Below are 215,354 nucleotides of genomic sequence, written 5' to 3' on the forward strand. Positions count from 1 at the left end.
CGTCGCCCAGCTGCTGCTGGAATCCGTCAAGACACCGCTCGACCCGGCCGGCGACGCGCAGACCGAGAGCGCACCCGAACCCGAACCGGTGAAGTGATGCCCCAGGGCGCCTGATTCTGACCCGCATACGGGCAGAGGGCCGGCAACCACACCTCGTGGTTCCCGGCCCTCTCCCCTTCCCTGGGGTGACGCGTGGGACCTACACGTCGAAGTCCAGCCGTACGTGGTCCGACACCGGGCGGGCCTGGCACGGCAGCGTGTAACCGGCCTCCTCTTCCTCCCGGGAGAGCGCGTGGCGGCGGTCCAGGACGACCTCGCCCTCGACCACCCGCGCCCGGCACGAGCCGCACAGACCGTCGCGGCACGAGTACGGGGTCTCCAGCCGGTGCCGCAGTACCGCCGCGAGCAGCGAGGAGTCCTGCGGGGTCATCTCGGCCTCGGTGCTGCGGCCGTTCAGCGTGACCGTGATCCGGGCGCCGCCCGTGATGGCGGCCGTGCCCGTGCCCGTGCCAGGGGCCGGGGCCGGGCGGGTGGGCGGATCCTGTGCCTCCGGGGCCGTGGTGAACAGTTCCCGGCGCACCCGGGACGGGGTGACGCCCAGCCGCCGGAGCACCTCGCCCGCCGACTCCACGAGGCCCCAGGGCCCGCACAGGTAGAAGTGCGTGCGGTCGTCGTCCGGCCGGGCACCGAGTCCGGCCAGCAGGCGCGGCAGCTTCACGGCGTCGATCCGGCCGGACAGCACCCGGGACTCGCGCTCCTCGCGGGACAGCACGTGCAGCACGAAGAACCGGTCGGTGTAGCGGTCCTTGAGGTCCGTCAGCTCCTCGGCGAGGAGGATGGAACGGGTCGTGCGGTTGGCGTAGAGGAGCGAGACGCGGCACTCGGGGTCGTCGCGCAGCGCGGCGGCGGCCATGCTCATCAGCGGGGTGATGCCGCTGCCGCCGCCGATCAGCACGTGGTGTGCTCCGGAGCGGTCCACGAGCGTGAAGCCGCCCTTGGGCGGGCCCACTTCGAGGGTGTCGCCCACGGCCAGCGTGCCGAGCGCGTGCTCGCCGAAGCCGCCCGGGCCGAGCTGCTTGACGACGATGCGCAGCGTTCCCGGCGGCGCGGACAGCGGCGGCAGGCAGATCGAGTAGCTGCGCCGGATCTCCTCGCCCGCACCGGGCCCGCCGAGGCGGTGGCGTACCGCGATGTGCTGGCCTGGACGGTGGGTGAAGGTGGCGGCCAGTTCGTCGGGAAGGCCGAGGGTGACGGCCACGGCGGTGTCGGTGAGCCGGTCCACCCGGATGACCGGCAGCGCGTGGAAGCCGGACGCCGGCCGGACCGGCTGCGGTTGCGACTGCCGGTGCCGGTCGCGGCTGTGCGCGCGTTCCTCGAGCGGGCGGCCGGCACCGTCTGGTGGTGTCATATCGCCTTCATGTGGCCGAAGTTCTCCCCGCACGAGAGGCATACGAGCACGGACTGGCAGCGCGTCGCCCCGAACGGGCTCTGTGGCCGGGTGGCCGTGGAGCCGCAGTGCGGGCACACCGCGCCGGTGCCGAGCCGCACGTGCGGCGGGTCGGTCCTGCCACCCGGCGGCGAGATACCGTTCTCGGCGAGCTTGCGCCGCCCCTCGGGCGTGATCCAGTCGGTGGTCCACGCGGGCGCCAGGACGGTGAGCACCCGGCCGTCCGGATGCCCGCAGCGGGCGAGTTCGGCCCGGATCTCCGCCACGATGGTGTCCATGGCGGGGCAGCCGGTGTAGGTGGGCGTGACAGTGACCTCCAGCGTCCCCTCGGGCGTCTCGGTCACCCGCCGCACCACGCCGAGCTCCCCGAGGGTGATCAACGGCAGCTCCGGGTCCGGGACCGCCTCGATGCGCGTCCGTACCTGCTCCGGCGTCAGCCGTTCGCGTACCGCCGTCACCAGATGCCTCCCGGGTACTGCCGGTGCACCGCCTGGAGTTCGGCCACCAGTGGGCCGAACCCCTCGGTGTGCAGACCGTCCCGGCCGCCGCGGGAGTGCCACGTCGTCCTGGGCCGGGCCAGTCCGGCCCGGCCCAGGACGCCGTCGACGGCCGCGTCCCACTCCTCCCGCAGCCCCGCGGGGTCCACCGCGACCCCGGACGCGACGAGCCGTGCGGTGACCGCGTCGGTCTCGAACAGCTCACCGGTGTACGGCCAGACCTGCTCCAGACCCGCCTGCATCCGGCGGTGGCTCTCCTCGGTGCCGGTGCCGAGCCGGACCGTCCACTGCTCGGCGTGCGCGCAGTGGTACGTGGACTCCTGGACGGCCTTCTGGGCGAAGGCGGCGAGCACCGCGTCCGCGGAACCGGCCAGCGCGGTGTACAGGAGCCTGGTGTGCTGGGTCAGACAGAGCTGACGCGCGAGGGTGACCGCGTAGTCCCCGTTCGGGATCTCCGCGAGCTGCACATTGCGGAACTGCCGCTCGGTACGGGTGAACGCGAGCGTGTCCTCGTCACCGCTGCCGGTCAGCTCGGCGGAGTACGACAGCAGGGTGCGGGCGTGGCCGAGCAGGTCCAGGGCGATGTTGGACAGCGCCAGGTCCTCCTCGATGGACGGCGCCCGGGTGACCCAGGCACAGAGCCGCTGGCACAGGATCAGCGCGTCGTCGCCGAGGGCCAGCGCGTACTGCGCGATGTCGCCCTCCAGCCCGGTGGCGTCCGGGGAGGTGGTCTCAGTCGCCGTGGCCATGATCACCCCCGCCCTCCCGTACGGCGTACTGCTCGGAGAGCCGGTACGGCTTGCCCGCGCCGTTGCTGAACAGCGGCTCCTTCTCGTCGGGGGCGGTGGCCCGGATGTCCGCGGACCGGACCACCCAGATCGACGACGGCTCCCCGCGCCGGGTGTACAGATCGCGGGCGTTCGCCATCGCCAGGTCGGCGTCGGCGCCGAGTACCGAGCCGACGTGCTGGTGGCCGAGACCGCGGCGGGTTCTGACGAAGACCTCCCACGGCGTCTCGGCCCCGGTGATCGCGGTGGTGCTCACTCAGGTGTCCCCCTCTTCTGGCCGGCGGCGGCGCGGCCGCCCTGTGCGGACCCGTGGGTCCCTTCCGGTGCGGACCCGGTCCTTCCCCGTGCGGACCCGTCGGTCCCTTCCGGTGTCTGCGTCCGCGTCGCCTCGCGCCGGGCCGCGGCGACGGCGGCCTCCCGCACCCAGGCGCCCTCCTCGTGCGCGGCGACCCGGTGCACGAGGCGCTGCCGGGCGCACGGGGAGTCGTCCGAGAGCACATCGCGGTACTGGTCCCAGGAGACGGGAGTGAAGTCGTAGTGCCCGCGGTCGGGATTCCAGCGGATGGCCGGGTCGGGCAGGCGCAGGCCCAGCTCCTCGGCCTGCGGCACGCAGATGTCGACGAAGCGCTGACGCAGCTCGTCGTTGGGATGCCGCTTGATGCCCCAGGCGATCGCCCGCCTGGTGTGCGCCGCCCCGAAAGCGGCGGCCTTGTCCTTGCTCCCCGGAGTGTCCGGGGGACCGAACATCAGCGCCACGGCGGGCAGCCACCAGCGGTCCACCGCGTCCTGCGCCATCCGCCGCTGCTCGGGCGTGCCCTGGCACAGCGCGCGCAGCGAGTCGTAGCCCTGGCGGACGTGGAAGGTCTCCTCCTGGCAGACGCGCAGCATGGCGCGTGCGTACGGTCCGTACGACGTGCGGCACAGCGGCACCTGGTTCACCACCGCGGCACCGTCCGTCAGCCAGGCGATGGCCCCGGTGTCCGCCCAGGTGAGCGCCGGGTGGTTGAAGGTGCCCGAGTAGCGCTGGCGGCCGCTGTGCAGGGCGTCGAGGAGTTCGGCGCGGCTGACGCCCAGGGTCTGCGCCGCCGCGTAGAGGTAGAGCCCGTGCCCGGCCTCGTCCTGCACCTTCGCGAGCAGGACCGCCTTGCGGCGCAGCGAGGGCGCGCGGGTGACCCAGGCGCCCTCCGGCTGCATGCCGATGATCTCCGAGTGGGCGTGCTGGGCGATCTGCCGGACCAGCATCCGCCGGTAGCCGTCCGGCATCCAGTCGTGCGGCTCGACCCGTTCGTCGTCGCGGAGCAGTTCCTCGAAGCGGGCTTCCAGCCGCTCGGCGCACGGGGTGTCGGCGGTCAACTCAGACCTCCCGGCCGGAGCTCACGGCCGTCCGGCCCGGGGCCGCCACGGGCGGGGCCGGCTCGTCGCGCTCCTGAAGGCCGCTCAGGAAGCGCTGGTGGAAACGGCGCAGGGGACCCGGCGCCCACCAGTTGGCCTTGCCGAACAGGGCCATCAGCGAGGGCACGAGGAGGGCGCGCACCAGGGTGGCGTCGATCACGACCGAGGCGGCCGTGCCGAAGCCGAGCTGCTTGATGAAGATCAGCCGGGAGAGCACGAGCGCGCCCATCGGGATGCAGAACAGCACCGCGGCCAGCGTGACCGTGCGGCCGACCTTCTCCAGACCGGTGGCGATGGCCTCGCGGTCCGGCAGCCCGTGGTCCACGCCCTCCTTGATGCGGGAGAACAGGAAGACCGTGTAGTCGGTGGACATCGCGAGGGCCACCGCGAGCAGGATGATCAGCATCGTCGGCTGCAGCGCGCCCTGGTCGGTGAAGCCGAGGGCGCCGGACAGGTGGCCGTCCTGGAAGACGAAGACCAGCAGACCGAAGGTGCCGGCGAGGGTGAGCAGATTGGTGACGACGGCCTTCAGCGGGAGCACCACCGAACCGGTCATCGCGAACAGGATGAGCAGCGTGGTGAGCGACATCAGGCCGATGCTCAGCGGCAGGTGGTCGCCGAGGCTGGTCATCATCGCGTCGTAGAGCGCGGTGTTGCCGGTGGGCACCGTCGGGTACGGGGCCCGCACGCTCTCGATCGCGTCCAAGGTGTCCTGGGCGTCCAGGGAGAGCGGGGCGTCCTCGAGCGCGACCTGGGTCTCCCACATGCCGTCGCCGATCGGCCGCGGCGCGGTGACGGCGGCGACGCCGTCGAGGCGGGCGAGCCGCTCACCGTAGGCCGTGAGCTCCGCGCCCGCCTCCTTCGGGGCCTCGGAGATGAGGTGCACCGGGGACTGGAGGGAGCCCGGGAAGTCCTTCTCCAGCGTCGCGTAGACGCGGCCGGCGTCGGAGTCCTCGGGCATCGAGGCGGAGTCGATGCCGGTGAACCTGATGCCGAGGACGGGCAGCGCGAGCACCACGAGCACCGCGCCCGCGGCCACCGCCGCGCTGACCGGGCGGCGCATCACACCGTGCGAGAAGCGGTACCAGCGGCCGCCGGAGCCGTTGCCCGCGCCGCGCTCCTGGGCGCGCTGCCAGCTCTTCGGCGCCCACGCGTTGATGCGCTCGCCCAGCACGGTGAGCAGCGCCGGGAGCGCGAGCAGCGCGAAGAGCAGCGCACCGAGGGAGGTGGCGATGCCCGCGATGCCCATGGTGTAGAGGAACCGCTGCGGGAAGACCAGCAGGGAGGCCAGCGCGACGGCGACGGTCAGGCCGCTGAACAGCACGGTGCGGCCGGCGGTGCGCATGGTCCGGCCGACCGCCTCGTGGACGCCGTGGCCGAGCCGCAGCTCCTCGCGGAAGCGGGAGATGATCAGCAGGCTGAAGTCGATGGACAGGCCGATGCCGAGCGCCATCACCAGGTTGAGCGCGAAGACGGACAGGTCGAGCACCGTCATCACGCCGCCGAGCACGCCCAGCGCCACGGCGATGGAGACGAGGGCGCCGCCCAGCGGGATCAGCGCCGCGATCACGCCGCGGAAGATGAACAGCAGCAGGATCAGCAGGAGCGGGAAGGCGAGCGCCTCGGCCTTGCCGAGGTCCTCGCTGGAGATCGCGCTGGCCTCGACGTTGGACGTGGTCGGCCCGCCGAGGGTCACGCGGTCACGCAGCTGCTCGTCCGCGTTGATGGCGTCCTGGGTGCTGGTGACGGCCTTGGTGACGGCGTCGCCCGGCTCGAAGCCGCGGACGGTGGCGACGAAGTAGGTGCTCCTGCCGTCCTCGCGCACCATCGCCGGGTTCCCGGCCGAGACGAAGTCGGTGACGCCCGCGACCTCGGGCCGCTTCTCGATCAGCTCGACGGCGCGGCGCAGCAGTTCGGGCCGCTTCTGTGACGCCGGGTCGACGGGCCGGTCCAGCTCGACCAGGACGACGTAACCCTGTTCGAGGTTGGCGCCGCTCGCCCTCTCGACGTCCTCCAGGACCTCGACGGCGGCCGACGCGGAGTCGTCGTAGTCGTCCACGCCCATGGTCATGGATTTCATCTGGGCCCCGCCGCCTGCCAGGCAGACGAGTGCGAGAACCCCGACGGTCCAGAGCAGACGCCGCGGTCCCCTCTCCAAAAGCTGCAACAGCCTTGCGAACACTTCGCGAACTCCCTTTCGAGCGGGGGCAGGACGGGGGTGACGGCGAGACGCCCCCGAGGGTGATGAGGCCGCGGCCCGCCCCCGCTATCCCCGCCGGGTCTATGGGGTACGCCACACGGTCCAGTTCGGCCGGCGAGGGATTGCCGGGCCGGTTCGCCGGACTCTCTTGTCGGTGCGTGCCGTTGCGGCGCGCAGGCCCCGCGCCGCTCTGGAACCGCCCGAGCGCCCGGCCGCCCGCCCCTGGGGCGGCCCACCGCCACCGCCCCTGCCACTGCCCACCCCTCCCGCCCGGAAGGACCGCGCCACCATGGCTACCGACGTCCGCGCACCCGCCGCCCCGGCGACCTCCGCCGGGTCCTCGGCGACTCCCGCCGGCTCCCCGGCGGACCCCGCGCTGCGCCCCTGGCTGACCGCCCTGCGTGACCTGGTGCCGATGCCGGACAGGTACCGGGAGCTACGCGTGGGCCGGGGCGAGGCGCGGGCCCTGCTCGGCTGCGCCGACGAACTCCTCGACCGGCTCGCCGCAAGCGGCCTCGCCCACGCGGGCTCCGGGGACGAACTGCGCTTCGACTACCACGACCTGGCGAACGTGGCGCTCTACTCCGGTGCCGTCGGAAGCGTCCCGCTGGCCGGCCAGCGGATGATGCTCCGGTTCGCCTCGGGCAGCCCCGACACCTGGACCCCGCCGCGGCGGTGGACGCTGGACTGGCGGCTGCGCTGCCGCGAACCCGGGTGTCCGGGCGGCACCTGGCGGATCGCGCTGCCCACCCCCGAGGTCTTCGGCGGCCGTCTGGACGAACTGGACTGCGCGCAGCCCGCGGTACGCGAGGGCGACCGGCTCGTCGTGGAGAACGCCGCCACGCTGCGTCTGATCGGCCGCGTCACCACCTCCGGACGGCGCGCCCCGCTGCTGTCGGCCACCGCCCGGGGCCACTTCGAGGCGCTGGTGGCCGAGTTGCGCGACGGGCCGTACCGGTTCCAGTGGATGCACCCCGGGTTGCGCACCGACCGGGCCGAGACCGAGCGGCTCGGGATCATGGACTGCACTGTCTGCTCCCTGGAGCTCCAGCGCCGGGCACAGGCGGACGGCCTCACGGCCCGCACCCGGCGCGGCCGCTACCTGGGCGTCCTGGACGCGGAGCACGCCTGGTGCGAAGTCCTGGACGACGACGGCGAGTTCAAGCCCGTCGACCCGGTCTTCGCGGTCCTCTCCGAGCGGCACCGACCGCCCCACGAGGAGTTCCGAGACTTCTGCGCCGGTTCCGTCCCGAGCCGGTTCCTGCCCTGGTCCGTCCCGGCCGGCGTCCCGCTGGCCGTGCACGACTGCCCCGTCGGCGACGGGTCCTGGGACAACACCTTCAGCGGCACCACAGTGAGAGGCAACGCATGAGCACCGTAAGGGAAATGCTCGTCGAACTGACCGGCATGGCCGAGTTCGGCGGTGAGATCGCCGCCGACGCCGACCTGAGCGCGAGCGGCGTCGACTCGGGCGACCTGGTCCGCCTGGTCCTGCTCATCGAGGAGCGGACCGGCGTGGAGGTCACCGCGGAGGACATGGACGGCCTGTCCTCCATCGCCGACTACGAGCGCCTGATCGCCGCGCGCCGCACGGCCGAGGGAGCCGCCTGATGTGGCTCGGCCAGATCCTGCACCGCAACCGGCAGTGCTTCGCGGACCGCACGGCGCTGATCGACGCCGAACGCTCGGTCACCTGGGCCGAGCTGGACGACCGGACGGACCGGCTCGCCCGCTCGCTCGCCGCCCGCGGCGTCGGCCGGGGCGACCGGGTCGCCGTCCTGTCCCTGGACCGCATCGAGGTCCTCGAGTCGTACTTCGCGCTGGCCAAGCTCGGTGCGCTGTTCGTACCGCTGAACCACAGCCTCACCGCGACCGAGGTGACCGGCATCGTGCGGCGCACCGGCACCGGCGTGATCCTCGGTGAGACCGCGCTCCTCGACCGCCACCCCGACCTGCCGGTCCGCCTGCGGATCGCGGTGGACGGCCCGGAGTACGCGCGAGCGACCGCGCCGGGAACGCCGGCGGACGGCGACGAGAACGCGGACACGGCCACGGCCACGGACGCGGACACGGACACGGACGCCGGCCTCCGGCTCCCCGACGTCAGCGACAGCGACCTCGCCGCGATCCTGCACACCTCGGCCACCACGGGCCGGGCCAAGGGCGTCACCGTCGACCACGGCTCGTTCCGCACCATCTCGCTCGGCTGGCTCGCCTCGGCGGCACCCGGCGGCGACATGGTGCTGGTCAACTGCTGCCCGCTCTACCACGGCAGCATGACGATCACCCTCACCTACATGGCGGCCGGAGCCACGGTCGTGGTGATGCCCGGCTTCACCCCGCAGCGGGCGCTCGCGGCGATCGAGCGGCACCGCGCCACGCACGTCTGGCTGGTGCCGCAGATGCTCCGCTTCCTGTTGCAGAGCAAGGGCATCGCGAGCCATGACCTCGGCTCCCTGCGCGAGGTCATGTACGGGGCGGCGCCGATGCCCGTCGAGCTGTACGCGGAGGCGGCCGAGCGGCTCGGCTGCGGCTTCCGGCAGGTCTACGGCATGACCGAGGTGGGCGGCCCGTTCGTCACCCTCGGCCCGGACGACCACCCCGAGCCCGGCAGTGACCGGCCGCTGCCCGCGGGCCGGGTCATCCCCGGCATGTCGGTGCGCGTCCTCGACGACGAGGGCACCGAACTGCCGCGCGGCGCCGTCGGCGAGATCACCGTGCGCGGCCCCGGCCTGATGCGCGGCTACTGGAACGACCCGACCGCCACCGAGGAGATCACCGCCGACGGCTGGATCCGCACCGGCGACCTCGGCTTCCTCGACGAGAGCGGACTCGTCCACCTGGTCGACCGGCGCAAGGACCTCATCCTGCGCGCCGGGCAGAACGTCTACCCCGCCGAGATCGAGCGCGCGCTGCTCACCCACCCGCTGGTGCGGGACGCGGCGGTGGTCGGCGTCCCGGACGCGGACTACGGCGAGACGCCGCTGGCGTACGTCGTCACGGGCCCGGCGGACGGCACGGCGGACGGCGACGGCCCCACGGACGGCGACGGCGCGCCGGCCGTGACCAAGGCCGAGCTGCTGGCGCACCTCGCCGAGCGCCTGGCCCCGTACAAGCGGCCCCGGCACCTGGAGTTCATCGACCAGGTGCCCCGCAGTCCCGCCGGAAAGATCCTCAAGAAGCTGCTGCGCGCCTGAGCCGGAAGGAAGGCCATGACCAGCGCACCCACGCTCGACCTGCGCTACACCGCGGAGCGCACGCTCCGCGTCTCGGACGACACCGAGCTCTACTACGAGATCCAGGGCGATCAGGGCCCGTACCTCACCCTGGTGAACAACTTCTTCATCATCGCGCCGATGTGGCGCAACTTCACCGCCGAACTCGCCCGGCACAACCGGGTCCTCACCTACGACCTGCGCAACCAGGGCGCCTCCTCGGTCTGCCCGGACATGACCTGGGACGACCACGTGGAGGACCTGCGGGCGCTGCTCGACGGCCTCGGCATCGAGCGCACCCATCTGCTCGGCACCTCCGCCTCCGGCTTCATCTGCCGTGACTTCGCGGCCCGTCACCCCGAACGGGTCGACGGACTGATCCTCGCCGGCCCGTCCTGCACGCCCTCGGACGGCATCCGGCGCCGGGCCACCGAGCGGGCCTGCATCAACTCCCTGGAACTGGGCGGGACCCAGGCGCTGTGGGACCACCTGTACTCGGTGGTCTTCAGCGAGAAGGCGATGCGCGAGATGGGCGCCACCGGCTACCTCGGACTGCGCTCGGCGTTCACGGCCATCCACCCGCCGGACCCGATGCTCACCAACCTCAGGTGCGCCACCCAGGTCACCGACGGACCCCAGCAGCTGACGCGCATCAAGCAGCCGACGCTGCTGCTGCTCGGTGACAAGGACGAGATGTGGAACCAGGACCTCGGTGCGCAGGCCGGACGTCTCATCGAGGACTGCGAGGTCCAGTGGATGCACGACACCGGCCACCTGCCGTACATGGAGGACCCCGACGGCTTCCAGGTCCGCGTCCAGCACTTCCTCGACTCGCTGGCGGCCCGCGACGCGGCCGTGTCCCCGGACGGCGAGGACCCGCTGATCGCGGAACTCGGGGCGCTGCTGCGCGAGGTCGTCGCGGACCGCGCCGACCTGCCGGAGACGGGACTCGCCGACACCCCCCTGAACAGCATCGGCCTGGAGTCCTGGGCGTTCACCCAGCTCCTCGGCCGGATCGAGGAGCGGCTGTCCGTCGAGTGGGACATGGACGTCCCGCCGGAGGTCTTCGAGAGCCTCCGCACCATCGCCGGCCACCTGCGCGCCCACCACAGCCCCACCCTCCCCACCACCTCCCAGGAGTCCGCACAGTGACTGCCACGGTTCCCGCAGCCCATGTGATCACCGGCGCGACCGGCTTCGTCGGAGGCGCCTTCGCCCTGGAGCTGCTCCGGCGGACCACCGACCGCCTGGTGTGCCTGGTCCGCGGCGCCGACGACGAGGCCGCGACCCGTCGGCTGCACGACGCGCTCGGCCACGCCGCCGAGATGTACGGCGTCCCGGACCTGCTCCCGTCGATCCTGGAGCGCACCCGGGCCGTCGCCGGGGACATGACCGACGACGAACTGGCCGAGTCCGCCGACCGGTTCCGCGCCGCCGCGGGCGGCACCACCATCGGCACCTTCTGGCATGTCGCGGCCTCCCTGAAGTACGAGGACCGGCACGCCGACGAGATCAACCTGATGAACGTGCACGGCACCCGCAACGTCCTGGCACTGGCCAAGACGCTCGGCGAACCGGTGTTCAACCACGTCAGCACCGCGTACGTGGCGGGCAGGCGCACCGGGGTGATGCGCGAGGAGTTCCCCGGCGACACCGACTGGGCCAACAACGTCTACGAGTTCACCAAGACCGTCGGCGAGGAGGAGGTCGCCGCCTCCGGCCTGCCGTGGCGGGTGCTGCGCCCGTCGATCGTCATCGGCCACAGCGGGACCGGCGCCGCCACCAGCTTCACCGGCATGTACGGCTTCGTCTCCTCGGTGCTGCGCTTCAGGCAGGCCGTGGAGAAGGAGTTCGGCAACCTGCTCCAGCACCGGCAGGTGCCGATCATCGCCGACCCGGACATCGAGTGCGATCTGGTCCCGGTCGACCTGGTCGCCCGCAACGCCGTTACCATCGGCCGCGAGGGCCCGCTGAGCACCGTCTACCACCTCAACAACGCCGGTTCGCCGAAGGTCGGCGAGGTCATCGAGGAGGTCTTCGAGCTGACCGGGCTGCGCACCCCGCGCTTCGTGTCCAACCGCGGACTGCTCACCGCGATCGACCTGAAGCTGGACGAGGGCATCCAGTTCTACGCCTCGTACATGATCAACGGGAAGCACTTCGACCAGACGAACACCGAGTCCGTCTGCGGCACGGGCGCGCAGCGCTTCGACGTGGACCGGGCGGAGGTCCGCCGCTTCGTGCGGTGGTACCTGGACCGCATCCACGCCGACGGCCGCAGCATGTCCCCGGCCCGGGCCTCCTTCGCCTACCAGAACACGCGCAAGCCGGTCGGCAGCACACGGGGTTAGCGCCTGCCGTTCGGATCACGCCGCAGACGCGGCGCTGATCAGGCACCGCCCCTTCCCTGCGACGTGATCCAACGACGGGCCCCAGCGCCTGTCCGACACACGCCGACCACCACCGCCGAGACGCCGCACCGTCTCCCGTCCCCTCCAGGAGAGGAGACCGACCATGCCCCTGCCCGACGATCTGCCGAAGCCCGGGAAGCTGTTCACGCTGGGCCTGATCACCCAGCAGGCCGCGAAGAAGTACCCCGACTCGCTGTTGTACCTGGACCGGCCCTTCGACCTCGCGCCCGAGCTGGGGCTCAGGCCGACCTACGCCCAGGTCGCCGAGCTGGTCGAGGACACGGCCGCCAGGCTGTACGCCGCCGGGGTGCGCCCCGGCGACACCGTGGCCGTCTTCAAGAGCCACAACGCCGACATCCTCTTCCTCGCCTGCGCCATCGGCCGCGTGGGCGCGGTCCCCGCCATGTTCGCGCCGTTCCTCGAGTGGCCGACCGTGGTGAAGATGACGGCCCGGCTGAAGCCCGACCACTTCGTCACCGACCCGGCCGTCCTGGAGGGCGCCGGCGACCACTTCGGGGAACTGCGCGGGCACGCCCCGTCCGTACTCCTCGCGCACGGCGACGCTGCCGGGCTGCCGTCGCTGGCCGGCACCGTCCCGGGCGAGGCCCCGCCGTACCCGGACCTCCCTCATGACGCGCCCGCGCTGATCACGCACACCTCCGGCACCACGGGCGTGCCGAAGCTGGTCGCCGCCGCCCGGCGCGGAACGCAGCTGCCCATCGACACCCAGGCGCGGATGGCGAAGCTGCTGCGCTACCGCGAGACCTTCGCGATGTGCATCTCGTTCGTGCACGCGCGCACCTACGCGGCGCTGGCCACCGCGCTCCAGCTCGGCATCGGCATCGCGCCGCTGGCCGACGCGGACGTGGACAGCGTGCGCGAGGTGCTCTCCGAGTGCCGTCCGGGCTGCGTCGAGGCGCACCCCAACATGTATCTGCACTGGGAGGAGCTGGCGGGCATCCCCGACGGGCCCTTCGAACGGGTCCGCATCTTCATGAGCACGTTCGACGCCATCCACCCGCGCAGCATCCGCACCCTTCTCGGGGCGAGCAGACGCCGCTCCCCGCTGTTCATCCAGAGCTACGGGCAGACCGAGACCGGCCCGGTCACCATGCGCATCTACACGCGCCGCAACATCCGCAAGGCGGACGGACGTTGCGTGGGCTTCGTCTTCCCCGGCATGACCCGGGCCCGGATCCGGCCCCGCCCCCAGGACAAGGGCACCCGCAACGGCTACATCCAGGCCAAGTCCTCCGGCGTCGCGCTCACCTACGTCGGCCAGCAGGAGCTGTACGACGAGCGGTGCGAGGGCGGCTGGTGGAACCTCCAGGACATCGGTCACCGGTCCCGCTGGGGCTGTGTGCACCTGCTGGACCGCGAGTTCGACCAGACCGACAGCCTGGAGAGCCTGCTGGCCGCGGAGGACTCCCTCATCGAGGCGCTGCCGGAGCTGACCGAGGCCGTCTTCGTCCGGGTCGGCGAGACCGTACGCCCCGTGGTGTGCACCCGCCGGGACCGGCCGCTGGACCGCGCCGCCTGGCGGGCCGCCGTCGCGCACCTGCCCGAGCTGCCGGAGCCGGTGCACATCGCCTGGGCGCAGATGCCGCACACCGCCACCTGGAAGGTGAAGCGCAACGTGCTCGCCGCCGGTCTGGCGGACGGTTCGATCCGGGCACTGGACGGGGTGCTGGACCGACGATGACCACCCATCCGCTGCCCGTCCCGCTGCCCCGGGGGTGGACCACCGGGGCCGGGGTCCGTGTCGAACGCACCCGCACCGCCGTCGACGGCGAGTCGGCCCTGCGGGAGCTGGAGAACGCGCTGGACACCCGCCGGGGCGCCGTGCTGCGCTCCGACTACGAGTCCCCCGGCCGCTACCGCCGGCACGCCGTCGGCTACACCGACCCGCCCGTCGAGATCGTGCTGCGCGGGCTGCGCACGGTCGAGGTCCGCGCGCTCAACGAGCGCGGTCAGGTGCTGCTGCCGGTGCTGCGCGCCGCCGCCTCGCGCACGCTGCGCGAGACAGGCGAGCTCACCACCGGAGGCCCGGGGTTCCGCGGCGCGGTGCGCAGCACCTCGCATCAGGACCTGATCCGTGAGGAGGACCGGTCGCGCCGGCCGGGCGCCTTCGACTTCGTCCGCGCCGTCCGCGACGCGCTGTCTTGCCCGCCGGGGGACTTCCTCGGGCTGTACGGCGCCTTCGGCTACGACCTGGTGCTCGCCTTCGACCCGGTGCCGCTGCACCAGAGAGGGCGGTCCGCGCAGGACCGCGACCTGGTGCTGCACCTGCCGGACGAGGTGACCGTCACCGACCCGGTGGCCGGCACCGCCTGGCGGCACAGCTACGAGTTCACCGTGCAGGGCCGCAGCACCCACGGCCTGCCCCGGACCACGCCCGCCGAGCCGGTCCGCACCGGCGGTCCCGTGAACGGCCGCGGTGACCACGCACCCGGTGAGTACGCCGCCCTGGTCCGCGAGGCCCGGGAGCGGTTCCGCGCGGGCGACCTGTTCGAGGTGGTGGCCAGCCGCACCTTCGACCGCCCGCTGCACCGTCCGCCCTCGGAGCTGTTCCGGACGCTGCGCGCCCGCAACCCCTCGCCGTACCAGATGCTGATGAACCTCGGTGAGGGCGAGCACCTGGTGGGCACCTCGCCGGAGATGTTCGTGCGGGTGCATGCGCGGACGACCGCCGAAGGCACCGGCTGGCGCGTGGAGTCGGCGCCCATCAGCGGCACCGCGGCGCGCGGCCGGGACGCCCTGGAGGACGCCGAACAGATCAAGGCGCTGCTCTCCTCCGAGAAGGAGGAGGCGGAGCTGACCATGTGCACCGACGTGGACCGCAACGACAAGTCCCGGGTCTGCGAGCCCGGCACCGTACGGGTCATCGGGCGCCGCCAGCTGGAGCTGTACTCCACGCTGATCCACACCGTCGACCACGTCGAGGGGATCCTGCGGCCGGAGCGGGACGCGCTGGACGCCTTCCTCAGCCACATGTGGGCGGTGACCGTCACGGGCGCGCCCAAGCAGGCGGCGGTGGCCTTCCTGGAGGAGCACGAGCGCTCGCCGCGCCGCTGGTACGGCGGCGCGGTCGGCCGCATCGGTTTCGACGGCACCCTGGACACCGGCCTCACCCTGCGCACGGTCCACGTGCGCGACGGCCGCGCCCGGGTGCGCACCGGCGCGACCCTGCTGTACGACTCGGTGCCCGAGGCCGAGGAGCGGGAGACCGAGCTCAAGGCGAAGGCGCTCCTCGACGTGCTCGACGGCGCGTCCGCTGCCGCGCCGTCCCCGGAGCCCCGGACGAGCCAGGCCCCCCTGACGGCCGTGCCCCCGACGAGCGCGGACGGCACCGCGTACCGGCCCCGGGTGCTCCTGGTCGACCACCAGGACTCCTTCGTGCACACGCTCGCCGGCTACTTCCGGCAGGCGGGCGCGCACGTCTCCACGTACCGCAGCGGTTTCGACAAGTCCCTGGTGGCGGAGGTCGCTCCGGACCTGCTCGTGCTCTCGCCGGGCCCCGGCCGTCCCGTGGACCACGACATCGCGGGCACCCTGCGCATCGCCGAGGACCACGGCATCCCGGTGTTCGGCGTCTGCCTCGGCATGCAGGCCCTCGTGGAGTACCTGGGCGGGCGCCTCGGCGTGCTCGACCGCCCCGTCCACGGCAAGCCGTCGCGGGTCTCGCTGGTGGGCGACGGCGGTGAGCTGCTGCGCGGCCTGCCACCCCGGTTCACCGCCGGCCGCTACCACTCCCTGTACGCCGACGACGCCGCCCTGCCGCCCGGCCTGCGGGTCACCGCCCGCTGCCCGGACGGAGTGGTCATGGCGGTCGAGCACGTCAGCCGGCCGCTGGCGGGCGTGCAGTTCCACCCCGAGTCCCTGATGACGCAGTTCGACGATCACGGACTGTTGCTGATCGGCAACGTCCTCGCCCGACTCGCACGGCGGCCCCAGCCGGTCGGCGGTGTGCCCCGTGCGTGACGAGAAAGGCTGACGACCATGACTGACACCGCTGCCCCGGTCCGGCGGACCTGGCAGGCTCCGGGAGAGCTGCACCCCGACGACCGCCGTGAGTTCGGCGCGATGCTGCGCTACTGCCTGGACGGCACCGCCGGGGGTGACATCCGGCTGGAGCCGGTGCCCCGGATCGAGTTCGGCGCCGCGGACGAGGCGCAGGCCGACCGTGTCGAGCGGCTGCTCGGCGAGGCGTTCAAGCGGTTCGCGGGCGCTGCGCAGCGGCCCGAGCGGACCCGCCTGGACCGCTGGGACCTGGCGGCCGAGCCCGCGCCGCCCGCGGACCCCGGCCCGCTCGGCGACACCCCGGCGGACGGCCGTATCGGCCCCGGCCTGTTCGTCAGCGGCCCGCGCAACGCGCTGCTCGTCCGCGCCCTGGAACGGCTGCTCGGGCAGATCGCCGGCCGGCTCGGTGCCGCCGAGTACACGGTGCCCGCGCTGCTGCCCTGGACCACCCTGGAGAAGGCCGGCTACACCGGCAACTTCCCGCAGCACATCACCGCCGCCGGAGTCGTGCGCCCCGACCTGGACGCGCTCGACCGCTTCGGCAGCGCGACCGATCAGGCGGGCCGCGTGGCCGAGCTGGAGTTCACCTCGGTCGCTCTCGCACCCGCCGTGTGCCTGGGGCTGTTCGAACGGTTCCAGGGCGCGCGCCTGACGGAGCCGCTGACGGTCACGGCGACGGGGCAGTGCAGCCGCTACGAGGGCAGGACCACCGCGGACACCTCGCCGACCCGCCGCTGGTCGTTCAGCATGCGCGAGATCGTGTACATCGGTGACCGGCCGGCGGCCCGCGCCTTCCACGCGCGGGTCCTGGAGGAGCTGCTCTCGCTCGCCGACAGCCTGGGCCTGCCGTGCAAGGTGCAGCCCGCCTCGGACCCGTTCTTCACCAAGGCCCGCCCTCAACTGGCCCAGTACCAGGCGGCCATGGACGTGAAGTACGAGCTGGTGGGGCGGATGGCGCACGACGGCTCGGGCGTCGCGGTCTCCTCGCTCAACTACCACAACCAGCACTTCGGCAAGGGCTTCGACATCACCTTCGACGGCCACCCGGGCTTCTCCGTGTGCTGGGCCTTCGGCCTCGAACGCTGGGCGGAATGGCTCGGCGGCTACCTCCCCGACGACCCGACCGACTGGCCGCCCCGGTTGCGCGAGCACTGCTGACGCGGGCACTGCGAGGGAAGGCGGGGGCGGGTGCGCGAACGGGGGAGCGCGAGTGAAGGCGGGGGCCCGGATGAAGGCGAGGTCGCGAGCGAACGCCGGGGCACGGGCCCGCTGCCGCTGAAGCCGCCGCTCGACGACGGATCCGGCCTGCTGCGGGCCCTCCGCGCACTGCGCCCCGTCGTCGAGGGAGCCGACCCACGCCCCGCGTCCGTCGGCCCCGGGCTTGCGCTCGGGCTCGGGCTTGCCGCGGTGACGGAACCGGGGCTGGGGCCGGCCGGTCCGGTCGAGGAGCGGCTGTGTGCTGCTCTGCCGTCCGGGCGGAGCCTGGAGTTCCTTGCCGGGCGGCGTGCCCTGCGTCGGGCCCTGGGGCGAGCCGGGCTGCCCGTGGCCGGGGAGATTCCGTACCAGGCGGACGGAGTACGGCCCGAGCTGCCGCCGGGCAGCGTCGGCTCGCTCAGCCACTCCGGCGGCGTGGCCGTCGCGCTGGCCGCCCCGGCCGCCCGCTGCGCCGCACTCGGCGTCGACCTGGAACGCCACCCGCTGCCGCTGTCCGCCGCCCGCGTGGTGCTCGGTGGCGACGAACAGCTCCTTCCGCACGGCGAGCTCGAGGGGCGCGAACGCCTTCTGCGGGAGCTGTTCTCCGCGAAGGAGTCCGCGTTCAAGGCGCTGTACGGGTTGCTACCGCCGCCGCGGCGGCCCACGACCCTGCGCGGGATCGCGGTCCGTCCCGTGCCCGGGGGATGGACCGCCTGGGCGCGCGGATGCCCGGAGCGGGTGCTGCACGTGAACGCCCGCTGGGCGGTCGGCGCGGTCCTGACCTGGACCGTCACCGACCGCCCGCCGGACGGGACCGGCTGATCCGGTACCACCCGGTGCCGGATCAGCGCCAGGCGTCCTGGAAGCTCCGCCGGGCGCGGTGCAGCCGGGAGCGCACCGTACCGACGGGCAGGGAGAGCACCCGTGCCGCCTCCCGCTCCTCGAGGCCGTACACCGCGCGCAGCGTGAGGATGTCCCGCTGGTGCGAGGGCAGCCGCTCGAGGACGTCGGCTATGGCGACCCCGAGCGAGGGGTCGGCCGCGGACGGCTGGTCGGTCAGTTCGGTGGTCGCGGCCTGTCCCGCGCGACGCGCGACCCGCGCGGCCTCCCGTACCGACACGGCGCGCACCCAGCCGTAGAACGCCGCGGGCTCGCGGAGGGTGCGCAGCCCGCGGAACACCGCGAGCAGGGATTCCTGTACCGCCTCGGGCCGGTGGGTGGCGTCCACCGAGGAGCACAGCCGTCGTACGAACGGCGTGATGTGCAGCAGCAGATCGTTCAGCGCGCGGCGGTTGCCCGCCTGGGCGCTCAGGATCAGCTTGTCGACTGGTTGGGCCATGGCCGTGTTGTTCATTCCCCCGCCTTTTGTGCTCGGCGCACTTGCCGCTGAATTACCGGGGATGGTGAAAGGCCCGCGACGCGGATACCGAAAGACGCGCCGTGCTCGATCCCCGTGGTTCCCAGGTTAGTGACGAAGATCCACAGGGCGCAGTAATAAGCACTGGCTGGCTTCCGCCATGGCGAAACCTCGCCACCGGACCGGTCGCCGAATGTGACGCATTTCCTGTGACCCGAGTGACCTGGCTCTCACCCGCCTCGCGCGGCGGCCAGGCCCCCGCCCCGCTCCCGACCTGTGGCGTCACAAGATCGCTCGAACCTCGAAATGAGCCTGCCCGGCGAATCGAGGTGCCGTTAGAGTGCCCACCGTGCGACAGGAGCAGTAGCACCAAAAAACTCATTCACCGGGGGACGGTCTTGTGAGAAAGGGTGAATCAGGCGCGGATGCGCAGGCGTCCGAGGTCTCACGACTCGCTGTTTATATGGAGTTGCGAGAACGCGGGGATTCCGATCCGGAAGAGCTGACCGACAGTTTCGGATTGTCGCGCTCCGAGGCGCGTGCGACCTGGGCCTCGCTGCGCCGTCTCGGGCTGGTGAACTGGCCGACCGAGTCGGGCGACCGCGTCGTACCGGTGGATCCGGGATTCGCGTTGCTGCGGGCGCTCCGGCGGCAGCAGGATCTGGCGCAGCGCAGCCTGGAGAAGTCCCGCCAGATGCACGAGGTGCTGGAGACGCTGCTGGAGGTCTACCTCCCGGCGACCGGTTCGTCGCAGTCCCGCGTCGAGGTCACCTCCGTCAGCACCGTGGACGAGATGGTGCAGGCGCTGTACGACGTGACCGACTCGGCGCGCTCCACCCTGCGCACGGCCTACGCGGAGAGCGCGCTCCCCGTCCGGCTGCGCCGCAGGCTCGGCCCGCTCCGGCAGCGGATGTTCGACCGGGGCATCCGGATCCGCTCGATCCGGCTCCGCCGCGACTCCGTCTCGCCGGGCTCCTACGACACCTTCAGCCGCCTGGCCGCACAGAACGTGGACCTGAGGCTCGCCTCGGTCATCCCGCTGAACATGCTGATCGTCGACTCCGACTTCGCCGTGCTGTCCTCGTCGGCGGGCGAGCCGGGCACCCAACTCACCATCCACAGCCCGGTGCTGGTGAACGCGTTCGCCGCGGTGTTCGAGCACACCTGGCGCGGGGCGACCCCGTTCTCGCCGGACGGCGAGCGTTCCCCGTCCGGTCTCTCCCACGAGCAGCGCACCCTGGCGCAGCTGCTGGCCGACGGCATGAAGGACGAGGCGATCGCGCGTACCCTCGGGGTCTCGCCACGCACCGTCAGCCGGCTGATCGCCGACCTGATGCAACAGCTCGGTGCCACCAGCCGCTTCGCGGCGGGCGTCCGCGCCGCCCAGTACGGCCTGCTCGCCACCGACCGCCCCCGGCACGTCGACCCGCCGCACGATCCGGACCCCGGCCCCTGATCGCCGCACGCCCCGCGCACCGCGGGTCCCGGAGCGGGAGGTTCCGCCGCGTCGGCGCACGGGTTCCGCCCCCTCGGCCGCCCCACGACCTGCGACACTGGTACGCCACGACCGCGCTCAAGCGGCATGATCTAGCGTTTCCGCAGGTCGGAGGGGTGGTTACGGTATGTGCGGACGGTATGCGGCGAGTCGCAGGCCCGAGGATCTCGCAGGGATCTTCGAGATAGAGAAGTGGGAGCCTCAGGAGGCACTCGAGCCCGACTACAACGTGGCCCCCACCAAGGAGGTCTACGCCGTCCTGGACCGCCCCCTGAAGGACACCCCCGACCCACGGCCGGTCCGGCAGCTGCGCAAGCTGAAGTGGGGCCTCGTCCCCTCCTGGGCGAAGACGCCCGAGGGCGGCGCGCGGATGATCAACGCCCGCGCGGAGACGGTCCACGAGAAGCCGTCGTACCGCCGTGCCTTCGCCACCCGGCGCTGCATCCTGCCCGCCGACGGCTACTACGAGTGGGTCACCGGCACCCAGGAGCGGGACCTGGAGGTCGAGGGCAAGCGCAAGCGGCCCCGCAAGCAGCCGTACTTCGTGACGCCGGCGGACGGCTCGGTGTTCGCGATGGCAGGGCTGTACGAGTTCTGGCGGGACCGCACACTGCCCGACGACCACCCGCTGGCCTGGTGGGCGACCTGCTCGGTCATCACCACCGAGGCGGAGCGGACCCCGCTCGCCGTGGCCCCGGAGGAGGGGCCGCGGGCGCTCGCCGACATCCACCCGCGGATGCCGCTGATGCTCACCCCGGACCGCTGGGACGCCTGGCTCGACCCGGCCCGCACGGACCCCGACGACCTGCGCGAACTGCTCGCCCCGCCGCCCGCCGGACTGATGCGCGCCTTCCCGGTCGGCACGGCGGTCAGCAACGTCCGCAACAACGGACCGGAGCTGCTGAAGGAGCTGCCGGCCCCCGAGGAGGGCACACTCTTCTGATGTGACCACCGCTTCGGATGTGACCATCGAGACCGTCGGCACGGACGCCGGCCCCGCCCGCATCACCTGGCACGCCGCCACGACGAAGCCCCGCCTCGTCCTCGCCGCGAGCCACGGCGCCGGCGGCGGCATCGAGGCCCGGGACCTGAGGAGACTCGCCGCCGTGCTGCCCGCGCACGGCGTCACCGTGGCCCTGGTCGAGCAGCCCTGGCGCGTGGCCGGCAAGAAGGTCGCCCCCGCTCCGAAGACGCTGGATGCCGGCTGGCGCGGGATCTGGCCGGCGCTGACCGCCCCCGGCCTGCCGGTGATCTCCGGCGGACGCAGCGCCGGGGCCCGCGTCGCCTGCCGCACCGCCCGTGAGCTGGGCGCCCGCGCCGTGCTCGCCCTGAGCTTCCCGCTGCACCCGCCGGGCAAGCCGGAGAAGTCCCGCGCCGGGGAACTGCTCGGAGCCGGGGTGCCCACGCTCGTCGTGCAGGGCGGCAACGACCCGTTCGGCCGACCCGAGGAGTTCCCCGACGGGTCGTACGACCTGGTGGAGGTGCCGTACGGCGATCACGGCTTCGCGGTGCCGAAACGGGCGGACCTCACCCAGGAGGAGGCCCTGGCGGTGGTCACGGACGCGGTGGTGAGGTGGACCGGCTCACTCGGGTGACGGCCCGGGAATGCCCGGACGGCCCCCGCTGTTGGAGCGGACGTATGTGCCGGCCGCAGGCACAGCAGCCGTGAGAGAGGGAGTCCGCCGCATGGGTTCGATCCAATGCCCTAGCCGCACCACTCGCGCCGACCTGGACTGGACGGTGCTGCACGCGGCCAGGACCGCCCCTATTCGGGCGGCGGGCGGACCGGATCGTCGTCTATCCTCCGATTCGGGTGGGGCCGGCCTCGGTCTCACGACAACTCTGGAGGAGGTGGGTCCGGTTCCCGGTACCGACGCAGGGACCGAACACGGCCAGGCGGAGCAGCCCGAGGGCCAGGGCGGCACGGGTGCGGAGTCGACCGCCGAGCGCAGTGCGCGCTTCGAGCGGGACGCGCTCGAGTTCCTCGACCAGATGTACTCGGCCGCGCTGCGCATGACGCGCAACCCGGCCGACGCCGAGGATCTGGTGCAGGAGACCTACGCCAAGGCGTACGCGTCGTTCCACCAGTTCCGCGAGGGCACCAACCTCAAGGCGTGGCTGTACCGGATCCTCACCAACACCTTCATCAACTCCTACCGCAAGAAGCAGCGCGAGCCGCAGCGCAGCGCCGCGGAGGACATCGAGGACTGGCAGCTCGCCCGCGCCGAGTCGCACATGTCGACCGGGCTGCGCTCCGCGGAGTCGCAGGCGCTGGACCACCTGCCCGACTCGGACGTGAAGGAAGCGCTCCAGGCGATCCCCGAGGAGTTCCGCATCGCCGTGTATCTCGCCGATGTCGAGGGCTTTGCCTACAAGGAGATCGCGGACATCATGGGGACACCCATCGGTACGGTGATGTCCCGGCTGCACCGTGGCCGCCGTCAGCTGCGCGGCATGCTGGAGGACTACGCCCGCGACCGCGGACTGGTCCCGGCCGGCGCCGGAGAGTCGAACGAAGCGAAAGGCTCGGGGTCATGAGCTGCGGAGAGCCGCACGAGACGGATTGCAGCGAAATCCTCGATCATCTCTACGAGTTCCTCGACCGTGAGATGCCGGACTCGGACTGCGTGAAGTTCGAGCACCACTTCGAGGAATGCTCGCCGTGCCTGGAGAAGTACGGCCTCGAGCAGGCCGTGAAGAAGCTCGTGAAGCGGTGCTGCGGGCATGACGACGTGCCGGGCGACCTGCGCTCCAAGGTCATGGGCCGGATCGAGCTGATCCGCTCCGGCCAGGCGGTGCCCGACCAGGACGTCACGGCGTCACCGGCCACACCGGCCACACCCCAGGAGTCCTGACGCCCCTGGCGTCACTCGTACGTGCTAATCCGCGGGTTATCGGCCCGCGGAGGCACCCTCCGCCGTCCTAGGCTCCGGAACCTGACAGGCGGCGGGCCGAGGGCGGCCCGCACGGTCGGGGAGGGGCTCATGGAGGCGTTACCGGCACGAGCCCGCGTCTGCGTGGCGGGTGTCGCCCTCTTGGCACTGCTCTGCCTCCTGCCGCTCCCGATACCGGCCGCTCCCACCTGGTGGTGGCCGGCCGCCCTGCTCGCGGCGCTCTACGCCGGCTGCGAGCGGCTCGCCCGGTCGGCCCCCATCGGTGCCGCCAACCCCGGCGGCACCTTCTACCCCGTGCTGCTGGCCGGGGCCTTTCTGCTGCCGCCGCACGCCGCCGCGCTGGTCGCGCTGCCCGGGGCCCTGCTCGCCCCGGTGGACCAGCGGCCGTTCCTGCCCCGGCGGATCTGGCGGGCCGGTCAGCTGGTCCTCGCCGTGTGGGCCGCGAGCCGGGTCCACCGGGCGGTGGGCGGCCGGGAGGCGGTCGCCGACTGCGACATGCCCGCGGCACTCGGCGCCGCCGGCGCCGCGGTTCTGGCGTTCAGCCTGGTGCTGACCCTCCTGGACTGCGCCATCCTCACGCTGACCTCCGGCGCACCGCTGCGGCGCACGCGGCGCACGTCCGGCCCCACGGCCTGGTGGCGGCTCTTCCCGAGGTCCCTCGCGCCGCTCACCGTGCACGGACTCGCCGGACTGATGATGGCGCTGCTGTGGCGGAGTCCCTACGGCCCCGTGGCCGCGCTGCTGGTGCTGCTGCCGATGGGCGTCTCGTGGTGGGCCTTCGCCCAGTACCACCGCGAGCGGGCCGCTCACCAGGCGACGATCCGGGCCCTGGTCCAGGCCGTCGACATCAAGGACGGCTACACGCGCGGGCACAGCGAACGCGTCGGACAGGCCTCCATGATGATCGCCCGCGAACTGGGCATGGACGACGAACGCGTCGAGGTACTGCGCTTCGCGGGCATCCTGCACGACGTCGGCAAGCTCGGCGTGCCCACCCGGCTGCTCACCAAGGACGGGCCGCTGACCCCCGAGGAGCGGCGGGTGATCGAACTGCACCCCGAGTACGGGCACGAGATGGTGCGGGGCATCGCCTTCCTCGGCGAGGCCCGCGCGGCGGTGCTGCACCACCACGAACGCCTGGACGGCACCGGCTACCCCTACGGGCTGGCAGGCAACCAGATCCCGGAGTCGGCACGGGTGGTGGCCGTCGCCGACGCCTTCGACGCGATGACCTCCACCCGCTCCTACAGCCGGGCCCGCCCCGTGCCCGTGGCGCTGGAGGAGCTCCAGCGGTGTGCCGGGGCCCACTTCGACCCGCGGATGGTGGCCGCCCTGGTCCGGGTGATCGGACGGCTCGGCTGGCATCCCGCCGTGACCGCCGACGACGCGCCGTCCGCCCTCGTGCCCCCGCCCGCCACGCCGGTCACCGACCGGCCCGGAGCGCGCCGATGACCCAGCGCCCCCGCCTGCACACCGTCGTGCACGGGGCAGCCGCCGTCCTCGCGGGCGGCTGCCTCGGCGCCACCCTGTGGAACGGCGTCGAGGACCGCGGCACAGCCCTCGCCTTCGGAGTTCTCGTCGCCGTCGGCGAGCTCACCCGGCGGGGCCGCACGCACATCCGCCAGGCCGCACCGCTGGCCGCCGCGGGATCCCTGGCGTACGCGCTGCTCGGCGGGGGCGGGGGGCACCCCACGGCGCACGGCGCCGCCCAGGTCGTCACCGTGGTGCTCGCGGCGTCCCTGCTCGGCAGCGTGCCGCACGTCGGACGCGGCCACGGGCCCACCCTCGACCACCTGGCACGTCGCGTCCTCACCGTCGGCTTCGTCGCCGTCTGCTTCCAGCCCCTGTACCACCGGGGGGCGTTCGACGCATGGGGCGGGCCCGCCTACGCGCTGCTGCTGCTCTCCCTGCTGTCCCTGACCGCGCTGTGCGACGCCGTGCTCGCCGCCGCGCTGGCCCACTCCCGTCACGGGTGGCCCTTCGGGCCGGTGCTGCGCGACGAACTGCGCGCGGTGCCCGGCATCGGTGCCGCGGTCATCGCGACCGGAGCGGTGATGGCGCTCGCGGTCGCCGTGGTGGGACTGTGGGCGCTGCCCGTCTTCTCCGTACCGCTGCTGCTGGCCCAGCTGTCCCACCGGCGCTACGCCGCCGTCCGCGCCACCTACCGGCAGACCATCGCCTCCCTGGCGCGCGCCACCGAGATCGCCGGATACACCCCGGCCGGGCACGCCCGCCGCGTCGCCGCGCTCAGCCAGGCGGTCGGCCGGGACCTGGGGCTGACCGAGCCGGAGCTGACCGTGCTGGAGTACGCCGCCCTCATGCACGACATCGGCCAGCTCAGCCTCGTCGACCCGGTGCCCGCGGGCGCCACCGCCGGCCTGCCGCGCACCGAGCAGCGGCGGATCGCTCTGCTGGGCGGCGCCGTCGTACGCCAGACCGGGGTGGACCCGCAGGTCGCCCGGATCGTCGAACAACAGGCCGACCCCCACCGGGATCAGCCGCTCGCCGCGCGGATCGTCCGGGCGGTGAACGCGTACGAGGAGAAGTCCCGGGAAGGAGGCCCCGGCGGGCCGCTCACCGCGCTGGAGGAGCTGCGGCTCGGCGCCGCCGGTGAGTACGCGCCGGAGGTGGTCGAGTCGCTGGCCCGCGTGCTGTCGCGGAACACGGAGGTGATGCGTGAGCCGAGGGGCTGAGCGTGGCGAGGGCCACGCATGAGACGGCGGGAGACACGGTCTGACCCCGGCCCGGGCTGGGTAACCCATGGGTAATGAGCGCCCTTGTGGCCGTACGTGGTTGGATGCGAAGAAGAGGGTGTCCGGGGGCGCAGCAAGGAACAGCCAGCCCACCGCACGGAACTGGCAGGCGGGAATCGTGAGGATCTTCGGCAAGGGACGGCACCGGCCCTCCGCCTCCTGGCGGCAGGCCACGGACCGCGCGTTCACGCTCATCGGCGACGGCCGTTACGAGGACGCCGGCGCACTGCTGACACGTGCCGCCGATCTGGAGCCCTGGCTGTCGGAGTCCTGGTTCAATCTCGCGCTGCTGCACAAGTTCCGGCACGACTGGGAGCAGGCGCGGGCCGCGGGCCTCAGGGCGGTGGCCCTGCTCGACCGGGACACCGGGGCGCCCGACTGGTGGAACGTCGGCATCGCCGCGACCGCCCTGCAGGACTGGCCGCTGGCCCGCCGCGCCTGGCAGGCCTACGGGCTGAAGGTGCCCGGCGCCGCCACGGACTCCGGTGAGCCGCTCGGCATGGACCTGGGCAGTGCGGCCGTGCGGCTGTCACCGGAGGGTGAGGCCGAGGTCGTGTGGGGGCGGCGGCTGGACCCGGCCAGGATCGAGGTGCTGTCGATCCCGCTGCCGTCCTCGGGGCGGCGCTGGGGCGAGGTCGTCCTGCACGACGGGGTGCCGCACGGGGAGCGCAGCACCGCCGCGGGCCACACCTACCCGGTGTTCGACGAGATCGAGCTGTGGGCGCCCTCGCCCGTGCCGACGTGGGTGGTGCTGCTGGAGGCGGCGAGCGAGGCCGACCGGGACGCGCTGGAGCAGCTGGCCGCGGACGCCGGGTTCGCGGCGGAGGACTGGTCGTCGTCGGTGAGGCTGCTGTGCCGGATGTGCTCGGAGTCGCGGATGCCGTCCGACGAGGGGGAGGGTGAGCACCTCGACCCGCACGATCACAGCGAGCCGGGGCATCCCGGGCCGCTGGGACACCGGACGGACGGGCAGCTGTGGGTGCCGGAGCGGGAGTGCGGGGTGGCTGCGCCGGCCGCGCTGGTCCGTGGGCTGCTGGACGGATGGGTCGCGGACAGTCCGGACTCCAGGGATTGGCGGGATCTCGAAGAGGTCTGCTAGGTACTTCGCCGACTGCGGGGGCGTGGGGGCCTGTCGCGCCCACGCGGCGGAAGCCGCATATCAGACACAGCCCCGCACCCCTGAAGGGGCGCTTGCACGTACCCTGTATCAGCACTGAAACCCCCGTTTTTGCTAGGAAGGCTTACGTCGGCATGGCTCAGCAGGACACCGATCAGCAGCGCGTGGGCGTGCTCCCCGTCGACGACGAGGGGTATGTCATCGACACGGAGGACTGCGAGGAGCGTGAGGCCGCCTACCGTGAGCGGGGGACCTCCCGTCCGATCACGGTCGTAGGGAACCCGGTGCTGCACAAGGAGTGCAAGGACGTCACGGAGTTCGACGACGAGCTGCTGAAGCTGGTGGACGACATGTTCGCCAGCCAGCGCACCGCCGAGGGCGTGGGCCTGGCCGCCAATCAGATCGGCGTCGATCTGAAGGTGTTCGTCTACGACTGCCCGGACGACGAGGGCGTGCGCCATGTCGGCGTGGTGTGCAACCCGAAGCTGGTCGAACTGCCCGCCGAGAAGCGCCGGCTGGACGACAGCAACGAGGGCTGTCTGTCCGTGCCGACCGCGTACGCGCCGCTGGCCCGGCCGGACTACGCCGAGGTGACGGGGCAGGACGAGCGGGGCAACCCGATCAAGGTGCGCGGCACCGGGTACTTCGCGCGCTGTTTGCAGCACGAGACCGATCACCTCTACGGCTACCTGTACATCGACCGGCTGTCGAAGCGTGAACGCAAGGACGCGCTGCGGCAGATGGCCGAGAACGAGCCCCGCTACCCCGTCGTGGCGAACGACTGATCTTCTCGAACCGTACGCGAACGGCGTCCGATCGGGCCTGCTGCCCGGCCGGACGCCGTTCGTGTGTTCGTCACACGTTCGATCCCCTGCTGCCGTCTACTGATCCAGAATCAGACACACAAGGGGAGATTCTCGGCATCCAGGGGTAGTGAAAGAAGCAAATCCGTTCCCAGAACGGTCAGTTGTGGTGCTGAATGGATGTACGTGGATGCGCAACACCGGCGTACGCCCGGCACGGGGGACGGGTGCACGTCAACTGGCGGCTGAGAGGGGATTGTTCGTGCATGCTTTGTCACACGGCACCACATCGGCACCGAGCGCCATCGCAGTTCCACCGTCGCTGTCTCTCCCGTTGATCGAGGCGGCGTTTCCGCGCCGACTCCATCCGTATTGGCCGACGCTCCAGGAGAACACCCGTGCGTGGCTGCTCGAAAAACGGCTCATGCCGGCGGACAAGGTCGCGGAATATGCCGACGGACTGTGCTACACCGACCTCATGGCGGGCTACTACATAGGCGCCGCCGACGAGGTCCTGCAGGCGATAGCCGACTACAGCGCGTGGTTCTTCGTCTGGGACGACCGGCACGACCGCGACATCGTGCACGGCCGCCCCACCGCCTGGCGGCGGCTGAAGGACCTGCTGCACACCGCCCTCGACCGTCCCGGGGACCACCTGGGTCACACCGACCCACTGGTGGCGGGCTTCTCGGACAGTGTGCTGCGGCTGTACGCCTTCCTGCCCGGCAGCTGGAACGACCGGTTCGCCGGGCACTTCCACGAGGTGATCGAGGCCTACGACCGCGAATTCCACAACCGTACGCACGGGGTGGTTCCCACGGTCGGGGAATACCTCGAACTGCGCCGGCTCACCTTCGCACACTGGATATGGACCGATCTCCTGGAACCGAGCGCGGGGCATGAACTCCCCGTGGCGGTACGGGAGAACCCGGCGTATGCACGGGCGGCACTGCTCAGTCAGGAATTCGCCGCCTGGTACAACGACCTCTGCTCGCTGCCGAAGGAAATAGCGGGCAATGAGGTCCACAATCTCGGAATCAGTCTCATCACCCACGAGGGGCTGACGCTCGAGGAGGCGATCGTCGAAGTCCGGCGCCGCGTCGAGGAATGCATCACCGCATTCCTCGACGCGGAGAGCGACGCATTACGGTTCGCCGACACGCTCGACGACGGCACGGTGGGCGGAAAGGAACTGAGCGGCGCCGTGCGAGCCTGCCTCGGCAATATGCGGAACTGGTTCAGCTCCGTCTACTGGTTCCATCACGAGTCCGGCCGGTACATGGTCGACAGCTGGGACGACCGGTCCACGCCCCCGTACGTCAACAACGAAGCGGCAGGTGAGAAATGACCGTCGAGTCCGTCAAGCCCGAAACATCCGAAGCACCCGAAGCACCCGGAGTGTCCGGAGTAACCGAACTGCGCGAGCCGCCGGTGGCGGGCGGAGGTGTCCCCGTCCTGGGCCACGGCTGGAAGCTGGTCCGCGACCCGCTGGCGTTCCTGGCACAGCTGCGCGACCACGGCGACGTCGTACGGCTGCGGCTCGGCCCCAAGACGGTGTACGCCGTCACCACGCCGGCCCTGACGGGGGCGGTGGCGCTGAGCCCCGACTACATCATCGCCGGGCCGCTGTGGGAGTCCCTGGAGAGCCTGCTGGGCAAGGAGGGCGTGGCCACCGCCAACGGGCCGCTGCACCGGCGCCAGCGGCGGACCATCCAGCCCGCGTTCCGGCTCGACGCGATCCCCGCGTACGGGCCGATCATGGCGGAGGAGGCGTACGCGCTCGTGGAGCGCTGGCGCTCCGGCGAGGTCCTGGACGTCACCGCCGAGTCCTTCCGGGTGGCCGTGCGGGTCGCCGCCCGCTGTCTGATGCGCGGCAGCTACATGGACGCCCGGGCGGAGCGGATCTGCGCCTCCCTCGCCACGCTGTTCAGCGGTATGTACCAACGCATGGTGGTCCCGCTCGGACCGCTTTATCGGGTGCCGCTTCCGGCCAACCGGGAATTCAACCGGGCGCTGGCCGATCTGCACCTCCTGGTCGACGAGATCGTCGCCGACCGCCGGGCAAGCGGTCAAAAGCCGGACGATTTGCTGACGGCTTTGCTGGAGGCGACGGACGAGAATGGCGAGCCCATCGGGGAACAGGAGATCCACGACCAGGTCATCGCGATACTCACCCCCGGCAGCGAAACCGTCGGATCAGTGATCATGTCGTTGCTCCTGGTTCTCACCGAACACCCGGAGCTGGGCGACAGGATCCGCGACGAGGTGAAAGCCGTCGTGGGTGACCGCCCGGTCGCATTCGAGGACGTCCGGAAGCTGACGTACACCGCGAATGTGGTCACCGAGACCATGCGGCTGTATCCGGCCGTATGGATATTGACGCGCCGGGCGGTGGCCGACACGGAACTCGGCGGATACCGCATTCCCAAGGGCGCGGACCTCATCTACAGCCCGTACGCCATCCAGCGCGACCGGCGCTCCTACGAGCGGCACGAGGAGTTCGACCCCGACCGCTGGCTCCCGGAGCGGTCCAAGGAGGTGCCCAAGTACGCGATGAGCCCGTTCAGCGTGGGCAACCGGAAGTGTCCGAGCGACCACTTCTCGATGGCCGAGCTCACGCTCATCACCGCGGCGATCGCCTCCGCCTTCCGGTTCGAGCACGCACCCGGTTCGGACACGCGGCCCCGGATCGGCATCACCCTCCGGCCGCGGCGGCTGATGCTGCGGGCGCTGCCCCGCTGACCGGCAGCGCGCGGCGCGCGTTCAGGCGGCCTCAGGGCCCCTGAACGTGCGCCGGTAGGTCTGCGGGGTGGTGCCCACGGCCCGCACGAAGTGGTGGCGCAGCGCCGCCGCGTTGCCGAAGCCGGTGCGGCTCGCGATCGCGTCCACCGTCTCGTCCGTCCCCTCCAGCAGACGCTGGGCGAGCAGCACGCGCTGGCGCAGGATCCAGCGGTAGGGCGTGGTGCCGGTCTCCTGCTGGAAGCGGCGGGCGAAGGTGCGCGGCGACATGTGGGCGCGGGCGGCGAGCTGCTCGACGGTGACCTCCTCGTCGAGGTGCTGCTCCATCCACACCAGCACCTCGGCCACGGTGTCGCCGCCGGGCTGCGGCAGCGGGCGCTCGATGTACTGGGCCTGGCCGCCGTCGCGGTGCGGCGGCACCACCATCCGCCGGGCGATCTTGTTGGCGACCTCCGGGCCCTGCTCCTTGCGGACCAGATGCAGGCACGCGTCGATCCCGGCGGCGGTGCCGGCGGAGGTGATCACCGGGTCCTCGTCCACGTAGAGCACGTCGGGCTCGACTTTCAGATGCGGATACTGCCTGGTCAGCGCCTCGGCATGACGCCAGTGGGCGGCGGCCCGGCGACCGTCGAGCAGCCCGGCCGCGGCGAGCACGAAGACCCCGGAACAGACGCTGAGGACCCGGGCACCCCGGTCCACCGCCCGGCGCAGGGCGTCCAGCAGTTCGGGCGGGAACTCCCGGGCCTCGTAGCAGGACCCGGCCGGCACGGCGATGAGGTCGGCCTCCTCCAGCCGCTCCGGACCGTGTTCGACGTGCAGGGCGAAGCCCGTGTTGCTGCGCAGCACGGGGCCTTCGGCCGACGCGACGGCGAAGTCGTAGACGGGCAGGCCGTCGTCGCTGCGGTCGGTGCCGAAGACCTCGCAGACGACGCCGAGTTCGAAGGGGTTCACACCGTCGAGGAGGACGGCGGCCACGTTCTGGAGCATGCCTCCAGTGTGCCTCGCTGTTGGCAGGAAATCGAGGGTGTGCGGCAGTCCTGCCACTGTTTGTAAGGAGTGTCAGGCGCGACAGTGGTGTCCATGGATACGGCACACATGGAAGCACTGATCGGAATGCTCGTCGTTCTCGGACTGCTCGTCCTGATGGTCCTCCCCGCTGTGATCGGCATCGTGCACGACCGGCGGATCGACCGGCAGCTCAGGCGGGCCGAGACCGCCAGGGACACGACACGGGCCACCTCCCGTGCCCCAGCCGGACGGCCGGCGCACCGCGGCGCCACCTCGCACCACACCGCGCGGGCGGCGTGAGACGAGGTGGCAGCCGAGCGGACGCCGACCGGACGGCCCTCGACAGGAACCAGGGAGTCCGCTAGAAGTCCTCGTCCAGGTCGACCGTGCCCTCCACGGCGACCTGGTACGCGGACGGGCGCCGCTCGAAGAAGTTCGTGAGCTCCTGGACACCCTGGAGCTCCATGAACGAGAACGGGTTCTCCGAGCCGTACACCGGCGCGAAGCCCAGCCGGGTCAGCCGCTGGTCGGCGACACACTCCAGGTACTGCCGCATCGACTCGGTGTTCATGCCCGGCAGCCCGTCCCCGCACAGGTCACGGGCGAACTGCAGCTCCGCCTCGACCGCCTCGCGCAGCATGTCGGTGACCTGCTGACCCAGCTGCTCGTCGAACAGCTCCGGCTCCTCCTTGCGCACGGTGTCGACCACGTCGAAGGCGAACGACATGTGCATCGTCTCGTCCCGGAACACCCAGTTGGTGCCGGTCGCCAGCCCGTGCAGCAACCCCCGGCTGCGGAACCAGTACACATAGGCGAAGGCGCCGTAGAAGAACAGGCCCTCGATGCACGCGGCGAAGCAGATCAGGTTGAGCAGGAAGCGGCGGCGGTCGGCCCGGGTCTCCAGCCGGTCGATCTTCTCCACCGAGTCCATCCACTTGAAGCAGAACTCGGCCTTCTCCCTGATGGACGGGATGTTCTCCACGGCAGCGAAGGCGGCGGCCCGGTCGTCCGGATCGGGCAGATAGGTGTCCAGCAGCGTCAGATAGAACTGGACGTGGACGGCTTCCTCGAACAGCTGACGGCTCAGGTACAGCCGCGCCTCGGGGGAGTTGATGTGCTTGTACAGCGTCAGCACCAGGTTGTTCGCCACGATCGAGTCACCGGTGGCGAAGAAGGCGACCAGCCGGCCGATGAGATGCTGCTCGGCGGGCGTGAGCTTCGCGAGGTCGGCGACGTCGGAGTGGAGGTCGACCTCCTCCACGGTCCAGGTGTTCTTGATCGCGTCCCGGTAGCGCTCGTAGAAGTCGGGGTAGCGCATGGGGCGGAGCGTGAGCTCGAAGCCGGGGTCGAGCAGGTTCTGGGTGCTGGGCATCACTGGCAGGCCTCGCAGGACTCGGGGTTCTCAAGGGAGCAGGCGACCGCTTCGGGATCCGGGGTGGCCTGCACGGGGACGGTGGGCTGCTGCGCCCGGGCGGCGCGGGCAATGCGGGTCGCCGGACGCGACCGCAGGTAGTACGTCGTCTTCAGCCCGGACTTCCAGGCGTACGCGTACATCGAGGAGAGCTTGCCGATCGTCGGTGTCTCCAGGAAGAGGTTCAGCGACTGCGCCTGGTCCAGGTACGGCGTGCGCGCGGCGGCCATGTCGATCAGACCGCGCTGCGGGATCTCCCACGCCGTGCGGTAGAGCCGCCGTACGTCCTCGGGGATCCAGGTGAGGTGCTGCACCGAGCCGCTCGCCTCGCGCAGCGCCTCCCGGGTGCGCGCGTCCCACACGCCGAGCCGCTTCAGGTCGTCCACCAGATAGGAGTTGACCTGGAGGAACTCCCCGGACAGCGTCTCGCGCTTGAACAGGTTGGACACCTGCGGCTCGATGCACTCGTACACGCCCGCGATGGAGGCGATGGTGGCGGTCGGAGCGATCGCCAGGAGCAGCGAGTTGCGCAGCCCCACGGACGCGATCCGCTCCCGCAGCGCCGCCCAGCGCTCCGGCCAGGTGAACTCCACGCCGTAGTGGTCGGGGTGCAGAACGCCCCGCGCCGTACGGGTCTTCTCCCAGGCCGGCAGCGGCCCGTTGCGCTCGGCGAGGTCGGCGGACGCCTCGTACGCGGCGAGCATGATCCGCTCGGCGATCCTGGTGGACAGTGCCTTCGCCTCCGGGGAGTCGAAGGGCAGCCGCAGCTTGAAGAAGACGTCCTGCAGGCCCATCGCGCCGAGACCGACGGGGCGCCACTTGGCGTTGGAGCGGCCCGCCTGCTCGGTCGGGTAGAAGTTGATGTCCACGACCCGGTCGAGGAAGGTCACGGCGGTGCGGACGGTCGCGTCCAGCCGGTCCCAGTCGATGTCCCCGGTCGTCCGGTCGACGAAGGCGCCGAGGTTGACGGACCCGAGGTTGCAGACCGCCGTCTCGCCGTCGCTGGTGACCTCCAGGATCTCCGTGCAGAGGTTGGAGGAGTGGATGACGTGACCGGGCTCGGCGGTCTGGTTCGCGGTGCGGTTGGCGGCGTCCTTGAAGGTCATCCAGCCGTTGCCGGTCTGCGCGAGGGTCCGCATCATCCGGCCGTACAGCTCCCGTGCGGGCAGCGTCTTCCTCGCGAGGCCCGCCGCCTCCGCCCGGCGGTACGCCGCGTCGAACTCCGCGCCCCACAGGTCGACCAGCTCGGGCACGTCCGAGGGCGAGAACAGCGACCAGGACTCGTCGGCATCGACCCGGCGCATGAACTCGTCCGGCACCCAGTGCGCGAGGTTCAGGTTGTGCGTACGGCGGGCGTCCTCACCGGTGTTGTCGCGCAGTTCCAGGAACTCCTCGATGTCGGAGTGCCAGGTCTCCAGGTAGACCGCCGCCGCGCCCTTGCGCCGGCCGCCCTGGTTCACGGCGGCGACCGAGGCGTCCAGCGTCTTCAGGAACGGCACGATCCCGTTGGAGTGTCCGTTGGTGCCGCGGATCAGCGAACCCCGGGAGCGGATGCGGGAGTACGACAGCCCGATGCCGCCGGCGTGCTTCGAGAGGCGGGCGACCTGGTGGTAGCGGTCGTAGAGGGAGTCCAGCTCGTCCTTGGGGGAGTCCAGCAGATAGCAGGACGACATCTGCGGGTGGCGCGTACCGGAGTTGAACAGCGTGGGGGAGGAGGGCAGATAGTCCAGGCGGCTCATCAGCCGGTACAGCGCGGCGACCTCCTCCAGCGAGCGCAGGCCGTCGTCCTCGGCGAGACCGGCGGCGACGCGCAGCAGGAAGTGCTGCGGCGTCTCGACGACCTTGCGGGTGATCGGATGCCGCAGCAGGTAGCGGCTGTGCAGGGTGCGCAGTCCGAAGTAGCCGAAGCGGTCGTCGGCCTCGGTGTCGATCAGTGCGTCGAGCCGCTGGGCGTGCAGCCGGACGAACGCGGCGGTCCGGTCGGCGATGAGGCCCTCGCGGTGTCCGGTCGCGACGGACGCGGTGAAGGAGGTGACTCCCTGCGAGGCGGCCTCGGCGCGGATGCCGATGGTCAGCAGCCGGGCGGCGAGCCGCGAGTAGGCGGGGTCCTCGGAGATGAGCCCGGCCGCCGCCTCCGTGGCCAGCTCCCGCAGTTCGGCCTCGTCCGCGTGCGCCGACCGGCCCCGCAGTGCCGCGGCGGCGACCCGGCCGGGATCGGCGTCGGGCAGGTCGGCGGTCAGCTCCGTCAGGGTCCGCAGCAACGCGGCACCGGGTCCGTCTTCGGGCACCTGGATCGCTGAAGCCGGATCGGCTGGCGCGATGGTCACGTGGGGCTCTCCCTCGCTCGGCACAGGGGCCTCGGCGAGGGCAGGAGGCAGCACACGAGCGCACGCGGCGTCGCGTCCACCGGCCCATTCCGCGAGGCCCGGACGTCAGGGCACCCGGACCGGACGGCCGGGTGCGCTGTCGGCAGGTCCTCGGACTGACTCTCGTACACGACGGCATGCGGGCATACGTGGACGACTACACCGTTGCGGGACAGTTCCGGATTCGCACCGGATTCCCCTGCGGCGACAGCGAGCATGAGCATACATCTTGTGCCGGGTGCTGCGAGCACCCCCATATGTTGTGCCGCGCCGGTGTCAGAGCGTCAACTCATAGGTGAGCAGCGTGATGTCGTCCAGGTCCGGTACCGGGTTCCAGTCGCGCTCGGGCGTACGGACGAACCCGAGCCGTTCGTAGATGCGGTGCGCCGAGTGCATCGCCCGCTGGGTCGACAGCACGACCCGCACACACCCCTCCTGCGCCCTGGCCCGCTCCACACAGGCCCGCACGAGCGCCTCCCCGGCCCCCCGCCCCCGGCCCGCCCGGTCCACCGCGAGCATCCGTATCTCGGCCTCACCGGCTCCGGCGATGTCGGCCATCGGCCCCCCGCACGGCACGAACGTCACCCCGCCGAGCACCCGCCCCCGCTCCTCGGCGACCAGCACCTCGGCGGCGACGGCCCGCTTGGCCACGTCCCTCAGCTCACCGAGGTAGGCGTCACTCTCCCCGAAGTCGAGGAGCCCGTCGTCGAGATAGGCCCGAGCGGTGATCTCCCCGAGCTCCGCGTACTCACCGGCTTCGACCGGCCGGATCACGATGTCCATGGGTGCGAGTGTCTCCCACGGGTACGACAACGGGCCGCCGGATTTCATCCGGCGGCCCGTCCGCCAACCCAGGGGCGCGGGGCTGTATCGATGTGCGGCTCCGCCGCTGCGGGCGCGACCAGCCACAGCGCACCCGCAGCGGAACGACGACCCTAGTGAGCCGACCCAGCCGTAGCCGGCGGCAGCTCGACCTTGACGCCCGGGTCACCCGCGTCCGCCGTGTAGTCCTCCGGCTTGGTCTCGTCGACGCCCTCGGGCGCCTTGACCGCCTTCAGCACGAACGTCAGCACAACCGTCACGACCACGTTGATCACGAACGCGGTGAGACCGATGTACCCGATCTCCCCGATGCCCGGGATCTCCTTCGCCGACCCACCGAAGTGCTTCTGCGTCGGCGAGGCCACCCCGTACGCGGCGACCGTGCCGTAGATCATGCCGACCGCCCAGCCCGCGAGCAGCGCCCAGCGGTGGAACCAGCGGGTGAACAGGCCGCCCACAAGCGCCGGGAAGGTCTGCAGGATCCAGATGCCGCCGAGCAGCTGGAAGTTGATCGCGACCGTCTTGTCCATGGTCAGGACGAAGGCCAGCGCACCCACCTTCACCAGCAGCGAGACCAGCTTGGACACCCGCGTCTCGTCCTTGGGCGTCGCGTCCGGCTTGATGAAGTCCTTGTAGATGTTGCGGGTGAAGAGGTTCGCCGCCGCGATCGACATGATCGCCGCCGGCACCAGCGCGCCGATGCCGATCGCCGCGAAGGCCACGCCCGCGAACCAGTCCGGGAACATGTTCTCGAACAGCTGCGGGATCGCCAGCTGGCCGTTCTGCACCTTCACCCCGGCGGCGATCGCCATGAAGCCGAGCAGCGCCAGCAGGCCCAGCATCAGCGAGTACAGCGGCAGGATCGTGGTGTTGCGGCGGATCACCTCACGGCTGCGCGAGGACAGCGTCGCCGTGATCGAGTGCGGGTACATGAACAGCGCGAGCGCCGAGCCCAGCGCCAGCGTCGCGTAGGTCCACTGGCCCGCGTCGCCCGGTACCAGCGCACCGCGCGGCTGGCCGGTCGCCGGGTTGGTCTGGCCGAACGCCTCGCTCGCGCTGGCGAAGATGTCGTCGAAGCCGCCCAGCTTGATCGGGATGTAGATGATCGCGACCGCGATCACGATGTAGATCAGCGTGTCCTTGACGAACGCGATCAGCGCGGGGGCCCGCAGACCCGACGAGTACGTGTAGGCCGCCAGCACACCGAAGGCGATCAGCAGCGGCAGGTCCTTGATGAACCAGTTGGTGTCCTCGCCGCCGCCGACCCCCATGACGTCCAGCACGGCCTGGATGCCGACGAGTTGCAGCGCGATGTACGGCATCGTTGCCAGGATGCCGGTGAGCGCCACCGCCAGCGACAGGCCCTTCGACCCGAACCGGCCGCGCACGAAGTCGGAGGTGGTCACATAGCCGTGCTTGTGCGACACCGACCACAGGCGAGGCAGGAAGGTGAAGATCAGCGGATACACGAGGATCGTGTACGGCACCGCGAAGAAGCCCGCCGCGCCCGCCGCGTAGATCGCCGCCGGTACGGCCACGAAGGTGTACGCGGTGTACAGGTCGCCGCCCAGCAGGAACCAGGTCACCCAGGTGCCGAACGACCGGCCGCCCAGGCCCCATTCGTCCAGGGTGTGCTCGTTCGCCGCCTTGCGCCAGCGCGCGGCCAGGAAGCCCATGGCCGTGACGAGCACGAAGAAGAAGATGAAGACGGCGAGTGCCACGCCGTTGACGCCCTCGTTCACTGCTCCGCACCACCCTTCGAGGCGTTGCGGGCCCGCTGGTCACGCTGCCAGAGCTTGTACGCCACCATCGTCAGCCCGGTCGAGAGCAGCACCCACAGCATCTGGTACCAGTAGAAGAACGGGATACCGATGACGACCGGGTCGGTCTTGGCGTACGAGCCGACCCACAGCATGGCCACGAATGGTGCGAAGAGACAGAGGCCGATGACGACACGCATGGGCGTCACCACCGGCCCTCTGCTGGTTTCTGGGGCTTGCGACATCTGACGGCTCCTGTCCCCTCACTGATCACCGGCGTGCAATGCGCAGGAAATCTAGGTCAGGCCCGACGGGAGCCGGAACCCCTCGTCCGCATAGCGGTACCCGAGCGCCGCTCAACCGAGAGGCAACAGCAACGAAATCTCTGTCAACCGTCCGATTTGCCGGGATCAGCAGGCCGGGGCCGGCTCACTCCTGGGGGCGCTTGAGCCGTGCGACGAACTTGTACCGGTCGCCCCGGTACACCGACCGCACCCACTCCACGGGCTGTCCGTCGCGGTCCAGCGAGTGCCGGGAGAGCATCAGCATGGGCAGGCCCACGTCGGTGCCGAGCAGGCCGGCCTCGCGCGGGGTGGCCAGCGAGGTCTCGATGGTCTCCTCGGCCTCCGCGAGATGGACGTCGTACACCTCGGCGAGGGCGGTGTACAGGGAGGTGTACTTCGCCAGGCTGCGGCGCAGGGCGGGGAAGCGCTTCGCGCTCAGGTGGGTGGTCTCGATGGCCATCGGCTCGCCGTTGGCCATCCGGAGCCGCTCGATGCGCAGCACTCTGCCGCCGGGTGCGATGTCGAGCAGCTCGGCGAGCCGGTCGTCGGCGGTGATGTAGCCGAGGTCCAGCAGCTGCGAGGTGGGCTCCAGACCCTGGGCCCGCATGTCCTCGGTGTACGAGGTGAGCTGCAGGGCCTGCGAGACCTTGGGCTTGGCGACGAAGGTGCCCTTGCCCTGGATGCGCTCGAGGCGCCCCTCGACGACGAGTTCCTGCAGCGCCTGGCGCACGGTGGTGCGCGAGGTGTCGAACTCCGCGGCGAGCGTGCGCTCCGGCGGGACCGGTGTGCCGGGGGGCGCGGTCTCGGTCATGTCGAGCAGGTGCTTTTTCAGCCGGTAGTACTTGGGCACGCGCGCCGTACGGACCGTGGTCCCGTTCTCGTTCTCCGCACTGCTGACGTCGGTGCTCATGCTCTGCCTTCCCGGCTCCGAGTGCCGAAGCGACCGACATCCCCGTCGGCCACGGCTCACATCGTGGCACGGCTCGCGGCGGGGCGGTGCCCCGCACGCTCCGTGATCTCCTCTGTATACCGCCGGGACGGGGGCTGGTCTAGTCCACAGCAGGCGGTCGGGGCCCCGTGATCAGATTCCCTGCCACTCCGGCTTGTTGGCATAGGTGTGGCGGAAGTAGTCGGCGAGCTTGAGCTTGGACGCCGCGGCCTCGTCGACGACCACGGTGGCATGGGGGTGCAGCTGGAGCGCGGAGGCCGGGCACACCGCGGCGACCGGCCCCTCCACCGTCGCCGCGATCGCGTCGGCCTTGCCCTCGCCGGTGGCGAGCAGCACCAGGTGGCGGGCCTCCAGGATGGTGCCGATGCCCTGGGTGATGACGTGGTGCGGCACCTGGTCGATGTCGCCGTCGAAGAAGCGGGCGTTGTCGATCCGGGTCTGCTCGGTCAGCGTCTTGATCCGGGTGCGCGAGGCGAGCGAGGAGCAGGGCTCGTTGAACCCGATGTGCCCGTCCGTCCCGATCCCGAGCAGCTGCAGGTCCACCCCGCCGGCCTCGGTCAGCGCCCTGTCGTACGCCTCGCACGCGCCCTGCACGTCCTCGGCGGTCCCGTCGGGCCCCATGAAGGCGTCCATGGCGATCCCGAGCGGCTCCAGCACCTCGCGCCGGAGCACCGACCGGTACGACTCGGGGTGGTCGGCGGGCAGCCCCACGTACTCGTCGAGCTGCGCCACCCGTGCCCGCGAGGCGTCGACCGCGCCGGCCCGCACCTTCGCGGCCAGTGCCTCGTAGATGGGCAGCGGCGTCGACCCGGTGGCCACGCCGAGCAGCGCGTCGGGCTTGCGCCGCAGGAGCTGAGCCATGGCCTCGGCGATGAGCTCGCCGCCGGCCTGGGCGTCCGGAACGATGACAACTTCCACGCTGGGCCTGCCGATCTGGAGGAGGGCTCGGAGGGATGTGGTTTAGACCAATCCCAATCTAACAGAGGCACGGCCTCCCTCCCAGGTGAAGGAGATTCCCGTGGCCGAGTGCCCCCGCGGGGCGCGCCTGACGGGTTAGGCTGCGTGACGGACGCCTTGCAATGGACAGTGTCCTACGCATGGACAGTGCGAAGTGGTCTAGTCCACAATGCCTCACAGGAACACACAGACCTGCCTTCCCCGCACAGGAAGGCGGATCGAGGGTCCGGGGCTCTCTGCCCTGACTGCACCGGGTCCTCGTCGCTCGGCCGATCGGGACCGCACACCCCACGGCCGATATTGCTCCGGGCTGCGGTGCCGGGAGGGTTGAGGGTCCCTCCCAGGCGCCGCGGCCCGCGGGTGTTTCAGGGCCGGACAATCCCGCAGGTACGCTCGCTGACGTGCCCTCCATGAACGAACTCGTACGCCAGCACACCGCCCTCGACGACACCGATCTCGAGTGGCTCCACCTGCTGGTCTCGGAGTGGCAGCTGCTCTCCGACCTCTCCTTCGCCGACCTGGTCCTGTGGGTGCCGACCCGTGACGGGACCCGCTACGTCTCCGTCGCCCAGATGCGGCCCAACACCGGGCCGACCTCGTACCAGGACGACATGGTGGGCCACCTCGTCCCGCGCGGTCGCCGGCCCATGCTCGACGCGGCGCTCGACGAGGGCCGGATCGTGCGGGAGGGCGACCCGGAGTGGCGCGAGGAAGTCCCGGTCCGCGTCGAGTCCATCCCCGTGCGGCGCGAGGGCCGCGTCCTCGGGGTGATCGCCCGCAACACCAACCTCCTCACCGTGCGCACGCCCAGCCGGCTGGAGCTCACCTATCTCCAGAGCGCCTCCGACCTCGCCCAGATGATCGCGGCCGGCGCCTTCCCGTTCGCGAACCAGCAGCTGGACATGGACGCCTCGCCCCGCGTGGGCGACGGGCTGATCAGGCTCGACGCCGACGGCATCGTCCAGTACGCGTCCCCGAACGCCCTGTCCGCCTACCACCGCATGGGCCTCGCCGCCGACCTCGTCGGCCACCACCTCGGCCGCACCACCGCCGAACTGGCCCCCTCCCGCGGCCCCGTGGACGAGGCGCTGGCCAAGGTCGCCAGCGGCTGGGCGCCCCGCGAGTTCGAGATCGAGGCGCACGACGGCGTCATCCAGTTCCGGGCGATCCCGCTCAAGCCGAAGGGCACCCGCATCGGTTCGCTGGTCCTGCTGCGGGACGTCACCGAACTTCGCCGCCGCGAACGGGAATTGATCACCAAGGACGCGACCATCCGGGAGATCCACCACCGGGTGAAGAACAACCTCCAGACGGTGGCCGCGCTGCTGCGCCTCCAGGCCCGGCGCATCGGCTCCGAGCGCGGCCGCGAGGCGCTGGAGGAGGCGGTGCGCAGGGTCGGCTCCATCGCGATCGTGCACGAGACGCTCTCCCAGAACCTGGACGAGCGCGTCGAGTTCGACGAGATCGCCGACCGCGTGCTGGCGATGGTCGCCGAGATCTCCCCGGGAAAGGTGACCGGCCGGCGCTCGGGCCGCTTCGGCATTCTCGACGCGGAGGTCGCCACACCGCTGTCCATGGTGCTCACCGAGATCCTGCAGAACGCCCTGGAGCACGGCTTCCGCGAGGGGGACACCGGCACGGTCGAGGTGTCGGCGGTGCGCGGCGGCACCACGAAGGAGGCCCGTCTGCTGGTCACCGTCCAGGACGACGGCGTCGGTCTGCCCGACGGCTTCGACCCGAAGACGGCCGGCAACCTGGGCCTGCAGATCGTACGGACCCTGGTGGAGGGCGAGTTGGGCGGCACCTTCGACATGGTCCCGGCTCCGGAGCGGGGGACCAGGGTGATCCTCGACATCCCCGTGCAGGCGGACAAGTAGGTCCCGCGGAGCGGGTGCGGACGGCAAAGAGCCCCGGACCGGTGAACGGTCCGGGGCTGATGCGCATCGGGGGAACTGCGCGCTGCGGCTCGGGGGCGGGAGATGCGTGCGCGGTGCACGCGCCGCCAAGCTCAGGCTGTCAGCAGGGGTGGGAGTGTCAGGCGGAGGCCTGACGGGCCCGGTTGCGAGCGGCGCGGCGCTTCATCGCACGGCGCTCGTCCTCGCTGAGACCACCCCAGACGCCGGAGTCCTGGCCGGACTCGAGCGCCCACTGCAGGCACTGCTCGATCACCGGGCAGCGGCGGCAGACGGCCTTGGCTTCCTCGATCTGCAGCAGCGCAGGACCGGTGTTGCCGATGGGGAAGAAGAGCTCGGGGTCTTCCTCGCGGCAAACGGCGTTGTGACGCCAGTCCATGGCTGCTACCTCTCCTTGGTATTACTGCGGTTGCTTGTGAATGTGAACGCTTTCACGAATCCCTCAACAAGTGAAGGGCCGACTGCCAGATTCCCTGGCGTGGTCCTTGGGTCTGAAGAGGGGTTCCGGTGATCTGTGGAGGCCGGTGTTGCGGGCCGTCCCGATCGCCAAGAAGAGACTCGCAAACCTCGACGACGGATACAACCCCTTCCGGAAAGTTTTTTTTGATTCTTCGGTGTCGACTAGGTCACAGCCGTACTTCCATGGGGTGGACCCTGGCCTAAACGTTCGAGTGAAAGGACTTTGGCCCGTTCTGCTCACACAATCACACGCAGTGCACGGCGTACGCCTGTGAACGTCACGCTGGTACGCAGCCCCAGGTGGTCACCGTCCATCTGAAGGGGCAGCGGCACCTTCGAATGCAAGGTGAACTGGGTGAGATCGTGCCGCGAGACCGCGTGCCTGCCCTTGGGTCCGCGCTCGGGGGACGAAGCGAGCAACTGGGTGCCATACCGGGCAACCGCGGCAGTGGAGAGACGCTTCAGGCCGAAGATGTCAAGGCCGGTGTCGAACGAGGCCTTGGGTGAGGCATAGATCGGGCGATTGCCCAGGAACGTCCACGGAGAGGTGTTCGAGACTATGGACAGCACCAGATCCGTGACCGGCTCCTCACCCGGCTGCTCCAGCGTGATCACCCCGTGCCGGCGGTGCGGCTCGCCGAACAGCGCCCGCACGACCTGACGGACGTACAGCGAGTGGGTCGACTTCTTGCCGCGCTCGCGGTGCTGCTCCACCCGCCCGACCACGCCGGCGTCGAAGCCGAGGCCGGCGTTGAAGGTGAACCAGCGGGCCGGGACCGCCTCGTCCTGCGTGCCCGGCGTGCCCGAGGTGAGCCCCAGGCCGACCGTGCGCTGACGGCCCTCGCGCAGGGCGTCCAGCAGGGCGCCGGTTGCCTCGACGGGCTGGTTGGGCAGGCCCAGGGCGCGGGCGAAGACATTGGTGGAACCGCCGGGCACCACGGCCAGGCCCGGCAGGTGCTCCGGGTCGGGGCCCGCGTGCAGCAGACCGTTGACGACCTCGTTGACCGTGCCGTCGCCGCCGAGGGCCACCACCAGGTCGATGTCGTCGCTCTCCGCCGCCTGCCGGCCGAGGTCGCGCGCGTGCCCGCGGTACTCGGTGGTGACCGCCTCCAGCTTCATCTCGCTGGCGAGCGCATGGATCAGCACATCGCGCGTGCGCGCACTGGTGGTGGTTGCCGCCGGATTGACCACGAGAAGTGCACGCATGCGTTGCAGGGTACCTACTGGACGGTACCGCGCCCAGGGCGAGGGCCGCCCTTCCAGGGCGACGGCTACCCTTCTGGGGTGAGCAGTGAGCAGACCCCCACCACCGCACCGGACACGACCGGACCCCGCCCGCGCCGGCTGACGTACGCCGCGGGGCTCGTCGCCCTGGAGGGGCTGACCCTGGTGGCCGGCGGGGTCTGGATGCTGGTGCTCGGTCTCACCGGCGAGCCCGACGACCGGCAGCAGGCCGTCACCGGCGGGGTGACGCTGATCGCCCTCGCGCTGCTCCCGCTGCTCGCCGCCCGCGGTCTGCTCGGCCGCCGCAGCTGGAGCCGAGGCCCGGCCGTCATCACCCAGCTCATGGCCCTGCCGGTGGCCTACAACCTGCTCCAGGCCGACAGCGTGGCCATCCCGGCGGGCATCGCCCTCGCGGTGGTCGCCGTCGCGTCCCTGGTCCTGCTGATCAACGCGGAGACGACGAAGGCCCTGGGGATCCGCGGCCCCGGGAACGCCGAGAAGTAGCCGGCCCACCCCCGCGCGGGGTTCGTTCCCGGGTGCGCTCACTCCTCGACGAGCAGCTTCTCCCGGAGCTGGGCCAGCGTGCGGGCCAGCAGGCGGGAGACGTGCATCTGGGAGATGCCGACCTCCTGGGCGATCTGCGACTGGGTCATGTTGCCGAAGAAGCGCAGCAGCAGAATGCGCTTCTCGCGCGGCGGCAGGTCCTCCAGCAGCGGCTTGAGCGACTCTCGGTACTCCACGCCCTCCAGCGCCTCGTCCTCCGCGCCGAGGGTGTCGGCGACCGCGGGGGACTCGTCGTCGGTGTCGGGGACGTCCAGGGACAGCGTGGAGTACGCGTTGGCCGACTCCAGCCCCTCCAGGACCTCCTCCTCCGAGATCGCCAGCTTCTCGGCGAGCTCGTGCACCGTGGGGGAGCGTCCGTGCAGCTGGGAGAGCTCGGCCGTGGCCGTGGTCAGCGCCAGGCGCAGCTCCTGCAGCCGGCGCGGCACCCGGACCGCCCAGCCCTTGTCGCGGAAGTGCCGCTTGATCTCGCCCACGACCGTCGGCGTCGCGTAGGTGGAGAACTCCACCCCCCGGTCCGGGTCGAAGCGGTCGACCGACTTGATCAGTCCGATGGTGGCGACCTGGGTGAGATCGTCCAGGGGCTCACCGCGGTTGCGGAAGCGGCGCGCGAGGTGCTCCACGAGCGGCAGATGCATGCGGACCAGCTGATTGCGCAGCTCCGCGTACTCGGGGCTGCCGTCCTTCAGTGTGCGCAGCTCGAGGAACATGGCGCGCGCCCCGCTGCGGTCCTGCGGGTCGTGGTGTGCGCCGCGCGCGCCCTGGGAGTCCGGTGCGCTCCGGGCGGCCGGTGCCGCCGGTGCCGCCGGTGCGGCCGGCACACCCGGCGTCCGCGGCGCCTCGTCCTCGGCGTATCGCTCGTGCTCGTTCATCGTCCCGCCCGTCGCCCTTCCCCGAGCGCTCGCCTCGTCCCCCGTCGCCGGCTTCGTGCGAGCAGGGGCGCCCCCATGGCCGGGGACCACCCCGGTCCGCCCGTCCGCAGGCGTGCTCCGCACGGCACCGTCCGGCTGCCCGCCCGGGGCGCCGGTCGGCGCGGAGTCCTCCTCCGGATGCGGCCGGGCCTGCTCGGGGATGCCGTCCATGCCGTCGGGCACGCGCCCGCCCGGCAGCTCCCGTGTGCCGCGTTCTTCGTCCCGCACCGGCCCGTCCTCGTTCCTCACGCCGGCCCGGGTCCCGCGCCGCGCTGTTTGTAGAGGCTGATCGAAACGGTTTTGTCCTCGTCCACGGCGGAGGAGACCTTGCCCGCGAGCGCGGACAGGACGGTCCAGGCGAAGGTGTCCCGCGAAGGGGCATGACCGTCGGTGGTCGGCGCCGAGACGGTGACCTCGAGCGAGTCGTCGACGAGCCGGAAGACACAGCTGAGCACCGAGCCGGGCACGGCCTGCTGCAGCAGGATCGCGCAGGCCTCGTCGACCGCGATGCGCAGGTCCTCGATCTCGTCGAGGGTGAAGTCCAAACGGGCCGCGAGGCCGGCCGTGGCCGTACGCAGCACCGACAGGTAGGCCCCCGCGGCCGGCAGCCGGACTTCCACGAAGTCCTGGGTCGCGGGCTCGCCTGCGATCTGGGACACCCTCACCTCCAAGGTGGTACAAGCGTTTCAGGGCCGGGTATCGCCCCCGGGTGACGCGCTACGTGGTTCAGCGGTGACGCTATCGCGCTCTCCATGGTCCTGTCCCGGGACCCCGAGCCCTTGCTGTCACTCATAGTAAAACTATGAACACGCTCCGTGGCTAGAGGTCTGCGGGCCCAATTGGGAAGAGCGCGCGCCGGATTGACGTACCCAGACGTCAGACGGTCGAACCGTCCGGCTCCCGGGCCCCGCCGGGTCACACCAGTACGTGATCGACGAAGCACCAGCGCCAGCTCTCCCCGGGTTCGTGCGACCGCATCACGGGGTGGCCGGTCTCCTTGTGGTGCTCCGTCGCGTGCCGCATCGGCGACGAGTCGCAGCAGCCGACGTGACCGCAGGTGAGGCACAGGCGCAGCTGCACCGGGTCCGAGCCGTCCCGCAGACACTCCGGGCACGTCTCACTGAGCGGGACGGGTTCCGGGTGCGGCAGCGCGTCGGCGTGCGTGCACTGTTTCATGATGGCCAGATTACGACGGGCGCGCGGAAACCGAGGGTGAGCCGTACATGGACGTGATGCAGCTGCTGTTGCTGGTGGCGGGCAGTGCCGCGGTCGCCGCGGGTGCCCGGCGCACCCCGGTCCCGGCGCCGCTGCTGCTCGTCGCCGCCGGCCTCGCGGTCAGCTACCTCCCCGGGGTGCCCGATTACGCGCTCGACCCGCACGTCGTGCTGCCGCTCATCCTGCCGCCGCTGCTGCACACGGCGGCGACCGAGAGCTCGTACCTCGATCTGCGGGCACAGCTGCGGCCGGTGGCGCTGCTGTCGGTCGGGTACGTGCTGTTCGCGACCCTCGCCGTCGGCTGGGTCCTGTATCTGCTGGTGCCGGGACTGCCGCTGACCGCGGCGCTGGTGTTCGGTGCCGTGGTGGCCCCGCCGGACGCGGTCGCGGCGACGGCGGTGGCCCGCAGGGTCGGGCTGCCGTCCCGGGTGACGACGATCCTCCAGGGCGAGTCCCTGCTGAACGACGCCACCGCGATCACCGCGTTCCGGGTGGCCGTGGCGGCGGCCGTCGGCGAGGGCGCCACCTGGATCGGCGGGATCGGCGAGTTCCTGCTCGCGGCGGTCGGCGGCCTCGTGGTCGGCCTGCTGCTGATGGCGCCGCTGCACTGGCTGCGCACGCACCTGAAGGAGGCGCTGCTGCAGAACACGCTCTCCCTGCTGATCCCGTTCGTCGCCTATGCCGTCGCCGAGCAGGTGCACGCCTCCGGGGTCATCGCCGTCGTGGTCGTCGCGCTGTATCTGGGGCACCGCGCGTGGGAGGTCGACTTCGCCACCCGGCTCCAGGAGGAGGCCGTGTGGAAGATGGTCGCGTTCGTCCTGGAGTCGGCGGTCTTCGCGCTGATCGGACTGCAACTGCCCGTGGTCCTCAGAGGGCTCGGGGAGTACGAGGGCGTCGACGCCGCCTGGTACGCGCTCGCCGTCTTCGTCGTGGTCGTCGCCGTGCGGTTCGTGTGGGTGTACCCGGCGACGTATCTGCCGCCGAAGCTGTCGGCTCGGATCCGGGAACGGGAGGGCAGACCCGGCTGGAAGGCGCCGTTCGTCATCGCCTGGGCCGGGATGCGCGGGGTGGTGTCGCTGGCCATCGCCTTCTCGATCCCGCTCACCGCCGACGGCGAGGACTTCCCGCAGCGCAACCTGCTGCTGTTCCTGACCTTCACCACGGTCATCGGCACGCTGGTCGTGCAGGGGCTGACGCTGCCCCCGCTGATCCGTCTGCTGAGGTTCCCCGGGCGTGACGCCCAGGCCGAGACGCTGGCGGAGGCCAACGCCCAGGCACAGGCCTCGCGGGCGGCCGAGCGGCGCCTGGAGGAGCTGCTGGCGGACGAGCGCAACGCCCTTCCGGGGCCGCTCGCCGACCGGCTGCGCACGGTCCTGGAGCGCCGCCGCAACGCCGTCTGGGAACGGCTCGGGCAGACCAACCCCGTCACCGGGGAGTCCGTGGACGACACCTACCGGCGGCTGGCACGGGAGATGATCAGCGCGGAACGCGCGGTGTTCGTCAGGCTGCGCGACGGGCGCTACATCGACGACGAGATGCTGCGGACGCTGCTGCGCCGGCTGGATCTGGAGGAGGCGGCGGCGTTCAGGGAGACGGCGTAGGGCCGGCAGCGGGATCGGGGAAGGGGCGGCCGGTGATCACGGCGGCGACCGTGCTCCCGCGCGGGAAGGCGTGCTCCGCCGCGAGGGAGACAAGGGCGTAAAGCAACTTGGCGACATAGAGCCGCTCGACGGGGACGCCGTGACGGTGCTCGAAGTCCTCGGCGAACGCGTCGAGTTCCGGGGTGGTGCGGGCGTAACCGCCGAAGTGGAAGCGGTCGTCGAGGCTCCAGTCGCCGCGCGGGCCGCCGAACGCCGCGGTCTGCAGGGCGTGGACGTCGGTCTGGAGGAAGCCGCCCTTGAGGACGGGTATCCCCAGCGCACGCGCGCGTGGGCCGAGGCCGGCGGCCATCCCGGCGAGCGTGCCGCCGGTGCCGCACGCCACCGCGGCCACGTCGGCCACGCCCGCCAGTTCCTCGCCGAGCGCGCGGCAGCCGCGTACGGCTCGGGCATCGCTGCCGCCCTCGGGAACGACGTACGCGTCCTCGGCGCCGGCGGCGCGGAGGACGGCCGCCAGGGTGTCCGGGTCGCTCTTGCGGCGATATGTCGACCGGTCGACGAAGTGCAGCCGCATGCCGTCGGCCACGCACCGGGCGAGCGACGGATTGAGCGGGCGGTCGCCCAGTTCGTGACCCCGTACGACACCGACGGTACGCAGTTCGAGCAACCGCCCGGCGGCGGCCGTCGCCCGCAGATGATTGGAGTAGGCCCCACCGAAGGTGAGCAGGGTCCGCCCGTCCGCCGCCGCGAGATGGGGCGCGAGCTTGCGCCACTTGTTCCCGACCAGCTCCGGATGGATCAGATCGTCCCGCTTGAGCACGAGCCGCACACCATGCCGCTCGAACCTCCCGTCCACGAGCTCCTCCACCGGCGAGGGCAGCCGCGGCCGAAGCCCGGCGAAATCGGGGGAGCGGGGGGCGTCGGACCAGGTCACGGTGCCATTGTCCCAGGAGGGCGCGGCGCCGGCCGGGCGGGCGGGCCGCGCTCGCACGCGGGGCGGGGGCTCCGGCGCCGCCCCTCCTGACGAGGTCACCTGGCTTCGCCACGAGGTCACCTGGCTTCGCCGGAGCCGGGCTGGGCCGCGGCGCGCAGGCTTGGCCGGAAACGATCGCCCGCCACACGCAGCACCCGACGTCGGTCACCCGGTCCGGTCACGCCGTGCGGAGCTTCAGGTGGTGGGGTCAGTTCAGGCGGTCGCGGATGCGGGCTCTCATCGAGGACATCGTGAAGCCGCGTGGGTCGACCTTGCCGGGCTGCCACTCCAGGTGGCCGATCACCGACCGCTCGTTCCAGCCGTGGCGGCGGCAGACCGCCGCCGCGGCTCTTTCGATGGCCTCCAACTGCGCCGCCGGCCACGGATCCTTGCCGTCGCCGAGGTTCTCGCACTCGAAGCCGTAGAAGTGCCGGTTGCCGTCGGTATTGGCCTCGTTGTCCGGCGGCAGCCCGTTCTCCGCGATCACCGCGCGCAGCACGTCGTCGTCGCCCAGACCGGCGTGGTTGGCCCTGCCGTAGCCGACGAGATGGACCCGGCCGTCCTTGGTGATGACCCCGTGGCACAGCGGACCGGGCAGGCCCTCGTAGCCCCTGCGGCAGATCTCGACGGTCCTGGCGCTGCCCTTGGTGACCGTGTGGTGGATCATCACGCCGTGCACTGGCCCCCAGGGGCCCTTGTGGTTGCGGTTGTGGGTCCGCCAGTCGCCGACCTCGACGACCGTGAGACCCTCCGCCTTCAGAGCGCTGAGGAACGCGCTCGCGGACATGGGTGGGGCCATGACCGCCTCCTTACGTGCTGCGGACGGCCACCCGTCGCGGCCGCCTCATACCGGAGCTTGTACCGAAACGGAACGGCCGGAACGCATCGTTCGGTGCCTGTGCGAGCCGATCCGGACAAGGCCCTTCCGGCCGGCGGCCCTTGAGGGGATCCCCAGCGTGCCCACGCGCTCGAAGATCCATTCCCGCTCTTTCGGGTAATGGCACGGACACGTTGCGTGAGGAAGGCTTGCATTCGCAGGTCGATGCCCGGCACGGACGGGCGGGGATCACAACTGGGAGGGCAATTCTCTATGTCGGTAGGCGAAGAGGTCCGCACGGAGCAGACCAGGCCGCAGCAGAGCCTCGGTACGGCGGCCGCGCGGAACCTGGCCACCACGACCAAGTCCGTTCCGCAGATGCAGGAGATCAGCTCCCGCTGGCTGCTGCGCATGCTGCCCTGGGTGGACGTCAAGGGCGGTACGTACCGGGTGAACCGACGGCTGACCTACGCCGTGGGCGACGGCCGGATGACGTTCGTGAAGACCGGCGATCGCGTCGAGATCATCCCCGCGGAGCTGGCCGAACTGCCGGCCCTGCGGTCGTACGAGGACGAGGAGGTGCTCTCCGAACTCGCCGCCCGCTGCCGGCAGCGGGAGATCGAGGCCGGCCAGGTCATCGCCTCGTTCGGCAGCCCCACCGACGAGGTGTACCTGCTGGCCCACGGCCGCGTGGAGAAGATCGGCACCGGCCCCTACGGCGACGACGAGTCCCTCGGAGTCCTCGCCGACGGCGCCTACTTCGGCGACCAGGCCCTGCTCGACGAGGACGCCATCTGGGAGTACACGGCCCGCACGCTGACCGCCTGCACCGTGCTCGTCCTGCCCCGCGATGCCGTCCAGCAGGTCGCCGAGCGCTCCGAGACCCTGCGCGAGCATCTCCAGCAGCGCCGGTCGATCCCCGGGCAGCGCACCAACAAGTACGGCGAGAAGGAGATCGACCTCGCGGCCGGCCACAGCGGCGAACCGGACATCCCGCACACCTTCGTCGACTACGAGGCCCGGCCCCGCGAGTACGAACTGAGCGTCGCCCAGACCGTGCTGCGCATCCACACGCGCGTGGCCGACCTCTACAACCAGCCCATGAACCAGACGGAGCAGCAGATCCGGCTGACCGTCGAGGCCCTGAAGGAGCGTCAGGAGCACGAACTCATCAACAACCGCGACTTCGGTCTGCTCCACAACTGCGAGTACGACCAGCGGATCCAGCCGCACGACGGCGTACCCGGCCCCGACGACATGGACGAACTGCTCAGCAGGCGCCGCGGGACCAAGCTGTTCCTCGCCCATCCGCGCGCCATCGCCGCGTTCGGCCGTGAGCTCAACAGGCGGGGACTGGTCCCGGAGACCATCGACATGGCAGGCAACCGCATCCCCACCTGGCGCGGTGTGCCCGTCTTCCCCTGCAACAAGATCCCGGTGACCGAGGCCCGTACGACCTCCATCATCGCCCTGCGTACCGGCGAGGAGGACCAGGGCGTCATCGGCCTGCGGGCCTCCGGCATCCCGGACGAGATCGAGCCGAGCCTGTCCGTGCGCTTCATGGGCATCAACGAACAGGCCATCATCAAGTACCTGGTCACGGCCTACTACTCGGCCGCGGTGCTGGTACCGGACGCGCTCGGTGTCCTGGAGAACGTCGAGATCGGCCGCTGGCGGTGACCGTCCAGCCGCTTCGCGGCCGTCCCGCCGTGTCCCCGCCCTCCCGGGCGGGTACACCCTGGGGGTACGTGCTCTACGGCGGCGCAGGCGCCACCGGTCGCTCATCCTCCGAGACGGTCGCAGGGGTGAGTCCATGACGGAGCTCAAGACGGAGTCCACGGCGGGGCTCGCGCGCCTGGGCGGGCCGGATCCCGGGCAGCGTCCGGCCGAGGGGCACGAGGCGACGACGTTGCTGGAGCTGGCGCGGGCCGAGGTCGACCCGGTGCTGCAGGCCGCGATCGGCTCGCTGCCCGGCCCGATACGCCGGATCGCGCGCTACCACTTCGGCTGGGAGCACGCGGACGGCAGCCCGGCCGCGGGCGGTTCCGGCAAGGCGATCCGCCCGGCCCTGGTGCTCGCCGCGGCCGCCGCCCTCGGCGGACCTCGCGCCCGCGCTGCGGTGCTGCGGGCGGCCGCCGCGGTGGAGCTGGTCCACAACTTCACGCTGTTGCACGACGACGTGATGGACCGGGACACCACCCGCCGCCACCGCCCCACCGCGTGGACCGTGTTCGGCGACGCGGACGCGATCCTCGCGGGGGACGCCCTCCAGGCGCTCGCCCTGCGGCTGCTCGCCGAGGACCGGCATCCCGCCGCCCCGGTCGCGGCGTCCCGGCTCGCGAACTGCGTCGTCGAACTGTGCGCGGGCCAGCACACGGACACCGCCATGGAACGGCGCGCCCCGGACGAGGTCACCCTCGACGAGACGCTCGCCATGGCCGAGGCCAAGACGGGCGCCCTGCTCGGCTGCGCCTGCGCACTCGGCGCGCTGTACGCGGGCGCCCCGGACGCCGAGGTGCGGGCCCTGGACGCGTTCGGACGGGAGGCCGGGCTGGCCTTCCAGCTGATCGACGACGTGATCGGCATATGGGGCGACCCCCGCCGCACCGGCAAGCCCGCCGGCGCGGATCTGGCCGCCCGCAAGAAGTCCCTGCCGGTGGTCGCCGCGCTGACGTCCGGCACGCCGGCGGCCACCGAACTCGCCGCGCTCTACGCGGCCCCGCACGCGAAGGAGGACCTGGAGCGCATCGCCTCGGCCGTGGATCGGGCCGGCGGCCGTGACTGGGCGCAGGCCCAGGCGGCCGACCGAATGGCCCGGGCGATGCAGGAACTGGCACGCGCGGTGCCCGACCCGGAGGCGGCCGGCGGACTGCTGTCGCTGGCCGAGTTCGTGACCCGGCGCACCGCCTGAGACCCGGACCCACCGCGCCGCGCGGCTCCTGACCCCGCACGGCCCTCGGTGGCTCCGGTCCCGGCGGGTCCCGCACTTCCCCACGGTGTGCGGGGCCCGCCGTCCGCGTCACCCGCACTCTGCGTCACCCGTCCCATTGCCCCCACCGATAGGCTCAACCCCCGTACGGACAAAGACGGTTGAGACGAAGGGGCGGACATGGGTGTGGCGATCCGGACGGCTGGGGACGGGGACCGGGAGCTGGTGGTCCGGCTGCTGGACGAGGCGTTCCAGAACGACCCGGTGAGCGGCTGGGTGTTCCCCGGCGAGGAGTACCGGCGCAGGACGCACCACCGGCTGATGGCCGCGTTCACCGACATCGTGCTGGCCGAGGGGCGCATCGACGTCACCGAGGACGGCTCGGCGTGCGCGCTGTGGATGTCCGTACCGGCGGACGAGCACGGTGAGGGGGAGGAGGACGACGGGCCCGCGCAGGTGCGGCAGGCGGTCGACCCGGACAACGAGCGGGTGGAGCAGATCGGCAGGCTGACGGCGGGCATCCACCCCTCAGGACGGGCCCACGAGTACCTGTGGATGATCGGCGTGGCCCCGGACCGGCAGGGCGAGGGGCTCGGCACCGCGCTCATCGCCTCGGTCCTCGACCGCTGCGACCAGGAACGGCTCCCCGCGTATCTGGAGGCGAGCAGTGAGCGCAGCCGCCGCCTCTACGAGCGCCTCGGCTTCGCGCTCGCCGGTGAGCCCCTGCTCCTCCCCGACGGCCCGCACATGTGGCCGATGTGGCGCGAACCTCGCGTCGGATAAACCCTTGCGACCACTACACATGAAGTACTACAACTGGAGTTGTTCACGAAGAAGCGCTGCCAGGAAAAGAGATCACCGTGCGAAAGCTCACCTACTTCATCGCCTGCTCCATCGACGGCTTCATCGGCGACCCGAGCGGCGACGCGTCGGCCATGTACCCCTTCGTCGACGAGGAGTTCCTCGAGTACCTGAAGACGGAGTACCCGGAGACCATCGCCACCCACGGCCGTCGCGCCCTCGGCGTGGACGACCTGCCGAACAGACGGTTCGACACGATCATCCAGGGCCGGGCCAGCTACGACCTCGCCCTGAAGGAGGGCATCACCAGCCCCTACGCCCACCTGCGCGAGTTCGTCGCCTCCCGCACGCTCACCGAGTCACCCGACCCGAACGTCGAGATCGTCTCCGAGGACCTGGTCGGCCGGGTCCGCGAGCTGAAGGCCGAGGACAGCGCGTACGACATCTACCTGTGCGGCGGCGCCCGGATCGCCGGGGAACTGGCCGGGGAGATCGACGAGATGGTCATCAAGAGCTACCCGATCGTGCTGGGCGCCGGCATGCCGATGTTCGCCGCCGAGTTCCCCATGATGCAGTTCGCGCTGGAGTCGGTGCGCAGCTTCGGCAACGGCGCGGTGGTGCGGACGTACACCAGGAAGCGCTGAGCCACGCACGGGCCTACCCTGAGGACATGGCCAGCGAACAGCCGGTCTGTCCCTCGTGCGGACAGCCAGTGGAGATGGTCGTCCGGCGCCACAAGACGCTGGGCGCATGGGTCCCGACCTGGACGCCCGGGCCGTGCCGCAACGCCGAGTGCGGCAAGCCCGGCGAGCAGCCGCCGGTTCAGGAGCGGCCGGACGAGCCGCCCGTCTCGGGGTCGCGTCCGGTCAGGCAGTAGGTGCCGGCTGCCGGGTCGCGCATCACCGTCCAGTGGTCGAACGCGGCCACGACCGCGGCGCCGAGCTCCTCGTGCCGGGCTCGGGTCGCGGCGATGTCCGTGCAGGCCAGGTCCAGGTGAGCGGACGCGGGGCGCTCGTCGGCCAGGCGCTGGAGGAGGATGCGGACGGGCAGGCCGGCGGGCGGGGCCAGCACGTGGAACTCCGGGAGGGAACCGGGACGGCTCTGCCGGCCGGGCAACAGAGCGCTCCAGAAGGCGACTTCGGCGCCGAAGAGCGAGGGCGGGGTGTCGAGACACACCTGGTCCAGCCGGCTGCCCCGCACGATCCCCGGCCGGACCGACTCCCCGTGCCACGGCACCGCGCAGAACAACTGACCGGCGGGGGAGCGCAGTACGGACCAGCCGTCGTGCTCCGCGACCGTGCGCGCACCGAGCCGCAGCGCCGTCGCGACGAACTCCGGTACGTCATCGGCGCACAGGTCGAGATGAGCCCCGCCTTCCCCCGAGCCGACCGCCTGCAGCTTGACGCAGGGGTCCGCGCCGTCCGGCACGAGCGTCACGAACTCGCCGTCGGTGCCCCGGGGTTCGGACAGGCGCGTGTGCGTCACCGCCGTCCAGAACGCGGCCGCGCGTTCCCGGTGCGCGGCGGGCCGGTCGATGTAGGCGTACGTCCAGCGGATCGTCATCGCTCGATCGTAGATCGGCACACACCGGAGGGCCCGGCCGTGAGTACGGCCGGGCCCTTCGGGATGCCCAGGGACCTGCGATGGTGCACCGATCGCCGGTCACGCACACGCGGCTGCGGCCGGGTCAGGCCTTCTTGGTCTCCCAGAAGATCTTGTCGATCTGGGCGATGTAGTCCAGCGCCTTCTGGCCGGTCGCCGGGTCCGTCGACGCCTTGGCGGCCGACAGGGCCTTCAGGGTGTCGTTGACCAGCTGGTGCAGCTCCGGGTACTTCTCGAAGTGCGGCGGCTTGAAGTAGTCGCTCCACAGCACGGAGACGTGGTGCTTCGCGAGCTCCGCGCGCTGCTCCTTGATGGTGGTGGCACGCGCCTGGAAGTGCGGGTCGTCGTTGCCGGCCATCTTCTCCTGGATGGCCTTCACCGACTCCGCCTCGATGCGGGCCTGGGCCGGGTCGTACACGCCGCAGGGCAGGTCGCAGTGCGCGCTGACCTTGACCTTGGGGGCAAACAGGCGGGAAAGCATGGAGCATTCCTTCCTCGTGATCGTCTTCTCAGGGGGGACATTACTCCCTGCGAGACCCGTTTTCGCGAGTGCCCCCACAGGCTTAGGACAAAAGTCCGGGGTCACACTGAGACTGGTGGAGGAAAGACCGGGGAGGTGCCGGGTGATGCCGGAGCTGTCGCAGGACGCCGAGCGGGCGAGGGCGGCGCTGCCCTTCGGGGTGGCCGAGGTGACGGGGCCGTCCATGGTGCCCACGCTGTATCACGGGGACCGGCTCCTGGTGCACTACGGGGCCCGGGTCCGCGTGGGTGACGTCGTCGTGCTGCGGCATCCGTTCCAGCAGGACCTGCTCGTCGTCAAGCGGGCCGCCGAGCGGCGCGACGGCGGATGGTGGGTGCTGGGGGACAACTCCTACGCCGGGGGTGACAGCACCGACTACGGGACGGTGCCCGACGAGCTGGTGCTGGGGAAGGTGCGCTTCCGGTACCGGCCCCGCAAGGCCGCTCAGCGGTCGCCGCTGGCCCTGCTGGGCTGGGCGCTCTCCGCGGCCCGGCCGGTGTTCTCCTCCGACCGGTCGGCCTCCAGGCGCTTGCGGGCGCGGTAGGCGGCCACGTTCGCGCGGGTGGCGCAGCGGTCGGAGCAGTAGCGGCGCGAGCGGTTGGTCGAGGTGTCCAGGTAGGCGTTGCGGCACGGCGCTGCCTCGCACAGCCCCAGTCGGTCCACGCCGTACTCCGTGAGGTGGAACGCCAGGCCCATCGCGGCGATGGCGGCGTAGCCGGCGGTGGCGTTGGACGGGTGGTCGGCGAGGTGCATGTGCCACAGCGGGCGGCCGTCGTCGTCGCGGAAGTCGTGGCCGGAGATCTGCGGGCTCACCGGGAACTCCAGGAGGAGCGAGTTCAGCAGGTCCACGGCGAGCGTCTCGTCACCGGCGTCCGCCGCCTCGAAGACCGCGCGCAGCCGGGCCCGGACCGAGCGGAACCGGGTCACGTCGGCCTCGGTCGCGCGGCGGGCGGCCGACTGGTTGCCGCCGAACAGGTCGCGCACGGCCTCCACCGAGTTCAGGGTGTCCTTGCCCCGGGCCGGTTCCTCGGTGTTGACGAGGCGTACGGCGTAGTCCGAGTAATAGGCCAGTTCCACTTGTAGTCCTTACGCAGGGGCTCTATGGTCGTGCGTGCGGTCGGGTAACAGACGGTCGTGCTTTCAGGGTATTACGTGACGTGTGCGAGGGAGTGGGCTCGATGACGGACATCGGCAGCGGCGCGGGGACGGGCACGGACACCACGTACACCGCGACCGGCGGTGCCGACTGGCACGCCTGGCAGGAGAGCTGGGACCGGCAGCAGGAGTGGTACATGCCCGACCGGGAGGAACGGTTCCGGGTCATGCTCGACATGGTGGAGGCCCTCGTCGGCACCGCCCCCCGCGTACTGGACCTCGCGTGCGGCACGGGAAGTATCACGGCCCGGCTGCTCGCCCGGTTCCCGGACGCCACCAGCACCGGCGTCGACCTGGACCCTGCCCTGCTCGCCATCGCCGAGGGCACCTTCGAGGGCGACGAGCGGGTCACCTTCGTCACCGCCGACCTCAAGGACCCCGACTGGGCGACCCAGCTGCCGTACGACTCCTACGACGCCGTACTGACCGCGACGGCCCTGCACTGGCTGCACCGGGAACCCCTCGCGGACCTCTACGGGCACATCGCGGGGCTGGTCCGCGACGGCGGTGTCTTCATGAACGCGGACCACATGATCGACGAGACGACGCCCAGGATCAACGCCGCCGAGCGCGCACAGCGCCACGCCCGCATGGATCAGGCCAAGCGGGACGGCGCCCTCGACTGGACCCAGTGGTGGCAGCTCGCCGCCCAGGACCCGGTGCTGGCCGGACCGACGGCCCGCCGCTTCGAGATCTACGGCGAGCACGCGGAGGGCGATACGCCGTCGGCGGCGTGGCACGCGCGCGTGCTGCGCGAGCAGGGCTTCGCGGAGGCCCGGCCGGTGTGGTGCTCGCCGTCGGACACGCTGCTGCTCGCGCTGAAGTAGCCGGAGGGGGACCGGCCGGAGGGGAATGCGAAGGGGCGGTACGGGATCCGTACCGCCCCTTCGTATGTCCGTGTGTCCGCTCCTAGCGCCTCGGACGCTCAGAGGACCTTGGACAGGAACGCCTTCGTGCGCTCGTGCTGCGGGTCCGTCAGGACGTCGCGCGGGTTGCCCGACTCGACGACCACGCCGCCGTCCATGAAGACCAGGCTGTCGCCGACCTCACGGGCGAAGCCCATCTCGTGCGTGACGACGACCATCGTCATGCCCGACTCGGCCAGGTCCCGCATGACGTCCAGGACGTCGCCGACCAGCTCGGGGTCGAGGGCCGAGGTCGGCTCGTCGAAGAGCATCAGCTTCGGGTCCATCGCGAGCGCCCGGGCGATCGCCACGCGCTGCTGCTGGCCGCCGGAGAGCTGCGAGGGGTAGTTCCCGGCCTTGTCGGCCAGGCCCACGCGGTCGAGAAGCTCCCGCGCCCGCTCCTTGGCCTGGGCCTTGCTCACGCCCTTGACCTGGATCGGCGCCTCGATGATGTTCTCCAGCGCGGTCATGTGCGGGAACAGGTTGAAGCGCTGGAAGACCATGCCGATGTCCCGGCGCTTCAGCGCGACCTCGCTGTCCTTCAGCTCGTAGAGCTTGTCGCCCTTCTGGCGGTAGCCGACGAGCTCGCCGTCGACGTAGAGGCGGCCGGCGTTGATCTTCTCCAGGTGGTTGATGCACCGGAGGAAGGTCGACTTGCCGGAGCCGGAGGGGCCGATGAGGCAGAACACCTCACCCTGCTTGACCTCCAGGTCGATGCCCTTGAGGACTTCCACCATGCCGAAGGACTTGTGGACGCCCTCCGCCTTCACCATGGGCACGGTCGTGTCCTTGGCGGGCGTTTCCTTCTTGCTGAGCTTGTCGGTCATGCCGTGCCTCCCTTCGGGCGGCCGAGGGAGAGCAGGTTCGCCTTGATCTTCTGCATCGGCGTCGGCGGCAGCTGGCGCGTGGTGCCCTTCGCGTAGTACCGCTCAAGGTAGTACTGGCCGACGCTGAAGACCGAGGTCAGCAGCAGGTACCAGGCCGCGGCCAGGAACAGCATCTCGGCCGGGGCGCCGGAGGTCTGGCCGATGTCCTGGGCCGCCCGGAGCAGCTCGGGGTACTGGACGACCGACACCAGCGAGGTCGTCTTCAGCATGTTGATGACCTCGTTGCCCGTCGGCGGCACGATCACGCGCATCGCCTGCGGGATGACGATCCGGCGCAGCGTCTTGGAGTGGCTCATGCCCAGCGCGTGCGACGCCTCGGTCTGGCCCTCGTCGACCGAGAGCAGACCGGCGCGGCAGATCTCCGCCATGTACGCGGCCTCGTTCAGGCCGAGACCCAGCAGAGCCGTCAGGAACGGGGTCATGAAGTCCGACCACTCGTCCTTGTAGAACGGCCCGAGGTTGATGTACTCGAAGACCAGGCCCAGGTTGAACCAGACGATCAGCTGGACCAGGACCGGGGTGCCGCGGAAGAACCAGATGTAGAACCACGCGATCCACGCGGTGACCGGGTTCTTCGACAGGCGCATCACGGCGAGCACGATGCCGCCCACGATGCCGATCGCCATGGCCAGCACGGTGAGCAGCAGCGTCTTGCCGACACCGTCGAGGATGCGGTCGTCGAAGAAGTAGTCCGGGATCGCCCCCCACTCGATCTTGCCCTGGGAGAACGCGTAGACGACGGCCGCCAGCAGGGCGAGCGCGACAACGGCGGAGACGTATCGCCCGTAGTGCCGGACCGGGATGGCCTTGATGGCCTCCGGGCCGGCCGGCGGAGTGTCGGCCGGGCCCGGTGTCTTGTCAGTGTCAACTGTCACGGGTGTTGCCTTTCAGTGCCGCTCGCTCGCGGTCACTTGCCGCCGTTGATCGTGGCTTCCTTGACGGCGCCCTCGGCGACGCCCCACTTGTCCATGATCTTCTGGTATTCGCCGTTCTTGATGATCGCGTCCAGCGCGGCCTTCAGGGCGTCCCGCAGCTCCGCGTTGTTCTTGGCGACCGCGATGCCGTACGGGGCGGCCTCGACCTGCTCGCCGACGAGCTGGAAGTCCTTGCCGCCGCCGGAGGTCTTCACGGCGTACGCGGCGACCGGGAAGTCCGAGGAGCCGGCGTCGGCGCCGCCCGCGCGCAGGCGGGTCTGGGCCTGCTGGTCGTTGTCGAAGGCCTCGATGGTGATCTTCTTGCCGGCCGGGCACTTCTTGTTCTCGGCCTTGGCGAGGTCCTCGGAGACCGTGCCGCGCTGCAGCACGATCTTCTTGCCGCACAGGTCCGACCAGGTCTTGATGCCCTGGTCGTCACCCTTCTTGGTGTAGATCGACACGCCGGCCGTGAAGTAGTCGACGAAGTCGACGCCCTCACCGACCTTCTTGCCGGTCTCGGAGTCGATGCCCTCCTGGCGGTCCTTGGTGTCGGTCATCGCGGACATCGCGATGTCGTAGCGCTTGGAACGCAGACCCGTGATGAGGGTGTCGAACGTGCCGTTCTCGAACTCGAACGTGACGCCCAGCTGCTTGCCCATGGCCGCCGCGAGGTCGGGGTCGATGCCGACCGTCTTGCCGGAGCTGTCCTTGAACTCGACCGGGGCGTAGGCGATGTCCGAGCCGACCTTGATGACACCCTTGTCGCGGATGGCCTGGGGCAGCTTGTCCGCGAGCGGGGCCGCGGCGGCGGACGCGCCGTCCGTGCTGTCCGAGCCGTTGTCCTTGGTCTGGTCACCGCAGCCGGTGAGAAGCAGTGCGCCTGCGACCGCGATCGCGCCGACCGCTGCAATCCGTGAGCGTGCGGCGGTGGTACGACGGGTGGTGCTTGCGGTCATGGTGGGTTCCTCCGGCGGATGGGTGGAGTTGCCGATGGGGCCGGCGACTGCTTGCACAGCGAGTACAGCAGCGCCATGGGTCGACGAGAGCACACGCCTTCGAGTGTCGCGACCTCGTGTGATTACCGCATCTTGCCATTCGGACTGCGCCATTCAGGGGGTGAGCAATGTCAAAATCGGATAACGGGTGACCGGCGAAGCGCGTCACCTGGGTGCATCCCGGCCGGACGGTCTGCGGGAATCTCTCATTCCGGCCGGAAGATCTTCGGTGGACGGGAAGAGTGTGAGGAGCCGGCCGCGGTGTTTGGTGCGGCTCGAGCGCTTGCCGAGCGTTTGTCCAGGTCTTGTCCTGAAATTGGGCGATGAGTCCTGGCGCCGTCATGTGACCTTCGCGTTATGGACTCGTCGCCGGTGGCGTCCGTCCGGTAAGAAGGTTCTTTACACCCCTCATCCGGGGCTCAGGGCGCGTGTGCGGCGCGCCCGTCGTGTTTGGCCCGTACGCATCAACCCATCGGGCCTTGCGCGGTCCCGCCCACCCCTCACCAGGAGTGGCTAACCCTCAAACCATGAACACTTAAGGGGTAAAACCAAGTGGCAGCGGAGATTGTGAATCCTCGCAGCGACAGTGAGACCGGGAGCGGACATAGCGAGCAGGACGGCGGGGCAGAGCCCCTCACGTCCCTCGACTCCTTCGACCCGGCGTTCGCGCTGCACCGCGGCGGCAAGATGGCTGTGCAGGCCACCGTGCCGGTCCGTGACAAGGACGACCTGTCCCTGGCGTACACGCCCGGCGTCGCGAAAGTGTGCAGCGCGATCGCCGAGCAGCCGGACCTCGTCCATGACTACACGTGGAAGTCGTCGGTCGTCGCCGTCGTGACGGACGGTACGGCCGTGCTGGGGCTCGGCGACATCGGGCCCGAGGCGTCCCTCCCGGTGATGGAGGGCAAGGCGATCCTGTTCAAGCAGTTCGGCGGAGTGGACGCGGTGCCGCTTGCGCTGAGCTGCACGGACGTGGACGAGATCGTCGAGACCGTGGTGCGGCTGGCGCCGTCCTTCGGAGGCGTCAACCTGGAGGACATCTCGGCGCCCCGGTGCTTCGAGATCGAGCGGAAGCTGCAGGAGCGGCTGGACATTCCGGTCTTCCACGACGACCAGCACGGTACGGCGGTCGTGACGCTGGCGGCGCTGCGGAACGCGGCGCGGCTGAGCGGCCGGGCGCTGGGCGATCTGCGGGCGGTGATCTCGGGCGCCGGCGCGGCCGGGGTCGCCATCGCGAAGATGCTGGTCGAGGCCGGGATCGGGGACGTCGCGGTGGCCGACCGCAAGGGGGTCGTGTCGCGGGACCGGGACGACCTCACGCCGATCAAGGCCGAGCTGGCGTCGTTCACGAACAAGGCTGGGCTGTCCGGGTCACTGGAGGCGGCGCTGGCCGGGGCCGACGTGTTCATCGGGGTCTCCGGTGGGACGGTCTCCGAGGCCGCGGTGGCGTCGATGGCGGAGGGCGCGTTCGTCTTCGCGATGGCCAACCCCGACCCTGAGGTGCACCCCGAGGTCGCGCACAAGTACGCGGCGGTCGTCGCCACCGGTCGGTCGGACTTCCCGAACCAGATCAACAACGTGCTGGCGTTCCCGGGGATCTTCGCGGGAGCGTTGCAGGTGCGGGCCTCCCGGATCACCGAGGGGATGAAGCTGGCGGCAGCCGAGGCGCTGGCGTCGGTGGTCGGCGACGATCTCGCGGCCGACTACGTGATTCCGTCTCCGTTCGACGAGCGGGTCGCCCCGGCGGTGACCGCGGCGGTGGCCGCGGCTGCTCGGGCGGAGGGGGTTGCCCGACGCTGAGGCGTCGAGTGCCGCCGGTCGTGTCGGCCCCGTCCCCGGTTGGTGGGGGCGGGGCCGGACTTTTGGGTCGGGCGTTGGGCCGGGCGGGTGACGCGGGGCCGCTGAGCCCGCGTTCACGATCAATGCGGTGGCGTCCTGGCAAGAGGGTGTGTCTCACAGGCCGGGTCGGTTCCTATTCGTGGCGTCGGGAACCTATCGTCGACCTCATGTTCGCTGTCTACGCTGCCCGAATCGACCGCGACCAGCCGCTCTCCGGTCTGGAGTTGGGAGAGCGACCGGCTCCCGAGGCTCGTCCCGGCTGGAGTACCGTCACGGTCAAGGCCGCCTCCCTCAACCATCACGACCTGTGGTCCCTGCGCGGCGTGGGCCTCGCCGAGGACAAGCTGCCGATGATCCTCGGCTGCGACGCCGCCGGCGTCGACGAGGACGGCAACGAGGTCGTCCTGCATTCCGTCATCGGGCAGAGCGGCCACGGGGTGGGTCCCCGCGAGCCCCGGTCCATCCTGACGGAGCGTTACCAGGGCACCTTCGCCGAGCAGGTGGCCGTGCCGACCTGGAACGTCCTGCCGAAGCCGAAGGAGCTCTCCTTCGAGGAGGCCGCCTGTCTGCCCACCGCCTGGCTGACCGCGTACCGGATGCTGTTCACCAACGCCGGTGTGCGGCCCGGTGATTCGGTGCTGGTGCAGGGCGCGGGGGGCGGTGTCGCGACCGCCGCCATCGTGCTAGGCAAGGCCGCCGGGCTGCGGGTCTACGCCACCAGCCGGGACGAGGCCAAGCGGAAGCGGGCCCTTGAGCTCGGGGCCGTGGAGGCGCTGGAGTCCGGTGCGCGGCTTCCGGAGCGCGTGGACGCGGTGATCGAGACCGTGGGTGCCGCCACGTGGTCCCATTCGGTGAAGTCCCTGCGGCCCGGGGGGACGCTGGTGATCTCGGGGGCCACGAGCGGCGACCGGCCCTCGCACGCCGAGCTGACGCGGATCTTCTTCCTCGAGCTCAAGGTCGTCGGGTCCACGATGGGGACCAAGGACGAGCTGGAGGATCTGCTCGCCTTCTGCGCCGCCACGGGGGTGCGGCCCGTCATCGACGAGGTGCTGCCGATGGACCGGGCCCGGGAGGGCTTCGAGCGGATGGCTTCGGGGGAGCTGTTCGGGAAGATCGTGCTCACCAATCGGTAGTTCGTTGCCGCTGAAGTTCGTTCTGCTGCTGACGGCCGGTCCGGGTGCGGGCCGGCCGTTCGGTTTGTCAACTGTGGTTGACGCGTGGGTCCTGTCAATGTAGGTTGACAGCATGAGTGAGGCTACCGATCTGGCCGAGCGGGCCGGGGATCGCGATCCACGGGTCGGGCTGCGGGCCGTCGCCGCGTTGCGGAGGCTGCTGGAGCAGCTGGAGGCCGTGCAGGTGCGCAGTGCGCGCAATCAAGGGTGGTCGTGGCAGGAGATCGCCAGCGAGCTCGGAGTGAGCAGGCAGGCCGTGCACAAGAAGTACGGGAGGCATTGATGTTCGAGCGGTTCACCAAAGACGCCCGTGCCGTGGTGAAGGGGGCGGTCGAACAGGCGGAGGCGGTGGGGGCGGCGTCCGTCGCGCCCGAGCATCTGCTGCTCGCCCTGATCGAGGGGGAGGGGAGCCGGGGGTCGTTCGCGCTGGCCGCCCTGGGCCTCGCCGAGCGGAGGGAATCCGTGCGGGCGGCGTTGGAGGAGGCCCGGCGCAGGGCCGGGCTGACGCAGGCCGAGACCGACGCTCTCGCCGGGCTCGGGATCGATGTGTCGGAGATCGTGGCCCGGGTGGAGGAGGTGCACGGGGTCGGCGCCATGTCAGGGGAGCGGCGGGTCCGCTGGTCGGGGCATCGGCCGTTCGAGAAGGGCTCCAAGGAGGTTCTGGAGAAGTCCCTGCGCATCGCCCTCGCTCACCGGGACCGGCACATCGGGGACGAGCACCTCCTCCTCGCCCTCACCAGCCGACCCGGCGTCCCCGCCGAGGTGCTCGCCGATCACGGGGTGACGTACGAGTCCGTGACCCGGGTGTTGTACGGGGGCGGCGAGGCCAAGGCGGGGTGACGGGGGGTCAACCGCTCTTCGGGGCGCGGAGGAGGGCGCCGATGTGGGCCGCTGCCGTGGAGAGATGGCGGCGGGCGTCCCGGAGCTGATCCTGCGTGATGCCGTGGTCGCGGGCCGCGTCGCGGATGTCGTCGCGGAAGCGGTCCAGCAGGCGGTCCAGGTCGCGCGCCGGGTCGCCGGTGGTGTCCGTCGCGCCCTCGTGGGCCCAGCCGGGGGTGTAGGCGGCGGGGAGGTCCTCGGGGGTCTGGGAGTACGTGGGGCGGCTCGTGGCGTCGGCTGTCGCCTCCTTGCCGGCCCAGGTGCCCATGCCGAAGTCGCCCACCTCCTTGATGAGTTCGCTCAGGCCCTCGCGCAGACCCGTCGGCCAGTCGCCTCGGGAGAAGTGGTCCTGCATCTGGTCCTGGACCCGCCGGGCGATGCGCTGCACCTCCTGCTGGGCCCGCTCCTGGGCCTCCTTCGCCTGGCGGCGGGCACGCTGCGCCTCCTCGCGGGAGCGGCGGCTCTCGTCCTTGGCGCGCCGGGCCTGCTCCTTCCACTCCTGCTTGGCACGGCGCATCTCCTCCTTGGCGGCACGCCAGGCGTCCTTGTCCGTCAGGCCCGTGAAGTCGCCGAGGAGGGGGTCGTCGTCGGTGGCTGCGCCGGTCCGGCGGGCCTTGCCGGCCGCGGCGCGCATCTCGCGGCGCAGGTCGCCCGCCGCACCGCGGACGTCCGCCTTGATCTCCGCGGCCAGTTCCGCGACCGACTCGCGGATCTCCAGCTCCAGGTCGGCCAGTTCACCGCTGCGGTCCGACAGTTCGGCGCGGCCGGCGTCCGTGATGGAGTACACCTTGCGGCCGCCCTCGGTGGTGTGGGTGACCAGGCCCTCAGCCTCCAGCTTGGCCAGGCGGGGATAGACCGTGCCGGCCGAGGGCGCGTACAGGCCCTGGAAGCGCTCTTCGAGGAGACGGATCACCTCATAGCCGTGTCGCGGGGCCTCGTCCAGCAGCTTGAGCAGGTAGAGACGGAGGCGGCCGTGGGCGAAGACGGGAGGCATGTCAGAGCACCTTCTTGTCGGTCGGGCCGTCGGTCCGGTCGTCGGCCGGGGCGTCCGGGGTCTCCGGGGCGTCCGGGGTGCCGGTGGGGGCGGGGGGCGCGTCCCACGGCTCGTGGTCGTCCTCGCGGGGTGGGCGGCGCAGCAGGGCGATGGAGCCGGAGACGGTGGTGGCGCGCAGCTTGCCGGTGCCGGCGCCCAGCCGTCCGGTGATCTTGTGGGCACCCCACTGCCCGTGCACCCGGAGGTCGTCGAAGGCGTTGGAGACGGCGCCGCTCGCGGTGTTGGCCTCGACCTCCGCGTCCGCGGGGTAGGGGAGGCGGACCGCTATCTCACCGGAGACGCTGGTGAGCCGGACGTCCGTGGGGCCGTCGGGGTCGAGGTCGACGATCATCGAGCCGCTGACCGAGTCCGCCCGGACCGAGGAGCCGGAGCCGTCGACCACGGTGAGGTCGCCGGAGACGGAGTTGAAGCGGAGATCGCCGGTGACCGACTGGGCCTCCAGATTTCCGGACACCGTGTCCGCGCGGACCGGGCCGGACAGGGCGACCAGGGTCGTGTCGCCGGTGACGCCCTTGACCACCGAGGGGCCGCGGAGGCCGGAGACGACCGCGGCGGCACCGACCACGCCGACCTCCACGCGCGTGCGAGCCGGGACGGCCAGGGAGACCACCGCGCTGCGGCGCCAGCCCTTGCGGTCCAGCCACTTGAGGAAGCCCTTCCACGGCAGGTCCTCGTAGGCCACGGTGAGCGTGCCGCCCTCCTGCGTGACGATCAAGGGCGGTCCCTCGATCTCGGAGACCTCCAGCCGGGCGGAACTCTCGTCCGTGCCCACCACGTTCACCGTGCCGTTGACGATGCGCACATGGAGCTCGGTCACGGGCTCGTCGAAGGTGAGCTTCGTGGGCTCCGCGACGGACCACTCGGACATGGTGGGACCTCCTAGACACGCGCCATATCGCGTATTACGTGATTCACGATATATCGCGGGCAGGGAAAGTCAAGGCACTCGTTCGGGTGATCAGGGCACAGCCGGCCGGTGAGTCGCGAAGGGGGACGCGCGGACCTACTCGTCGTCCTCATCGTCCAGACGGGCCAGCCACGTCGCCAGGCGCTCCACCGGGACCTCGAAGTCGGGGTTCAGGTCCACGAACGTACGCAGCTGCTCGGCGAGCCACTCGAAGGTGATCTCCTCCTCGCCGCGCCGCTTCTCCAGTTCCTCGATGCCACGGTCGGTGAAGTACATGCCGTCAAGGATAAGTGGCGGGAAACGGGCGGGCCGCACCCCCGGGGAAGGGGGTGCGGCCCGGAAAACGCGGGACCCGTGGGGGGCGACGGCTAGGCGTCGAAGACCTCGCGGACCAGCTGCTCCTGCTCGGCCTGGTGGCGCTTGGCGGAGCCGACCGCCGGGGACGAGCTGTGCGGGCGCGAGATGCGGCGCAGACGCTCGTCGTGCGGGAGGTCGGCGCCGACCGCCAGGTCCAGGTGGTCGATCAGGTTGAGCGCGATGAACGGCCAGGCACCCTGGTTCGCCGGCTCCTCCTGGGCCCACAGGTACTTCTCGGCGTTCGGGTACTTCTTGATCTCCGCCTGGAGCTCGGCACCCGGCAGCGGGTACAGGCGCTCGATGCGGATGATCGCCGTGTCCGTCGCGCCGCGCTTCTTCCGCTCGGCCTCCAGGTCGTAGTAGACCTTGCCGGCGCAGAAGACGACCTTCTTCACCGCGGCCGGGTCGACCGAGCTGTCGCCGATGACCGGCTGGAACTGCCCGGTCGTGAACTCCTCCGCCTTCGACGCGGCGGCCTTCAGACGCAGCATCGACTTCGGGGTGAAGACGACCAGCGGCTTGTGGTGCGGGTTGTGCACCTGCCACCGCAGGAGGTGGAAGTAGTTCGACGGCGACGTCGGCATCGCGACCGTCATGTTGTTCTGGGCGCAGAGCTGCAGGAACCGCTCCGGGCGGGCCGAGGAGTGGTCGGGGCCCTGGCCCTCGTAGCCGTGCGGCAGCAGCAGGACCACGCCGGAGGTCTGGGCCCACTTCTGCTCGGCCGACGAGATGAACTCGTCCACGACCGTCTGCGCGCCGTTGACGAAGTCGCCGAACTGCGCCTCCCACAGCACGAGCGCGTCGGGGCGGGCCAGCGAGTAGCCGTACTCGAAGCCCATCGCCGCGTACTCGGACAGCAGGGAGTTGTAGACGTTGAGCCGCGCCTGGTCCTCGGAGAGGTACTGCAGCGGCGTGTACTCCTCGCCGGTGGTGCGGTCGATGATGACCGCGTGGCGCTGGCCGAAGGTGCCGCGCTGGGAGTCCTGGCCCGCCAGGCGGACCGGGACGCCCTCCAGGAGGAGGGAGCCGAAGGCGAGGGTCTCGCCCATGCCCCAGTCGATGGTGCCGTCCTCGACCATGGCCGCCCGGCGCTGCAGCTGCGGCAGCAGACGCGGGTGGACGGTGATGTGGTCGGGGATGTTGACCTGGGACTCGGCGATCCGCTTGACGACCTCGGTGGTCACCGCGGTGTTCACGGCGACCGGGAACTCGGCCTGCGGGTCGGACGGCTCCACGGAGGCCGGCTGCGAGGTGGCCTCGCGGACCTCGGTGAAGACCTTCTCCAGCTGGCCCTGGTAGTCCTGCAGCGCCTGCTCGGCCTCTTCCAGGGTGATGTCGCCGCGACCGATCAGGGACTCGGTGTACAGCTTGCGCACCGAGCGCTTCTTGTCGATCAGGTCGTACATCAGCGGCTGGGTGAACGCCGGGTTGTCCGACTCGTTGTGACCGCGGCGGCGGTAGCAGATGAGGTCGATCACGACGTCCTTGTTGAACGCCTGGCGGAACTCGAAGGCCAGCCGGGCGACGCGGACGACGGCCTCGGGGTCGTCGCCGTTCACGTGGAAGATCGGGGCCTCGATCATCCTCGCCACGTCCGTCGCGTACATCGACGAGCGGGACGACTCCGGGGCGGCGGTGAAGCCGACCTGGTTGTTGATGACGATGTGGACCGTGCCGCCGGTGCGGTAGCCGCGCAGCTGCGACATGTTCAGGGTCTCGGCCACCACGCCCTGGCCCGCGAAGGCCGCGTCGCCGTGGATCGCCACCGGCAGGACGGTGAAGTCCGTGCCGCCCTTGCCGATGATGTCCTGCTTGGCGCGCGCGACGCCCTCCAGGACCGGGTCCACCGCCTCCAGGTGCGAGGGGTTGGCGACCAGCGAGACCTTGATCTGCTCGCCGTCCAGGCCGGTGAAGGTGCCCTCGGCGCCCAGGTGGTACTTCACGTCGCCGGAGCCGTGCATCGACTTCGGGTCGAGGTTGCCCTCGAACTCGCGGAAGATCTGCGCGTACGACTTGCCGACGATGTTGGCCAGCACGTTCAGCCGGCCGCGGTGGGCCATGCCGATGACGACCTCGTCGAGACGCGATTCCGCGGCCGAGTCCAGCACTGCGTCGAGGAGCGGGATGACGGACTCGCCGCCCTCCAGGGAGAAGCGCTTCTGGCCGACGTACTTCGTCTGCAGGAACGTCTCGAACGCCTCGGCCGCGTTCAGCCGGCGCAGGATGCGCAGCTGCTCCTCGCGCTCCGGCTTGGAGTGCGGGCGCTCGACGCGGTCCTGGATCCACTTGCGCTGCTTGGGGTCCTGGATGTGCATGAACTCGATGCCGGTGGTGCGGCAGTACGAGTCGCGCAGCACGCCGAGGATGTCGCGCAGCTTCATCATCGACTTGCCGGCGAAGCCGCCGACGGCGAACTCGCGCTCCAGGTCCCACAGCGTCAGCCCGTGCTCGACGATGTCGAGGTCGGGGTGCTTGCGCTGGCGGTACTCCAGCGGGTCGGTGTCGGCCATGACGTGGCCGCGGACCCGGTAGGAGTGGATCAGCTCGAAGACGCGGGCGGCCTTGGTGACGTCGTCGTCGTGGGACGCGTCGATGTCCTTGAGCCAGCGGACCGGCTCGTAGGGGATGCGCAGCGCCTCGAAGATGTCGTCGTAGAAGCCGTTCTCGCCGAGGAGGAGGTTGGCGACGGCGCGCAGGAACTCGCCGGAGGCGGCGCCCTGGATCACCCGGTGGTCGTAGGTCGACGTGAGCGTCATGACCTTCGAGATGCCGAGCTTGTTGAGGGTGTCCTGGCTGGTGCCCTGGAACTCCGCCGGGTAGTCCATGGAGCCGACGCCCATGATCACCGACTGGCCGGGCATCAGACGCGGCACGGAGTGGACGGTGCCGAGGCCGCCGGGGTTGGTCAGGGAGACCGTGACGCCGGTGAAGTCGTCCATCGTCAGCTTGTTGTCGCGGGCGCGACGGACGATGTCCTCGTAGGCCTGCCAGAACTCGAAGAAGTTCAGCGTCTCGGCCTTCTTGATCGCCGCGACGACCAGCTGGCGGTCGCCGTTGGGCTTGACCAGGTCGATGGCGAGGCCGAGGTTGACGTGGTCCGGCTTGACCAGGGTGGGCTTGCCGTCCACCTTCGCGTAGGACCAGTTCATCGACGGCATCGCCTTGATCGCCTGGACCATGGCGTAGCCGATGATGTGCGTGAAGGAGATCTTCCCGCCGCGGGCCCGCTTGAGGTGGTTGTTGATGACGATGCGGTTGTCGAACAGCAGCTTCACCGGGACGGCGCGCACGGACGTGGCCGTGGGCAGCTCCAGCGAGGCGTCCATGTTCTTCGCCACCGCGGCGGACGGGCCGCGCAGGGTCACCTTCTCGGGACCGGCCTTGGCCTCGCCGTCGGGCTCGGCCTTGGGCTTGGCGGCGGCGGCCGGCTTGGCGGCGGGGGCCGCGGCCTTCGCCGGGGCGGGCGCCTGAGCCGGGGCCTGGGCGGCGGGCTGGGCCTGCGCGGCGGGCTGCTTCGGCGCGGGCGCGGGCTGTGCGGGCGCCGGGGCGGCGGTGGGCTGGGCCGGAGCGGCCGGCTGAGCGGTGGGGGTGGTGCCCGCGGCCCCCGTGGCCGCGGTACCCGCCGGAGCCGAGGCGTTGGGCGCCCCTGGCTTGTAGTCGGCGAAGAAGTCCCACCAGGCTCGGTCCACCGAGTTCGGGTCCTGGAGGTACTGCTGATAGATCTCGTCGACGAGCCACTCGTTGGCACCGAACGCCGCGGCGGGGTTCTTGCCCGCTTGGTCGGTGTCGGTCGAGATGCTCGAGTTACTGGGGGACTGTGGCGACACGGCGGCAACCGCCCTCTTCCGCTTCACAAGGTGATGGACAGCGGAAATAAAGGCTACGCCCCCCGGAGCGAGAAGGTCAGGCCGGGCCCGTTCATCGTCGCGTAAGTCACATCTCGGAGTGCGTTTCGGCGCTGGAAATGGCGGGAAACAAGCGAGGTTTCGCTTCTTCGGGCCGTGTCAGGGATGCGTCGGCCCCGGCCCGGCGCGCAGGTCGCGCGGGCCTGTGCCTGATCACACGTGTCCGTCAGCGCGGACGCCGATGGATCTTGTGGCTCCGGTTCGAACTTTACGTCAACTTTGCACGGAAGGGCTGCCCGGAAGAGTGACAAGAATCCGGCAACCTCGCTCGGATTCGGCCACGCCGATCCGGCCGCCGTGCAGATCGACCGCCCAGCGGGCGATCGCCAGGCCCAGACCGGTGCCGCCGTCGCTGCCCGGACCGTGCGGCCGGTTGACGCTTCCGCGGTTGAAGCGCTCGAAGACGCGGTGCCACTCGGCGCGCGGGATGCCGGGCCCCTCGTCCAGGACCTCCAGCTCCAGCGACTCCGGCTGCGGGCCGCGCCGTGCCTTGACCGTCACCCGGCCGTGCGGCGGGCTGTGCTTGACCGCGTTGTCGATGAGGTTGGCGACCACCTGGTGGATGCGCTCGGGGTCGGCGTGCGCGGTGAGCTCCGGCGGCGAGACGTCGAGGTGCAGATGGACGTCCGTCCGCGTGTGACTGCCCGAGCCGGTGGCGATGCCCGCGCGGACGGAGGCGACCATGTTGGCCTCCTTCAGCACGCCCGACAGATACGGCCACACCTCGAAGCGCCGCTGCTTGAGCGGGACGACGCCGTTGTCCAGGCGGGACAGGTCGAGCAGGGTCTCCACGAGCCGGCCCAGCCGCTCGGTCTGCTTCAGGGCCGTGCGCATGGTCTCGGGGTCTGCCTCGGTGACGCCGTCGACGATGTTCTCCAGCACCGCGCGCAGGCCCGCGATCGGCGTGCGCAGCTCGTGCGAGACGTTGGCCACCAGCTCCTTGCGCTGGTTGTCCTGGGCCTCCAGCTCGTCGGCCATGACGTTGATCGTCTGAGCCAGGTCGCCCAGCTCGTCCTTGCGGTTCTCGCGCACCCGGCGGGTGTAGTCGCCCTGCGAGATCGAGCGGGCCACCGCGTTCATGTCGTCCAGCGGCGCGGTGAGCGAGTGCGCCACGAACTGCGTGATGAGCAGCGTGGCGATCATCGAGAAGACCATGATGAAGCGCAGCTCGGTCTTGGTGTGCACCGCGATCATGGACAGACCGGTGGTGATCAGTACCGAGACGACGACCAGCGCGGTCAGCTTCGTCTTGATCGAGAACGGGCGTACACCGGCCCAGGGCCGGGGCGCCCCGGGGCCTCTTCGCACGGCCGGCCCGTCGCTCATGGCGTCGGCGTCTCCAGGGCGTAGCCCACGCCGTGCACCGTGCGGATGCGCTCGGCGCCGATCTTGCGGCGCAGCGCCTTGATGTGGCTGTCGACCGTGCGGGTGCCGGAGGCGTCCGCCCAGTCCCAGACCTCGGCCAGCAGCTGCTCGCGGGAGAGCACCGCGCGGGGGGTGTTCGCCAGGCACACCAGGAGGTCGAACTCGGTGGGCGTCAGGTGGACGTCCTCGCTGCGTACGCGGACCCGGCGCTGGGCGTGGTCGATCTCCAGTTCGCCCAGGCGCAGGATGCCGCTGCGCGGCGTCGTGGCGGCGAGGGCGGCGCGCTCCATGCGGCGCAGCAGCACGTGCACGCGTGCGGCCAGCTCGCGCATGGAGAACGGCTTGGTCATGTAGTCGTCGGCGCCGACGCCCAGACCGACCAGCATGTCGGTCTCGTCGTCACGCGCGGTGAGCATCAGCACCGGCACCGGCCGCTGGGCCTGCACGCGCCGGCAGACCTCCAGGCCGTCGAAGCCCGGCAGCATGATGTCGAGGATCAGCAGGTCGGGCTGCCAGGCCTCCGCCGTGTCCACCGCGGACGGGCCGTCGCCCGCCGTCTGCACCAGGAACCCCTCGGCGCGGAGGCGGGTCGCGATGGCGTCCACGATCGTCGCGTCGTCCTCGACCACCAGGATCCGCCGCTGGGCGCCGGGAGTGGTCGCCGCCGTGCCGTTGTGGGAGGTGTGTGTCTGCTCCATCGCCCGCCCCTGAAGTGTGCTTTCCGGAATCCGTGGGGTGATCCGTGATCTGCGCAGGACTGCGCTTGACGCTTGAATGATCCGCGTCAGGGCAGCAGCGTACGGGGAGTCGCCACGCGTTAGCTATCCAGGGCGGACGCCGAGATGCACGACGTCCGGAACGCCCCGGGCAACGGGGATCTCTTCGGTACGCACCTGTTGGAACCCGGCATTCCGCAAGGTTTCTTCAAAATCCGCGGACGGTTTCGCGGACCATACCGCGAGCACCCCGCGCGGCCTCAACACCCTTGCGCAGCCTGCCAGTCCGGCCGGTGAGTAGAGCCCGTCGTTGTCCTCGGTGACGGTCCAGTCGGGCCCGTTGTCGATGTCGAGACAGAGCGCGTCGAACGTGTCGGAAGTCTCATTGACGTAACGGACGAGGTCGGCTTCGACGATCTCGGTGCGCGGGTCGGCGAGGGCGTCCGCGGAGAGTGCGGCCAGCGGGCCGGTGCGGTGCCAGTCGATGACGGCCGGTTCGCGCTCCACCACGGTGATCCGTCCCCAGCGGGGGTCCGCGGCGGCGTGTGCGAGCGAGAAGCCGACGCCGAGCCCGCCGATCAGGACGTGCGGGCCGGGGCGTGCGGCTGCTCCCGTGCGGGCGTCGGCGGCGTCGAGCGCGGACAGCGCGGCGTCGACGAGCCGTCGTTCGGAGCGGCCGTCGGAGGTGTCCATCAGGAAGCAGCCGTTCGCGATGATCTGCAGCAGACCGCCGTGCCTGCGCAGCACGACCTCGCCGTACGGACCCTCTCGGCGGTCCAGGACTTCGGGTGCATCGGGAATGTCGTACGGGGTGGACATCCGTTCATCTTGGCAGCTCCCCTGCCCTCCGTGGAGTGATCGCTCAGAGCGAACAGTGCTTGGGGAACATTCGATGGCTCACGAGCATTGAGTCGGCATAGCTCAACTTGACTGCCGAAGGGGAGATCATGGCTGCTGAGTCCACACCGCTCGCCCTGCCTGTGCTGCCGCTCGACGACGAGGTCGTGCTGCCCGGGATGGTGGTCCCGCTGGACCTGAGCGACTCCGAGGTGCGCGCCGCGGTGGAGGCCGCGCAGGCCGCCGCGAGGAACGAGCCGGGAAAGCCACGGGTCCTGCTGGTCCCACGCGTCGACGGGACATACGCCGGCACCGGCGTCCTGGGCACGGTCGAGCAGGTCGGCAGGCTGGCCGACGGCGACCCGGGCGCCCTGATCCGCGGCCGGGGCCGGGTGCGGATCGGCGCGGGGACGACCGGGCCGGGGGCGGCGCTGTGGGTGGAGGGCACCCGGATCGACGAGTCCGTGCCCGAGCCGCTGCCCGGACAGGTGACCGAACTGGTCAAGGAGTACAAGGCCCTCGCCACCGCCTGGCTGCGCAAGCGCGGCGCCTGGCAGGTCGTCGACCGCGTCCAGGCCATCGACGACGTCTCCGCGCTCGCCGACAACTCCGGCTACTCGCCGTTCCTGACCACCGAGCAGAAGGTGGCGCTGCTCGAGACCACCGACCCGGTGGCCCGGCTGAAGCTGGCCACCCAGCAACTGCGCGACCACCTCGCCGAGCAGGACGTCGCCGAGTCGATCGCCAAGGACGTCCAGGAGGGCGTCGACAAGCAGCAGCGCGAGTTCCTGCTGCGCCGCCAGCTGGAGGCGGTGCGCAAGGAACTGCGCGAGCTCAACGGCGAGAAGGACGGGGAGGAGTCCGACGACTACCGCGCCCGCGTCGAGGCCGCCGACCTGCCGGAGAAGGTCCGCGAGGCCGCCCTCAAGGAGGTCGACAAGCTGGAGCGGTCCTCCGACCAGTCGCCCGAGGGCTCGTGGATCCGCACCTGGCTCGACACGGTCCTGGAGATGCCGTGGAACGAGCGGACCGAGGACGCGTACGACATCCGGGGCGCACAGGACGTGCTGGACGCCGAGCACGCGGGCCTCCAGGACGTCAAGGAGCGGATCATCGAGTACCTGGCGGTGCGCAAGCGGCGCGGCGAGCGCGGGCTCGGCGTCGTCGGCGGGCGGCGCGGCGGCGCGGTGCTCGCCCTGGTCGGGCCGCCCGGCGTCGGCAAGACCTCGCTCGGCGAGTCCGTGGCGCACGCGATGGGCCGCAAGTTCGTCCGCGTCGCCCTCGGCGGTGTGCGTGACGAGGCCGAGATCCGCGGTCACCGGCGTACGTACGTCGGGGCGCTGCCCGGCCGGATCGTGCGGGCCGTCAAGGAGGCCGGCTCGATGAACCCGGTCGTCCTGCTGGACGAGATCGACAAGGTGGGCTCCGACTTCCGGGGCGACCCCGCCGCCGCCCTCCTGGAGGTGCTCGACCCGGCGCAGAACCACACCTTCCGGGACCACTACCTGGAGGTCGAGCTGGACCTCTCGGACGTGGTCTTCCTCGCCACCGCCAACGTCCTGGAGGCCATCCCGGAGGCGCTGGCAGACCGGATGGAGATCGTCCGCCTGGACGGCTACACCGAGGACGAGAAGGTCGTCATCGGCCGCGACCACCTGCTCCCGCGGCAGCTGGAGCGCGCCGGGCTCGGCAAGGACGAGGTCACCCTGGAGGAGGGCGCGCTGCGCAAGCTCGCCGGGGAGTACACGCGCGAGGCGGGTGTGCGCAACCTGGAGCGGTCCATCGCGCGGCTGCTGCGCAAGGTGGCGGCCCAGCACGAACTGGGCGAGCGGGAGCTGCCGTTCACGGTCACCGAGGGCGACCTGCGCGCGCTGATCGGTCGGCCGCACCACGTGCCCGAGTCCGCCCAGGACCCGGCCGAGCGCCGTACCTCCGTCCCGGGTGTCGCCACCGGGCTCGCGGTGACCGGCGCCGGCGGTGACGTGCTCTACGTGGAGGCGTCGCTGGCCGACCCGGAGACGGGCGCGGCGGGGCTGACGCTGACCGGGCAGCTGGGTGACGTGATGAAGGAGTCCGCGCAGATCGCGCTGAGCTTCCTGCGCAGCCACGGCGCCGAGCTGGAGCTGCCGGTGGGCGATCTGAAGGACCGGGGCGTGCACATCCACTTCCCGGCGGGCGCGGTCCCCAAGGACGGCCCCAGCGCCGGCATCACGATGACCACCGCGCTGGCGTCGCTGCTGTCCGGCCGGCTGGTCCGCACCGACGTCGCGATGACCGGCGAGGTCTCGCTGACCGGGCGGGTGCTGCCGATCGGCGGGGTGAAGCAGAAGCTGCTCGCCGCGCACCGGGCGGGCGTCACCACGGTGATCATCCCCAAGCGCAACGAGCCCGACCTGGACGACGTGCCGGCGGAGGTGCTGGACAAGCTCGACGTCCACACCGTCACCGACGTCCGCCAGGTCCTTCAGCTGGCGCTGTCGCCGGCCACCGACGGCGCGGCGCCGGAGGTTCCGGTCGCCGCGTGACGGGGGCGGCCGGACGAGGGAAGGCCCGGGTCCCGTGAGGGAGACCCGGGCCTTCACCGTGCTGTCCTGCTGTGGCTGTGGCTGTGGCTGTGGCTGTCGTGGCTGCCGTGCTCAGCTGCCCAGGGCCAGTCTGCGCAGCTGGTCGAGGGTGCCGTTGAAGCGGTCGTGGTCCCCGACCGTGGGGCCGGTCGAGGTGTACTGCCACATCGTGTAGTAGCCCCAGCCCGCGGGCAGTTCGCCCACGCTGGAGGCGTACCGGGCGATCCACAGCGGGGTGGCGGCGGCGAAGCCGGCGTAGTTGCCGGTGCACTGCTTCCACCAGCTCGTCGCCGTGTAGAGCACGGCGTCGCGGCCGGTGCGCGCCCGGTACTGGTTCAGGAAGTCGCGGATCCAGGTCACCATCGCGCTCGGCGACTTGCCGTAGCAGGCGTCGCCGTACGGGTTCCACTCGATGTCGAGCGCGCCGGGCAGGGTGCGGCCGTCGGCGGACCAGCCGCCGCCGTGGTCGACGAAGTAGTTCGCCTGGGTGGCGCCGCTGGAGGTGTCGGGGGTGGCGAAGTGGTACGCGCCGCGGATCATGCCGACGTCGTACGAACCGCCGTACTGCTGGGAGAAGTAGGGGTTGGTGTAGTAGGTGCCCTCCGAGGCCTTGGCGTAGGCCCAGCGGACGCCGCTGTTCCACAGGGTCGGCCAGGCCACGTTGCCCTGGTGGCTGGAGACGTCCACGCCTTCGGTCTGGGCGGCGCGCTCGGCGGGCAGGCCGCCGCGGCCGTCGTGGGCCACGACGCCCATGCCCATGTGGGCGGAGCCGCGGGGCGGGACGGCGGGCGGTGACTCGGCGGCGCCGGCCGTGTGGGGGAGGGAGAGGACGGCGAGCAGGGCCGCGACGACGGCCGTGAACGCGCGTAACCCGGTGAGACCGGATCTGCGTTCGGGCATGACGTGCCTCCAAAGGTCGTGGGGGAACCAGGCATGTCGCGCATGTGAACCACATCGCATGTAGTGGGCATGCCACGTATGCGCCTGGTAGAGAAAGCTACGCACGTAGACCGTGACGTGGATAGAGGGTCCGGAAGCTGCCGTTGGTCTACGCCTGCGAAATACTTACGGAGCAGCGGCGACGTCGCCACTTGGCGGAAACTTTCAGGACCGGGAAAACCGAGGCAGGGGCTGACGTGCAGGAAGACGGAAACGGCGGCGGAGAGCGTGCCGCATCCCCGGCGCCCGGGAACGGTACGGACCAGCCCGGGTTCCTGGCGCTGGAACGGGAGTTGACGGTCCTGCTGCGGCGCGCCCGGGCCAACCAGGGGGAGATGGCCCGGGAGGTCCACCCGGACCTGGAGTCGTCCGCGTACGGGCTGCTCGTCCGCTTGGATGAATGCGGGCGGCAGCGGGCCACGGAACTGGCCGCGTACATCGGGGTGGGCAAGGCGACGATGTCGCGTCAGCTGCGGGCGCTGGAGGAGCTGGGGCTGGTCGCGCGGGAGCCGGATCCGGCCGACGGGCGTGCGTGGCTGGTCGCGCTCACCCAGGAGGGGCAGGAGCGGGTGCGCCGCGTTCGTGAGGCGCGGCGGGCGCGGTATGCCGGGCGGCTGGCGGACTGGGATCCGGGCGAGGTGGTGGAGCTGGCGAGGTTGCTGCGCGAGCTGAACCGGAGCATGGAGAAGTAGGGCGGTGGGGCTCGGGGGTGGGTGAGGTGGTTGTGCGGGTGCGGGTGGTGGGGGGGGCTGGTCGCGCAGTTCCCCGCGCCCCTGGGTGGGCTGCTGTCTCCGGCGTTCACAGCTCCACGTAGATCACCCGTGCGGTCCTGGGTGGGCTGCTGTCTCCGGCGTTCACAGCTCCACGTAGATCACCCGTGCGGTCCTGGGTGGGCTGCTGGCTCCGGTGTTCACAGCTCCACGTAGACCGCCGTCGCGTCGTCGTGGCGTTTGCTGCGGCCCAGGAGGAGTCGGTCCGTGTCCGCCCGTTCCCGTTCCCGTACGCGGTCCACCAGGGCCTGTGGGCCCTCCTTGCGGACGAGGGTCAGGCAGTCGGGCCAGTCGCCCTCGGTGAAGCGCTCCACCCAGCGGGCCGCGCCGTCCGTCAGGGCGAGCAGGGCGCGGACCTCCTCGCGCGGCAGTGAGCCGGTGACCGCACGCGCCGCCACCGAAGGATCCGCGGCGGCCGTGAAGAAGCCGCCCTCCTTGTTGCGGACCGTGGCGTCCACCAGGGCGTCGGTGGCCAGCGCCGAGCGGGGCAGCAGGGCCAGCCGGTCGTCCAGCAGCGCCGTGACCGCGCCGGTCGGTGACTCGACCAGCAGGGCCGAGTCGGACAGGACCAGGTAGTCCACCGCGGCCGGTGACCAGCGGGCCAGCACGACCGTTGCCTGAGGCGTCCGGGGGTGAGAAAGGTCACAGCTGTCGGCGTGCGCCTCGGCGGTCCGGGCGATGGCGCGGGAGAGCAGATCGGCCAGCGGAACATCCGGGAGCGAAACGGTCAGTTCGGTCAGTGCCCCGCCCAAGCGCGCGGTGAACCAGGGGACGGAATGCAGACAGCCCGTCCCGTCCCTGGGCGGCGTCACGCCGTCCAGCACGACGAGCGAACCGCCCTGTCCGGAGGCCGGAAGTCCGACACTCGCGAAGTCCTCGTTGGGGCGATCCGGATCGCCCGGTTCCGAAACAAGCTCCGTACGCATCCGGCCAGTCTGCACGACCCCTTCACAAGGATCGCAAGAGGCTGGCAATGGTCGCCAAATCCTCGCCGCCGCGCAGGTCAGGCGCCGGATTTGGGGCGGAATGCAGTGCTCCGGGAAGACGTGGCGGCGAATCCTGCCACCGCCCGCCGCGGACGTCCAACCGGCGTGCCGCGCAAGGCCGCTGCACAGGACAGCGGAACTTGCTCCCCAACTCACGTCCGATGTTCACTCCTTCGAGTGGCGGGTCAGGTGATGCGCATCCACTGCCCACTGGCACTGGGAGGGTCGGGGAGCGATGGGGGCGCCTCGCGGCCCGAGCACGGTCGACGGCTCGGGAAGGCGTCCGCGCCCGTTGACGGAGCGTCACCCGGGCCCACGGGTACACGAGTCAGGAATGCGAGCACCGGTGCAGAAGACGCGGCCTCGTCGCACAGGCAAGCAGACGCCCCCCGCGGGGGACACGGAGCAGACGCCCACCGTCGGCAGGGGCCGTCCCACCCGTGTGCGCAACCGGCTCATCGTGGCCGTCGCCGTGGTGGCCGCAGCGATCGCCGGCGCGGGCACCCCGTCCCTGCTCACGGCCTCCGGTCAACTCAGTGACGCCCAGGACCTGGTGACGCTCTCCGAGCAGACCCAGGACGCCCTCACCCTCGCGCACTCCCTCGCCGACGAGCGGGACGAGGTGACCTCCTTCATCGCCGCGGGCCGCCCCAAGTCCAAGGCGCCGTCCGAGGAGCACAGCGCCCGCGTCGACCGGCAGGTCGAGGAGCTGCGCGCCGGCACCGACACCTCCGACGAGCTGCGCGACGACCTCGACGCCATCGCGGCCGTCCGCCGGGCGGCGCTCACCGGCAAGAACAGCGCGCTCGAGGCGCACCAGGCGTACTCGGCCGCGATCAACGAACTGCACCGGCTCGCCGAGCGGCTCGCGGAGCGGACGCCGCCCCGCGCGGGCTCCGGCGCGTACGCGCTCGCCGAACTGGACTCGGCCGTCCAGCAGGCCGCCGCGACCCGCGGGCTGCTGCTCGCCGCGCTCAGCGTGCCGCGCACCACCGAGACCGTGATCGACCCGGTCACCGGGCTGCCGTCCACGTCCACCGGCTCCTCCTCCGCCGACACCAAGCGGCGCGACGCGCTCACCGCCGCCGCCCTCCAGGCCCGGCTGCGCTCCGACGCGGCCCTCGCCGACTTCCGCGACACCGCGCCCGAGGCCGCCCGGACCTCGTACGACTCCACCGTGACCGGGCCCGAGGTCGACTCCGCCGAGAAGTACCTGGCGAGGCTCACCGACGCCCCGGCCCTCTCCGACGACGAGCTCGGCACCAGCGCCGAGAAGCTGAAGGCCGCGCTGACCGCGCGCATCGACATGATGCGCGGGGTGGAGTCGGCGCTGTTCGAGCAGCGCAGCAAGGACCTCGCGCAGCTCCGGGACGACGACGTCACCGCGCTGGAGATCCGCATCGCGGTCCTCGGCGCGCTGATGCTGCTGGCCGTCGGCATCGCCACGGCGATGGCGCGGACCCTGACCCGCCCGCTGTCGGTGCTGCGCCGTGGTTCCGCACGTCTCGCCGAGGCGGAGGACCCGGCGACGCAGGAGCCGGTCACCTTCACCGGCCGCAACGACGAGTTCGCGCAGGTCGTCCGCTCCGTGAACGCCCTGCACGCGCACGCCGCCGGGCTGGCCGAGCGGATCGCCACCCTGGAGGCCGACCGCAAGCATCTCGTGGGCCAGCGGCAGAAGATGGCCGACGCCCGCGAGGAACTGCGCACCCAGCTCGCCGAGTCCACCGCGCAGCTGGAGCGGATGCGCACCAGCATCGGCGGCACGTTCGTCAATCTGGCGCTGCGCACGCTCGGCCTGGTGGAACGCCAGCTCGCCGTCATCGAGGGGCTGGAGGAGCGCGAGCAGGACCCGGACCGCCTCGCCACCCTCTTCAAGCTCGACCACTTCGCCACGGTGATGCGCCGGCACAGCGAGAACCTCCTCGTCCTCGCCGGTGCCGAGCACGTCCAGCACACCGCGGGTCCCGTTCCGCTGGTGGACGTCGCCCGGGCCGCGGTCAGCGAGATCGAACGCTACGAGCGGGTCCGGATCGCGGCGCTGCCGCCGCACGCGCACATCGCCGGGTTCGCGGCGGACGACCTGTCCCATCTGCTGGCCGAGCTGCTGGAGAACGCCACGTCCTTCTCGCCGCCCGACCTGCCCGTCGAGGTGTCCGGCTGGCTGCTGGAGAACGGCGAGGTCATGCTCTCCGTGCAGGACGAGGGCATCGGCATGACCGCCGAGCGGCTGGAGCGGCTCAACGCACGGCTGTCCGACTTCGACCCGGAGGCCGGGTACGACGCGGAGGGCGAGGACGGTCTCGGCCTCGGCCTGTACGTCGTGGCCCGGCTCGCTCAGCGGCACGGGGTGCGGGTGCAGCTGCGGGCGCAGAAGCAGGGGGGTGTGGCCGCGGTCGTGGTCCTGCCCAAGCCGCTGCTCGCCGACGGTACGGCCGCCGCGGTCCCCGCTTCCGGCCCCGTCTCCGGCACCGCCCACACCTTCACCCTCCCCGGCGCCGACGCCGAGGCCAACTCCAACGTCCTCCACGGCCGCGCGGAGAAGGGCGACCGCCTGGTCGCGCTGGCGGAGAAGGCGGTGCGTCGCCGGGAGTCGGAGGAACGGCAGGAACGGCAGGAGGCGGGCGAGGGCGGCACGGAGCCCGCGGACAGCCGTGCGGGAGTGCATGCGCAGGACACCGACGGCACAGGGGGCGACCGGACCGGGGAGCCCGGTGGCGAGCCTGCGGGGAGCACCGCCGGGAGTGCGCCGAGCGAGTCCGTCACGGACCCCACGGACGGCGCGGACGAGCGGCCCGCCGAGACCACCATGGAGCTGCTGCTGCCGTCCGTGCAGGACGCGGCCGCCGAACAGACCGAGGACGCGCACGCCCCGGACACCGGACGTCCGGCAGCCGTCGAGGACGCCGAACCCACCGCCGGCACTCACACCGGCACCGGCACCTGGACCGCCCCCGACGCACCGGCGGAACCGTCCGGTGAGCGGGCGCCCGGTGCCGGGACCGAGTCCACCACCGGCACCTGGACCGCCCCCGGCGACGCCGCGCGGCCCGGGCTGCCGACGCGGCCCGTGTCCGACGGTCCCGAGGACGAGCACGCACGCGTGGCCGACGGGCCCGCCGAGGAAGAAGCCGTCACCGCCAAGGGACTGCCCAAGCGGACGCCGAAGATCACCGCGCCTGCCGCCGTGCCGCGGCCGCGCACCGGGAGCGTGGACGCCGAGGCGCTGCGCCGCCGGCTCGGCGGGTTCCGGCAGGGTGCGGAGGCCGGGCGGAAGGACGTCGAGGCGGAGATCGCCGAGCAGACGGGCCGCCACCAGCGCCCGGCACAGACCACATCCGCACCAGGCACATCCGAAGAAGCCACGGGGGGCACCGTCGAGGAGGCAAGCAGTTGACCGCGCCCAGTACCTTCGGACTGAGCAGTGAGGCCCGCAATCTGCACTGGCTGCTGACCAACCTGGTCGAGGAGGTGCCCGGCATCCTCTCCGTCGCGGTGGTCTCCTCCGACGGCCTGCTGCTCCTCTCCTCCGACGCCGACCGCATCACCGAGGCCCGTGAGGCCCGCGCCCGGCACCGCCCCGGCCCCCGCGGCTCCGCCGCCGACCTGGCCACCATCGTCTCCGGCATCGGCAGCCTCACCGTCGGCGCCGCCAAGCTGATGGACTACGGGCCGGTCAAGCACACCATGGTCGCGATGGACGAGGGCAGCCTGTTCGTGATGTCGATCAGCGACGGCTCGCTGCTCGGCGTGCACGGCTCCGCGGACTGCGACATGAGCGTCGTGGCCTACCACATGGCCCTGTTCGTGGGCCGCGCCGGCCACGTCCTCACCCCCGAACTCCGCAGCGAGCTGCGCAAGTCCCTGGAGAACGAGTCCACCGGGAGTCCCCGATGAGCAGCACGTCCAGGAAACACCTCCCCGTCCGCGGCGCCGACCGCAAACCCGCCCGGGTGCGCCCGTACTCGCTCACCGGCGGCCGTACCCGCTTCGGGCACGTCCTGCTGGTCGAGACGTTCGTCGGAGCCACGGTCGCCCCGGCGGGCACCGCCGCGCTGGACGCCGCCGAGGAGCGCCCTGAGCTGACGAACGGTTCGCTGAAGTCGGTGATCATGCCGGAGATGCGGGCCATCGTCGAACTGTGCCGCCGCATGCGTACGGTGGCCGAGATCGCCGCGCTGCTGAAGATGCCGCTCGGCGTGGTCCGCGTGCTGCTCAGCGACCTCGCGGACCAGGGAAAGATCCGTGTGTACGGCACCGGAACCGGCCACGGCACGGGCCGTCCGGACCGCGCTCTGCTGGAAAGGGTGCTCAGTGGACTCCGCCGTCTCTGACGTCTCCGACGCCCCGCGAGGCGTCTCCCCGCTCGTCGCCGAGCCCGACGAGCCGATGCAGCCCTGGCAGACGGACCGCACCCGCGCGCCGATCGCCACGAAGATCGTGGTGGCGGGCGGCTTCGGCGTCGGCAAGACCACGCTCGTCACCGCCGTCTCGGAGATCACGCCCCTGCAGACAGAGGCGCTGATGACCCAGGCGAGCGAGGACACCGACGACCTCACCGCCACGCCGGAGAAGCTCACCACCACCGTGGCCATGGACTTCGGCCGCATCACGCTCGACGACGACCTGGTGCTCTACCTCTTCGGCACCCCCGGTCAGCAGCGGTTCTGGTTCATGTGGGACGACCTGGTGCGCGGCGCGATCGGCGCCGTCGTCATGGCCGACACCCGGCGTCTGAAGGACTGCTTCCCGGCGCTCGACTACTTCGAGAGCTGCGGACTGCCGTACGTCGTCGCCGTCAACCACTTCGACGGCAGCGAGCTGTTCGAACCGGAGGACGTGCGGGAGGCGTTGACGATCCCCGCGCACATACCTGTCATGATCATGGATGCGCGCCGCCGGATCTCGGTCATCGAGACCCTTCTGTCCCTCGTGGGCCACGCGCTCGACGAAACCCCCGAGTAGGAGACACCCAACGCATGCGGAAGATACTCGTCGTCGGAGCCGGCCAGTCCGGCCTCCAGCTCGCCCTCGGCCTCCAGTCGCACGGGTACGAGGTCACCCTGATGTCCAACCGGACCGCGGACGAGATCCGCACCGGCAGGGTGATGTCGACGCAGTGCATGTTCCACACGGCCCTCCAGCACGAGCGCGATCTCCAGCTGAACTTCTGGGAGTCCCAGGCCCCGAAGATCGAAGGACTCGGCGTCTCGGTCGCGGCCCCCGGCTCCTGGGAGCAGGGTCAGACGCAGCGGGCCATCGACTGGCTGGGCCACCTCGACGGGTTCGCCCAGTCCGTCGACCAGCGGGTGAAGATGGCCGGCTGGATGGAGACCTTCGCCCAGCGCGGCGGCCAGCTGGTCATCCACGGCGCGGCGGTCGGCGACCTCGACTACTTCTCCCGCACCTACGACCTGGTGCTTGTCTCGGCGGGCAAGGGCGAGCTGGTGCAGATGTTCGCCCGGGACCCCGAGCGCTCCCCGTACAGCGAGCCGCAGCGCGCCCTCGCCGTCGCCTACGTGCACGGCCTCGGCCCGCGCCCGGAGCACCCGGACACCGAGGCGGTCCGCTGCAATCTGGTCCCCGGGGTCGGCGAGATGTTCATCATGCCGACGTTCACCACCTCCGGCCGCGCCGACATCCTGTTCTGGGAGGGCATACCCGGCGGCCCGCTGGACGTCTTCAAGGACGTCAAGGACCCGGCGGAGCACCTCTCCCTGACCCTGGAACTCATGGAGAAGTACCTCCCCTGGGAGTACGCGCGGGCCACCAAGGTCGAACTGACCGACGCGGGCGGCACCCTCGCCGGCCGCTACGCCCCCACCGTCCGCAACCCCATCGGGCGCCTGCCCGGCGGCGGACTGGTCCTCGGCGTCGCCGACGTGGTCGTCGCCAACGACCCGATCACCGGCCAGGGCTCCAACTCGGCGTCCAAGTGCGCCGCCTCCTACCTGGCGTCGATCCTGGAGCACGGCGACAAGCCGTTCGACGAGGAGTGGATGCAGCGGACCTTCGACCGCTACTGGGAGACGGCCCAGCACGTCACCAAGTGGACCAACGCCATGCTCGCCCCGCCGCCGGAGCACATCCTGAACCTCATCGGCGCCGCGGGCCAGCTCCAGCCGGTCGCCGACCGCTTCGCCAACGGCTTCAACAACCCGGCGGACTTCGAGAACTTCTTCTACGACCCGAGGAAGACCGAGGCCTACCTGATGGAGGTCTCGGGCGCCGCGGGCGCGTAGCCCAGGTCCGACCCCTCCGTCGCCCCCTCGGGGAGCTCCGGCGGCTCGTAGTGCCGCAGGGGCTTCCCGGCCGGGTCGGGGCGTACGGCGCCCAGGACGGGGTTGGCGGCGATGGGGGAGACCTTGATCCTCGCGCCCGGACGGGGTGCCTGGACCACCATGCCGTCGCCGAGGTAGAGGGCGACATGCGTGGCCTCGGGGAAGTACAGCACCAGGTCCCCCGGGCGCAGTTGCTTCAGGGGGATCCGCTTCAGCCGGGCCCACTGCTCCTGGCTGGTGCGGGGGATGGGGGTCCCGGCCGCGTCCCAGGCCTGGGACGTCAGGCCCGAGCAGTCGTACGTCCTCGGGCCCTCCGCGCCCCACTCGTACGGCTTCCCGACCTGCTCGACGGCATAGCGCACCGCCCGGTCGCCCGCCGCGGAGGGCGCGGACGGTGCGCCCGCGGCGGGCAGCGCGCCGGAGGCGACCAGCTTCTGCTGCTCCTCGGCGACCTCGGTGCGCTCCAGTTCGGCCAGCGCGGTCAGTTCCTCGGCGCTGAGGGAGGCGAGCAGTTCCTCCACCTCGTGCAGCCGCTCGCGCACCTCGTCGCGCTGCTTCTTGCGCCGCTCGGCGAGGGCGAGCTGCGCGTCGAGGGCCTTGCGCGCCCGGCGGGCCAGCGCGGTGGCCTTCTTCTCGTCACCGGTCAGCCGGCCCACCGCCCGGGCCCGCTGCCGCGCCAGCTGCCCGATCACCTGGCCCTGGTCGAGCGCGCCCTGCGGATCGCGTGCGAGCAGCAGCCGCAGATAGGGGGAGAGGTCGCTGCGGCTCTGGTACTGCTGCCGGGCCAGCCGCCCGGCCGCGCCCCGGCTGTCGTGCAGGGAGAGCCGGGTGCGGGCGAGGGCGATCTCCAGCCGCCGGGTCAGGGCGCGCTGCTTCTTCAGCCGCTCTTCGGTCGCGTTGTAGGTCTCGGTGGCCTTCTCCGCCTCCCGGTACAGCTTCTGAAGGTCCGTCAGCAGCTCGGCGACGGACCGCTCACCGGGTGCGGGCGGCTCGGGCGCGGCCGCCGCGGGCACGGGTGCGAGGACGGTCCCGGCCGCCACCGCCGCCGTACACACCAGACGCAGAAGCATTCCTGACACGACGTCACCTCCGATGCGGGGCGGCCCCTCCGCTCCGCATCGCGAGCATCAGACGGCCTGTCGTGTCCCGCTCGCCGAGTGTGCGCGGTTCGGCGCAACCCGGTCACCCGTCCGCGTCGTCCGGCTTGCCCTTCGGCGTGGCGTCTGGATCGGCGGCGGGCCGCGACCACGGCCACCTCAGCCGGCTCGGCGGCACGCCCTCGGGGGCGTACACGTACTTCCACCCCCGGGACAGCCCGGTCCGCCCGGCGTGTCCCCGCGGGGTCCGTACGTAGACCAGCACCGTGGGCGGTCCGCCGTCGGGCGCCGGAACGGGGATGCGGTACGTCTTGGGCGGGTGCCCGGTGATGCCCAGGAGCACGGGCAGGACCCGGCCGTCCATGGGCCCGCCCTCGAAGGGGGTGTCTTCGCTCTTCACGGCACCAGTGTCCCGTTCCCGCGGCTCAGAGATCCGCGGCCAGCGCCCGGAACAGCGTCTCCGTCTGGGCGTCACGGCGGGCGGTGACCTCCAGGACGGCGACGAACTGCTCCACGAGCCAGTCCCGCAGCTCGTCCGCGGGCGGCTGCTTGTCCTCGTCGAGCCAGATCAGGGAGGCCGCCTCGACGGCCGTGATCCACATGCGGATGGTCATCCGCAGCCGGGGCCCGGGGTCGGGGACCCCGAGATGGCTGAGGATGTGCTCGGCGGCGGCCCGGCGCACCCCGTCGACGATCGCGGTCGTACGGGACGTCTCGACGACGCTGCCGCCCTGGAGCAGCGCGCTGAAGCCGGTGTCGTGCTGGTCGACGAAGGCGAGGTAGCGGTCGAGGGCGCGGGAGAGGCGGGGGAGCAGGGGGCCCTCGTGCGGCTCGTCGAAGCAGTGCTGGAGTTCGTCGGCGGCGGAGCGGAGGGCGGCCTCGTAGAGCTGCTGTTTGCCGCCGGGGAAGTACCGGTAGACCAGGGGGCGGGACACTCCGGCCGCTTCTGCCACGTCGTCCAGGGAGATCTCCTCGGGGGCGTGGTGGGCGAAGAGGGACAGCGCGGCGGTGAGGAGCTGGCTGCGGCGTTCCTCGACGCTGAGTCGCCGGTAGGCGGGGGCGGCGGTCATGAGGGCAGGGTAATCGCCGTGGGGGGTGAGGTCTCCTTCGACTGCGGGTCGGTGGGGGCTGGTCGCGCCCACGCGGCGGAGCCGCATATCGACACAGCCCCGCGCCCCTCGGTCGGTCAGCGTGCCCTAGGCCAAGAGGCCCGACGACCTCCACAGGCGCCGGCCCACTCCGCGCAGGACCCCAATGTCGTCCAGGAAGTCCGTCAGGCGTTTCGCTCCCGTCTGCATGACCTCGCGGCGGTGGGCGCTCGCCTTGACCTGGGCCATCGCCTCGCGTTTGTCCAGGCCGACGTTCGTGTAGACCTCGGGGTTGACGAAGGCCACGGAGAAGACGCGGGCGAATTCGCCGGAGGTGAGCCGCGTGAACTCCTGGGACCACCTCGGGGCGGTCACCATCTGGCGGCGCAGTTCCTCACGGGCGTAGCGGACGTGACGGGCCTCCTCCACCACATGGATGCGGGTGACGCCCCGGATCAGCGGCTGGACCCGCTCGTCGGGGAAGGTGAGCCGCTGCATCCAGTCCAGCACCTCCTCGCCGAGCAGCGTGGCGGTGAAGGAGCCCGGGGTGGTGGAGATCGTCTTGAACAGGCGGCCGAGGTTGTGGTGGACCGGGCTCACCGGGTACCAGGGGGTGTCCCCGCGGGTGATCACCCGCGCGAACATCTTCGAGTGCCGGCACTCGTCCTCGATCTCGGTGAGCGCGTAGCGCACGTGCGCGCTCGTCGCCGCCTTGTCGTAGATGTGCCGGACCAGCAGCTGCATCAGGATCAGCTCGAACCAGATGCCGAGCGAGGCGAGCGCCGCCGCCTCGTGCTGGGAGAGCAGGATGCGCTGCTCCTCGCTCATCCGCTTCCACATCGGGGTGCCGTACAGCGAGACCAGCTCGGGCGGCCAGAACCACTTGCCCTCCTCGAAGGGCGCGTCCCAGTCCAGCTCCTTGTCCGGGTCGAACGAGTGCTTGGCGGACGAGTCGAGGAGCCGCTGGGCCACCTGCTCCCGGTCCTTGAGCAGACCGAGTGCGTCGCGCAGGCCGTCGAGCGCGTCGGCATCCGTCAGGGTCGTCATGACTGTCCCACCTCGTCGTACGGGATCAGGGGTTACCCGGGGTGACTCACTCGTCTTATGAGACTGCCCGTCAGCAAGCCCGTCAATCCCTCGCGCACGACTTGTTGACCCCGCGTCTACTCCGTGTGAGCCTGCGAAGCATGCCGAGTTTCGACCGCTACGCCAGCGATCCGGGTGATTCCCACTGGCAGGTGCCGGCCACCGGTGCGGCGCGCTTCAGCTGGGAGTACGACCAGGGACGTGACCGCCTCCTCGCCCTCTACCAGAAGGGCAAGGACAAGCAGTGGGACGGGCAGACGCGGATCGACTGGGACCTGGAGGTCGATCCGTTCGACCCGCTCGGCACGCCCGACGAGGCGATGAGCCTGTACGGCACCAAGCACTGGGCCAAGCTCGGCGACAAGGGCCGGGGAGAGCTGCGCCGGCACTACGCCTCCTGGCAGTTCAGCCAGTTCCTGCACGGCGAGCAGGGCGCGATGGTCTGCGCCGCGCGGATCGTGGAGTCCGTGCCCGACCTGGACGCCAAGTTCTACTCGGCGACGCAGGTGATGGACGAGGCCCGGCACGCCGAGATCTACGGCCGCTTCCTGCACGAGAAGATCGGGCTGCTGTACCCGATCAACGACAACCTCCAGTCCCTGCTCGGGGACACCCTGCGCGACTCCCGCTGGGACATGCCGTACCTGGGCATGCAGGTGCTGATCGAGGGCCTGGCGCTCGCCGCCTTCGGCATGATCCGGGACACCACCGACAAGCCGCTGCCGAAGCAGATCCTCGCCTACGTCATGCAGGACGAGGCCCGCCACGTCGCCTTCGGGCGCATGGCCCTGCGCGACTACTACCGGCAGCTCAGCGACGCCGAACTGCGCGAGCGCGAGGAGTTCGTCATCGAGGGCTGCTACCTCATGCGGGACCGGCTGCGCGGGGTCGAGGTCCTGGAGAACTTCGGCGTCCCGAAGGCCGAGGCCGAGGAGTACAGCGAGCGCTCCGAGTTCCTCGCCCTGTTCCGCAAGCTCCTCTTCAGCCGCATCGTCCCCTGCGTCAAGGACATCGGCCTGTGGGGCGAACGCCTCCAGCGGGCCTATGTCGACATGGGCGTCCTGGAGCTGGGGGACGCCAGCCTCGATCTGCTGATGCACCAGGACGAGGAGACGGCCGAGAAGCTGGACGCGGAGCGGTTCGCGGCCGAGGAACGCGCACGGGCAGCGGAGGTCGAGGCGGCGATCGAAGCCGGTGGCGGCCGCTAGACCGAGCAGCCGAGCCCCTCCGGCACCTGGCCGGGCACGGGCGTCAAGGCCCCCGGCGGGAAGGACGTCCGCAGGGTGAAGGCGTACGCCGTCGGGCCGTTGGTGCGCAGGTGCAGCAGGCGGGACTCCGCCTCGGCGACCGTGGGCCGGTGGCCGGCCGGGACCCACCACAGGGTGGCCATCGCCTCCTGCACCCGCTCGAAGAACTCGCGCCGGCGGGCGAGCAGCTCGCGGTGCCGGCCCTGGTACATGAACGTGGTCAGCGCGTCGATGTCCCTCCACACCGACATGTTGATGATCAGCCAGTCGTCGCCGAACACGGGCACGTCGGTGGCGTCGCCGGACTCGCTCTGCAGCCGCCACACGAAACCGGGGGCCGCGTCGGCGTCGGCGTTGACGGGGTCGAGACCGTCGACGAAGTCCTTCAACTGCGGGGAGTCCAGCGGGGCCTTGAGGCGGGCGATGTTGACCTGGGCGAGTTCGAAGGCGGCGTCAGTCATGACCGGACGGTAGGTCCGGCGGCCCGGATACCGGTACCCCCGTCTCAGGGATCGAGCAGCGCCTGCATCACCGACCGGGCGATCGGCGCCGCCGTGCCGCCGCCGCTGATCTCCCGCCGGTTCCCCGCGGCGTCCTCCACCACCACCGCCACCGCCACCCTCGGCTGCATGTCGCTCTCGCCCTGCGCCCAGCCGACGAACCAGGCGTACGGCGTACCGGAATTGCCGAGACCGTGCTGGGCGGTGCCGGTCTTGCCGCCGACCACGGCACCGCGGATCGCGGCCCGGGCTCCGGTGCCCTTCTCCACCACGCCCCGCATCAGCTCCTGCATCCGCATCGCCGTCGACGGGTGCATGGCCCGCCGGACCGGGCGCGAACCGGACGCGGACACCGTGCCGCCGTTCGCCCGGGTGGTGCGCTCCACCAGATACGGCTCCCGCACCTGCCCGCCGCCCGCCACGGCCGCCGCGACCATCGCCATCTGCAGCGGGGTCGCCCGCGTGTTGTACTGCCCGATCGAGGCCAGCGCGAGCTGCGCCCGGTCCACCGTGGTGTCGAAGGTGCTGCGCGCCACCGGGAACGGCATCCGCAGGTCCACGTCGTTGAAACCGAAGGCATGCGCCGTGGACGTCATGTCCGCCACGCCCGTCCGCACGCCGAGCTTGGCGAACACCGTGTTGCAGGAGAAGGTGAACGCCTCCCGCAGCGAGGCGTCCTCGCAGCCCCGGGCCCCGTTGGTCAGCCGGGTCGTCGTCCCCGGCAGGACGTACGGGTCGGGGGAGTCCGTCGGCTTGTCGAGGTCGGTGACCACGCCCGCGTCCAGCGCCGCCGCCGCGGTGACCACCTTGAACGTCGAACCCGGCGGATACGTCTGCCGCACCGCCCGGTTCAGCATCGGCCTGTCCGGGTCGGCGTTCAGCCGCGCCCAGGCGTCCCGTGCCGTCTCCCCGTTCCCGGACAGCAGTTCGGGGTCGTACGACGGCAGCGACACCAGCGCCAGGATCCGCCCGGTCGAGGGCTCCACCGCCGCGACCGCGCCCTTGCGTGAGCGCAGCCCCTCGAACGCCGCCCGCTGGGCCGCCGGGTGGATCGTCGTCTCCACGTCACCGCCCGCGTTGCGGGAGCGGGTGAACTCGTTCCACAGCGGCAGCGGGGCCAGCATCGGGTCCGTGCCCGACAGCAGGGCGTCCTCCGTGTGCTCCAGCAGCGACGTCCCGTACTCCTGTGAGGCGAAACCGGTCACCGGCGCGTACAACGGCCCGTCGCTGTAGGTCCGTTCGTAGCGCAGATGCTCCCCGGTGTCGCGCGAGCCGGTGACCGGGCGGCCGGCGACGAGGATGTCGCCGCGCGGCTGGTGGTAGCGGGCGATGGTGTCGCGGCGGTCGGCGGGGTTGTCCTGGTAGGCCTCGGCCCGCACGAGCTGCACCCGCGCGGCGTTCACCAGCAGGGCGACCAGCAGCAGGGCGCAGAACAGGGCAGCGCGCCGGATGTACCGCGTCATGGGCGCTCACCTCCGCCGGCCCGGCCGTGCGCGTCCGCCTGGCGCCGCGCCGAGTGGCTCAGCCGGACCAGCAGCGCCACGATCGCCCAGTTGGTGACCACCGAGGAGCCGCCCTGCGCCAGGAACGGCATCGCCATGCCGGTCAGCGGGATCAGGCCGGTCACCCCGCCCGCGATCACGAACACCTGGAGCGCCACGATCGAGGACAGCCCCACGGCGAGCAGCCGCCCGAACGGGTCGCGCAGGGCGAGGCCCGCCCGGTAGCCGCGGTCCACCAGCAGCCCGTACAGCAGGAAGATCGCGCAGAGTCCGGCCAGGCCCAGTTCCTCGCCGGCGGTGGCGAGGATGAAGTCCGACTTGACGGCGAAGCCGATGAGCACCGAGTGCCCGAGCCCGAGTCCGGTGCCGAGCAGCCCGCCCTCCGCGAAGGCGAACAGCGACTGCGCGAGCTGATCGGGTCCCTCACCGGCCTCGATCGAGGCGAAGGGGTGCAGCCAGGTCTCGATCCTGCCGTGCACATGCGGCTCCAGCCGGCCCACGGCCACCGCCCCCAGCGAGGCCAGCAGCAGGCCGACGGCGATCCAGCCGGTGCGGCCGGTCGCCACGTACAGCAGGACGACGAACAGGCCGAAGAACAGCAGCGAGGTGCCGAGGTCCCGCTCCAGGACGAGCACGCCCACGCTCACCAGCCACACGGCGAGGATCGGGCCCAGCACCCGGCCGGTGGGCAGTTGCAGGCCCCAGACACGGCGCCCGGAGTAGGTCAGCGCGGTGCGGTTCGCGGCCAGGTACGCGGCGAAGAACACCGCGAGCAGCACCTTCGCGAACTCGCCGGGCTGGATGGAGAATCCGGCGACCCTGATCCAGATGCGGGCCCCGTTCACCGCGGGGAAGAGGATCGGCACGGTGAGCAGGATCAGCGCGGCGGCGACACACAGGCGGGTGCAGCTCTGGAGCACCCGGTGGTCGCGCAGTACCAGGATCACCCCGATGAACAGCGCCACGCCCAGCGTCGACCACACCAGCTGGGTGGGGGCCGCCCGGTCGTACGGCGTCTCGAGGTCCAGCCGGTAGATCAGCACCAGGCCGAGGCCGTTGAGCAGCACGGCGATGGGCAGCAGCAGGGGATCGGCCCAGGGGGCCCTGAAGCGCACCGCCAGATGCGCGACCAGCGCGAGCACGCCGAGCCCGGCGCCGTAACCGGCGGCGCCGGGCGGGACGGAGCCGTTCCTGGCGAGGCCGACCGCGCAGTAGCCGTAGACCGACAGCAGGACGGCCAGCAGGATCAGGGCCAGTTCGATGCCACGGCGCCGGGGGAGACGGACGGGGGGCGCGGGCGGATCCGCGGTCGCCAGGGTGATTCCGGCCTTGCTCATGTCCGGAACCTACCCAAATGCCGTGTCTCGTGTGCTTCGCCGGTCAGCACCAGCGTGGCGCGGGACCGATGTTGTCGATGTAGCGGGCGGGACCCCAGGCCCAGGTGCCGTCCGTGAGCAGGTACCAGAGCGGGTTGCCGTCCACCTTGTCGCCCGGGACCTTGCAGAAGATCGAGACGACCTCGCCCCGGTGGGCGTAGCGGATGACCTTCGCACCCCGATCCGGGGCGGTGCGCAGCGCCAGCCGGTCGGCCGTGACCCGGCCCTTGTACTGGCCCTGGTCGCCGTGGTTGCCGCCGGCCTGGTTGTAATCGCCGTTGCCGCCGCCCTGGTTGTTCGCGTTGCCGTTGCCACCACCCTGCTGGCTCCAGTCGCCGTTGCCGCCCTGCTGGTTGCCGCCTTGCTGGTTGCCGCCTTGCTGGTTGCCGCCTTGCTGGTTTCCACCCTGCTGGTTTCCGCCGTGCTGGTCGGACCCCTGGCCGGAGTCCTGTCCGGACCCCTGGTCGGATCCCTGGCCGGACCCCTGTCCGGAGCCTTGGTCGTAGCCGCCGCCGGTGTCACCGGCGCCGCCGCTCTGCTGGCTCCAGCTCTCGCCGCCGCCGTCGTCCCCTTCGTCGCTCGCGACGGCGGGGGTGATGGCGGCCGCTACGGCGAGAGCACCTGCGGCGAGCGCTATGGGCAGACGGCGGGTCAGAGGAGAACGCAGGGACATGGCAGTACCTCCATATGAGGGACGAACGTGTCGAAGGTGACTTGTCGCCACATGTCGTCACACTAGGAGCGCCCCGGGGAGAACCGCCCGCCTTACTGCGCCATCGGAGAAGCCGTCAGATCACACCGTCGGCGGTTGCGTCGCCGGCTTGAGGGAGCGTCAGCGTGGTCACGGCGCCGCCGTCGGGCGCGTTCGCGAAGTCCAGCCTCGCGCCGAGGACCTCCGCCTGGCCCAACGCGATCGTCAGCCCGAGCCCGTGCCCCTTCGTCCCGCTCTCCGTGCGGAACCGCTGCGGCCCGTGCGCCAGGAGGTACTCCGGGAAGCCGTCCCCGTGGTCCCGCACGGTGACCACCGGCCCGTCGACCGTCAGCGTCACCGGCGCCCGCCCGTGCCGGTGCGCATTGGCCACCAGATTGCCGAGCACCCGCTCCAGCCGCCGCCGGTCGGTCTCCACGGCGGCGTCCCGCACGACCCGGACCTCCGTGTCCGTCCCCGAGGCCCGCACCACGCGCAGGGCCAGCGCCCCGAGCTGCTCGGTGTCCAGGTCCAGCCGCTCGCGCCGGGCGTCCAGCCGGGAGATCTCCAGCAGGTCCTCGGTGAGCGTGCGCAGCGCCGCCACCCGGTCCCGCACCAGCTCGGTCGGCCGGCCCGGCGGCAGCAGCTCGGCCGCCGCGTGCAGCCCGGTCAGCGGGGTGCGCAGCTCGTGCGCCACGTCCGCGGTGAACCGCTGCTCGGCGAGCAGCTTGCCCTGCAAGGAGGCCGCCATCGAGTCCAGCGCGGCGGCGACCGCGGCCACCTCGTCCTGCGGACGCGTCCGGTCCCGGGCGCGCGGGTCGTCCACCCGCGCGTCGAGATCGCCCGCGCTGATCCGCCGGGCCACCCGGGCGGTGGTGTGCAGCCGTCGCGTCACCCGGGTCACCGCGAAGGCGCCCACCAGCAGCGTGGCCCCGATCGCCAGGGCCGAGGACAGCACGATCGCCCGGTCGAGCCCGTCGATGGTGCGCTCGCCCTGGGAGTAGTCGACCCGGACGGCGAGCGCCCGCTCACCGTCCACCGGGCCCGCCGCCCACATCGTCGGCCGGCCCTCGTGGTGCGCCAGCATCGTGCCGCGCCGCCCGGAGACGGCCAGCTCGCGCAGCTCCTCGGGCAGCCCCCGCGGATCCACCGCGGCCCCGCCGCGCGGCGCGTCCCCGGCCTCGTACGCCTCGGTCGCCTCCGTCAGCCGCCGCAGCGCGGACTCCCGCGCCTGGCCGACGGTCTGATCGGTCACCTGCACGTGCACCAGCACACCGAGCAGCGCGGCGAGCGCGCAGCACATCACGGTGATGAACACGGCGGCCTTCACGGCGAGCGGGCCGGTCCAGCGGGGCAGCGGGAGCCTCACGGGGTGTCCGCCGACGAGGAGGACGAGGAGGGCGAGGGCGAGTGCGAGGACGTGGGCGTGGCGGTGTCCGGGCGCCGACTCGGCGGCCGTTTGCGGCCGGTCGGCAGCATCTCGTCGTGCGTCAGCAGCATCGCCCGCTGATCGGGGTCCCAGGTCCACTGCAGCCGGTACTCGTACCCGGCGACCTCGGACGGCGAGCGGATGATCACCGACCGCCCGGTCAGCTCGACCCCGCTCAGGGCGTCGTCGTACGCCATGACCTGCACCAGCCGGTGCTTGTCCACGGTGTAGACGCGGACGCCGGTCAGCTTCTCCGGCAGCAGCCGGAAGCCCAGCGTGAGATCGACCCGCCCGTCGCCGGTCAGGTCGCGGTAGTACGGCTCGAGCAGCGGGCACCCGGGCCGGTGGCGGCTGCGGAAGCGCTCGCCGCACTCGGCCATCGCACGGACGGTGTCCCGGTAGGGGGCCTTGTCGCCCCGGTAGTCGTCGGGATGCGCGGCGATCTCGGCACGCACCACCGCGACCGGATCCACCGCGCGGATGTCGTCGCCGGGGACGGCGACGCCCTTGACCACCTCGGTGTCCACCTCGCCCAGGTCGTACGCCGGACTCGACGCCGGCGTCAGCTCGGGCCACAGCCGGGCGGGACTGATCGCGGTCGGTGTCGCCCCGGCACCGCGCAGCCCGCCGCTGTCACCGCAGCCGACGACCGCCGACAGCGCCAGGACGGCGACGGCGGCGCAGCGGAGGACGCGCATGCGGCGGCTCGGGGGCACGGGACTCCTGAACGTTCTGGGACCACCTGGGTGTGCGCACACCCTATGCGCGCGTGCGCCGCGCCACAGTCCCGGGTGACGCCCACGAGGGAGCCGCGGCGGCGGTGCCCGTGCCTACTCCGTCAGGTCCTCCAGCAGCCGTGCCGTGGGCAGGCCCGTCCGCAGGTAGTCGACGAACAGGTCGTTGTGCAGGGCCCAGGAGGAGCGGCGGGAGCGGATCAGGCGGATCGCCGCCTCCGCGGACTCACCCCGGCGCATCAGGGCGTGCGCGACGACCAGGCCCGAGCGGTTGTACCCGTGGTAACAGCGCACGAGGACCGTACGGCCGCGCTCCAGCGCCTCGCACGCCGCCTCCGCGAGCCGTATCACGCCGGCGAGCTGCGTCCCGTCCAGCGGCCCGTCCGGGATCGGCCACACCTGGTGCTCGACCTCCGGGTCCGGCCCGTATCCGGGCAGCCGCAGCAGCGTCTGGACGAGATCGAACTCCTGCCGCACCACCGCGAACTCCAGTCGCCCGGACCGGCCGGTGAACTCGTGCCCGCCCATCCACAGACCAGGCACGATCTCGTCCCACGGACGGTCCGGAGCCGGTACGTCGGGTCGTTCCCTGCGGGTACGCAACGGCGCCTCCCCACGATCCCCCAACTCCTTCCCAAGGTAGCCGGGTTCTTGCCCGCACAGCACCCCGCCTGTTCCCATGGACTGGGGTGATGGTGCATGAACGGACTGCGCGTCATACCGACCTGGCACGGCGGCCGGGAACGGCTGTACGTCTGCCACCCGGACGGCAGGAACCTCGCCTGGTACGACCGTGAGACGGCCCGCGTCCATCTGCTCGGCCAGGACCACGAGGAGGAGGTGCTCCAGGCACTGAGCCCCTTCCTCACCGGCCCGGTCTCGGTCGGCCCGCCCCCGGTTCCCACCCCCGCCGAGCTCGCGCGCCTGTCCCTGCACCCCGACGACGATCTCGCCCCCAACCGCCCCGGCGAGGCGCTGCTGATCGCCCTCGACCGCGATCCCGGCACGGCCCGCCTGCTGCGCCCCGACCCGCGCCGCAGGGCGCTCACCGCGGAGCTCACGGTGGGCGAGGCCCTGGACCGCACGGACGGAGCCGGCTGGCGCACCCTGCACTCGATCCCGCTCCCCGGCGGCGACCGCATCCACCATCTGCTGATCGGCCCCGGCGGCCTGTACGCCGTCCACAGCCTGTACGCCCACAGACAGCGGGTGACGGTCACCGACCCCCACGTCGCGCTCGGCCGCCGCGCGCCGGCGCCGCTGCTGCGCCGCGTCCGGGCCGGCGCCGACCGCGCCTCCTACGCCCTGACCGCCGAGGTCCGCCCGGTGCTGGTCCTGGTCGGCGCCTCCCAGGTGAGCGTCCCGGCCCCGCCGCGCGAGGTGCGGGTCCTGACGGACGCCGACGTGGCGGGGCTGACCGGGCAGGGCGGGGTGCTCAAGCCGGCCGACGTGGAGGCCCTCCACGCGATGGCCCGCGACCGGAACACGTGGTCGCGGGTGTGACACCCGGCTGTGTTCACGGCAGCGCACCCGCGTGCCCCGGATCCAGCAGCGGCGCCAGCAGGTCGCCGTAGTCCTGAAGGCGTGGGCCGATGTCGGGGGCCGTGAAGGCCAGCCGGTCCGGTGACCGGCACTCCTCGACCTCCTCCCAGGTCACCGGCGCCGACACCAGCGGCTCGGCCCGGGCGCGCAGGGTGTACGGGGTCGCCGTCGTCTTCCGGGCGGCGTTCTGGCTCCAGTCGACGAAGACCTTCCCCGGCCTGAGACTGCGCGTCATCCGGTGCAGCACCAGCCGGGGCATCGCCTTCTCCGCCTCCACGGCCAGCCCCTTGGCGTAGTCCGACACCCGCTCGGACGAGGCGCCGCGCACCGACGCCAGCAGATGCAGCCCCTTCGACCCGGACGTCTTGGCGTACGCCTCGATGCCGTCCTCGGCCAGCCGCTCCCGCAGCCACAGCGCGACCTCGCAGCAGTGCACGATCGTCGCGGGCGGACCGGGATCCAGGTCGAAGACGATCCGGTCGGCCTGCCCGGGGTCCCCGACCAGCCACTGGTGCGTGTGGAACTCGGTCACGAGGTTCGCCGCCCACATCAGGCTCGGCAGATCCTGCACCAGCACCATCCGCGACGGCCCCTCCGACCTGGGCACCTCGGCGGTGATGACCCACTCGGGCGTACCCGGCGGCACGTTCTTGGTGAAGAACACCTGCCCGTCGGGCCCGTCCGGATACCGCAGGAAGGACACCGCCCGGTCCCGCAGGTGGGGCAGCAGCACCTCCGCCACGGTCGCGTAGTAGTGCAGTACCTCCGCCTTGGTGAATCCGGTGGCGGGATACAGCACCTTCTGAAGATTGCTGAGCGGGAGCCGTCGCCCCTCCACCTCAGTGATAGGCGCCATACGATGAGAATCTCACGCAAACCATGACAAACGGTCGGAAAGGTGCGGCACGTGAGGTCCATCTGGAACGGCGCGATCTCGTTCGGCCTGGTCAGCATCCCGATCAAGCTCGTCAACGCCACCGAGAGCCACTCGATCTCCTTCCGCCAGATCCACACCGAGGACGGCGGCCGGATCCGCTATCGCAAGTTCTGTGAACTGGAGGACCGCGAGGTCACCAGCCAGGAGATCGGCAAGGGGTACGAGGACGCGGACGGCTCGATCATCCCGATCACCGACGAGGACCTGTCCCACCTGCCGATCCCCACCGCCAAGACGATCGAGATCGTCGCCTTCGTGCCGGGCGACCGGATCGACCCGCTCCAGATGGACGCCGCGTACTACCTGGCGGCCAGCGGCGCACCGGCCGCCAAGCCGTACACGCTGCTGCGCGAGGCCCTCAAACGCAGCAACAAGGTAGCCATCGCGAAGTTCGCGCTGCGGGGCCGCGAGCGCCTCGGCATGCTGCGGGTGGTCGGCGACGCCATCGCGATGCACGGCCTGCTCTGGCCGGACGAGGTGCGCGCGCCCGAGGGCGTCGCCCCCGACACCAGCGTGACCGTCCGCGACAAGGAACTCGATCTCGCGGACGCCCTGATGGACACCCTCGGCGAGGTCGACCTGGAGGACCTGCACGACGAGTACCGTGAGGCCCTGGAGGAGGTCATCGCCGCCAAGGCCGCCGGCGAGACCCCGCCGGAGCTGCCCGAGCCCGAGCGCGGCGGCAAGGTCCTGGACCTGATGGCCGCGCTGGAGAACAGCGTCCGCGCGGCCCGCGAGTCCCGCGGGGAGCCCGCGGAGGAGGCCGAGATCAAGTCCCTGCCGCAGCGCAAGAGCTCGCGTGCGGCGCCCAAGGAGACGGGCGGCAAGAAGTCGACCGCCAAGAAGACGGCGGCCAAGAAGACCGCGTCCTCCGCGCGGAAGTCCACGAGTACGAAGAAGACGGCCGCGAAGAGCACGACCGCGAAGAGCACGGCGAAGAAGCCGGCGGAGAAAAAGACGGCAGCGGCGAAGAAGACCGCCTCGCGGAAACGCTCGGCGTGACATGGCCGCCAGCTCCACGAAGTGGGCGCCGATTACGGTACGTTGCCTCCCGACACACTGGAAGCAGGGAGAAGCAGTGACGACGTCCGCGACCGAGATCGAGACCGATCTCATCGATCTCAGCCGCTGCGGTCTGCGGGAGGTGATGGCCCTCCGCGATGCCACGGTCACGGACGCGCTGTCCTCCCTGGTACGGCATCTGGGCGAGAAGACCGCGGCGCAGAGCGCGAGCGGCGGCGCCGGAAGCCCCTATCTCGCCGTCGACTGCGCCCCCGACCGGCACTGAGGCCCCCGCGATGACCGCGACGACCCGGCATCGCGTCCCGCTGTCGGATCTGGACGACCTCGCCGTGGGGCGCATGGCCCCGGCCACCGCCGGGCGGATGCGGGCCGCGGAGCGCGGCCGTCGCATGCTGATGCTCCGCGCGGTCGTCGAGGCCGCGCAGGCGGCACGCGCCGGGTCGGGCTCACCCCTCTCCCCGCTCACCACCCCGCTGGACCTCCTCATGCGGGTCGAACGGGACCACCCGGACGTGGTCACCGACCTCCTCGACCATCCCGGCCTCGGGATCTGGGCGGTCCGGATGCTCGACCGCCTGCGCACCCCGCAGAGCGAGCACGAGGGAACCTGCGCCCTCTGGCAGGAACTCGGCTATCTGCACGCCCTCGCCGCGGCGGCGGCCCTGCGCGCCGGTTGCGCGACCGACATCGACCTGCCCGTGCTCGGCGACGGCGTCCCCCTGCCCACGCTGGGCCGGATGGCCCTCCCCGAGGACCCGGCCGGCCCCGGACGGCACCAGGTGGCCGTCCTGCGGATCCCCGCCTCCGGGCCCGCCCGGCTGACCGTGGCGGACCGGACCTTCTCCCTCCCCGCCGACCCGGGTCTGGCGGACGGCGGCTGGCAGCCACTGCGCCGCGTCGCCGACGGGACCCTGGTCCTCGACGACAGCGACCCCTACCGCGACTTCCGGACCGCCCCCCAGGCCGCGGCGCCTCTCACCCCCGCCGAGGCCGGCCACTGGCAGTCCATGCTCGAGGCGGCCGACGCGGCCCTCCTGCGCCGCCACCCGCACGCGGCGGCGTTGCGCGCCACCGCCCTGCGCGTCCTCGTGCCGCTGCCCGAGGCTCCCCGGTACCGCCCGACCAGCGCCTCCTACAACGAGGCCTTCGGCAGCGCCCTGATGTCGCTCCACCAGGACACCGGCGACCTCGCGGCCACGCTCGTCCACGAGGCACGCCACTCCGTGCTCAACGGCCTGCTGCACCAACTGCCCCTGTGCGCGGACGATGACGAGGGCGAGAACGGCGAGAACAGGGACGACGGCAAAGGCGAGGGCGAGGCCGCGGACGCCGGACCCGAGCTGCTGTACGCGCCGTGGCGCGGTGACCCCAGGCCCGCCTCCGGACTGCTGCACGGCGCCTACTCCTTCGCGGGCGTCGCCGACTTCTGGCGGGTCGAACGCCACGCCCTCCACGGCACGGCGGCCCGCCTCGCCCACTTCGAGTTCGCGCTGTGGAGCCAGGCCGTCACCGAGGCCCTGCGCACCCTGGAGTCCCGCGCCCGGCTGACCCCCCTGGGGCAGCGGTTCGTGGCGGCCATGATCACGCAGGCCGCCGCCTGGGAGTCGGAGCCGGTCCCCGCGGACGTGGCGGCCCTCGCCCGGCAGGAGGCCGCCGACCTGAAGGCGGTCTGGCGGGCCCGGCACACCCACCCGGACACCGAGGGCGTACGCCTGCTGGCCCGCGCGTGGCGGCACGGCACCGACCCGCACACCCTCCCGGCGGTCCCCTCCGAGGTGCGCACCGACCCCCGCTACGGACCGCCCGACCCGAGGGGCGAACTCCGGCGCGCCACCCTCGCCGGGCCCGGTGCCGCCTCCGCGCACGCGCACGGCGGGAGTTACGCCGCCGGACGCGCCCCCGCGCTGACCGCTCCCGATCTCGCGCTGTGCGAAGGGGACGCGGAGGGCGCGGCGCACGGGTACGCACAGGTCCTCGCCGGCGACCCCGACGCCCCGTCCGCATGGGTGGGCCTCGGCCTCGCCCTCGCGACCGCCGGCGAGTCCACCGCCGCGCACGCGCTGCTGCACCGGCCCGAGGTGGTCCGCGCGGTCCACCGCACGCTCGCCCGGGACGGCGAGGGAGCGCCCCCCGACGTCCGCGCGCTGAGCGACTGGGTCGGCCGGATCCCGGCGGTGTGCGGCACGCCGCCGCCCTGAGGACCCGCGCACAGCCTGGCGTCGCTCCGCCTGCGGCCGTACTCTTCCGCACACGGTCCGCCCGACTCGCGGTGGGCGGGAGGGAGTTCCGTGACAGCAGCGGGCGCCGAGGACACCGCCCGGCCGTACGCCGCCCCCGCCTGGCAGGCGCGGATCCTCGACCCCACCGGTACGCCGCTCGCCGTGGCCGCGGTGCTGGTGGCCGAACGCACCCTGCTGACCTGCGCCGCCGTCCTCGACCGCGCGCCGGCCGGGGTCGTGCTGGCGGAGTTCCACGGAGACGGCCGGACCTGGGGGGTGCCGGCGAGGCTCGCACCGACCGGCCCCCGGCACTCCCTCGCCGTGCTGCACCTGGAGCGGGCGCCCGACGCCGTACCGGCGCCGCTCGGGCGGTGCGGGGGACGGATCGGGTTCACGGTGTCGGTCTACGGTCACGCAGGCACAGGCGCAGGCCCGGCGCCGCGGGTCCGGGCGCGGGTGGCCGGCGGATCGCGCGAGGGTCTTCGGCGCCTGGAGCCACTCGAAGGCACCTGGGAGACGGGGCGGTTCGTGGGGGCGGGCGTATGGGACACCGAACGCGGGCGGGTCGTCGGTGTGGTCGCCCCCGCACCCGCGGCGCCCGCGGATACGGCCGGTGCGGTCCGGATGATCCCGTTCGACGTGTTGGACGCGACCCGTTTTGGTGAACTGCTGTCCGGGAATTTTCCTCCTGGACACAACGCCGCCCAACAAGCCACAACGCAGGGCGAGTTGTGGCCGCTCGTGGAAAGCTTGCTGGCAATTGAATCGGTAGCGTCGGACGGGGGCGCGGCTGTGCTGTCCCTCCTGCCCGGCAGGATCGCCTGGGGAGTCCCACGGCAGAGTCGGCCGCGGCTCCAGCTCCTCCATCTCGTGCGCCGCTGCGGCGAGTTCGAGGAGGGCCCGGCGGCCCTGGTGGCGGCCGTCCGGGTCATGGAGGGGGATACCAGCGCCGTGCAGCGTTTCATCCGACTGGCCGGGCAGACCTGGCCGCACCGGCTGCGTGACGACGCCTGACCACGCGCCGGGTGCGGTTCCCGATCCGGAATCGGCCGCACGCCTGGCGGACGCGTTGATGAAGGTGTCGGTGCTCGACGAGATCGGCAACCGGCGGCTCTGTGTCACGGAGGCCATGGAGCGGCTCCGGGAGCGGATCTCCGTACCCGAGTCGCCCGAGAAGAAGATCCATGTCATCACCATGGTGCGGGCCTTCGGCGCCGTGCCCCGAGGCTGGCGGGCGCTCACCGAGGCCGTGCAGTACCTGGCCGACTACGACCTGCCGTCCCGGCACGCCGCCTCGCTGGCCCACACCGTCGCGCTGCCCGTCTTCGAGGACGCCGCCGAGCACACCCTGCGCGCCCTGCTCGCCGGGCTCGACCGCACCACCGTGCCCGAACTGGACGACGTCTACCGGGCCGCGGCCGGACCGCACTTCGGGCCCCTGCCGCCCGGCGTCAACACCGCCTGGGAGGCCCACCAACTGCTGGCGCACACCAACTGGCCCGCCGACGGCGTGCCGCGTGCCGTGCGGTTCCTCACCGCACTGGCGTCCGTCCTGTCCCCGGAGCGGGGCGACCCGGTCCGCGACTGGATCGCCCGGCAGGTGCGGGACGTCACCGGCGACCCGGTGCTCGCCCGGCGCATGCTGGAGCACGCCTCCGGCGACGGCGCGCAGCAGGCGGACGGCGGCACCCGCGCGGCGTATCTGGTGATCCGGCTGTGCCCCTCGGTCAGTACGCCGGACCGGATCGATGTCACCTGCTGGACCAACGTCGGCGACACCTGGGAGCCGCGCAGGCGCGACGACACCTCCGTCCCGCGCGGACGGGTGCGCCGCCATGTCGCCGCCCTCGTGGACCGCGAGGAGGCCCGCCTGAGCCGGCACCGCGGCGGCATCGTGCTGGAGTTCGTCCTGCCGCTGCCCCTGCTGAACGAACCGGTCGAGGAATGGTCCAGGATCTCCGTGCTCGGCGAGGAGCCACTGTGGGCCAGCGAACACGGCGGCCCCCCGTTCTGGCAGGACTACCCGGTCGTCGTCCGCAGCCTGGAGCGGATCGAGGCGCTGCAACTGCACCGCGTCTGGAACGAACGCTGGGACGTGCTCGCGGCCGACACCGCCGCCCCGCACGCCTACCGCTGCGTCGGCGACGTACGAGAGAACTACCCGCGGCTCAAGCAGAGTCCGAGCGTCGTGCTGATGACCCTGGGCGCCCCGCCCGACCGGCCCCGGGGCCGCGAGGAGCTCCACGTCGGACTGCACGCGGGACTGCCCGTGCTGGTGTGGAGCCACACCGGGCCGCTCACCGAACAGGTCCACACCGCGGTGGAGGCCACGCTGGAGGGATCCTCCGGTGAACTCCTCGACCGGATGGTGCGCTTGCGGTCCCTGCCGCGGACCCAGGACGATGAGGAGCGTGCGGACGGCCTCCGGCCCGGCATCGCCGTGCTGTGGGACGACCCCAACCGGCTCCCCGAGTTCCCGGAACCGGTCCTTTCGAGCAAGGCCGAGACGTACGGGGAAACCCGCCCCGGGGCATGACCGGCGGGCCGGGCAGGGCAGGAGGGGTGGCTGTGGAGGGCAACGGCGAGTCCGGGCACACGGCAGGGCACGCCACGGCACCAGAGGCGCAGCACACGGGCCACGCATGGTGGCTCTACCGCGGCTCTGCGGGACCGGCCCCGGCGGCGCCGATCACCGACCGGCTCCCCCCGCCGCCTCCCTGGCGGGACTTCGACGGCGGACCGGTCGTCCCGGGACCACCGCCGCGGGACGAGGCCGCGACGCTCCGGCGGCTGGGAGCGGGCGACATGACGGCGCGGCGCGTGTCCGTCCAGGAGGCCGACATGGTCAACGCGGCGCTGTTCCTGCGCCGGCCGCTGATCGTCACCGGCCCCCTGGGCAGCGGCAAGTCGAATCTGGCGTACCGCGTCAGCCGCGAGCTGGGACTCGGCCGGGTCCTGCACTGGCGCGTCACCAGCGGCACCACTCTCGCCGAGGGCCTGTACGACTACGACGCGATCGGCCGCTTACAGGACGCCGCGATACGCGGCGCGTCCCGGAGCGCAGACACCGACGCGGCGGGCGGTCTCGGCGACTTCTTCCAACTCGGCCCGCTGGGCACGGCGCTGATCCCGCGCGAGGCACCCCGGGTACTGCTGATCGACGACTTCGACAAGGCGGACCTCGACCTGGTCGACGGGCTGACGGGCATCGTCGCCGACGGGGAGTTCCGCATCCCCGAGCTGTCCCGGGTGCGTTCCCGGGAACCCGACGTCGTGGTGCACACCGACGACCCGGACGGCACGTACACCGTCCACCACGGCAGGATCAGGTGCCGCGCCTTCCCGTTCGTCGTCATCACGTGCGGCGGCGAACGCGTCCTGCCCGCCGGCCTCCTCCGCCACTGCCTGTCCCTGGAGATGCCCGCCCCGGACGCCGAACGGCTCGCCGGCTCCCTGGCCGCCCGCTTCGCCACCGGCGACGGGGCGGAGCGGCTCACCCTGATCCGGGACTTCCTCACCCGCTCCCTGTCCGGCGGCACCCTGGCCACCGACCAGCTCCTCGACTCCGAGTACCTGCGCACCGCGCCGTCCGGCCCCGACGAGACCTCCTGGAACCGCCTGCTGCACACCCTGTGGCGGACCCTCGACGCCGCGGACCCCGCATGACACCCACCGACCCGTCCGCGCGCCCGGACACCGGGCCCGCCGGTCCGGGCGAGGCAGAAGACCACCGCCCCGAGGGAGCTGCCACGCCGGGCCCACGGCCGATGGGGGGTGCCGGGTCGCGCGCCGCCCAAGACCCCTCCGACCCCACGACCCGGACGGCTCCCCGACGGACGGATCCCGCGTCATCCCGGTCCGGGACGGCTGAGGGTTCCCTGTCCGGGACGGCTGTCGGCTCTCCGCGCGGGACGGCTGATGGCCCTCGGCCGGGGGTGGCCGACGGCTCCCTGTGGGGGACGGCTGACGCCTGCGCGCCCGGGGCGGCTGACGGTTCGCCGTGTGGGGCGGCTGAGGGTTCCCGGTCCGGGACGGCTGACGCCTCCTTGCCCGGGGCGGCTGACGGTTCGCCGTGCGGGACGGCTGAGGGTTCCCCGTGTGGGGCGGCTGAGGGCTCCCCGCGCGGCAGGGCTGATGCCTCCGTGCCCGGGTCGGCTGACGGTTCGCCGTGCGGGATGCCTGAGGGTTCCCGGTCCGGAGCGGCTGACGGCTCTCCGTGTGGGGCGGCTGAGGGCTCCCCGCGCGGCACGGTCGACGCCCCCGTGCCCGGGTCGGCTGACGGTTCCCCGCGCGGGGCGGCTGAGGGCTCCCGGTCCGGGACGGCCCACGCGTCCGCGCCCGGGACGACCGGTGGCTCCCCGTCCGGCACGGCCGACGGCTCCCTGCCCCGCACGGCCGACGGCTCCCCGTCCGGCACGGCCGACGGCTCCCCTCCCCGCACGGCCGACAGCTCTCCTCCCCGCACGGCCGACAGCTCCCCGCCCCGCACCGCGACCGTCGGTCCCTTGACCGAGGATGCCGCGTCCTGGGCTCTCGCCCTGCGCCCGCTGAGCCGCCGGCGGAGCCGACGGGGCACGGACGGGCCGGACGCGCGGCTCGTGCGCGGGCGGGACGGTGGTGAGCGGCGGGCGCTCGTGTCGCTGGTGGTCGACGCCGGACGCTCGATGGCCCTGTGGTCGGCCACGGCCGAACGGTTCGCCGGGGCGCTGGCCCGCTCCCGGGCCTTCCGCGACGTCCAGGTGTACCGCTGGCCGCCCGTGCAGGGCAGCGGCGACGATGGCCGCGCGGGCGCCTCTGAGCGCACCGGCCACCGTGTCCGGGCGGACGCCGGGGAGCGCACCGGTGCGCGGTGCCGCGAGGACCGAGCGCCCCGGCTGCCGGACGCGCCCGGCCGGCATGTCGTCCTCGTGCTCACCGACCTGCACGGCGAGCGCTGGGCCGACGGGACCGCCCAGCACCGGCTCGCCCACTGGGCGAAACGTGCCTCCGTCGCCGTGGTGAACGTCCTCCCCGAGCACCTGTGGTCCCGCGGCCCCGTCGCCCCGCACAAGGCCGCGCTGACCAGCCCGGGCCCCTTCGCCGCCAACCGCGGCTGGCCCTGGCGCCCCGACGACTTCGCCCTCGTCTGGCAGGACGACGTGGACTACGCCGACCCGCGCGCCATCCCCGTCCCGGTGCTGGAACTGACCAGGCAGGCGCTCCACCGCTGGGCCCGCTTCGTCGCACTCGCCGAGCCGGCGGCGTACGAGGCACGGATCGTCGCCGCCTCCCTGGACGCCACGGCCGCCCCACGACGGCAGCAGCACGGCCCGCCCCGCCCGGTCCCCGCCCCCGAGCTGGTGCGCCGCGCCCGGGCCCGGCTCAGCCCGACCACCTATCACCTCGCCCAGCTGTGCGCCGCCGTACCGCTGAACCTGCGGATCCTGGACGTCGTACGCCGCACCCTGCTCCCCGAGGCCCGCACCTGGCACCTCGCGGAACTCCTGCACAGCGGTCTGCTGCGGCACACCGCGCCGGTCCCCGCGCTGCCGGACCCCGTGCGGATCGAGCTGGACTTCGTGGACGGCGTGCGCAGTGAACTGCTCGCCGAAGGCACCCGCGACGAGACGGCACACGCCATGGAGACGGTCCTCGGCCACTTCGCCGAGCAGGCGGTGCCCGAGCCGCTGGCCGCCGACCTGCGTCAAGTGCGGGCCGTCGTACGGGACCCCGGCCGGGCCGCCCATCTCCCGGTGGAGCGGGTGCGGCCCTGGCTGGTTCCCGTGCTGCCCGCGCTGACCGCGCTCGGCGGGCGGTACGGTCTCGCCGCGGCCGGCCTGCGGGCGCGGCTGTGGCAGGGTGCCGCCCCGGGTGTTCGGCCCCCCGCCGTCCGGGAACAACCCGAACAACCTGATCGTCCGCACCTCACCCCCGCACCCGTGGGTGAGCGTGTCGTGCACACACCCCGGATGGGAGGGAACGTGTCCGTGGGCGACCCGCAGCCCGTACCCGCTGCGCACAGGGAGAAAGCGCGCAAACCACCGCCGGTCTGGGGGAACGTACCGCCCCGGAACCGTGCCTTCACCGGCCGCGCGAGGCTGCTCGAGGAACTCCACCAACGGCTGCAGGAAGGCACCACGGCCGTCATCCCCGAGGCGCTCCAGGGCATGGGCGGGGTGGGCAAGTCACAGCTCGCCGTCGAGTACGTCTACCGGCACATGCACGAGTACCAGATCGTCTGGTGGGTCCCCGCCGAGCAGCCGCAGCAGATCCGCCAGTCCCTGGTGGAACTCGCCGGACGCCTCGAACTCGACGTCAACAGCGGCGAGGCCGCCACCGCCGTCCCCGCCGTCATCGAGGCCCTGCGCATCGGCGAGCCGGACAAGAACTGGCTGCTGGTCTTCGACAACGCCGAAACCCCCGACGTCGTACGGGACTTCTTCCCGGCCGACGGACCCGGCCGCATCCTGGTCACCTCCCGCAACGGCCAGTGGGCCAGTGCCGCACGCCCGCTGGAGGTCGACGTCTTCACCCGCGAGGAGAGCCGCCAGCTGCTCCAGCTGCGCCTGCCCAACCTCGACGACGCCTCCGCCGACCGCATCGCCGAGACCCTCGGCGACCTGCCCCTGGGCGTCGAACAGGCCGCCACCTGGCTCGCCGAGACGGGGATGCCCGCCGACGAGTACCTGCGTCTGTTCGAGCAGCACGCCATGGAGCTGATGGCCGGCGACCCGCCCCCCGACTACCCGCTCTCCGTCGCCGCCGCCTGGAACCTGTCCCTGGAACGCCTCCAGCGCGACCACCCGGCCGCCCTCCAACTCCTCCAGGTCTGCGCCTTCTTCGCCCCCGAGCCGATCTCCCGCCGCCTCCTCACCGGAGTGCGCGACGCCCCCGTCCCGCCCGAGCTGGCGTACGCGCTCAGCGACCCGATCCGGCTCGGCCGCGCCATCCGCGACGTCAACCGCTACGCGCTCGCCCGGATCAACTACAGCACCAACACCATCCAGTTGCACCGGCTGGTCCAGCGCGTCCTGGTCAACCAGATGCCGGACGAGCTGAAGGTCCGGATGCGCGCGGGCGCCCACCGCCTGCTCGCCCACGGCGACCCCACCGAGCCCTCGTCCCCGGAACAGTGGCAGCGCTACGGCGAACTGCTCCCGCACGTCCTCAGCAGCAGAGCCGTCACCTCGGGCGACCGCTGGGTCCGCCAACTCGTCCTGAACGAGATCGAGTACATGTTCTACTGGGGTGACTACGAGGGCTCCGGCGACCTCGCCCGCGACGCCTACGAGACCTGGCGGGACGCCGACGGCGAGAACAACGAGCACGCGCTGCGCGCCGCCAAGCTCTACGGCGACGCCCTGCGCGCCCTCGGCCACCACCACAAGGCGTACGAACTCGACCAGCGCACCCGCGCCGCCATGACCGAGACCCTGGGCACCGAGGACGAGAACACCCTCGAGATCACCTCGATGCTCGCCTGGGACCTGCGCATGCGAGGCGACTTCACCGGCGCCTCCGAACTGGACGGCGAGACCTTCGAGGCGAGCCGGCGCATCTTCGGCCCCAACGACGTCTCCACTCTCGTCTTCGCCCACCGCGTCGCCCTGAACCTGCGGCTCACCGGCGACTTCCGCCAGGCCCTGGAACTGGACCAGGACACCCACCGCCGCAAGGTCGAGGAGCTGGGCGAGAACGCGCTGTCCACCCTGCACACCCACGCCGGGATCGCCATGGACCTGCGGCAGGCCGGCGAGTACGCGGAGGCGTACAACCAGCAGCAGGACGTCTCCCGCCGCTACGAGTACCACTTCGGCGCGACCAACCCCAGCACCATCGGCAGCCAGCTCGGGCTGGCCCAGGCCGAGCGCCGCATGGGCCGGCACGCACGGGCGATGGAACTGTCCGGCCGCGCCCTGAAGCAGTACCGCAACCGCTACGGCGAGAAGTACCCCGAGACCCTCGCCGCCCTGCTGACCCACGCCATCGACGTCCGCTACAGCGGGGACCTCCGGCACGCGCTGGAGCTGAGCGAACAGGGCTGCGCGGGCTACGCCCAGCTCTACGGCCCCGACCATCCGCACACCCTCGGCGCCCGCATCAACCACGCGGTCGCCCTGCGGCTGCTCGGCCGCGTCGAGGACGCCCGTTGCCTGAACCGGCAGATCCTCGGCACGCTGAGGGACAAGCTCGGCCCGGAACACCCCAACGTCCTCGCCTGCGCCAGCAATCTCGCCGCCGACCTGTACGAACTGGGGGAGGCCCGGGCCTCGGTCGACCTGAGCACCCGCACACTGGAGCAGGCCCGCCGACGCCTCGGCGAGGACCACCCCGCGACGCTGGCGACCGCCGTCAACCTGACCCTCGGCCTGCGCCTGCTGGGCCGCGACGAGGAGGCCGACGCCCTCCACACGGACACCCTCACCCGCTACGAACGCGTCCTGGGCCCGGACCACCCCGCCCTGGCGTCGGCCCGGGACAGCAGACCGGCGAACTGCGATGTGGACCCGATGCCGTTGTAGACGAGCAGGCTCAGCTCGCCCGGCGCAGGGCCAGCACGGCGTTGTGGCCGCCGAAGCCGAAGGAGTTGCTCAGGACGAGGTCACCGTCCAGGGGCAGGGCGCGCGGGGCGTCGCGCACGACGTCCAGGTCGATCGCGTCGTCGAGCTCGGCGCAGCCGACCGTGGGCGGCATCAGCCCGTGGTGCAGCGTGAGCGCCGCGGCGACCGCCTCGACCCCGCCCGCCGCACCTTGCAGATGGCCGAGGTGCCCCTTGAGCGCGGTCACCGGAACGTTCCGCGCGCCCAGGACGCCCTGGAGCGCCCGCGCCTCCGCGAGATCGCCGTCGACGGTGGCGGTCGCGTGCGCGTTGACGTGGACCACGTCCGCGAGGTGGCCCCCCGCGTCCCGCACGGCCCGGCGCAGGGCGAGCGCGATGCCGTCGCCGGACGGGTCGGGCGCCGCGACATGGTGGGCGTCGGCGGACAGCCCCCAGCCGGCCGCCTCGCAGTAGATCCGCGCCCCGCGGGCCCGAGCATGCTCCTCGGACTCCAGGACGAGCAGCCCCGCACCCTCACCGTTGACGAACCCGCCCCGGTCCTTGGCGAAGGGACGCGACGGCGAGCCCTCGGACGGATCACCCTCGGCCAGCGCCCGCATCGCCGCGAACGAGGCCATGATCGCCGGAGTGACGACCGCCTCGGCACCACCCGCGAGGGCGATGTCCACCCGCCCGTACCGGATCCGGTCCACCGCCTGCCCGATCGCTTCCGTACCGGAGGCGCACGCGCTGGTCACGGTCCGCGCCTCACCGGTGATGTGCAGATCCAGCGAGACCTGTGAGGCGGCCTGCGACGGCACGGTCATCGGCGTGGTGAGCGGCGACACACTCCGCGGCCCCTTGTCCCGCAGCTTGCGGTCCCCGCCGACCAGCACGGACGCGTCCCCGAGGATCGCACCGAGGCTCACCCCGACCCGCTCCGGGTCCAGCCCGCTCTCGCGCGTGCCGCCCTCGGCGAACCCGGCGTCCGCCCAGGCCTCCCGAGCGGCCAGGACCGCGAACTGCGCGGCCCGGTTCATCCGCCGGGCCACCTGCCGAGGCAGCAGCCGAGCCGGATCCACCGGCACCGTCCCGGCGACCCGCACCGGCAGCCCGTCGAACTCCTCGCCCTCCACCTCCCGTATGCCGTGCCGCCCCTCCAGCAGCCCCTGCCACAACTCGCTGGTCCCGGCGCCGAGCGGCGTCATCGCACCGAGCCCGGTGACCACGACCCGCCGCGCCCCGGCGGCCCGCGCCTCGCTCACCGGCCGCGGCTCGTGCCGTACGACGTGCCCCTCCCGGTCGGCCTCGGCGGCCCACCGCCGCACGTCGGCGTCACCGACGCCCGTGCCGTCACCGTCGCCATCGCCGTGGCCGTCGCCGTCCCGGTACCAGGCACCCCATCGCCGGACGTACGTCACCTCGTCGGCCCCCGGGTCCACGGCCCGCAGCGAGGTCACCTTGTCCCCGTCCCGGAACTCGACGTCGTCGAGTGTGGGGGAGCTCACCTCGGGAACCGCCGCCACGTCCACCCGGCGCCCGGCGACGGTCACGCGCTGCTCGCGCCGCAGCAGTTCCTCCCGGTCCGTGCCACCGAGCGGCGGCCGCAGCGTGACCCGGATCACCTCCGGAGCCTCGGGCAGGGTGTGCATCACGACGTACCACCGGTCCGCTGCCACGTCCTCGCCCGCCAGGGCGACCAGATCGCCGGGGACGACCTCGGCGGCCGTCACGGAGTGCGGATTCATGGGGACTTCACGTATGCCGGAAGAGTGGGGCATGGGCGTACATGCTTTCTTTGGTCCGAACTGTCGTACTGGGGACCGTTGAGAGTGAACTGCACGAAACGCGAACCGGCCACCGTTGAATGGCGTACATGTCCGATTTGCCACGATGTGCCGGAACTGCTCTCAGGTGGAACAGGTGTCAATCGCCCTACGCCCCAGGCCAGTTACCGGCCGGTCGCCCACACCTGTGGAAAGCGTCACGCTCCATCCGTCGCCAACTGCCAGACGTACGCGGCCGTGTGTTCCGCGTACCCGGTCGGTGAGGGGTCGTCGGGCAACAACGCGGGCACCGTCGTGTCCTTCCTCACACCGGGCCGGTCGGCGAACACGGCGACGGTCAACGCCATTCGGGGGTCGAAGCCCGTGGCCCAGACGGTGCGCCGGGTGGTTCCACCCCCCGCCCCGGCCGTGAAGAAGGTGCCGGGCCCCTCGGGCCGGAACGCGATCGGCGCGCCGTCGCCGGCCCGCCCGCCGAGACCGCCGCGCGCCTGCGCCGTCACCAGGCCCGCCCCCTTGTCGTCCAGTACCCGCCGCGTCTCGGGCCGTGCGGTGTGGACGGTCCGCCCCTCGCGGGTGATCCGGGTCACGGTGTGGGGTGCGGCATACGTCCCGCTCGCCGCGACCGCCGCATACGCCGAGGCCAGCCGCAGAGGGGTCGGCGCAGTCGACCTCCGCAGCCCGTCCAGCGGACCGTCGAGCGACACGTCCCCGAACGGCGCCAGTACCGCGCCCGCCTCCACCGCCCCGCTCACCGCGTCGTTGAACGGCTGCCGGGCGTGGTCGGCCCCGCCGTACAGCAACCGCACCGCCCCGTCGCCCGGCTCGACCCCCACGACGGCCGTGTGCATACGGACTCCGCCGCCGGGCTCGGCCGCCCGGTCCTTCACCAGCTCGGCGGTCGCGTCCTGCAGTGCCAGGTCGAACGTGGTGTGGACGGTGTAACCGCCGCGCGCCAGCTCGTCCTCACTGATCCCGAGCCGGTCGGCCGCCTCCTTCGCGGCCACGTCGATCAGATACTGCCGCTGCCCGTCGGTCCGGCCGGGCGGATAGAACCGGAACGCCGGGAAACGCGCCTCTGCCCGCTGCCCGCCCGTGATGCTGCCACCCGCCACCATGGCGTCGAGCACCCACTCCCAGCGGTCCCGCAGCCGCGCGGTCACCTCGGGATCGGATCCCGCCTTCTCGTAGTACGAGGGAATGTTGACGATCGCCGCGAGGGCCGCCCCCTGGGAGACGGTGAGCTCGCCGGCCCCCACGCCGAAGTAGTTGCGCGCGGCGGCCTGCACACCCGCCGCCCCCCGGCCGAAGTACACCGTGTTGAGGTACCCCTCGAGAATCTCGTCCTTGCCGCGCGTGCGGTCCAGCTTGACGGCGATCAGCGCCTCACGCGCCTTGCGCGACAAGGACTGCTCCGGACTCAGCAACGCGTTCTTCACATACTGCTGGGTGATGGTCGAGCCGCCCTGCCGGGCACCACCGGACACCGTGGCCCACACCGCCCGGGCCAGGGCGCGCGGCGACACCCCGGAGTCCGTACGGAACGACCGGTTCTCCGCGGCGATCACCGCGTCCTGGACATGCCCGGGCACCTGCGACAACGGCACCTCCTGCCGGTCCACCGGACCACGCCGGCCCAGATAGGCGCCCTCCGCGTCGACGAACACCGTGCTCTGCACGACCGTCTCGGGGTGCGGCTCGGGGATGACCGTCAGCTGATAGGCGACCACGACCGTTCCGCAGAGCAGGGCGAGAAGCGTCAGGAGAGTGCCGAGCAGCCACCGCAGCCGGCGACCCCGGGTGCGGCGCAGGCGGATGCGCAGGGGGATGCGGGGGAGGGGAGCGGACCTGTCCGGGGCGGGATCGGGGCGGCGGCTGGACCCGCGTCGGGGGCCGCGTTCGGGGGTGCCGCGTCGGAGCCGCCGACGGACGGCCGTGGGGAGGGGGAGTTTCACGGGCGCCACCCACCCGTGTCCGAGAGCCCGACGCCGGACCGTACGGCGACCTCGCCCCCGGCGTCGAGGACGGTGACGGTGGTCCGGCCGCCGGTGTCGCTGTCGCCGCTCCTGCCGGCGGCGGAGACCGGCAGGGGCGCCCGCGCGTACCACACGCCCCACCCCGGACTTCCGGCGAGCGTGAGGACGTTGGCCGTGAAGTCCTTGCCGCCGATCCGGACCGTGACGCGCGAGGGATCACCGGAGAGTCCGTAGTACAGGCCCGACAGCACGTACGTGTCGTCCAGTTGCTCCCCCTGGACCGAGACCCCCGGCCGGTCGGGAGCGAGGTCGCCGTCGCCCACCGCACGGAACTGGTTGGCGCCCTGCGGGGACGACCAGTGCTTGCCGTCCGCGGTGAGCCAGATGTCCACACCCGGGGCCGCGGCCACCCGCTCGCCGGGAGCGACGATGCGTACGGGTTCGGCCACGCGGCGGTCGGGGGCATGCGCCGCCCCGGAGGCATCACCGCCCGGCAGATGACCGAGGGCGAGGGCGGCGGGAGGAGCGAGCAGCAGGGCACACCCGGCCGCAGCGACCCCGGCGCGCCGGCGGCGCCGCGTCATGCCCTCGCGCAGGATGGCGTCGAGCGGGACGGCCACGGGCACGAACTCGCGCAACAGCGGGGCGAACTCCGAACGCCCCGTTGCGCCCGCGGGGCTGGCTGCGTTCGCGGGGCTGGCTGCGTTCGCGGGGCTGGCTGCCGGAAGCCCTGTGGCTGCTGTTCGCGGTGCTGCGTCCGCACAGCCGAGTGCGCCCGCACGGCCGAGTGTGCCGGCACGGCCGACTGCGCCCCCCGCCTTTCTCTCCCCGCGCCGCGCCAACGCCCGCACGGCACCCACCGAACACCCCAGCACCTGCGCGATCTCGACCTCGCTCAGCCCCTCCCCGTACCGCAGCACCCGCACGACCCGCGCCCGGCCGCCCGACCACCGCGCACGCCCGCGCAGATACCGCCGTACGAGGCAGCGCCGCAGGTGGAAGTCGACGTCATCGCGCGGAATCCGCCGCCACCGCGCACACGCCCGTGCCAGGGCGCTCCGCGCCAACTCCTCGGCGGCGCGGGGATCCTCGGTGAGAAGGAACGCGATGGCGTGCAGGCGGGGCCAGCAGTCGCGCGCACAGGCGGCGAATTCACCGTGGCCGAACGCGGGCGTGCCGGAGGAGCCGGGCAAGGGCCGGCGAGGGTGCGGCACCCGGCCCGGGACGGCGGCGACGCTCCCGCCCGCACGAACCTGCTCCTCGGGCGGATGGATCCCGGCACCCGTGTTCATCGTCTTCCCTCCGGGGTGTGCTTCGATGAGCGCGACCTGTGGGACCTGTACGCATGACGGGGACGGCCGGGTTGCACGGGACGACCGAGACTCCGGTGGAGGGCATGACCGAGGACGAGTTCGACGCTTTCTACGCGGCCGCCTTCCCCCGGCTGACCGGGCAGCTCTACGCCTTCACCGGGGACCTCGGCGAGGCCCAGGACGTGGTTCAGGAAGCGTTCGTACGGGCGTGGGACCGGCGCCAGAAGCTGCTCGCCGACGAGGCGCCCGAGGCGTGGATCCGCACGGTCGCCATGCGCTTGGGGGTCAGCCGCTGGAGGCGCGCGAGACGCTGGCTGGAACTGGTGCGCCGCACGCCGCCGCCGGAGTCCACTCCCGGCCCGGGCCCCGAACGTGCGGCCCTGGTCACGGCGTTGCGCCGACTGCCCGAAACCCAGCGCATGGCGATCGTCCTGCACCATCTGTGCGACCTCAGTGTGGAACAGGTAGCCTCCGAGACCGGCGCGCCCGTGGGGACCGTCAAGGCCAGACTCTCCCGCGGACGGGCAGCACTGGCCAGGCACTTGGCGGTGGACGAGGCGGAGGAGCCGGCGTGGAGGGAGGGCGGCCGTGTCGGATGAAGTCTCCAGGGCTCTGCGCGAGTTGGCGCAGAGGCACGAGACCACGCCACCCGTACCGGCGTCCGAGATCCGGGCCAGGGCGGTCCGCCGCTCCCGCCGCCGCAGAACCACCTGCACCCTCGCCGTGGCGGCCACGGCCGCATGCGTGCTGGCGACGATCGTCACCACCCTGCACGCGGACCCGCCGGACAAGAACCGCCACACGCCGGCCGCGGCGCCCGAGCCCTCGACCACCCGCAGCGCGACCCCGGCGACCCCTCTCCCGGCCGACTCGCTCGACCTCTCCCGTCACACGCTCACCGTCGGCGACCGCGTCCTGCGCGTCGACTCGCACTCCTTCGACACGCTCCCGCCCGACCGCCGACTGACGGTGACCGCCAAACGCGAGGTAATGATCCTGCCGATCCACGCGAACGCCAAGACGATGTACGACGTCAAGATCCCGTACGTGGTCGAACTCCGCACCACGAACCGATCCCCGGTCTACGCGGGCGCCCTCACCTTCGACACGAAGGCCCTCAGCGCCCTGGACCCCAAGACGGGCTGGCTGGGCATGAGCGCGAAGGACGCCAAGTGGTTCTACACCCGGGTGCGGGTGGGGGACGACATCGAAATCACCTCGACGGCGCCGCCGGGGGATGGTGTGGCGCCGTCGGAGGGGGCGGGGGCGCCGTCGACCGCGCCCTGACGAGAGGAGGGACGGAGCTGCCGGACCCAGCAGTGTGACACCTGTGATCCCTGTGACCCCGTCAGCGCACGTCGGACGAGGCGATCTGCACGAAGTGCTCCACCGCGTCACGTGCCTGGTCGCCGAGCAGACTCACTTCCGTCTTGTCGGACGCTTTGTGCATTGTGGCCGTCAGCTCATAGGCCTCACGTGCGGCGTCGATCACCCCCTGGCTGCTTGCGACAAGCTGGACCCGGAACAGTGCATGGAGGGCGACCCCCCGGAGTCGGTACGCCTCGACCCGTGCCTCGAAATAGGCGGAGCCATCCGGATCCTCGTCCTTGCGATGCCAGCGATCGTGCTGCCCTCGCCTGAACTCGGTCACTGCTCCGGCGAAGTCGCTGTACACGCCCATGCGCTCGGCGCGGAGCTGCTGCTGAGTAGCGAAGACTTGATCACGCTCAGCCGCTCGGCGCTGGAACGCCTGCGTCACGAGAACGCCGAGCAGAGTCCCCAGAACTGCGATCAAAGCTGAGAGAACACCGGCCACGCAGGCAGCCCACCACAAGATCGGCCACACGCCCAGACCCCCGAACGCCGGCACCACTCAACAAGGAGCGGCGAAGCCCCACACGGCCCACTGAGCTCACCGCCTTGCCCGGCCCACACGAGAAAACCCCGCGCTCAGCGAACTCGCTGCGGACGGGGTCTTCAGGCACGTCCTACGAAGTGCCCCCGGCAGGATTCGAACCTGCGCACACGGCTCTGGAGGCCGAACCATTCCCAGTCGTTCTCGCAGGTCGGAGCATCATTTGATGCTTAGCCAGGAATGCAATCCCGGGTATGTACCGCGATGGTGAAATCCGCCGTTCATTCAATCTTGGGCGTCAGACCTTGATGACAGTGGCGCGTGATCCGCACAGGGTCGTGAGATCTTCCGGGTCGGAGGTGAGTACGGTGACGGGCCCCGGGGCGGTGAGGGCCGTCGCGCTGAGTATGGCGTCGATGGCGTACTTGTGCCCGTGCAGGCCTGCATCGGTGAGCAGGGCGGCGGCATGGCGCGCGACTGCCTCAGTGACCGGCTCCACGACGAGGCGGGAGAGTGTCCACTCCAGGGCCGGGCGGTTGATGCGCGGGTGGACGACTTCCACCAGAGTGGCCGCCGACGTGATCACACGCAGGTCATCGGCGCGTGCCAAGGCGAGCCAAGCGGTGACTGCGCGGTCGCGCAGCACGGTCTTGGCCAGCCCTTCGCTGTCGAGTACCAGCGTGCCGCCCGGGGCGGCAGGGGAGCGTGTCACGCCGCGCTCGCCTCATCGCCGGTCTGCTGGGCGCGTGCCTCGTGGAGCTGGTCGCGCAGGGCGTGCACCTCGTCCTCGGTGATGGGACCGTGTTCTGCCTCGGCGACCTGGATGAGGTCGTTGAGATTGTCACGCTCGATCTGGCGGGCCACGGCGGCGGCGACGTAGGCGGACAGGCCGGAGGGGCCGCTGCGAGCGCGGGCGGCTTCGGCGATGTCCCGGGGCATCGTGATCGAGTACTTCTGGGTAGGCTCGCTCATGCCCTTTATGCTACTCCGGATGCTACCGCCGTGCGGCGAGGCGACCGCCCTTACCTTGGCCAGATTGATGGTGGTCAGCGCTGGGCGCGGTGGTAGCGGGGGAACGTGGGTTGGCAGGAAGAAGTCGTCTCGGCGCTGGATGCGTGGGTGGCCCACGAGGGCGTACCGGCGCGGGAGCCACGGTGGCGACTCCTGGGGCGGGCGGTACGAGGCAGAAAGCCCGGTGAGTGAGTATGTCGTCGACATGCGTGGCTCCGACATCGGGACGGACCAGCTTCAGGGCGACAGCCTGAGACTGGCCGGGCCCGACGAGAGCGGTGTCGATCCGGCCACTCCGTCCTCGACGTGTTCAAGGACGGTACCGCCTTGCGGGTGGGCTCGACGGGCCGGACGGTCCAGACGCCCCGCCGCCAGTAAGGGCGTCCGTCGCCCTCCTCGCTGACGCGATCCGTGCAGCTGCCGCGCACTCCTACACCTCGGTCTCTGTCCCGGCCGCCGACGACCAGCCGGCCCGGACCTTCCGCTGGGGCACCCAGCTCGACGTCCGGCCGGCCAAGGCATTCGGCGACGCTCCGAGATCACCGAACAGGCCGCGTCGCCTTCTACGCCGCCAAGTACGCCACCGAAGCCGCTGAGAACACCGGAACCCTCGACCGCCGCATCGGCGAACTCGCCGAACTCGACCGCCACCAGGTCCCCGCACACCCGCCGACTGATCGAGGCCTGCAAGGCGCTCGACCCGCTGTACCCGGACCGGCGCCTCTGGGCTTGGGCTCACATGCTCGGCTTCCGCGGTCACTTCTCCAGCAAGAGCCGCCGCTACTCGACGACCCTCGGCGCCCTCCGCCAGGCCCGCGCCGACTACCGCGCCGCCCAGGAACACGCCGCTCTCGGCCTCGACGACCACGACCGCGAGCCGGACACGGTCCTGGTCCTCGCGGACTGGCAGTACGCCGGACACGGCCACACCCCCGGCGAATCCGCCCTCGCCGCCACCATCGCCCGCAATCTCCAACTCAACCGAGAAACCGCCTGCGAAGCACTCGCCGACTTGGAAGAAGCCTGATCGTGAAGGACGAGCTGATGACCGTCCCGCAGATCCTTCCCGAGTTGGGCGGTGTCTCGCACCGTACCTTCTACCGCTGGCGAGAACTGGGCGAGGGTTCTGCTGAGGATCCGTTGTGCGAGTACGAGTGATCGCAGACGACGGTAGCTCTGATGCCCCCGGACTTGTTCCGAGGGCATCGGCATGCTTGGCCGGGGTGCGAGGGGCGTTCCTGTCCTCAGGAATTCCGCGCCGGTGCCTCCGGGCTGTATGTCGGGCCGGGCCATGAAGTCAGGCCGGCTTCCATCACTCGTTCAGAGGCGCCTCTCATGCGCATTACGCGCGTGCTGCCCAGAGTTGACCACGACTAGTTGCGTCTACTCACAGGGGTAAAGGATCATGCCGACGTTTGTTGCGCTGCTGAACTGGACCGACCAGGGAATCCGCGGCTACAAGGACACCCCGCAACGCGCCGAAGCCTTCACGGCAGCGGCTCAGAAGCTCGGGGTGAAGGTCCTGAACCTCTTCTGGACCGTCGGCCCGTACGACATCGTGGCTGTCGTGGAGGCGCCCGACGACGAGACTGCCACCGCAGTGCTCCTCCAGGTCGGCGCGCTGGGCAACGTCCGTAGCACGACCCTGCGAGCCTTCGGCCGGGAGGAGATGGACCGCATCATCGCCAAAGCCACCGGCTGAGGGACTTCCCCGTCGAGGTTCTGTTGGTACGAGTGACACGCTCAAGGCGGCCCCCAAGGCACCTGGACCTCTCCCGGCCTTCGGGGATACAGGCATGACCTGCGCTTACGTCCCAAGATCCCGTCCACGCCTCGTCACAGACCCCGACATACGCCCGCTCTGAGCGGCACACGCCTGCACATACGCGAAGACCCCGTCCTCAGCGTTTCCGCTGGTGACGGGGTCTTTGGGCACCTAATCCATGGTGCCCCCGGCAGGATTCGAACCTGCGCACACGGCTCCGGAGGCCGTTGCTCTATCCCCTGAGCTACGGGGGCGTGTCGGGCGCGGTGATCGCGGCGACGGGTAGAACACTACCAGTTCTCGTGGGGTGGTCAGGAACCCGTTTTCACTCCGGCGGGCCCGGGGCGCGTCCACCCGCGGGGGTCGTGTCGCTCGTGCGGGGTGGAAGTCGGGAAAAGCCGGACGCGGCGGCCGGTCCGGACCTACTCTCGAGTTGTGCCAGGCGCTTCGGGCCGGGTGCTTGTTGTGGACGACAACAAGGTCATCCGGCAGTTGATCAGGGTCAATCTCGAGCTTGAGGGCATCGAGGTCGTGACCGCGGCCGACGGTGCCGAGTGTCTTGAAGTGGTTCATCAGGTGCGGCCCGATGTCGTGACCCTCGATGTGGTCATGCCGAGGCTCGACGGGTTGCGGACCGCTGCGAAACTGCGGGCCGATCCGCTCACCTGCGATCTTCCGCTCGCCATCATCAGCGCCTGCAGCCGGCACGAGGTCGACAGCGGGCTCGATGTGGGGGTCGATGCCTTTCTCGCCAAGCCTTTCGAGCCCGGTGAGCTCGTCCGGCTCGTGCGGCAGCTGCTGCGTGGGCGGCCGGGGAGCGAGGCCGACCGGCTCGGGCGTGTACGGCACGTTCCCGTCATCGGCGAGAGCGAGAAGGCGGCCGGGCACTCCGGGGCCTGAGAGCGTCCACATCCGTCCACATCCCGGGACCACCACAAACCGGCTCGCCTACCCACCCCCCTCCTCCCCTACGCTTGTCCCGTGACCCCCGTCGAGCTCTCCCGCACCGTGCTGCGCGCGGTGCGTCGTGCTGTCGACGACGGGGAGCTCAGCGTGGCCGTCCCGGAGCGGGCGGTCGTCGCGCCGCCGGGGCCCGGGGGGTGCGGGGACTACGCCACCAACATCGCCCTCCAGCTGGCCCGGCCCGCCGGACAGCCGCCGCTCCGGGTCGCCGAGGTACTGCGGCCCCACCTGCTGCGCACCGGCGCCATCGCCGACGTCGTCGTCACCGGGCCCGGCTTCCTCAACATCAGCCTGCGGAGCACCGCCCCTGTCGCCCTGGTCCACGAGATCCTGCGCTCCGGGATCCTGTACGGGCACAGCGACGCGCTCGCCGGGCAGTGCTTCCGGCTGGCGGCCCCGGACGAGGTCCGTGCCGTCGTCCACGTCGACGTCCTCGCCCGCCTCCTCCGGTCCCAGGGCGCCGTCGTCCGCATCGAGTGCGAGAGTGGCCGGCCCCGGCCCTGGCCTCGGGCCGAGTGGGTCGCCGTCCTCGGGCTCCGCCTCGGCGAGTCCCGACCCGCCCCGGGTGAGTGCGCCGATGAGCCGTCCCCGGCCGAAACCACCCTCACCCTCCGCCCCGTCCCCGCCCCCACCACGCCCCTCCCCCTCGGCCGCGACGCCGCCCGCTGGGCGCTGCTTCACCCCGCGCCCCACGACCCGCCCCGCATCACCCCCGAGCACCTGAGCCAGCGCGAGGGCAACCCCCTCTTCCGCGTCCGTTACGCCCACGCCCGTACCCGGGCCCTCCTGCGCAATGCCGCCGACCTCGGCTTCACCCCCGAGCCCGGCCTCCACACCGGCCCGGAGAACGGCCCCGAGCCCGGCCCGGACAACGGCCTCCACACCGGCCCCGAGCCCGCCCCCGAGCCCGGCCCGGACAACGGCCTCCACACCGGCCCCGAGCCCGCCCCCGAGACCGGCACCCCCGAGACCGGCAAGGGCAACGGCCCTCAGCTCACCCTCCTCACCGCCCTCGCCGACCACCCCCGCATCCTCACGGCCGCCGCCACCCACCGCGCGCCCGATCGACTCGCCCGGCATCTCGTCACCGTCGCCGATGCCCTGCAGCCGCTGCTCCCCACCGTCCTGCCCCTCGGTGCGGAGAAACCCTCGGCCGCCCACCGCGCCCGGCTCGCCCTCGCCGAAGCCGCCGGGACGGTGCTGGCCGGTGGCCTGTCCCTGCTCGGCATCGACGCACCCGACCACCTCTAGGAAGCCCAAGACCCGTCATGAGCCGTTCCGCACACCCCGCCGGGCCCCGTCACGCCGACGTCCTCCCCGAGGGGCACTACTCCGCACCGCCCGCCGACCTCAACGCCCTCGACCCCAAGGTGTGGGCCGAGACGGTCACCCGTGACGACGACGGTGTCGTCAGCGTCGGCGGCATCGACGTCAAGCGGCTCGCCGAGGAGTTCGGCACTCCCGCCTACATCCTCGACGAGACCGACTTCCGTGCCCGTGCCCGCGCCTGGCGCACCGCCTTCGGCAGCGACGCCGACGTCTTCTACGCCGGCAAGGCCTTCCTCTCCCGCGCCGTCGTGCGCTGGCTGAACGAGGAGGGGCTCAATCTGGATGTCTGCTCCGGCGGCGAGCTGGCCACCGCGCTGTCCGCCGGTATGCCCGCCGACCGGATCGCCTTCCACGGCAACAACAAGTCCATCGGTGAGATCGAGCGGGCCGTCCGCGCCGGTGTCGGGCGGATCGTGCTCGACTCCTTCCTCGAGATCGCCCGCGTCGCGCACATCGCGCAGTCGCTCGGCAAGCGGCAGCGGGTGCAGATCCGGATCACCGTCGGCGTCGAGGCCCACACCCACGAGTTCATCGCCACCGCCCACGAGGACCAGAAGTTCGGCATCCCGCTGGCCGGTGGTCAGGCCGCCGAGGCCGTGCGGCGGGCGCTGCAGCTCGACGGGCTGGAGCTCATCGGGATCCACAGCCACATCGGGTCGCAGATCTTCGACATGTCCGGGTTCGAGGTCGCCGCGCACCGCGTGGTCGGGCTGCTGAAGGACATCCGGGACGAGCACGGCGTCGAGCTGCCCGAGATCGACCTCGGCGGCGGGCTCGGCATCGCGTACACCAGCGACGACGACCCCCGCGAGCCGCACGAGATCGCCAAGGCGCTCACCGAGATCGTCACCCGGGAGTGCGAGGCCGCCAAGCTGCGCACTCCGCGCATCTCCGTCGAGCCCGGGCGGGCCATCGTCGGACCGACCGCGTTCACCCTGTACGAGGTCGGCACCGTCAAGCCGCTCGACGGGCTGCGCACGTACGTCTCCGTCGACGGCGGGATGTCGGACAACATCCGCACCGCCCTGTACGACGCCGAGTACAGCGTCTCCCTCGTCTCCCGCAGCTCCGACGCCGAGCCGATGCTGGCCCGGGTGGTCGGCAAGCACTGCGAGAGCGGTGACATCGTGGTGCGCGACGCCTTCCTGCCGGCGGACCTGGCACCGGGTGACCTGATCGCCGTGCCGGCGACCGGGGCGTATTGCCGGTCGATGGCCAGCAACTACAACCATGTGCTGCGCCCGCCCGTCGTCGCCGTGAGCGGTGGCGAGGCGCGCGTGATCGTCCGGCGGGAGACGGAGGAGGACCTCCTCCGGCTCGACGTCGGCTGAACCCCCAACCACACAGAGCTGCCGGAAGATCTCCCGTCTTCCCGGCCGTGAAAATGAAATACATGTCTCACGATCCGGACGAATGGCAGAAACTCCCGTCCGGTGAGTGAGACTGGTGCAACCGAGACGGTAATCAGGAAACGAGGTCGGATGATGCGTACGCGTCCGCTGAAGGTGGCGCTGCTGGGCTGTGGAGTGGTCGGCTCAGAGGTGGCGCGCATCATGACGACGCACGCCGACGACCTCGCCGCCCGCATCGGCGCCCCGGTGGAGCTCGCCGGGGTGGCCGTGCGGCGGCCCGACAAGGTGCGCGAGGGCATCCCGGCGGACCTCATCACCACCGACGCGACCGCGCTGGTCAAACGCGGCGACCTGGACGTGGTCGTCGAGGTCATCGGCGGGATCGAGCCGGCCCGCACCCTGATCACCACCGCCTTCGAGCACGGCGCCTCCGTCGTCTCCGCCAACAAGGCGCTGCTCGCCCAGGACGGCGCCGCGCTGCACGCCGCCGCCGAGGAGCACGACAAGGACCTCTACTACGAGGCCGCCGTCGCCGGCGCCATCCCGCTGATCCGCCCGCTGCGCGAGTCCCTCGCCGGCGACAAGGTCAACCGGGTGCTCGGCATCGTCAACGGCACCACCAACTTCATCCTCGACAAGATGGACAGCACAGGTGCCGGCTACCAGGAGGCCCTGGACGAGGCCACCGCACTCGGGTACGCCGAGGCCGACCCCACCGCCGACGTCGAGGGCTTCGACGCCGCCGCCAAGGCGGCCATCCTCGCCGGCATCGCCTTCCACACGCGCGTGCGGCTCGACGACGTCTACCGCGAGGGCATGACCGAGGTCACCGCCGCCGACTTCGCCTCCGCGAAGGAGATGGGCTGCACCATCAAGCTGCTCGCCATCTGCGAGCGGGCCGAGGACGGCGCCTCCGTCACCGCCCGCGTCCACCCGGCGATGATTCCGCTCACGCACCCGCTGGCCTCGGTGCGCGGCGCGTACAACGCCGTCTTCGTCGAGTCGGACGCCTCCGGACAGCTGATGTTCTACGGCCCCGGCGCGGGCGGCGCGCCGACCGCCTCCGCCGTGCTCGGCGACCTCGTCGCCGTGTGCCGCAACCGGCTCAGCGGTACGACCGGACCGGGCGAGTCCGCGTACGCCGCGCTGCCCGTCTCGCCGATGGGCGAGGTCGTCACGCGCTACCACATCAGCCTGGACGTGGCCGACAAACCGGGCGTTCTCGCCCAGGTCGCGACCGTGTTCGCGGAGCACGGTGTCTCGATCGACACGGTGCGCCAGCAGGGCAAGGACGGGGAGGCCTCCCTCGTCGTCGTCACCCACCGTGCGTCCGACGCGGCCCTCGGCGGCACCGTCGAGGCGCTGCGCAAGCTCGACACCGTGCGTGGTGTCGCCAGCATCATGCGGGTTGAAGGAGAGTAACCAGCAATGACCCACCAGTGGCGCGGAATCATCGAGGAGTACCGGGACCGGCTGCCGGTATCGGACACCACGCCGGTCGTGACGCTCCGCGAGGGCGGTACGCCGCTCGTGCCCGCGCAGGTGCTCTCCGAGCGCACGGGCTGCGAGGTCCACCTCAAGGTCGAGGGCGCGAACCCGACGGGGTCCTTCAAGGACCGCGGCATGACCATGGCCATCTCCAAGGCCAAGGAGGAGGGCGCGAAGGCCGTCATCTGCGCCTCCACCGGCAACACGTCGGCGAGCGCCGCCGCCTATGCCGTGCGCGCGCAGATGGTCTCCGCGGTGCTCGTGCCGCAGGGCAAGATCGCGCTCGGCAAGATGGGCCAGGCCCTGGTGCACGGGGCGAGGATCCTCCAGGTCGACGGCAACTTCGACGACTGCCTCACGCTGGCGCGCGGACTGAGCGAGAACTACCCCGTGGCGCTGGTGAATTCGGTCAATCCGGTGCGTATCGAGGGGCAGAAGACCGCCGCCTTCGAGATCGTGGACATGCTGGGCGACGCCCCCGACATCCACGTCCTGCCGGTGGGCAACGCGGGCAACATCACCGCGTATTGGAAGGGGTACCGCGAGTACGCCGCCGACGGTGTGGCCACCAGGACCCCGCGCATGTGGGGCTTCCAGGCCTCCGGTTCGGCGCCCATCGTGCGTGGCGAGGTCGTCAAGGACCCCTCGACCATCGCGACCGCGATTCGCATCGGCAACCCGGCCTCCTGGCAGTACGCGCTCGCGGCCCGCGACGAGTCCGGCGGGCTCATCGACGAGGTGACGGACCGTGAGATCCTGCGCGCCTACCGGCTGTTGGCCTCGCAGGAGGGCGTCTTCGTCGAGCCCGCGTCCGCCGCGTCGGTCGCCGGGCTGCTGAAGGCCGCCGAGCAGGGCAAGGTCGACCCGGGCCAGCGCATCGTGTGCACCGTCACCGGCAACGGTCTGAAGGACCCCGACTGGGCCGTCGCCGGCGCCCCGCAGCCGGTCACCGTCCCGGTCGACGCCGCGACCGCCGCCGAACGGCTCGGGCTGATCTAGCCGGAACCGGGGCGAGCCCGGGCGGACCCGGCCGCGGGACCAGCCCTGGCACATCCGGCGTAAGACGGCGCTTACCTGGGGAAGTTCTCTTCAGGGGGGTGCACAGGGGGCTTACGACACGCATCGTGCGCCTCCTGTGCGCCCTATGTCGCCACTGAACCTTCCTTCGATAGGCTGTACTGAACCCGCCTGCCGCATATGCCGCGGCACCGCGTCGTCTCCGCGTCGTCCGAAGGGGTCCGGAAGCGGCCCAGCGGGTCTCCCGTACGTCATCGAATGTCATTCGACAGTCACGCAGCTCAAGGAGAGTCATCGAGAGATGGCCGGTCCCGCGTTCCGCGCCGCCGCCGTCCGGGTGCGCGTCCCCGCCACCAGCGCCAACCTCGGCCCGGGCTTCGACGCCCTCGGCCTCGCGCTGGGCTTGTACGACGACGTGGTCGTCCGGGTGGCCGACTCCGGGCTGCACATCGACATCGCCGGTGAGGGCAGCGAGACCCTCCCGCGCGACGAGAGCCATCTCCTCGTACGCTCCCTGCGCACCGCCTTCGACCTGCTCGGCGGACAGCCGCGCGGCCTGGAGATCGTCTGCGCCAACCGCATTCCGCACGGCCGCGGCCTCGGCTCCTCCTCGGCCGCCATCTGCGCCGGGATCGTCGCCGCCCGCGCCGTCACCATAGGCGCCGAGGCCAGGCTCGACGACACCGCGCTGCTCGAGCTCGCCACCGAGATCGAGGGCCACCCCGACAACGTCGCGGCCTGCCTGCTGGGCGGCTTCACCCTGTCCTGGATGGAGGGCGGCGCGGCCCGCGCCATCAGGATGGACCCGGCCGATTCCATCGTTCCGGTGGTTTTCGTCCCCGGGAAGCCGGTGCTCACCGAGACCGCCCGCGGACTGCTCCCGCGCACCGTGCCGCATGTCGACGCCGCCGCCAACGCGGGCCGTGCCGCCCTGCTCGTCGAGGCCCTGACCAGGCGCCCCGAGCTGCTGCTGCCCGCCACCGAGGACCGCCTCCACCAGGAGTACCGCGCCCCGGCGATGCCGGAGAGCGCCGCGCTGGTGGAGCGACTGCGGGGAGACGGCATCCCCGCGGTGATCTCCGGCGCCGGACCCACGGTCATGGCGCTGGCCGACGCGGAGAGCGCCGACAAGGTCGAAGCACTGGCCGGCACCGACTGGGCCGCCAACCGGCTCAGCCTCGATCTGCAGGGAGCGAGCGTGCTTCCGCTCGCCACCTGACACACGGTTGCCGGATTTCGAGAGGGGGAATGTTTGTTGGATCCGGTAGTGTTAACCTCAAGTCTGCACCCGACCCCACCATGGCGAGGTGCCTCGTGTCCCCGTCCGGGACAGACATTCTTCCGGGAGCCCCCCAAGCCGCACTGTGTTCTCTGCATCGTTCACTGCCTCCCCTGCAGGCATGACGCCGTACGCGGACACTGAACGGCCCGCCGGGCACGCTCCGGAACCGGTGCGACCACGCCACGTGACACTGGGTGCCACGGCTCGAGGAAGCGCCATCACCAGATATTTCCTCCGCCGCTTAGGCGGACCACCGCCCCGGCACGGTTCACACACCAAGGACCGAAGCCGGACAGCACAACCGGTCGCCGAGCCAGACAGGCCGACGTCCGCTCCAGGGAAGGACCCTTCGTGAGCGACACCACCGATCTGATGGGCGCACGTGTCGAGGAGACCGCTGCCGCGCCCGCCACGGACGCCTCCGCGCCTGCATCCGGTGCCGGCTCCCGGCGGCGCCGCGGTACCGGCCTCGAGGGCATGGTGCTGGCCGAGCTGCAGCAGGTCGCATCCGGCCTCGGCATCAGGGGCACCGCGCGGATGCGCAAGAGCCAGCTGATCGAGGTCATCAAGGAGGCGCAGGCCGCGGGTGGCAGTGCCCCCGCGAAGACCGACGCGCCGGCCGAGACCAAGCCCAAGCGCCGCGCCACCTCCAAGGCCCGTACGGGCGAGGCCGCCGAGAAGAAGGCGGACGCCAAGGCCGAGGCCGCGCCCGCCGAGAAGGCGACGGCCCAGCAGCAGATCGAGATCCCGGGCCAGCCCTCCCCGAAGGCCTCCGCCCCGGCCGAGCAGGCCCCCGCCGAGGAGGCCCCCGCCGAGCGTCGCCGCCGTCGCGCCACCGCCGAGGCGGGCGCCCCGGCCGCGACCGAGACGATCACGGCCGAGGCCAGGACCGAGCAGAAGGCCGAGACCCCCGCCCAGCAGCAGGGTCAGCAGCCGTCCCAGGGCGACGCCAAGTCCGACGGTGACGGTGGCGAGGGCCGCCGCCGCGACCGCCGTGAGCGCGGTCGTGACCGTGACCGCGACCGTGACCGGGGCGACCGCGGTGACCGGGGCGACCGCGGTGACCGCCGCGGCAAGGGCGACGACCAGCAGCAGGGCGGCCAGGGCCGTCAGCAGAACCAGCAGGGCGGCGGCCGTCAGGACGACGGCTACGACGAGGACGGCGGCGGCCGGCGTGGCCGTCGCGGGCGCTACCGCGACCGCCGTGGCCGCCGTGGCCGCGACGACGTGCAGGAGCCGCAGATCGCCGAGGACGACGTCCTGATCCCGGTCGCGGGCATCCTGGACATCCTCGACAACTACGCGTTCATCCGGACCTCCGGCTACCTGCCCGGCCCGAACGACGTGTACGTCTCCCTCGCCCAGGTCCGCAAGAACGGCCTGCGCAAGGGCGACCACATCACCGGTGCGGTCCGCCAGCCGAAGGAAGGCGAGCGGCGCGAGAAGTTCAACGCGCTGGTGCGGCTCGACTCCGTCAACGGCATGGCGCCCGAACACGGCCGCGGCCGCCCGGAGTTCAACAAGCTCACCCCGCTGTACCCGCAGGACCGGCTCCGCCTGGAGACCGACCCGGGCGTGCTGACCACCCGCATCATCGACCTCGTGTCGCCGATCGGTAAGGGCCAGCGCGGTCTGATCGTGGCCCCGCCGAAGACCGGCAAGACCATGATCATGCAGGCGATCGCCAACGCGATCACGCACAACAACCCCGAGTGCCACCTGATGGTCGTCCTCGTCGACGAGCGTCCGGAAGAGGTCACCGACATGCAGCGGTCGGTCAAGGGCGAGGTCATCTCCTCGACCTTCGACCGCCCGGCCGAGGACCACACGACGGTCGCCGAGCTCGCCATCGAGCGGGCGAAGCGGCTGGTCGAGCTCGGGCACGACGTCGTGGTGCTGCTCGACTCCATCACGCGTCTGGGCCGCGCGTACAACCTGGCCGCGCCCGCCTCGGGCCGCATCCTGTCCGGTGGTGTCGACTCGACCGCGCTGTACCCGCCGAAGCGCTTCTTCGGTGCGGCGCGGAACATCGAGGACGGCGGTTCGCTGACCATCCTCGCCACCGCCCTGGTGGACACCGGGTCCCGCATGGACGAGGTGATCTTCGAGGAGTTCAAGGGCACGGGCAACGCCGAGCTGAAGCTCGACCGGAAGCTCGCGGACAAGAGGATCTTCCCCGCGGTGGACGTGGACGCGTCCGGTACGCGTAAGGAAGAGATCCTGCTCGGGGCCGAGGAACTGGGCATCGTCTGGAAGCTGCGGCGGGTGCTGCACGCGCTGGATCAGCAGCAGGCGGTCGAGCTGCTGCTCGACAAGATGAAGCAGACGAAGTCGAACGCCGAGTTCCTGATGCAGATCCAGAAGACCACGCCGGCGCCGGGGAACGGGGACTAGTCGCCGTTGAGCCGACTGTTCGCGGTCGGCTGCGGGTTGTGCGTGGTTTCTCGCGCAGTTTCCCGCGCCCCTAGGCATCTGAGGGTCGCCCTTCTTGTGAGGGCGGCCCTCTTTGCTGTTCGTGGGCGGGGTACGATCTCGCCCTTCGAACTTGTGATCCCTAGGGGGGACCTGCGTGGGTACATCCATGTCCGGGGGCGGTCGGCACAGACGTAGCGTGCGCTTCGGCCTGCCTCTCGCCGCCGCCGGTGTCGCCGCGGCTGTTGCCGCCGCGCTGCTGAGCTCGTCCGCCGGAGCCGCGACCGCGCTGCCGCAGCCCACCGTCGATCCGGTGATCAGCTCGCCGTCGCTCGCCGAGCTGAAGCAGCGGGTGGCCGGGGCGATGGCCGGGGACGACGTGGCCGGGAAGACGAGCAAGTCCTCCCTGAGCAGCGGCACGGCGCAGCAGCGGCTCGTCGTCGATCCGAAGATCATCGGCGGCAACGAGACCAGCATCGCCTCGGCGCCCTGGATGGCCCAGCTGCACTACTACGACGACCGGGGCACCAGCGGGACGACCGACGACATCGGCTTCTTCTGCGGTGGGGCCGTGGTCGCGCCGACGAAGATCCTCACCGCGGCGCACTGCGTCAAGGGGTACGACTGGCACGCCAACGGCGCCGTCGTCACCGGGACCGCGCAGCTGCCGTCGGACGGCGGCAGCGACCTGCACGGCGGCACCGTCACCGGGGTGTGGCGGCAGTGGAACCACCCGTCGTACAACGCGACCACCATCGACAACGACATCGCGGTGCTCACCCTGCCGGCCCCCGTCAGGGCCACCCCGATCCGCATGACGACCTCCGGCGACACCACCTCGTACGCCGCCGGGACCAGCGCCAAGGTCTACGGATGGGGCCGCACCAGCTCCACCAGCGACGCCATCTCCGAGACGCTGAAGGCGGCAACGCTGCCCGTCCAGTCCGACACCACCTGCGCGAGCGCGTACGGCGCGGACTTCGTCAAGGGGCACATGGTGTGCGCCGGCCAGCCCGCGACCGGCAGCGACGCCGGCACCACCACCGCCTGCAACGGCGACTCCGGCGGCCCGCTGGTGGTGAACAACCGGATCGTCGGCGTCGTCTCCTGGGGGGTGCAGGACTGCGTCGCCGAGGGCGCCTACAGCGTCTTCGCCAAGGTGAGCAGCTATGTCGGCGCCGCCTACCCGCGCATCGACGACACCAACATCAGCGGCGACCACCGGGCCGACCTGTGGGTGCGCAACGCCTCGACGACGACCGGCTACTCCAAGGACTCCAAGGGCTCCTCGTTCGCCGCGCGGGAGTCCTGGGGCAGCTGGAAGGGCGTCAACCTCGTCCTGCAGACCGACCTCGACCGGGACGGCTACCAGGACCTGGTGTACCGGCGCAGCAGCGACGGCGACGTCTTCTGGACCCACTACGTGATCTCCAGCGGCACCTGGTCCACCAAGCGCCTGGCCGACAACTGGAAGACCCGCACCCGCATCGTCACGCCCGGTGACGTCACCGGCGACTACCTGCCCGACCTGCTGTCCGTCGACTCGGCCGGCGTGCTGTGGATCTACCCGGGCCAGGGCAACGGCTCCTTCTCCGCCCGTGTGAAGGTGGGCTCGGGCTGGAACCAGTACAACTCGGTGCGCGGCCACGGCGACTTCACCGGCGACGGCAAGACCGACCTGATCGCCCGGGCCTCCTCCAACGGCTATGTCTACCTCTACAAGGGCACCGGGAAGGCCGGGACCGGAGCCTTCTCCGGCCGGGTCAAGGTGCGCACCTGGACCAGCACGACGTACAACGCCTTCGACGCGGTCGGCGACGTCAGCGGCGACGGCAAGGCCGACTTCCTGGCCCGCACCCCCGGCGGCACCCTCTATCTGTACAAGGGCACCGGAAAGGCCACGAGCGAGATCTTCGCCACAAGGATCTCCGTCGGCACCGATTTCAAGCAGTACGACATCTTCGGCTGAAACCGCAGGTGAGCGGTGTGCTCACCGTTCCCGACCAGCCTGCTCCGGGCCCGGCCGGCCACCGGCCGGGCACAGAGCGCCGTGCAACCCTGTGCCGGGTTTCCCCGTCTGACCGGAACAGCGCGACGATAGGTGCTGTACGGGTCGTGAACCGGCCAAGTCTGGCATCGAGCGCAGGGGGTAACCGACCGGACGAGAGCTGAGGAGCACATGTCTGCCGAGAGCACACCGGGCCCCGGTATAGCGGGAGAGTCCGGCACACGGGCCGCACGCCCAGGGGGCAAGGGGCGCCGCCGCAAGCCGCGCGACAAGCGGCCCAAGGGCATGAAGGTGATGGCCTGGACCGCAGCCGGCATCGTCGTCCTCGGCGGCACCGGCATCGGATACCTGTACTTCAAGCTCAACGGCAACATCAACAGCGTCGACATCGACCAGGCGCTCGGCACCGACCGGCCCGAGAAGGCCGACAACGGCTCCGAGAACATCCTCGTCCTCGGCTCCGACACCCGCTCCGGCAGCAACAAGGACCTGGGCGGCGGCACCGACGACGGCACCGCCCGCTCCGACACCGCGATGATCGTGCACGTCTACGAGGGCCACAAGAAGGCCAGCGTCGTCTCCATCCCGCGCGACACCCTCATCGAGCGCCCCGAGTGCACCGACACCGACGGCACGAAGCACCCCGGTGCGCAGAGCGCGATGTTCAACTCCGCGTACGCCACCGGCGGCGCCGCCTGCGCCGTGAAGACCGTCGAGTCGATCACCGATCTGCGCATGGACCACTACCTGGAGGTCGACTTCGCCGGCTTCCAGAAGCTCATCGACGAACTCGGCGGCGTCGAGGTCACCACCACCGAGGACATCAAGGACCCCGAGAGCCATCTGGACCTGAAGGCCGGCACCCACCAGCTCGACGGCGAGCAGGCCCTCGGCCTGGTCCGCACCCGCCACGGCGTCGGCGACGGCTCCGACCTCGGCCGCATCCAGCTCCAGCAGGCCTTCATCAAGGCCCTGGTCAAGCAGGTCAAGGAAGTCGGCATCTTTACCAACCCCAAGAAGCTGTACGACCTCGCCGACACCGCCACCAAGACGATCACGACCGACTCTTCCCTGGGCTCGGTCAACTCCCTCATGTCCTTCGCCAACGGCATGAAGGGCATCAGCCCGGCCAACATGCACATGGTCACGATGCCGGTCCAGTACGACCCGGCCAACCCCAACAGGGTCCTCCTCCAGAAGAAGAAGGCAGACCTGGTGTGGGAGGCCCTCAAGAACGACAAGCCGATCCCGAAGTCGGCCACGCAAGGCACGGCCAGCGGCGAAGCCAAGGGTGTGGTGAGTCCCTGAGGGGCGCGGGGAACTGCGCGAGAAACCCAAGACGGTCCGCAGGGAACAAACAACGGCAACCCCCGGTTTTGGGAGAAGGCCCCAGTCCTGGCAGACTGGTACGTCGGCTCCGGTTCACGCTCCCGCACCCCGCGGCCAGCGACCCGGCGCCCTCCCGAAACCTAGGAGACACCTTGAAGCGCGACATCCACCCCGCGTACGTCGAGACGCAGGTCAGCTGCACCTGCGGCGCGTCGTTCACCACCCGCAGCACCATCGAGTCCGGCACCATCCGGGCCGAGGTCTGCTCCGAGTGCCACCCGTTCTACACGGGCAAGCAGAAGATCCTCGACACCGGTGGCCGTGTGGCCCGCTTCGAGGCCCGCTTCGGCAAGGCCGCCGGCTCCAAGAAGTAGCGAGCCCCATTTCGCCGGTCCACGGTCACGCCCCCCGGGGTGTGCCCGGGACCGGCGTTTTTGGTCGCCCGCCCTTCACCCCCGTACCAAGCAGGAGCCCAAGATGTTCGAGGCCGTCGAGGAACTCGTCGCCGAGCACGCCGACCTGGAGAAGAAGCTCGCCGACCCGTCGGTCCACGCCGACCAGGCCAACGCGCGCAAGCTGAACAAGCGTTACGCCGAACTCACCCCGATCGTCGCCACGTACCGCTCCTGGAAGCAGACGGGCGACGACATCGAGACGGCGCGCGAACTGGCCGCCGACGACCCCGACTTCGCCGCCGAGGTCAAGGATCTGGAGCAGCAGCGCGAGGAGCTCACCGAGAAGCTGCGGCTGCTGCTGGTCCCGCGCGACCCCAGCGACGACAAGGACGTCATCCTCGAGATCAAGGCCGGCGCCGGCGGTGACGAGTCCGCCCTGTTCGCCGGTGACCTGCTGCGCATGTACCTGCGGTACGCCGAGCGGGTCGGCTGGAAGACCGAGATCATCGACGCCACCGAGTCCGAGCTGGGCGGCTACAAGGACGTCCAGGTCGCCGTGAAGACCCGCGGTCAGACCGAGCCCGGTCAGGGCGTGTGGGCGCGGCTGAAGTACGAGGGCGGCGTGCACCGCGTGCAGCGCGTCCCGGCCACCGAGTCGCAGGGCCGTATCCACACCTCGGCCGCCGGTGTGCTCGTCACGCCCGAGGCCGAGGAGGTCGACGTCGAGATCAACCCGAACGATCTGCGTATCGACGTCTACCGGTCCTCCGGTCCCGGCGGCCAGTCCGTGAACACCACCGACTCCGCGGTGCGCATCACGCACATTCCGACCGGAGTCGTCGCCTCCTGCCAGAACGAGAAGAGCCAGCTGCAGAACAAGGAGCAGGCCCTGCGTATCCTGCGCTCCAGGCTGCTCGCCATGGCGCAGGAGGAGGCGGAGAGGGAGGCCGCCGACGCCCGCCGCAGCCAGGTCCGCACCGTCGACCGCTCCGAGAAGATCCGCACCTACAACTTCCCGGAGAACCGCATCTCGGACCACCGCGTCGGCTTCAAGGCGTACAACCTGGACCAGGTCCTGGACGGCGACCTCGACGCGGTGATCCAGGCCTGCGTCGACGCGGACTCGGCCGCCAAGCTCGCGGCCGCGTAACTTACGTAGACAGCCAGCCCGGAGGACCACGTGAACCTGCTGCTCGCGGAGGTGGCCCAGGCCACCCAGCGGCTCGCCGACGCCGGCGTGCCCTCGCCGCGCACCGACGCGGAGGAGCTCGCCGCGTTCGTGCACGGCGTCAAGCGCGGCGAGCTGCACAACGTGAAGGACTCCGACTTCGACGCCCGGTACTGGGAGGTCGTCGCCCGCCGGGAGGCCCGCGAACCGCTCCAGCACATCACCGGGCGCGCCTACTTCCGCTACCTGGAGCTCCAGGTCGGCCCCGGGGTGTTCGTGCCGCGGCCCGAGACCGAGTCGGTGGTCGGCTGGGCCATAGACGCGGTGCGCGCGATGGACGTCGTCGAGCCGTGCATCGTCGACCTGTGCACCGGCTCCGGCGCGATCGCGCTCGCGCTCGCCCAGGAGGTGCCCCGGTCGCGGGTGTACGCCGTCGAGCTGTCCGAGGACGCGCTGGTGTGGACCCGCAAGAACATGGAGGGGTCCAGGGTCGAGCTGCGTCAGGGCGACGCCCTGACGGCCTTCCCCGACCTCGATGGCCAGGTCGACCTGGTGATCTCCAACCCGCCGTACATCCCGCTGACCGAGTGGGAGTACGTCGCCCCCGAGGCCCGTGACTACGACCCGGGCATGGCGCTGTTCTCCGGCGAGGACGGCCTCGACCTGATCCGGGGCCTGGAGCGCACCGCGCACCGGCTGCTGCGCCCCGGCGGCGTGGTCGTCGTCGAGCACGCCGACACCCAGGGCGGCCAGGTGCCGTGGATCTTCGCCGAGGACCGCGGCTGGACCGACGCCGCCGACCATCCCGACCTGAACAACCGGCCCCGGTTCGCCACCGCCCGCAAGGCGCTGCCGTGAGCCGGCCGCAGACTTCAACCCCCCAGCAGCACGTGTACGAGGAGGCCCGCTAGATGGCTCGGCGATACGACACCAACGACGCGACCGACCGCGCGACCGGTCTGCGTGAGGCCGCCTCCGCCGTCCGCCGGGGCGAGCTCGTGGTGCTGCCGACGGACACCGTGTACGGCATCGGCGCGGACGCGTTCTCCTCCGAGGCCGTCGCCGATCTGCTCGCGGCGAAGGGCCGGGGCCGCAACATGCCCACGCCCGTCCTCATCGGCTCCCCGAACACCCTGCACGGCCTGGTCACCGACTTCTCCGAGCTGGCCTGGGAGCTGGTCGACGCGTTCTGGCCGGGCGCGCTGACGCTGGTCGCCAAGCACCAGCCGTCCCTGCAGTGGGACCTCGGCGACACCCGGGGCACGGTCGCCGTGCGGATGCCGCTGCACCCGGTCGCCATCGAGCTGCTCACCGAGGTCGGCCCCATGGCCGTCTCCTCCGCGAACCTGACCGGTCACCCGGCGCCGGAGAACTGTGACGCCGCGCAGGAGATGCTCGGCGACTCCGTCTCCGTGTACCTGGACGGCGGTCCGACGCCGGGCAACGTGCCCTCCTCGATCGTCGACGTCACGCGTCCCGTGCCGGTCCTGCTGCGCGAGGGAGCGCTCTCGCCGGACGAGCTGCGCAAGGTCGTACCCGACCTCGAGGTGGCGAATTGACGGCCCCTGAAGCGGGGCGTGGCATAGGCAACGGGGAAAGCAGCGCGGAGCAGACGACGACCTTCGGATTCCCGCGCGACACCTTCCGCATCCTCCACGTCAGCACCGGCAACGTGTGCCGCTCGCCGATCACCGAGCGGCTGACCCGGCATTTCGTGCAGCAGCGGCTGGGCATCCTGGGCGGCGGGCTGATCGTGGAGAGCGCGGGCACCTGGGGCCACGAGGGCGCGCCGATGGAGGCCCACGCGGAGACGGTGCTGGCCGAGTTCGGCGCGGACACCTCCGGCTTCGTGGGCCGCGAGCTGCTGGACGAGCACGTCATCCGGGCGGACCTGGTGCTGACCGCTACGCGGGACCATCGGGCGCAGGTGATCTCGATGGGGCACTCGGCCGGGCTGCGCACCTTCACGCTGAAGGAGTTCACCCGACTGGTGAACGCCATCGACCCGGCGACGCTGCCGCCGCTGGAGGACGGTCTGGTGATGCGCGCACGCGCCCTGGTCCGTGCGGCGGCGGCTCTACGCGGGTGGCTTCTGGCCCCGACGGCGGAGGCGGACGAGGTGTACGACCCGTACGGGGCGCCGCTGACGTTCTTCCGGTCGATCGGCGACGAGATACACGAGGCACTGGATCCGGTGGTGACGGCGCTGACGGGGGTGCCGGCGCGTACGTAGGTGGGCGGCGCGAGGCGTTGCGGGACGGCTGCCCGTGGCGGGCAACGGCGTACAGCCGTGGGCGCGGTGCAACAACGCGGGCGCAGCGCGTCTGCCGGGCCTACATTGGTCGTACGTCAGCGTCGACGTCCGGGAGTTCGTCATGACGGTCACCCATGCCCTAGAGGGCGATGTGCTGCGGCGGCAGGATCCCGAGCTCGCCGACATCCTGCTCGGGGAGCGTGAGCGGCAGGCGAGCACGCTGCAGCTGATCGCCGCCGAGAACTTCACCTCGCCGGCCGTGCTGGCCGCCCTGGGCTCGCCGCTGGCCAACAAGTACGCCGAGGGATACCCCGGCGCCCGTCACCACGGGGGCTGCGAGATCGTCGACGTCGCCGAGCGCCTCGCCGTCGAGCGGGCCAAGGCGCTGTTCGGGGCCGAGCACGCCAATGTGCAGGCCCATTCCGGGTCGTCCGCGGTGCTGGCCGCGTACGCGGCGCTGCTGCGGCCCGGTGACACCGTGCTCGCCCTCGGGCTGCCCTACGGCGGTCACCTCACGCACGGCTCGCCCGCGAACTTCTCCGGGCGGTGGTTCGACTTCGTCGGCTACGGCGTCGACGCCGAGTCCGGGCTCCTCGACCACGACCAGGTGCGCATGCTGGCCCGCACCCACCGGCCCAAGGCGATCGTCTGCGGGTCCATCGCCTACCCCCGCCACATCGACTACGCCTTCTTCCGCGAGATCGCCGACGAGGTGGGCGCGTATCTCATCGCCGACGCCGCCCATCCCATGGGACTCGTCGCCGGGGGAGCGGCGCCCAGCCCGGTGCCGTACGCCGACATCGTGTGCGCGACCACGCACAAGGTGCTGCGCGGTCCGCGCGGCGGTCTGATCCTCTGCGGCAGCGATCTGGCCGAGCGCGTCGACCGGGCCGTGTTCCCCTTCACGCAGGGCGGCGCCCAGATGCACACCATCGCCGCCAAGGCCGTCGCGTTCGGGGAGGCGGCGACACCGGCGTTCGCCGCGTACGCCCATCAGGTGGTCGCCAACGCCCGGGCGCTCGCCGCCGCGCTGGCCGCCGAGGGCATGGTCGTCACCACCGGTGGCACGGACACCCATCTGATCACCGCCGACCCGGCCCCGCTCGGCGTCGACGGGCGCACCGCACGCGGCCGGCTCGCGGCGGCGGGACTGGTGATGGACTGCTGCGCCCTGCCGCACGCCGACCTGCGCGGACTGCGCCTGGGCACGGCCGCGGTCACCACGCAGGGCATGGGGGTGGGGGAGATGAAGACGGTCGCGGCCCTGGTCGCCGGGGTGCTCCGGGGCGCCACGGACCCCGCTGTCGCACGGGAGGCGGTGCGGGAACTGGCCGTGAGATTCCCGCCGTACCCGGGCTGAGCCGGGGTAGGCGCACTCGCGTACACAGTCACGCGTGCAACCATCGTCGCTACCCGGAAGTCCCCACTCATATGCGCGCATCGCTAGGGTGTGGGGCTGTGATGGCCAGCGAGACCTGTGGGGAAGCCCGTGCGTGAATACCTCCTGACGCTCTGCACCACGGCCGCGGTGACGTACCTGCTGACAGGGCCGGTGCGCAAGTTCGCGATCGTGGCCGGGGCGATGCCGGAGATCCGGGCACGTGACGTGCACCGGGAACCCACTCCCCGGCTCGGCGGTATCGCGATGTTCTTCGGCCTGTGCGCGGGCCTGCTGGTCGCCGATCACCTCACCAACCTCAGCCAGCTCTTCGAGGAGTCCAACGAACCACGGGCGCTGCTCTCCGGAGCGGCGCTGATCTGGCTGATCGGTGTCCTGGACGACAAGTTCGAGATCGACGCCCTGATCAAGCTGGGCGGGCAGATGATCGCCGCCGGCGTGATGGTCATGCAGGGTCTGACGATCCTGTGGCTGCCGATCCCGGGTGTCGGCTCGGTCGCGCTCACCCAGTGGCAGGGCACCCTGCTCACCGTCGCGCTGGTCGTCATCACCATCAACGCGGTCAACTTCGTCGACGGCCTGGACGGTCTCGCGGCCGGCATGGTCTGCATCGCGGCGGCGGCGTTCTTCCTGTACGCCTACCGCATCTGGTACTCGTACGGCATCGAGGCCGCGGCCCCCGCGACGCTGTTCTCGGCGATCCTCATGGGCATGTGCCTGGGCTTCCTGCCGCACAACATGCACCCGGCGCGGATCTTCATGGGCGACTCGGGGTCCATGCTCATCGGGCTCGTCCTCGCCGCCGGGGCGATCTCGGTCACCGGGCAGGTCGACCCGGACGCGCTGAACCTGTACGTCGGCTCGGAGAAGGAGGCCGTGCACCAGACGGTGCCGGTCTACATCCCGCTGCTGCTGCCGCTGACGATCATCGCGGTGCCGGCGGCCGACCTGATCCTGGCGATCGTGCGGCGCACCTGGCGTGGCCAGTCCCCGTTCGCGGCGGACCGCGGGCACCTTCACCACCGGCTCCTGGAGATCGGCCACTCGCACAGCCGCGCGGTGCTGATCATGTACTTCTGGTCGGCGCTGATCGCCTTCGGCGCGCTCGCCTACTCGGTCAACTCGGCGTCCATGTGGATCGTGTTGAGCGTCGTCTTCCTCAGCGCGATCGGTCTCATCCTGCTTCTGCTGCCGCGCTTCACCCCGCGCACCCCGCGCTGGATGGAGGCGTTCGTCCCGCCCCGCTACCGCCGCGGCCGCCGCACCCCGGCCCACGCTCCGCACGCGTCGAGCCCGGCGGGCTCTCAGGCGGCGGACGGTCTCGACGCCCCGGCCCAGCCCCCCCGGGTCGCCGCGGGTGTGTCCGGCGTCAACGGCGCGACCGCCGTCGGCCCCCGCGCACGCTTGGCCGACCGGCGCAAGGCGGGCAGTTCCCGCTGACGGCCCGAGACCCCTGAGATCACGGTCAAGGTAAGAATCCGACTAGAGCATTGCCAAGTCGTGGGGCTGCTATGGGCTGGTGTTGGGGTACGAACCGCCCCAATACCAGACAAGTCGCCGCCGTTTCCGCTCAGACGCGCAGATTCACTCTCATGTGTGATGGTCAGCACACCCGACAGGTAAAGACTGCATCAAATAGTTTGTGATACCGTTCACGAGAACCCCGGATAGAGCCGAAGGACCGTAGTGCGACGGTCCATTGGTGTGAGGAATTCACACTCAGCCCGGGGGACTACGCTCGTCCATGACGACACCCCTGCCCCCTGTGAAAGCGGAGATGCCGCCATGCCGTCCAACGACGTCCGGAACCTACTGCAGTGCGCTGTGCCCACAGCCGCTGCCGGTGCGGTCGCCGTCGCCGTCAGCGGTGCGGTGGCCGGCGGCAAGGGTGCGCTCGGTGCGGCGATCGGCGCGGTCCTGGCGATCTTGTTCATGGGGATCGGCCTGTACGTGCTCCAGTGGACCGCAAAATCGCTCCCGCAGCTGTTCCAGGCCATGGGGCTGATGCTCTACGTCGCCCAGCTTCTGCTGCTTCTGATCTTCGTCGCCCTCTTCAAGGACACCTCTCTCTTCAACGCGAAGGCGTTCGCGATCTCGCTCGTCGTCGCGACCGTCGTGTGGATGGCTGCGCAGGCTCGTGCGCACATGAAGGCCAAGATCTTCTACGTCGACCCGGACTCAGCGAAGAGTGAGAAGCCCGAGAAGACAGGGCCGCCGTCGTGACGAGTAGGGGCGCGATAAAGGCCGGTGACAACTCCTGCTATCGTCCGGTGCCAACTGCGGCATCGCGGGCGCGGGCATCTGAGCTGACGCCTGCTCAATCGCGAGGCTCGATGCCCCTCAGCCGCCCCCACATCCGTAACACCAGTCCGGTGCCGACCCGCGGCTGCGCGCCGCGCCGACACAACGAGGTTGCCGTACCTATGCGTCACGCCGAAGGAGTCCGCGGTGAGTGCTGACCAGACCCAGCTCGCCTTTGACTGGAGCTGTCGGATCATGTCCGACAACGGGTGTGGTTTTCCGGCTCCGGGCCTGCACTCGTTCCTCTTCAAGCCGATCGCCACGATCGGGGGGTTCGAGTTCAACAAGGTGATGCTGCTCGCCCTCATCACCACTGCCCTCGTCATCACCTTCTTCTACGCGGCCTTCGGCAAGGCCAAGGTGGTTCCGGGCAAGGTCCAGATGATCGGCGAGGCCGGCTACGACTTCGTACGCCGCGGCATCGTCTACGAGACCCTCGGCAAGAAGGAGGGCGAGAAGTACGTCCCCCTCATGGTCTCGCTGTTCTTCTTCATCTGGATCATGAACATCTGGTCCGTGATCCCGCTGGCCCAGTTCCCGGTGTCGTCGATCATCGCCTACCCGATCGTTCTGGCGGCCGTCGTCTACATCCTGTGGATGTCGCTGACCTTCAAGCGGCACGGCTTCGTGGGCGGCTTCAAGAACCTCACCGGCTACGACAAGTCGCTCGGCGCGGTGCTGCCGCTGGTCATGATCATCGAGTTCTTCTCGAACACCCTGGTCCGGCCGTTCACGCACGCGGTGCGACTGTTCGCCAACATGTTCGCCGGTCACCTGATGCTGGTGATGTTCACCGTCGCCTCCTGGTACCTGCTGAACAGCTGGATGATCCCGGCCGCCGGAGTCTCCTTCGCGATGACGATGGCCATGATCCTCTTCGAGCTTTTCGTGCAGGCCGTCCAGGCGTACGTCTTCGTACTGCTGGCCTGCTCGTACATCCAGGGCGCTCTCGCCGAGCACCACTGAGCCCACCCCGCCCGTAAACCCCCAGTCGTCCGGTGGCCAACCCCCACCGGTCCGCAAAGAGAAGGAAGAAACAGCATGTCCGCTGTGCAGCTTGCCGCTGAGGTCACCGGCTCCCTCGGTTCGATCGGCTACGGCCTCGCCGCCATCGGCCCCGGCATCGGCGTCGGCATCATCTTCGGTAACGGCACCCAGGCCCTGGCCCGTCAGCCCGAGGCCGCCGGCCTGATCCGCGCCAACCAGATCCTCGGCTTCGCCTTCTGTGAGGCGCTCGCCCTCATCGGCATCGTCATGCCGTTCGTGTTCGGTCGCTAAGCCTTAGCCGCCCGACACTTTTCGACGAAAGGCACTGATGTGATCGCCAACCTGGTACAGCTGGCGGCCGAGGAGGAGCAGAGCCCGCTCGTTCCTCCGGGTCCCGAGCTGCTCGTCGGCACCATCGCCTTCGCCATCGTGTTCTTCTTCTTCTGGAAGAAGCTGCTTCCGAACATCAACAAGGTTCTGGAGGAGCGCCGCGCGGCGATCGAAGGCGGTATCGAAGAGGCCGAGGCCATGAAGGTCGAGGCCGAGAGCGTCCTTGAGCAGTACAAGGCACAGCTCGCCGAGGCCCGGCACGAGGCCGCGCGTCTGCGCCAGGAGGCGCAGGAGCAGGGTGCCGCGCTCATCGCCGAGATGCGTGCGGAAGGCCAGCGGCAGCGTGAGGAGATCATCGCCGCCGGTCACGCCCAGATCGAGGCAGACCGCAAGGCCGCCGCGTCCGCGCTGCGTCAGGACGTCGGCAAGCTCGCCACCGACCTGGCCGGCAAGCTCGTCGGCGAGTCCCTCGAGGACCACGCCCGGCAGAGCCGCGTGATCGACCGCTTCCTGGACGAGCTCGACCAGAAGGCCGAGGCCGCACGATGAACGGAGCGAGCCGCGAGGCCCTGGCAGCCGCACGTGAGCGTCTCGACGCGCTGACGGACTCCACGTCCGTGGACGCGGCCTCGCTCGCCGACGAGCTGGCCGCCGTCACCGCGCTGCTCGACCGCGAGGTGTCGCTGCGTCGGGTCCTCACCGACCCGGCGCAGGCCGGTGAGGCCAAGGCGGAGCTGGCCCAGCGCCTGCTCGGCTCGCAGGTCAGCGGCTCGGCCGTGGACCTGGTGGCCGGCATGGTGCGCTCCCGCTGGTCGCAGTCCCGCGACCTGGTGGACGCGCTGGAGGAGCTGGCGAACCTCGCCGACCTCACCGCCGCCCAGCAGGCGAGCACGCTCGACAACGTCGAGGACGAGCTGTTCCGGTTCGGCCGGATCGTCTCCGGCAGCACCGAGCTGCGCTCCGCACTGACCGACCGCAAGGCCACCGCCTCCGCCAAGAGCGAGCTGCTGCGCAGCCTGCTCGGGGGCAGGGCGAACGTGGTCACCGAGCGTCTGGTGACGCGTCTTGTGACCGCGCCCCGGGGACGTAGCCTGGAGTCGGGACTGGAGTCCCTGTCCAAGCTCGCCGCCGACCGCCGCAACCGCATGGTGGCCGTCGTCACCTCCGCGGTGCCGCTGAGCGACACGCAGAAGCAGCGCCTGGGCGCCGCCCTCGCGAAGCTCTACGGCCGCCAGATGCACCTCAACCTCGACGTGGACCCCTCGGTCGTCGGCGGGATCCGGGTGCAGATCGGCGACGAGGTCATCAACGGCTCCCTCGCGGACCGGCTGGAAGACGCGAGCCGCCGGCTGGCGAGCTAGCAGCAATTTCATACGCAGACACGCAGTACGTACCTACGGCCCTGGTTGGGCCGTGCAGAGGATTCACCTCCTGTTGGGGGGAGTCCCCATCCCCCCAAAGTGAAACTTCGGGCCCAACAAGGAGAGCAGGGAACTCAGATGGCGGAGCTCACGATCCGGCCGGAGGAGATCCGGGACGCGCTGGAGAACTTCGTCCAGTCGTACAAGCCGGACGCGGCCTCGCGCGAGGAGGTCGGTACGGTCACCCTTGCCGGCGACGGCATCGCGAAGGTCGAGGGCCTGCCCTCGGCCATGGCCAACGAGCTGCTGAAGTTCGAGGACGGCACCCTCGGCCTCGCCCTCAACCTCGAGGAGCGCGAGATCGGTGCCATCGTCCTCGGTGAGTTCAGCGGCATCGAGGAGGGCCAGCCGGTCACCCGCACCGGCGAGGTTCTGTCCGTCGCGGTCGGCGAGGGCTACCTCGGCCGAGTGGTCGACCCGCTCGGCAACCCGATCGACGGCCTCGGCGAGATCGAGACCGAGGGCCGCCGCGCCCTCGAACTGCAGGCCCCCACGGTCATGCAGCGCAAGTCGGTGCACGAGCCGATGGAGACCGGCTACAAGGCCGTCGACGCCATGACCCCGATCGGCCGTGGTCAGCGTCAGCTGATCATCGGCGACCGCCAGACCGGCAAGACCGCCCTGGCCGTCGACACGATCATCAACCAGCGTGACAACTGGCGCACCGGCGACCCGAAGAAGCAGGTCCGCTGCATCTACGTCGCCATCGGCCAGAAGGGCTCCACCATCGCGTCGGTCCGCCGCGCGCTGGAGGAGAACGGCGCGCTGGAGTACACGACCATCGTCGCCGCCCCGGCGTCCGACCCGGCCGGCTTCAAGTACCTGGCGCCCTACACCGGGTCCGCCATCGGCCAGCACTGGATGTACCAGGGCAAGCACGTCCTGATCATCTTCGACGACCTGTCGAAGCAGGCCGACGCCTACCGCGCCGTGTCGCTGCTGCTGCGCCGCCCGCCGGGCCGCGAGGCCTACCCGGGTGACGTCTTCTACCTGCACTCCCGGCTGCTGGAGCGCTGCGCGAAGCTCTCCGACGACATGGGTGCCGGCTCGATGACCGGTCTGCCGATCGTCGAGACCAAGGCCAACGACGTCTCGGCGTTCATCCCGACCAACGTCATCTCCATCACCGACGGCCAGTGCTTCCTGGAGTCGGACCTGTTCAACGCCGGTCAGCGCCCCGCGCTGAACGTCGGTATCTCCGTCTCCCGAGTCGGTGGTTCCGCGCAGCACAAGGCGATGAAGCAGGTCTCCGGTCGTCTCCGTGTCGACCTCGCCCAGTTCCGTGAGCTGGAGGCGTTCGCCGCCTTCGGTTCCGACCTGGACGCCGCGTCGAAGGCGCAGCTGGAGCGCGGTCAGCGCATGGTCGAGCTGCTCAAGCAGGACCAGTACCAGCCGATGGCCACCGAGGACCAGGTCGTCTCCGTCTGGGCCGGCACCACCGGCAAGATGGACGACGTGCCGGTCGCCGACATCCGCCGCTTCGAGAAGGAGCTGCTGGAGTACCTGCACCGCAAGGAGCAGGGCCTGATGACCTCCATCAAGGAGGGCGGCAAGATGTCCGACGACACCCTGCAGGCCGTGGCCGAGGCGATCGCGGACTTCAAGAAGCAGTTCGAGACGAGCGACGGCAAGCTGCTCGGCGAGGACGCTCCTGCCGCCCCGAAGGCGACCAGCGCCTCCAAGTGACGTAAGGAAGGGACCTGACTCATGGGAGCCCAGCTCCGGGTCTACAAGCGTCGCATCCGATCCGTCACCGCGACCAAGAAGATCACGAAGGCGATGGAGATGATCGCCGCCTCGCGCGTCGTCAAGGCGCAGCGCAAGGTGGCGGCCTCCACGCCGTACGCGCGGGAACTGACCCGCGCGGTCACGGCGGTCGGTACCGGTTCGAACACCAAGCACCCGCTGACCACGGAGGCGGAGAACCCGAGCCGTGCCGCGGTCCTGCTCCTCACGAGCGACCGCGGTCTGGCCGGTGCCTTCAACGCCAACGCCATCAAGTCGGCGGAGCAGCTGACCGAGCGCCTGGAGCGCGAGGGCAAGCAGGTCGACACGTACATCGTCGGCCGGCGCGGTGTCGCCCACTACAACTTCCGTGAGCGCAAGGTCGCGGAGTCGTTCACGGGCTTCACCGACGAGCCCTCGTACGCGGACGCGAAGAAGGTCGCGGCCCCGCTGATCGAGGCGATCGAGAAGGACACGGCGGAGGGCGGCGTGGACGAGCTCCACATCGTCTACACCGAGTTCGTCTCGATGATGACGCAGACGGCGGTGGACTCCCGGATGCTTCCGCTGCGCCTCGAAGAGGTCGCCGAGGAGGCCGCCCCTAAGGGCGAGATCCTGCCGCTGTACGACTTCGAGCCCTCGGCGGAGGACGTCCTCGACGCCCTGCTGCCGCGCTATGTGGAGAGCCGTGTCTACAACGCGCTGCTCCAGTCGGCCGCTTCGAAGCACGCCGCCACGCGGCGCGCGATGAAGTCGGCCACCGACAACGCGGGCGAGCTCATCGAGACTCTCACCCGGCTTGCCAACCAGGCCCGCCAGGCCGAAATCACCCAGGAAATCAGCGAGATCGTCGGTGGCGCCAGTGCCCTGGCCGACGCGACCGCGGGGAGTGACCGATAATGACCACCACTGTTGAGACCGCGACGGCTACGGGCCGCGTCGCCCGGGTCATCGGCCCGGTCGTCGACGTGGAGTTCCCCGTCGACGCGATGCCGGACATCTACCAGGCTCTGCACGTCGAGGTCTCCGACCCGGCGAACGCGGGCGAGAAGAAGACGCTGACCCTCGAGGTCGCCCAGCACCTGGGTGACGGCCTGGTCCGCGCCATCTCCATGCAGCCCACCGACGGTCTGGTCCGCCAGGCCCCGGTGATCAACACCGGCGCCCCGATCACCGTGCCGGTCGGCGACTTCACCAAGGGCAAGGTGTTCAACACCCTCGGTGAGGTGCTGAACGTCGACGCGAAGTACGACGGGGAGCGCTGGCCGATCCACCGCAAGGCGCCGAACTTCGACGAGCTCGAGTCGAAGACCGAGATGTTCGAGACCGGCGTCAAGGTCATCGACCTGCTGACCCCGTACGTCAAGGGCGGCAAGATCGGTCTGTTCGGCGGCGCCGGCGTCGGCAAGACGGTGCTCATCCAGGAGATGATCTACCGCGTCGCCAACAACCACGACGGTGTGTCGGTGTTCGCCGGTGTCGGTGAGCGCACCCGTGAGGGCAACGACCTCATCGACGAGATGAGCGAGTCGGGCGTCATCGACAAGACCGCGCTGGTCTTCGGCCAGATGGACGAGCCCCCGGGCACCCGTCTGCGCGTGGCCCTGGCCGGCCTGACCATGGCGGAGTACTTCCGCGATGTGCAGAAGCAGGACGTGCTGTTCTTCATCGACAACATCTTCCGCTTCACCCAGGCCGGTTCCGAGGTGTCGACCCTGCTCGGCCGTATGCCCTCCGCGGTGGGCTACCAGCCGAACCTGGCCGACGAGATGGGTCTCCTCCAGGAGCGCATCACCTCGACCCGTGGTCACTCGATCACCTCGATGCAGGCGATCTACGTCCCCGCGGACGACCTGACCGACCCGGCCCCGGCCACCACCTTCGCCCACCTCGACGCGACGACGGTTCTCTCCCGTCCGATCTCCGAGAAGGGCATCTACCCGGCCGTGGACCCGCTGGACTCCACGTCCCGCATCCTCGACCCGCGCTACATCACGCGTGAGCACTACGACGCGGCGATGCGCGTGAAGAACATCCTGCAGAAGTACAAGGACCTCCAGGACATCATCGCGATCCTCGGTATCGACGAGCTGGGCGAGGAGGACAAGCTCGTCGTCCACCGTGCCCGTCGCGTGGAGCGCTTCCTGTCCCAGAACACCCACGTCGCCAAGCAGTTCACCGGCGTGGACGGTTCGGACGTGCCGCTGGACGAGTCGATCGCCGCGTTCAACGCGATCTGCGACGGTGAGTACGACCACTTCCCGGAGCAGGCGTTCTTCATGTGCGGTGGCATCGAGGACCTGAAGAAGAACGCGAAGGAGCTGGGCGTCTCCTGAGCACCAGCTCACCGTGAGCCTGTGACGGTTCACACCTGAGGGGGCGGGCGCGTCCCGCCCCCTCACCACGCCCCTTAGACTTGTAACCAACACCCGGCAGTCCCGCCGGGTGGTGACCCGAGGAGCCACCTTGGCTGCTGAGCTGCACGTCGCGCTGGTCGCGGCCGACCGAGAGGTCTGGTCCGGCGAGGCCACCCTGGTCGTCGCGCGCACCACGTCCGGCGACATCGGCGTCATGCCCGGTCACCAGCCGCTGCTCGGTGTGCTGGAGTCGGGCCCGGTGACCATCCGTACGAGTGACGGTGGAACGGTCGTCGCCGCGGTGCACGGCGGTTTCATCTCGTTCGCGGACAACAAGCTGTCGCTGCTGGCGGAGATCGCCGAGCTGGCCGACGAGATCGACGTCCAGAGCGCGGAGCAGGAGCTGGCCCGCGCGAAGGCCGAGGACGACGCCGCGGCCCAGCGCCGCGCGGACGTCCGACTGCGCGCGGCTTCGGCGGCGCGCTGACACCAAGCGGTGTCATGACGTAACTCAGCCGCGGTCGGCACCGGAGTGATCCGGAGCCGGCCGCGGCTGAGGCAGATATGGATGATTTTTACGTTCCGTTATCTAGGCAGACGAGGAGGTCGGTGTCGATGGTCCTCGCTCTGACTGTGTGCGGAATTGTCGTGGCGCTCGTGGTCGTGGGGCTCTTCGTCTTCGGACTGCGCCGCCGGCTCATCCAGCGTTCCGGCGGTACCTTCGACTGCAGCCTGCGCTGGGACGCCCCCGAGCAGGGCGACGGCGGAGGCAAGGGCTGGGCCTACGGCGTGGCCCGCTACAACGGCGACCGGGTCGAGTGGTTCCGGGTCTTCTCCTACGCTCCCCGTCCGCGCCGCATCCTGGAGCGTTCCGCGATCGAGGTGGCCGGCCGCCGCGTCCCCGAGGGCGAGGAGGAGCTGGCGCTGCTGTCCGACGCGGTGATCCTCGCCTGTCTCCACCGGGGCACACGGCTCGAGCTGGCGATGAGCGAAGACGCGCTGACCGGTTTTCTCGCGTGGCTTGAGGCAGCTCCGCCCGGACAGCGAGTGAATGTGGCGTAGCCACATTCACTCGCTGGGTGGGGGTCCCCCCGGACGAAGTCTGGGGGAGCGTCAATGTCGCCTAGTACTGCTGGTCCTGCTTGAGATCTACTTCAGGCCGCTGTCGATGGCGCTCACCAGCTCGCCGTTCGCGGTGTCCCCGCTGAACTCCCAGAAGAACGCGCCGCCCAGGCCCTGGGTCTTGGACCAGGACATCTTCGACTTCACGGTCGCCGGGGTGTCGTAGGACCACCAGTTGCTGCCGCAGTGGGCGTAGGCCGTGCCGGCGATGGTGCCGGTCGCCGGGCAGCTGTTCTTGAGGACCTTGTAGTCCTCGATGCCCGCCTCGTAGGTGCCGGTCGCCGGGCCGGTGGCCGTGCCGCCGGGGGCGGACTGGGTGACGCCGGTCCAGCCGCGGCCATAGAAGCCGATGCCGAGCAGCAGCTTCTTCGCCGGCACGCCCTTCGCCTTGAACTTCGCGATCGCCTCCGCGGAGTTGAAGCCCTGCTGCGGGATGCCGTCGTACGAGGTCAGCGGCGAGTGCGGGGCGGTGGGGCCGTTCTTCGCCCAGGCGCCGAAGAAGTCGTACGTCATCACGTTGTACCAGTCGATGTACGGTGCGGCCGGGCCGTAGTCGGCGGCGTCGATCTTGCCGCCCTCGGAGGCGTCGGCGGTGACGGCCGCGGTGACCAGGGCGTCGTTGCCGAACTCGGCCCGCATGGCCTTCATCATGCTGCTGAAGGCGTTCTTCGCGCTGGTGGTGTCGCAGCTGAGACCGCAGGCGTTCGGGTACTCCCAGTCCAGGTCGATGCCGTCGAAGACATCGGCCCAGCGCGGGTCCTCGACCAGGTCATGACAGGACTTGGCGAAGGCGGCCGGATTCTTCACCGCGTCGGGGAAGCCGCCGGACCACGTCCACCCGCCGAACGACCACAGCACCTTGATGTGCGGGTACTGCGCCTTCAGCTTGCGCAGCTGGTTGAAGTTGCCGCGCAGCGGCTGGTCCCAGGTGTCGGCCTTGCCGTCGACGGACTGGTCGGCGGTGTAGGCCTTGTCGTAGTCGGCGTAGGCGTCGCCGATGGTGCACTTGCCGCCCTGGACGTTGCCGAAGGCGTAGTTGATGTGCGTGATCTTCGCCGCGGAGCCGGAGGTGACCAGGTTCTTCACGTGGTAGTTGCGCCCGTAGACGCCCCAGTTGGTGAAGTAGCCGAGCTTGACCTTGTCGCCGGTGGGCGGCGGCTCGTCGGGGGTGCCGGTGGTGCGGACCTTGACGGCGCCGCTGGCCGGGCCGGTCTGGTCGGCGGTGTCGCGGGCCTGGACCGTGTACGAGTAGTCGGTGCCCTTGCTGAGTCCGGTGTCCGTGTACGACGTGGAGGTCACGGTGGCGACCTTGGCGCCGTCGCGCAGGACGTCGTAGTTCTTGATGCCCTTGTCGTCGGTGGCCGCGGACCAGGACAGCTTCACCGAGGTGTCGGTGATGCCCGAGGCGGTGGGGGTGCCGGGCGCCGAGGGTGCCGCGTCGCCGGGGACCTCGGGGCCGCCGTCGCAGCTGCCGCCGTTGAGCTTGCAGCCGGTGGGGGAGCCGGAGCCGCTGCCGTTGAACCCGAAGGTGACGGACGCCCCGGGGGCGAGGGTGCCGTTCCAGCCGACGTTCTTGGCGGTCCAGTGGTCACCGGAGTTGGTGACGGTGGCGTCCCAGGCGGAGGTGACCTTGGTGCCGGAGGGGAAGTCCCACTCGACGGTCCAGGAGTTGATGGTGGTGGTGCCGGTGTTCTTCACCGTCCACTTGCCCTCGAAGCCGGAACCCCAGTCCTGGGTCTTGGCGTAGGTGGCGGTCGCGGAGGTCGCGGCCTGGGCGGGGCTCGCGAGGGCGACCAGTCCGGAGAGGGGGAGTGCCAGGGTCGCGATCCCTGCGGCGACTCTGTGTCTGAAGCGCATGCGCGCCTCCTTTTGAGGATGTTGGGAGCGTGACTGAGCCTTCACGCTCGCAGTGCCGCGAGAATAGAAAGGTCTGGACCACGGGTCAATAGGTCTGGACCACTACCCTCGGGGCGGGCTCAGATCCCCAACTCCTGCGCGAGCACCGCCGCTTGCACCCGGCTGCGCAGCCCAAGCTTCCCCAGCAGGCGGCTGACGTGCGTCTTCACCGTCGCCTCCGCCATGTCCAGCCGCGCGGCGACATCCGCGTTGGACAGCCCTTCGCCGAGACAGGACAGCACCTCGCGCTCCCGGCGCGTCAGTGACTCCAGCACCGCCGGATCGACCGCCGGTTCCCGCGCCGTCGGCTTCGCCGCGAACTCGGCGATCAGCCGCCGGGTGACGGCCGGGGCGACGATCCCCTCACCGCGCGCCACCGTCCGCACCGCGGTGATCAGATCCTTCGCCTCGGTGTTCTTCAGCAGGAACCCCGCGGCCCCGGCCCGCAGCGCGCCGAAGACGTACTCGTCTAGGTCGAAGGTGGTCAGCACCAGCACGTCGGCCAGCCCTTCCCCGACCACCTGCCGGGTCGCCGACACCCCGTCCAGACGCGGCATCTGAACGTCCATCAGCACCAGGTCCGGCCGCAGGTCCCGGGCGAGCGCCACCGCCTCCTCGCCGTCCCCCGCCTCGCCGACCACCTCGATGTCGGGCGCGCTGCGCAGGATCAGCACCAGCCCGGCACGGACGGCGGACTGGTCCTCGGCGACCAGGACGCGGATCATTCACTCTCTCCTCGATCGATGACGGTGTCGGTGACGGGCAGGGTGGCGCGGACGACCCAGATCTTGCCGTGCGGACCGTCCTCCGGACCCGCGTCGAACGTGCCGTGCAGCAGCGCCGCCCGCTCCCGCATCCCCACCAGGCCGGCGCCGGAACCCGGTGCGCGCGGCGCGTCCCGGCCGCCGTAGGGGCTGGTGACCCGGACGTCGAGAGCGCCGTCGCGCTGCCGCAGCCACACCGAGACCCGCCCCTTCTCGCCGTGCTTGAGAGCGTTGGTCAGCGACTCCTGCACGATCCTGTACGCGGCCAGTTCCACCGGCGCGGGCACGGAGTCGTGCTCGGCGTCGAGGCCGACGTCCAGGCCGTTGGCGCGGGCGCCGTCCACCAGGGCGGCGAGGCCGTCGAGGGTCGGCGTGGCCGCCGGTTCCCGGTCGTCGGCGCCGTCGCGCAGGATGCCGATGAGGCGGCGCATCTCGGACAGCCCCTGCACGCTGTTCTCCCGGATCACGGTGAGGGCCTCACGGGAGGTCCGGTCGTCGTCCAGGGAGAGCGCGGCCGTGGAGTGGATGGCGATGGCGGAGAGGTGGTTGGCCACCATGTCGTGCAACTCCCTCGCCATGCGGGCGCGTTCCGCGGTGACCGCCTGGGTGCGGTCCATCTCGGCCAGCAGCGCGGTCTGTTCGGCGCGCAGCAGCGCCGCGTCCGCGGCCTCGCGGTGATTGCGCACGATCAGACCGGTCGACGCCGGGGCGAAGGAGACGATGCCGATGGCGACCCCGATCAGCAGTGCCTCGGGCACCCGCCACACCGCGTACGGCACGAGCGTGCCGGCGATGGACAGCAGGCCCGTGATCACCGGGATGCGGCGGGCGGAGCCGGGCGGGCCGTACAGGACCGCGGCGTACATCAGGTCGGTGTACATCAGGACCGTGACGAGGCTGCCCTGGGTGAGGAGGTCCCCGATCAGGGCGAGCGTGCCGACGAGCAGACCGGTGCGCGGGGCGGACCGGCGCAGCAGCTCGCAGCAGGCGGTCACGGTGAGCGGCAGCAGGATCGGCCAGCGGCCGTCGAACAGCACGATCGGCTCGTCGGCCGGCCGGGTGCCCAGCCCGATGCCCCACAGCAGCAGTCCGCCGAGCAGCCCGGCGAGCGCGGCCCACGCGTCGAACCGGTGGGGACGGGGGAGTCGTACGGCCATGGCACCATCCAACACGGTGCGCGCACCGGTCGCCTGATGCCCGCGGACGGTCCTGGACTGCATCCTTCGATGTACCGCGAGTTCATCGGCGGAGACGACGCATCCGGCCGGGACGCCCGGGAGCCTGAAAGGGTGACCGAGAGGAGCGAACCGTGATCGTCGCCTTGATCGCCGCCTGCGAGATCGGCTTCTGGGTGCTGCTGGCCGCCGGGCTGGGCTTCCGCTACCTGCTGAAGATGCCGCGCACGGGCCTGGCGCTGCTGCTGTGCGAGCCGCTGCTGGAGGTCGTCCTGCTGGTCGCCACCGCGGTGGACCTGAAGAACGGCGCCGAGCCGAACTGGACGCACGGTCTGGCCGCGCTCTACATCGGCTACACGGTCGGCCACGGCCACCGCACGGTGAAGTGGCTGGACGGCCACGCGGCCCACCGCTTCGAGAACCGCCCGCTGGTACGGCCGCCGCGGTACGGCATGGCCCGCGCCCGGCACGAGGGCAGGGTGTGGCTGGGCACGCTGACGGCTGCCGTGGTCGCGACGGCTCTGCTCCAGCTCGCCATCTGGTACGTCGACGACCCGAGCCGCGTGACCTCCCTGGAGAGCTGGCGCTACACGGCCTGGCGCGCCGCCGGCATCCACGGTCTGGTCGCGCTGTCGTACTGGGTCTGGCCGAGAAAGGCCCCGGCGGGCACGGACGCGGTCACCGCACCCACGGACAAGGGCGCCGAACGGGAAGGAGCACACCGGTGACCCGGGCACCGAGGCACGTTGGGGCCTGTACCGGTCTGTCGCGGGCGCGGCCCCGGCCCTAGCGCTCCCCGCCCGGGACCCACAGCACGTCGCCGGTCTTCTTGTTGGCGATGCGGGCCAGGATGAACAGCAGGTCGGAGAGGCGGTTGAGGTAGGTGGCGGTCAGGGGGTTCATGGTCTCGGCGTGGACCTCCATCGCCGCCCACGTCGAGCGCTCGGCCCGGCGGACGACCGTGCAGGCCTGGTGGAGCAGGGCCGCGCCCGGGGTGCCGCCCGGGAGGATGAAGGAGCGGAGCTTCTCGAGGCGCTCGTTGAAGCGGTCGCAGTCCGCCTCCAGCCGGTCGATGTAGAACTGCTCGACCCTCAGCGGGGGGTACTCCGGGTTCTCCACCACCGGCGTCGACAGGTCCGCGCCCACGTCGAACAGGTCGTTCTGGACGCGGGTGAGGACCTGGACGACCTCCTCCTCCAGACCGCCCAGCGCGATCGCCGTGCCGATCACCGCGTTCGCCTCGTTGGCGTCGGCGTAGGCGGAGATCCGCAGATCGGTCTTGGCGACCCGGCTCATGTCACCGAGGGCGGTGGTGCCCTGGTCGCCGGTCCGGGTGTAGATGCGCGTCAGATTGACCATGCGGCCAGCCTAGTTATGCCCCGGCCGTCCGGAACACTCGTGTGCCCACTGTCACGGCGAGCGCCGCGAAGGCGAGGGCGACCAGCGTGCCGTACAGCATGTGGGCCGTGGCGTAGGAGCCGACGTAGGCGTCGCGGACCGCGTCCACCAGATAGCGGAACGGCATCAGGTGCGACAGCGCGTCCAGCCAGGCCGGACCCAGGGTCATCGGGAGCATCAGGCCCGACAGCAGCATGGACGGCATGGTCAGCGCGTTGATCGCGGGGCCGAAGCCCTGCGGCGTGTCCATCCGCATCGCCAGCGCGTACGACAGCGACGCCAGCGAGACCGTGAGCAGGGCGACGAAGGCGAAGCCGATGAGGACGCCGGGCAGCGGTGCCCGCAGGCCCATCACCGTCGCGGCCAGCACCAGCAGCACCGCCTGGAACACGAACACGGTGGCCTCGCGCAGCACCCGGCCCAGCAGGAGCGACAGGCGGCTCATCGGGGTGACCCGCATCCGCTCCACCACGCCGTGGCCCTTCTCGATGATGATCGAGAAGCCCGCGAACGAGGCGCCGAACAGGGCGAGTTGCAGCAGCAGCCCGGGGACCAGCACCTGCCAGGAGCTGCCCTGCCCGCCGAGCGGCAGATCGGTCAGCAGAGGGCCGAAGAACAGCAGGTACAGCAGCGGCATCAGCAGGCCGAAGAGCAGGGCGAAGCGGGAGCGGAGGGACTGGCGGAGGTAGCGCCCGTAGATCAGCGCGGTGTCGTGCAGCAACATCACTCGCCTCCTAGACGGCTACGGGGGTCGGGTCGGCCTGCGCGGCACTGCGGCCGGTGATGGCGAGGAAGGTGTCCTGGAGCGTGGCGTCGATCGAGCCGCCGTACCGAAGCTTCAGCGCGCCCGGCGTGCCCTCGGCGACGACCGTGCCGCCGTCGACGACGACCAGGCGGTCACAGAGGGCGTCGGCCTCGTCCAGGTAGTGCGTGGTCAGGAAGACCGTCGTGCCGTGGTCGTCGCGCAGCCGGCGCACCAGGTCCCACAGGGCGGTGCGACTGCCGGGGTCGAGGCCGGTCGTCGGCTCGTCGAGGAACAGCAGCCTCGGGTCGTGCGTCAGCGCCATGGCGATGTCCAGGCGGCGCCGCTGGCCGCCCGAGAGCGCGGCGCACGTGCGGTCCAGCAGGTCCGCGAGGTCCAGCTCGCGGGCGAGCTCCTGCGCGCGCTCGGCGGCCCGGGCCCTGGTGAGCCGGTACATCCGTCCCTGGGTGATCAGCTCCTCCCGCACGGTCAGGTGCGGATCGACCCCGCCGCTCTGGGCCACGTAGCCGCAGGCCCGCCGCACCCCGGCCGGATCGGTCGCGAGGTCGTGCCCGGCGACGGTGGCCGCGCCGCCGGTGGGGGCGAGCAGGGTCGTGAGCATCCGCAGCGTGGTGGTCTTGCCGGCGCCGTTGGGGCCGAGCAGGCCGACGATCTCCCCCTCGCGGACGGTCAGGTCGATGCCCCGGACGGCTTCGACGGTGCCGTGCTTCGTCCGGAAGGAACGGGCGAGTGAGGCGGTGCTGATGATTGCCATGCCCCACAGAAAAACAGAGGCGCTGAAATTTTGCAACGACCCCAAGTTTTCAGTGGGCCCAGCGAAGCTAGGATGCGGACATGGCCGAAGGACTCAGGGAACGGAAGAAGCGGCAGACCCGGCAGTACATCTCCGACGTCGCCACCGCCCTGTTCATCGAGCGGGGCTTCGAGGCCGTGACCGTGGCCGAGGTGGCGGACGCGGCGGACGTCTCCGTCAACACCGTCTACAACTACTTCCCGGCCAAGGAGGACCTGTTCCTCGACCGCTCCAAGGGTGTCGTCGACCGGCTCTCGCGCTGGGTGCGCGGGCGGCGCGACGGCGAGTCCGCCGCCGAGGCGGTGCTGCGGGAACTGCGCGAGGAGGTCGAGTCGGTCTCGCCCCGGATCGGCCTGATGGACGGCTATGCGAAGTTCATGCGGGTCATCCAGGACTCACCCACGCTGCGCTCCCGGATGTGGGCCATCGGCCAGGAGGTCCTGGTGAACCTGGAGCGGACCCTGCGCGAGGAGACCGGCGCGGGCGACGACGACCCGGCGCCCCGCCTGATGGCCGGTCAGATCAACTGGCTGCACTCAACCGTCGTCGCCACCATCGGGGAGCGCATGCTCGCCGGCGGCCGACCCTCCGAGGTCTCCCGCGAGGCCCTCGTCCTGCTGGACGAGATGGAGGACCTGTTGAGTCCCAAGGTGCTCAAGTACGCCGTCCGGGGCGCTCGCTGACCGGTGGTGGTGTGACGTCCGTCATTTGAGACGTGACGCGCGTTACTAACCCGCCACACGGCCCCTCACGGGCGCTAGTGTCCGCCCGAGAGCACAACGACAGCGCGTATCATGGGAGTCGCACAGTGGCACGCAAGCTCGCCGTCATCGGGGCCGGTCTCATGGGATCCGGTATCGCCCAGGTCTCCGCTCAGGCGGGCTGGGACGTCGTTCTGCGCGACGTCACCGACGAGGCGCTCACGCGCGGCACCGACGGCATCAAGGCGTCGTACGACAAGTTCGTGAGCAAGGGCAGGATGGAGGCGCACGACGCCGACGCCGCCCTCGCCCGCATCACCGCGACCACCGACCTGGACGCCTGCGCCGACGCGGACGTCGTCGTCGAGGCCGTGTTCGAGAAGCTCGAGGTCAAGCACGAGATCTTCCGGGCCCTCGACAAGATCGTCCGCGAGGACGCGGTGCTCGCCTCCAACACCTCTGCCATCCCGATCACCAAGATCGCGGCCGAGACGGAGCACCCGGAGCGGGTCGTCGGCACCCACTTCTTCTCGCCGGTGCCGATGATGCAGCTGTGCGAGCTGGTCCGCGGCTACAAGACGAGCGACGAAACACTCGCCAAGGCGCGGGAGTTCGCCGAGTCCGTCGGCAAGACCTGCATCGTCGTCAACCGCGACGTCGCCGGTTTCGTCACCACCCGCCTCATCTGCGCCCTCGTCGTCGAGGCCGCGAAGCTGTACGAGTCGGGCGTGGCGAGCGCCGAGGACATCGACCTGGCCTGCAAGCTCGGCTTCGGCCACGCCATGGGTCCGCTGGCCACGGCCGACCTGACCGGCGTGGACATCCTGCTGCACGCCACCAGCAACATCTACACGGAGTCCCAGGACGAGAAGTTCGCCGCCCCCGAGCTGATGCGCCGGATGGTTGACGCCGGTGACATCGGCCGCAAGAGCGGGCAGGGCTTCTACAAGCACTGACATCGCACCCACCCCGGCGCGCATCACACGCCGGGGTGAATTCGGTATCGGTTCGCTTACAGCCAGCAACCTCGACGGCCTCCAGGCAGTCAGAGGTTGCATCACCGGCATCAGAAACACACGGAGCACGGAACGCAGGCACGGGGAGCGCATATGCACATCAAGGGCGACCACGCCGAGCTGGTCGTCGGGGGCCGCCTCGACGTCCGCAGCGCGGCGGACGCCCGTACGGTCCTGCACTCGGCCGTCGACGACGGAGTCGGCGACCTGGTGCTGGACCTGTCCGAACTGGACTCCTGGGACGCCACCGGACTCGGGGTGATCATGGGGGCCCACCGGCGGGCCGGCCGCTGCGGCCGGCGGCTGGTGCTGCGCGGCGTACCGCCGCAGATGCAGCGCCTGTTGGTGGCCACCCGGCTGCACCGGATCCTGGCGATCGAGGGCGGCATCGGGGTGGACACCCTGCCTCGGGTGTGAGCCCCCGCTGCGGGCCGTCGACGTGAGGCCCGCCGCGTGCGGTCCGCACAATCCTCACGAGACTGTGACGTCTCGGGCGGCGCGGTACCCCGGACTGTCGTAGATACTGAGCGAAGGTTTAGGGTTCGGCTGCCCGCTGCCTTGCAACCCTCGAGCGGGCCCGGACCAGAAGCGACAGCGCGGTGTGCACAGCAAGGCCGGGAGGGGCTTTGGGTCCTCATCCGCGGACTCAGGCACACGACGCTTTTGGGGGGCTAGGTACCTATGGACCCGAACAACCCGGGACCCGAGGAGTACGGCCGGCACGGTGACGACGACGCACCGCGCCAGCGCCCGCCCCGGGACTCCCTCACATCCGACTTCGGACAGCACGCGCCCGCGCTCGCCCGCACGGTGCAGCTCGTCTCCGGCGACTTCCTGCTCACCGTCAACCCGGTCGACGGCAGCGAGATAGAGCCCTGCCCGCCGGCCGAACGGCCCGCCCGGCCCGTGAAGCTCGACGCGGCCGAACGGGCCGAGGTCGAACGCGCGGCCCGGCCGCCCGTCCCGCCCGGCCCCGCGCAGCCCACGCTGCCGCTGCTGGCCCGGCAGGACACCCGCGAGCAGCTGGTCCGGCTGCTCGCCCGCGGCCGTTCCGTGCGCCTGACCGGCCCCGCGGGATCGGGCCGCACCCGGCTCCTCGACATCGTCGCCGAGGACTGCGCGGACCTCGCCCCGGACGGCGTCGTCCGCCTCAGCGGCCACCGCCGCACCCCCGACGACCTGCTCCACGACCTCTTCTACGCCGTCCACAACGCGCCGCTGCACCGCCCGGACCGGGCCGAACTGGTCGAGCACGTCCGTGAGATCGGTGCCGTCGTCGTCCTGGACGACCTCGAGTTCGGCGGTGCCGCCCTCGACGAGCTGCTGGACGCCACCCCGGAGTGCGCCTTCCTGTTCGGCGCCACCCCGGACGTCCCCGCGCCGTCCGCCGACGCGGGCGTGGAGGAGGTCGTCCTCGACGGCCTCGACCGCGCGGCCGGCCTCGACCTGCTGGAGCACGCCGTCGGGCGCCGGCTCACCGAGGACGAGTCGAACTGGGCCGGTGACCTGTGGTTCGAGTCCGAGGGCCTGCCGCTGCGCTTCGTCCAGGCCGGCGCCCTGCTGCGGCAGCGCGACCGGATGCGCGCCGGCGCGGGCGCGGTCGACGAGTTCGGCGTCTTCGCGGACGCCCGCCCCGGCGACCTGCCCTACGACACCGTGGACGGCGACGAGGTCCCGCTGCCCGCCCTCGGCGACGCCGCCGCGCCCGCGCCGCTGCTGGCCTCCCGGCTCGGCGCCTCCGCCCGCGCCACCCTGCGGTTCGCCGTGGCGCTCGGCGGCGAGGTGCCCCACCAGGCGCATCTGCCCGCCCTGGTCGGCGACACCCACGCGGACGCCGCGCTCGGCGAGCTGGCCGCCTGCGGGCTGGTCTCCCCGGTCGGCTCCCACTACCGGCTCGCCGCCGGGGTGATGGCCCAGCTGGAAGCCGCCGGATACGCCGACGGCCTCGAGGCCCAGGCCCGCACCGCCGCCCAGCACTACGCCTGGTGGGCCGGACACCCCTCGGTCACCCCCGAGCGGGTGTGCGCCGAGGCCGACGCGGTCCTCGCCGCGCTCAGCGTCCTCGCCCCCCTCACCACCGCCACCGGTGACGGCGAGCAGAGCGTCGCCGTGCAACTGGCCCGCACCGCCGCGCCCGCGTTCGCCGCGGGCCTGCACTGGAGCGCCTGGGAGCGGGCGCTGCGGGCCGGTGCCGAGGCCGCCCGGCTCGCCGGGGACGTGGGCGAACAGGCCTACTTCCACCACGAGCTCGGCATCCTCGCCCTGTGCGCCGGGCAGCTCGACCGGTCCCGCGCCGAGCTGGAGGCGTCCATCGGGCTGCGCGGCGCGCTCGCCGACAAGCGCGGCACCGTCGCCGGCCGCCGCGCGCTCGCGCTGGTCGCCGACCGCTCCGGCACCCCGCTCGCGCTCGCGCCGACCGCGGGGGAGGAGGTGCCCGAGGCGCACGTCGAGGAGTCGGCCTCGCCGCCCCGCGGGGTGCCGACGGCCTTCCCGGAGCTCCAGCCGCCCTCCGACACCGCGCTGATCATCAACCGCACGGCGTCCGCGCCCTCGGCCCCGTCCTCGCACAAGGCGGGCGGCGGGCTCAAGGGCCTGGCCCGGCGCAACCTCGTGGCGGCCGGCGCGGGCGCCCTGCTGGTCGCCGTGCTGGGCACCGTGGTCACCCTCGGCGCCACGTCGGACAGCGACGCCGACAACCCGTCCGACCGGGTCGGCGTCAACCCGTCCGCCAGCCAGGGCATCGACGACGGCAGCCTGGGCGCCGACCCGGCGGCCGGGGACGAGGGAGACACCGGCGAGGCCACGAGCCGGCCCACCGACCCGGGCCCGGACGGCACGCTGGGCACGGCCGACGATCCGAGGCCGACCCCGACGGGCTCGGAGTCGGCCGAGCCGTCCGAGGACGAGAGCACCGAGCCGGGCGAACCGTCGAAGTCGCCGTCGAAGACCCCGAGCTCCAAGCCGACGAAGACGACCAAGCCGCCGACGTCCCCGTCGCCGGATCCGACCACGCCCGACCCGGATCCGACCGAGACGGAGACCGAGACCCCGCCGCCCACCGACACCGAGCCCCCGCCGCCGGCCACCAGCGACACGGCCAGCGGTCCCGCTCCGTCCTCCCCCGCGGGGACGAGCAGCTCGGCGAGCGCCCCGCAGAGCAGCGGCGCGGGAACGCCCAGCGGCTCGGGCAGCTCCGGGACGGTCATCTGACGCCCACCGCGTGACGAAGGGCCGGGTTCCCGACACGGAACCCGGCCCGGCGTCTGTCCCGGCGGCGCTCAGAACAGCCGCAGCTTGTCGTCCTCGATGCCGCGCAGCGCGTCGTAGTCGAGGACCTGGCAGCCGATGCCGCGGTCGGCGGCGAGCACGCGGGCCTGCGGCTTGATCTCCTGGGCGGCGAAGATGCCGCGCACCGGGGCGAGATGGGGGTCGCGGTTCAGCAGTTCGAGATAGCGGGTGAGTTGCTCCACACCGTCGATCTCGCCGCGCCGCTTGATCTCCACCGCCACGGTCTGCCCCTCGGCGTCCCGGCACAGGATGTCGACGGGGCCGATGGCGGTCATGTACTCGCGGCGGATCAGGGTGTAGCCCTCGCCGAGTGTCTCGATCCGATCGGCGAGCAGCTCCTGGAGGTGTGCTTCCACGCCGTCCTTGATCAGGCCGGGATCCACGCCCAGTTCGTGCGAGGAGTCGTGGAGGATCTCCTCCATGGTGATGATGAGTTTCTCGCCCGCCTTGTTGACGACGGTCCAGACGCCCTCTTCCTCACCCGTGCCCTCCTTGAGCGTGCAGGGCGGCGACATCCAGTTCAGGGGCTTGTAGGCCCGGTCGTCGGCGTGGATCGAGACGCTGCCGTCCGCCTTGACCAGGATCAGACGGGGTGCCGACGGCAGGTGCGCGGTGAGCCGTCCGGCGTAGTCCACGGAACAGCGGGCAATGACGAGACGCATGGTCGGCAACGCTACTCGACCGCCCCGCCCCGACGCGATTCGCCCTCGGATCCGCCCTGCGGTCCGCCGCCCCGCACGCCCTCCCGCCACCCCGGAGACGGCCCCCCAAGCGTCCCTCCAGGCCCCCGCGACACGTCCTGAATCTCCTGGAAAACGCGTGTTCCGCGATGGCCGATTACCTGCCCACAGGAAGTTCCCCATACGGACAATGTCCTGGTGCGGTCACCGTCCGTTGCTTACCGTATTGAACGGGAGGTCGCGAGGTGTGTACGCAGCGTGTCCGATTGCGCGGGCTCCCGTATCTGTCAGGCAACCCCTGCTCGTTGGGGGTGCGAGAGGAGAACCCATGTCGCTCGACGTCTCACCGGCCCTACTCGAACAGGCCGAGCGAGGCGAGGTCGACGAAGCTGAATTCGTCGACTGCGTCCGGACCTCCCTGCCCTATGCGTGGGAGATGATCAGCTCCCTGGTGGCCCAGCTGAAGGTGGACGGCGGAGCCTTCGCCGACAACCAGACGCCCCCGCCGGACGAGCAGGCACGCGGTCAGCTGCTGCGTGCGCTCGCGAGTGACGCGATACGCGGCGCGCTGCAACGGCACTTCGGTGTACGGCTGGCCTTCCAGAACTGCCACCGGGTGGCCGTGTTCCCGCTTGACTCCTCGGTCGACGAGACGCTGGCCCGTTTCACCTCGGTCCGCAGTCAGCTGCTGAACCAGTCGCCGGAACTGCGCGACTGCTGACGCGCCCCATCGTTCGCTTGCCGCTCCGTACGCGGGAGGTGCAGTCAGTACAGGGGCGGCAAGCCTCCATGGAATCCCCGCTCATCTCAGGCGAGTTGGGGGAGCACCTCGGCACCGAGCCGCCGTACGTTCTCCTCGGTCGCCGCGAGATCGCCGGAGCCCTCGACGAGCAGCGCGAAACGGGAGATGCCGGTCCGCTCGCTGGTCGCCGCCAGCCGGTCGGCGCACAGGCGGGGGGTGCCCACCGGGTGCAGCCCGCAGAGCAGTTCGGTGTACGCCAGCGGGTCCCGCATCTGCCGGGTCCGCCCGTCCACCGTGACATGCGCCGCGAGGCCCTGGCGCAGCCAGCCCGGCATCGCCTTCAGCAGCGTCTCCGCCGCGTCCGTGCGCCGGTCGGCGATCTGGCAGACGCCGGCCGAGACGTGGGCCGCGCGGTGGATCTCCTCGGCCGTCCGCCCGCTCGCGCGGGCGTGCTGCCGCCACAGGGCGACCATCTCGGCCTTCTCCTCGTCGCCCACATGCATCCCGAGCAGCATCGGCAGTCCGCGCTCGGCGGCCAGCCGCACGCTCGACGGTGACGTGCAGGCGACGACGACCTCGGGGCCCTCCGTCTCCGTGAGCGCCTCCGACGGGCGGGGCACGACCGGGACTTCACGGAACCGGAAGCGCTCGCCGTCGGCTCCGACGGACGGTTCGCGCAGCCAGCGCACCAGCAGATCGAGTGATTCCGGGAACCCCTTCTCGTATGCCTCCAGGCCCGAGCCGAACACCTCCAGGTCGACCCACGGCCCGCCGCGGCCCACGCCGAGAGTGAACCGGCCGCCGCTGGTGATGTGCAGCAGCGCGGCCTGCTCGCCGAGGGCCACGGGGTGGACGGTGGGCAGCACACTGACCGCCGTGCCGACCCTGAGGCGGCGGGTGCGGCCGAGCAGTAAGGCGGCCAGCGTGACCGCCGACGGGCAGGTGCCGTACGGCACGAAGTGGTGCTCGGCCAGCCAGACCGTGTCGAGCCCCGCCTCCTCGGCCACCTCGGCCGAGCGGACCGCGCGGTGCAGCGCCTCCCCCTCGCCCTGCCCGGGGAACTGGGCGGCCAACACGAAACTTCCAACGCGCATTGCTTTCCTGCTTCCTTGGCTCCGACGCGGAGCTCCCCCACAGGGCATAACCGTCTGACACGTGCCGAGGACACGGCCGGGCGGGGGAATTTGCGGATTGTCTGCAGAATGAGCCGCTCGCGAGAGGGCACCGCATCGCCGGGGTGGGGACTTGTGACGATTGGTGCCCTACGCGTACCCATGCTCGCGACGCGTAGGCTGGATCCGGCCCGTGCATCCTGTATAGCCCCGTGAGGTGTCCTGTGTCCCCGCGTCGCAACCGACCCAAGGGAGCCGGTTCGTCCGGCCGGAGCGCCGAGGACGACCGCTCCGGGCGCTACGGCGGCTGGCAGTCCACGGAGAACTGGCAGGGCGAGGAGTGGAGCGTACGGCATGTGGCGGGCGCCAGCGCGCAGGGCAAGGCGTACCGCTGCCCGGGCTGCGACCAGTTGATTCCGGACGGGGTGCCGCACGTGGTGGCCTGGCCCGAGTTCTCGGGCGTCGACGAGCGCCGGCACTGGCACAAGGCCTGCTGGAACGCGAAGGACCGCCGCACCACGCGGGTGCAGCGGTCCCGTAACGCGCCCAGGTTCTGAAGGCCGGGCTCTCCCTAGGCGGTCACACGTCCCGCTTCTCCAGCAGGGCGAAGGCACCGGCCAGGGCGGCGGCCGTGATGCCGAGCATGATCCACAGCGGGTCCCAGCCGGACGGGCCGGACTCGCTCAGGGAGTTGGCGTAGAAGATGCTCATCTGGTTCGGGACCGAGTACTCGAACAGCGCCTGCTGCACGTCCTTCAGCGACTCCGAGAACATGAACAGGGCGATCACCAGCGGTGCGAGCAGCGCGCCGATCATGATGGTGATGGCGCCCGCCGAGTGCCGGATGATGGAGCCGATCGCGAGCGACAGCATGCCGAGCAGGGCGACGTAGAGCGAGACGCCGACGGTGCCCTTCAGCCACTCACCGCCGGAGGGGTCCTTCGCGCCGTTGCCCTCCAGCATCGCCACGTGCAGGAAGCCGATCAGCGAGGCGGACACCAGGGTCACCACGAAGGCGACCAGGAAGAAGACGATCGCCTTCGCCGCGAGCACCCGCGCGCGGGAGGGGCAGGCGACCATCGTGGTGCGGATCATGCCGGTGCCGTACTCGGAGGCCGTGGTCAGCACGCCCAGCGTGATGACACACATGCTGCCCAGGAGCAGCCCGAAGAAGCCCAGGCCCAGCGGGCTCTCGCCGCCGAGGTCGGCGTCCTGGCTCGCGACCACGAGACCGGTCAGCAGACCGATGCCGACGACGAGCAGGACGAACACGCCCAGCGTCCACATCGTGGAGCGCACCGACCGGATCTTGGTCCATTCGGAGGCGATGGCGTGCCCGAGGTGCGTGCGCACCACCGGGATCGGCGAGGTGTAGCCGGAGTAGGGGGCCTGCCACTCGGGTGCGGCGGTCTGCGGCATCGGGGGCTGGGGCGTGCTCATCGGGCGTCCTCGGGCTTGGTCAGGTCGGAGGAGGGGGCGGTCGCGGGAGCGGCGGGCGCGGCGGCGGGCGCGGCCGGGGCCTGGGGCGCCTGCGCGGCGGGCTGGGCGTACGGGTTGGCCACGGGGGCACCCGGGGCCGGCGCCGGGGTGCCCGGAGCGCCGTACGGGCCCGCGGGGGCCTGTAGCGCTCCCTGCGGTGCCCCATAGGGCTGGCCCTGCTGGGGCGGCGGCGGGGCGTACCAGCCCGGCTGGCCCTGACCCGGTACCGGCATCGGCGGCTGGACGCCGGGCGGCAGCGGCTGCTGGAGCCCTTCCTTCTGGTCGGTGGTCGAGCGGTAGTCGACCGCGCCCTGCGTCATCCGCATGTACGCCTCCTCCAGCGAGGCCTGGTGGGGCGACAGCTCCCACAGGCGTACGTCGTGGTCGTGGGCGATGTCGCTGATGCGCGGCAGCGGCAGTCCGGTCACCCGCAGGGCACCGTCCTGCTCGGGCAGAACGTGCCCGCCGGCCTCGGTGATGGCCGCGGAGAGCTTCTCCCGCGCCTGCGGCTCGGTGTCCGGCGTGCGCACGCGGGCGAAGTCGGCCGAGTTGGCCGAGATGAAGTCCTTCACGCTCATGTCGGCCAGCAGCTGCCCGCGGCCGATCACGATGAGGTGGTCGGCGGTCAGCGCCATCTCGCTCATCAGATGGGAGGAGACAAAGACCGTACGGCCCTCCGCCGCGAGGGACTTCATCAGGTTGCGCACCCAGAGGATGCCCTCGGGGTCGAGACCGTTGACCGGCTCGTCGAACAGCAGCACCTGCGGGTCGCCGAGCAGCGCGGCGGCGATACCGAGCCGCTGGCCCATGCCGAGGGAGAAGCCCTTGGACCGCTTTCCGGCCACCTCGTGCAGGCCGACCACGCCGAGCACCTCGTCCACGCGCCGGGCGGGGATGCCCGACAGCTGGGCCAGGCACAGCAGATGGTTGCGGGCGGACCGGCCGCCGTGCACCGCCTTGGCGTCCAGCAGCGCGCCGACCTGGCGGGGGGCGTTGGGCAGCCTGCGATACGGATAGCCGCCGATCGTGACGTGTCCGGCGGTGGGATTGTCCAGGCCGAGGATCATCCGCATCGTCGTCGACTTGCCGGAGCCGTTGGGGCCCAGGAAGCCGGTGACGGCTCCGGGCCGCACCTGAAAGGAAAGGTTGTACACAGCGGTCTTGTCGCCGTACCGCTTGGTCAGGCCGACTGCCTCGATCATGCTCCGCACCCATCGAAAGGTTCAGGTCAGCGGGGCACACGCCCCCGTAAGGGTTAGGAGGATATCGAGGCGCTGACGGTTCCGCTCAAGGCGAGGTAAAAACCGGTCCTTCCCGATCATTCACTGGGCGTCCCGCTTCTTCAGCAGCAGGTAACCGCCGATGAGCGCGGCCAGCACCCACAGCAGCATGATCCCGAGGCCGCCCCAGGGCCCGTACGGGGTGTCGTCGCCGACCGGCGGGACCACCTGCATGATCTTGCTGCCGGCCTGGTCGGGCAGGAACTGCCCGATCTTCTTCGTCGCGTCGACGTTGCCGAGGATGCTGGAGATCAGGAAGAAGAACGGCATCAGGATGCCCAGCGACAGCATCGGCGAGCGCAGCATCGCCGCCACGCCCATCGAGAACACCGCGATCAGGGTCATGTACAGCCCGCCGCCGAGCACGGCCCGCAGCACCCCGTCGTCCCCGAGGGAGGCCTTGTGCTCGCCGAGCATCGCCTGGCCGAGGAAGAACGCGGCGAAGCTGGTGGCCATGCCGACGGCCAGGGCGAGCGCCGTGGCCACCGCGATCTTGCTGAACAGGAAGGTGCCGCGCTGCGGCACCGCCGCCAGCGAGACGCGGATCATGCCGGTGCTGTACTCGTTCGACACCACCAGCACCCCGAACACGATCATCGCGAGCTGACCGAGGCTCATCCCGGCGAAGCTGATGAACGTCGGGTCGAAGGAGAGCCGGTCCCGGGCGCTCATGTCGTCGAACTCGTTCCTCGACAGCGCGGAGATCAGCATGCCGAGCGCGATGGTGACCACCACCGCCAGGGACAGCGTCCACACCGTGGACGCCACCGACCGGATCTTGGTCCACTCGGACCGGACGACCTGCGTTGCCGCCATGCTCAGCCCCTCTTCCAGCCCTCGCCCCACGCCTGCGGGGCGACCGGCGCGTCGGAGTGCGCGTGATACTCCACGGACTCCGCGGTCAACTGCATGAACGCCTCCTCCAGAGAGGCCTGTTGCGGGCTCAGCTCGTGCAGCACCAGCTGGTGCCGGGCCGCCAGCTCCCCGATGTACTCCGCCTTGCCGCCGTCCACCTCCAGCGCCCCGTTGCCGCTCTCCACGGCGGTGATCCCGGCCTGGTGCAGCACGTCCAGCAGCTTCTCGCGCTGCGGGCTGCGGACCCGGACGTAGGAGCGGGAGTTGCGCTCGATGAACTCGGCCATCGAGGTGTCGGCGAGCAGCCGGCCCTGGCCGATGACCACGAGGTGGTCGGCGGTCAGCGCCATCTCGCTCATCAGATGCGAGGAGACGAAGACCGTACGGCCCTGCGCGGCGAGGGATTTCATCAGCGTGCGGATCCAGTGGATGCCCTCGGGGTCGAGGCCGTTGACCGGCTCGTCGAACATCAGGATCCGCGGGTCGCCCAGCAGCGCGGCCGCGATGCCGAGCCGCTGACCCATGCCGAGGGAGAACCCCTTCGCCTTCTTCCGCGCCACGGCGGTGAGCCCCACCGTGTCCAGCACCTCGTGCACCCGCTGCCGGGGGATGCCGTTGCTCTGTGCGAGGCACAGCAGATGGTTGAAGGCGCTGCGCCCGCCGTGCATCGCCTTGGCGTCCAGCAGCGCGCCGATGTACGTCAGCGGGTCCTTCAGCTGGTCGTAGTGCTTGCCGTCGATCCGGACGTCACCGGCGGTGGGCCGGTCGAGGCCCAGCATCATCCGCATGGTGGTCGACTTGCCCGCCCCATTGGGACCGAGAAAGCCCGTGACGATGCCCGGTCTGACCGTGAACGTCAGATTGTCGACCGCCACCTTCTCGCCGTACCGCTTGGTCAGCCCCTCGAGCTCGATCATGAGCCCCACGCTAAAACGGGACAAAGCCCTCTGCCACCTCAGTGGCAGAGGGCTTCGCAGGTTTCAGCCGCTGTACTTCCGGACGTTACCGGGACTGCTGGGCCGGAACCCCGCGGGAGACCGGCTCGTCCTCGGCGGGCGCACCGGTCGCGGCCACCGCGGCGCCGGTCAGCGTGGCGAGCATCTCGCGGACGTTCGTCAGCTGGGCGTTGATGGAGTCGCGGCGGTTGGTGAGGGCGGCCAGCTCGCGCTCGGACTCCGAACGGATCCGGTCGGCCTTGGCGTTGGCGTCCGCCACGATGTCCTCGGCCTGGCGCTGGGCGGTCTCCACCGTCTGGCGGGCCCGGCGCTCGGCGTCGGTGCGCAGCTTCTCCGCCTCCAGGCGCAGCTGCTCCGCACGGTGCTCGATCTCCGCGAGGCGCTTCTCGGCCTTGGCCTGACGGGAGGCCAGGTCGCGCTCGGACTGCTCGCGGCGCTTGGCCAGGTTCGTCTCGAAGTCGGCGGCGGCCTGCGCGGCCTTCGCGCGGGTCTCCTCGAAGAGGGCGTCCGCCTCCTCGCGCTTGGACTGCGCGTCCTTCTGCGCCTCGGCGCGCAGCTGGGAGGCGTCGCTCTTGGCCTTCTCGACGATCCGGACGCCCTCGTCCTCGGCCTTGGCCTTGCGCTCCGCCGCGTACGCCTCCGCGTCGTTGCGCACCTGCTGGGCCGCCGACTCGGCGAGCTCGCGGTGCTGCTCGGCCGCGCGCCGGGCCTCCTCGCGCAGGTCCTTCGCCTCTTCCTCGGCGAGCCGCAGGATCTTCTCGACCCGGGCACCGAGACCGGCGTACGACGGCTCGGCGTCGTTGACCTGCGCCTGGGCGTTCTGGGTCTCGAGGTGGAGCTCCTCGATGCGCTTTTCCAGAGCGGTGATGCGGGCGAGAGCACTGTCACGGTCGGAGACGAGCTTGGAGATACGTTCGTCCACCTGAGCGCGGTCGTACCCACGCCGCACAAGCTCGAAGCCGTAGGGGGAAGTGTCGCTCATGGGGTTCCTGTCGAATGAGACCGGTGAGGTGATAGGTGGAATCCTAGGGGCCGAAGCGGTGTGTCATCGAGCGGATGCACGTTTGATACGGAGAATGACACCCCTTTTGAGTGGCTGACCGCCGGACCGCTTGCCAAAGCCTTGGTCAAAGCCTCTGGATCGCGGGCAATTCCGCCCGGTTTGCTAGCTGTCTGACGACTTGCCACCCGAGCGGGGCGCGCCGACCGTCGCTCCCGCCTTGACCCCGTTGTCCTTCGCGCCCGCCGGAGCCTCGAAGGACTCCAGGGCTTCCAGGACGTCCTGCACACGCGAGATCTCCGCGTTGATGTCCTCACGGCGCCGCACCAGCACCTCCAGCTCGCGCTTGCCCTCCTCGACCGTGCGCCGTGCCTCGCGCACCGCCTCGGCCTTGAGCTCCTCGGCCTCCTTGACCAGCGCGGCCTTCTTCTGCTCCGCCTCCTTCAGCAGGCCCTCGGCCTTCTTCACGGCGGCGATGCGCACCTTGCCGGCCTCCGAGTTGGCCTCGGAGACGATCTCCTTCGCCTTCGCCTCGGCCTTGGCGAGCTGCTCCTCGGCCGCCTTGATCAGCGCGTCGCAGCGGTCGCCGGTCGACTTCATCGTCTCGGCCGCCTCACGGCGGGCCCGCTCGTGCAGCTCCTCGATCTCGCTGGTGATCCGGTCCCGCAGCTCCTCGGCGCGCTCCCTGATCTGCGTGGCGTCCCGGCGGGCGCCGACCAGCAGCTCGTCCGCGTCCGTACGGGCCTTCTCCACCAGCGAGTTGCCCTCGACGGTCGCCTCGGAGACGATCCGCTCCGCCTCGCTGCGGGCCGCGCCGACCATGGTGTCCGCCTGCGACTCCGCGTCCGCGGTGGTCTTCAGCGCCTGCGCCTGCGCCTCCGCGAGCAGCTTGTCCGCCTCCGCCGTGGTCTCCGTGATGAGCTTGTCGACCTGCTCGGCCGCCTCGGAACGCCGCTTGTTGGCGTCCTTGCGCGCCTCGTCCAGGGTGCGCTCGGCCTCCTCGCGCGCCGAGGTCACCAGCCGCTCGGCCTCCGCCTCCGCGTCCGCCTTCACCCGCTCGGCCTCGCTGCGGACCCGCTCCGCGTGCTGCTGCGCCGAACCGACCGTCTCCGCCGCCTCGGCGCGCAGCCGCTCCGCGTCGCCGGTGGCGTCCGAGATCAGCTTCTCCGCCTTGGCGACCGACTCGGACCGCAGCCGGTCGGTCTCGGCGACCGTCTCCGCCGTGAGCCGCTCGGCCTCGTTGCGGGCCTCGGTGATGAGGGTGTCCGCCTGCGTCGCCGCGTCCGAACGGATGCGGTTGGCGTCCTCGCGGGCCTCCGCCCGGGTGCGCGCCGCGCTCTGCTCCGCCTCGGCGACGGCGTCCGACGCCTCCGTGCGCACCCGCTGGGCGTGCTCCGCGACCTCCGTGCGGATCCGGTCGGCCTCGGTGATCGCCTCGGACACCGTGCGCTCCGCGAGCGACTTGGCGGCCTCGGTCTCCTCCCGCGCCTCGCGCCTGAGCCGGCTCGCGTCCTCGCTCGCCCGCTCCCGCTCCGCGTAGGCGTCGGCGCGGACCCGGTCCGCCTCCTCCTCCGCCTCGCGGCGGGTGCGCTCCGCCGCGTGCTCGGCGGCGCTGCGCAGCCCGGCGATCTCCTCCTGCGCCTGCTCGTGCAGCCCCGCGACGGACTCCCGCACCTGCGCCGCGTGCTGCTCGGCCGCCGACACCATCTCGGTGGCCCGCCGGTCGGCCTCCTCCACCAGACGGGTGGCCTCGGCCTGCGCCTCCTCGACCCGCTTGCGCGCCGCGGCCAGCAGCTCCTCGCTCTGCTCGCGGGCCCGCTCGCGCTCCTGGTCCGCCTCCTGCCGGGCCGCGCCCAGCAGCTCCTCCGCCTCACGGCGGCGCCGGGCGGCCTCCTCCTGCGCGGCGGCCAGCGCCTGGGACGCCTCCGCACCCAGCCGCTCGGCGGCGGCCTGCGCCTCGGCGCGCATCCGGTCGGCGCTGTCCTGCGCCTCCGACTTCAGCCGCTCCGCCTCGGCCGCGGCCTCCGACCGCAGCCGCACGGCGACGGCCTCGCCCTCCGCGCGGGACGCCGACGCGTCCGCCGCGGCCTCGTCGCGCAGCCGCTCGGCCTCCGCCTCCGCCTGCTGCTGGAGCGTACGGATCCGCTCGGCGGCCTCGGTGCGCAGCCGCTCGGTCTCCTCGGCGGCCTCCCGGCGGATCCGGGCCGCCTCCTCACGGGCCTCGCTCAGCGCCCGCTCGGCGGCGAGAAGCCGTTCCTCGGCGTCCTTCTGGAGCCGCGTCAGCTCCTCGGCGGCCTCCGCGTGCCGTGCCGCGACGGCCCGCTCCGCCTCCTCGCGCAGCTCGCGTGCGGCCCGCTCGGCGTCCGCGGTGAGCGCCTCGGCCTGCTCCACGGCCTCCGCGCGGTGCCGCTCCGCCTCCTTGCGGGTGCGCTCCAGCGTCTCCTCGGCCTGCCGGCGCAGCGTGGTGGCCCGCTCGATCGCCTCGGTGCGGACCTTCTCGCTGTCGGTCTGCGCGGTGGAGCGCAGCTCGTCCGCGTCCGCCTTCGCCTTGGACAGCAGCTCCTCGGCGGACTTCGCCGCCTCCTCGATCTGCGCCACGGCCTCCTTGCGGGCCTCCGCGCGGATCTTCTCGCCCTCCGCGACCGCGTCGGCGCGCAGCTGCTCGGCCTCGCCGCGCAGCCGGCGGGCCTCCTCCTGCAGCTCGACCGTCTTGGCGCGGTACTCCTTGGTGTCGTCCTTCGCCGCGCCCTTGAGCTGCTCGGCGATGTCGTGCGCCTCCGCGCGCAGCCGGTCCGCCTCCGCCTCGGCCTCGCGGCGGATCCGCTCGGCCTCCTCGGCGGCGGCCCTGGTGGTCTTCTTGGCGTCCTCCGACGCCTTGTTGAGGACCTCCTCGGCCGTCCGGGCGGCCTGCGACAGCTGGGTCGCGGTCTCCTCGGCCGTGAGCGTGCGGGCCTTCTCCGAGGCCTCGGCGACGATCTTCTCGGCCTCCGCGCGGGCGTCGGCGACCAGCTGCTCGGCCTCGGACCTGGTCTGCTCGGCCTCCTTGGTGGCCTCCTCGACCAGCCGGGCGACCTGCTCCTTCGCGGTGCGCGTGCGCGTCTCGTTGGCGGACTCGGCGGACGAGATCGCCTTGGCGGCGGCCTCCTTCGCCTCGGCGAGCACCTTCTCCGCCTCGGCCCGCGCCTCGCGCAGCGCGGCCTCCGCCTGCGCCATCCGCTGCTCGGCGGCCCGGCTCAGCTCCTGCGCCTCACGGCGCGCGGACTCCGACTCGGTGACCGTGGACGTGCGCAGCTGCTCGGCGTGGTCGGTGGCCTCCTGCGCCTGGGTGGAGGCGGCGTTCAGCAGGCGCTCGGCGTCCGTGCGGGCCCGGCGCAGGATCTGCTCGGCCTCCGCGCGGGCCGCCTCCGCCTCGCTCTGCAGCCGCTGGCGGGCCTCGGTGGTCAGCCGCTCGGCCTCCGCGCGGGCGGCGGCCATCGCCTGCTCGGCCTCCGCGCGGGACTCCTCGAGGAGCCGGCGGGCCTGCTGCTCGGTGCGGGCGCGCAGCTGCTCCGCCCACGCCACGTTCTCGTTGACGTGCGACTCGACGTTCTGCCGGCGCTCGGCCAGCTCCTGGTCGAGCTGCTGGCGCCGGGTCACCGCCTCCTGGTGCAGCTCCGCCTGGAGGCGGGCCGCCTGCTCCGCGTGCTCCTGGAGGATCCGCTGCGTCTGCGCGCGGGCCTGGCTCAGCTCCCGCTCGGCCTCCGCGCGCAGATGGTCGGCCTGCAACTGGGCGTTGCGCAGCAACTGCTCGGCCTGGTAGCCGATGTCACCGCCGTCGTAGGCGGGCCGGGACATGATGGTGCGCCGCGCCTCGTGCAGCTTGGCGCGCAGCACCTCGACCTGGTAGCCGAGGTCCTCGGCGTGCTGGATCGCCTTTTCCCGCTCGGTCTTCAGCCGCTTCATCTCGGCTTCGAACCGAGAGAGGTGGTCGACGTCAGCCGCCGGCTCTCGCTCCTGGCTCTCGTAGCCCCGCACTGCGCGGTCCCATCCGTCCCCTGGTCGCAAGTCTGGCCGGGCTCCCGTCCATCCGCCGAACGGGGCCCCCGGGGAATGGTGTCAGATCAACGGCGGAGCATGGGCTGCTGCCCCGGCGCTCGCCCCCCGAAACCGGACCCCGGTGGTCCTGCCACCCGTGACGGCAGGACCTGGTCACCCTGGATCGAGCGGCGACCGCACCCAACCCTACCGGCCCATATGTACGTGGGTCAGTGCTCGGACGACTCAACGGGCGCGGAAGTGACCAGTTCCGTCAGTACGCCGTGGCAGTCCTTGGGGTGCAGGAAGGTGATGCGTGACCCCATGGAGCCGCGCCGGGGCTCTTCGTACAGAACGCGTACGCCCTTGTCCTTGATGTCGGCGGCGTCCCCGTCGACATCCGCCGTACCGAAAGCGATGTGGTGCACGCCCTCGCCGTTCTTGGCCAGCCACTTGGCGACGGTGGAGTCCTCCCGGGTGGGCTCCAGGAGCTGCAGGTAGGAGGCCCCGCCGTCGGACGTCTCGTTGATCTTGAGCATGGCCTCGCGCACGCCCTGCTCCTCGTTGACCTCGGAGTGGAACACCTCGAAGCCGTAGGTGGCCCGGTAGAACTCCACGGTCTTGTCCAGGTCGAAACAGGCGATCCCGATGTGGTCGATTCGCGTCAGCATGGATTCAGTGCAGCGCTCCCGGCGTGGTTACGCAACGTGCGCGCGATCACACCGAAGGGCCGATGACGCGGTCCGCCAAGCCTCAGTACATTCGAAGTAAACCCTCGTTCACTCCTCGGCTGTGCAGGCCGGTAAGGGGATCGCAGCTCATGTCTTCTGCATCTTCCGCAACGAACGGCACGACGTCCGTCATCGTCGCGGGCGCCCGCACCCCGATGGGGCGGCTGCTCGGTTCGCTGAAGTCCTTCTCCGGAGCCGACCTCGGCGGCTTCGCGATCAAGGCCGCCCTCGACCGTGCGGGGATCGGTGGCGACCAGGTCCAGTACGTGATCATGGGCCAGGTGCTCCAGGCCGGGGCAGGGCAGATCCCGGCCCGCCAGGCCGCGGTCAAGGCCGGCATCCCGATGAACGTCCCGGCGCTCACCATCAACAAGGTGTGCCTCTCCGGCCTCGACGCCATCGCGCTCGCCGACCAGCTGATCCGCGCCGGTGAGTTCGACGTGATCGTCGCCGGCGGCCAGGAGTCCATGACCAACGCCCCCCACCTGCTGCCGAAGTCCCGCGAGGGCTTCAAGTACGGCGCGGTGCAGATGCTCGACGCCATGGCGTACGACGGCCTGACCGACGCCTTCGAGAACATCGCCATGGGCGAGTCCACCGAGAAGCACAACACCCGCCTCGGCATCGGCCGCGCCGAGCAGGACGAGATCGCCGCCCTGTCCCACCAGCGGGCCGCCGCCGCGCAGAAGAACGGCATCTTCGAGGCGGAGATCACCCCGGTGGAGATCCCGCAGCGCAAGGGCGACCCGGTGCTGTTCAGCAAGGACGAGGGCATCCGCGGCGACACCACCGCCGAGTCGCTCGGCAAGCTGCGCCCCGCCTTCTCCAAGGAGGGCACCATCACGGCCGGCTCCTCCTCGCAGATCTCGGACGGTGCGGCGGCCGTGGTCGTGATGAGCAAGGCCAAGGCGCAGGAGCTGGGCCTGGACTGGATCGCCGAGATCGGCGCCCACGGCAACGTGGCGGGACCGGACAACTCGCTGCAGTCCCAGCCGTCCAACGCCATCCTGCACGCCCTGAAGAAGGAGGGCCTGGAGGTCTCCGACCTCGACCTCATCGAGATCAACGAGGCGTTCGCGGCGGTCGCCGTGCAGTCCATGAAGGACCTCGGCGTGTCCACCGAAAAGGTGAATGTCAACGGTGGTGCCATTGCCCTCGGTCACCCGATCGGCATGTCCGGTGCCCGACTCGTGCTGCACCTGGCGCTGGAGCTGAAGCGGCGCGGCGGCGGGGTCGGCGCGGCGGCGCTGTGCGGTGGCGGCGGCCAGGGCGACGCGCTGATCGTGCGGGTGCCGAAGGCCTGAGCCTCGGCCTTGTGTTTGCTGGTTGACTCTCGTGAACGGAGCTGTGATGCAGGACGTCTCCACTCTGGTGGCCCAGGCCAGGGAGGGCAGGCCGCGGGCCGTGGCCCGGCTGATCTCCCTGGTGGAGGGGGCGTCTCCACAGCTCAGGGAGGTCATGGCGGCGCTGGCGCCGCTGACCGGCAACGCGTACGTGGTCGGTCTGACGGGCTCACCCGGCGTCGGCAAGTCGACGTCCACGTCCGCGCTCGTCACCGCGTACCGCAAACAGGGGAAGCGGGTCGGCGTCCTGGCCGTCGACCCGTCCTCGCCCTTCTCCGGGGGTGCCCTGCTCGGTGACCGCGTCCGGATGTCGGAGCACGCCTCCGACCCCGGCGTCTACATCCGCTCCATGGCGACCCGCGGCCACCTGGGCGGCCTCGCCTGGGCCGCGCCGCAGGCCATCCGCGTCCTGGACGCGGCGGGCTGCGACGTGATCCTGGTCGAGACGGTCGGTGTCGGCCAGTCGGAGGTGGAGATCGCCTCCCAGGCCGACACGTCCGTGGTCCTGCTGGCCCCTGGCATGGGGGACGGCATCCAGGCGGCCAAGGCCGGAATCCTGGAGATCGGCGACGTGTACGTCGTCAACAAGGCCGACCGCGACGGGGCGGACGCGACCGCTCGCGAGCTCAACCACATGCTGGGTCTGGGCGAGTCCCGCAAGCCCGGTGACTGGCGCCCGCCGATCGTCAAGACGGTCGCGGCACGGGCGGAGGGTGTCGACGAGGTGGTCGAGGCGCTGGAGAAGCACCGGGCGTGGATGGAGGAGCGGGGTGTTCTCGCGGAACGCCGGCGGGCCCGTGCGGCGCGGGAGGTGGAGACGATCGCGGTCACGGCGCTGCGTGAGCGGATCGGTGATCTTCATGGGGACCGGAGGCTGGGGGCGCTGGCGGAGCGGATCATCGCGGGGGAGCTGGACCCGTACCGGGCGGCGGACGAGTTGGTGGCGGGTCTGACGGAGGGCTGAGCTCCGGTGGGGGCTGAGGCCGCCCTGGGGGCTCCGCCCCCAGACCCCGGCCCATGCCCACCCACCACCTGACTCGGCTGGTTGAATCAGTCGTCGTCCGAGTCGTCCCGGTCGGACGTGACCTTGGCGTCGGTCAGGTCGACCTTCCAGTCACCGGCGCTCGCCGTCTCGACCTCCCAGCCCTTCTCATCGTCGTCGTCCAGGTCCACCGACGTCACCGTGCCCTTCGCCGCCGCGGCCTTCGCGGCCTCCTCCGCGCTCACCGACGCCCCCTTCAGCGCGGCTCGCACCTCGGCGGCATCGTCCTCGTCGTCCTCGTGCGCGCTCAGCACCTTCCCGCTCCCCGGGTCGATCCGCACGCTGTGCCAGGTGTCGCCCTTGCCGAGAACGTCGACCTCCCAGGCGGCCTTGCCCCCGTCGTCCTCGTCGTCGTCCAGGTCCGCGGAGACGACCGTGCCCGGCGTGTGCTTCAGCGCGGCGGCGATCGCCTCGGCCGCGGTCACGTCCCCGGAGGCGGCGACCCGAGCCTCGTCCCGGTCGTCCCGGTCGTCCCGGTGGTCATCGTCACCCCTGTCGTCCCGGTCGTCCCGGTCGTCCTGGTCCGCACCGTCGTCATCCGAGTCCGACCCCCGCGTCTCCGCCGCCCGCGTCGTCGTCGGCGCGTCGTCGTCCCCCGACACCGCGAGGGCCGTGGCCGTACCCCCACCCACCAGGGCCGCAGCCGTCACGACGGCGATCACGATGTTGCGCTTCATGAGGATTCCTCCCGAGTCACTGCGTTTTCGACACCCTCAATCTCGCCGAACGACCCTGAGAGGAAGCTGAAACCGCCTGAAGGGATCTTCAGGTTCCCTTTGCCACCCTTGTAGGCATGCGCCTGTTGATCGTCGAGGACGAAAAGCGCCTCGCCCTGTCGCTCGCCAAGGGCCTCGCCGCCGAGGGGTACGCCGTGGACGTCGTCCACGACGGCCGGGAGGGCCTGCACCGGGCCACGGAGGGGACGTACGACCTGGTGATCCTCGACATCATGCTGCCCGGCCTGAACGGCTACCGCGTCTGCGCCGCCCTGCGCGCCGCCGGCCACGACGTGCCGATCCTGATGCTCACGGCCAAGGACGGCGAGTACGACGAGGCCGAGGGCCTGGACACGGGCGCGGACGACTACCTCACCAAGCCGTTCTCGTACGTCGTCCTCGTCGCCCGCGTCAAGGCGCTGCTGCGCCGCCGCGGCCAGGGCGCCGGTGCCTCACCGGTCCATGTGCACGGGAACCTCAAGGTGGACACCGCCGCCCGCCGGGTCTTCCTCGGCGAGGACGAAGTGGCGCTCACAGCGAAGGAGTTCTCCGTCCTGGAGCAGCTCGTGCTGCGGGCCGGCGAGGTGGTGTCCAAGGCGGAGATCCTCGAGCACGTCTGGGACTTCGCCTACGAGGGCGACCCGAACATCGTCGAGGTGTATGTCAGCGCCCTGCGCCGCAAGCTCCGCGCCGGGCTCATCCGGACCGTGCGCGGCGCCGGTTACCGCCTCGAGGCGACAGAGCCGGCGGAGCCGACGCCATGAGGCGGCTGTTCGGCTCGGTCCGCGCCCGGGCGACGCTCGCCGCGACCCTGGTGGTCGCCGTGGCGCTCGTCGCCGCCGGGGCGGCCGTCCTGCTGTCGCTGCGCTCCAATCTGATCGGCGAGGCGGGCACCCGCGCGGAGCGCTCCGCGCGGGCGGTCGCCTCCGAACTGGCCGCCCGGACGCCGTACAAGGACCTGTCGGGCCTGGACGGCGACGACGGCCCGGTGCAGGTCGTCGACGAGGAGGGACGGCTGGTCGCGGCCAGCGAGGACCTGGAGAGGATCACCGGCACGGGGACCGGCGAGGTCACGCCGAGTCCCGCCGCGCCGAGCGGCGCCGACGACGACGAGGACTCCGACGACAGCGGCGACGACTCCGATTCCGGCTCCGACTCCGACTCCGACTCCGACTCCGACGACTCTCTGGAACCCGGCGAGATCGCCTCCGGGGCCACCTTCACCAACGGCTCCGCCACCATCGACGGTGACACGGAGGACTACCGCTTCGCCGAGGTCCAGGTGGAGACCCACGAGCGGGGCCGCCTGGTCGTCCACGCCGGTGCCCCGCTGTCCGCCGAGCACAGTGCCGTGAACACCGCGCTGACCGTGATGCTCCTCGGCTTCCCGCTGCTGCTGGCCGTGGTCGCCGGGGTGACCTGGCTGGTCACCCGGCGGGCGCTGCGCCCGGTGGAGGGCATCCGCCGGGAGATGGCGGCGATCACCGCCTCCGAGGACCTGGCCCGCCGGGTCCCCGAACCGGCGACGCACGACGAGATCGCCCGGCTCGCGCGCACCACCAACGAGACACTGGCCGCGCTGGAGGCGTCCGTGGAGCGGCAGCGGCGGTTCGTCGCCGACGCCTCGCACGAGCTGCGCAGCCCCATCGCCTCCCTGCGCACCCAGCTGGAGGTGGCCGCCGCCCACCCCGAGCTGCTGGATCTCGACGGAGCCGTCGAGGACACCGTGCGGCTCCAGCACCTCGCGGCCGACCTGCTGCTGCTCGCCCGTCTGGACGCGGGGGAGAAGCCGGCCGGTACGCGGGTCGACCTGGCGGCACTGGCCCGCGAGGAGGCCGCGGGGCGCAGCGGGGTGGTCGTGGACGCGGAGCCCGTCGAAGTGGCCGGTTCGCGGGGTCAATTGGGGCGATTGCTCGCCAATCTCCTCGACAACGCGCAACGGCACGCCCGTGAGACCGTCACGGTGACTGTCCGGCGCGAGGGCGAGCGGGCGGTGCTCGGGGTCGCCGACGACGGCGAGGGAGTCCCGGAGGCCGACCGGGAACGGATCTTCGAGCGGTTCGTACGGCTGGACGCGGCGCGCAGCCGCGACGACGGCGGCGCGGGTCTGGGTCTGGCCATCGCCCGGGATGTCGCCGCACGGCACGGCGGGACGCTCACGGCGGGTGCGGCGCCGGCGGGCGGAGCCCTGTTCGAACTCCGCCTGCCGCTCGTCCGCTAGGGGATGTCCGCGAAGTCGCGTCGTCCGCCCGCAGGGCAGGCGGGACTTCGCGGACACCCCCTAGGGCTGACCGGCCGGGTCGGCGAGGGTGGCCGAACGGTCAGCCGGGAGAACCGCCGGGTCAGGGGCGTCCCCGGTGCCCGCGCAGGTGCTCCGCGATGGGTTTGAGGGCCTTGTCGAGCTCGGTGAGGGCGTCGGGCGAGAGCAGGTCGATGAAGTGCCGGCGCACGGACGCCACGTGGTGGGGCGCGACCTTCTGCATGGTCTCCATGCCGTAGTCGGTCAGGACGGCGTACAGGCCACGCCGGTCCGACTCGCAGTTCTCCCGCCTGACCAGGCCGGCGTTCTCCATCCGCGTGATCTGGTGGGAGAGGCGGCTCTTGGACTGGAGGGTGGCGGATGCGAGGTCGCTCATCCGCATCCGGTGGTCCTCCGTCTCGGAGAGGTTCACCAGGATCTCGTAGTCGTTCATTGTCAGGCCGAACGGCTGCAGGTCTTTTTCGAGCTGGTAGGTCAGCAGCTTGTTGACCTCCAGGTGGGTGCGCCAGGCGCACTGCTCCGCATCGGTCAGCCAGCGGGTGGCCGTCTCGGTCTCCATGAATGAAGTCTACCTAAGAAGTTGAAAAGCGAACTAGTGAGGGGTGGCGTGTGACGTAGACGGCGTGCACGCGTTCGATGTCACACTCCGCAGACTACCGCTCACAGCCCGAAGCGACGCTGGAGGTCTCCCAGCTGTCCGGGAAGGCGCGGTGTCCCGGCCCCCTGCCCGTGACCCCCGGACATCCCGCCGCCGGGTACTCCCGCCTGCTGCGGAGTGACCCCCGTGGCCTGCTCCGCCATCAGCGTCTCGGAGGACTGCAGCAGCACCGTGCCGGCCCCCGCGAACTCGAACTGGTGCTCCTCGCCGGACACCCCGCCGAGGCCCGTCAGCGCACGTAGACCGCCCATGACGCCGGTCATGTAGCCATGGTCGTAGTGGTGGCACGGAGACGGGCAGTCGGCCCACCCGACCAGGGCCTGCGGGTCGACCCGGATCGGGGGTTCCATGAACACCACCGGACCGTTGGACGCGGCCACGAACTTTCCGGTTCCGATGAGTGTCAGAAAGCCAGGAACGATCGACTGCTTCAGTGACAGACTTGGCTGAAAAGCGAGCAGGTTGCCCGAGCGAATGGTCAGGTTGCCCTCATCCAGGTCGTACGCGTTCACATCGAAGGCCCGGTCGGCGAGGAGCATCTTGCCCGAGCCCTCCGCCACCACCCAGTCGCTCGCGTGCAGTGGCGAATGGAACGCGGTCCGGACAAGTCGGTCGAGTCGCCCGTGCCCGATGCCGTTGAACTCGATCGAGCCGTAGTAGGCGATCATCTTCCCCTTCTGCAGGAACCACTGGGTGCCCTTGAGCTCCACGCAGAAGGTGTACGGGTTGACGTTGTCGTCGGCCGGCAGGGTCATCGGGTCGAACACGGCGGGACCGGCCGGACCGGCGCCCGGGGTTGCGTAAGTGCTCACAGCTTCTCCTCCGACGCCTGTACGTACACCGCACCGCTGCCGCTCAGCTCCAATTGGAACGCCTCGCCCGAGCCGCGGCCCACCATGTCCCGCCAGCCGAGTGCCGTCGACAGCTTGTTGCGGACGTCGCCGTGGTGCGCGACGTAGGCCTGCGGGTCGACGTGGACCGGGCGGCCGGGCGTGATCGGGATCTCGATCACGCCGCCGTGCGCCATGACGGCGACCGAACCGTGCCCCTTGAGGGTGGTGGTGAACAGGCCCTGCCCGGAGACCTGGCCCCGGACCATGCCCATCACCCCGCCCTGCGCGCCCAGGAACACCGTGCCCTGCTCCAGCGTGCCCTCGAAGGCCAGCAGCCGGTCCGCCTCGACGTAGAGGGTGTCCCCGGAGAGGTCGATCACCTGGATGTGGTGGCCGCCGTGACCGAACAGGACGGTGCCGCTGCCCTCGACCGTCATCAGCGGCGTGTCCTCGTCCGCCACGCGCCGGCCGATCATCGACATCAGCCCGCCCTGGCCGCCCGCCGTGTTGGGAGTGAAGCTGACCTCCCCCCGGTACGCGAGCATCGCGCCGCGCTGGCTGAACAGCCGCTGACCGGGCGCCACCGTGGCCTCGATCATCTTCGCGTTGATCTCACGGAAGCCCATGTCAGACGTCCCCCGCGATCGTGTTGCGCTCACTGGGCTGCACGTAGACCAGTCCGTCGCCCTCGAAGCGGATCTGGAAGGCCTCGCCGCCGCCCTCGCCGAGCAGTGTGCGGAAGGTCACACCCGACTGGAAGGACTGCCGGAGATTCCCCTGGTGGGCCACATAGGCGCCGGGGTCGACGGACAGCGGGTACTGCGGGCTGACCCGGAGCACCACCGCCGGACCGTCCGACATGATCGCCGCCTGGCCGTGCCCCTCGACGGTCGTGGTGAACAGCCCGTTGCCCTGCGAGGCGCCGCGCATGCCGGTGAAGGTGGTGCCGGTGCGCAGGCCGCCGTCGGTGGCCAGCAGATTGCTCGACTCCACGTAGAGCTTGTCGCCCTGGAGCGAGACGAGATTGATCTCGGAGGCCCGGTCGGCGAAGAAGCAGGTGCCGTGCCCCTTCACCTCCATCAGGGTCATCTGCTCGCCCGTGAGCCTGCGGGTCACCATCCCCCGGATGCCCTCACCGCCCCCGCTGAGCTTCTTGAACGCCATGTCGCCGTCGTACGCGACCATGGAGCCGTTCTTCGCCTTCACGGCATCCCCGGTCATGTCGACGGCGAGCACCTTGCTGCTCTGAAGTCGGAACATCGCCACGGACGTGACGGTAGCGGCCGGTTTGCCCGGCGGACAGAGCCTGTGGACGGAGCCGACCCTGAGCGAACCCCTAGGGGCGCCGTTTGCCACAATGGGCGAGCGCTTGTGCGTACGTTCACAAGATCGGCCCCTGTCTCTCCCATCGAAGGTGACCCGTGGACATCAAAACCGCCACCGCCCTCCGCCGGCTGCGCCTCGTCTCCGTGCCCGAGGCCGTGTCCTTCCTGCTGCTGCTCGTCTGCTCGGTGCTGAAGCGGACCACGGAGTTCAACGCGGTACCGGTGATGGGCGCGGTCCACGGCATCCTGTTCATCCTGTACGTGATCTTCTGGGCCGACGCCTGGAACCGTACGAAGTGGTCCCTCGGCACCGCCGCGTACTACTTCCTGATGTCGGTCCTGCCCACCGGCGGTTTCTTCGCCGACCGCAGGCTGCGGCGCGAGGCCGAGGACGCGGTGATCGCCTCCCGCGCCCGCAAGGAAGGCGTGGTGAACGCGTGATCGTCGCCTTCTCGGTGACGCCGCTCGGTGTCGGCGAGGACGTGGGGGAGTACGTCGCCGACGCCGTGCGGGTGGTCCGCGAGTCCGGGCTGCCCAACCGCACCGACGCGATGTTCACCTCGATCGAGGGTGAATGGGACCAGGTGATGGACGTGGTGAAGCGCGCGGTGGCCGCGGTGGAGGCACGCGCGCCCCGCGTCTCGCTGGTCCTGAAGGCGGACATCCGGCCGGGGGTGACCGACGGCCTGACGTCGAAGGTGGAGACGGTGGAACGCCACCTGGCGGGGGAGTGAACCGGACGCCGTGCGCGTCCGCCCGGTACCGAACTCCGAGACAGGGCTGACCGCCATATGACCGGCCGGTAAGGTCGATGCCGTGCCGAAGCCGCTCAGTCTCTCGTTCGATCCCATCGCCCGCGCCGACGAGCTCTGGAAGCAGCGCTGGGGGAATGTGCCGTCCATGGCGGCGATCACGTCGATCATGCGCGCACACCAGATCCTGCTGGCCGAGGTCGACGCGGTGGTCAAGCCGTACGGGCTCACGTTCGCGCGGTACGAGGCACTGGTGCTGCTGACCTTCTCCAAGTCGGGCGAGCTGCCGATGTCCAAGATCGGCGAGCGTCTGATGGTGCACCCCACGTCGGTGACCAACACGGTCGACCGCCTGGTCAGGTCGGGCCTGGTCGCCAAGCGCCCCAACCCCAACGACGGCCGCGGCACCCTCGCCTCCATCACCGACAAGGGCCGCGAGGTCGTCGAGTCCGCCACCCGCGACCTGATGGCCATGGACTTCGGCCTCAGCGCCTACGACGCCGAGGAATGCGCCGAACTCTTTGCGATCCTGCGTCCCCTGCGCCTGGCGGCGGGGGACTTCCAGGAGGAGTGACCGGGCACACCTGACCCGGGCCGGGAACCTCCGGAACCGCCCGTTACGCTCGACTGCATGAAGAAGAGCGTGCTGACCCGCTACCGGGTCATGGCCTACGTCACCGGTGTCCTGCTCGTCGCGCTGACCTTCGGCATGATCGGCAAGTACGTGCTGGAGATGGACGGCGCGGCCGACTTCACGCAGGTGGTCAGCATCGCCCACGGCTGGCTCTACGTGGTGTACCTGATCTTCGCCTTCGATCTCGGCTCCAAGGCGAAGTGGCCCGTGAAGAAGCAGCTCTGGGTGCTGCTGGCCGGGACGATCCCCACGGCCGCGTTCTTCGTGGAGCGCAGGATCAGCCGCGAACTGGAGGCGGCGGTCTCGGACGAGTCGCCCGCGGTCGCCAAGGCGTAACGTTTTTCGCGCGTCACCGCCGTACGGAGCAGCGTACGGCGGTCAGCCATCGACATTTACTAGGACGTCCAAGTAAATTCGAAGCATGGACGCTGACGCCATCGAGGAGGGCCGCCGTCGTTGGCAGGCCCGGTACGACGCTGCTCGCAAGCGTGACGCAGACTTCACCACGCTCTCCGGGGATCCCGTGGAGCCGGTGTACGGGCCGCGGCCCGGGGACAGGTACGAGGGGTTCGAGCGGATCGGGTGGCCGGGGGAGTACCCCTTCACACGCGGGCTGTACCCGACCGGGTACCGGGGGCGTACGTGGACCATCCGGCAGTTCGCCGGGTTCGGGAACGCCGAGCAGACCAACGAGCGGTACAAGATGATCCTCGGCAACGGCGGAGGCGGGCTGTCCGTCGCCTTCGACATGCCGACGCTCATGGGCCGCGACTCCGACGACCCGCGCTCGCTGGGCGAGGTCGGCCACTGCGGGGTCGCCATCGACTCCGCCGCCGACATGGAGGTGCTCTTCCGTGACATCCCGCTCGGGGACGTCACCACCTCCATGACCATCAGCGGGCCCGCCGTGCCCGTCTTCTGCATGTACCTCGTCGCCGCCGAGCGCCAGGGCGTCGACCCCTCCGTGCTCAACGGCACGCTCCAGACGGACATCTTCAAGGAGTACATCGCGCAGAAGGAGTGGCTCTTCCAGCCCGAGCCCCATCTGCGCCTCATCGGCGACCTGATGGAGCACTGCGCCGCCCGCATCCCGGCCTACAAGCCGCTGTCCGTCTCCGGCTACCACATCCGCGAGGCCGGCGCGACGGCCGCGCAGGAGCTGGCGTACACGCTCGCGGACGGCTTCGGGTACGTCGAGCTGGGGCTCAGCCGCGGGCTCGACGTGGACGTGTTCGCACCGGGGCTGTCCTTCTTCTTCGACGCGCACGTCGACTTCTTCGAGGAGATCGCCAAGTTCCGGGCGGCGCGCAGGATCTGGGCGCGGTGGATGCGGGACGTCTACGGCGCCACGAGCGAGAAGGCGCAGTGGCTGCGGTTCCACACGCAGACCGCCGGGGTCTCGCTGACCGCGCAGCAGCCGTACAACAACGTGGTGCGGACGGCCGTGGAGGCCCTGGCCGCGGTGCTCGGCGGGACCAACTCCCTGCACACCAACGCGCTGGACGAGACCCTCGCCCTGCCGAGCGAGCAGGCGGCGGAGATCGCGCTGCGGACGCAGCAGGTGCTGATGGAGGAGACCGGCGTCGCCAACGTCGCGGATCCGCTGGGTGGTTCGTGGTACGTCGAGCAGCTGACGGACCGGATCGAGGCGGACGCGGAGAAGATCTTCGAGCAGATCAAGGAGCGGGGGCTGCGGGCCCACCCGGACGGGCAGCACCCGATCGGGCCGATCACCTCCGGGATCCTGCGGGGGATCGAGGACGGGTGGTTCACGGGCGAGATCGCCGAGTCGGCGTTCCGCTACCAGCAGGCGCTGGAGAAGGGCGACAAGAAGGTCGTCGGTGTCAATGTCCACACCGGGTCCGTCACCGGTGACCTGGAGATTCTTCGGGTCAGCCATGAGGTGGAGCGGGAGCAGGTGCGGGTGCTGGCGGAGCGGCGCGCTGCGCGGGACGAGACGCGGGTGCGGGGGGCCTTGGACGCGATGGTCGCGGCCGCGCGGTCTGACGCCAACATGATCGAGCCGATGCTGGAGGCGGTTCGGGCGGAGGCCACGCTGGGTGAGATCTGCGGGGTGCTGCGGGACGAGTGGGGGGTGTACACGGAGCCTGCGGGGTTCTGAGTGCCCTGTGCTGGGGCTGGGCGGGGGTGGGTGCGCTTGCCCGCGCTTGCGGGGTGCCTCCCCCACTCTCGGCTTCGCTCGAGCGGGGGGACCCCCATCGCCCACCCGTGCCGCCCTGGGGGCACCTCCCAGGCCCATAAGGCACTGGGGGAGGCACGACTGCCCGCAGCTAGGGCGATTTCAAGCCCTCCAGCAGCACCCTCGTGAAGCTTCTGACCCATTCCTCGTCTGCCGGTTCCGCGCTCACCAGGGTGCGGTGGACCACTGCTCCCGCCACCATGTCGAAGATCAGGTCCACCGTGCGGGTCGACTCCTCCGGGTTCGTCGGCGGCGGGAGTTCGCCGCGGGCCTCCGCGCGGGCGCGGCCGGCCAGGACCAGGCGTTTCTGGCGGTCGACGATCGAGGCCCGGATGCGTTCGCGCAGGGCCTCGTCGCGGGTGGCCTCCGCGACCACCGCCATCAGGCCGCTCCGGGCCTCCGGGCGGGCCAGGATCGCGGCGAACTGGAGCACCACGCCCTCGATGTCGGCGGCCAGGGAGCCGCGGTCGGGGAGGGAGAGTTCGTCGAAGAGTTCCGCCACGGCGTCGACGACCAGCTCGTTCTTGCCCGCCCAGCGCCGGTACAGGGTCGTCTTGGCCACCCCCGCCCGCGTCGCCACGTCTCCGAGCGTGAGTTTGGACCAGCCCAGTTCCACCAGGGCCTGCCGCGTCGCCGCCAGGATCGCCGCGTCCGCCGCGGCGCTGCGCGGGCGGCCGGTGCGGCTGGCTGAAGTGCGGCTCTGCATGTCACGACCATAACCGGCGGTTCCTGTGCGGTCGTGAGGGAGATCACCGGGAGAAGGGGTTCCTCCGGCTCCGCTTGCCATTACGCTACGACTCGTAGCGAAAGCACGAGTGACCGACGTGCCGGAGCGACAACCACAGGGCGCGGGTGGGGACCCGGCGCCAACAGCACCCGCAGGCATGGCTTTGACGGCTGTTTTCACGGACGCGCGCAGTACGGGGGAGGATAGACGCATGCAGCCACGGAACATGTCCATGAGCGGAGTCGTCGACCTCGCCGCGGTGAAGGCGGCCCAGGAGGCCAAGGCGAAGGCGGAGCAGGCGCGCGCCGAGGCGGCGCGGACGGGCGGCGGCACCGGTGCCGTCTCCCCGGCCGATCTCGTCGTCGACGTCGACGAGGCCGGCTTCGAGCGCGACGTCCTGCAGAGGTCCACCGAGGTCCCGGTCGTCATCGACTTCTGGGCCGAGTGGTGCGAGCCCTGCAAGCAGCTGAGCCCCGTCCTGGAGCGGCTCGCGGTCGAGTACAACGGGCGCTTCCTCCTCGCCAAGATCGACGTCGACGCCAATCAGATGCTGATGCAGCAGTTCGGGATCCAGGGGATCCCGGCGGTGTTCGCGGTGGTGGCCGGTCAGGCCCTGCCGCTCTTCCAGGGGGCGGCGGGCGAGGCGCAGATCCGCCAGACCCTGGACCAGCTGGTGCAGGTCGCCGAGCAGCGCTTCGGGCTCACCGGTCTCACCGTCGACCCCGAGGCGGAGCCCGGCGGCGCGCAGCCCGCTCAGGCCGAGCCGGCCGGCCCGTACGACGCCCTGCTGGAGGCCGCCGTGCAGGCCCTGGACGCGGGGGACCTGGGCGGTGCCGTCCAGGCGTACAAGAACGTGCTCGCCGACGACCCGGGCAACACCGAGGCCAAACTCGGGCTCGCCCAGGCGGAGTTGCTCCAGCGCGTGCAGGGCATGGACCCGCAGCAGGTGCGCAAGGACGCCGCCGAGAAGCCCCAGGACGCCGCGGCGCAGATCGCCGCCGCCGACCTGGATCTGGTGGGCGGCCACGTCGAGGACGCCTTCGGCCGGCTGATCGACACCGTGGCGCGTACGGCGGGTGACGACAAGGAGGCCGCACGGGTGCGGCTGCTGGAGCTGTTCGAGGTGGTCGGCGCCGAGGATCCGCGCGTGATCGCCGCGCGCAGGGCACTGGCGCGCGCCCTGTTCTGAGCAGGGCGGGCGGCTGGTTCGGGCCCCGCTCGCGGGGTACCGACACCCTGGTGCCCGAGTGAAAGATTGGCCGTCGAGAGGTCACTGCGGCCGCGCTTTACCAAATCTTGGTAATCGCGGCCGCTGTTACTGCGAGTAAGTCGCAGCCGTTGATCTGTCGGATTCTGTCCAGCGATCAATAGTTTTGTACACCCCCTTCGGGACACCCTGCGTCGCCGTCCGAGACCCCTGCGTCGTACTGCGGTTATCCGGCCGTTACTAGCGAGTAACGAACCCCCTTGTGCGGGCGGCGAGAATGCACCACGATCGGCGACGCTCGGTCCATTCCCGCACCCCGACAGCCGGTTGGGTCACGGGATCTCCTGGGTCCCCACCGAGCAGAGCCGGCGGCAGTGGCGCCGGCTCTTGGGCAGGGGGGTCTTCGCTCTCCCGGCGAAGCCTGTCCAGCAGGGTTGTGCGTGATGCGTGTCAGGCGCGACCAGTGGTTGTCGCTCGGGGGTGATCGCCGGTGATTCGGGTGCTTTGTGCGCCGCCGAGTCGGGCGCTCTCCTTCCCGAGGACGTAGCACTTCTCCCATCCCTGCCCTGCTGAGCCGCCGTCATGGCGGTCGGCCGGAGCAGGAGATGTACGTCCGAGAAGGAGGAAATATGGAGTCCCAGGTGCGTGGCGGGACCAGATGGAAGCGGTTCGCTGTGGTCATGGTGCCCAGCGTCGCCGCCACGGCAGCGATAGGTGTCGCCCTCGCGCAGGGTGCTCTCGCCGCCTCGTTCAGCGTGTCGGGTCAGTCGTTCAAGGTGACGGCGGAGAAGCTCGAAGGCAAGGGCTTCTCGCAGTACGGCGCGATCGACGAGGGCTACACGCTCAAGGGTGAGAAGGTCCACCACCCCGTCGCCGTCTCCGCGTTCAAGTCCGCGGAGATCACGGGCATGTGCCAGTCGGTCGTCACCCCGACCCCGTTCGGCAACGTCAGCCTGCAGCTGAAGGCCGGCGGTGGCGGTAAGCCGGTCGAGGCCGAGAACCTGTACATCGACGTCGAGGACCTCGGCGCCGACGCCACCTTCCGCAACATCGACATCGGTGTGGCCGCCAAGGACGCCAACAAGGGTCCGGGCATGAAGGGCGGCAAGGAGCAGGCCAACCCGTACGGGTTCGCCCAGCAGGCCGAGTCCGCGACGCTGACCGACGTGAAGCAGACGGCGTGGGCGACCACCGCCGGAACCTTCAAGCTGAGCGGTCTGAAGATGTCGCTCTCGACGGGTACCAAGGAGTGCTACTAAGCACTCGCTGACGGGCGGGGGCGCTGTGGCACCCCCGCCCGTCCACCTTCCGGCCGCGCCTTCACGCGCGGCGCACATCACCACCACAGCAACGCCGTACCAGGGAGCTGTTTTCCATGAGCGCCGAGACCCCTGCCGTATCCGGCCAGTTCACCCGCCGGAGGCTGCAGTTCCGCGCCTGGCGGGGCGCGCGGCCGTTCTGGGCCGGCCTGTTCATCATGCTCGGCGGATTTCCCATCGCCTACTTCCCGTACGCGAACCTCCAGATCGGACATCTGACGCTGGCCATGGCGACCACCGCGGGCGCCGGGTCCCTGATCATCGGCGTGCTGCTCGTCGTCCTCGGCGTCAGCCTCTGGTTCCAGAAGCATGTGCGGGTCTTCGCGGGTGTCGCCGCGATCCTGCTGGCGCTGGTGTCCATCCCCGTGTCCAACCTCGGCGGTTTCCTCATCGGCTTCCTCTTCGCCCTCGTGGGCGGGGCGATGGCCGTGTCGTGGGCGCCGGGCGCACCGCCCGAGCAGGAGCCCACGGCGGCCGCGGGTGCGCAGGGCGGATCCCCGGAGGGCGCGGACACCGACACCACGCTGCTGAAGTCCGTCGACGACGCGGGCACGGTGGGCGATGGGGGTCCCTCCCAGGCCCATACGGCACTGGGGGAGAACGATCTGTCAGGAACGAGCCCGGCGAACGGGGCGAACGGGAGGCACAGTGCCGGCTGACGAGGTGACCCACGGGGCTGATGTGGAGGCGTCCCGTGTGAGAACCGGGCCGCGCCACGCGGCACCCAAGAAGCCGCTGTTCACCAGGTTCCACATGCCGGCCGGGAAGGCGATAGCCATCGCGGCGATGCCGACCGCGGTCCTCATGGGCATGGGGTTCACGCCGACGCTCGCCCAGGCCGACGACCAGCCGTCCAAGAAGGTGCCGTCGAACAGCCTGACCGCGGACGAGTTCAAGGAGTGCCTGGCCGCCCTGGAGGAGGCCGAGAAGGACGGCAAGGAGGACGACAAGGAGGACGACAAGGACGACGCCTCCGCGTCGCCCACGCCGTCCCCCTCGGCGAGCGACGCCGCCGAGGAGGAGAAGCCGGCCGACGAGCCGAGCGGCGAGGCCGAGGCGCAGGAGGCCCCGGCCGCCGGCTCGGGTGCGCAGCAGGAGGCGGACAAGGACACGTCCTCTTCGCCGGATTCAGGTTCCGACGACGAGGCCGAGCCCGCGCCCGCCCCGTCCGCGACCGCCCCCGAGCAGCCCGCGCCGTCCCCCTCGGAGACCGACAAGAACCTCCTCGAGGAGATCGGGGACGGGATCAAGGACATCTTCACCCCCGGGGACCAGGACGCCGACGCGAGCCCGAGCCCCACCCCCACCCCGTCCGCCTCCGCGACCGAAGCCGCGAAGGAAGCGGCCGACCCCGTGAAGGAGACCACCGAGAAGGTCACCGGCACGGCGCAGGACGCCACCGAGGAAGCCACCGACAAGGCGACCGGAGCGGCGAAGGACGCGGGCGAGGCGGCGGAGGAAGCCGCGGAGAAGGCCGAGGAGGCCGCCGAGGCCACTCCGGAGGCCACGGCCTCGCCGAGTCCCTCCGAGAGCGCCACGGTCGACCTCGAGGACTGCCCGGTCGCCACCGACGCCGAGGGCGGCATCGACAACAAGGTCCCGCTGCCCGACGACCCGTGGTTCCTGGACGCCAGCTCGCTGCTGCTGAAGGGCGCCGACTACAAGGGCATCGTCGAGGTGAAGACGGCCAACGGCACGGTCAAGAAGGTGCTGAAGTACGTCATCTCCGGCGGCACCGACATCGGTGACCTGCACCAGACGGTCAAGGACCCGCAGACCGGCAAGACCTACCACGTGCAGGCCGAGAAGGGGTCGACCTCCACCATCCGCGAGGGCGACACCGTGATGTACACGGAGAGCATCTCCGGGAACCTGCTCGGGCTGATCCCGATCACGTTCGACCCGGAGCACCCGCCGCCGCTGAACATCCCGCTGATCTACTTCACCGACGTGAAGGTGCAGCAGGCCGGCCAGTTCGGCGGAACCCTGCACGTGCCCGGGCTGCACCAGTACGTCACGGACTGAGCCCGCGTCACAAGCCACTCCGGGAGCCGCTCACACACCGAGGGCGCCCCCTGTTCGCAGGGGGCGCCCTCGGCGTCGTGTCTCGGCCCGTCAGCTGGTCGGGCCGCCCAGGTGGTGGACGCGGACCATGTTGGTGGTGCCCGGGACGCCGGGCGGCGAGCCGGCGGTGATCACCACGATGTCGCCCTCGTTGAACCGGCTGAGCCGGACCAGCTCCTGCTCGACCAGCTCGACCATCTCGTCGGTGCTGTTCACGAACGGCACGACATGCGGCTCCACACCCCAGCTGAGCGTCAGCTGGTTGCGGGTGGCCTCGTCCGTGGTGAACGCCAGGATCGGCTGCACGGCGCGATAGCGGCACAGCCGCCGCGCGGTGTCGCCGGACTGGGTGAAGGCCACCAGGCCCTTGCCGCCGAGGAAGTCGGCGATCTCGCACGCGGCGCGGGCCACCGAACCGCCCTGCGTGCGCGGCTTCTTGCCCGGCACCAGCGGCTGCAGGCCCTTGGACAGCAGCTCCTGCTCGGCCGCCTGGACGATCTTCGACATCGTCTTGACGGTCTCGATCGGGTACGCGCCCACGCTCGACTCGGCGGACAGCATCACCGCGTCGGCGCCGTCCAGGATCGCGTTGGCCACGTCGGAGGCCTCGGCGCGGGTCGGCCGGGAGTTGGTGATCATCGACTCCATCATCTGGGTCGCCACGATCACCGGCTTGGCGTTGCGCCGGCACAGCTCGATGAGGCGCTTCTGCACCATGGGGACCTTCTCGAGCGGGTACTCGACGGCGAGGTCACCGCGGGCGACCATCACACCGTCGAACGCCATCACGACGTCCTCCATGTTCTCCACCGCCTGCGGCTTCTCCACCTTGGCGATGACCGGGACCCGGCGCCCCTCCTCGTCCATCACGCGGTGGACGTCGGCGACGTCCTTGGCGTCCCGCACGAAGGACAGGGCGACCAGGTCGCAGCCCATCCGCAGGGCGAACCGCAGGTCCTCGACGTCCTTCTCCGACAGCGCGGGCACGTTGACGGCCGCGCCGGGCAGGTTGATGCCCTTGTGGTCGGAGATGACGCCGCCCTCGATGACGATCGTCCTCACCCGGGGGCCGTCGACGTCCAGGACCTTCAGTTCGACGTTGCCGTCGTTGATGAGGACCTGGTCGCCCCGGGCGACGTCACCCGGCAGGCCCTTGTAGGTCGTCCCGCAGATCGTCTTGTCGCCCGGGACGTCCTCGGTGGTGATGGTGAACTCGTCACCGCGCACCAGCTCGACGGGACCCTCGGCGAAGGTCTCGAGGCGGATCTTCGGGCCCTGGAGGTCGGCGAGGACACCGATGGCCCTGCCCGTCTCCTTGGACGCGGCACGGACCCGGTCGTAGCGGGCCTGGTGCTCGGCGTGGGTGCCGTGGCTGAAGTTGAAGCGGGCCACGTTCATGCCGGCTTCGATCAGAGCGACGAGTTGCTCGTGGGAGTCGACCGCGGGGCCGAGAGTACAGACGATTTTCGAACGGCGCATGGGGCGATCCTATCGGTTTGTTTCGCAACGGAATATTCCGTCTGGCGGAAAATACAAATGAGGAAGTCCCTGCTCAGTTGTTCTCAGTTGTTGTTTCCGACCAGTGCGTATGTCTGAGTGGCGATCTCCATTTCCTCGTCCGTCGGAACCACAGCGACCGCCACCCGCGCGCCCTCGGGCGAGATCAGCCGTGGCCCACCGCCGCGTACGGCATTGCGCTCCTCGTCGACCGCAAGGCCCAGCGGCTCCAGGCCCGCCACGGCCGCCGCCCGTACCGGTGCGGCGTTCTCGCCGACCCCGGCGGTGAAGGCCACCGCGTCCACGTGCCCGAGAACGGCGTAATAGGCACCGATGTACTTCTTCAGACGGTGAATGTAGATGTCGAACGCGAGCTTCGCCTGTTCGTCACCCTCGTCGATCCTGCGGCGGATCTCCCGCATGTCGTTGTCACCGCACAGTCCGACGAGACCGCTCTTCTTGTTGAGAAGAGTGTCGATCTCGTCGGCGGACATTCCGCCAACACGCATCAAATGGAAGATGACGGCCGGGTCCATGTCTCCGGACCGCGTACCCATCACCAGCCCCTCCAAGGGCGTCAGTCCCATCGAGGTGTCCACGCACCGGCCGCCCCGCACGGCCGAGGCGGACGCCCCGTTGCCCAGGTGCAGCACGATGACGTTCACCTCCTCGGGCGCCTTCCCCAGCAGCTCCGCCGTCGCACGGGAGACGTATGCGTGCGAGGTGCCGTGGAAGCCGTAGCGGCGGATGCGGTGCTCGTCGGCGGTCTTCACGTCGATCGCGTAGCGGGCCGCGGGCTCCGGCATCGTGGTGTGGAAGGCCGTGTCGAAGACGGCCACCTGCGGCAGGTCCGGGCGCAGCGCCATCGCCGTGCGGATGCCGGTCAGGTTGGCCGGGTTGTGCAGCGGTGCCACCGGGATCAGCCGCTCGATCTCGGCGAGCACGGCGTCGTCGATGACGGTCGGCTCGGTGAACCGCTTCCCGCCGTGCACCACACGGTGGCCGATCGCGGCCAGCTCGGGGGAGTCGAGGCCGAGGCCGTCCGCCGCCAGCTCCTCCGCCACCGCCTTCAGGGCGGCGTCGTGATCGGCGATCGGTTCGGTGCGCTCCCGCGGCTGCCCGCCCGCCGCGAGAGGCGTGTGCCGCACGACGGAGGTCCGCTCGCCGATCCGCTCCACCAGCCCCGTGGCCAGCCGGCTGCTGTCGCGCATGTCGAGCAGCTGGTACTTCACCGACGACGAGCCGGAGTTGAGGACGAGGACACGCGTGGAGCTCACTGGTCGGAAGCCTTCTCGATCGGGGACGGGGACGGGGACGCGGCGGCGGAAGGTGCCGCGGAAGGGGTCTGGGCCTGGATGGCTGTAATGGCCACGGTGTTCACGATGTCCTGGACCAGAGCACCCCGGGACAGGTCGTTGACCGGCTTGCGCAGACCCTGGAGCACCGGTCCGACGGCGATGGCGCCCGCCGAGCGCTGCACCGCCTTGTAGGTGTTGTTGCCCGTGTTCAGGTCGGGGAAGATCAGCACGCTCGCCTGCCCGGCCACCTCGGAGTCCGGCAGTTTGGTCGCGGCGACCGTCGGCTCCACGGCCGCGTCGTACTGGATCGGTCCCTCGATCTTCAGGTCCGGCCGGCGGCCGCGCACCAGCTCGGTCGCCTCGCGCACCTTGTCCACGTCGGCGCCGGAACCGGACGTGCCGGTCGAGTACGACAGCATCGCGATCCGCGGCTCCACCCCGAACCGGGCGGCCGTGACCGCCGACTGCACGGCGATGTCGGCGAGCTGCTCGGCGTTCGGATCCGGGTTGACCGCGCAGTCGCCGTAGACCAGGACCTTGTCGGCCAGGCACATGAAGAAGACGGACGAGACGATGCCGGCGTCCGGCTTGGTCTTGATGATCTCGAAGGCGGGCCGGATGGTCGCGGCCGTCGAGTGCACGGAACCGGAGACCATGCCGTCGGCGAGGCCCTCCTCGACCATCAGCGTGCCGAAGTAGTTCACGTCCGAGACGACGTCATAGGCCAGCTCCACCGTGACGCCCCGGTGTGCGCGCAGGGCCGCGTACTTCTCGGCGAAGGCGTCCCGCAGTTCGGAGGTGGCCGGGTCGATCAGCTGGGTGTCACCGAGGTCGATGCCCAGGTCGGCGGCCTTCTTGCGGATCTGCTCGACCGGGCCGAGCAGCGTCAGCTCGCACACGCCCCGGCGCAGCAGCACCTCCGCCGCGTGCAGCACCCGCTCCTCGGTGCCCTCGGGCAGCACGACCCGCCGCAGGTCGGAGCGGGCCTGTTCGAGCAGCTTGTGCTCGAACATCATCGGCGTCACCCGGTCGCTGCTCGGCGCGGAGACCCTCCGGGTGAGCTCCGCGGTGTCGGCGTACCGCTCGAACAGGCCGAGCGCGGTCTCCGCCTTGCGCGGGGTGGCCGCGTTCAACTTGCCCTCGAGGGAGAACAGTTGCTCGGCGGTGGGGAAGCTGGTGCCGGACACCGACAGCACCGGGGTGCCGGGGGCGAGCCGGGCGGCGAGGGTGAGGATGTCCTCGCCGGGCACCTCGTCCAGGGTGAGCAGCACCCCGGCTATCGGCGGGGTGCCGGCGCTGTGCGCGGCCAGCGAGCCGACCACCAGGTCGGCACGGTCGCCGGGGGTGACCACGAGACAGCCCGGGGTCAGCGCGGCGAGGAAGTTGGGCAGCATCGCGCCGCCGAAGACGAAGTCCAGGGCGTCGCGGGCCAGCCCGGAGTCGTCGCCCAGTACCACCTTCGCACCCAGGGTGTGCGCGATCTGCGAGACGGTCGGGGCGGACAGGGCCGGCTCGTCCGGGAGGACGTAGCAGGGCACCGGGAGCCGGGAGGCGAGCCGCTCGGCGATCTCGTCCCGGTCCTCGCGGGCGACCCGGTTGACCACCATCGCGAGCACGTCGCAGCCGAGGGTGTCGTACGCCCGGTAGGCGTTGCGGGTCTCGGCGCGCACCGACTCCGCGGTCTGCTTGCGGCCGCCCACGACCGGGATCACCGACGCGCCGAACTCGTTGGCGAGCCGGGCGTTCAGCGACAGCTCGTCCGGGAACTGGGTGTCGGCGTAGTCCGTGCCGAGGACGAGGACGACGTCGTAGTCCCGGGCGACCAGATGGAACCGGTCGACCAGCGTGGAGACCAGTTCGTCCGTGCCCCGCTCGGCCTGGAGCGCGGAGGCCTCCTGATAGTCCATGCCGTAGACGGTCGCCGGGTCCTGGGAGAGCCGGTAGCGGGCGCGCAGCAGCTCGAAGAGGCGGTCCGGCCCGTCGTGCACCAGGGGGCGGAAGACGCCCACCCGGTCGACCTGCCGGGTCAGGAGTTCCATGACTCCCAGCTCGACGACCTGACGGCCGTCGCCGCGGTCGATACCGGTCACGTACACGCTGCGGGTCACGCGCGCTCTCCGTTTCGTCGGGTTCATCGGGGCACCTACAAAAATCGCCCACCGAGGTGAGCAGAACCCTCTTGACAATACCTCTGGCGCTGGCTATGACGCCCGTCCATGCGCCGTCGGCGCCGCCCTGGGGGACGTGAAACAATCGGGATTGGCTCACCGGTAACGACAGCGACCAGGAGACACAGCACGATGCGTATCGGAGTTCTCACCGCAGGCGGCGACTGCCCCGGCCTGAACGCCGTGATCCGGTCGGTCGTGCACCGCGCGGTCGACAACTACGGCGACGAGGTCATCGGCTTCGAGGACGGCTACTCCGGCCTGCTGGACGGCCGCTACCGGCCCCTCGACCTCAACGCGGTCAGCGGCATCCTGGCCCGCGGCGGCACCATCCTCGGCTCCTCCCGGCTGGAGCGCGACCGGCTGCGCGAGGCCTGCGCCAACGCCTCCGACATGATCCGCGACTTCGGCATCGACGCGCTCATCCCGATCGGCGGCGAGGGCACCCTGACCGCGGCCCGCATGCTGTCGGACGCGGGCCTGCCGGTGGTCGGCGTCCCGAAGACCATCGACAACGACATCTCCTCCACCGACCGCACCTTCGGCTTCGACACCGCCGTCGGCGTCGCCACCGAGGCGATGGACCGGCTGAAGACCACCGCCGAGTCCCACCAGCGCGTGATGGTCGTCGAGGTCATGGGCCGGCACGCGGGCTGGATCGCCCTGGAGTCCGGCATGGCCGCCGGCGCCCACGGCATCTGCCTGCCCGAGCGTCCCTTCGACCCCGCCCAGCTGGTCAAGATGGTCGAGGAGCGCTTCGCCCGCGGCAAGAAGTTCGCGGTCATCTGCGTCGCCGAGGGCGCGCACCCGGCCGAGGGCACCATGGACTACGGCAAGGGCGAGATCGACCAGTTCGGTCACGAGCGCTTCCAGGGCATCGGCACGGCCCTCGCGCACGAGCTGGAGCGGCGCCTGGGCAAGGAGGCCAAGCCGGTCATCCTCGGCCACGTCCAGCGCGGCGGCGTGCCCACCGCGTACGACAGGGTGCTCGCCACCCGCTTCGGCTGGCACGCGGTGGAGGCCGCGCACCGCGGCGAGTTCGGCCGGATGACCGCCCTGCGCGGCACGGACATCGTGATGGTCCCGCTGGCCGAGGCGGTCACGGAACTGAAGACGGTGCCGAAGGACCGCATGGACGAGGCGGAGTCGGTCTTCTAGGAGCCGCTCTCCCACCAGGCCTCCAAGGGGCGCGGCTCGGAGCCGGTCCGCTCCGTGCTGTCCGGAGCCGGTCCGCTACGCGTCGGCGTTCTCCACCGCCGTCCAGAAATGGTCGACGACGCGGTCCAGGAAGTCCCGGCCGTCGTCGCCCGCGTCGCCGCTGCCGCCGCCCCAGCTGAGGGTGGCGGCCATGTGGCCCTGGTAGTCCTGGTGCAGGCGCTGGAGCACCCGCTCCAGCAGCCGCCGGTCCACCGGGGCGAGCTTCGCGATCGGCCGCACATACGCCTGCCAGCGCGTCGTCGCCGCACTGCGCAGCAGCTCCGCGAGCCGCTCCTCCCGGCCCGTGACGGTGACGAAGTCGGCCAGGGACAGGGCGAGCAGTTCGGCCAGCGCGGCACTCTGGCGGTCGGTGCCGCGCCACTGGCCGGTTTCCTCCATCCGCAGATACGCCTGGAGCTCGTGCCCCACCGCCCGGGCGACGTCCTCGGCCGCGAGACCGCGGGCTGTGCGGTGCTCGCGCAGGGTGCGCGGCCGGCCGATGAGCTCACCCGGCGAGCACCACAACACGCCCGCCAGCGCGGTCAGTTCGGAGCTGGAGGGGGCGGCGGCCCCCCGTTCCCAGGCGACCACCAGGTGCGGGGTCACATACGGCAGCCCGTACGAGACGCGCAGGGTGTGCGCCACGTGTTCCGGGCCCATGCCGAGGGCGGCACGCAGCCGGCGGGCGGCGGGGGCGTCGAACGGCGGCGGCGGATGGTCGTTCGGTCGAGCGATGGGTCGGTGCACGGCCGCAAAGCTAGAGAAGCCCGGGCACCGGTGACTACGGTCGGTTCGGCCAACGTTACGGATTGTAGGAAGCTACGGCTACCGGCGGTCACCCCCGCAGTCACCGCGCCCGCCCCGGCTCATCCCTTCACCGCCCCGCCCAGCGCGAAACCTCCGCCCAGCCGCCGTGCGATCAGCACGTACAGCAGGATCACCGGCGTCGAGTAGACGATCGAGAACGCGGCGAGCTGGCCGTAGGCCACCATGCCCCGGTTGCCGAAGAAGTCGTTGATGCTCACCGAGGCGGGCATCAGATCCGGGCTGAGCAGCAGCATGAAGGGCACGAAGAAGTTGCCCCACATCATCACGAAGGAGAAGACGGTCACCACCGCCACACCCGGCCCCATCAGCGGCAGCACGATCCGCACCAGCGACTGCAGGGAGGACGCCCCGTCCGTCCAGGCCGCCTCCTCCAGCTCCTTCGGCACGCCGTCCATGAAGTTCTTCATCAGCCAGATGGCGAACGGCAACTGGGAGGCGGCGAAGAAGAAGATCGTCCCCTGCATGGTGTCGATCAGGTCGACCTGCACGAACAACGCGTACACCGGCACCATGATCGCGGTGATCGGCAGGCTCGTCGCGAAGAGGATCGTCAGCAGGAACGGCCGGTTCAGACGGGAGCGGAACCGGGAGAGCGGATACGCCGCGAGCGCCGCGCACACCACGGTCAGCGCGGTCGCGCCCCCGCACAGGATCAGGCTGTTCAGCAGGGGCGTGAAGGTGATCTCGTCGGTGAGGACCGCGTCGAAGTGGTCCAGGGTGAGCCCGTCGGGCGTCTTCACCCTCAGCCCGGCCTGCGGGTCCAGGGCGGACAGCACCACCCAGGCCAGCGGCAGCACGAACGCGGCCGCGACGACCAGCAGGCCCGCGTCGGCGGCCAGCCGGCGGGCGGTGCGGCGGGAGGCGAGGGGACGGGCGGTGTGGCCGGGGGTGAAAGGACCGGCGGTGTGGCCGGGGGTGAGAGGACGGGTGCGGCGGGTGAGGGGTAGGGGCACGGCTGATCAGACCTCCGTCCGCAGCAGACGCATGTACACGACCGAGAACAGCGAACCGACCAGCAGGAGCAGCAGGGCCACCGCCGTGCCGTAACCGATCAGGCTGTTCTGGAAGGCCTGCTCGTACATGAACAGCGGCAGCGTCTGGCTCTTGCCGCCCGGCCCGCCCCGCGTCATCACCCAGATCAGCCCGAACACCGACAGCGTCTGCAGGGTGTTGAGCATCAGGTTGGTGCCGATCGAGCGGCGGATCATCGGCAGCGTGATGTGCCACATCCGGCGCCAGCCGCCGGCGCCGTCGACCTCGGCCGCCTCGGTGATCTCCTTGGGGATCTCGTTCAGCGCGGCCGAGTACACCAGCATCGAGAACGCCGTCCCGCGCCAGACGTTGGCGAAGGACACCGCCAGGATGGGCAGGGTGAACAGCCAGTTCTGCGAGGGGAGATGGAGCCAGTCCAGGATGGCGTTCAGGGTCCCCTCGCGGCGGAAGAAGGCGTACAGCAGGAAGCCCGCCACCACCTCCGGCAGCACCCAGGCCGTGACAACGATGCCACCGGTCAGCGTGCGCACCGGCCTCGACGCCCGCTGCATCAGCGCGGCGAGCGCGAGCCCGAGGGTGTTCTGCCCGATCAGCGACGACAGCACGGTGAACACCAGCGTCAGCCATACGGCGTTGAGGAACTCCTCGTCCCCGAACGCCCGCCGGAAGTTCTCCAGGCCGACGAACGACTCCTCGGCCTGACCGGTCAGCTGAAGGTCGGTGAACGCGATGAGCACGCAGTACGCGATCGGGCCCGCGAGGAAGAGCAGCAGCAGGGCGAGCGCCGGGGTGAGGGGCAGAAAGCGGGGCAGCAGGCGGCGCAGGCCGCGCCGCGCGGGCGCGGGCGGGGGTGCGGACGGGCCCGGCGGGATCTTGGCGAGTTCCGGGCCCGTGTGCGGTGCGGCGGCGGTCATGGACGCTTCCCGTGGCTCACTTCTCGACGACCTGGTTGTCGGTGGCGTCCCTGAGCGCCTCGTCGTAGGCGCGCGCGGCCTCGTCCACCGACATGTCCCCGGTCGTCACGCCCTCCATCGCCTCCTGGATGGCGGTGGACACCTTCGGATACGCCGGGTACGCGGGCCGGTAGTGGGTGCTCGACACCAGGTCGGTGAAGAACTTGATGCCGGGCTGGGCCTCGGCGTACGCGGGGTCGCTCGCCACGTCCTCGCGGACCGCGATGCCGGAGTTGGCGATGTACCACTTCTGCGCGTTGGCCTTGGTCTGCATCGTCTTGATGAACTCGAAGGCCAGGTCCGGATTGGCCGCCTTGGCCGGGATCGACCAGGTCCAGCCGCCGGACATGCTCACCTTGCCCGGAGCCTGCCCCTTCTGGGTCGGCATCGCGGCGAGGCCCAGCTCCTTCGACCACTCGGGCCACTCGTGACCGCTGCCCTCCAGCCAGTCCTGCGGCAGCCAGGAGCCGTCGAGCGCGATGCCGAGCTTGCCCTGCGGCAGCCACTCACCGCGCACGCGCGTGCCCACGTTGGGGTCGAGCGCGTCGGAGACGTCCGGGCCCAGCTTCTCCTTGTAGACCGTCTCGACGAAGGCGAGGGAGTCCTTGAAGCCCTGGCCGGCGGTGATCCACTTCTTGCTGCTCTTGTCGTACAGCGGGTCGGAGGAGCCGTCGTTGGTGCCGTACAGCAGCATCTCGAACGTCTGCATGGTGGCGGCCTCGCCGACCGGCTTGCCCGTGTAGACGTTCAGCGGGATGACGTCCGGCACCTTCTCCTTGATGGCGCGGGCCGCGTCGAGGACGTCCTCCCAGGTCTTCGGCTGCCAGTCGGCGGGCAGCCCGGCCTTGGCGAAGACGTCCTTGCTGAACCACAGCCCGCGCGTGTCCGTCCCGTCCGGAACGCCGTACGTCTTGCCGTCCTCGCCCCGGGCCGCGGCCTTGGCGGTGTCGATGAACTGCCCCCAGTCCTTCCACTTCGCAAGATACGGGTCGAGGGGCTTCAAGTACCCGCTGGTGATGTCGGAGTTGATGAGGAAGGTGTCCTCGTAGACGAGGTCGGGGGCGGTCTTGGGGGAGCGGAGCATCTGCTGGAGCTTGGTGTAGTACTCCGCGTCCGGGGCCTTGATGGGGACGAGTTCCACCTTCTTGCCGGGGTTCGCCTTCTCGAACTGCTGCTTGATGTCGGCGAGATAGGTGTCCATCACCTTGATGGAGTTGTCCGTGGACTGCTTGAAGGAGACCTTCAGCGTGTCCGGGTCGCTGCCGGAACCGCCGCCGCAGGCGGTGAGGGTGGCTGCGGCGGTGAGAGCTGAGGCGAGGAGCAGGACGGCGGTAGGGCGCACGGGCACGACCTCCTACGGGCGCACGACGCTGTGGCCGGGATGGCTGCGTGGTGAACGTAAGAGGAGTGGTCTAGTCAGGTCAATGCATGTGCGGCGACTGGGCGTCTTCGGGTGCTCCGGCTAGAGGAGGTGATCGGCTTTGCCGGACTTGATCTCACGGATGAGCACGCGGAGGGCTTCGCGGGTGTCGGTGAGGCAGCGCTCCTCCTGACCGGCGACGGCGATGTAGGCGTTGCCTTGGGGGTCGGTGCCTATGCGGAAGCAGTTGTTGCCCTCTGCGCAGAACGGGTCTTCCCAGGTGATGTCAGGCATGGGGTCCTCTCGGCGATCAGAGCTGCCGGGCGATGGAGTGGATGAGGTCGCGTGTGTCCTGCGGATCGCGTGCGTGGTCGTGCCACCAGTCCCTGTGGATGCGGTACTTGGTGAGTTGGGCCTCGGAGTGAGTGAACTCGCCGCCGTGGGCGGAATCGAGATGAACGGTGTCGAGCTGGGGGACCGGGCCGTGGGCGTAGAGCACGGCGTGCCCGGCGCCGGGGAAGGCGCCGCTTCGACGGGGAGCACGCGCAGAGCCGTGCTGCAAGGGCACGAGCTGGAGGACATGGCGGATGCGGTGGTGCAGGTGGTGGGGGAACTCACCGCATGTGCTTGCCGGTTCACGCCCGGAGACGAGATGTATGTGTCACTGCGGTATCGGGAGGGCGCGCTGAGGGTGGTGCTCTACGACGGGCACCGGCGACACGAGCACCCCCGGCTGGTCGCGGCCTGCGATGCGCGCAGGCGGGCGGCGTTGCCGGTGCTGGCTTGGGCGGCTGGGTCTGCCGCGTGCAGGGCGTCCGGCATAGTCTCAAGTCACAGCCGGGGGAGGGGATACGAGTGCCGGAACAGGACGTGACGGTCGGGCAGTTGCTGCTGGCCGAGTACCAGAGCGTGAAGGACGAACAGAAGGCGAGGATCGGGTTCCGGGACAACCTCCTCTATGTGACGCTGGCCGTCGTGGCCGCCGTCATCGCCGCTGCGGCGCAGGCGAAGCAGCCCTCGATGCTCCTGGCGCTGCCCCCGGTGTGCCTCGTCCTCGGATGGACGTACCTCGTCAACGACGAGAAGATCTCCGCGATCGGTCTCTACGTCCGGGACGACCTGGGCCCCCGGTTGGCCGCACTCGCCGCGCAGGGAGAGCGTTTCACGACCTTCGGGTGGGAGGCGTACCACCGGAGCGACACCCGGCGCCGGGCCCGCAAGACGATCCAGACCGTGATCGACCTGACGGCCTTCTGCGCGGTTCCGCTGGCCGCCCTGGTCGTGTTCTGGGCGAACGGCGATGGCGGCGGACTGCTGGTCGCACTGTCGGTGCTGGAGGCGCTCGCCGTGACCGGGCTCGGCTCGCAGATCGTGTGGTACGCGAGGGCGGCATGAACACCCGTCCGGCACGGCATGGCCGGCGGCCCTGCCCGGCGGCGGGACGGGACTCAGGCCCGCCGGGCGGCACGGCTCACCGGCCCCGGACCCACCGATAGACCAACTCCGGCCGCCCCACCTGCCCATAGACCGGAGCCCGCTCAGCCCTCCCCGCCTCGACCAGGTGCTCCAGATAGCGCCGTGCCGTGATCCGGGAGATCCCCACCGCCTCGGCGACCCCCGCCGCGGTCAGCCCGTCCTCCGCCTCACGCACAGCCCCTGTCACCCGCTCCAGCGTCGGCCCGCTCAACCCCTTCGGCAGTGCGGCCGGCCCCGGTGCCCGCAACACCGCCAGCGCACGGTCCACCTCGTCCTGACCGCTCGCCTCGCCCACGGCCGCGTGGAACTCGGCATACCTCACCAGGCGATCCCGCAGCGTCGCGAACGTGAACGGCTTCAGCACGTACTGCACGACGCCCAGCGAAACCCCCTCGCGCACGACCGCCAGGTCCCGCGCCGACGTCACCGCGATCACGTCCGCGTGATGCCCGGCGGCGCGCAGGGAGCGGGCGAGTTGCAGACCGTGCACGTCCGGCAGGTGCAGGTCGAGCAGGAGCAGGTCCACCGGCGTGCGCTCCAGCGCCCGGCGCGCCTCCGCACCGGTGTGCGCCTTGCCCACGGCGACGAACCCGGGGACCCGTCCGACGTACATGACGTGCGCGTCGGCGGCGACGGGATCGTCCTCGACGACGAGGACTCTGATGGGCCGGTCGGTCATGCGCGGGCTCCGGGTTCCTGTGCGGCCGCGCCGGGAGCGACGCCACCGGCGGCGTCGCCCCCTGCGGCGGCATCGGCACGCGTGCTTCCCGCGGCTCTCCTGGCCGGCGCGCGTCCGCCTGCGTCCCCGGCAGACGTGCTCCCCGCCTCGTCGGCGTCCCCGGCCCCCGTGCCCAGTGCGCCCTCGGCCCCCGTGTCCGGGGCGTCCTCCATCCCCGCACCCCGGGCGTCCTCCATCCCCGCACCCCGGGCGTCCTCCACCCCGGCACCCAGGGCGTCCTCCACCCCCGCACCCCGGGCTTCCTCCGCCCCCGTGCCCGGCGCCGGAGGCCGCAGCGGCAGCCGTACCTCGAAGCACGCCCCGCCCTCCTCCGCCGGGGACACCGTCAGGGTGCCGCCGTGGCGGGTCGCCGCCTGGCGGACCAGGGCGAGGCCCAGGCCGCGGCCGCCCGGGCCGGAGGGTTTCGTGGTGAAGCCGCGCTCGAAGACCGCCTCCGCGTGGTCCGGGTCCACGCCGGGGCCGGTGTCGCAGACGCGCAGGATCAGTTCCTCGCCGCGCTCGGTGAGCGCCGTGACCGTCACCCGGGGGCCGATGCCGCCCTGCGCCGCGTCCACCGCGTTGTCGATCAGGTTGCCGAGGATGGTGACCAGGTCGCGGGCCGGGAGGGTGGCCGGGAGCAGGCCGTCGTCCAGGCGGCTGTCGGGGGACACCACCAGCTCCACGCCCCGCTCGTTGGCCTGCGCCGTCTTGCCCAGCAGCAGTGCCGCCAGCACCGGCTCGCTCACCGCCGCCACCACCTGGTCGGTGAGCGCCTGCGCCAGCTCCAGCTCGGCGGTCGCGAAGTCCACCGCCTCCTCGGCGCGGCCCAGCTCGATCAGGGAGACCACGGTGTGCAGCCGGTTCGCCGCCTCGTGCGCCTGCGAGCGCAGCGCCTGGGTGAAGCCCCGCTCGGAGTCCAGCTCACCCATCAGCGACTGGAGTTCCGTCACGTCGCGCAGTGTCACGACCGTGCCGCGGCGCTCTCCGCCCGACACCGGGGAGGTGTTCACCACCAGCACCCGGTCCGCCGCCAGGTGCACCTCGTCCACCCGGGGCTCGGACGCCAGGAGGGCACCCGTCAGAGGTGCCGGCAGACCCAGCTCCGCCACCGATCTGCCCACCACGTCCTCCTCCGGCGCCACCCCCAGCAGCTCCCGCCCGCCGTCGTTGATCAGCGCCACCTTGTACTGCCCGTCCAGCATCAGCAGCCCCTCGCGCACGGCGTGGAGCGCGGCCTGATGGTAGTCGTGCATATGGCTGAGCTCGGTCGCGTTCATGCCGTGGGTGTGCCGGCGCAGCCGGGCGTTGATGACGTACGTACCGATGGCGCCGAGCCCGAGCGCGCCGGCCGCGACCGCGAGCAGCGCCGTCAGCTGGCCCTGCACGCGCTGGCTGATCTCCTCCACCCGGATGCCCGCGCTGACCAGCCCGACGATCCGGTCGCCGTCCCGCACCGGGGTGACCGCGCGGACGGACGGGCCGAGCGTGCCGGTGTACGTCTCGGTGAAGGTGCGGCCCTGCAGGGCCGGGGCCGTGTGGCCGATGAAGGGGCGCCCTATCTGGTCCGGATCGGGGTGCGTCCAGCGGATGCCCCGCGGATTCATGATCGTGACGAAGTCGACGTCGGTGTCCCGTACGACCGCCACCGCGTACGGCTGGAGCTCGGCCGAGGGGTCGGAGGTGCGGATCGCCCGCCGCACGGACGGGGAGTCGGCGACCGAGCGGGCCACCGCCGTGGCCTGCCTCCCGGCCGCCTCCTCGGCCTGGCTGCGGTCACTGACGTACGTGAACAGCGCGTACCCGGCCACGACGACCGCTATGAGCACGGCCTGCATGGCGAAGAGCTGGCCCGCGAGGCTGCGGGGCCGCGGGACGGGGATGCGCATGCCGTCAGTCTGCATCCGCGTCCTCCGATGAACTAAATGAACGGAAGGGTGACCGCGCTCACAAGGCAGGACATAGTCACGGCATTCCCCAAACCCCGAACACCGTCTCCCGGACGTGAGCCGCACGCCGGTGACACCGACGACGTCGTCAAGGAGGGCCGCCGTGACCAGCACAGCCGATACGGCACCTGCCGCACCCAAGGCCAAGCGGGACCGCACGCACTATCTCTACATCGCGGTGATCATCGCGGTCGCCCTCGGTATCGCCGTCGGCCTGATCGCGCCGGACTTCGCGGTCGAGCTGAAGCCGATCGGCACCGGGTTCGTGAACCTGATCAAGATGATGATCTCGCCGATCATCTTCTGCACCATCGTGCTGGGCATCGGCTCCGTGCGGAAGGCCGCGAAGGTCGGCGCCGTCGGCGGTATCGCCATGGGCTACTTCCTGGTGATGTCGCTGGTCGCCCTCGCCATCGGCCTGATCGTCGGCAACATCCTGGAGCCGGGCACCGGCCTCGCGATCACCGACGCGGTGAAGGAGACCGGGCACGCGCAGGTCGACGCGGAGGCCAAGGACACCACCGAGTTCCTGCTCGGCATCATCCCCACCACCATCGTGTCCGCCTTCACCCAGGGCGAGGTGCTGCAGACCCTGCTGATCGCCCTGCTCTGCGGCTTCGCCCTGCAGGCCATGGGCAACGCCGGGCAGCCGATCCTGCGCGGCATCGAGCACATCCAGCGGCTGGTCTTCCGGGTCCTCGCCATGATCATGTGGGCCGCCCCGATCGGCGCCTTCGGCGCCATGGCCGCCGTCACCGGCTCCGCGGGCCTGGACGCGCTCAAGAGCCTCGCCGTGCTGATGCTCGGCTTCTACGTCACCTGTGTGCTGTTCGTCTTCCTGGTGCTCGGCGCGCTGCTGCGGATCGTCGCGGGACTGAACATCCTCACCCTGTTCAAGTACCTGGGCCGCGAGTTCCTGCTGATCCTCTCCACGTCCTCGTCCGAGTCGGCGCTGCCGCGGCTCATCGCGAAGATGGAGCACCTGGGCGTCAGCAAGCCGGTGGTCGGCATCACCGTCCCGACCGGCTACTCCTTCAACCTCGACGGCACCATGATCTACATGACCATGGCCTCGCTGTTCATCGCCGACGCCATGGGCACGCCGATGTCGGTCGGCGAGCAGATCCCGCTGCTGCTGTTCCTGCTGGTCGCCTCCAAGGGCGCGGCGGGCGTCACGGGCGCCGGTCTCGCGACCCTGGCCGGCGGTCTCCAGTCGCACAAGCCCGCCCTGGTGGACGGCATCGGCCTGATCGTCGGCATCGACCGCTTCATGAGCGAGGCCCGCGCCCTGACCAACTTCGCCGGCAACGCGGTCGCCACGGTGCTGGTCGGCACCTGGACCAAGGAGATCGACAAGCAGCGGGTGGACGAGGTCCTCGCCGGCCGGCTGCCCTTCGACGAGCAGACCCTCCTGGACGACGACCACGGCTCCGGCCGGGACGCGGACCGCGCCGAGCTGCCGGAGCCCGGCGGCGAGAAGGAGCTGGCGAAGGCCTGACGCCGACTCCCGCCCCGTCCCCGGACACGGCCCGGGCCTGAACCCCGGGCCGCGTCCTGCGGGCCCCGCACCGCCGAGCGGTCAGGTTCCTTCCCCGTGGACCTGGCCGCTCGGCCTTTCGTGCGCGTCACGTCCACGGGTCGGTCCGGTCTCACGTGCGCGTCACGCCCATGGGTCGGTCCGGTCTCACGTCCGCCTCACGCCCATGGGTCGGTCCGGTCTCACGTGCGCGTCACGTCCACGGGTCGGTCCGGTCTCACTTCCGCCTCACGCCCACGGGTCCGTGATCTCCCGCAGCCGCGTCAGCGCCTCGCGCAGCTGCCGCATCCGCCGCGCGCCGATGTGGGCCTCCCACTCCCGCTCCACCTCGGCGACCACCGCGTCGGCGACCTCCTTCGCCGCCCAGGCCTTCTCGGAGCCGCACACCAGCCGGGCCCGCCGGTCGGTCGGGTCCGGTACGCGGTGCACATAGCCGGCCTTCTCCAGCTGATCGACCAGGAAACCGGCGGTCTGCTTCGTGATCTGCGCCTGCTCGGCCAGCTCCGTCAGGCGGGTGCCATGCGGGCCGATGCGCTGCAGCACCCGGGCCTGGGCCGTGGTGAAGTCGTCGAACCCGGCGTCGGCGAGGGCGGCGAAGACCCGGTTCTCCAGTGCTCGGTACGGGATGAAGAGCAGCACACCGGTGCTGAGCTCGTCCTCCGCCGTCATCTCCCGCTCCCCGCTCTCCATGGGCAGCCCATGGGCGCTCCATGGGCTGCCCATGGCTTGACATTCGTCAGCCACTCTGACTATTTTGGTCAGAGAATCTTACCACTTTCCCGGGCGGTGACCCCATGGGCACGGTGCTGGACACGGACGAGCGCTGGCGAATCATCGACCGCGAGCGGGCGAGCCTGGCCGATCTCCTGGAGGGGCTGAGCCCCGAGGAATGGGACACATGCACCCGGTGCGGCGACTGGCGGGTGAGGGACGTCGCCGCCCATCTGACCGTCGCCGCCCGCTTCTCGTACGGCACGGTGCTGCGCGAGTACCTCCGCGCCCGGGGTGATCTCGACCGCATGATCCACGACTCGGCGGTGCGTGAGGGCGACCGCCCCGTCGACGAGATCGTCGGCCACCTGCGCTCCATCATCGGCTCCCGCCGCCTCGCCCCCACCACCACGCCCCGCGAACCCCTGCTCGACCTCCTCGTCCACGGCCAGGACATCGCCCTCGCCCTCGGCCGCCGGCGCGAGATGCCCCCCGAGGCCGCCCGGGACGCCGCCGACCGCGTGTGGACCATGCGCTTCCCGCCCCGCCCCTGGCCACTGCCGAAGGCCCGGCTCGTCGCCACCGACATCGAGTGGGCCCGCGGTACGGGCGAGGAGGTCCGCGGCCCGATCGCCGCGCTGCTGCTCCTGCTGACCGGCCGCGCCTACGCCGCCGTGCCCCACCTCAGCGGCGAAGTCCGCTCCCTCTTGCCCTGACGCCGACGTCAAGGCTTACGTTCGGCGGTATGCGAATCGGCGAGCTGGCCGCACGGGCCGGGACCACCACGCGGACGCTGCGGTACTACGAGTCACGCGGGCTGCTGCCCGCGCGGCGTGCGGGCAACGGGTACCGGACGTACGACGAGAGCGACCTGAAGCTGCTGCGGCAGATCCGCACGCTGCAGGACTTCGGGTTCGACCTGGAGGAGACCCGGCCCTTCGTGGAGTGTCTGCGGGCCGGGCATCCCGAGGGCGACTCCTGCCCCGCCTCGCTCGCGGTCTACCGGCGCAAGCTGGACGAGCTCGACGCGCTCATCGGCGAGTTGCAGACCGTGCGGGCGAAGGTCGGGCGGCAGCTGGCGCGGGCGGAGTCGGCGCGTGCCGAACTGGCCGCCGACGCTGCGGTGCCGGGCGGTCCGGAGCCGCTGTGCGAACTGGGAGGGCAGCACGGGTGAGCAGGGCGAGTGGAGTGACCGAGGTGACCGACGCGGACTTCGCGGCGGAGGTGATCGGGGCGTCGACACCGGTGCTGGTGGAGTTCACCGCCGACTGGTGCCCGCCGTGCCGGCAGATGGCGCCGGTGCTCAGCGCACTGGCCGCCGAGGAGGCGGGCCGGCTGAAGGTGGTCCAGCTGAACGTGGACGCCAACCCGGACACCACCAACGCGTACAAGGTGCTGTCGATGCCGACGTTCATGCTGTTCCGCGACGGCGAGCCGCTGCGGTCGATGGTGGGCGCCAGGCCCAAGCGGCGACTGCTGGAGGAACTGGCCGACGTGCTCTGAACACCGTGTGACCGCATGAGAAAACCCCCGGGAAATTGCGTCCGGGGGTTTTCCTTGCGTATATTCATTGATTCGCGACTTCAATTGAGGGAAGTCGCGGTGAAGTTCAGTGAGCACAGTGTATCCGGGCGGGAGCGGAATTGTCAAACACCGAATTTCCGGACGATGAATTGCGCCAGGAACAGGAATTCATCGACGGCTTGTACGCACGCGTGGACGCCCTGCGAGGTCACACCGAGGTCTCCCTCACGGACGCGCTCGCCCAGGGGAACACACCCATGCAGGCCAGGCTGGAGCGGGACATCCTCGTCGCCGAGCGTTCCGGGCTGCTCGCCGCGCTGAACGCGGTGGATGGCTCACTGTGCTTCGGCCGGATCGACCTGACCTCCGGCGACACCCACCACATCGGCCGCATCGGCCTGCGCGCCGACGACCCCGATCGCACCCCGGTGCTGATCGACTGGCGCGCCGACGTCGCCCGCCCCTTCTACCTGGCCACCGGCCACACCCCGATGGGCCTCAGGCGCCGCCGGCACATCTCCACCGAGGGCCGTGAGGTCACCGCTCTGCACGACGAGATCCTCGACCTCGGCGACGAGACCCGCACCGGGCACGAGGACCCCACCGGCGACGCCGTGCTGCTCGCCGCACTCAACTCCGCGCGCACCGGCCGCATGGGCGACATCGTGCGCACCATCCAGGCCGACCAGGACCGCATCATCCGCGCCCCGCACCGCGGCGTCCTGGTCGTCGAGGGCGGCCCCGGCACCGGCAAGACCGCCGTCGCCCTGCACCGCGCCGCCTACCTCCTCTACGAGCACCGCGAGCTGCTGGCCCGCCGCGCCGTCCTGATCGTCGGCCCCAACCCGGCGTTCCTCGGCTACATCGGCGAGGTGCTGCCCAGCCTCGGCGAGACCGGCGTGCTCCTCGCCACGGTCGGCGAGCTGTTCCCCGGCGTGAAGGCGACCAGGGCCGACACCCCCGAGGCGGCGGCCGTGAAGGGCCGCGCCGACATGGCCGACGTCCTCGCCGACGTCGTCCGCAGCCGGCAGGCGCTGCCCGACCCGGTGATCACCATCGAGCACGACCGCGACATCCTCATGCTCGACGACGGCCTGGTGAACGTCGCCCGCGAACGCACCCGGGCCACCAAGCTCCCGCACAACGCGGCCCGTGAGCACTTCGAGGGCCACATCCTCAACACGCTCACCGACCTGTACGCCGAACGCATCGGCACCGACCCGTTCGACGGCTCGAACCTGCTCGACCCCAGCGACCTCACCCAGATCCGCGACGAACTCGCCGAGAACCCCGAGGTCTGGTCCGCCATCGACCAGCTGTGGCCCCGGATCACCCCGCAGCGCCTCGTCGCCGACTTCCTCGCCGCGCCCGAGGACTTCCTGCCGGCGGAGGACGCCGACGCCGTCCGCCGCCCGGTGACCCGGCACTGGACCGTGTCCGACGTGCCGCTGCTCGACGAGGCCGCGGAGCTCCTCGGCGAGGACGACCGCCTCGCCCGCGAGCGGGCCGAGCGTGAGCGGCTGCGGCAGATCGCCTACGCGCAGGGAGTGCTCGACGTGTCGTACGCCTCGCGGACCTACGAGTTCGAGGACAAGGAGGAGGACGACCCCGAGGCCTCCGAGGTGCTCTCCGCGCACGACATCATCGATGCGGAGCGCTTCGCGGAACGGCACGAGGAGGACGACCACCGCAGCGCCGCGGAGCGCGCCGCGGCCGACCGGACCTGGGCGTTCGGGCACATCATCGTCGACGAGGCGCAGGAACTGTCGCCGATGGCGTGGCGGCTGCTGATGCGGCGCAGCCCGACCCGGTCGATGACGCTGGTCGGGGATCCGGCGCAGACGTCGGAGGCGGGGGGTGTCGGGTCGTGGGCGGACATCCTCGAGCCGTACGTCGAGGACCGGTGGGAGCACACGCGTCTCGGGGTCAACTACCGCACGCCTGCCGAGATCATGGACGTCGCCGTGGCTGTGGTCCGGGCCGAGAATCCTGACTTCGAGCCGCCGAGTTCGGTGCGGAGCACTGGTGTGCGGCCTTGGATCCGGGCGGTGGACGACCTCGCGGTCGGCGTTGCCGAGGCGGTTGACGAGTTGACCCCTGAGGAGGGGCGGCTGGCTGTGATCGCGCCGCGTGAGCTGCACCGAGTGCTTGCAGCGCGGCTGGACGGGGTTGCTGCGGGGGCCGAGCTCGACCTGACGCACAAGACGGTGCTTCTCGATCCGCGACAGGCCAAGGGGTTGGAGTTCGACTCGGTGCTGGTGGTCGAGCCTGGCCGGTACGGCACGAGTGATGTGTACGTTGCGCTGACCCGGGCCACCCAGCGGCTCGGCGTTGTGCATGCCGAGCCGCTGCCGAAAGGGCTGGTGGATGTGGTCTAGCGGTCTGCGGGTGGGCGGGGGTTGCTCGCGCAGTTCCCCGCGCGCCTGAGGGGCCCGTTGGTGCTAGGCCCTGTCGTCACATTCCCGTCTGCCTGGCGACGCCATGCACGCTCCCCCACTGCCTTGAGGGCGTGGGAGGTGCCCCCACTCGCCGCACCGGGCGCCGACCACGTACAACCAGTACGCCGGTCGACGCCCGGCACTCCCCCAGCCTCCGGCCGGGGGGACCCCCAGAGCACGCGCCTGACGCCTCCAGGCCCGCCCTTCGGGCGGACGACGGGAATTTGACGACAGGGCCTAGGCCGGTCGTAGCCAGACCGTAGCCAGGGGTGGCAGGGTCAGGCGGATGCCGGCCGGGTAGCCGTGGCGGCCCTGGGGCTCGGGCTTGATCGGGTCCGGGTTCGTGACGTCGCTGCCGCCGTAGCGGGCCGTGTCGGTGTTCAGGGCCTCGTGCCAGGCGGGTACGTCGTCCGGGACGCCGATGCGGTAGTCGTGCCGGACGACCGGGGCGAAGTGGGACACCGCGAGTAGCGGGCTGCCGTCGGTGTCGTAGCGCAGGAAGGCGAGCACGTTGTCCTCGGCGGCGTCCCCGGTCACCCAGCGGAAACCGGACGGCTCGGTGTCGCACTGCCACAGCGCCGGCGTGTGCCCGTACACGGTGTTGAGGTCGCGCACCAGGTCGCGCACGCCGCGGTGGTCGGCCTCGGCGCCGTAGTCGGGGTCCAGCAGCCACCAGTCCGGGCCGTGCGCCTCCGACCACTCGGAGCCCTGTGCGAACTCCTGTCCCATGAAGAGGAGTTGCTTGCCGGGGTGGGCCCACATGAAGCCGAGGTAGGCCCGCAGGTTGGCGCGCTGCTGCCACCAGTCGCCGGGCATCTTCGACACCAGCGACCGCTTGCCGTGCACCACCTCGTCGTGGGAGATCGGCAGCACATAGTTCTCGCTGTACGCGTACACCATCGAGAACGTCATCTCGTGGTGGTGGTAGCGGCGGTGGATCGGGTCGTGGGTCATGTACTGCAGCGAGTCGTGCATCCAGCCCATGTTCCACTTCAGCCCGAAGCCGAGCCCGCCGAAGCCGCTCGGGCCCTTGTGGTGGGTGGCGCGGGTGACGCCGTCCCACGCGGTGGACTCCTCGGCGATCGTCACGACCCCCGGCACCCTGCGGTACACGGTCGCGTTCATCTCCTGCAGAAACGCCACCGCGTCCAGGTTCTCCCGGCCGCCGTGCTCGTTCGGCGTCCACTGGCCCGGCTCGCGCGAGTAGTCGAGGTAGAGCATGGAGGCGACCGCGTCCACGCGCAGGCCGTCGATGTGGAACTCCTCGCACCAGTACAGGGCGTTGGCCACCAGGAAGTTGCGCACCTCGCGGCGGCCGAAGTCGAACTCCAGGGTGCCCCAGTCGGGGTGCGCGGCCCGCAGCGGGTCCTCGTGCTCGTACAGCGGCCGGCCGTCGAACTCGGCGAGCGCCCACTCGTCGCGCGGGAAGTGCGCCGGCACCCAGTCCATGAGGACACCGATCCCGGCCTGGTGCAGCGCGTCGACCAGGTACCTGAAGTCGTCCGGGGTGCCCATCCGGGCCGTGGGCGCGTAGAAGCCGGTGACCTGGTAACCCCACGAGCCGCCGAAGGGATGCTCGGCGACCGGCATCAGCTCCACGTGCGTGAAGCCGAGATCCTTGACGTAGGCGGGGAGCTGCTCAGCCAGCTGACGATATGTCAGTCCAGGGCGCCAGGACGGCAGATGCACCTCGTACACCGAGAACGGGCCCTGGTGCGCGGGCACCTGCGCGCGGCGCTCCAGCCACTCGGCGTCGCCCCACTCGTAGGCGGAGGACGTCACGATGGACGAGGTGGCCGGGGGGACCTCCGTGCGGCGGGCCAGCGGATCGGCGCGCAGGGTCTTCGAACCGTCCGGCCGGGTGATCTCGAACTTGTACAGCTCGCCCTCGCCGATCCCCGGCACGAACAGCTCCCACACCCCGGTGGAGCCCAGCGAGCGCATGGGGTATCCGGTGCCGTCCCAGAAGTTGAACGTGCCGGCCACTCGCACACCGAGCGCGTTCGGCGCCCACACGGAGAAACGGGTGCCGCTCACGCCCTGGTGGGTCATGGGGTGGGCGCCGAGCACCGTCCACAGCTGCTCGTGGCGCCCCTCGCCGATCAGGTGCAGATCCAGCTCCCCGAGCGTGGGCAGGAAGCGGTAGGCGTCCTCGATCTCCAGCTCCGCCCCCTCGTACGCCACCCGCAGCCGGTACGACGGAACCTCGCGCAGCGGCAGCAGCCCCGAGAAGAAACCGCCCCCGTCGTCGTGCAGCTCGACACTGACGCCCCCGGAGAGCAGGGTCACGCCCAGCGCGTACGGCTTGAACACCCGGAACACCACGCCACCGGGCACGGGATGCGCCCCCAGCACGGAGTGCGGCGCATGATGCGTGCCGTCGAGCAGCCGCTCCCGGTCGCCGGCGTCGACGGCCGGCGAGACGGCGAGCTCCATCTCGGGGGGTGCGGTCTGGGCGGGCGCCGGCTCGGGGGCCCGCGGTCCGTCCTGCAGCACCACGGGCTCCTCGACCGCCGGCTTCACCACGGCCTTCTTGGCGGCGGCCTTCTTCGTGGCCGCCTTCGCCGCAGGTGCCTGCGCGACGGTCGCCTTCTTCGCCACGGCCTTCTTGGTGGTCGCCTTCTTCGTCGCCTTCTTCGTGGCCGCCGCCTTCGCTGCCGGCTCCTGCGCTGTCGCCTTCTTCGCCGTCGCCTTCTTCGTGGTGGTCTTCTTGGCGGTCGCTGTCTTTGCCACCGCCTTCTTCGCTGCCGCCTTCTTCGCCGCCGTCTTCTTGGCGCCGGCCTTCTTCGCCGCTGCCTTCTTCGTCGGCTCGGCTGCCGCACGCGTCGGCTCGGCTGCCGCGGGCGTCTCGCTGGACTCGGGGCGGGGGATCACGGGCGAAGCCTCCAGGACGAACGCGGGTGGATCAGGTCAGGTCGGACACGGCGAGCCGGCGTACCGCGGCCAGCGGGACGGCAAGCCACTCGGGACGGTGCCGGGCCTCGTAGACGACCTCGTAGACCGCCTTGTCGGTCTCGTACGCGCGCAGCAGCACCGGATCGGTGCGGGGGTCCTGCCCGGCGGCCTCCCCGTACCCGGAGCAGTACGCCGCCCGGCACCGCTCGGCCCACTCCGGTTGCGGCGGGTCCACCGAGCGTGCCGCGTAGTCGAAGGACCGCAGCATGCCGGCCACGTCCCGCACCGCCGGCTGCGGCATCCGCCGCTCGCTCAGCGGCCGGGCCGGTTCGCCCTCGAAGTCGATGAGCGCCCAGTCGCCGGCGGGGGAGCGCAGGCACTGCCCGAGATGCAGATCGCCGTGCACCCGCTGGGCGGTCCAGATCCGCCCCTCGGCGGCCAGATCGTCCAGCGCCGTGAACGCCGAGCGCAGGCCCGCCGCGTACGGCCGCAGGGCCGGCACCGCGTGGACGGCCGCCTCCAGCCGCTCGGTCATGCCGTCGACCATCGACCGGAGCTGGGTGTGACCCAGGGTGACCGTCGGCAGCGCGCGGGCCAGCGCGGTGTGCACCTCGGCGGTGGCCCGCCCGAGCGCCCGCGCCTCGGCGACGAAGTCCTCGCCCTTGGCGAGCTCCCGCAGCGCCAGTTCCCAGCCGTCCGTCGCGCCCTGCACGAACGGTTGCAGCACCCCCAGGACGTACGGTTCGGCCGAGACCGGCGGGGCCATGGTCTCGTCGGGGTCCGCGACCAGCCAGGCCGTCGGCGGGGGCACCCGGGGGCAGCCCTCGCGGGCCAGCGCCAGCGGCAGCTCGAGATCGGGGTTGACGCCGGGCACGATCCGGCGCAGCAGCTTCAGGATGAACGTATCGCCGTAGACGACCGACGAGTTGGACTGCTCGGCGGTCATCAGGCGCGGCACCAGGCCGCCCCGGATCTCCTGCCGGGGGTCCCGCTCGAAACGCAGCCCGCCGATCCGGGCCTGGGTGCGCAGGGCCTCCAGGAGCAGTTCGGCGGGCCGGGTGTCGTGCAGGGCCTCGTAGACCGTCCGTCCGGCCAGGGGCCCCTCACTCACATGACCGATCAGCGCGGGCGCGAGCCGGGGCGGCAGCGCCTCGCGCACGCCTATGAGCAGCTGGTAGGTGTCGCCGGGGTGCTCGGCGGCGCCGTGCGCGGGCATGAGCGGCTGATGGGCGCGCACCAGCAGGTGGTAGAGGCCCAGCTTGGCGGTGGGCGGCAGCAGCTCGGTGACCTGGACCAGGGTGAACCCGGTGACCGGGCGGCCCTTGCCCGCGAACCAGCGCTGCCTGGGCAGCCACTCCCTCAGCAGTGGATCCAGTGACGCAAGCAGGCCGGGCGGGGTCGTGACGGTGCGGGTGACGGCTTCCGACATGGCGTCGCGTCCTTTCCCCTGATGCGGCGCGCCCCCGAGGACGCCGCCGGTGGGCGGGGTGTTACTGATGCGTGCCCCGGGCGGAGCGGAGGAAACGCCCCGCCCCGGGTTGCGGGCCCGTCTTTCCACGGGCCTTACGCGGCGTCCTTGCGGAGCCGGAACCAATAGAACCCGTGGCCCCCGAGGGTCAGCAGATACGGCAGTTCGCCGATGGCCGGGAAGCGGACACCGCCGAACAGCTCCACCGGGTGCCTGCCCTCGAACGCGCTCAGATCGAGCTCGGTGGGCTGCGCGAAGCGGGAGAAGTTGTTCACGCAGAGCACCAGGTCGTCCTCGTACTCCCGCAGGAAGGCGAGGACCGCCGGGTTCGACGACGGCAGCTCGGTGTACGTGCCGAGACCGAACGCCACGTTCTGCTTGCGGATCTCGATCATCCGGCGGGTCCAGTGCAGCAGCGAGGACGGCGAGGCCATGGACGCCTCGACGTTGGTGACCTGGTAGCCGT

The 215,354-nt window shown here is 71.2% G+C and carries 198 protein-coding genes, 1 tRNA gene, 2 pseudogenes and 1 riboswitch; of the genes and pseudogenes, 109 read left to right on the forward strand and 92 right to left on the reverse strand.

The window, feature by feature from the left end; translation table 11 throughout:
• Positions 1 to 199 precede the first annotated feature (199 nt).
• From AB0412_RS17280 to AB0412_RS17305, 6 genes are read right to left on the reverse strand one after another with little or no spacing between them, the layout of a single operon-like run.
• Positions 200 to 1,408, reverse strand: coding sequence for a 2Fe-2S iron-sulfur cluster-binding protein (locus AB0412_RS17280; RefSeq protein ID WP_366403404.1), 1,209 nt, complete (start codon positions 1,406 to 1,408; stop codon positions 200 to 202).
• The gene (gene paaD, locus AB0412_RS17285; RefSeq protein ID WP_366403405.1) at positions 1,405 to 1,905 is read right to left on the reverse strand and encodes a 1,2-phenylacetyl-CoA epoxidase subunit PaaD; all 501 of its coding nucleotides are present in this window, start codon (positions 1,903 to 1,905) and stop codon (positions 1,405 to 1,407) included. Before paaD ends, AB0412_RS17280 begins: the two co-directional genes overlap by 4 nt.
• Entirely contained in the window at positions 1,902 to 2,693 is a 792-nt protein-coding gene (gene paaC, locus AB0412_RS17290; RefSeq protein WP_366403406.1) for a 1,2-phenylacetyl-CoA epoxidase subunit PaaC, read from the reverse strand. The genes paaD and paaC overlap by 4 nt, the downstream gene beginning before the upstream one ends.
• Positions 2,677 to 2,973 (reverse strand): 1,2-phenylacetyl-CoA epoxidase subunit PaaB, encoded by a 297-nt coding sequence (paaB, locus tag AB0412_RS17295; RefSeq protein WP_366403579.1) that lies wholly within the window; start codon positions 2,971 to 2,973, stop codon positions 2,677 to 2,679. The genes paaC and paaB overlap by 17 nt, the downstream gene beginning before the upstream one ends.
• An 11-nt stretch (positions 2,974 to 2,984) precedes the next feature.
• The gene (gene paaA / locus AB0412_RS17300) at positions 2,985 to 4,085 is read right to left on the reverse strand and encodes a 1,2-phenylacetyl-CoA epoxidase subunit PaaA (protein WP_366403407.1); all 1,101 of its coding nucleotides are present in this window, start codon (positions 4,083 to 4,085) and stop codon (positions 2,985 to 2,987) included.
• 1 nt (position 4,086) lies between these two features.
• Positions 4,087 to 6,195, reverse strand: a complete 2,109-nt coding sequence (locus AB0412_RS17305; protein WP_366403408.1) for an MMPL family transporter — start codon at positions 6,193 to 6,195, stop codon at positions 4,087 to 4,089.
• A gap of 418 nt (positions 6,196 to 6,613) precedes the next feature.
• Here AB0412_RS17305 and AB0412_RS17310 point away from each other — a divergent pair, with 418 nt between their 5' ends.
• The 9 genes from AB0412_RS17310 to AB0412_RS17350 all read left to right on the forward strand — a co-directional run bounded on the left by AB0412_RS17310 (position 6,614) and on the right by AB0412_RS17350 (position 17,986).
• Positions 6,614 to 7,696, forward strand: coding sequence for a hypothetical protein (locus tag AB0412_RS17310; protein WP_366403409.1), 1,083 nt, complete (start codon positions 6,614 to 6,616; stop codon positions 7,694 to 7,696).
• Entirely contained in the window at positions 7,693 to 7,935 is a 243-nt protein-coding gene (locus AB0412_RS17315) for an acyl carrier protein (protein ID WP_366403410.1), read from the forward strand. The genes AB0412_RS17310 and AB0412_RS17315 overlap by 4 nt, the downstream gene beginning before the upstream one ends.
• The gene (locus AB0412_RS17320) at positions 7,935 to 9,521 is read left to right on the forward strand and encodes an AMP-binding protein (protein ID WP_366403411.1); all 1,587 of its coding nucleotides are present in this window, start codon (positions 7,935 to 7,937) and stop codon (positions 9,519 to 9,521) included. The genes AB0412_RS17315 and AB0412_RS17320 overlap by 1 nt, the downstream gene beginning before the upstream one ends.
• Positions 9,522 to 9,536: 15 nt before the next feature.
• Positions 9,537 to 10,691 carry an alpha/beta fold hydrolase gene (locus tag AB0412_RS17325; protein ID WP_366403412.1) on the forward strand — a complete coding sequence of 385 codons (1,155 nt, stop codon included), beginning with the start codon at positions 9,537 to 9,539 and terminating at the stop codon, positions 10,689 to 10,691.
• Positions 10,688 to 11,890: an SDR family oxidoreductase gene (locus AB0412_RS17330; RefSeq protein WP_366403413.1), complete on the forward strand. Its 1,203-nt coding sequence runs from the start codon at positions 10,688 to 10,690 to the stop codon at positions 11,888 to 11,890. The genes AB0412_RS17325 and AB0412_RS17330 overlap by 4 nt, the downstream gene beginning before the upstream one ends.
• A 163-nt stretch (positions 11,891 to 12,053) precedes the next feature.
• On the forward strand, positions 12,054 to 13,652 hold the full coding sequence (locus AB0412_RS17335; protein WP_366403414.1) for a class I adenylate-forming enzyme family protein: 1,599 nt from the start codon (positions 12,054 to 12,056) through the stop codon (positions 13,650 to 13,652).
• Positions 13,649 to 15,931 carry an anthranilate synthase component I gene (locus tag AB0412_RS17340; protein WP_366403415.1) on the forward strand — a complete coding sequence of 761 codons (2,283 nt, stop codon included), beginning with the start codon at positions 13,649 to 13,651 and terminating at the stop codon, positions 15,929 to 15,931. Before AB0412_RS17335 ends, AB0412_RS17340 begins: the two co-directional genes overlap by 4 nt.
• Before the next feature lie 18 nt (positions 15,932 to 15,949).
• Positions 15,950 to 17,128: a hypothetical protein gene (locus tag AB0412_RS17345; protein WP_366403416.1), complete on the forward strand. Its 1,179-nt coding sequence runs from the start codon at positions 15,950 to 15,952 to the stop codon at positions 17,126 to 17,128.
• 30 nt (positions 17,129 to 17,158) lie between these two features.
• Complete coding sequence (locus tag AB0412_RS17350) at positions 17,159 to 17,986, forward strand: 4'-phosphopantetheinyl transferase superfamily protein (RefSeq protein ID WP_366403417.1); 828 nt, start codon at positions 17,159 to 17,161, stop codon at positions 17,984 to 17,986.
• Between the two features lie 22 nt (positions 17,987 to 18,008).
• Here AB0412_RS17350 and AB0412_RS17355 read toward each other — a convergent pair whose 3' ends face one another.
• The gene (locus AB0412_RS17355) at positions 18,009 to 18,503 is read right to left on the reverse strand and encodes an RNA polymerase sigma factor (RefSeq protein ID WP_366403418.1); all 495 of its coding nucleotides are present in this window, start codon (positions 18,501 to 18,503) and stop codon (positions 18,009 to 18,011) included.
• A gap of 538 nt (positions 18,504 to 19,041) precedes the next feature.
• Between AB0412_RS17355 and AB0412_RS17360 the strand changes: the two genes are divergently transcribed.
• From AB0412_RS17360 to AB0412_RS17410, 11 genes are all read left to right on the forward strand, one after another.
• Positions 19,042 to 19,977, forward strand: a complete 936-nt coding sequence (locus AB0412_RS17360) for a helix-turn-helix transcriptional regulator (protein WP_366403419.1) — start codon at positions 19,042 to 19,044, stop codon at positions 19,975 to 19,977.
• Positions 19,978 to 20,143: 166 nt separating this feature from the next.
• Positions 20,144 to 20,959: an SOS response-associated peptidase gene (locus AB0412_RS17365; RefSeq protein ID WP_366403420.1), complete on the forward strand. Its 816-nt coding sequence runs from the start codon at positions 20,144 to 20,146 to the stop codon at positions 20,957 to 20,959.
• 1 nt (position 20,960) lies between these two features.
• Positions 20,961 to 21,611: an alpha/beta family hydrolase gene (locus AB0412_RS17370; protein WP_366403421.1), complete on the forward strand. Its 651-nt coding sequence runs from the start codon at positions 20,961 to 20,963 to the stop codon at positions 21,609 to 21,611.
• Between the two features lie 256 nt (positions 21,612 to 21,867).
• Positions 21,868 to 22,554 (forward strand): RNA polymerase sigma factor SigR, encoded by a 687-nt coding sequence (sigR, locus tag AB0412_RS17375; protein ID WP_366403422.1) that lies wholly within the window; start codon positions 21,868 to 21,870, stop codon positions 22,552 to 22,554.
• On the forward strand, positions 22,551 to 22,871 hold the full coding sequence (gene rsrA, locus AB0412_RS17380; RefSeq protein WP_366403423.1) for a mycothiol system anti-sigma-R factor: 321 nt from the start codon (positions 22,551 to 22,553) through the stop codon (positions 22,869 to 22,871). Before sigR ends, rsrA begins: the two co-directional genes overlap by 4 nt.
• A gap of 129 nt (positions 22,872 to 23,000) precedes the next feature.
• A complete protein-coding gene (locus tag AB0412_RS17385) occupies positions 23,001 to 24,362 on the forward strand; it encodes an HD-GYP domain-containing protein (RefSeq protein ID WP_366403424.1) in 1,362 nt (453 codons plus the stop codon).
• On the forward strand, positions 24,359 to 25,603 hold the full coding sequence (locus AB0412_RS17390; RefSeq protein WP_366403425.1) for an HD domain-containing protein: 1,245 nt from the start codon (positions 24,359 to 24,361) through the stop codon (positions 25,601 to 25,603). The genes AB0412_RS17385 and AB0412_RS17390 overlap by 4 nt, the downstream gene beginning before the upstream one ends.
• A 178-nt stretch (positions 25,604 to 25,781) precedes the next feature.
• Positions 25,782 to 26,762 (forward strand): hypothetical protein, encoded by a 981-nt coding sequence (locus AB0412_RS17395; protein WP_260827441.1) that lies wholly within the window; start codon positions 25,782 to 25,784, stop codon positions 26,760 to 26,762.
• Positions 26,763 to 26,914: 152 nt separating this feature from the next.
• Positions 26,915 to 27,565 (forward strand): peptide deformylase, encoded by a 651-nt coding sequence (gene def, locus AB0412_RS17400; RefSeq protein ID WP_366403426.1) that lies wholly within the window; start codon positions 26,915 to 26,917, stop codon positions 27,563 to 27,565.
• A 280-nt stretch (positions 27,566 to 27,845) separates the two neighbouring features.
• The gene (gene cyc1, locus AB0412_RS17405) at positions 27,846 to 28,931 is read left to right on the forward strand and encodes an epi-isozizaene synthase (RefSeq protein WP_366403580.1); all 1,086 of its coding nucleotides are present in this window, start codon (positions 27,846 to 27,848) and stop codon (positions 28,929 to 28,931) included.
• Positions 28,928 to 30,325 carry a cytochrome P450 gene (locus AB0412_RS17410; RefSeq protein ID WP_366403427.1) on the forward strand — a complete coding sequence of 466 codons (1,398 nt, stop codon included), beginning with the start codon at positions 28,928 to 28,930 and terminating at the stop codon, positions 30,323 to 30,325. The genes cyc1 and AB0412_RS17410 overlap by 4 nt, the downstream gene beginning before the upstream one ends.
• Positions 30,326 to 30,346: 21 nt before the next feature.
• Here the strand turns inward: AB0412_RS17410 and AB0412_RS17415 are convergent, their stop codons facing one another.
• Entirely contained in the window at positions 30,347 to 31,309 is a 963-nt protein-coding gene (locus AB0412_RS17415) for a helix-turn-helix domain-containing protein (protein WP_366403428.1), read from the reverse strand.
• Positions 31,310 to 31,402: 93 nt separating this feature from the next.
• On the opposite strand from AB0412_RS17415, the gene AB0412_RS17420 reads away from it, so the two are divergent.
• Positions 31,403 to 31,630 carry a hypothetical protein gene (locus AB0412_RS17420; RefSeq protein ID WP_366403429.1) on the forward strand — a complete coding sequence of 76 codons (228 nt, stop codon included), beginning with the start codon at positions 31,403 to 31,405 and terminating at the stop codon, positions 31,628 to 31,630.
• A 61-nt stretch (positions 31,631 to 31,691) separates the two neighbouring features.
• On the opposite strand, the gene AB0412_RS17425 is transcribed toward AB0412_RS17420, so the two are convergent.
• The 7 genes from AB0412_RS17425 to nagB all read right to left on the reverse strand — a co-directional run bounded on the left by AB0412_RS17425 (position 31,692) and on the right by nagB (position 39,840).
• Positions 31,692 to 32,702 carry a ribonucleotide-diphosphate reductase subunit beta gene (locus AB0412_RS17425; protein ID WP_366403430.1) on the reverse strand — a complete coding sequence of 337 codons (1,011 nt, stop codon included), beginning with the start codon at positions 32,700 to 32,702 and terminating at the stop codon, positions 31,692 to 31,694.
• On the reverse strand, positions 32,702 to 35,068 hold the full coding sequence (locus tag AB0412_RS17430; protein WP_366403431.1) for a ribonucleoside-diphosphate reductase subunit alpha: 2,367 nt from the start codon (positions 35,066 to 35,068) through the stop codon (positions 32,702 to 32,704). The genes AB0412_RS17425 and AB0412_RS17430 overlap by 1 nt, the downstream gene beginning before the upstream one ends.
• Before the next feature lie 145 nt (positions 35,069 to 35,213).
• A riboswitch (cobalamin riboswitch) is annotated at positions 35,214 to 35,306 on the reverse strand.
• A 77-nt stretch (positions 35,307 to 35,383) separates the two neighbouring features.
• Complete coding sequence (locus AB0412_RS17435) at positions 35,384 to 35,890, reverse strand: GNAT family N-acetyltransferase (protein ID WP_366403432.1); 507 nt, start codon at positions 35,888 to 35,890, stop codon at positions 35,384 to 35,386.
• A 152-nt stretch (positions 35,891 to 36,042) separates the two neighbouring features.
• The gene (mctP, locus tag AB0412_RS17440; protein ID WP_366403433.1) at positions 36,043 to 37,671 is read right to left on the reverse strand and encodes a monocarboxylate uptake permease MctP; all 1,629 of its coding nucleotides are present in this window, start codon (positions 37,669 to 37,671) and stop codon (positions 36,043 to 36,045) included.
• A complete protein-coding gene (locus AB0412_RS17445; protein ID WP_366403434.1) occupies positions 37,668 to 37,889 on the reverse strand; it encodes a DUF3311 domain-containing protein in 222 nt (73 codons plus the stop codon). The genes mctP and AB0412_RS17445 overlap by 4 nt, the downstream gene beginning before the upstream one ends.
• 229 nt (positions 37,890 to 38,118) lie before the next feature.
• Entirely contained in the window at positions 38,119 to 38,883 is a 765-nt protein-coding gene (locus AB0412_RS17450) for a GntR family transcriptional regulator (protein WP_366403435.1), read from the reverse strand.
• Between the two features lie 171 nt (positions 38,884 to 39,054).
• Positions 39,055 to 39,840 carry a glucosamine-6-phosphate deaminase gene (gene nagB / locus AB0412_RS17455; RefSeq protein ID WP_366403436.1) on the reverse strand — a complete coding sequence of 262 codons (786 nt, stop codon included), beginning with the start codon at positions 39,838 to 39,840 and terminating at the stop codon, positions 39,055 to 39,057.
• A gap of 440 nt (positions 39,841 to 40,280) precedes the next feature.
• Here nagB and AB0412_RS17460 point away from each other — a divergent pair, with 440 nt between their 5' ends.
• On the forward strand, positions 40,281 to 41,756 hold the full coding sequence (locus AB0412_RS17460) for a PAS domain-containing sensor histidine kinase (RefSeq protein WP_366403437.1): 1,476 nt from the start codon (positions 40,281 to 40,283) through the stop codon (positions 41,754 to 41,756).
• 157 nt (positions 41,757 to 41,913) lie between these two features.
• Here AB0412_RS17460 and AB0412_RS17465 read toward each other — a convergent pair whose 3' ends face one another.
• Entirely contained in the window at positions 41,914 to 42,171 is a 258-nt protein-coding gene (locus AB0412_RS17465; RefSeq protein WP_003992873.1) for a WhiB family transcriptional regulator, read from the reverse strand.
• A 317-nt stretch (positions 42,172 to 42,488) separates the two neighbouring features.
• On the reverse strand, positions 42,489 to 43,457 hold the full coding sequence (locus tag AB0412_RS17470; protein WP_366403438.1) for a diacylglycerol kinase family protein: 969 nt from the start codon (positions 43,455 to 43,457) through the stop codon (positions 42,489 to 42,491).
• 78 nt (positions 43,458 to 43,535) lie between these two features.
• Between AB0412_RS17470 and AB0412_RS17475 the strand changes: the two genes are divergently transcribed.
• Positions 43,536 to 43,979: a hypothetical protein gene (locus AB0412_RS17475; protein ID WP_366403439.1), complete on the forward strand. Its 444-nt coding sequence runs from the start codon at positions 43,536 to 43,538 to the stop codon at positions 43,977 to 43,979.
• A 38-nt stretch (positions 43,980 to 44,017) separates the two neighbouring features.
• Here AB0412_RS17475 and AB0412_RS17480 read toward each other — a convergent pair whose 3' ends face one another.
• The 3 genes from AB0412_RS17480 to AB0412_RS17490 form a co-directional block, all read right to left on the reverse strand.
• Positions 44,018 to 45,175, reverse strand: a complete 1,158-nt coding sequence (locus AB0412_RS17480; protein ID WP_366403440.1) for an RNA polymerase sigma factor SigF — start codon at positions 45,173 to 45,175, stop codon at positions 44,018 to 44,020.
• 17 nt (positions 45,176 to 45,192) lie between these two features.
• Entirely contained in the window at positions 45,193 to 45,606 is a 414-nt protein-coding gene (locus tag AB0412_RS17485; protein ID WP_004925829.1) for an anti-sigma regulatory factor, read from the reverse strand.
• Positions 45,607 to 45,862: 256 nt separating this feature from the next.
• A complete protein-coding gene (locus tag AB0412_RS17490) occupies positions 45,863 to 46,123 on the reverse strand; it encodes a UBP-type zinc finger domain-containing protein (protein ID WP_366403441.1) in 261 nt (86 codons plus the stop codon).
• A 47-nt stretch (positions 46,124 to 46,170) separates the two neighbouring features.
• Between AB0412_RS17490 and AB0412_RS17495 the strand changes: the two genes are divergently transcribed.
• Positions 46,171 to 47,763, forward strand: coding sequence for a Na+/H+ antiporter (locus AB0412_RS17495; RefSeq protein WP_366403442.1), 1,593 nt, complete (start codon positions 46,171 to 46,173; stop codon positions 47,761 to 47,763).
• On the opposite strand, the gene AB0412_RS17500 is transcribed toward AB0412_RS17495, so the two are convergent.
• Both AB0412_RS17500 and AB0412_RS17505 read right to left on the reverse strand, forming a co-directional pair.
• Complete coding sequence (locus AB0412_RS17500) at positions 47,747 to 48,694, reverse strand: pyridoxal-phosphate dependent enzyme (protein WP_366403443.1); 948 nt, start codon at positions 48,692 to 48,694, stop codon at positions 47,747 to 47,749. The genes AB0412_RS17495 and AB0412_RS17500 overlap by 17 nt on opposite strands.
• Positions 48,695 to 48,941: 247 nt before the next feature.
• Positions 48,942 to 49,532, reverse strand: coding sequence for an N-acetylmuramoyl-L-alanine amidase (locus AB0412_RS17505; RefSeq protein WP_366403444.1), 591 nt, complete (start codon positions 49,530 to 49,532; stop codon positions 48,942 to 48,944).
• A 291-nt stretch (positions 49,533 to 49,823) separates the two neighbouring features.
• Between AB0412_RS17505 and AB0412_RS17510 the strand changes: the two genes are divergently transcribed.
• From AB0412_RS17510 to AB0412_RS17530, 5 genes are all read left to right on the forward strand, one after another.
• Complete coding sequence (locus AB0412_RS17510) at positions 49,824 to 51,230, forward strand: family 2B encapsulin nanocompartment shell protein (RefSeq protein WP_366403445.1); 1,407 nt, start codon at positions 49,824 to 49,826, stop codon at positions 51,228 to 51,230.
• A 133-nt stretch (positions 51,231 to 51,363) separates the two neighbouring features.
• Positions 51,364 to 52,461 carry a family 2 encapsulin nanocompartment cargo protein polyprenyl transferase gene (locus AB0412_RS17515; RefSeq protein ID WP_366403446.1) on the forward strand — a complete coding sequence of 366 codons (1,098 nt, stop codon included), beginning with the start codon at positions 51,364 to 51,366 and terminating at the stop codon, positions 52,459 to 52,461.
• 198 nt (positions 52,462 to 52,659) lie between these two features.
• On the forward strand, positions 52,660 to 53,262 hold the full coding sequence (locus AB0412_RS17520; RefSeq protein ID WP_366403447.1) for a GNAT family N-acetyltransferase: 603 nt from the start codon (positions 52,660 to 52,662) through the stop codon (positions 53,260 to 53,262).
• A 77-nt stretch (positions 53,263 to 53,339) separates the two neighbouring features.
• Positions 53,340 to 53,924, forward strand: coding sequence for a dihydrofolate reductase family protein (locus AB0412_RS17525; protein ID WP_366403448.1), 585 nt, complete (start codon positions 53,340 to 53,342; stop codon positions 53,922 to 53,924).
• Positions 53,925 to 53,950: 26 nt separating this feature from the next.
• Positions 53,951 to 54,157, forward strand: coding sequence for a hypothetical protein (locus AB0412_RS17530; protein WP_366403449.1), 207 nt, complete (start codon positions 53,951 to 53,953; stop codon positions 54,155 to 54,157).
• Here AB0412_RS17530 and AB0412_RS17535 read toward each other — a convergent pair.
• Both AB0412_RS17535 and sodN read right to left on the reverse strand, forming a co-directional pair.
• A complete protein-coding gene (locus AB0412_RS17535; protein ID WP_366403450.1) occupies positions 54,103 to 54,843 on the reverse strand; it encodes a VOC family protein in 741 nt (246 codons plus the stop codon). The two genes, AB0412_RS17530 and AB0412_RS17535, sit on opposite strands and share 55 nt — an antisense overlap.
• Positions 54,844 to 54,967: 124 nt before the next feature.
• On the reverse strand, positions 54,968 to 55,363 hold the full coding sequence (gene sodN / locus AB0412_RS17540; RefSeq protein ID WP_141312035.1) for a superoxide dismutase, Ni: 396 nt from the start codon (positions 55,361 to 55,363) through the stop codon (positions 54,968 to 54,970).
• A 145-nt stretch (positions 55,364 to 55,508) separates the two neighbouring features.
• Between sodN and sodX the strand changes: the two genes are divergently transcribed.
• Positions 55,509 to 55,946, forward strand: coding sequence for a nickel-type superoxide dismutase maturation protease (sodX, locus tag AB0412_RS17545; protein ID WP_366403451.1), 438 nt, complete (start codon positions 55,509 to 55,511; stop codon positions 55,944 to 55,946).
• Here sodX and AB0412_RS17550 read toward each other — a convergent pair.
• A complete protein-coding gene (locus AB0412_RS17550; protein ID WP_366403452.1) occupies positions 55,847 to 56,479 on the reverse strand; it encodes a CGNR zinc finger domain-containing protein in 633 nt (210 codons plus the stop codon). The two genes, sodX and AB0412_RS17550, sit on opposite strands and share 100 nt — an antisense overlap.
• 101 nt (positions 56,480 to 56,580) lie before the next feature.
• Between AB0412_RS17550 and AB0412_RS17555 the strand changes: the two genes are divergently transcribed.
• Positions 56,581 to 57,384: a class I SAM-dependent methyltransferase gene (locus AB0412_RS17555; protein WP_366403453.1), complete on the forward strand. Its 804-nt coding sequence runs from the start codon at positions 56,581 to 56,583 to the stop codon at positions 57,382 to 57,384.
• A 98-nt stretch (positions 57,385 to 57,482) separates the two neighbouring features.
• On the opposite strand, the gene AB0412_RS17560 is transcribed toward AB0412_RS17555, so the two are convergent.
• Genes AB0412_RS17560 through AB0412_RS17570 form a run of 3 tightly spaced genes read right to left on the reverse strand, consistent with a single transcriptional unit; the run spans position 57,483 to position 60,219 of the window.
• Entirely contained in the window at positions 57,483 to 58,289 is an 807-nt protein-coding gene (locus AB0412_RS17560; RefSeq protein WP_366403454.1) for an amino acid ABC transporter ATP-binding protein, read from the reverse strand.
• Complete coding sequence (locus AB0412_RS17565; protein WP_366403455.1) at positions 58,286 to 59,224, reverse strand: amino acid ABC transporter permease; 939 nt, start codon at positions 59,222 to 59,224, stop codon at positions 58,286 to 58,288. Before AB0412_RS17565 ends, AB0412_RS17560 begins: the two co-directional genes overlap by 4 nt.
• 32 nt (positions 59,225 to 59,256) lie before the next feature.
• Positions 59,257 to 60,219 carry an ABC transporter substrate-binding protein gene (locus AB0412_RS17570; protein ID WP_366403456.1) on the reverse strand — a complete coding sequence of 321 codons (963 nt, stop codon included), beginning with the start codon at positions 60,217 to 60,219 and terminating at the stop codon, positions 59,257 to 59,259.
• 591 nt (positions 60,220 to 60,810) lie between these two features.
• Between AB0412_RS17570 and AB0412_RS17575 the strand changes: the two genes are divergently transcribed.
• The 4 genes from AB0412_RS17575 (at position 60,811) to AB0412_RS17590 (ending at position 64,109) form a co-directional block, all read left to right on the forward strand.
• The gene (locus tag AB0412_RS17575) at positions 60,811 to 62,058 is read left to right on the forward strand and encodes an NADP-dependent malic enzyme (protein ID WP_366403457.1); all 1,248 of its coding nucleotides are present in this window, start codon (positions 60,811 to 60,813) and stop codon (positions 62,056 to 62,058) included.
• Between the two features lie 206 nt (positions 62,059 to 62,264).
• On the forward strand, positions 62,265 to 63,230 hold the full coding sequence (locus AB0412_RS17580) for a zinc-binding dehydrogenase (RefSeq protein WP_260827135.1): 966 nt from the start codon (positions 62,265 to 62,267) through the stop codon (positions 63,228 to 63,230).
• A 112-nt stretch (positions 63,231 to 63,342) separates the two neighbouring features.
• Positions 63,343 to 63,552, forward strand: coding sequence for an HTH domain-containing protein (locus AB0412_RS17585; protein WP_366403458.1), 210 nt, complete (start codon positions 63,343 to 63,345; stop codon positions 63,550 to 63,552).
• Complete coding sequence (locus tag AB0412_RS17590; protein WP_366403459.1) at positions 63,552 to 64,109, forward strand: Clp protease N-terminal domain-containing protein; 558 nt, start codon at positions 63,552 to 63,554, stop codon at positions 64,107 to 64,109. The genes AB0412_RS17585 and AB0412_RS17590 overlap by 1 nt, the downstream gene beginning before the upstream one ends.
• Positions 64,110 to 64,116: 7 nt before the next feature.
• Here AB0412_RS17590 and AB0412_RS17595 read toward each other — a convergent pair whose 3' ends face one another.
• The 7 genes from AB0412_RS17595 to AB0412_RS17625 all read right to left on the reverse strand — a co-directional run bounded on the left by AB0412_RS17595 (position 64,117) and on the right by AB0412_RS17625 (position 73,271).
• A complete protein-coding gene (locus AB0412_RS17595; RefSeq protein WP_366403460.1) occupies positions 64,117 to 65,142 on the reverse strand; it encodes a helix-turn-helix transcriptional regulator in 1,026 nt (341 codons plus the stop codon).
• A gap of 1 nt (position 65,143) precedes the next feature.
• Positions 65,144 to 66,070: a DUF4097 family beta strand repeat-containing protein gene (locus tag AB0412_RS17600; RefSeq protein WP_366403461.1), complete on the reverse strand. Its 927-nt coding sequence runs from the start codon at positions 66,068 to 66,070 to the stop codon at positions 65,144 to 65,146.
• Between the two features lie 135 nt (positions 66,071 to 66,205).
• Positions 66,206 to 66,385 carry a DUF6104 family protein gene (locus AB0412_RS17605; protein ID WP_028420339.1) on the reverse strand — a complete coding sequence of 60 codons (180 nt, stop codon included), beginning with the start codon at positions 66,383 to 66,385 and terminating at the stop codon, positions 66,206 to 66,208.
• A gap of 92 nt (positions 66,386 to 66,477) precedes the next feature.
• Positions 66,478 to 70,293, reverse strand: a complete 3,816-nt coding sequence (locus AB0412_RS17610) for a multifunctional oxoglutarate decarboxylase/oxoglutarate dehydrogenase thiamine pyrophosphate-binding subunit/dihydrolipoyllysine-residue succinyltransferase subunit (RefSeq protein ID WP_366403462.1) — start codon at positions 70,291 to 70,293, stop codon at positions 66,478 to 66,480.
• Positions 70,294 to 70,584: 291 nt separating this feature from the next.
• Positions 70,585 to 71,697 carry a HAMP domain-containing sensor histidine kinase gene (locus tag AB0412_RS17615; protein WP_366403463.1) on the reverse strand — a complete coding sequence of 371 codons (1,113 nt, stop codon included), beginning with the start codon at positions 71,695 to 71,697 and terminating at the stop codon, positions 70,585 to 70,587.
• The gene (locus AB0412_RS17620) at positions 71,694 to 72,434 is read right to left on the reverse strand and encodes a response regulator transcription factor (RefSeq protein WP_366403464.1); all 741 of its coding nucleotides are present in this window, start codon (positions 72,432 to 72,434) and stop codon (positions 71,694 to 71,696) included. Before AB0412_RS17620 ends, AB0412_RS17615 begins: the two co-directional genes overlap by 4 nt.
• A gap of 123 nt (positions 72,435 to 72,557) precedes the next feature.
• A complete protein-coding gene (locus AB0412_RS17625) occupies positions 72,558 to 73,271 on the reverse strand; it encodes a spermidine synthase (protein WP_366403465.1) in 714 nt (237 codons plus the stop codon).
• 128 nt (positions 73,272 to 73,399) lie between these two features.
• On the opposite strand from AB0412_RS17625, the gene lon reads away from it, so the two are divergent.
• Positions 73,400 to 75,814, forward strand: a complete 2,415-nt coding sequence (gene lon / locus AB0412_RS17630; protein WP_366403466.1) for an endopeptidase La — start codon at positions 73,400 to 73,402, stop codon at positions 75,812 to 75,814.
• 111 nt (positions 75,815 to 75,925) lie between these two features.
• Here lon and AB0412_RS17635 read toward each other — a convergent pair whose 3' ends face one another.
• Positions 75,926 to 76,753, reverse strand: a complete 828-nt coding sequence (locus tag AB0412_RS17635) for a lysozyme (protein WP_366403467.1) — start codon at positions 76,751 to 76,753, stop codon at positions 75,926 to 75,928.
• Positions 76,754 to 76,989: 236 nt separating this feature from the next.
• On the opposite strand from AB0412_RS17635, the gene AB0412_RS17640 reads away from it, so the two are divergent.
• Positions 76,990 to 77,484: a MarR family transcriptional regulator gene (locus AB0412_RS17640; protein ID WP_366403468.1), complete on the forward strand. Its 495-nt coding sequence runs from the start codon at positions 76,990 to 76,992 to the stop codon at positions 77,482 to 77,484.
• Positions 77,485 to 77,702: 218 nt separating this feature from the next.
• Here AB0412_RS17640 and AB0412_RS17645 read toward each other — a convergent pair whose 3' ends face one another.
• Positions 77,703 to 78,488: a protein phosphatase 2C domain-containing protein gene (locus AB0412_RS17645; protein WP_366403469.1), complete on the reverse strand. Its 786-nt coding sequence runs from the start codon at positions 78,486 to 78,488 to the stop codon at positions 77,703 to 77,705.
• A 406-nt stretch (positions 78,489 to 78,894) separates the two neighbouring features.
• Here AB0412_RS17645 and AB0412_RS17650 point away from each other — a divergent pair, with 406 nt between their 5' ends.
• The 5 genes from AB0412_RS17650 to AB0412_RS17670 are packed head-to-tail and all read left to right on the forward strand — an operon-like array spanning position 78,895 to position 84,790.
• Positions 78,895 to 81,945, forward strand: coding sequence for a nitrate- and nitrite sensing domain-containing protein (locus AB0412_RS17650; RefSeq protein WP_366403470.1), 3,051 nt, complete (start codon positions 78,895 to 78,897; stop codon positions 81,943 to 81,945).
• Complete coding sequence (locus AB0412_RS17655; RefSeq protein WP_366403471.1) at positions 81,942 to 82,445, forward strand: roadblock/LC7 domain-containing protein; 504 nt, start codon at positions 81,942 to 81,944, stop codon at positions 82,443 to 82,445. Before AB0412_RS17650 ends, AB0412_RS17655 begins: the two co-directional genes overlap by 4 nt.
• Positions 82,442 to 82,882 carry a DUF742 domain-containing protein gene (locus tag AB0412_RS17660; protein ID WP_366403472.1) on the forward strand — a complete coding sequence of 147 codons (441 nt, stop codon included), beginning with the start codon at positions 82,442 to 82,444 and terminating at the stop codon, positions 82,880 to 82,882. Before AB0412_RS17655 ends, AB0412_RS17660 begins: the two co-directional genes overlap by 4 nt.
• Positions 82,863 to 83,513, forward strand: coding sequence for an ATP/GTP-binding protein (locus AB0412_RS17665; RefSeq protein ID WP_366403473.1), 651 nt, complete (start codon positions 82,863 to 82,865; stop codon positions 83,511 to 83,513). Before AB0412_RS17660 ends, AB0412_RS17665 begins: the two co-directional genes overlap by 20 nt.
• Positions 83,514 to 83,527: 14 nt before the next feature.
• Positions 83,528 to 84,790 (forward strand): styrene monooxygenase/indole monooxygenase family protein, encoded by a 1,263-nt coding sequence (locus tag AB0412_RS17670; RefSeq protein ID WP_366403474.1) that lies wholly within the window; start codon positions 83,528 to 83,530, stop codon positions 84,788 to 84,790.
• Here the strand turns inward: AB0412_RS17670 and AB0412_RS17675 are convergent.
• From AB0412_RS17675 to AB0412_RS17690, 4 genes are all read right to left on the reverse strand, one after another.
• Positions 84,754 to 85,908: an NlpC/P60 family protein gene (locus tag AB0412_RS17675; RefSeq protein WP_366403475.1), complete on the reverse strand. Its 1,155-nt coding sequence runs from the start codon at positions 85,906 to 85,908 to the stop codon at positions 84,754 to 84,756. The genes AB0412_RS17670 and AB0412_RS17675 overlap by 37 nt on opposite strands.
• A gap of 103 nt (positions 85,909 to 86,011) precedes the next feature.
• A complete protein-coding gene (locus AB0412_RS17680; protein WP_366403476.1) occupies positions 86,012 to 86,326 on the reverse strand; it encodes a hypothetical protein in 315 nt (104 codons plus the stop codon).
• Between the two features lie 25 nt (positions 86,327 to 86,351).
• Positions 86,352 to 86,996 (reverse strand): helix-turn-helix domain-containing protein, encoded by a 645-nt coding sequence (locus AB0412_RS17685; RefSeq protein WP_366403477.1) that lies wholly within the window; start codon positions 86,994 to 86,996, stop codon positions 86,352 to 86,354.
• 126 nt (positions 86,997 to 87,122) lie between these two features.
• Entirely contained in the window at positions 87,123 to 88,061 is a 939-nt protein-coding gene (locus AB0412_RS17690) for a diiron oxygenase (protein WP_366403478.1), read from the reverse strand.
• A gap of 140 nt (positions 88,062 to 88,201) precedes the next feature.
• Here AB0412_RS17690 and AB0412_RS17695 point away from each other — a divergent pair, with 140 nt between their 5' ends.
• On the forward strand, positions 88,202 to 89,308 hold the full coding sequence (locus AB0412_RS17695; RefSeq protein WP_366403479.1) for a ferritin-like domain-containing protein: 1,107 nt from the start codon (positions 88,202 to 88,204) through the stop codon (positions 89,306 to 89,308).
• Here the strand turns inward: AB0412_RS17695 and AB0412_RS17700 are convergent.
• From AB0412_RS17700 to AB0412_RS17730, 7 genes are all read right to left on the reverse strand, one after another.
• Positions 89,305 to 89,808 carry a DUF3291 domain-containing protein gene (locus AB0412_RS17700; RefSeq protein WP_366403480.1) on the reverse strand — a complete coding sequence of 168 codons (504 nt, stop codon included), beginning with the start codon at positions 89,806 to 89,808 and terminating at the stop codon, positions 89,305 to 89,307. The genes AB0412_RS17695 and AB0412_RS17700 overlap by 4 nt on opposite strands.
• A 44-nt stretch (positions 89,809 to 89,852) precedes the next feature.
• A complete protein-coding gene (locus tag AB0412_RS17705; protein ID WP_366403481.1) occupies positions 89,853 to 91,310 on the reverse strand; it encodes a penicillin-binding transpeptidase domain-containing protein in 1,458 nt (485 codons plus the stop codon).
• Positions 91,307 to 92,686, reverse strand: a complete 1,380-nt coding sequence (locus AB0412_RS17710) for an FtsW/RodA/SpoVE family cell cycle protein (protein WP_366403482.1) — start codon at positions 92,684 to 92,686, stop codon at positions 91,307 to 91,309. Before AB0412_RS17710 ends, AB0412_RS17705 begins: the two co-directional genes overlap by 4 nt.
• 43 nt (positions 92,687 to 92,729) lie before the next feature.
• On the reverse strand, positions 92,730 to 93,398 hold the full coding sequence (locus AB0412_RS17715) for an SH3 domain-containing protein (RefSeq protein ID WP_366403483.1): 669 nt from the start codon (positions 93,396 to 93,398) through the stop codon (positions 92,730 to 92,732).
• Positions 93,399 to 93,513: 115 nt separating this feature from the next.
• A complete protein-coding gene (locus AB0412_RS17720) occupies positions 93,514 to 94,782 on the reverse strand; it encodes an ATP-binding protein (protein WP_366403484.1) in 1,269 nt (422 codons plus the stop codon).
• On the reverse strand, positions 94,779 to 95,540 hold the full coding sequence (locus tag AB0412_RS17725) for a hypothetical protein (protein WP_366403581.1): 762 nt from the start codon (positions 95,538 to 95,540) through the stop codon (positions 94,779 to 94,781). The genes AB0412_RS17720 and AB0412_RS17725 overlap by 4 nt, the downstream gene beginning before the upstream one ends.
• 132 nt (positions 95,541 to 95,672) lie before the next feature.
• The gene (locus tag AB0412_RS17730; RefSeq protein ID WP_366403485.1) at positions 95,673 to 96,179 is read right to left on the reverse strand and encodes a dual specificity protein phosphatase family protein; all 507 of its coding nucleotides are present in this window, start codon (positions 96,177 to 96,179) and stop codon (positions 95,673 to 95,675) included.
• A 96-nt stretch (positions 96,180 to 96,275) separates the two neighbouring features.
• Here AB0412_RS17730 and AB0412_RS17735 point away from each other — a divergent pair, with 96 nt between their 5' ends.
• Entirely contained in the window at positions 96,276 to 97,079 is an 804-nt protein-coding gene (locus AB0412_RS17735; protein ID WP_366403486.1) for a nuclease-related domain-containing protein, read from the forward strand.
• A 13-nt stretch (positions 97,080 to 97,092) separates the two neighbouring features.
• Here the strand turns inward: AB0412_RS17735 and ligD are convergent, their stop codons facing one another.
• Complete coding sequence (gene ligD, locus AB0412_RS17740; RefSeq protein WP_366403487.1) at positions 97,093 to 97,974, reverse strand: non-homologous end-joining DNA ligase; 882 nt, start codon at positions 97,972 to 97,974, stop codon at positions 97,093 to 97,095.
• A gap of 42 nt (positions 97,975 to 98,016) precedes the next feature.
• Here ligD and AB0412_RS17745 point away from each other — a divergent pair, with 42 nt between their 5' ends.
• The 7 genes from AB0412_RS17745 to fxsT all read left to right on the forward strand — a co-directional run bounded on the left by AB0412_RS17745 (position 98,017) and on the right by fxsT (position 109,798).
• On the forward strand, positions 98,017 to 99,057 hold the full coding sequence (locus tag AB0412_RS17745) for a Ku protein (protein WP_366403488.1): 1,041 nt from the start codon (positions 98,017 to 98,019) through the stop codon (positions 99,055 to 99,057).
• A 76-nt stretch (positions 99,058 to 99,133) separates the two neighbouring features.
• The gene (locus AB0412_RS17750) at positions 99,134 to 99,343 is read left to right on the forward strand and encodes a hypothetical protein (RefSeq protein ID WP_260829876.1); all 210 of its coding nucleotides are present in this window, start codon (positions 99,134 to 99,136) and stop codon (positions 99,341 to 99,343) included.
• Between the two features lie 10 nt (positions 99,344 to 99,353).
• Positions 99,354 to 101,276 carry an HEXXH motif domain-containing protein gene (locus AB0412_RS17755; protein ID WP_366403489.1) on the forward strand — a complete coding sequence of 641 codons (1,923 nt, stop codon included), beginning with the start codon at positions 99,354 to 99,356 and terminating at the stop codon, positions 101,274 to 101,276.
• Positions 101,277 to 101,366: 90 nt separating this feature from the next.
• Positions 101,367 to 102,311, forward strand: coding sequence for a trypsin-like peptidase domain-containing protein (locus AB0412_RS17760; protein ID WP_366403490.1), 945 nt, complete (start codon positions 101,367 to 101,369; stop codon positions 102,309 to 102,311).
• Positions 102,298 to 103,833, forward strand: a complete 1,536-nt coding sequence (locus AB0412_RS17765) for a hypothetical protein (protein WP_366403491.1) — start codon at positions 102,298 to 102,300, stop codon at positions 103,831 to 103,833. The genes AB0412_RS17760 and AB0412_RS17765 overlap by 14 nt, the downstream gene beginning before the upstream one ends.
• Before the next feature lie 26 nt (positions 103,834 to 103,859).
• Positions 103,860 to 104,963: a MoxR family ATPase gene (locus tag AB0412_RS17770; RefSeq protein WP_366403492.1), complete on the forward strand. Its 1,104-nt coding sequence runs from the start codon at positions 103,860 to 103,862 to the stop codon at positions 104,961 to 104,963.
• A 509-nt stretch (positions 104,964 to 105,472) separates the two neighbouring features.
• Positions 105,473 to 109,798, forward strand: a complete 4,326-nt coding sequence (gene fxsT, locus AB0412_RS17775) for an FxSxx-COOH system tetratricopeptide repeat protein (RefSeq protein ID WP_366403493.1) — start codon at positions 105,473 to 105,475, stop codon at positions 109,796 to 109,798.
• Between the two features lie 10 nt (positions 109,799 to 109,808).
• Here the strand turns inward: fxsT and AB0412_RS17780 are convergent, their stop codons facing one another.
• The 3 genes from AB0412_RS17780 to AB0412_RS17790 form a co-directional block, all read right to left on the reverse strand.
• The gene (locus AB0412_RS17780) at positions 109,809 to 111,563 is read right to left on the reverse strand and encodes a beta-ketoacyl-[acyl-carrier-protein] synthase family protein (protein WP_366403494.1); all 1,755 of its coding nucleotides are present in this window, start codon (positions 111,561 to 111,563) and stop codon (positions 109,809 to 109,811) included.
• Positions 111,564 to 111,799: 236 nt separating this feature from the next.
• On the reverse strand, positions 111,800 to 113,554 hold the full coding sequence (locus AB0412_RS17785; RefSeq protein ID WP_366403495.1) for a transglycosylase domain-containing protein: 1,755 nt from the start codon (positions 113,552 to 113,554) through the stop codon (positions 111,800 to 111,802).
• The gene (locus AB0412_RS17790; protein WP_366403496.1) at positions 113,551 to 114,867 is read right to left on the reverse strand and encodes a sigma factor-like helix-turn-helix DNA-binding protein; all 1,317 of its coding nucleotides are present in this window, start codon (positions 114,865 to 114,867) and stop codon (positions 113,551 to 113,553) included. Before AB0412_RS17790 ends, AB0412_RS17785 begins: the two co-directional genes overlap by 4 nt.
• Before the next feature lie 104 nt (positions 114,868 to 114,971).
• On the opposite strand from AB0412_RS17790, the gene AB0412_RS17795 reads away from it, so the two are divergent.
• Positions 114,972 to 115,487, forward strand: a complete 516-nt coding sequence (locus tag AB0412_RS17795) for a SigE family RNA polymerase sigma factor (RefSeq protein ID WP_366403497.1) — start codon at positions 114,972 to 114,974, stop codon at positions 115,485 to 115,487.
• Positions 115,477 to 116,175, forward strand: coding sequence for a hypothetical protein (locus tag AB0412_RS17800; protein ID WP_366403498.1), 699 nt, complete (start codon positions 115,477 to 115,479; stop codon positions 116,173 to 116,175). The genes AB0412_RS17795 and AB0412_RS17800 overlap by 11 nt, the downstream gene beginning before the upstream one ends.
• Before the next feature lie 61 nt (positions 116,176 to 116,236).
• On the opposite strand, the gene AB0412_RS17805 is transcribed toward AB0412_RS17800, so the two are convergent.
• From AB0412_RS17805 to AB0412_RS17815, 3 genes are all read right to left on the reverse strand, one after another.
• Positions 116,237 to 116,704 (reverse strand): hypothetical protein, encoded by a 468-nt coding sequence (locus AB0412_RS17805; RefSeq protein WP_366403499.1) that lies wholly within the window; start codon positions 116,702 to 116,704, stop codon positions 116,237 to 116,239.
• A 337-nt stretch (positions 116,705 to 117,041) separates the two neighbouring features.
• Complete coding sequence (locus AB0412_RS17810; protein ID WP_366403500.1) at positions 117,042 to 117,455, reverse strand: DNA-binding protein; 414 nt, start codon at positions 117,453 to 117,455, stop codon at positions 117,042 to 117,044.
• Positions 117,452 to 117,715, reverse strand: coding sequence for a CopG family transcriptional regulator (locus AB0412_RS17815; RefSeq protein WP_366403501.1), 264 nt, complete (start codon positions 117,713 to 117,715; stop codon positions 117,452 to 117,454). Before AB0412_RS17815 ends, AB0412_RS17810 begins: the two co-directional genes overlap by 4 nt.
• Before the next feature lie 377 nt (positions 117,716 to 118,092).
• Here AB0412_RS17815 and repSA point away from each other — a divergent pair.
• The 3 genes and pseudogenes from repSA to AB0412_RS17830 form a co-directional block, all read left to right on the forward strand.
• Positions 118,093 to 118,781, forward strand: a pseudogene (gene repSA, locus AB0412_RS17820) (replication initiator protein RepSA); the annotation flags it as partial.
• 17 nt (positions 118,782 to 118,798) lie between these two features.
• Positions 118,799 to 118,885, forward strand: a pseudogene (locus tag AB0412_RS17825) (excisionase); the annotation flags it as partial.
• Positions 118,886 to 119,159: 274 nt separating this feature from the next.
• The gene (locus tag AB0412_RS17830; protein ID WP_366403502.1) at positions 119,160 to 119,456 is read left to right on the forward strand and encodes a GYD domain-containing protein; all 297 of its coding nucleotides are present in this window, start codon (positions 119,160 to 119,162) and stop codon (positions 119,454 to 119,456) included.
• 242 nt (positions 119,457 to 119,698) lie between these two features.
• Here the strand turns inward: AB0412_RS17830 and AB0412_RS17835 are convergent.
• Positions 119,699 to 119,773: transfer RNA gene (locus tag AB0412_RS17835), tRNA-Arg, on the reverse strand.
• Positions 119,774 to 119,900: 127 nt separating this feature from the next.
• Between AB0412_RS17835 and AB0412_RS17840 the strand changes: the two genes are divergently transcribed.
• From AB0412_RS17840 to AB0412_RS17965, 26 genes are all read left to right on the forward strand, one after another.
• Positions 119,901 to 120,419, forward strand: a complete 519-nt coding sequence (locus AB0412_RS17840; protein ID WP_366403503.1) for a response regulator — start codon at positions 119,901 to 119,903, stop codon at positions 120,417 to 120,419.
• 81 nt (positions 120,420 to 120,500) lie between these two features.
• Positions 120,501 to 121,733, forward strand: a complete 1,233-nt coding sequence (gene nrtL / locus AB0412_RS17845; protein ID WP_366403504.1) for an ArgS-related anticodon-binding protein NrtL — start codon at positions 120,501 to 120,503, stop codon at positions 121,731 to 121,733.
• 17 nt (positions 121,734 to 121,750) lie between these two features.
• Positions 121,751 to 123,142 (forward strand): diaminopimelate decarboxylase, encoded by a 1,392-nt coding sequence (gene lysA / locus AB0412_RS17850; RefSeq protein WP_366403505.1) that lies wholly within the window; start codon positions 121,751 to 121,753, stop codon positions 123,140 to 123,142.
• A gap of 150 nt (positions 123,143 to 123,292) precedes the next feature.
• Positions 123,293 to 124,585 carry a homoserine dehydrogenase gene (locus tag AB0412_RS17855; RefSeq protein ID WP_366403506.1) on the forward strand — a complete coding sequence of 431 codons (1,293 nt, stop codon included), beginning with the start codon at positions 123,293 to 123,295 and terminating at the stop codon, positions 124,583 to 124,585.
• Between the two features lie 6 nt (positions 124,586 to 124,591).
• The gene (gene thrC / locus AB0412_RS17860) at positions 124,592 to 125,650 is read left to right on the forward strand and encodes a threonine synthase (RefSeq protein ID WP_366403507.1); all 1,059 of its coding nucleotides are present in this window, start codon (positions 124,592 to 124,594) and stop codon (positions 125,648 to 125,650) included.
• A 319-nt stretch (positions 125,651 to 125,969) separates the two neighbouring features.
• Entirely contained in the window at positions 125,970 to 126,887 is a 918-nt protein-coding gene (gene thrB / locus AB0412_RS17865; RefSeq protein ID WP_366403508.1) for a homoserine kinase, read from the forward strand.
• Between the two features lie 414 nt (positions 126,888 to 127,301).
• A complete protein-coding gene (rho, locus tag AB0412_RS17870) occupies positions 127,302 to 129,344 on the forward strand; it encodes a transcription termination factor Rho (protein WP_366403509.1) in 2,043 nt (680 codons plus the stop codon).
• A gap of 187 nt (positions 129,345 to 129,531) precedes the next feature.
• Entirely contained in the window at positions 129,532 to 131,331 is a 1,800-nt protein-coding gene (locus tag AB0412_RS17875; RefSeq protein WP_366403582.1) for a trypsin-like serine protease, read from the forward strand.
• Positions 131,332 to 131,541: 210 nt separating this feature from the next.
• Positions 131,542 to 132,678, forward strand: coding sequence for an LCP family protein (locus AB0412_RS17880; RefSeq protein WP_366403510.1), 1,137 nt, complete (start codon positions 131,542 to 131,544; stop codon positions 132,676 to 132,678).
• A 173-nt stretch (positions 132,679 to 132,851) separates the two neighbouring features.
• On the forward strand, positions 132,852 to 133,073 hold the full coding sequence (rpmE, locus tag AB0412_RS17885; protein WP_030740744.1) for a 50S ribosomal protein L31: 222 nt from the start codon (positions 132,852 to 132,854) through the stop codon (positions 133,071 to 133,073).
• 103 nt (positions 133,074 to 133,176) lie between these two features.
• Positions 133,177 to 134,244, forward strand: a complete 1,068-nt coding sequence (prfA, locus tag AB0412_RS17890) for a peptide chain release factor 1 (protein WP_366403511.1) — start codon at positions 133,177 to 133,179, stop codon at positions 134,242 to 134,244.
• A 30-nt stretch (positions 134,245 to 134,274) separates the two neighbouring features.
• Positions 134,275 to 135,120 (forward strand): peptide chain release factor N(5)-glutamine methyltransferase, encoded by an 846-nt coding sequence (gene prmC / locus AB0412_RS17895; RefSeq protein WP_260826562.1) that lies wholly within the window; start codon positions 134,275 to 134,277, stop codon positions 135,118 to 135,120.
• Between the two features lie 53 nt (positions 135,121 to 135,173).
• Entirely contained in the window at positions 135,174 to 135,821 is a 648-nt protein-coding gene (locus tag AB0412_RS17900) for an L-threonylcarbamoyladenylate synthase (protein ID WP_260826561.1), read from the forward strand.
• Positions 135,818 to 136,495, forward strand: coding sequence for a protein-tyrosine-phosphatase (locus AB0412_RS17905; protein WP_366403512.1), 678 nt, complete (start codon positions 135,818 to 135,820; stop codon positions 136,493 to 136,495). The genes AB0412_RS17900 and AB0412_RS17905 overlap by 4 nt, the downstream gene beginning before the upstream one ends.
• A 142-nt stretch (positions 136,496 to 136,637) precedes the next feature.
• On the forward strand, positions 136,638 to 137,876 hold the full coding sequence (glyA, locus tag AB0412_RS17910; RefSeq protein ID WP_366403513.1) for a serine hydroxymethyltransferase: 1,239 nt from the start codon (positions 136,638 to 136,640) through the stop codon (positions 137,874 to 137,876).
• Between the two features lie 129 nt (positions 137,877 to 138,005).
• On the forward strand, positions 138,006 to 139,355 hold the full coding sequence (locus AB0412_RS17915) for an MraY family glycosyltransferase (protein WP_366403514.1): 1,350 nt from the start codon (positions 138,006 to 138,008) through the stop codon (positions 139,353 to 139,355).
• Between the two features lie 345 nt (positions 139,356 to 139,700).
• Positions 139,701 to 140,138, forward strand: a complete 438-nt coding sequence (locus tag AB0412_RS17920; RefSeq protein ID WP_260826557.1) for a hypothetical protein — start codon at positions 139,701 to 139,703, stop codon at positions 140,136 to 140,138.
• 273 nt (positions 140,139 to 140,411) lie between these two features.
• Positions 140,412 to 141,182, forward strand: coding sequence for a F0F1 ATP synthase subunit A (gene atpB, locus AB0412_RS17925; protein WP_366403583.1), 771 nt, complete (start codon positions 140,412 to 140,414; stop codon positions 141,180 to 141,182).
• 75 nt (positions 141,183 to 141,257) lie between these two features.
• Positions 141,258 to 141,494: an ATP synthase F0 subunit C gene (atpE, locus tag AB0412_RS17930; RefSeq protein WP_260826556.1), complete on the forward strand. Its 237-nt coding sequence runs from the start codon at positions 141,258 to 141,260 to the stop codon at positions 141,492 to 141,494.
• Positions 141,495 to 141,533: 39 nt separating this feature from the next.
• Complete coding sequence (locus AB0412_RS17935) at positions 141,534 to 142,082, forward strand: F0F1 ATP synthase subunit B (protein WP_366403515.1); 549 nt, start codon at positions 141,534 to 141,536, stop codon at positions 142,080 to 142,082.
• On the forward strand, positions 142,079 to 142,894 hold the full coding sequence (locus AB0412_RS17940; protein ID WP_366403516.1) for a F0F1 ATP synthase subunit delta: 816 nt from the start codon (positions 142,079 to 142,081) through the stop codon (positions 142,892 to 142,894). The genes AB0412_RS17935 and AB0412_RS17940 overlap by 4 nt, the downstream gene beginning before the upstream one ends.
• Before the next feature lie 138 nt (positions 142,895 to 143,032).
• Positions 143,033 to 144,640 (forward strand): F0F1 ATP synthase subunit alpha, encoded by a 1,608-nt coding sequence (gene atpA / locus AB0412_RS17945; RefSeq protein WP_366403517.1) that lies wholly within the window; start codon positions 143,033 to 143,035, stop codon positions 144,638 to 144,640.
• 21 nt (positions 144,641 to 144,661) lie between these two features.
• On the forward strand, positions 144,662 to 145,579 hold the full coding sequence (locus AB0412_RS17950; protein ID WP_366403518.1) for a F0F1 ATP synthase subunit gamma: 918 nt from the start codon (positions 144,662 to 144,664) through the stop codon (positions 145,577 to 145,579).
• Positions 145,579 to 147,015 (forward strand): F0F1 ATP synthase subunit beta, encoded by a 1,437-nt coding sequence (atpD, locus tag AB0412_RS17955; protein WP_366403519.1) that lies wholly within the window; start codon positions 145,579 to 145,581, stop codon positions 147,013 to 147,015. The genes AB0412_RS17950 and atpD overlap by 1 nt, the downstream gene beginning before the upstream one ends.
• Positions 147,016 to 147,145: 130 nt before the next feature.
• Complete coding sequence (locus AB0412_RS17960) at positions 147,146 to 147,523, forward strand: F0F1 ATP synthase subunit epsilon (RefSeq protein ID WP_366403520.1); 378 nt, start codon at positions 147,146 to 147,148, stop codon at positions 147,521 to 147,523.
• Positions 147,524 to 147,651: 128 nt separating this feature from the next.
• Positions 147,652 to 148,098: a DUF2550 domain-containing protein gene (locus AB0412_RS17965; protein ID WP_366403521.1), complete on the forward strand. Its 447-nt coding sequence runs from the start codon at positions 147,652 to 147,654 to the stop codon at positions 148,096 to 148,098.
• An 87-nt stretch (positions 148,099 to 148,185) separates the two neighbouring features.
• On the opposite strand, the gene AB0412_RS17970 is transcribed toward AB0412_RS17965, so the two are convergent.
• The 3 genes from AB0412_RS17970 to AB0412_RS17980 form a co-directional block, all read right to left on the reverse strand.
• On the reverse strand, positions 148,186 to 150,015 hold the full coding sequence (locus AB0412_RS17970) for a glycoside hydrolase family 18 chitinase (protein ID WP_366403522.1): 1,830 nt from the start codon (positions 150,013 to 150,015) through the stop codon (positions 148,186 to 148,188).
• Positions 150,016 to 150,134: 119 nt separating this feature from the next.
• A complete protein-coding gene (locus AB0412_RS17975; protein ID WP_366403523.1) occupies positions 150,135 to 150,779 on the reverse strand; it encodes a response regulator transcription factor in 645 nt (214 codons plus the stop codon).
• Positions 150,776 to 151,975 carry a histidine kinase gene (locus AB0412_RS17980; protein ID WP_366403524.1) on the reverse strand — a complete coding sequence of 400 codons (1,200 nt, stop codon included), beginning with the start codon at positions 151,973 to 151,975 and terminating at the stop codon, positions 150,776 to 150,778. The genes AB0412_RS17975 and AB0412_RS17980 overlap by 4 nt, the downstream gene beginning before the upstream one ends.
• A 152-nt stretch (positions 151,976 to 152,127) precedes the next feature.
• Between AB0412_RS17980 and AB0412_RS17985 the strand changes: the two genes are divergently transcribed.
• Entirely contained in the window at positions 152,128 to 152,721 is a 594-nt protein-coding gene (locus AB0412_RS17985) for a hypothetical protein (RefSeq protein WP_366403525.1), read from the forward strand.
• Positions 152,722 to 152,779: 58 nt separating this feature from the next.
• On the opposite strand, the gene AB0412_RS17990 is transcribed toward AB0412_RS17985, so the two are convergent.
• The 3 genes from AB0412_RS17990 to AB0412_RS18000 are packed head-to-tail and all read right to left on the reverse strand — an operon-like array spanning position 152,780 to position 154,908.
• A complete protein-coding gene (locus AB0412_RS17990; protein WP_366403526.1) occupies positions 152,780 to 153,352 on the reverse strand; it encodes a cob(I)yrinic acid a,c-diamide adenosyltransferase in 573 nt (190 codons plus the stop codon).
• Between the two features lie 13 nt (positions 153,353 to 153,365).
• Positions 153,366 to 154,115: an ABC transporter permease gene (locus tag AB0412_RS17995; RefSeq protein ID WP_366403527.1), complete on the reverse strand. Its 750-nt coding sequence runs from the start codon at positions 154,113 to 154,115 to the stop codon at positions 153,366 to 153,368.
• Positions 154,116 to 154,125: 10 nt separating this feature from the next.
• Positions 154,126 to 154,908: an ATP-binding cassette domain-containing protein gene (locus AB0412_RS18000; protein WP_366403528.1), complete on the reverse strand. Its 783-nt coding sequence runs from the start codon at positions 154,906 to 154,908 to the stop codon at positions 154,126 to 154,128.
• 80 nt (positions 154,909 to 154,988) lie between these two features.
• Here AB0412_RS18000 and AB0412_RS18005 point away from each other — a divergent pair, with 80 nt between their 5' ends.
• The 4 genes from AB0412_RS18005 to AB0412_RS18020 all read left to right on the forward strand — a co-directional run bounded on the left by AB0412_RS18005 (position 154,989) and on the right by AB0412_RS18020 (position 159,874).
• Positions 154,989 to 155,630 carry a helix-turn-helix domain-containing protein gene (locus AB0412_RS18005; RefSeq protein ID WP_366403529.1) on the forward strand — a complete coding sequence of 214 codons (642 nt, stop codon included), beginning with the start codon at positions 154,989 to 154,991 and terminating at the stop codon, positions 155,628 to 155,630.
• Positions 155,631 to 155,755: 125 nt separating this feature from the next.
• Entirely contained in the window at positions 155,756 to 156,604 is an 849-nt protein-coding gene (locus AB0412_RS18010) for a 3-hydroxyacyl-CoA dehydrogenase family protein (protein WP_366403530.1), read from the forward strand.
• 153 nt (positions 156,605 to 156,757) lie between these two features.
• A complete protein-coding gene (locus AB0412_RS18015) occupies positions 156,758 to 157,081 on the forward strand; it encodes an STAS domain-containing protein (RefSeq protein WP_260826540.1) in 324 nt (107 codons plus the stop codon).
• 264 nt (positions 157,082 to 157,345) lie between these two features.
• Positions 157,346 to 159,874, forward strand: coding sequence for an ATP-binding protein (locus tag AB0412_RS18020; RefSeq protein ID WP_366403531.1), 2,529 nt, complete (start codon positions 157,346 to 157,348; stop codon positions 159,872 to 159,874).
• A gap of 68 nt (positions 159,875 to 159,942) precedes the next feature.
• On the opposite strand, the gene nucS is transcribed toward AB0412_RS18020, so the two are convergent.
• Positions 159,943 to 160,614, reverse strand: a complete 672-nt coding sequence (nucS, locus tag AB0412_RS18025) for an endonuclease NucS (protein WP_366403532.1) — start codon at positions 160,612 to 160,614, stop codon at positions 159,943 to 159,945.
• 346 nt (positions 160,615 to 160,960) lie between these two features.
• Here nucS and AB0412_RS18030 point away from each other — a divergent pair, with 346 nt between their 5' ends.
• Positions 160,961 to 161,353 (forward strand): SCO5389 family protein, encoded by a 393-nt coding sequence (locus AB0412_RS18030; protein WP_260830645.1) that lies wholly within the window; start codon positions 160,961 to 160,963, stop codon positions 161,351 to 161,353.
• A gap of 86 nt (positions 161,354 to 161,439) precedes the next feature.
• Here AB0412_RS18030 and AB0412_RS18035 read toward each other — a convergent pair whose 3' ends face one another.
• Positions 161,440 to 162,468 (reverse strand): LLM class flavin-dependent oxidoreductase, encoded by a 1,029-nt coding sequence (locus AB0412_RS18035; protein WP_366403533.1) that lies wholly within the window; start codon positions 162,466 to 162,468, stop codon positions 161,440 to 161,442.
• A 242-nt stretch (positions 162,469 to 162,710) separates the two neighbouring features.
• On the opposite strand from AB0412_RS18035, the gene AB0412_RS18040 reads away from it, so the two are divergent.
• Entirely contained in the window at positions 162,711 to 163,043 is a 333-nt protein-coding gene (locus AB0412_RS18040) for an ATP/GTP-binding protein (protein WP_366403534.1), read from the forward strand.
• Positions 163,044 to 163,065: 22 nt separating this feature from the next.
• On the opposite strand, the gene AB0412_RS18045 is transcribed toward AB0412_RS18040, so the two are convergent.
• The 7 genes from AB0412_RS18045 to mce form a co-directional block, all read right to left on the reverse strand.
• Positions 163,066 to 163,926, reverse strand: a complete 861-nt coding sequence (locus tag AB0412_RS18045; RefSeq protein ID WP_366403535.1) for an ABC transporter permease subunit — start codon at positions 163,924 to 163,926, stop codon at positions 163,066 to 163,068.
• A complete protein-coding gene (locus tag AB0412_RS18050) occupies positions 163,923 to 165,167 on the reverse strand; it encodes an ABC transporter ATP-binding protein (protein WP_366403536.1) in 1,245 nt (414 codons plus the stop codon). Before AB0412_RS18050 ends, AB0412_RS18045 begins: the two co-directional genes overlap by 4 nt.
• Before the next feature lie 120 nt (positions 165,168 to 165,287).
• Positions 165,288 to 166,061 (reverse strand): ABC transporter permease, encoded by a 774-nt coding sequence (locus AB0412_RS18055; RefSeq protein WP_366403537.1) that lies wholly within the window; start codon positions 166,059 to 166,061, stop codon positions 165,288 to 165,290.
• A 2-nt stretch (positions 166,062 to 166,063) separates the two neighbouring features.
• Positions 166,064 to 167,017 (reverse strand): ABC transporter ATP-binding protein, encoded by a 954-nt coding sequence (locus AB0412_RS18060; protein WP_366403538.1) that lies wholly within the window; start codon positions 167,015 to 167,017, stop codon positions 166,064 to 166,066.
• Positions 167,018 to 167,102: 85 nt separating this feature from the next.
• Positions 167,103 to 168,038, reverse strand: coding sequence for a cellulose-binding protein (locus tag AB0412_RS18065; RefSeq protein WP_366403539.1), 936 nt, complete (start codon positions 168,036 to 168,038; stop codon positions 167,103 to 167,105).
• A 183-nt stretch (positions 168,039 to 168,221) separates the two neighbouring features.
• A complete protein-coding gene (gene scy / locus AB0412_RS18070; RefSeq protein ID WP_366403540.1) occupies positions 168,222 to 172,070 on the reverse strand; it encodes a polarized growth protein Scy in 3,849 nt (1,282 codons plus the stop codon).
• A gap of 230 nt (positions 172,071 to 172,300) precedes the next feature.
• Positions 172,301 to 172,741, reverse strand: coding sequence for a methylmalonyl-CoA epimerase (mce, locus tag AB0412_RS18075; RefSeq protein WP_366403541.1), 441 nt, complete (start codon positions 172,739 to 172,741; stop codon positions 172,301 to 172,303).
• 149 nt (positions 172,742 to 172,890) lie between these two features.
• Between mce and AB0412_RS18080 the strand changes: the two genes are divergently transcribed.
• Positions 172,891 to 174,105 carry an acetyl-CoA C-acetyltransferase gene (locus AB0412_RS18080; protein WP_366403542.1) on the forward strand — a complete coding sequence of 405 codons (1,215 nt, stop codon included), beginning with the start codon at positions 172,891 to 172,893 and terminating at the stop codon, positions 174,103 to 174,105.
• A 46-nt stretch (positions 174,106 to 174,151) separates the two neighbouring features.
• Positions 174,152 to 175,108: a methylmalonyl Co-A mutase-associated GTPase MeaB gene (gene meaB, locus AB0412_RS18085; RefSeq protein ID WP_366403543.1), complete on the forward strand. Its 957-nt coding sequence runs from the start codon at positions 174,152 to 174,154 to the stop codon at positions 175,106 to 175,108.
• An 86-nt stretch (positions 175,109 to 175,194) separates the two neighbouring features.
• Here the strand turns inward: meaB and AB0412_RS18090 are convergent, their stop codons facing one another.
• On the reverse strand, positions 175,195 to 175,863 hold the full coding sequence (locus tag AB0412_RS18090; RefSeq protein ID WP_366403544.1) for a PepSY domain-containing protein: 669 nt from the start codon (positions 175,861 to 175,863) through the stop codon (positions 175,195 to 175,197).
• Positions 175,864 to 175,979: 116 nt separating this feature from the next.
• Between AB0412_RS18090 and AB0412_RS18095 the strand changes: the two genes are divergently transcribed.
• A complete protein-coding gene (locus AB0412_RS18095; RefSeq protein ID WP_366403545.1) occupies positions 175,980 to 176,666 on the forward strand; it encodes a response regulator transcription factor in 687 nt (228 codons plus the stop codon).
• Positions 176,663 to 178,123: a HAMP domain-containing sensor histidine kinase gene (locus AB0412_RS18100; RefSeq protein WP_366403546.1), complete on the forward strand. Its 1,461-nt coding sequence runs from the start codon at positions 176,663 to 176,665 to the stop codon at positions 178,121 to 178,123. The genes AB0412_RS18095 and AB0412_RS18100 overlap by 4 nt, the downstream gene beginning before the upstream one ends.
• Before the next feature lie 121 nt (positions 178,124 to 178,244).
• On the opposite strand, the gene AB0412_RS18105 is transcribed toward AB0412_RS18100, so the two are convergent.
• From AB0412_RS18105 to AB0412_RS18120, 4 genes are all read right to left on the reverse strand, one after another.
• On the reverse strand, positions 178,245 to 178,721 hold the full coding sequence (locus tag AB0412_RS18105; protein ID WP_366403547.1) for a MarR family transcriptional regulator: 477 nt from the start codon (positions 178,719 to 178,721) through the stop codon (positions 178,245 to 178,247).
• A gap of 101 nt (positions 178,722 to 178,822) precedes the next feature.
• Positions 178,823 to 179,632, reverse strand: coding sequence for an AIM24 family protein (locus AB0412_RS18110; protein ID WP_366403548.1), 810 nt, complete (start codon positions 179,630 to 179,632; stop codon positions 178,823 to 178,825).
• The gene (locus AB0412_RS18115; RefSeq protein WP_366403549.1) at positions 179,629 to 180,279 is read right to left on the reverse strand and encodes an AIM24 family protein; all 651 of its coding nucleotides are present in this window, start codon (positions 180,277 to 180,279) and stop codon (positions 179,629 to 179,631) included. The genes AB0412_RS18110 and AB0412_RS18115 overlap by 4 nt, the downstream gene beginning before the upstream one ends.
• Before the next feature lies 1 nt (position 180,280).
• The gene (locus tag AB0412_RS18120) at positions 180,281 to 180,913 is read right to left on the reverse strand and encodes an AIM24 family protein (RefSeq protein ID WP_366403584.1); all 633 of its coding nucleotides are present in this window, start codon (positions 180,911 to 180,913) and stop codon (positions 180,281 to 180,283) included.
• 161 nt (positions 180,914 to 181,074) lie between these two features.
• Here AB0412_RS18120 and AB0412_RS18125 point away from each other — a divergent pair, with 161 nt between their 5' ends.
• From AB0412_RS18125 to AB0412_RS18145, 5 genes are all read left to right on the forward strand, one after another.
• The gene (locus AB0412_RS18125; protein ID WP_366403550.1) at positions 181,075 to 181,419 is read left to right on the forward strand and encodes a DUF3817 domain-containing protein; all 345 of its coding nucleotides are present in this window, start codon (positions 181,075 to 181,077) and stop codon (positions 181,417 to 181,419) included.
• Positions 181,416 to 181,712 carry an MTH1187 family thiamine-binding protein gene (locus tag AB0412_RS18130; RefSeq protein ID WP_366403551.1) on the forward strand — a complete coding sequence of 99 codons (297 nt, stop codon included), beginning with the start codon at positions 181,416 to 181,418 and terminating at the stop codon, positions 181,710 to 181,712. The genes AB0412_RS18125 and AB0412_RS18130 overlap by 4 nt, the downstream gene beginning before the upstream one ends.
• Positions 181,713 to 181,794: 82 nt before the next feature.
• On the forward strand, positions 181,795 to 182,304 hold the full coding sequence (locus AB0412_RS18135) for a MarR family transcriptional regulator (protein WP_366403552.1): 510 nt from the start codon (positions 181,795 to 181,797) through the stop codon (positions 182,302 to 182,304).
• A gap of 57 nt (positions 182,305 to 182,361) precedes the next feature.
• On the forward strand, positions 182,362 to 182,700 hold the full coding sequence (locus AB0412_RS18140) for a DUF3817 domain-containing protein (protein ID WP_366403553.1): 339 nt from the start codon (positions 182,362 to 182,364) through the stop codon (positions 182,698 to 182,700).
• Between the two features lie 85 nt (positions 182,701 to 182,785).
• Positions 182,786 to 184,486 carry a methylmalonyl-CoA mutase family protein gene (locus AB0412_RS18145; RefSeq protein WP_366403554.1) on the forward strand — a complete coding sequence of 567 codons (1,701 nt, stop codon included), beginning with the start codon at positions 182,786 to 182,788 and terminating at the stop codon, positions 184,484 to 184,486.
• Positions 184,487 to 184,655: 169 nt separating this feature from the next.
• On the opposite strand, the gene AB0412_RS18150 is transcribed toward AB0412_RS18145, so the two are convergent.
• Entirely contained in the window at positions 184,656 to 185,270 is a 615-nt protein-coding gene (locus tag AB0412_RS18150) for a TetR/AcrR family transcriptional regulator (RefSeq protein WP_366403555.1), read from the reverse strand.
• Positions 185,271 to 185,502: 232 nt separating this feature from the next.
• Between AB0412_RS18150 and AB0412_RS18155 the strand changes: the two genes are divergently transcribed.
• The 4 genes from AB0412_RS18155 (at position 185,503) to AB0412_RS18170 (ending at position 189,842) form a co-directional block, all read left to right on the forward strand.
• Positions 185,503 to 186,480: a tetratricopeptide repeat protein gene (locus tag AB0412_RS18155; protein ID WP_366403556.1), complete on the forward strand. Its 978-nt coding sequence runs from the start codon at positions 185,503 to 185,505 to the stop codon at positions 186,478 to 186,480.
• A gap of 647 nt (positions 186,481 to 187,127) precedes the next feature.
• On the forward strand, positions 187,128 to 187,757 hold the full coding sequence (locus tag AB0412_RS18160; RefSeq protein WP_366403557.1) for a DUF6230 family protein: 630 nt from the start codon (positions 187,128 to 187,130) through the stop codon (positions 187,755 to 187,757).
• A gap of 116 nt (positions 187,758 to 187,873) precedes the next feature.
• Positions 187,874 to 188,476, forward strand: coding sequence for a DUF6114 domain-containing protein (locus AB0412_RS18165; protein WP_366403558.1), 603 nt, complete (start codon positions 187,874 to 187,876; stop codon positions 188,474 to 188,476).
• Positions 188,466 to 189,842 carry a hypothetical protein gene (locus AB0412_RS18170; RefSeq protein ID WP_366403559.1) on the forward strand — a complete coding sequence of 459 codons (1,377 nt, stop codon included), beginning with the start codon at positions 188,466 to 188,468 and terminating at the stop codon, positions 189,840 to 189,842. The genes AB0412_RS18165 and AB0412_RS18170 overlap by 11 nt, the downstream gene beginning before the upstream one ends.
• Before the next feature lie 90 nt (positions 189,843 to 189,932).
• Here AB0412_RS18170 and pyk read toward each other — a convergent pair whose 3' ends face one another.
• From pyk to pta, 3 genes are all read right to left on the reverse strand, one after another.
• Complete coding sequence (gene pyk / locus AB0412_RS18175) at positions 189,933 to 191,360, reverse strand: pyruvate kinase (protein ID WP_366403560.1); 1,428 nt, start codon at positions 191,358 to 191,360, stop codon at positions 189,933 to 189,935.
• Positions 191,361 to 191,443: 83 nt separating this feature from the next.
• Complete coding sequence (locus AB0412_RS18180; RefSeq protein ID WP_366403561.1) at positions 191,444 to 192,655, reverse strand: acetate kinase; 1,212 nt, start codon at positions 192,653 to 192,655, stop codon at positions 191,444 to 191,446.
• The gene (pta, locus tag AB0412_RS18185; RefSeq protein ID WP_366403562.1) at positions 192,652 to 194,784 is read right to left on the reverse strand and encodes a phosphate acetyltransferase; all 2,133 of its coding nucleotides are present in this window, start codon (positions 194,782 to 194,784) and stop codon (positions 192,652 to 192,654) included. Before pta ends, AB0412_RS18180 begins: the two co-directional genes overlap by 4 nt.
• Positions 194,785 to 194,976: 192 nt before the next feature.
• Between pta and AB0412_RS18190 the strand changes: the two genes are divergently transcribed.
• Positions 194,977 to 196,002 (forward strand): ATP-dependent 6-phosphofructokinase, encoded by a 1,026-nt coding sequence (locus AB0412_RS18190; RefSeq protein WP_366403563.1) that lies wholly within the window; start codon positions 194,977 to 194,979, stop codon positions 196,000 to 196,002.
• 75 nt (positions 196,003 to 196,077) lie between these two features.
• On the opposite strand, the gene AB0412_RS18195 is transcribed toward AB0412_RS18190, so the two are convergent.
• The 6 genes from AB0412_RS18195 to AB0412_RS18220 form a co-directional block, all read right to left on the reverse strand.
• Entirely contained in the window at positions 196,078 to 196,788 is a 711-nt protein-coding gene (locus AB0412_RS18195) for an XRE family transcriptional regulator (RefSeq protein WP_366403564.1), read from the reverse strand.
• 119 nt (positions 196,789 to 196,907) lie between these two features.
• On the reverse strand, positions 196,908 to 197,708 hold the full coding sequence (locus AB0412_RS18200) for a carbohydrate ABC transporter permease (RefSeq protein ID WP_366403585.1): 801 nt from the start codon (positions 197,706 to 197,708) through the stop codon (positions 196,908 to 196,910).
• A 120-nt stretch (positions 197,709 to 197,828) separates the two neighbouring features.
• The gene (locus AB0412_RS18205) at positions 197,829 to 198,776 is read right to left on the reverse strand and encodes a sugar ABC transporter permease (protein ID WP_366403565.1); all 948 of its coding nucleotides are present in this window, start codon (positions 198,774 to 198,776) and stop codon (positions 197,829 to 197,831) included.
• A 16-nt stretch (positions 198,777 to 198,792) separates the two neighbouring features.
• A complete protein-coding gene (locus AB0412_RS18210) occupies positions 198,793 to 200,163 on the reverse strand; it encodes an extracellular solute-binding protein (RefSeq protein WP_366403566.1) in 1,371 nt (456 codons plus the stop codon).
• Positions 200,164 to 200,277: 114 nt separating this feature from the next.
• Positions 200,278 to 200,469 carry a hypothetical protein gene (locus tag AB0412_RS18215; RefSeq protein ID WP_366403567.1) on the reverse strand — a complete coding sequence of 64 codons (192 nt, stop codon included), beginning with the start codon at positions 200,467 to 200,469 and terminating at the stop codon, positions 200,278 to 200,280.
• A gap of 16 nt (positions 200,470 to 200,485) precedes the next feature.
• A complete protein-coding gene (locus AB0412_RS18220) occupies positions 200,486 to 200,743 on the reverse strand; it encodes a Scr1 family TA system antitoxin-like transcriptional regulator (protein ID WP_366403568.1) in 258 nt (85 codons plus the stop codon).
• A gap of 287 nt (positions 200,744 to 201,030) precedes the next feature.
• Between AB0412_RS18220 and AB0412_RS18225 the strand changes: the two genes are divergently transcribed.
• A complete protein-coding gene (locus AB0412_RS18225) occupies positions 201,031 to 201,570 on the forward strand; it encodes a hypothetical protein (protein ID WP_366403569.1) in 540 nt (179 codons plus the stop codon).
• A gap of 76 nt (positions 201,571 to 201,646) precedes the next feature.
• Here AB0412_RS18225 and AB0412_RS18230 read toward each other — a convergent pair whose 3' ends face one another.
• Entirely contained in the window at positions 201,647 to 202,330 is a 684-nt protein-coding gene (locus AB0412_RS18230; protein ID WP_366403570.1) for a response regulator, read from the reverse strand.
• Complete coding sequence (locus AB0412_RS18235; RefSeq protein WP_366403571.1) at positions 202,327 to 204,255, reverse strand: ATP-binding protein; 1,929 nt, start codon at positions 204,253 to 204,255, stop codon at positions 202,327 to 202,329. The genes AB0412_RS18230 and AB0412_RS18235 overlap by 4 nt, the downstream gene beginning before the upstream one ends.
• A 163-nt stretch (positions 204,256 to 204,418) precedes the next feature.
• On the opposite strand from AB0412_RS18235, the gene AB0412_RS18240 reads away from it, so the two are divergent.
• The gene (locus AB0412_RS18240) at positions 204,419 to 205,813 is read left to right on the forward strand and encodes a cation:dicarboxylase symporter family transporter (protein WP_366403572.1); all 1,395 of its coding nucleotides are present in this window, start codon (positions 204,419 to 204,421) and stop codon (positions 205,811 to 205,813) included.
• A 267-nt stretch (positions 205,814 to 206,080) separates the two neighbouring features.
• Here the strand turns inward: AB0412_RS18240 and AB0412_RS18245 are convergent, their stop codons facing one another.
• Positions 206,081 to 206,521 carry a MarR family transcriptional regulator gene (locus AB0412_RS18245; RefSeq protein WP_366403586.1) on the reverse strand — a complete coding sequence of 147 codons (441 nt, stop codon included), beginning with the start codon at positions 206,519 to 206,521 and terminating at the stop codon, positions 206,081 to 206,083.
• A gap of 125 nt (positions 206,522 to 206,646) precedes the next feature.
• Between AB0412_RS18245 and AB0412_RS18250 the strand changes: the two genes are divergently transcribed.
• The 4 genes from AB0412_RS18250 (at position 206,647) to AB0412_RS18265 (ending at position 210,465) form a co-directional block, all read left to right on the forward strand.
• Positions 206,647 to 207,279 carry a maleylpyruvate isomerase family mycothiol-dependent enzyme gene (locus AB0412_RS18250; RefSeq protein ID WP_366403573.1) on the forward strand — a complete coding sequence of 211 codons (633 nt, stop codon included), beginning with the start codon at positions 206,647 to 206,649 and terminating at the stop codon, positions 207,277 to 207,279.
• Positions 207,280 to 207,308: 29 nt separating this feature from the next.
• On the forward strand, positions 207,309 to 207,737 hold the full coding sequence (locus tag AB0412_RS18255; protein WP_366403574.1) for a MerR family transcriptional regulator: 429 nt from the start codon (positions 207,309 to 207,311) through the stop codon (positions 207,735 to 207,737).
• The gene (locus AB0412_RS18260) at positions 207,734 to 208,066 is read left to right on the forward strand and encodes a thioredoxin domain-containing protein (RefSeq protein WP_366403575.1); all 333 of its coding nucleotides are present in this window, start codon (positions 207,734 to 207,736) and stop codon (positions 208,064 to 208,066) included. Before AB0412_RS18255 ends, AB0412_RS18260 begins: the two co-directional genes overlap by 4 nt.
• A 170-nt stretch (positions 208,067 to 208,236) precedes the next feature.
• A complete protein-coding gene (locus tag AB0412_RS18265) occupies positions 208,237 to 210,465 on the forward strand; it encodes an ATP-dependent DNA helicase (RefSeq protein ID WP_366403587.1) in 2,229 nt (742 codons plus the stop codon).
• 297 nt (positions 210,466 to 210,762) lie between these two features.
• Here AB0412_RS18265 and glgB read toward each other — a convergent pair whose 3' ends face one another.
• The 3 genes from glgB to AB0412_RS18280 all read right to left on the reverse strand — a co-directional run.
• The gene (gene glgB, locus AB0412_RS18270; RefSeq protein WP_366403576.1) at positions 210,763 to 213,399 is read right to left on the reverse strand and encodes a 1,4-alpha-glucan branching enzyme; all 2,637 of its coding nucleotides are present in this window, start codon (positions 213,397 to 213,399) and stop codon (positions 210,763 to 210,765) included.
• A 31-nt stretch (positions 213,400 to 213,430) separates the two neighbouring features.
• On the reverse strand, positions 213,431 to 214,849 hold the full coding sequence (locus AB0412_RS18275) for a maltokinase (RefSeq protein ID WP_366403577.1): 1,419 nt from the start codon (positions 214,847 to 214,849) through the stop codon (positions 213,431 to 213,433).
• Positions 214,850 to 214,983: 134 nt separating this feature from the next.
• Positions 214,984 to 215,354, reverse strand: a 371-nt coding sequence (locus tag AB0412_RS18280) for an alpha-glucosidase C-terminal domain-containing protein (protein ID WP_366403578.1), incomplete at its 5' end; no start/stop codon positions are given.

Origin of the sequence: Streptomyces sp. NPDC052012 (assembly GCF_040689265.1) — a bacterium.
Classification (GTDB): Bacteria; Actinomycetota; Actinomycetes; order Streptomycetales; family Streptomycetaceae; genus Streptomyces.

Coding starts and splice junctions, on each gene's coding strand:
- atpB (WP_366403583.1), top strand. CDS start 140,412: ATGTCCGACAACGGGTGTGGTTTTCCGGCTCCGGGCCTGCACTCGTTC.
- meaB (WP_366403543.1), top strand. CDS start 174,152: ATGCAGGACGTCTCCACTCTGGTGGCCCAGGCCAGGGAGGGCAGGCCG.
- AB0412_RS17710 (WP_366403482.1), bottom strand. CDS start 92,686: ATGAGCAAGGCCGGAATCACCCTGGCGACCGCGGATCCGCCCGCGCCC.
- AB0412_RS17980 (WP_366403524.1), bottom strand. CDS start 151,975: ATGGCCGTACGACTCCCCCGTCCCCACCGGTTCGACGCGTGGGCCGCG.
- AB0412_RS17365 (WP_366403420.1), top strand. CDS start 20,144: ATGTGCGGACGGTATGCGGCGAGTCGCAGGCCCGAGGATCTCGCAGGG.
- AB0412_RS17555 (WP_366403453.1), top strand. CDS start 56,581: ATGACGGACATCGGCAGCGGCGCGGGGACGGGCACGGACACCACGTAC.
- AB0412_RS17280 (WP_366403404.1), bottom strand. CDS start 1,408: ATGACACCACCAGACGGTGCCGGCCGCCCGCTCGAGGAACGCGCGCAC.
- AB0412_RS17780 (WP_366403494.1), bottom strand. CDS start 111,563: ATGAATCCGCACTCCGTGACGGCCGCCGAGGTCGTCCCCGGCGATCTG.
- AB0412_RS17600 (WP_366403461.1), bottom strand. CDS start 66,070: ATGTCCGAGTGGTCCGTCGCGGAGCCCACGAAGCTCACCTTCGACGAG.
- AB0412_RS17920 (WP_260826557.1), top strand. CDS start 139,701: ATGCCGTCCAACGACGTCCGGAACCTACTGCAGTGCGCTGTGCCCACA.
- AB0412_RS17670 (WP_366403474.1), top strand. CDS start 83,528: ATGCGGAAGATACTCGTCGTCGGAGCCGGCCAGTCCGGCCTCCAGCTC.
- sodX (WP_366403451.1), top strand. CDS start 55,509: ATGCCGGAGCTGTCGCAGGACGCCGAGCGGGCGAGGGCGGCGCTGCCC.
- AB0412_RS17410 (WP_366403427.1), top strand. CDS start 28,928: ATGACCGTCGAGTCCGTCAAGCCCGAAACATCCGAAGCACCCGAAGCA.
- AB0412_RS18090 (WP_366403544.1), bottom strand. CDS start 175,863: ATGAAGCGCAACATCGTGATCGCCGTCGTGACGGCTGCGGCCCTGGTG.
- AB0412_RS17345 (WP_366403416.1), top strand. CDS start 15,950: ATGACTGACACCGCTGCCCCGGTCCGGCGGACCTGGCAGGCTCCGGGA.
- AB0412_RS17585 (WP_366403458.1), top strand. CDS start 63,343: ATGAGTGAGGCTACCGATCTGGCCGAGCGGGCCGGGGATCGCGATCCA.
- AB0412_RS18250 (WP_366403573.1), top strand. CDS start 206,647: ATGGGCACGGTGCTGGACACGGACGAGCGCTGGCGAATCATCGACCGC.
- def (WP_366403426.1), top strand. CDS start 26,915: ATGGCTCAGCAGGACACCGATCAGCAGCGCGTGGGCGTGCTCCCCGTC.
- AB0412_RS18120 (WP_366403584.1), bottom strand. CDS start 180,913: ATGTTCCGACTTCAGAGCAGCAAGGTGCTCGCCGTCGACATGACCGGG.
- AB0412_RS18150 (WP_366403555.1), bottom strand. CDS start 185,270: ATGCAGAGCCGCACTTCAGCCAGCCGCACCGGCCGCCCGCGCAGCGCC.
- AB0412_RS18235 (WP_366403571.1), bottom strand. CDS start 204,255: ATGCGCATCCCCGTCCCGCGGCCCCGCAGCCTCGCGGGCCAGCTCTTC.
- prfA (WP_366403511.1), top strand. CDS start 133,177: ATGTTCGAGGCCGTCGAGGAACTCGTCGCCGAGCACGCCGACCTGGAG.
- AB0412_RS17435 (WP_366403432.1), bottom strand. CDS start 35,890: ATGGACATCGTGATCCGGCCGGTCGAAGCCGGTGAGTACGCGGAGCTC.
- AB0412_RS17580 (WP_260827135.1), top strand. CDS start 62,265: ATGTTCGCTGTCTACGCTGCCCGAATCGACCGCGACCAGCCGCTCTCC.
- AB0412_RS17490 (WP_366403441.1), bottom strand. CDS start 46,123: ATGAAACAGTGCACGCACGCCGACGCGCTGCCGCACCCGGAACCCGTC.
- thrB (WP_366403508.1), top strand. CDS start 125,970: ATGGCCGGTCCCGCGTTCCGCGCCGCCGCCGTCCGGGTGCGCGTCCCC.
- AB0412_RS18275 (WP_366403577.1), bottom strand. CDS start 214,849: ATGTCGGAAGCCGTCACCCGCACCGTCACGACCCCGCCCGGCCTGCTT.
- AB0412_RS18000 (WP_366403528.1), bottom strand. CDS start 154,908: ATGGCAATCATCAGCACCGCCTCACTCGCCCGTTCCTTCCGGACGAAG.
- AB0412_RS18255 (WP_366403574.1), top strand. CDS start 207,309: ATGCGAATCGGCGAGCTGGCCGCACGGGCCGGGACCACCACGCGGACG.
- AB0412_RS17685 (WP_366403477.1), bottom strand. CDS start 86,996: ATGACCGCCGCCCCCGCCTACCGGCGACTCAGCGTCGAGGAACGCCGC.
- AB0412_RS17790 (WP_366403496.1), bottom strand. CDS start 114,867: ATGAACACGGGTGCCGGGATCCATCCGCCCGAGGAGCAGGTTCGTGCG.
- atpE (WP_260826556.1), top strand. CDS start 141,258: ATGTCCGCTGTGCAGCTTGCCGCTGAGGTCACCGGCTCCCTCGGTTCG.
- AB0412_RS17660 (WP_366403472.1), top strand. CDS start 82,442: ATGAGCAGCACGTCCAGGAAACACCTCCCCGTCCGCGGCGCCGACCGC.
- AB0412_RS17965 (WP_366403521.1), top strand. CDS start 147,652: ATGGTCCTCGCTCTGACTGTGTGCGGAATTGTCGTGGCGCTCGTGGTC.
- AB0412_RS17445 (WP_366403434.1), bottom strand. CDS start 37,889: ATGCGTGTCGTCATCGGCCTCTGTCTCTTCGCACCATTCGTGGCCATG.
- AB0412_RS17450 (WP_366403435.1), bottom strand. CDS start 38,883: ATGAGCACCGACGTCAGCAGTGCGGAGAACGAGAACGGGACCACGGTC.
- AB0412_RS17510 (WP_366403445.1), top strand. CDS start 49,824: ATGTCGGTAGGCGAAGAGGTCCGCACGGAGCAGACCAGGCCGCAGCAG.
- AB0412_RS17560 (WP_366403454.1), bottom strand. CDS start 58,289: ATGACCGACAAGCTCAGCAAGAAGGAAACGCCCGCCAAGGACACGACC.
- mce (WP_366403541.1), bottom strand. CDS start 172,741: ATGCTGACGCGAATCGACCACATCGGGATCGCCTGTTTCGACCTGGAC.
- AB0412_RS17795 (WP_366403497.1), top strand. CDS start 114,972: ATGACCGAGGACGAGTTCGACGCTTTCTACGCGGCCGCCTTCCCCCGG.
- AB0412_RS17880 (WP_366403510.1), top strand. CDS start 131,542: ATGTCTGCCGAGAGCACACCGGGCCCCGGTATAGCGGGAGAGTCCGGC.
- AB0412_RS17310 (WP_366403409.1), top strand. CDS start 6,614: ATGGCTACCGACGTCCGCGCACCCGCCGCCCCGGCGACCTCCGCCGGG.
- AB0412_RS17725 (WP_366403581.1), bottom strand. CDS start 95,540: ATGCGCGTCCTCCGCTGCGCCGCCGTCGCCGTCCTGGCGCTGTCGGCG.
- AB0412_RS17700 (WP_366403480.1), bottom strand. CDS start 89,808: ATGACTGACGCCGCCTTCGAACTCGCCCAGGTCAACATCGCCCGCCTC.
- AB0412_RS17940 (WP_366403516.1), top strand. CDS start 142,079: ATGAACGGAGCGAGCCGCGAGGCCCTGGCAGCCGCACGTGAGCGTCTC.
- AB0412_RS18215 (WP_366403567.1), bottom strand. CDS start 200,469: ATGCCTGACATCACCTGGGAAGACCCGTTCTGCGCAGAGGGCAACAAC.
- AB0412_RS18035 (WP_366403533.1), bottom strand. CDS start 162,468: ATGCGCGTTGGAAGTTTCGTGTTGGCCGCCCAGTTCCCCGGGCAGGGC.
- AB0412_RS18145 (WP_366403554.1), top strand. CDS start 182,786: ATGGACGCTGACGCCATCGAGGAGGGCCGCCGTCGTTGGCAGGCCCGG.
- AB0412_RS18060 (WP_366403538.1), bottom strand. CDS start 167,017: ATGATCGAGCTCGAGGGGCTGACCAAGCGGTACGGCGAGAAGGTGGCG.
- AB0412_RS18050 (WP_366403536.1), bottom strand. CDS start 165,167: ATGATCGAGGCAGTCGGCCTGACCAAGCGGTACGGCGACAAGACCGCT.
- AB0412_RS17590 (WP_366403459.1), top strand. CDS start 63,552: ATGTTCGAGCGGTTCACCAAAGACGCCCGTGCCGTGGTGAAGGGGGCG.
- AB0412_RS18140 (WP_366403553.1), top strand. CDS start 182,362: ATGAAGAAGAGCGTGCTGACCCGCTACCGGGTCATGGCCTACGTCACC.
- lysA (WP_366403505.1), top strand. CDS start 121,751: ATGAGCCGTTCCGCACACCCCGCCGGGCCCCGTCACGCCGACGTCCTC.
- AB0412_RS18030 (WP_260830645.1), top strand. CDS start 160,961: ATGTCGCTCGACGTCTCACCGGCCCTACTCGAACAGGCCGAGCGAGGC.
- glyA (WP_366403513.1), top strand. CDS start 136,638: ATGACGGTCACCCATGCCCTAGAGGGCGATGTGCTGCGGCGGCAGGAT.
- AB0412_RS17470 (WP_366403438.1), bottom strand. CDS start 43,457: ATGCGTGCACTTCTCGTGGTCAATCCGGCGGCAACCACCACCAGTGCG.
- AB0412_RS17815 (WP_366403501.1), bottom strand. CDS start 117,715: ATGAGCGAGCCTACCCAGAAGTACTCGATCACGATGCCCCGGGACATC.
- AB0412_RS17900 (WP_260826561.1), top strand. CDS start 135,174: ATGGCTCGGCGATACGACACCAACGACGCGACCGACCGCGCGACCGGT.
- AB0412_RS17950 (WP_366403518.1), top strand. CDS start 144,662: ATGGGAGCCCAGCTCCGGGTCTACAAGCGTCGCATCCGATCCGTCACC.
- AB0412_RS17335 (WP_366403414.1), top strand. CDS start 12,054: ATGCCCCTGCCCGACGATCTGCCGAAGCCCGGGAAGCTGTTCACGCTG.
- AB0412_RS18065 (WP_366403539.1), bottom strand. CDS start 168,038: ATGAGCGACACTTCCCCCTACGGCTTCGAGCTTGTGCGGCGTGGGTAC.
- AB0412_RS17645 (WP_366403469.1), bottom strand. CDS start 78,488: ATGCGTACGGAGCTTGTTTCGGAACCGGGCGATCCGGATCGCCCCAAC.
- AB0412_RS18190 (WP_366403563.1), top strand. CDS start 194,977: ATGCGTATCGGAGTTCTCACCGCAGGCGGCGACTGCCCCGGCCTGAAC.
- AB0412_RS17570 (WP_366403456.1), bottom strand. CDS start 60,219: ATGACCGCAAGCACCACCCGTCGTACCACCGCCGCACGCTCACGGATT.
- AB0412_RS17495 (WP_366403442.1), top strand. CDS start 46,171: ATGGACGTGATGCAGCTGCTGTTGCTGGTGGCGGGCAGTGCCGCGGTC.
- AB0412_RS17465 (WP_003992873.1), bottom strand. CDS start 42,171: ATGGACTGGCGTCACAACGCCGTTTGCCGCGAGGAAGACCCCGAGCTC.
- AB0412_RS18015 (WP_260826540.1), top strand. CDS start 156,758: ATGCACATCAAGGGCGACCACGCCGAGCTGGTCGTCGGGGGCCGCCTC.
- AB0412_RS17505 (WP_366403444.1), bottom strand. CDS start 49,532: ATGGCCCCACCCATGTCCGCGAGCGCGTTCCTCAGCGCTCTGAAGGCG.
- AB0412_RS17415 (WP_366403428.1), bottom strand. CDS start 31,309: ATGCTCCAGAACGTGGCCGCCGTCCTCCTCGACGGTGTGAACCCCTTC.
- thrC (WP_366403507.1), top strand. CDS start 124,592: ATGACCCACCAGTGGCGCGGAATCATCGAGGAGTACCGGGACCGGCTG.
- AB0412_RS17615 (WP_366403463.1), bottom strand. CDS start 71,697: ATGAGCGACGGGCCGGCCGTGCGAAGAGGCCCCGGGGCGCCCCGGCCC.
- AB0412_RS17320 (WP_366403411.1), top strand. CDS start 7,935: ATGTGGCTCGGCCAGATCCTGCACCGCAACCGGCAGTGCTTCGCGGAC.
- AB0412_RS17735 (WP_366403486.1), top strand. CDS start 96,276: ATGAACGGACTGCGCGTCATACCGACCTGGCACGGCGGCCGGGAACGG.
- AB0412_RS17990 (WP_366403526.1), bottom strand. CDS start 153,352: ATGGTCAATCTGACGCGCATCTACACCCGGACCGGCGACCAGGGCACC.
- AB0412_RS17385 (WP_366403424.1), top strand. CDS start 23,001: ATGGAGGCGTTACCGGCACGAGCCCGCGTCTGCGTGGCGGGTGTCGCC.
- AB0412_RS18245 (WP_366403586.1), bottom strand. CDS start 206,521: ATGACGGCGGAGGACGAGCTCAGCACCGGTGTGCTGCTCTTCATCCCG.
- AB0412_RS17595 (WP_366403460.1), bottom strand. CDS start 65,142: ATGCCTCCCGTCTTCGCCCACGGCCGCCTCCGTCTCTACCTGCTCAAG.
- AB0412_RS18155 (WP_366403556.1), top strand. CDS start 185,503: ATGCAGCCACGGAACATGTCCATGAGCGGAGTCGTCGACCTCGCCGCG.
- rsrA (WP_366403423.1), top strand. CDS start 22,551: ATGAGCTGCGGAGAGCCGCACGAGACGGATTGCAGCGAAATCCTCGAT.
- AB0412_RS17715 (WP_366403483.1), bottom strand. CDS start 93,398: ATGTCCCTGCGTTCTCCTCTGACCCGCCGTCTGCCCATAGCGCTCGCC.
- AB0412_RS17340 (WP_366403415.1), top strand. CDS start 13,649: ATGACCACCCATCCGCTGCCCGTCCCGCTGCCCCGGGGGTGGACCACC.
- AB0412_RS17315 (WP_366403410.1), top strand. CDS start 7,693: ATGAGCACCGTAAGGGAAATGCTCGTCGAACTGACCGGCATGGCCGAG.
- AB0412_RS18045 (WP_366403535.1), bottom strand. CDS start 163,926: ATGAGCACGCCCCAGCCCCCGATGCCGCAGACCGCCGCACCCGAGTGG.
- fxsT (WP_366403493.1), top strand. CDS start 105,473: ATGCCTGAGGGTTCCCGGTCCGGAGCGGCTGACGGCTCTCCGTGTGGG.
- AB0412_RS18020 (WP_366403531.1), top strand. CDS start 157,346: ATGGACCCGAACAACCCGGGACCCGAGGAGTACGGCCGGCACGGTGAC.
- AB0412_RS18095 (WP_366403545.1), top strand. CDS start 175,980: ATGCGCCTGTTGATCGTCGAGGACGAAAAGCGCCTCGCCCTGTCGCTC.
- AB0412_RS17425 (WP_366403430.1), bottom strand. CDS start 32,702: ATGCCCAGCACCCAGAACCTGCTCGACCCCGGCTTCGAGCTCACGCTC.
- AB0412_RS17970 (WP_366403522.1), bottom strand. CDS start 150,015: ATGCGCTTCAGACACAGAGTCGCCGCAGGGATCGCGACCCTGGCACTC.
- atpD (WP_366403519.1), top strand. CDS start 145,579: ATGACCACCACTGTTGAGACCGCGACGGCTACGGGCCGCGTCGCCCGG.
- AB0412_RS17325 (WP_366403412.1), top strand. CDS start 9,537: ATGACCAGCGCACCCACGCTCGACCTGCGCTACACCGCGGAGCGCACG.
- AB0412_RS18105 (WP_366403547.1), bottom strand. CDS start 178,721: ATGGAGACCGAGACGGCCACCCGCTGGCTGACCGATGCGGAGCAGTGC.
- AB0412_RS18160 (WP_366403557.1), top strand. CDS start 187,128: ATGGAGTCCCAGGTGCGTGGCGGGACCAGATGGAAGCGGTTCGCTGTG.
- AB0412_RS17995 (WP_366403527.1), bottom strand. CDS start 154,115: ATGTTGCTGCACGACACCGCGCTGATCTACGGGCGCTACCTCCGCCAG.
- sodN (WP_141312035.1), bottom strand. CDS start 55,363: ATGCTTTCCCGCCTGTTTGCCCCCAAGGTCAAGGTCAGCGCGCACTGC.
- AB0412_RS18205 (WP_366403565.1), bottom strand. CDS start 198,776: ATGACCGCCGCCGCACCGCACACGGGCCCGGAACTCGCCAAGATCCCG.
- AB0412_RS18230 (WP_366403570.1), bottom strand. CDS start 202,330: ATGACCGACCGGCCCATCAGAGTCCTCGTCGTCGAGGACGATCCCGTC.
- pyk (WP_366403560.1), bottom strand. CDS start 191,360: ATGCGCCGTTCGAAAATCGTCTGTACTCTCGGCCCCGCGGTCGACTCC.
- ligD (WP_366403487.1), bottom strand. CDS start 97,974: ATGGCGCCTATCACTGAGGTGGAGGGGCGACGGCTCCCGCTCAGCAAT.
- nucS (WP_366403532.1), bottom strand. CDS start 160,614: ATGCGTCTCGTCATTGCCCGCTGTTCCGTGGACTACGCCGGACGGCTC.
- AB0412_RS17530 (WP_366403449.1), top strand. CDS start 53,951: ATGGCCAGCGAACAGCCGGTCTGTCCCTCGTGCGGACAGCCAGTGGAG.
- AB0412_RS17975 (WP_366403523.1), bottom strand. CDS start 150,779: ATGATCCGCGTCCTGGTCGCCGAGGACCAGTCCGCCGTCCGTGCCGGG.
- AB0412_RS18055 (WP_366403537.1), bottom strand. CDS start 166,061: ATGGCGGCAACGCAGGTCGTCCGGTCCGAGTGGACCAAGATCCGGTCG.
- AB0412_RS17520 (WP_366403447.1), top strand. CDS start 52,660: ATGGGTGTGGCGATCCGGACGGCTGGGGACGGGGACCGGGAGCTGGTG.
- AB0412_RS17690 (WP_366403478.1), bottom strand. CDS start 88,061: ATGACGACCCTGACGGATGCCGACGCGCTCGACGGCCTGCGCGACGCA.
- AB0412_RS18165 (WP_366403558.1), top strand. CDS start 187,874: ATGAGCGCCGAGACCCCTGCCGTATCCGGCCAGTTCACCCGCCGGAGG.
- AB0412_RS18100 (WP_366403546.1), top strand. CDS start 176,663: ATGAGGCGGCTGTTCGGCTCGGTCCGCGCCCGGGCGACGCTCGCCGCG.
- AB0412_RS17390 (WP_366403425.1), top strand. CDS start 24,359: ATGACCCAGCGCCCCCGCCTGCACACCGTCGTGCACGGGGCAGCCGCC.
- AB0412_RS17755 (WP_366403489.1), top strand. CDS start 99,354: ATGACCGCGACGACCCGGCATCGCGTCCCGCTGTCGGATCTGGACGAC.
- AB0412_RS17705 (WP_366403481.1), bottom strand. CDS start 91,310: ATGACGCGGTACATCCGGCGCGCTGCCCTGTTCTGCGCCCTGCTGCTG.
- AB0412_RS17515 (WP_366403446.1), top strand. CDS start 51,364: ATGACGGAGCTCAAGACGGAGTCCACGGCGGGGCTCGCGCGCCTGGGC.
- AB0412_RS17620 (WP_366403464.1), bottom strand. CDS start 72,434: ATGGAGCAGACACACACCTCCCACAACGGCACGGCGGCGACCACTCCC.
- AB0412_RS18080 (WP_366403542.1), top strand. CDS start 172,891: ATGTCTTCTGCATCTTCCGCAACGAACGGCACGACGTCCGTCATCGTC.
- AB0412_RS17635 (WP_366403467.1), bottom strand. CDS start 76,753: ATGCCCGAACGCAGATCCGGTCTCACCGGGTTACGCGCGTTCACGGCC.
- atpA (WP_366403517.1), top strand. CDS start 143,033: ATGGCGGAGCTCACGATCCGGCCGGAGGAGATCCGGGACGCGCTGGAG.
- AB0412_RS17695 (WP_366403479.1), top strand. CDS start 88,202: ATGCCGAGTTTCGACCGCTACGCCAGCGATCCGGGTGATTCCCACTGG.
- AB0412_RS17875 (WP_366403582.1), top strand. CDS start 129,532: ATGTCCGGGGGCGGTCGGCACAGACGTAGCGTGCGCTTCGGCCTGCCT.
- AB0412_RS17855 (WP_366403506.1), top strand. CDS start 123,293: ATGATGCGTACGCGTCCGCTGAAGGTGGCGCTGCTGGGCTGTGGAGTG.
- AB0412_RS17535 (WP_366403450.1), bottom strand. CDS start 54,843: ATGACGATCCGCTGGACGTACGCCTACATCGACCGGCCCGCCGCGCAC.
- AB0412_RS17420 (WP_366403429.1), top strand. CDS start 31,403: ATGGATACGGCACACATGGAAGCACTGATCGGAATGCTCGTCGTTCTC.
- AB0412_RS17625 (WP_366403465.1), bottom strand. CDS start 73,271: ATGTCCACCCCGTACGACATTCCCGATGCACCCGAAGTCCTGGACCGC.
- AB0412_RS17830 (WP_366403502.1), top strand. CDS start 119,160: ATGCCGACGTTTGTTGCGCTGCTGAACTGGACCGACCAGGGAATCCGC.
- paaC (WP_366403406.1), bottom strand. CDS start 2,693: ATGGCCACGGCGACTGAGACCACCTCCCCGGACGCCACCGGGCTGGAG.
- lon (WP_366403466.1), top strand. CDS start 73,400: ATGGCTGCTGAGTCCACACCGCTCGCCCTGCCTGTGCTGCCGCTCGAC.
- AB0412_RS18115 (WP_366403549.1), bottom strand. CDS start 180,279: ATGGGCTTCCGTGAGATCAACGCGAAGATGATCGAGGCCACGGTGGCG.
- AB0412_RS18005 (WP_366403529.1), top strand. CDS start 154,989: ATGGCCGAAGGACTCAGGGAACGGAAGAAGCGGCAGACCCGGCAGTAC.
- AB0412_RS17605 (WP_028420339.1), bottom strand. CDS start 66,385: ATGTACTTCACCGACCGTGGCATCGAGGAACTGGAGAAGCGGCGCGGC.
- AB0412_RS17305 (WP_366403408.1), bottom strand. CDS start 6,195: ATGACCATGGGCGTGGACGACTACGACGACTCCGCGTCGGCCGCCGTC.
- AB0412_RS17355 (WP_366403418.1), bottom strand. CDS start 18,503: ATGGCCCAACCAGTCGACAAGCTGATCCTGAGCGCCCAGGCGGGCAAC.